Origin of the sequence: Blautia sp. KLE_1732_HM_1032, from assembly GCF_025147905.1 — a bacterium.
GTDB lineage: Bacteria > Bacillota > Clostridia > Lachnospirales > Lachnospiraceae > Blautia_A > Blautia_A fusiformis.
The window spans coordinates 1012516-1243201 of sequence record NZ_CP102266.1 but is presented as its reverse complement, the minus strand read 5'-3'; the positions used below and the strand labels follow the sequence as shown (position 1 = coordinate 1243201).

Genomic DNA, 230686 nt, shown 5'->3' with positions numbered 1-230686 from the left:
AGAATTGCAGAAAGGGTTTTGTAATTCTCAGACAGACGCTTCATCCCCTCTGCTTCATTCATCGCAGTGATAACCTCAAAACTGCCCTCCAGATGTTCTGTAAGCGCTTTCCGATCCGTCTCGTCATTCACTACAATAAGAAGTTTTCTTCCGGATGCTGTTCCTCCTGGTTCCAGTATGGCCTCCATCTCACTGTACCGTACATCCATATCCTCATTGGCAAAAGCAAACACCACAGCCTGAAAATCCTCAGCCGTTCCTACCCTGGCACATTTCACATAGAAATATTCAATCCTCCCGTTGCTTCGGCGTACACGATAATGTACCATCAACTGGGGAATCCTTGTAAGACGTTGGCATATCTTCTCAAAATCCATCATCTGATGCATCCGGATCCTGTCCTCTGCCGCAACACTGCTCTCAATATAAATATCCATGATCTTCTCATAGGATTCATCCCTGCGAAGTCCCTCCTCCACATAAGCGCCACTCTGCCCCTGGAAGCGGCATACCTGAACCTTATGAGTCTCTCTGTCAACAGAGTAGATATTGATAAAATTTTTTCCGAGAACATTAATGATCCCCATAAGAAGCGGATTCTCCATCATTCCGCTGCTGATCTCATCATTCGTCTCTGTATCCGAAAAAACAAGGGCATGTCCTGTCCCGCCGGATTTCAGTGGAATCTCCACAGCATCAACCGAACGCAGGATATTCCGTCCCGGTTCCAGATAGTTCTTCGGACCTTTGATCCCGTTAATGACCGGACAGATCTCACAGGGAGTTTCTCTGTTTCTCAGACAGTGATAGCATTTCTCGCCACTCTTCAGCTGCGGATAGATCTCACGTGCTGCCAGGTTATAGCTGATAATCTTATAATCCTCATCTATGGCATACATTCCCGATGCATTTTTCCCCACGAGCATCACCTCCGGATTCGTAAATTTCTCATAGATCCTTCGTGACAGTTACTGTCTCAAAATCCTTAAATATGCCTTCATTATATACGATTTTTCTGATAACTGCAATTATCTTTCGTATTATTTATTTTTCATATTGGTTTTATTATATTTCGGTTATCAGCGCATCTGAAAAGATTTCCCCCTGAGCGGAACCCCGGCAAGCTCCGCAAGCCTTTTGATCCCGGAATCTGCTATGGATACCGCACTCTCCACATGATTGAAATCTGTGGCACTGTAATCAAACAGGATATTTCCCTGTGCTTCAAACTCCTCGTCCCGTTCCCAGAAAAAGAATCTCATAGGCATACAGTCAAAGGCCCTAATCTCATATCCCACATCACCCTGGGGCAGTTCCCTGCCGTCAAGCTTCTGAAACGCCTCCCTCAATTCCTTTTCATGGCCGGAAAATGTAGCACTGAACACATCCGTCTCTCCGATCTGATACGCCGGCGCAAATGGTCTTGCATTCCTGAGATCTGCAAAAGGGACCCACTTATCCATAATAAAAGCCCCCTCTTTCGCATACCCCAGAAGCGTATAAATATTCAGCATCTCCGTAGTATCCGGTTCTCTCTGTCCATCCAGGCTCCGGATACTGCCGTCTTCCAAACTCACCCCATATCTTCTTCCGAAATGAATGATCGTGAGAAACCCGTTTTCTTCCTTCAGTTCCGGCACCCGTTTATGCAGATCTGCCTGATCCATCTTCAAAAAGCGTTGTGCCCACTCTTCACATAGTTTTACATAGTTGGAAATTCTTTCTTCTTTCATCCTGTCTTCTCCCTGTCTGATATCGATATCCTTTCTCCGCTGTATTCCGGACTTTTTTTACAGAATACACTGCTTTCACATTTTCCGCAAGAATCTTCGCCGATGTATCCGAAATCCGGCTATTTTCAGTGTTACTGTTTTTTCAGCATCCCGGAACCTTCTTAAACGTTTCTTTTTTTCGACAGATCATCCATCAATTTTCCCAAATTCGTCTAATTTCTCAATATAAAAATAACGTTTTTTTGCACAAAAAACTGGATTTCCTTTTTCGAAAGGTGTATAATATTAACAAAGTTTATTGTTTTTATGGTTAAAGACACCTGGCAGTAAACAAGAAATGAAAGTGAGGATTCGCCATGAAACAAAACAGTATGTTAGCAATGATCCTGGCCGGTGGAAGAGGAAGTCGTCTTCACGAGTTGACGAATAAAGTTGCCAAGCCAGCCGTTGGTTATGGCGGTAAATACCGTATCGTGGATTTTCCGCTCAGTAACTGTGCCAACAGTGGCATTGATGTCGTAGGTGTACTGACACAGTATGAATCAGTTTTACTGAACAGCTATGTAGCAGCCGGTGGCCGCTGGGGCCTTGATGCCAAGGACAGCGGAGTTTATGTACTTCCTCCACGTGAGAAAGCGGATGCCGGTCTGGATGTATACCGTGGAACAGCTGATGCGATCTCTCAGAATATTGATTTCATCGACTCACAGAACCCGGAATACCTTCTGATCCTTTCCGGTGACCACATCTATAAGATGAATTATGCAAAGATGCTTGATGACCATATCCAGCATAAGGCAGATGCGACTATTGCAGTTATCGAGGTTCCCATGAAGGAAGCCAGCCGTTTCGGTATCATGAACACCGGTGAAGATGATCGCATCGTGGAATTTGAGGAGAAACCGGAACACCCGAAGAGCAATCTTGCCTCCATGGGTATCTACATATTCAACTGGAAGCTTCTGCGCAAGCTCCTGCTGGCAGATATCAAAAATCCGGATTCCAATCACGATTTCGGTAAAGACATCATACCTACACTCCTTGCACAGGACAAAGCACTCTACGCCTACAAGTTCAAAGGCTACTGGAAGGATGTAGGAACCATCGATTCTCTCTGGGAAGCAAACATGGATCTTCTCAGTCCAAACAGTGAACTGGATCTTAACGATCCTACCTGGAAAATCTACACTGAGGATGCTACCTCTCTTCCACAGTATATCTGTGATACAGCTGTGATCAACACTGCTTTCATTACTCAGGGCTGTGTTGTAGAAGGTGAGATCACCAACTCCGTACTTTTCACAGGCGTCAAGGTCGGTCCTGGTGCCAAGATCATCGACAGTGTCCTGATGCCGGGTGTTGTTGTTGAAGCAGGTGCCGTTGTCCAGCGTGCTCTCGTTGCAGACGGAGTCGTGATCGGTGCCAATGCTCGTGTCGGTTCCAAGGACAGTGAGCACATCGAACTTGTATCAAAACGTGTAAAGGGGGCTGAGTAATATGTTTAAAGCATTTGGAATCGTGAATTCCTCAGAAAGAAATATCCATGTGGAGGGGCTTCAGGACTACCGTGCGATCGGCGCCTTTTCATTTCTCGGAAGATATCGTGTCATCGACTTCCCGATCTCAAATATGACCAACAGCGGAATTGAGTACATTCAGGTCTATGTAAAGAACAAACCCCGTTCTCTTGTAGAACATCTCGGAACCGGACGTCACTACAACATCAACTCCAAGAGCGGTAATCTCCAACTCCTCTTTTCAGAGCATTCCGGAGTCAACGATATCTATAACACCGATATCGACAACTACTACTCCAATCTGGAGTGCATCGAAGCAGTTCATTATCCGTATGTTGTTATCGCTCCGAATTACATGATCTACACCACCGACTATTCCAAGCTGATCGATGCCCATATCGAATCCGGTGCAGATGTGACCATGCTTTATCATTCCGTTGATAATGCCAAGGAGAACTATCTGAACTGCCACATCCTGAACCTGAACCGTCAGAAGGGTGTTCTCTCCATTGAGCACAACCACGGCAATGCAAAGAACCGCAACATTTTCATGGATACCTACGTAATGAGCAAGGAGCTTTTCATCAGCCTCATCCATAAGGCAAAAGAGATCTCCTCTCTTTATACCCTTGCAGACGTGATCAATGCCGGCTGCAGAGACGGTGAGCTGGATGTGCGTGGTATATCTCATCGCGGATATTTTGCATCGATCACTGATTTCAAGAGCTATCACGATGCAAATATGGATCTGATCGACTACAAAACTGCAACCGATCTTTTCCATGATAACTGGCCGATCTATACACGCACCAACAACTCCTGTCCGACCCATTATTTTGACACAGCCAATGTTTCCAACTCCGTTATCTCCAACGGCTCCATGATCGAGGGAACTGTAGAAAATTCCATTGTCGGACGTGGCTGTACCATCAAAAAGGGCGCTGTTATCAAGAACTGTGTAGTTCTTGCAGACTGCACCATCGGTGAGAATGTCCATATCGAAAATCTGGTGGTAGACAAGCATGCCAAGATCACGCATGCCAAGGAGATCATCCGTCCTGCGGATGAGCCTGGCTACATCAAACGTAACGATACACTGTAATATTCATATATAATAAGGCCTCCGGTTCCTGTGTTACGAACCGGAGGCCTTATTTATCTCTGTACTCAGCTAAGCATATGGATCCATCATTTCAGAACAGACTGAATCCATTTCAACGCATTATCCTTATTCTTCACGTTACCCGGAAGGCAGATACACACCGGATCATATCTCAGGCCAAATTCCTCTGCAACACTACTGCTGCCGTCAAGCTCCAGATGCTGATCATCCACAGCGCCCAGAGACTCAAACACCTCATCTCCAAACGTTTCCCTGAGATTTGCATACATTCCGCTATCTTTCTCATGTTCATAGAGTTCCTTCGGCATGATCAGGACATCAACGGTAGCACTCTGGATTTCCGTCACATATGCGATCCTGGCATAGTAATCAAAATCCTCTCCTGTCTCGTCCGTCATCAGATTCTGCGCCACACTGACTTCTGCATATTTATCCTCTGTTCCCAGTGTCTTCAAAACATCCTCTTCCACCTTCTCAGAGTCATAATTCCCTGCATTCACCACCGCAATGGAAAGCACCGTCTTCATCTGTGCGTGACGATAAATATTCACTCCCAGACAGACTCCGCCAATGGCAAGAAGCACGCACAGCATATGTATCTTATAATACATCCAGATATACTGAATCTTCTTCCCTGTTCCCATTCCCTTCAGTTTCTCTTTTTCGATCCGGCGGCGTTCCTTCTTCGTCAGATCAGTTTCGTTGGGCATCTCCGGATTCAGTACACTCTCATCGTGTCCGTCACTGCCGGCCTCCGCTCTGTTTTGTAAATCCATAAAACTCTCCTTTGTCTTTCATGTCTCAGTATTTTTTACCCTGAAGCGGGATATTCCAGTCGCTTTCCCCGCATCCTCCGGGTGGGTGCTGTGACTTATCAATAAAGGATATTTTAGCATATTTTGGTACAAAATCACAGCGCATAAATATGAAAATACCATAAACTCTTCTATTTCCGACAGATCCTCATTCCATATCCATACATTACCGCCACAGCAGTCACAAGAACACAGACCATCACCGGTCTCATCCACAGATATAAAAGATTTTTCTCAATTCCAGCTGCCACAGCCACATCCTTCAGGATATCCGCCACACAGAGATGGAACAGATAAATAAAAAATGCATATTTCTGACCGATGGCTACCGGAAGCTCGGGCACTTTCCGATTCTTTCCCATGATCGCAATGAGAAAAAGGCCAACAGCCATAAATACTGACCCCAGAAACAATTCCAGTTTGCCAAAATACCGGTATTCCAGCAGACTTGCAATCCCGCCGCCAGCTACCATGCCATACAAAAGAAGCACTTTTTTTCCGGCAAACCAGGCTTCCAGCTTTTCCTGATGTCTGTGTATCAGATGTCCCAACATAAAAAACGGAAATCCGGTAAACAGATAGTTTCGAAATTGCATAACACGGAAATGCTTTTCCGGGAACAGGAAGGTCGAAAATTCCTCCATTCCGAAATGGATCAGAAGAAGCACCGGTATCAGAACATATGCCTGCTTACAAATCCGGAATCTTGCTGCCAAGGCAAAAAGAAGATAACAATAGAGCAGTGCCGGGAGAAACCACAGATGCCATTTCACCTGAGAGCTGTTATTATATAGAAGAAACTGGCGGATATGTTCCCCCGAAACCAGGGCTTCCAGCCATTCCTTCTGGCTTGCTCCGTCGATGTAATTCTGGATCAGCTCCCACAGACAGCAGACCGGAAATGCCACAAGCATCAGCTTCAGAACATGCCGGATCTTTTTTCCGGTTCTTATAAATTCCGTATCATCGCCACGGAAACAAAAATATCCGGATACCATAAAAAACACAGGTACTGCAAATCTAGCAAGTACATTGGCTATGATTCCGGCATTTCCCGGAAAATGGACGTGAAGAAGCACAACTGCATAAGCACAGATCGCCTTTACCATATCCAGAGTACGGTTTCGCATAAAAATTACTCCTTTTTATATCGAACGCTTATCCCGGAAATATGATTCCGGGGTTCCTTTTTTTCGAAACGATATACTAACAAACCAGCAGAATTTTGTCAATGCTGTTTTTCTCCTGTACGGTTTGCTCTTATACGTTTTACTCTTGTACGGCTTCCGGATCTGAATTATAATTCTTTTATGACTTCTATGACAGGATGTTTGTTATTTCCTCAGAAAGGATTCTATTTTTTATGAAAAAAGACGGCTACTATTCTTCCGGCGAATTTGCACGCATGGCACACGTAACTCTGCGTACTGTCCGCTATTATGATAAACAGGATATCCTGAAACCCTCTCTCGTCACCGAATCCGGCGCACGTTTTTATACAGATGAGGATTTTGCAAGGCTTCAGCAGATCCTCCTTCTGAAATACCTGGGCTTTTCCCTGGATGACATCCGTGAAATGACCATCGGTGATTCCGATTATCATTTCATGCTGAATTCTCTGAATATCCAGCTTCGTCTGGTCCGTGACCGGATCGAACAGATGCAGCTGGTGGAAAAAGCGATCCAGGATACCGCACAGATGATAAAGGAACAGCACACCATTGACTGGAGCCAGATGCTGAACCTGATCCACCTGACCGGCATGGAAAAAAGCCTCAAGAATCAGTATCAGAATGCCACCAACATTTCCTCCAGGATCAACCTCCACAGCCTGTACTCCCAGAACAAACAGGGATGGTTTCCCTGGATCTTTGAGCAATGCCGGATCTCACCCGGTCTTCGTATTCTGGAGCTGGGCTGCGGGGACGGAACGTTATGGACCGACAACCTTTCCCTTCTGCCGGAGGATATCTCCATCACACTTTCCGATATTTCCAGCGGTATGCTCCGCGATGCCAGACGAGCCATCGGTTCCTCGGATACCAGGTTTGCATTCCGGGCCTTTGACTGCCGAAAAATCCCCTGCAAGGACGAAAGCTTTGATCTGGTGATCGCCAATCACGTGCTTTTTTACTGCGATGATATTCCCTCCGTCCTGAAGGAAGTCCGCCGTGTCCTCGCTCCCGGCGGAAGATTTCTCTGCAGTGCTTACGGAAAGGCACATATGCAGGAGGTCAGCCAGCTGGTGCAGGATTTTGATGAACGGATCGTGCTTTCCGCAGACCGGCTTTATGAACGGTTCGGACGTGAAAACGGCCAGAGTATCCTGGCGCCTTTTTTCCCAAAGGCTCAGTGGCTTTCTTATGAGGACTGCCTTCTGGTCCAGGATGCGGAGCCGCTGATCTCCTACGTTCTCTCCTGCCACGGCAACCAGAATCAGTATATCCTGGACCGTTACAAGGAATTCCGGGCCTACACCGCCAGAAAAACTGCCAAAGGATTCCGCATTACCAAGGATGCCGGCGTATTTCTTTGTGAAAAATAGCCAAAAATAAAAAATATGAAAAAAGCTCTTGAAGGTGACCTTGCGTCACCTTTTATAATACAGTTACAGTAACAAAGTTATGTGCAGGCACGACTTATGCTGCACATCATCACGCAAAGGAGAAAACATATGAAAGGAATTATTTTAGCCGGAGGCTCCGGAACACGTCTTTACCCGCTTACCATGGTGACCTCCAAACAGCTTCTGCCGATCTTTGACAAACCGATGATCTACTATCCTATGTCTGTTCTTATGAACGCAGGCATCCGTGATATCCTGATCATCTCCACCCCGCAGGATACCCCGAGATTTGAGGAACTTCTCGGTGACGGCCATCAGTTCGGTGTCAACCTTACCTATGCTGTACAGCCAAGCCCGGACGGACTTGCTCAGGCATTTATCATCGGCGAGGAATTCATCGGCAACGACACCGTATGTATGGTCCTTGGTGACAACATTTTCGCAGGACATGGCCTCAAAAAGCGCCTGAAAGCTGCTGTAGACAATGCAGAAACAGGCAAAGGTGCCACTGTTTTCGGATACTATGTAGATGATCCGGAGCGTTTCGGCATCGTGGAATTCGACCAGAACGGAAAAGCTGTTTCCATTGAAGAGAAACCGGAAAAGCCCAAAAGCAACTACTGTGTAACCGGTCTCTACTTCTACGACAACAAGGTTGTAGAGTACGCAAAAAATCTGAAGCCAAGCGCAAGAGGCGAGCTTGAGATCACAGACCTGAACCGTATCTACCTTGAGAAAGGACAGCTGAACGTTGAGCTTCTGGGCCAGGGCTTCACATGGCTGGATACCGGTACACACGAAAGCCTTGTAGAGGCAACCAACTTCGTAAAAACCATGGAGCAGCATCAGCACCGCAAGATCGCATGCCTTGAGGAGATTGCTTACTTAAACGGCTGGATCACAAAGGAGGACGTGCTCAAGGTTTACGAAATCCTTAAGAAAAACCAGTATGGCCAGTATCTCAAGGATGTTCTGGATGGAAAATATCTGGACGCGCTTCACTAAGCCGATCTGATTTTCCGACACTGCATTTACCTGCGGACTCCGTTTCGACGGAATCCGCATAAGATCAATCATTTATTATAAAGGAGATTTTTTATGACAATCATCGTTACCGGCGGCGCCGGATTTATCGGAAGCAACTTTATTTTTCATATGATGGAGGCTCATCCGGATTACCGTATCGTATGCCTGGACTGCCTGACCTATGCCGGAAACCTTTCCACTCTTGCACCGGTCATGGACAAACCGAACTTCCGCTTTGTAAAGGAAAGCATCACAGACCGTGACGCTGTTTACAAGCTTTTCGAGGAGGAGCATCCTGACATCGTGGTAAACTTCGCAGCTGAGAGCCACGTAGACCGTTCCATCGAAAACCCGGAGGTATTCCTTGACACCAACATCAAGGGTACTGCTGTTCTCATGGATGCCTGCCGTAAATACGGAATCCAGCGTTATCATCAGGTTTCCACAGACGAGGTTTACGGAGATCTTCCGCTTGACAGACCGGACCTCTTCTTCACAGAGGAAACTCCGATCCATACAAGCAGCCCGTACAGCTCCTCTAAAGCAGGTGCTGACCTTCTTGTTCTCGCATACCACAGAACCTACGGCCTGCCTGTGACCATCAGCCGCTGTTCCAACAACTACGGCCCGTATCACTTCCCGGAAAAGCTGATCCCGCTGATGATCGCCAACGCTCTGAACGACAAACCACTCCCGGTTTACGGAAAGGGTGAAAATGTCCGCGACTGGCTCTATGTTGAGGATCACTGCCGTGCCATCGACCTGATCATCCACAAAGGACGTGTAGGCGAGGTTTACAATGTAGGCGGACATAACGAGATGAAAAACATCGATATCGTAAAACTGATCTGCAAGGAGCTTGGCAAACCGGAAAGCCTGATCACACATGTAGCAGACCGTAAAGGCCATGACATGCGCTACGCTATCGACCCGACCAAGATCCACAACGAGCTTGGATGGCTTCCTGAAACAAAATTCGCAGACGGAATCAAAAAGACCATCAAATGGTACCTTGACAACAAGGAATGGTGGGAAACCATCATCTCCGGTGAGTATCAGAACTACTACGAAGAAATGTATGGAAACCGCGAGGAGGTTAAAGCATGAGATTTTTCGTAACAGGTGTTGGCGGCCAGCTTGGCCATGACGTAATGAATGAACTGTCCGGCCGTGGACATGAAGGCGTAGGAAGTGACATTGCTCCTTCCTACAGCGGCATCGCTGATGGTACTCCTGTTACCACCATGCCTTATGTGCAGCTTGATATCACAGATAAAGAAGCGGTAGCAAAAACCATCCGTGAGGTAAAGCCTGATGCAGTGATACACTGTGCCGCATGGACGGCCGTAGACGCTGCAGAGGACGAGGAAAACCGTGAAAAGGTACGTCTTGTCAATGTTGTAGGGACACAGAACATTGCGGACATCTGCAAGGAGCTTGGCATCAAGATGATGTATATTTCCACAGACTACGTTTTTGACGGCCAGGGAACCACACCATGGGATCCGGACTGCAAGGACTACGCTCCACAGAACGTATACGGTCAGACCAAGCTTGACGGTGAACTGGCCGTATCCGGCACTGTAGATAAATTCTTTATCGTACGTATTGCATGGGTATTCGGCAAAAACGGCAAAAACTTTATCCGTACCATGGTAAATCTGGGAAAAACCCATGACAAGCTTACCGTAGTCAGTGACCAGATCGGAACTCCGACCTATACCTACGACCTTGCCCGTCTTCTGGTAGACATGGTCGAGACAGAGAAATACGGCTACTATCACGCAACCAACGAAGGCGGCTTCATCAGCTGGTATGATTTCACTAAAGAGATCTTCCGCCAGGCTGCTGCCCTCGGCCACAAGGAATACGAAAAAGTAGAGGTATCTCCTGTCACAACTGCAGAGTACGGCGTTTCCAAGGCTGTACGTCCATTCAACAGCCGCCTGGATAAATCCAAGCTTGTAAAAAACGGCTTCCAGCCACTTCCAACATGGCAGGATGCCCTGGAAAGATATCTGAAAGAGATCCTGTAAAAAAAATCCATCGGCGATTGCCGGTGGATTTTTTTCATTCTGTTTCTCATGAAAAAACAGCCGGTGGAAAGCTTTACGCTTCCCCGGCTGTTCTTATGCTAAAATTTTAATAAGTTTATCTTACTACTGTGCAACAGTTCCGTCTGCTGCCTGGGCATCTGCTGTGCCATCCTGTGTGGCATCTGCAGTCTCACCCTGCGCTTCTGCTGTACTTCCCTCTGCAGCTGCCTGTGCATCATTATCCGTAGCTGCTGCCACTGATGTTGCACTGTCTGCCTCCTCCTGGGAAACAGTCTCTCCGTCACGAACCTTCTTCATCATGGCCTCCGCCTTCTGAACGGTAGACTCATCCGGGATCATAACGTAAGCCTTCTAGCTCATGGAGTACGGCTTCTGTGTGTCACCGGTACCATTTACACTGTAGCTTACGATGTTCCAGTCACCGCCGTTGTTCAGCTGCTGCTGGAGCAGTCTGGCGATCTCCTCATAGGAGATATTGGTCTCAAAGCATCCCTGGATGCTGGAAAGAACAGAAGAATAATTCTTCAGAAGCTCCGGTGAAAGAGCCTTGTTGATCACACCCTTGATCACTGCCATCTGGTTCTTGCCACGCTGACGGTCGCCCTCTTTAAAGGCATAACGCTCACGGCTGAATACCAGAGCCTGCTCACCGTTCAGGTAGTTTTCTCCCTGATTGAAGTGATATCCTGTCTCATTCTTGGAATCAAAGTCATAGTCAGAATAAACAGTAACTCCGCCAAGCGCATTGATCAGCTGCTCAAATCCCGCAAAGTTGATACGGAAATAATAGTTGATATCCTCATTATAAAGCATACCCAGAGTATCCATACATACATTGATACCATAGATACCTGCATGTGTCAGCTTATCTCTCTGTCCGCCTGAAATAGAAAGCGGTACAAAATAATCACGAGGTGTGGAAACCAGAAGCACCTGTCTGGTAGCTGTATTTACCGTAGCAATGATATTGGAATCGCTTCGGCTCTTTGCAACAAGGCCGCTGCGGCTGTCGATACCACTGATAAAGATGGTATATATAGAACCGTCATTGGTATTCTCTTCAGCCTTCGCCTCTGTCTCCTGGGGCTCAATGGTCGTCTCCACCTTCTTCACGGTCAGCTCTTTGATCCTGGAAGAAATATCGGAATATCCATCCATCTCTTCAATAACGCTTAAATATGCGCTGTTCAGCACGATCGCACCTGTCTGTCCGTTCAGAAGACCGTCAACCAGCTCTGTAAGTCCTGCATACTCCTGGACCTGCACAGTCTTGCCTGTCTCGGAATCCACCTCCTGGATAGCCTTGTCCGAATTGGCTCTGTCAAGATCTGTCAGCACACCATACACATAATCTGCTGTAGCCTCTATGGAATCTGCAGAATCATCTGCACGGACATAAATGCCGACCTCCGTAACCTCTGTGTTCACACCGGAAATCCCTGCCAGTGTGGAATGTGTCTTATAAACATACATACTTCCGAGAATAAATACTGCTGCAAAAACTGCTGCCAGGATCACTCCCACTACAAATCTTATCTTACCATCCGTACTCCATACAAGCGCTCCGACGATCACGATCAGGACCAGCATTACCAGTCCGATCACTGCAATGAACTTCGTCGGGATCACCTTCATATTCAGAAGCATGACCGCAAATACGATTGCTGTGATCAAAACCACAAGCGTCACGATCAGCCCTGGGATATGTTTTCCCATTTTTCTCATATGCAATCCTCCATTTTTGATGGTACAGAGAATATTTCATATGGACACTCTCTGTACAGATTCAAATATCCTAATCATTTTACGCTTTTTTACTGATAAAAGCAAGAAATATCGTAAATCGCCAAATGCAAAAACAGTTCCGTGATATCATGATCCTTTTATGCTCTCACGATGTCACGGAACTGCCTCTAAAATGTTCCTTCCATGAAACAGATATCCTTATTCCACGGTAACACTCTTGGCAAGATTTCTCGGCTTATCCACATCCAGACCTTTATTTACACTGACATAGTAGCCCAGAAGCTGCAGCGGGATCACTGCCAGCGAAGTTGCAAAATGCGGATCTGTTTTCGGGATATAAACCGTAAAATCTGCAGTATCCTCGATATTATAGTTTCCAAACGTAGTAAGCCCCATCAGATACGCCCCACGGCTTCTGCACTCCACCATGTTGCTGACTGTTTTCTCATAAAGCTCCGGCTGTGTCAGGACACCGATCACAAGGGTGCCGTCCTCGATCAGGGAAATGGTGCCATGCTTCAGCTCGCCAGCCGCATACGCCTCAGAATGAATGTAGCTGATCTCCTTCATCTTAAGGCTGCCCTCAAGGCTGATGGCATAATCGATCCCTCTTCCGATAAAAAAGATATCCTTTGCATTGGCCTGCTTGGAGGCAAACCACTGAAGCCTTTCCTTATCCTCGATGATCCTGCCGATCTTGTCCGGAAGTGTCTTCAGTTCCTTAATGTAGGACTCACACTGCTCCTCTGAGATCTTTCCGCGGACCAGTGCCATCTGCAATGCCAGCACATAGGAAGCGATCAGCTGTGTACTGTACGCCTTGGTGGTAGCAACCGAGATCTCCGGTCCTGCAAGTGTGTAGAATACATGATCCGCCTCTCTTGCAATGGAAGAGCCGACCACATTGACAATAGCCAGCGTGCGGATCCCCTTCTCCTTACATTCCCGAAGCGCAGCCAGACTGTCCGCAGTCTCACCGGACTGACTGATGATCACTGCCAGGCCGTCAGGATCCAGAAGCGGCTTCCGGTAACGGAACTCCGAAGCAAGCTCCACACGCACCGGAATACCTGCAAGATCCTCAATCACATACTGTGCAGCCATTCCCACATGGTAAGCAGAGCCGCAGGCCACGATATAAACCTGGCTGATGCTGCGGATTCTCTCATCATCCAGACCGATCTCCGTCAGATCCAGCTTGTCCTCCCGGATAACGGAATTCAGTGTATCTGCGACTGCCTTCGGCTGCTCATGGATCTCCTTCATCATGAAATGCTCAAAACCGGCTTTCTCCGCTGCCTCTGCATCCCACTCAATGATCTTAGGCTCCTTCTCGATCTCCTCACCATCCAGATTGTAAAAAGTGATCTCACCCGGTTTTACACATGCCAGCTCCAGATTTCCGATATAATAAACATTTCTTGTATACTTCAGGATCGCAGGAACATCCGATGCGATATAGGATTCTCCATTCTCCACACCCAGGATCATAGGGCTGTCTTTTCTCGCTACAAAGATCTCTTCCGGATAATCCCGGAACATCATTGCCAGCGCATAGGAACCACGGATACGCACCATTGCATGACGCACTGCCTCAACCGGAGATCCGCCGTATTTCTGGTAGTAATAATCCACCAGCTTCACAGCAACCTCCGTATCTGTGGAAGAATAAAAAGAATATCCCCTGCGGAGAAGCTTCTCCTTCAGCTCCTGGTAATTCTCGATAATGCCGTTATGCACAGCTGCCACATTTCCGTTATCACTGACATGAGGATGGGCATTGACCTCTGATGGTTCTCCGTGAGTTGCCCAGCGGGTATGACCGATTCCGCACATACCCGGAACAGATTCACCTGCGTTTGTTTTCTCCAGAAGGACCTTCAGACGGCCCTTCGCCTTAATGATCTCGATATCCTTTTCCCCGTCACGCACTGCGATGCCGGCGGAATCATATCCTCTGTATTCCAGTTTGGAAAGCCCGTCCAGAAGGATGGGTGCTGCCTGATGCCTGCCTGTAAAACCTACAATTCCACACATGATTTTTTTCTCCTCTTATTGCATTTTTATATTCTTCTGACTGCTCCGTTCTTCAGACACCTGCGGTCTGCATCCAGGACATCACTCTGCCACATGCCCCTTCTTACGGACGATCTCAACCACCTGGTCCACATATTTTCTGCAAAGTTCCTCACTCTCTGCCTCAACCATAACACGGAGCAGAGGTTCTGTGCCGGATTCTCTCACCAGGATCCTTCCGGTGTCTCCAAGCGCCTCAGCCACACGCTCTACTGCTGCCTGCACATCCACATCTGCCTGCGCTGCTGCCTTGTCATGGACACGCACGTTCTCAAGAACCTGGGGATAGATCGCCAGATCAGCGGTAAGCTCACTGAGCTTTTTCTTCCTTGCCATTATAACTTCCATCATCTTCAGACTTGTAAGGATGCCATCCCCGGTAGATGCATACTTGGAAAAAATAATATGCCCGGACTGCTCACCACCAATACGGCAGCCATTCTGCATCATATATTCATAAACATATTTATCCCCTACTGCTGTCTTCGCATACTCGATATCAAGAGCATCAAAAGCCTTGTAAAGGCCAAAATTGGACATTACCGTAGTTACAACCGTATTGGTGAGAAGCTTTCCGCGCTCCTTCATGTAACGACCGTACACATAGAGGATCGCATCTCCGCTGACCACATTTCCCTTCTCATCCACACAGAGACAGCGGTCCGCATCTCCGTCGTAGGCAAAACCAACATCCAGCCCCTTCTCCACTACAAGCTTCTGAAGACCCTCGATATGGGTGGAACCGGCATTGTTATTGATATTGGTACCATCCGGCTCAGCATTGATCACATAAGTCTTCGCTCCCAGCGCATCAAAAACCGCCTTTGCGATATTCCATGCACTTCCGTTGGCACAGTCCAGACCAATCCTCATTCCCTTAAAGGAATATACTCCCAGGGAGATCAGATATCCTATGTAACGGTTCCGGCCTGCAGAATAATCCACCGTCCTGCCGATTTCACCGCCCTTTGTAAAAGGAATCTCACGCCATTTCTGTCCGAACAGCTGAAGACGGTCATCCAGATAATCCTCCACCAGCGCGATGATCTCCTCTTCCATCTTCTCACCCTGGCCATTAATCAGCTTGATCCCGTTATCATAATAGGGATTATGGCTGGCAGAGATCATAATACCACAGTCAAAGCCATCGGTACGGGCAACATAAGCCACAGACGGTGTTGTTGTCACGTGGAGAAGATAAGCATCCGCTCCGGACGCCACCAGTCCTCCAACCAGTGAATACTCAAACATATAGCTGGAACGTCGGGTATCCTTGCCGATCACGATCCTGGCCGCAGCCGTCTCCCCCGCTCTTCTGCGCAGCTCATTATAATACCATCCCAGAAAACGCCCGATCTTAAATGCATGATCCGCTGTCAACGAAACACCCGCCTCCCCACGGAATCCATCTGTACCAAAATATTTTCCCATTTCTTGCTCTCCTTTGTGTGCTGATATTTATAACTTATCTTATATATTAATGTATAAGGACAATGTTATTTCCGCATTATCCTTATGCATCAATATATCTTGTTTTTATTACTATAATATATTTTATTCCGTTAACTTCTATGTACTTTATGTCTTGGGTCCAATCGTATGATCTTATAATATCCTGCTTCTATAACAACATGTATACGAAATACCTCAGTTACTGCATAATGATATACCTGCATTCCATTATACACATCATCCGTATCTGGTTTATGCGAATACGCTTTATCTACCTGTGTGACTGTCATTTGAGAAACCTTGTTCAAAAATATTTGAAACTGTTTCACATTTTCCGGTGTAAGTTCCTTAAATGTATACCCATTCTCCAAATGATATTTAAAACACAATTCAAAAGGTACTTCCCGATTTTGTTTTTCCGTTAATTTTGCCATTATTAATCACCACAATAAATAGCCTTATAGTAAGATGCCATCGTTTCAGGAGAAATGATAACTGTACATCTCTCCTCTGGTTCATATCCTCTCCGAGCTTCTATCCAGGGTAATTCTCTATGTGTAAGTGTCTCAAGCGCATTGCCAGTGCTCTCTCCATACGTATCCCACACATCTTCCAACAATCGAATATCATCATCTGATATCTTCAGAGCAACCTTCTCTTTTATACAAATCGTATCATATCCAAATGCCTTAAAACGCTCCCATAATGCAGGAGAAACCGGTCCATGTACCCAAGCCTGAAAATCTGTATTCATAAGTCGAAAACCTTTCAAAGCATAACACCAGGCCTGTGCATAATAACATAATTTCTGCAATTTTTTATGAGTCATCTGTCCTTTAGTCAAAAACCAGTTTGCAATATCAAATACAGAATACTTTCCCTCTTCATTAACATCAATATTAATCGATTCTTCTGGATTTACAATAACATATTTTTCTGTATCGGTAGGTATTGCAGACGTAGTAATTGCATGATATGCAGTATATGATGTTGTAACTGCAGTATTATGTTTGGAATTCACTACCTCTTTCATAAACAATATCCTCCATTCTATTGCTTGACTGTACCTGCATTTTTTCTATTAAACAGTCATGCCTCCAGCCTTCAAAATTCACTCTGTTTTAAACAGCAATCTATCCATCTGGCAAAGTTCCCCGGATAACAGTCCCTTCTGTTGAAAAATAATCCGCTCCTCCAACTATACTTTCCAACAGGCCTCTACGCACCACATATGCACCATTCACTTCCGTTAGTAAAAATGGTTTGCTAAACATCAATTCTTCGTTTATATCATCATAAATCTTTTTGATGATTTTATATTGTGTCTCGGATGGTTTTATAATATTTAATCCCAGTTCATCCTTAGCTTCCCGTCTGTTAATAGTATAATCATGACTTCCAGATTCGCTGCACAGAAATGCTATGATCTTCTTAATCTTTTCCGGATCTCTAACCTGATTTTGAAGTAATTTCTCTGCCATCATTTGAAACTGAGCCTTGGAACGGTAAACTTCCCCCAAAACCAAAGGATGTACAAAATCTGTCAACTTTTCAAAAATACTTGCAAGGGACGCTGTATCATCAATCTGCATTTCATTTTTTGCAAATTCAAGATATCCTTTAACAGCCTCTACACTTACCGGATATATGCCTCCATCCTGCAACCTGGGATTCAATGGGGTATGTAAACTCGGATCTATTGGTCCTAATGTATGATCTAGTAAGACTGCGGCTCCGCATCCGGATTCCCACACAAACAATCTACATGATTGATCACATCCCATGGGCAGTACACATCCGTATTTCCAAAATGATATCCATCATACCATCCCTTTGTTTCGGAAAGATGATCCTCCCTGCCATATGCTGTAAGCAATCTGCAGACCTTATCATCTGTAAAACCAAAATGCTCATCAAATCGATGATCCGTGATCGAAAGCACTTTGAAGTTATTAAGTCCTGTAAAAATACTCTCTTTAGACACGCGAAGACACCCTGTTAATACTGCAAAATACAGAGAATCGTTAGTCTTAAGTCCCTGTCCGAACACACCGCGTATCATGAACACCATTTCTTTATAATAGCCATGCTGAAAAGCCTTATCCAGAGGAACATCATATTCATCTATAAAAATGATCGTCTTCTGCCCATAATGCTTATGCAGCAGCTGAGACAATATCTGCAGCGCAGAAGAAAGGATATTTTCATCCATAGAATATCTGCCATTCTCTACAGAGATCAATGTACGATATATATCTTTATCCGTTTCTGTCAGTCTGTCACTCTCCAATAAAAACAGAAAACGACTGGCCTCTCTGCCTACCAGTTCTGTCAGCTGATAGCGCGCATTCTCAAAGGTAAGTCCATCAACATTCTTCAGCGATAAAAACACTACCGGAAATTTCCCCATATACTGTTCACACAGTTCTTGTTTCCGGGAAATATAAAGACCTTCAAACAGAGCTTCATCTGCCCCGATCTCGAAGAAACAACGAAGCATACTCATATTCAATGTTTTCCCAAAACGCCGAGGTCTTGTAAACAGATTTACTTTCCCCCACTGATCGATCAGTTGTTCGATAAGCCTGGTCTTATCTACATAATAAAAACCCGCCTGACGAATTTTCTGAAAATTCTCGATTCCCACCGGTAGCTTCGGTCTCTTTATATTCCGCGTTCCACTCCCTTTCAATGCGAAAAATCACATACAAATATGCCAATTGCCACGTGATTCGTGCTTTCAGAGTAGCACAATACGCTCTTTTTGTCTATTGATTTATTTCGACTCCGTTCGACAAACATATCCGCTTTACCTGCGCAGCTCTGAAGCTTTTTCACAAAATCCTCTTTCCAAAAGCAATGAACTATGTTACCCTGAAAATGGATCAGATGATAAAATAACTCTGATCACATAACAAGATCGAAGGTGGTGAAACCTATAGGTACAAAGGATACCATCACCAAAGATTACATGGCTGACAACCCACAGAGAAGCAAAGCAATGGCCCTCCACATCCGGAGAATATCTCACCGGCTTCTACAAGGATGACCGGCTGATTCCGGTCATCACCGTAGTCGTATACTTCGGCTCCGATACCTGGAAAGCTCCCAGGAGCCTCCACGAAATGCTCTCTGTCCAGGATTCCGAGATCCTTTCTCTGGTCCCCGATTATCGGATCAATCTCTTCTCACCTGCTAAGATAAAAGATGAGGAACTCAATAACCTCCAGAGCAATCTACGGGAAGTCATGCTCTTCATCAAATATGTCAAAGACAAACGGAAACTTAAGGAGCTCACGTCCGAGAACTCCGGTTTCCAGTCGCTCGAGCTCAAAGCAGCCCGGAGCATCGATTCCATAACAGGTATCCATTTACGTTTCACGGAAACAGAAAGGAGCGTTAATATGTGTCAGGCTGTTCAGGAAATGTACGATGACGCACGCGCCGAAGGTCATCTGGCCGGACGTACTGAAGGTCTTCAGGACCATGCTTTACTTACTGCACAGCGCATGCTAGAGGATTCCAGATTCTCACCTGAAGATATCTCCAGATTTTCAGGGTTGCCACTTGAGGATGTTCTGAAATTGCGGGAGAAATGATGATTGAGAAAATGCTCAGGAAGCGTGAGGCTTCCTGAGCATTTTAAATTTCTTTAGCATTCTCAGCCAACACCAGGAACCCAAAACAGCTCCCATCATACATCCAACCCCATTGTGGATAATATCATCAAACTCAAACAATCCTCGGCAGGTGATCAACTGCAATAGTTCTATCACAAACGATGTTCCCATTCCAATCACCAAACCTCTTTTCCAGCTGATTCTCTTATCTAAAGCACCTGGCAATAAACAGCCATACGGCATCAATAATATGCAATTTAGAATATTTTCCTTCAGCATCTCATTGTCATGATATACAAAAAATGCTTTCCAGGACCAGAATATATGAAGTTCATATTGAGGATATGCCTGTGGAATGCGAGTAAAAACTGTAGACTCCAATACCGTCCAAAGAAATATATAAATTGCGATATACGCCAGACTTTGTGAAAAGTTAATTCTGTTACTTTTGTATGACTGTTTTATGATCCGGCTAAAACACAATAAAAATACGAAAAACCAACAACCCCCTGTTATTCCCCAACTAGGATTGTGCTTAGTAATTGTTTTATAAATATCCATTTAAATTTATAACTTATCTTTTAATCTCTGTAAAAGATATCTCTTGTGTATACTCGTTCTTTTACATCATCCAGACATTTATCATATCTATTTGCAATAATCGCCTGACTCTGCTCTTTAAATGCCTCAAGATCATTTACAATTTTACTTCCAAAAAATGTTGTCCCGTCCTCTAATGTCGGTTCATAAACAATAATGGTGGCACCTTTGGCTTTAATGCGCTTCATCACACCTTGTATAGAAGACTGACGGAAATTATCTGAATTTGATTTCATGGTAAGACGATATACACCAATTACAACCTCTTTTTCCATTGAAACATCATAAGTATTTTCATCACCATAAGCATAGTATTCTGCCTTCTGTAAAACTCTGTCGGCAATAAAGTCTTTCCTCGTTCTGTTAGATTCTACAATGGCAGACATCATATTCTGTGGAACATCTTCATAGTTTGCCAAAAGCTGCTTCGTGTCTTTCGGCAAACAATATCCACCATATCCAAAGGATGGATTATTATAATGAGAACCAATACGCGGATCCAGACATACTCCGTTAATAATCTGCTGTGTATTCAGTCCTTTCATCTCAGCATAAGTGTCAAGTTCATTAAAATAAGATACCCTCAGTGCCAGATATGTATTTGCAAAAAGTTTAACCGCCTCTGCTTCAGTGAATCCCATAATCAAAGTATCAATGTTTTCTTTAATTGCACCTTCCTGCAACATTCCTGCAAAAGTATTGGCTGCCTTTACAAGCCTTGCGTTCTGTACATCAGTTCCCACGATAATTCTGGATGGATATAAATTATCATATAGCGCCTTTGATTCCCTAAGAAACTCTGGACTGAAAATAATATTGTCACAATGATACTTCTCTCTGACACTGGCTGTAAAACCAACTGGGATCGTAGACTTAATGATCATTACCGCATCCGGATTATACTGAATCACTAGCTTAATAACTGCCTCTACTGCAGAAGTATCAAAGAAATTCTTCTTACTATCATAATTCGTCGGAGCGGCAATGACAACAAAATCCGCATCCTTATATGCCTCCTCTGCATCCAGTGTAGCTGTCAAATTTAATTCTTTTTCTGTTAAGTACTTCTCAATATACTCATCCTGAATCGGACTGATTCTCTTATTAATTTTTTCTATTTTTTTCGGAATAATATCAACTGCCATTACTTCATGATGCTGTGATAACAATGTCGCTATGGATAAACCAACATATCCTGTTCCTGCTACTGCAACTTTCATATTTTATGCCTTTCTTCATTTATCATAAAATGAAACTAAAATTTGAATGTTTCTTTAAGTCTCTGCCATTTTTGATCTTTATCTGACAAATTAAGCTTCGTTCCATCATTCAACGTATATCCTTTTCCAGATGCTGTACCGTTATATTCTCCCTTCAATTCCGGCCAAGTAATTCCAATCTCAGGATCATTCCATGCAAGACCACCTTCATCTCCTGGATGATAAAAATCGGTACATTTATAACAAAACTCTGCCATGTCACTTAACACCAAGAATCCATGCGCGAATCCTTCAGAAATATAAAATTGTTTTTTGTTTTTTTCAGTAAGTTCAACACCATACCACTGTCCATATGTTCTACTGTTAGCTCTTAAATCAACTGCAACATCAAATACAGATCCTCTGATAACCCTTACAAGTTTACCTTGCGGATATTGTTTTTGAAAATGAAGTCCTCGTAATACCCCCTTAGTACTCATACTTTGATTGTCTTGAACAAAATGCAGATTAAGCCCAGCTTCTTTCATATCATTAAGATTATATGTTTCCATGAAGTAGCCTCGTTCATCTCCGTGAACAGCAGGCTCAATCACATATAATCCTTCAATTGATGCTTTTGTTACTTTTATCTGTCCCATTTCTATTACTTCCTTTTTAAAATCTTGTTTATATTGTCAATGAAAAATCTATCTCTTAATATTAATAAAACACCAACATAACTCAATCCGCCTGTACAAATCAGAACACATAATGAAACAATACCGCCTGAGAACTTCGTTTTCAATGTCTCTACAAACAATAGCATGATACTTCCAGATAAGAGATACTTCCAACAAGGCACAAAAATCTGTTTGGCATTCAATTGTTTCTTTGATATACAATATATAATTTGAATAGCAGTTCCTATTGTTTCCGCTACAATTGATGCAATTGCTGCGCCAAACACTCCGACTCTTGGAATCAATATAAGATTCATACAGAAATTTACAATTGCCGCTATAGTAACTGCTGCGGTATAAACATTTTGCTGTTTGGTAGGTATCAGATAAGATATTCCAGTCACATATGCTAAACTCACAACCAATACTAAAATGGAAAAAATACACAACAGCCCTATTGCATCATCAAAGCCAGATCCCAGAAATAAAGGTATAAATACCGATGAAACCCCCATCAAACCAAACATAATAGGAATCGCAAGCAGCCACACAACCCGAAATGCCTGATATACATATCTTTTTGCTTCATCAAGATTAGACTTTTGAAACAGATTAGCTACTCGTGGAAGAACAACCGTACCTATAGAAGTTACAACAGTCATTGCAAGGCGCGCGATTCTCTCTGATTGTTCATAACAACCATTAGCATAATCTGAACCAGTAATCCATCCAATCATACTCTTATCAAGAATCGTATATACTTGAATTGCAATAGATGGTAAAAAAATCAATAAAATATCCTTAAACCCGTCAAATGGATTAATTCTTTTCACAAAGCATATGTATTGAGGCATCACTCGCCACATCGAAAGACTTCCTAAAATCTGGGCCAGCATCAAAATCAGTACATATTTCCACGTATCATTTGCTGTCTTTATAAAAATAAAAATTCCACTAAGACATATAATCCTGACTATCAAATTTCTTATTACTACACTTTTAAAATCCTCAATACCTTGATAAAACCACGAAATATCAAATGTAACATTTAATATACTAAGTGCAATAATAATGTTAATCAGATTTAATCCTTCAAAAAAAATTGCATATATAAAATATAAGATGAATGAAATTAAACTCATAACACAACGGAAGAAAAAGGTATTCCAAAATACTTGACTCATTTCTTCTTTATTGTCGCGATAATACGCAATTTTTCTTTGCCCATAAATAGTTGAACCTAATGCAGCCAGCAAAGTAAAATATGTAACCATTGCTGATGCATAACTGTATTTTCCAATGTTATCCGCACCCAAAACTCTTGAAACATACGGAGTTGTCACAAAAGGAACTAACAAAATTAATACCTGAAAGGCAGAGTTATATATAAAATTTTTCTTTACACTAATAGATTTATTATCCATTAAAATATCTTCCTGTTCTATTTTGTTTTTGTGGAGTAATTCTCATTTTTAAAATAACACTTACTAAAATTGCTATAGCAATTAAATACACCCAAAATGTATGTACAAAATAATACTCAAACCATCCAAGAGAAAAAGCTGCACAAAATAAAGCAGATAATGCTGTCAAAATATCGTTTCTTTTTGAAAATACTTCATCCATGAAACTTGTTATAAATACCCATAAAATATTTAATAAATTTCCTATTATCATACCATTATATAAATATAATGTTCCAACATAAGTATTAACATTTGATGTAATACTTATATCACGTATTGAACTGAACCCAAAAGTCTGCCATACTGTATTAACTGTGTCAATAGATTCTCCAAATCCAAATTTAGCCATAAAATTAATAAATGGAGCCAATGTCACATTATCCAAATGTTTGAATGAATATACATTATGTGTAGATATATTTTGACTAAATGATTGGACACCTGCTATTAGATAATCAATTAATTTAGAACCAATAAACTGATAAGTATCAATTTTTAATAATATATCCGGATCATAAACACTCATTTCAACTAAATATACACCAAAAAATACCATAATTCCCACAAAAACAATTGTAATTCCAGCTTTTAGTGAAATTTTTATATCTCCATTTTTTAATCTCAATAAAATACTGGCTAAACATGGAATAAATACAATACCCTTTACAAATGTAAGTATATTTGGAATTAAACAAAGCAACCCTAGAAGAATGTTTTTTTTGGATATCTTAGCACATCCTAAATAATATGCTGTTGCAATCATCATAAATAGCCGAATATAAAAATTCAATCCAGCCGAATATTGATTTTGAAATTGTTCTTGTACAACATAGTACATCTTCGGAAATCCACCTGCTAAATAAATAAAATGAGTGACGGAGTACATTGCTGCAAACACACATATAATATTAAATCTCTTTTCATGTTTACTCATAAAAGTACTTTCACATGAACTTTTTAATTTAATACCATTAAATGACACTTTTTTCGCAAATCTACTTGCAACAAGATCTGTTAATAAAGCAATAACAATAAATACCGTTAATATCATCCAATATTCCATGGTTGCGGTTTCATATTTTAACCAAAGACATGCTATAACTTGTACTCCAGTTATTACAGAAAATGTAATAATCAAATAATTTGATACAGTAAAAAAAGATTGTCTTAATGTTTTGTTTATCCATAATAAAACTATCATTATTACAAGAAATACAATATACTCCAGTATCATCACACCCAAATTATCACCTCACAATCATATTCTTTACATCATAAAAATAATGCTACAAAAAACTCCCTTATTGCTCCTTTTTTTCCATTAAAATAATTTTCAAAATCTCCATTTTTCACATGTTTTTTTATAATTTTAATACGTGTTAATCTTTTTAAATTTTTATCACTTTCTACTAAATCTTTCCAAAACAAAATGCAAGCGTTTAATTTTTCTTGTTGCTGTTCAGAAAACATATAACCCATTTTATCTTTCAATTCAATATATCTGTTATATCGAATGATATGTGTCTCTTTAATAATTTTAAAATTATTTAGATAACTCTTTATTCTCGTTATTGAAGTTACGTTGCTCATACCGACAACATTATCTCCATGCTGTCGATATAGAAGTAATTTATCCTGACATGGGACAAGCCCCCCTCTGGCAACAGCTTTCCATGCAAGCCACCCATCATGAAGCCAACTAGATGGAATTTTCTCATTTTCTGAAAATAACTCCCGCTTAAATGCCATTGCTGCGCCCGTAACAAAACAACGGTTCAACATATATTCAAACCACTTATTTTCTTCAAGCATTTCGGTAGCAATTCCTACAGACTTCCACATATCACAATTCAATAGTTTTAAATTCTGATCTACTAATTCACCATTCGTAAATACAAGCAATGCTTTATTGTTATTTTCAAATATTTTGAGAATAATTTCAGCTTTGTTATTAACCCAAACGTCATCCTGATCAGATGTGAAAATTATATTTTCTGAACATCTTGAAATCGCATTACAAAAATTTTTAGTAACTCCATGAGTTCCTGTATTTTTCACAATTCTATATTTAACAGAACAATGACTTAATAAATTATCAACAATCTCTAAAGTCTGATCCTTTGAACCATCATCACTAATAATAATTTCTTTTGGCGGAATAGTCTGAGATAAAATACTATTTAACTGTTCTGCTATGTACCGCTCGCCATTATATGTACATAGCGCAACACTATAATTACAATTTGCTTTCATTTCCCTTCATCCTCTATATTTTTATTCACAATATAAATTCAAATCTATTTCCAATATCTTTCAACCAGAAAATTAATAGATTGGCTACACCATTTCTGTTTTCTTTGACTGGCTATTTTTCCTGTACTCTGATTTTCATTGTGAATTATTTTCAAATTTTTATCATAATATGATAAAAATTGATTTTCTTTTAACTTTTCAGCAATATAAAGTTCTTCACCATACATAAATATCTGAATACTATCTTCTAGGAATTTATCAATGCACTCTTTTCTTAATATAACTACACTTCCATGAACTCCATATACATATTCATTTTCCTTACGCGTTTCCGTATGACTGATTTTGTTTTTTATATCCGATAATACATAATACAATCTGTATAAGAAATAATTTGCATATACCACTTTTCTAAATTTCATCAGTGCATTTCCTGGTCTGGATAAAGCAAACGGATTCTGTTGTTTTCCTGTTACTTTTAAAGTAATATCTGGTCCTATACATCCTATTTTAGAATCATAATGATTATCCAGAAGTTTTGAAAAAAAACTATCTGATACAAAATCAATATCTGTATTTGATATAACAGCCCATTCATATTCCTCGCCAAACTCTTTAAAACCATATAAACATCCATGTAAATATCCCAGATTTTCCCCTGGCTCAAATATCTGTGAGGATATTTTAATTTCATTTAAATCATTTATTAGTTTCTTTACATTCATACACTTATTGCATGTAACTAAAAGTACAATTTTTTCAGAATCTTTTTGTCTGCTCAATTTATCTGCAAAGTCTAATACTTCCTCTTCATTATCATAACAAATGACGGATACTGCTATTTTATACATTGTGATCATTCCTTATTCTTGATTACTAATTACATCCTTGCGATTTCTTCCATTTGAAGAACAGTATTAATCGCATGAATGAGTTTATTTCCATCTAATCTTTTTAACAAATGTCGAAACCTGTATAAAATCTTCACAATTGGATAAATACATGGACGATACTGAATATGCATTTTACAATACGCTTTATGAAATCCAAATGTATTGATTTTATATTCCTGTACATTCGTCTCATGATTAAGGCTTCTGCTATCACTACTTATATATTTAATTTCAGGTTTGTTCATCCATAAATTCAAAACAAAATCATATAAAGCATCCGATGGACGTAGTGCCATATATTCTGGATTAAACTTCGACATATTAATTTCAAAATATTCCTGATAGCAAGTACAGATAAAAAAAACAATTAAACTGTTTGTTTCTAATTCAAAAGCACCATAATAGAACATATTTTTATTTTTCCTATTTAAAAACTCATCTTTTATAGACTCAAAACTTCTGAAATTGTCTGCTTTTTCATATCGTTTATATGCAGCTTGATAACAGGAATACATTTTCTCTATCTCATTATCTTCAATTTTCCTAACATAACACTTTTTGAACGCCTGCCTAATATGTTTTCTAGTGGATTTCGATAATTGTTCTATCTCATATGAACCAGTTCTAATAATATACCAAAATTGAGTTGCTAATTCACAATCGAAATCCGAAATCCATCGAGCAAGCAAAGGATATCCCCCCACCTGATTTTTTGTCAAATTTGGGAATTTCTATTGTTTCATGCGGTGCTATATCTGGAATTAACGCATGATTATAATATATCCATTTAGTTTGCATTTTTTTCTTCCATTCATTCTATCCAATTAATTTCTTTCCTCATCGGTTTTACTGGAACACCAGCGTATAAATATATGATTCTCTGGTTCTGCCTTGGTAAGTAAACTACCATACCCAACAACGCAATGATTACCAACATTAACACCCTTTAATACGGTACTATATGAACATAACCAAACATGATTACCAATATATACAGAATCCGCTTTCTTCTTCTGCCTTCCGTTTTGAATAACTGTATGTCCATCATTGTTTTTTACAGTCACATTCCATCCCAAAACAACATCATTACCAAAAACTATATTTTCATCTGTACAGTCAATAGTAGTAGAATAATTGCATCGAAAATGATCGCCCAATACAAGTGACGAATTATTAACTAACAAAACAACTCCCTGTGATAATCCAACTGTGCCTTTCAGAATAATTTTTCCTCCATTAACAATCCGAATCAGACCTTTTTTACTTTCTCTACATCCATTCGCAGAATCTCCAAATCCGATTCTCATAGATGCTGTTGATAAATTCTTCTTTTCTACAATAAAATTGTCACGTGTCACCCCCCAGTTTTACATTATAAGATACGATAAATGGCATTTTTATTGCACTTTTTACGGGTAATACTTTAAAGTTAAAAATTACTGTTTTAGGAATGCTAAGCAATATTTTAACAATATTTTCTCTGATAAAGTGTTTTGTGTATTCATTCATTTTCTATTTTCCTTTACATATCGTTTCTTTTTATATAAGCCAAATGTCATATTTCTTATAGTGTTTACTAAGCTACATATAGGATTTTCTTTTTCAGCAAATCGAAACAATCTATAATGCCATTTAATCAGTTCTTTATATCCATGTGTACTGATACTTCCGCTTCTTCCACGTCTGTATTCTGCCAAAACTTCATCCAATAAATAACATCTGGTTTTTTTGCATATCTTCAACCATATTGCATAGTCGTTATTCTTCTTTATATCTGCAATCTGAATCAGACCGATTTTTTTTCGATCATACATAACTGTCAGACATCCCGGCCAACAGTAATTAAACATTCCTGTTTTAGATATCACTTTTGGTCCTGTAACAATTACATTTGTTTTATTTCCATCAGCATCTATTTCTTCATAATTGGTATATGAAAAATAATATCTATTTTTCATCATAAAACAAATTTGCTTTTCCAGTTTTTCTGGTTTCCACAAATCATCCGAATCCAAAAACGCAACCCATCTTCCATTAGCTTCCCTTAACGCCCTATTCCGACTAACCGCTGCTCCTGAATTTTTTTCATTTTTTATATATCTGATTCTTGGATCCTTTATTTTTCCAATCACTATGTCAGTATTATCTGTTGAACAATCATCCACAATAATCAATTCCCAATTGTGGTATGTCTGATCAATTACTGATTGTATTGTTTCAGTTATATATTGTGCTGTATTATAAGACGGCATTATAATTGACACTAAATCACTCATGTTATTTCCCACTCTTTATTAAAATTTCTTTTGCCATTTCTTGTTTTTCCAGATATTCTTCCAAGCTAATCTTACCTGTTCTCAACAGATAATCCCCAAAATCCTCTGCCGTAGCCATATCATCCTGTGAAATGCCTTCCTGCTTGATAAATGCCTTTTTGACTGTTTCTAAAATAATGTTAATATCTTCTATCAGCCCAACTTTTTTGATATATTTCTGATCCCACTCCAATTTATCTTCCCAGGTAATCGCATTTCGCCCATTAACCTGTGCCAGTCCTGATAAGCCAGGTTTTGCGGTATGACGCATTCTTTGTTCATCCGTCATAAATACCATATCCCTTACCAGCTGAGGTCTTGGACCAATTACTGACATCGTTCCGTTCAGGATGTTAAAAGCTTCCGGCAGCTCATCTAGGCTTGTCTTTCTTAACCATGCGCCAAACTTCGTCAGTCTTATTTCATCAGGAAGCAGATTTCCTTCTTCGTCTCGTTCATCTGTCATCGTACGAAATTTATACATTTTGAAAATCGTTTCTCTTCCGTTCTTATCTACCAAACCTGGACGATCCTGCGTAAAAATAACTGGTGATCCCAGTTTTATTTTTACTAAAAGAGCAACTCCTGCATAAATCGGACTAAAACATAAAATTGCCGCAGATGCACATATTACATCCATCCCTCGTTTTATATACTTCTCATAAAATCCCATCTTACGGGGTTTAATCGTACTCATTAATTCAGCAGTATATGTAGTCTTATCTGCTTCCTTTTTCATTGCATGTGCTGTTGTCGCAGTCGTTACTGCTGTACTTCCTGCCAGAAGACCCAATTTTTTCTTTTTAGACACAATCTCATTCCTCTTGAATACTATTCAAAACAAGCCCGAATAACCTCAATGATCCTCTCCTGCTGCTCCACTGTCATCTTATTATCACTAGGCAGACACAGACCTCGGTTGAAAATATCCATTCCAACATCAGACACGCTGCCTGCAATATATGCATTCGATCTGGCTCTTCCATTTCCGTCTTTTACAACAAATGGATTCAGACGATAAATCGGCTGCATATGCATCGGTTTCCAAACTGGGCGTCCTTCTGCATTAATAGATGCAATTGCTTCCAAAATTTCTGCCGGACATGTTTTTCCTGTTTCTTTTATGTAGCAGACGTCCTGCTCGCCACGAACCTGCTTGCACATTGCTTCCTTATCAATAATCAGACAAGACAGCCAGTAATTTGGCTCAGAATTTTCCAGATCCATTGGATTCATAGATACTGGTAATCCTTTTAATCCCTCTTTATATCTCTCATAGATTGCTTTTTTCTGTGCAATGTGTTCATTTAAATATGGAAACTGCCCACGTACAACGCCAGCAACCACATTGCTCATTCGATAGTTATATCCCAGTTCTTCATGCTGGTACCATGCAGCATTCTCTCTGGCCTGCGTTGACCATTTACGTACTTTATTTGCAGCTTCTTCATCATCTGTCAGGAAACATCCGCCTGAACTTCCTGTAATGATCTTGTTTCCATTAAAAGAAATCGTATTATACTTTCCAAACGTACCTGTTTGAACCCCTTTGTATGTGGCTCCCATAGATTCTGCCGCATCCTCGATCAAAATAGCTCCATGCTTTCGGATCACTGCATTTAATTCATCTATCTTTCCCGGAGTTCCGTAAAGATGTGCAATAACCACAACCTTCGTATCAGGATAGATTTCAAAGGCTTTTTCCAATGCTTCCGGATCCATGTTCCAGGTATCATACTCTGTATCAATAAATACCGGTTCTCCACCTTCGTATACAACCGGATTTACTGTTGCAGCAAAAGTCATATCGGAGCAGAAAACTTTCTTTCCTTCCAATGCTCCATGACCAACTTTTGGCATACCATATGCTTCAATTCCAGCCAGTTTCATAGCCAGATGTAAGGAAGCCGTTCCTGCTGATAAAGCTACTGCATATTTACAGCCGATATATTCACAGGCAAGTTTTTCTACTTCATTAATGTTTTTTCCTACTGTAGACATCCAGTTTGTTTCATATGCTTCTTTTACATATTCAATTTCCGGTCCATGCATTGTTGGACTGCTTAACCAGACTTTTGATTCAAATTTTTCAAACTTGTTACTTTCTTTGAACATGGCTCTCTACCTCTTTTTATGTACTTTCAGTTTATGCTTGATCACTTCTCCGCAGCCACAGCCGCCTCACTCATCAGCTCCTCATACACCTTCTTATGCAGCTTCAGGTCGGAATCCGCCGAGTGATAGGTCGGTACGATCGCGGCTACGATGTCTCGGATCTTTTCGCTGTTGGCGTAGCCGTATGCTGCCAGGACTTCCAGCTGTTTGAAGAATTCCTGTACGTCCATTTCGATGGGTTTGCCGATGTGGATGAGGTCGTTTGGAGTTTTCTCCATGCCTTCTTCGGCCATCAGCTTTTCTTCGTAAAGCTTTTCGCCTGGGCGGAGACCAGTGTAGGTGACTTTGATGTCTACATCCGGGGTGTAGCCGGAAAGCTTGATCAGGTTTCGGGCAAGGGTGTCGATCTTTACCGGGGCTCCCATGTCCAGGACGAAGATCTCGCCGCCTTTGGCGTAGGTTCCTGCCTGGAGGACAAGGCTTACGGCCTCCGGGATAGTCATAAAGTAGCGGATGATGTCCGGATGTGTGACGGTGACAGGGCCGCCTTTTTCGATCTGGCGCTTGAACAGCGGGATCACACTTCCGTTGCTGCCGAGAACGTTTCCGAATCGTACAGCTACGAATTCTGTGCCGGTTCCTGTTTTCGATGTATGGTTCTCACTTACATATGCCTGACCTTCGTTGTCGTGAAGTGCATCCAGGGTATCCTTTCTGTGTCCGCCAAGTCGTGGCAGCCAGTCGGTGTGTCCGTTGTGGCTGACCATGTTCATGCTCTGGACTACCATTTCGCAGAGTCGTTTGCTGGCGCCCATGATGTTGGTCGGGTTTACAGCCTTGTCGGTACTGATCAGCACAAATCGCTGGGAGCCGTTCATCATTGCCGCATATGCAGTCTTATAGGTTCCTACCACATTGTTCTTGATCGCCTCACAGGGGCTGTTCTCCATCAGCGGTACGTGCTTATGTGCGGCTGCATGATATACGATCTCCGGCTTATAGGTTTCAAATACCCAGTTGATCCTTTTGCTGTCACGGACGGAGCCGATCAGTACCTTCAGGTTCAGGTTCGGATAACTGGCCTTCAGCTCCTGCTCAATGTCATATGCATTATTTTCATAAATATCGAAGATCACCAGAAGCTCCGGCTCATGACCTGCGATCTGACGGCAGAGCTCGCTTCCGATGGAACCGCCGCCTCCTGTTACCAGGATCCTTTTGCCCTTCAGATACTGAAAGATCTCTGACATGTTGACTTTGATGGTGTCTCGTCCGAGAAGATCCTCCACTGCTACTTTTTTCATCTTGCTCAGGGATACTTCTCCGTTTACAAGCTGATATACACCCGGGAGCTGCTTCAGCTCGCAGCCGGTTTCCTTGCAGATGTTCAGGATATCCCGCTTCTGATGCGGTGTTGCCGTCGGGATCGCAAGAAGGATCTGATTGATATGATACTTGTCCACATTGAGAAAAATATCGTCTCTTCCGCCTACCACCGGAACGCCTTCCATGTATCTTCCCCATTTATTCGGGTTGTCATCGATCAGGCAGCGTACTCTGGAATTGGTTTCCTTTGCATTCTGAAGCTCCCGGACAATGGTCCTGCCCGCTTCTCCTGCACCGATGATCATCACGTTTTTGCTCCGCTCCTCACGCTCGCTCTTTTCTCTGCGGTTCCGCTCAAGAAGTACAAAACGATAGGAGAAACGTACGCCTACAGTCAGGAAAAACTGCAGCATGATACCGATCAGATAATAGGAAGCCGGCATCCGTCCCCAGAAGATCGTGATACCCACAATATGCAGAACACCTGTGATCACAGTTGCAACCGTGATCTTGATCAGCTCATGGAAGCTTGCGAAACGCCATACACTGTTATACAGATGCAGGCATCCGAATACTGCCAGGATGATAATGGTATAGATTGGTGCAAAGCTCCTCCATGCATCAAAATAATCTGTGGGAATCGAGGAATACCGAAAATCGAATCTCACCAGCAGCGCCATAAAATAAGAAAAATTAACAGCTATCATGTCATAGATGATCAGATATATCGCAATTACTTTCCAATGTTCTAACTTCTTCATACTTCCTCCGGTCTGTCTTACTGTTTCTGCATAATCCCTGATGTATTCTTCCTGCTCTTTGTCTTCTGTCTGCTTTTCCCTGGGACTTTGTTTTGCCAGTGCCAGAAGCAGGACCGAGAACGCAAGAAGTACTACGATCAGCATGATCAATAAAATCTGCATTTTTTACTTCCTCTTTTATATTTATAACTTATCTAATTTATTTTTATCCCCGAACTGCGTCTCCGCAGCCCGGGTCATTATATTCGAATCTCAATATGTATGAATCATTTGGCGCCGCTTCCGCGGAAAACGACCATAACTGTCTTAACCAGGATCTCAATATCCAGTTTCAGACACCATTCGGCAATGTACTTTGTGTCAAGCTCTACGACTTCCTCGAAATCCGTAATATCACTTCGACCGCTTACCTGCCACATACCGGTAAGTCCCGGCTTGATGGCCAGACGTTTGCGATGGTGAAGCTCATACTTCTCCCACTCATCCATTGTCGGCGGTCTGGTTCCTACAAGACTCATATCTCCTTTCAGAATATTCCAGAACTGTGGAAATTCATCCAGGGATGTCTTTCGGATAAAATGTCCTACTCCTTTGATGATTCGTGGATCATCATCCATTTTGAACATCATTCCATCTTTTATGTTATTCTGTTTCATCAGTTCTTTTTTGCGTTCTTCTGCATCCATATACATGGAGCGGAATTTATAGATCTTGAACGGACGACCGTTCTTTCCCATGCGGACCTGTGAGAAAAATGCAGGACCCGGAGATTTGATCTTAATGGCCGGAACCAGAAAGATCGCTGCGATTCCTGTAAAAAGACAACCTACCAGACCGCCTGCGATATCCATAGCTCGTTTCACAAACATCTGGCGCGGTGTCACAATGTGGATACTGCTGGAAAGCACAGTGTATCCGCCAAGCTCCTCCACCACCTGGTTCTTGCCAAGGGATTTCATGGTTGCCAGTCTCATATGGATAACAACTCCCATTGCAGAACAATCCTTGATCATCTGCTCCGGGATCGGAATTTCCTTAGGCACTGCAAAAAATACTTCATCGATCCAGTTCTTATGGATATAGGAGATCATATCCTCACTCCCGGCTACTACCGGTACTCCACAGACGGATGCTCCCTTCTTGTCACAATCCATAAAAACAATTCCTGCCAAATGATAGGTTCCGTAATTATTCTTGCGGATGGTTTCCACCACATTGTCTGCATTTTCACTGACTGTAACGATCAGCAGGGATCGCTTCTCGCTTTCTTCGTATCTGTGATCCTTCAGGAATTTCTTCAATGCCTGTCTGCCGCAGTAGCTGAAGCAGATATAAAGTACATAGGTGATCAGCAGGATCATTCTGGAATAATTGTTTCCAATTCTTAAAAGAAACATATATGCCAGGACCAGAAGACAGACCAGTGTACACTGTTCAAAGGTTTTCTTCAGTTCCACCAGCATTCCTCTTCGCAGAACTCCGCTGAAGCTTTCATTAAAAAATGTGACCATCAGCTGGATAAGAAACATCACCACTGCCACATTTCGATACAGCTCTGTCTCGTATGGCTGATCGATCCCGTTTCGGATCCAGTATGCAAGTACAAACGCAAGCTGCAGACACAACATATCGCAAATCGTAAAATCGGCATGTTTTACCCAGCTGCTGTTTTCTTTTTGATACATATTCTTTTCTACGCCTTCCCTCGCTTACATTTTTTGTTGCTTTTATCCCCTCTCCGGTATCTCAGGCACCTGGAGAGGGGATGATATTTATTTCACAACAATGGTAAGTACGGCTCCGTTGGAGCTGTTTCCACTGTTGTCTACTACATAATATGTAAGCTCGTAAGTTCCCGGTGCAGCTGTATTTACATCACCGGTGATCTGAATCCTTTTGAAAAGATCACTGGTTGACTCTGTATCATCCTGGATATCCTTTACATAGCTTAATTTATCCAGCGTAGTTCCTACCGGTACCTCTACGTAATAGGTAGTCAGATACATCTTTGGATCCTGCGGAGAAAGCTGCTCGATCTTGTCTTCCTGTGTCTTCTGCGCCTGTTCCTCCGGAGTCAGTTCTCCTTCTGCGGAATCTCCGCTTTCAGCATCTGTGCTGTCTGCTTCTGTCCCATCCTGCATATCTGTCTCTTCTGCAGGCTCTGTGGTATCTGTGGAATCTCCGTTCTCTGTGAGACCGTCATTATCGATCAGTCCCAGCTGCGGATTTTCGGCACTGCCGTCCTGAGCTTCCATGGTAAATTCTTTTTTTGTTACATTGTTGTTTTTGTCCTTTGCAACAAAGATAACAGAAACCTGTTTTCCGTCATTCTTCGGATATATGGTTTCTACAGTAAGAGACTCTGTAACATCTCCATCTCTGTCATCCTGTGCCTTTACATCCTTCAGAAGATCCTCTTCTGTCATATCGGATGTATAATTCGTATCTTTTCCCTCTTCAAATGTGATCTTCGGTCCTTCATTATCCTCGGAGCTCTTCATGTATACTACACCGGCTCCCATACCAAGGCAGATGACCACTAATAAAAACACAAAAAATTTCTTCATATTTTTGCTGCTCCCGGCCTTTCCCAACACTTTGATCCGTTGTTGTTATTTTTATGCGTGACGTTTCTTTTTCTTTTTGGATTTCTTGCCCATTTTGGAAGAGTATGGGATTGTACCAAGTACGCTTAATCCAAGATATTTCTCTACGTCTTCCGGTGTCTTTACAGTATCGTTTGTCAGATATACGATGAGCACAACGGCTGCTGCCAGAAGGATACCCAGAAGTCCGCCGATCACACCGTTTTTCGGTACGCTTGGGCTTGACGGCTCATCCGGGATGTTTGCTGTCTCTACCACATTTACTGCCTTGATATCCATAACCTGCTGGATATGCTTGGAAGCAATATCTCTTACTGCGTTTGCGATCTGTGCCGCTGTATAAGGATCGGTATCTGTAACTGTGATGGATACTACTCGTGTATCCGTTGGTGTATCTACGGAAAGCTTCTTAAGAAGCTCCTCATGTGTCATATCCAGTTTCAGCTGTGCGATCACACCCTCAGTAACTGTACGGCTCTTGATCAGCTCCGCATAGTCCTTGGTCAGTGATGTACTTGTCTGGATATCCTGATTGGTCAGTGTGCTGCTGTCCTGCTTGGACAGTACCACGATCTTGGTTGTGGATTCATACTTCGGTGTGATCAGAAGCATGGTTCCCATAACAGCTGCCAGGCAGAAAACAATACCGGATAAAATGATAACACCCAGCTTGCTCAGTAACAGGTGAAATACCTCACCAAGATCGATCTCTACTTCGTCGTTGTTGTTAACAGTCTGATTTTCCATTTCTTTTCTCCATTACCCTGTGATTTTCCGGGGATTTTTGATAAAGATCTTCTTTACATATTCGCTCCCCATTGTTTTTTCCATTTTGGCGACACATTTGCCGATCTCCGGGATACGCTCCGTCTTACGGTGTCCGTCAGAACCGACAAAATCCAGAAGCCCATGCTTCATGACTTTCCGTGCAAAGGTTTTTGCCCCGAATCCGTCCTGACCGCTGATGGTATCTGCGTTGACCTGGATATGTGCTCCCATATCCTTCAGCTCTGTCAAAAATCCAATATCGTTCCGGGTAGCCTTATAACGTTCCACATGAGCGATGATCGGGATAAAACCATTCATCAGAAGACTTCTGACCCGTTCTTCAATATAATTTTTCTCATCTCCGTTGCTGAATTCCACAAGCACATATCTGGAACCTGCAAGGGTAAGCCGCCGTCCCTTCTTAAGGCATTCCACCATATCCATACTGGAATGGAGTTCACAGCCCAGATAAAGTCTCATGCCTTCATCACCAATATTCATGGCTGCTCTACGCAGCTGCATAAACTGTCTTGTCACAATGTTCATATGCGGCTCAAACATATCGTACCGGAAATGTGGTGTCAGGATCACATGACGTACGCCCTCCTGATACTCCTTATTGAGCATCCAGAGTGATTCTTCCATGTTTCTTGCACCGTCATCCACCCCGGGGAGGATATGACAATGAATATCATAAAGTCCCTTCATTAAAATAACCCACTCATTTCTGTTGTCAATGTTTTTTTATTTACTGCTGCTCTCACCATAATCTCCGTAGGAACCATACTTACCGTACTTGCCGTATTTACCATACTTGCCATAGTGACCGTAATTGCCGGCCTTGCTGTAGTCCACCTTGTTCAGGATGGTTCCCAGGATCGGGCAGTTGCTCTTGGCAAGCTGATCTCTTACTTCCTGTACAAAACGGTAGCTGATAGTACCGGATTCAACGACGATTACAGATCCGTCGCAGGAATCTGCTATGATAGCACTGTCGATGATCAGTCCAAGCGGCGGTGTATCTACAATAACGTAATCATAAACATCTCTTACCACGCGGATCATATCCTTGAAGAGTCTGTTTCCGAGAAGCTCTGCCGGGTTCGGAGGTACGATACCGGAGAAGATAATATGGAACTTCGGAAGTGTAGTGGCACAGATCACGTCAGAAAGCTTGGCCTGCTTGGAAAGATAATGAGCAAGTCCCATTACCTCCTGGTCTACTGTCACACGTCCCATCAAAACGGATTTACGCAGATCGGCATCGATCAGAAGCACTGATTTGCCGCTCTCAGCAAGAGAGGCAGCAAGATTAAATGCCACACTGCTCTTTCCCTCATTAGGAGTACAGCTGGTAAGTGCGATCACTTTCTTATCTGCTCCGCAGAACTGGATATTTGTTCGCAGAGCTTTATAAGCCTCATCCATCTGGTGATCAGACTTCCAGTTGCTCAGTTTAACTTTAATCATAATTCCTTTTCACCTTTACCTTTTTGTTCTATCTGATGACAGTCTTGCCCTTTGGGCATGTCTATAGGTTATTATACAATCCTATTTTCTAATACGCAAGTTCTTTATTCGACAGAAAAGTCGTTAAATATGTACAATTTGCCTAATTTTTATTATTTTTTATTTCCCGGCCCAGAAACAGGATAGATTATTTTTATTCCCTGTGTTAAAATAAACCCACGGCAATGAGTGCAGCGGTTACAGGAGGAGCCCTATTTTTTGCCAACCGTGATTGGCTGCCATAAGGAGGATATAAACATATGACAAAACAGGAATTTCAGAAACTGACCGAAGATCATGTCCTGCTGCTGGATGGTGCTACCGGCTCCAACCTGATGAAGGCCGGCATGCCGCGTGGTGTCTGTACAGAGAGCTGGGTGCTTGAGCACAAGGATGTGATCCAGTCTCTGCAGAAGGCATACATCGCGGCGGGAAGCCATATCATCTATGCGCCTACCTTCGGCGGAAACCGCATTAACCTCACTATGCACGGACTGGAGGATCAGATCGAACAGATCAATCATACCCTGGCAGGCTATTCAAAGGAGATCGCACCGGAGGGTGTTTTCGTAGCAGGTGATATCACCACCACAGGCAAGATGATGGCACCGGCCGGTGACATGACTTACGAAAAAGCCTTCGAAGTCTATCAGGAACAGATCGGCTATCTCCGTGATGCAGGTGTGGACCTGATCGTAGCGGAAACCATGATCAATATCGAGGAGACACTGGCTGCTGTAGACGCCTGCCAGAGTGTCTGCGAGCTTCCTATCATCTGTACCGTGACTGTAGAAGCAGACGGAAGTATCTTCAGCGGCGGAAATGCCATAGAGGCTGCCATGTCCCTGGAAGCTGCAGGTGCAGACGCTGTCGGCATCAACTGCTCGGTTGGCCCGGATCAGCTGGTATCGGTTATCCGTAATATCAAAGAGAACGTTTCCATTCCGGTCATTGCCAAACCCAATGCGGGAATGCCCCAGATCGATGATCTTGGAAATGCAGTTTACAGCATGACCCCTGCGGATTTTGCAGGTTATATGAAGGTGCTGGTGGACAACGGTGCTTCCGTGATCGGCGGATGCTGTGGTACCACACCGGAGTTTATTTCGGAAACCGCCCAGGTGCTTGGACTTCGATAACTTTAACCGGAACAGATATGCTTCCACGCACTGCTTCAATTGAGAACAACAATAAGCCGTGAGTGAAAGATTCCGTCAAAAAAATCCTGAGGATCCTATGTGAGATATTAACAGATATCAACATAGAAATTCTCAGGATTTTTATTTTTCCGGATATTATTTCTCTTTTACTGCTTCTTCCGGCCGGTTTGCCTCATCCGCATAGGAACTGCGGATCGCTTTTCGCACTGGAAGTACACAGGCAGGAACAACGGAAAGGCCGTCCACTCCCATCTGGATAAAAGCTTCTGTAAGATTGGAATCTGCTGCCAGCTCTCCGCATATGTAAACTTCACATCCTGACTTATGTCCTGCCTCTGTTACCATGCGGATCATCTTTACAAGCGCCGGATGATGATCATTGTATTTATCCTTCAAAAGAAGATTCTGCCGGTCCATAGCCAGGGTATACTGGGTCAGGTCATTGGTTCCTAGGCTCAGAAAATCCACACGTTTTCCAAGTTCTTCACTGATCATGACCGCTGCCGGTGTTTCGATCATAATTCCGGTACGGATGTTTTTGTAAGGAATGTTCTTCTCATCCAGGCCCTTTTTTACCTCTCGGATCAGCTTCTCGATCTCATCCAGCTCTTCCTCGGACGTGATCATCGGATACATCAGGTTGATATTTCCATAGGCACTTGCACGGTAAATAGCCCGAAGCTGCGCTTTAAACATTTTTTTGCGATCCAGGCAGAGGCGGATGCCGCGGTTTCCCATCATAGGATTGACCTCATCAGGAATTGCCATATATTCTGCCTGACGGTCTGCCCCCAGGTCCACGGTACGGATCACTGCCGGACGTTCATCCATATCCTCGGCTACTTTTTTATAGGCACGGAACAGCTCATTCTCTCTTGGATAATTCTCTCTTCCGAGATACTGGAATTCACTTCGAAGAAGGCCGATACCTGCTGCTCCGTAATAAAGAACCGTATTCAGATCATCCAGATTTCCGATGTTTGCCAGAAGCTTGATCTCCTTGCCATCGGCTGTGATATCCTTCTGGTTCCGAAGTCTCAAAAGTTCTTCCCGCTCTTCCTTATCTGCTGCATGACGGATCTCATATTCCTTAAGAAGCTCCGGCTCCGGATCGATATACAGTGTTCCTGTATACCCATCTACAATAGCCATATGGCCATCCCATTCTTTCTGTATCTCCACCTCGACCAGGGTGGGGACTTCCATGGATTTTGCCATGATCGATACATGGGAAATAACAGACCCCTGATGCATGACTACCGCCAGAAGACTGGCTTTGTTCATCTCCAGAAGTTCATTGGGGGAAAGCTGCTCTGCTGCAAGGATCACCGGCTCATCTCCCAGATTGATCCGTGCATGGGAGCCACCCATGGCGCCGATCAGCAGCTCGGAGATCTCCCTGATATTTTCGATCTGTTCTTTGACAGCCTCGTCCTCCAGCTTGCGGAACACATTTGCAAGCTCATCCCTGGTTGTCTGGACTGCGTAGGCTGCACTGACCTTTTCTGTCGTGATCATGCTTTCCACGGCCCGCTGAAAGCTGCCGCCACTTAAGAGCTTCAGCTGACGTTTCAAGGTCAGCTCCTGCTCTTTGGGGAGGGGTGCTCCGTTTTTATACATATGCTGGATCTGGTTCTTTACCGCTGTTCTTGCATTATCCAGACGATCCAGCTCCTTTTTTACATTGTCTACCATGGACTGACGTATCTGATATTCGCCTCTGTGGTAATACAGTATTTTTCCAATGGCTATTCCGGAAAAAGCGGATGTGCCTTTGTATATCTCCACCTGAAAAACCCCCTTACTGGTTCGTCTGCTTAATCGCAGGCAGCTTTAAACTCTGTCCAGATCTTATTGTATTCCTGCTCTGCTTCCTGGCTTACATTCTGTACGATCTCACCCTTTGTCACGCTGTCCGGAACAACCAGGCTCTCGTCTACCAGATCATCTGCTGCCTTGTTTGTATTGTAGTATCCGATATAGTTGATGCACTGTGCAGATACTTCCGGCTCCAGGATATAATTGATAAATTCATTGGCAGCCTTCGCATTCGGTGCTTCACTTGGCACAAACATTCCCATAATACCAAATCCAAGACCTTCCTCCGGATAAACCACCTTAAGATCCGGATTATCCTTCAGTGCCTGTGTTACCTGTGATGTATAAAGAAATGCCACACTTGCCTCTCCATTGAGAAGTGCATTCTGTGTATTGTCATCCTGGATCATACGAATGTTCGGTGCCAGCTCTTTCAGCTTCTCACCGGTCTTGTCGATCACGGCTACATCTTCTTCGTTCATGCTCTCTCCCATGGAAAGCTGTGTGATGCCACAGATCACGCGGTAATTACCTACGATGGCAATGCTGTCCTCCAGAGACTTATCCCAGAGATCCTTGTATCCTTTAATGTCGATATCTACCTGCTCCGGATCATAAACGATCAGTGGGATTCCTGCTCCGTAAGGTACTGTATATTCGTCATCCGGATCATAAAACTGTCCCTGATAAAGGGGGTTGATGTTCTTAAAATTGGAAACGGTATCCTTGTCAATCTTCTGGACAAGTCCTTCTTTTACCGCGCTGTCGATAATGTAATCATCTGCAATTACCACATCGTAATCGCCGCCCTTTGCCTGGGAAAGCTTCTCAAGCATGGTCTCATCGGTATCAAAGTTGGAATATACCACCTTGGTCCCTGTTTCTTTTTCAAAATCATCCAGCACTTCCTGCGGAAACATTCCGTCCCATGTATAAAGTACCAGTTCATCCTTATCCTTTGCACTGACACTGACACCTGTTATCATAGATGTTCCAAGTACCGCACATAACATGATCGCTGCTGCTTTTTTTGATTTCATAGAACCTCCTTCATGTCTCTCTCTGACGTCTTGTTATTTTGCTTTTACCTTTGTCCAAAGCTCTGCGAATTTCTGCTTGATCTTTGGCTTCTGGTATCCGAAGATCTCATTCTTTGGATTGTCGATCTGCGGAATATAGGAAGAAATTCCCTCATAAGTTCCGTTCTTCATCTCCTCGAATGCACTCTTTACAGTAGAAGTATATCCTACTTCTTCGGTATTGGAAAGAGCATTTTCATCATCCAGCATAAAATTGATGAACTCATGAGCCAGATCTACTTCATTACAGTCTTTGGTGATGACCATGGCATCATACCAGGTATTGGTTCCCTGCTGCGGGGTATAATAGCCAAGCTCCGGATTTTCGCTGATAATATAGGAAGCATCTCCGGAATAAACAACCGCCATTGCCTTGTTTCCTGAGATCATGTTGTCGATCACATCATCACCTGCATAGATTGGATCCATGGTATCTCTCTGCCGGATCAGCCACTCATAAGCCTGCTGAATCTCATCAAGATTTTTTGTGTTCATGGAATACCCCAGCGCTTTCAGGGCGATCATAAAGGAATCCCTTTCGGAATCATACATATAAAGATCTCCCTTATATTTTTCATCGCAGAGAATATTCCAGCCCTCTTTGTCAAGATCCTCCTGAGAGACTACATTCTTATTATAAAGGATTCCTACAGTTCCCCAGAAATACGGACAGGAATAACGATTTCCCGGATCATAGTCCTTATTCTGTACCTCGGGAAGAAGATTTTTGCTGTTTGGGATCTTTTTCCAGTCAAGGGCCTGAAGATATTCCTCCTTGATCAGTCTTTCGATCATATAATCTGACGGAACCAGAACATCGTAGGTTTCACCACTGGCCAACTTGGTGTACATCATCTCATTGGACTCGAAGGTTTCATATACAACAGTACAGTTATACTGCTTCTCAAATTTGTCCAGAAGACTCAGGTCCATATATTCTCCGGCATTATATACACGAAGCACGTGGTTTCCCTGGCTTACGAGCGTCCACTTTCCCAATACCAGAACAACCGCAACAGCTGTGACAATCGCAACGATCCTTCTTTTTTTCGGATCCATTTTTTTCACGGTGGAGGCCTGAAGCTTCGGCATGATCAGATTTGCAAAAAGAAGCACCAGTACAATGACCACGATCACAATGGTAGAAAGGGCGTTGATGGTGGGATTGATGCGCTTTGTCATATTATATACAACAATGGATATATTTTTTACTCCGTTTCCGGAAACAAAGTAGGAAATTACGAAATCGTCAAAGGACATGGTAAAGGCCAGGAGCGCTCCCGCAAAAATCCCCTCTTTGATCATGGGCACGATAACCTTGGTAAGTGCCTGATATGGCGTTGCACCAAGATCCATGGCTGCATTGGCAAGGTTCGGATCCAGGCTTCGTACCTTCGGATATACACTGGTGATCACATAGGGCGTACAGAATGCGATATGTGCCAGCAGCATGGTCAGATAGCCTTTCGTCATTCCCAGCGAAGAAAACAGCAGCATCAGACCAATCGCGGTTACGATCTCCGGATTCAGAATTGGAAAGTTATTGATGGTAAGGACCATCTCCTTCAGCACCTTTCTGGATTTTGAAAGTCCGATGGCTGTGATGGTTCCCAGCACTGTGGAAATAACAGTTGCCAGGATTGCCACTGTGACCGAAACATAAACTGCCTTACTGATCTCCATGTTGTTTATCAGCTCTCCGTACCAGCGCAGGGAAAATCCTGTAAATCTGGTCAGGGACTTGGATGAGTTAAAGGAAAAGATCATGGTCACAAGGATCGGCAGGTAAAAAAATGCCAGACACAGCACTACATATAATTTTGAAAATATGGTATTTTTTCTTTTCATCTCCTGCCTCCTTTAATCGTCCTGAGTATCCATCTTCTTCATCAGGCTCATAAAGATCAGGATGATCACTGCCAGGATCAGAGAGATGGCACTTCCGAAGTTCCAGTCACCTACAGAAATAAACTGTGACTCGATGAGATTACCGATCAGCATGTACTGGCCGCCGCCGAGAAGCTTCGGAATAACGAAGGTTGATATGGACAGAAGGAATACCATCATGATACCATTGACCACACCTGGCATGGAAAGCTTCCAGGTGATCCTCCAGAAGGTCTGGAAGGGATTGGCACCAAGGTCGTTGGCCGCTTCGATCAGTGACTTGTCCATTTTACTTAAGGATGTATGGATCGGAATGATCATAAAGGGCATAAAGTTACAAACAAGGCCCACGATAACGGAAAAATCTGTATACATCATGGTGATCGGTGAGATTCCCAGCATTTTCAGAAGGTTGTTCACCAGACCATTGTCAGAAAGAATGTTCATCCATGCATAGGTACGGAGAAGCATGTTGATCCACATGGGAATGGTGACCATAAGGATCAGAAAGCTCTGCACCTTTTCGGAATATTTGGAAATAATGTATGCCAGCGGATATCCGCAGACCAGGCAGATTAGTGTGGTCAGGATACCCAGGCGGAAGGATTTCAGGATAACACTTAAATATGTAGCTTCCAGAAATTTTGCAAAATTCGCCCATGTAAAATGCAGGGTCAGAACTTCATTTCCATCTGAGGTAAATGCATAAAGCACGATCAGGATCAATGGTACCACGATCAGGATCGAAGCCCAGATGATATACGGCTTGATCAGATGCTTGAACTGTTTCATTAGTATCCTCCCATTCTGCACATAACATGGATATCCTCAGGACCAAACTTCAGTCCCACTTCACGTCCCACTTCTGCATAATCGGTAGTGTGCACCATGTATGTGCGAAGCTCCGTCTCAACCAGGATCTCATAATGCACGCCCTTGAACGTAATGTTCCGTACCGTTCCTCTGATCTTGGCCTGATCCGGTTCCACAATATCCAGGTCCTCCGGGCGGAGAACAACCTCAATGGCTTCGTTGTCCTCAAATCCCTTGTCTACACATTCAAAACGGAAGCCATCAAACTCCACAAGGAAATCCCTGATCATTGTTCCTTCTATAATATTGGACTCTCCGATAAAGCCGGCAACAAAACGGTTCTCCGGCTCATTATAGATATCTGTCGGGCTGCCGATCTGCTGGATCTCACCGTTGTTCATGACTACTACCGTATCAGACATGGAAAGTGCCTCCTCCTGGTCATGGGTGACATAGATAAAGGTGATCCCTACCTCTCTCTGGATCTTTTTCAGCTCGATCTGCATCTGCTTACGGATCTTGGCATCCAGTGCGCCGAGTGGCTCATCCAGCAGAAGAACCTTCGGCTCATTGACAAGAGCTCTGGCAATGGCAACTCGCTGCTGCTGTCCACCGGAAAGAAGTGTAACATCTCTTTTTTCGAAGCCTTCCAGCCCTACCATTTTCAGCATTCTTTTTACCTTCTGCTCAATAACAGATTTATCTACCTTTTTCAGATTCAGGCCGAAACCGATATTGTCCATAACATTGAGATGCGGAAACAATGCATATTTCTGGAATACCGTGTTGATCTCTCTTTTATATGGAGGCAGCTTGGAGATCTCAATTCCGTTAAACAATACCTCTCCGCCGCTTGGCTCCTCAAAGCCGGCAATGATCCTTAAGGTTGTTGTTTTTCCACAGCCGCTGGGTCCCAGAAGCGTAAGGAATTCGTTTTCGTGAATGTCCAGATTAATGCCCCGGAGCACCTGCTGGTCATCAAAGTTTTTTGTGAGATTTTTTAACTCGATCAGTTTATTGCTCATCTTTTATATTCCCCTTCCCGCGTTTTCCTGCGATCAGATATACTGCCAGTACCAGAAGGATCACTCCCAGCATTATGGTACAAAGTGCATTGATCTCCGGCGTAACGCCTGTTTTCATCTGTGTGTAAACTTTTATCGGCAGCGTGGATACACGTGGCCCGGTTACAAAAATGCTGATCACCACATCGTCCATGGACATGGCAAAGGCCAGCAGAGAGCCGGATATAACAGCCGGCATGATCAGCGGCAGGGTAATGTCCCAGAAGGCCCGAAAGGAACCGGCACCAAGATCTCTGGCTGCCTCTTCCAGGGACGGATCCATTCCCACAAGCCTTGCTTTTACCTCCATCAAAATATAGGGCACGCAGAAAACCGTGTGTCCGATCAGAAGTGTCAGCATTCCAAATGGCAGGTTCAGCATATAGAAAAATGCCATCAGTACCATTCCCAGAATGATCTCCGGGATCATCAGAGGCAGAATGGAAATATACTCCATCATCCCTTTTGTTTTCCAGTGGATCCTGGAAAGTCCTACAGCCCCCAGTGTTCCGATCACTGCAGATACCCCACAGCTGGACACCGCCAGGATCAGACTGTTTTTCAATGCCTGGATCAGATCCCTGTCCTGAAACAGTTCCTGATACCATTTCAGGGAAAATCCGGTAAAGCGCACCGGAAGTCTTGCTTCATTAAACGAAAATACCACTACCACACCAATGGGCAGATACATAAGGAAAAACAGGATCCCCAGGTACAGTCCTGAAAGCTTTGAGTTCTTTTTCATCCGATTCCCTCCAGTTCCTTCACATTGGTAAGCTTCCGATATAATACGATCATCAGAGTTGTCAGTATCATCAGTACCACAGCCAGTGCTGCGGCAAAGGGCCAGTTATTGCCTCTTGTCATCTGCTCCTGGATCAGGCTTCCCACAAGTACGATCTTGTTTCCGCCCAGGATATCCGCAATAAAAAACAGACCCATAGACGGAATAAAGGTAAGTATCACTCCGGAAAGAAGTCCCGGCAAAGTCAGCTTAAAGGTGATGCTCCAGAAGGCCTTCCATCTGCTGGCTCCAAGATCTCTGGCAGCTTCCACAAGGGACCAGTCCAGCTTTTCCGCACTGGAATATACGGACAGTGCCATAAACGGCAGCAATACATAGATCATACCGATCACGATCGCAGGATAGCTGTACAGGATTTTTAAGGGCTCCTGGATGATGCCAAGCTTCATCAGCAGATAATTCAGAAGGCCCTTTTTCTGGAGAATGATGATCCAGCCATAAAGACGGATCAGGGAATTCACCCAGAAAGGCAGCATCAGGAAAAGCATGGCCAGCTTCTTTTTGCCCTCGGAAAGCTTTGCCATAAAGTATCCGAAGGGGTAGCCCACCAGACAGATGATCAAAGTGCTGGTGAGCGCAAGACGGAAGGATCCCGTAAAGGTCTGCAGGTATACAGGCTCCAGGATCTGCTTGTAATTATCCAGAGTAAATTTCCAGTTCACGCCGTAGCCGCCGTCTGCTGTGGAAAAGCTCAGTGCAACTACATACAGAAGAGGCAGAGCAACGAAGATCAGTGTAAAAAGATACAGCGGCAGGATCATCCATACGGAGCCTGCTCTGTGCTTACGCATGGGTACCTCCTGCACAGGGACCTGACTGATCCGGCAATACTTCTTCTGATCTTTCTTCCCGATCTACCAGCACTGCATCTGTAGGAAGAAAACAGCAGCGCACCTTTTCTCCTACACTGACATTTGTATCAATGCCGTAACGGCTTGCCACGATTTCCTGACCTTCCGAAGTTTTCAAAACAACACGGAGCTGGCCGCCGGCGAAGGTTTTTTCAATGACTTCGGCGGTTAAGCCATCGCAGCTGTCATCTGTGGTTTTTTCTGCGGGCTCCTGTACACTCTTTTGTGTGTTTTCTGATGTGCAATTCGGCGTGCTTTGTTGTGCATTTTTTTTATTTTCCTCAAAACGGATATTTTCGCTTCTTACTGCGATGGTAACCTTTTCTCCTTTTTGTGGGAAATATCCTCTGTCAGATGTAGCTGCGGTGTCCATTGATACTTTTACTTTTCCGGCATCAGTTCTTACGGTGATCTGAGCGGAAGTACCGTCAATCTCCTCTTCCGCAATGCTTTCCACAATACCGGTCAGGATATTGGCATTTCCAACAAAGGTTGCCACATAGCTGGTCTTCGGATGATTATAGATCTCATCCGGCGTCCCAATCTGCTCAAAGCGACCGTGGTTCATCACAGCGATCGTATCAGACATGTTGATGGCTTCTTCCTGATCGTGAGTGATATAGATAAAGGTGATCCCCAGCTTCTTCTGCAGGCGCTTCAGCTCGTGCTGCATGGCACGCCTCAGCTGCAGATCCAGCGCACCAAGGGGTTCGTCCAGAAGAAGTACCTCCGGATTGTTCACAAGTGCTCTGGCTATGGCCACACGCTGGCGCTGACCGCCGGAAAGCTCTGACGGCTTACGCCTCTCAAAGCCCGGAAGCTGAACAAGCTCCAGCATTTCTTTGACTCTTCTGCTGATCTCCGCTTTCGATGTTTTTTTCAATTTCAGCCCATATCCAATGTTATCTGCTACATTCATATGGGGAAAAAGTGCATAATTCTGGAACACTGTGTTCACATTGCGCTGATTCGGTTCCATGGATGTCACATCCTTTCCATCCAGAAAAACCTGGCCGGAATCTGGCTGTTCCAGGCCTGCAATGATCCGCAGTGTGGTGGTTTTTCCACAGCCGGAAGACCCCAGCAGAGTGACAAATTCTCCTTTTTTTGCTGTAAGACAGATGCTTTCCAGGACGTCCTCACCTTCCTGGAAGCTCTTTTTTATGTTTTTCAGTTCTAATGAAATTTCGGACATTTAGTTCTCCTTCTGTTTGCTATGATATCCGCACCCTGCATGGGACTTTCCTGATATAAGATTGCTTATTGTACTCTCGCAGGGGATTCTCCTGATCCAAGATTGCTTATTGTACCCCGCATGGGATTTCCTGATTCAAGATTGCTTATTGTACCCTCATAGGACTTCTCTGATTCGGTTAACTACTCATTTTCATGAAAATTATCTCGTATATACTGACAATAAGTTTCTTTATTAAATACAGGTTTAAATTCCCGACAGATTTTTTTTGCTTCTTTTGCCTGATCACAAAGAAGACGATACGTAGTCAGTGCCAGAAGCTTGGCTGGTTTGATATATGCCAGTTCTTCATCCATGATCTTAAAATCTGCTCCGTGAAGTTTTCCCGCAAATCCTCCAAATGTAAAATTCAGCACTGGAAACAGATGGGTCAGGTCTCCTACGTCGGTACAGGCGTTGTTAAAATCTGCCGGCTTTGAACATCGGTATGAAGCATCCAGAAGCTTTACGGATTCTTCCATCACTTTATCCGCACCTCTGTGCAAGATCGGCATATATCCCTGAAGCGGTTCTCTTTCGATCGTACCACCGAATGCATAGGCAGCTCCGTCATAGGCACGGTCCATTTTTTCCTGTGTTGCCCGGATCGCATCCAGAGACGCTGCACGGACTTTTGTTTCGATCACCGCTTCGTCCGGAACTGCATTGATCACATCTCCGGCTTTTCGGATCACGTTGTGAAGACGCACATGGTCTTCCTCCCGGAAGGTTTCCCGCATCAGTCCCATCATCTGGATGGCACTGGAAGTAATACTTAATGCATTGACACCATCCCATGGATCAATAGCTGCATGTGCGGCTTTTCCTCTTACTGTCACTCGTTCTGCGGAAAATCCATTGCAAGCCGCATTCCCCAGGTAAAAATCTTCTTCTACCGGCATCATGTGCACATGTGTGGTCAAAATAATGTCTGAATGATCAAATTCTCCAAGCCGGATCAGCTCGCTTTTTCCGGATGCCGGGAAGCCGATTCCCTCTTTCCGAAGCCGTGCACGTTTATCTGCATCAATGTATTCTTCCGCCGGAACGGCAAAAAAAGATACGGACCCAGACAGAGAGGCTTGAACCTCCTCATTGGTCAGTGCCAATGCTGCGCCGATCATGGCTGCAATCTGTGCGTGGTGTCCGCATGCATGTGCTGTCCCATTAACGGGATCAGCCATCGGATGCGACTTACATCCGATGGCGTCAAGTTCTCCGATAATCGTAATGTTCGGTCCGTCCTGTTCCATCCACTCAGCGCGAACCCCTGTGCGTGCAAGTCCTCCATGCACACGAAGTCCCAGGCCACGCAAAAAAGCCGCTACGTGTGCGGCTGTTCTCTCCTCATAAAATCCCGGCTCCGGATGGCTCTGGATATCCTTCGCAAAGGCTATGATCTCATCTCTGTGTTCATCTATAGTCTGAATGATCTTTTCTTCAATATGATTCATGTCTTATAACCTCCATTTTCCGCAGGTTAAGCTATATGATATCATAAAACAGTTGATTTGGAAATAGATATTTTCTGGAGATATTTCGCTACTCCGTCGTTTTCATTGGAACCGATGATCCCGGTTGCCACAGCTTTCAGTTCACTCACTGCATTTTCCACTGCATAGGCTTCATCCGCAATTTCAAACATATCAATATCATTTTTTCCATCACCAAAAACAACTAATCTGTCACATTCCAGTTTTTGTTTTAACTGCAAAGCAGCCTGCGCTTTAGATGCTTTTTGCGGCATGATCTCCAGCCACTGCTCTCCTGTATAGATATCTTCCTGATAAACAACGTGATATTTATTTTTGTATTTATGATAAAATGGTTCCAGCTTCTCCGGCTTATCAATGCAGGTGATATAAAAAAGATCTCCATACATCAGTTCAGACTCTGTAGTTACAATATTCGTACGTTTGTCGCCCTTCCGGCTGTTTAAAAATGTCTGCATTCCACTTGTTGCCTTTGCCGGTATATAAGAAAACTTTTCAATATTATTCTGATATGAATATATGATCGGATATATTTCGTGTGCAAAAAGATCTCTCAATACATCATATATGTCTTCTTCAAAATAATTGGCAATAAGGATTTCCTCTGTTATATTATCTTTCACAAATGCCCCATTGTATATAATAAGAGGGAAATGTGTGTTAAGGCCTTCTGTTACTTTTTTTGCCGTATTTAAGGAACGAGCTGTTGCATAGGAAAATAACATGCCTGAAGAAGTTAACGCATTGATTGTTTTTATTGTATATGGGGATAAAGTTTCATTTTTTCGTAAAAGAGTTCCATCAAGATCTGATACGTATAATGTTTTCATAAATAAATCCTTTCGTTTTGCTGTGGACTGTGAATAGAAAAACTTTTTTCAGTTGACAGGGACATTGATGATAACGTATTTTTTTATTATAGCACAAAAAAAGTGGCTGTTTAAGCCACTTTCTTACGATTGTATATTCAAAACTACATACATGCTTTGTTGATGGTTAATCGTTTTGTTGAATCAATTTTAACCTGCGTGCCGATTTGCCTTTTTTTCACGGGCTCGCAGCTAAAGCTGCATCGCCTGTTTAGTAGGCTACTCCAGCGGGGGGCATCTCACGACTTCGTCGTTCGATGTCATTTGCTTCGCAAATGTTCAGTCTGCATCATAAATGGTTCTCCACAAGCAAGCTTGCTCCGCCCCATTTCTGCTACATCCTGCCCGCTTCCTCGGCTAGTTGGTCAAGCCCTCACCCGATTAGTAACAGTCAGCTCCATGCATTACTGCACTTCCACCTCTGCCCTATCTACCTCGTCGTCTTCAAGGGGGTTTACTTCATAAGAATGGGATATCTCATCTTGAGGGGGGCTTCACGCTTAGATGCCTTCAGCGTTTATCCCTTCCGGACTTGGCTACCCGGCCATGGCTTTGGCAAGCCAACCGGTCCACCAGCGGTCCGTCCATCCCGGTCCTCTCGTACTAAGGACAGCTCCTCTCAGATATCCTGCGCCCACGCCGGATAGGGACCGAACTGTCTCACGACGTTCTGAACCCAGCTCGCGTACCGCTTTAATGGGCGAACAGCCCAACCCTTGGGACCTACTACAGCCCCAGGATGCGATGAGCCGACATCGAGGTGCCAAACCACTCCGTCGATGTGAACTCTTGGGAGTGATAAGCCTGTTATCCCCAGGGTAGCTTTTATCCGTTGAGCGATGGCATTCCCACTTAATACCACCGGATCACTAAGCCCTACTTTCGTACCTGCTCCACCCGTCGGTGTCGCAGTCAAGCTCCCTTCTGCCTTTGCACTCTTCGAATGGTTTCCGTCCATTCTGAGGGAACCTTTGGGCGCCTCCGATACCCTTTCGGAGGCGACCGCCCCAGTCAAACTCCCCGCCTGGCATTGTCCCACCGCCGGATTACGGCGGCTGGTTAGAAGCCCAATATCACAAGGGTGGTATCCCAACAGCGGCTCCGCGGCAACTGACGTTACCGTTTCTCAGCCTCCCACCTATCCTGTACATGCAACACCGGACCCCAGTGCCAAACTGGAGTAAAGCTCCATGGGGTCTTTCCGTCCTGGCGCGGGTAGCCAGCATCTTCACTGGCACTTCAATTTCACCGGATGTATTGCCGAGACAGCGCTCAAATCATTACGCCTTTCGTGCGGGTCGGAACTTACCCGACAAGGAATTTCGCTACCTTAGGACCGTTATAGTTACGGCCGCCGTTTACTGGGGCTTAAATTCAAAGCTTCGACTTACGTCTAACCTCTCCTCTTAACCTTCCAGCACCGGGCAGGCGTCAGCCCATATACCTCACCTTTCGGTTTCGCATAGACCTGTGTTTTTGCTAAACAGTTGCTTGAGCCTATTCTCTGCGGCCTGCTCTCGCAGGCACCCCTTCTCCCTAAGTTACGGGGCCATTTTGCCGAGTTCCTTGGCAATACTTCTTCCGCCGGCCTTAGGATTCTCTCCTCATCCACCTGTGTCGGTTTACGGTACGGGTACAATATGAACGATAGCGGCTTTTCTTGACGCATGGCTCACGGGCTTCGCTACTAATCTTCGCTCCACATCACGTCTTCCCATTGCCACACGGATTTTCCTATGTGACTGGTACCTCGCTTGTACCGGGCTTTCCATTCCCGGCTCCCGCTCTCCTTACGTGTCCCCACAGTTCTGTCATACTGCAGTACAGGAATATCAACCTGTTGTCCATCGGCTACGGCTCTCGCCCTCACCTTAGGTCCCGACTCACCCAGGGCAGATCAGCTTTACCCTGGAAACCTTGGATATTCGGCCTAGAGGATTCCCACCTCTATCTCGCTACTCATTCCGGCATTCTCTCTTCCATGCAGTCCACAGCTCCTTCCGGTACTGCTTCTTCCCGCATGCAATGCTCCTCTACCAATCTTTTCAGATTCCTTAGTTTCGGTGGCGCGTTTCAGCCCCGGACATTTTCGGCGCAGGACCTCTCGACCAGTGAGCTATTACGCACTCTTTGAATGTATGGCTGCTTCTGAGCCAACATCCTGGTTGTCTTCGAAATCCCACATCCTTTTCCACTTAACGCGCACTTTGGGACCTTAACTGTAGGTCTGGGCTCTTTCCCTTTTGACCGCCCAACTTATCTCGTGCAGTCTGACTCCCGGTGATATCTACACGGCATTCGGAGTTTGATATTCTTCGGTAGGCTTTGACGCCCCCTAGGAAATTCAGTGCTCTACCTCCGCAAGACTCACACCGAGGCTAGCCCTAAAGCTATTTCGAGGAGAACCAGCTATCTCCGGGTTCGATTGGAATTTCTCCCCTATCCACACCTCATCCCCACCCTTTTCAACGGATGTGGGTTCGGTCCTCCACTACCTCTTACGGCAGCTTCAACCTGGACATGGATAGATCACCCGGTTTCGGGTCTACTCCTACTGACTCTGGCCCTATTAAGACTTGGTTTCCCTACGGCTCCACACCTGAAGTGCTTAACCTTGCCAGTAAGCGTAACTCGCCGGACCGTTCTACAAAAAGTACGCGGTCGTACATATAAAGTACTTCCACAGCTTGTAGACACAGGGTTTCAGGTTCTCTTTCACTCCCCTCCCGGGGTCCTTTTCACCTTTCCTTCACAGTACTATGCGCTATCGGTCACTAAGTAGTATTTAGCCTTAGGGGGTGGTCCCCCTTACTTCCCACAAGGTTCCTCGTGTCTCGTGGTACTCCGGATCCTGCTCAGTCAGCTCTGCTTTCACGTACGGGGCTTTCACCCTCTCCGGCCGGCTTTCCCAAAACCGTTCTGTTAACTTCGCTGAATCTTAAATGCAGTCCATGACCCCGGCATGCACGCACACCGGTTTAGGCTCCTCCGCGTTCGCTCGCCGCTACTTACGGAATCGATGTTTCTTTCTTTTCCTCCGGGTACTTAGATGTTTCAGTTCCCCGGGTTCCCTTCCATACGTTATGGATTGGCGTATGGATGCATGAGGTCTGCTCATGCGGGTTTCCCCATTCAGACATCTCCGGATCACGGGATATTTGCTCCTCCCCGAAGCTTTTCGCAGCTTATCACGTCTTTCATCGGCTCTTAGTGCCAAGGCATCCGCCCTGTGCCCTTATTGCTTGACCTTTCGCTTCATCACCCTAGCGTAGGTGATGCGGTCTCTTGATTCTCGTGTTACTACAGTAAGTGCTTTCTTCTCACGAAGTTTACACTCACGTTCGTAACGTATGTGTTTGATTACTCTGTTCAATAACAGATAAATCGATGTCTTCCTATCTTTGCGTTTGTATTAATTTCTTAATACTTTGCGTTTAAGGATATTTGATTAACTTAATCAAATTTCATGTATGCAGTTTTCAAGGTACAATGCTGACTGATGTTTTATCAGCCATTTAAAAAGAAAATATCTTTTCTTCTTAAATCACTGGTAAAACCAGCATCTATTCTCATCAGGATCTCTCCTGTGTTTTTCTTTTTTGATCTGGCGCCCACCTGCTCTCCCACACCGTCTCCAGTGCAGTACCATCGGCCGATTGGGTCTTAACCGTCGTGTTCGGGATGGGAACGGGTGTGTCCCCCAACCGCATCGGCACCAGAAATATCTCAGCTTGATAGCTAAACAGTAAAACACATTCTTACTCTCTACTTTTCCCTTAGAAAGGAGGTGATCCAGCCGCACCTTCCGATACGGCTACCTTGTTACGACTTCACCCCAGTCATCGGTCCCGCCTTCGGCAGCTCCTTCCTTGCGGTTAGGTCACTGACTTCGGGCGTTACTGACTCCCATGGTGTGACGGGCGGTGTGTACAAGACCCGGGAACGTATTCACCGCGGCATTCTGATCCGCGATTACTAGCGATTCCAGCTTCGTGTAGTCGGGTTGCAGACTACAGTCCGAACTGGGACGTTATTTTTGGGATTTGCCCACCCTCGCAGGTTCGCTTCCCTTTGTTTACGCCATTGTAGCACGTGTGTAGCCCAAATCATAAGGGGCATGATGATTTGACGTCATCCCCGCCTTCCTCCAGGTTATCCCTGGCAGTCTCCTCAGAGTGCCCGGCCGAACCGCTGGCTACTGGGGATAGGGGTTGCGCTCGTTGCGGGACTTAACCCAACATCTCACGACACGAGCTGACGACAACCATGCACCACCTGTCTCCTCTGTCCCGAAGGAAAGACACGGTTAAGAGTCGGTCAGAGGGATGTCAAGACTTGGTAAGGTTCTTCGCGTTGCTTCGAATTAAACCACATGCTCCACCGCTTGTGCGGGTCCCCGTCAATTCCTTTGAGTTTCATTCTTGCGAACGTACTCCCCAGGTGGAATGCTTAATGCGTTTGCGGCGGCACCGAATGACTTCGTCACCCGACACCTAGCATTCATCGTTTACCGCGTGGACTACCAGGGTATCTAATCCTGTTTGCTCCCCACGCTTTCGAGCCTCAACGTCAGTTACCGTCCAGTAAGCCGCCTTCGCCACTGGTGTTCCTCCTAATATCTACGCATTTCACCGCTACACTAGGAATTCCGCTTACCTCTCCGGCACTCAAGACGGGCAGTTTCCAATGCAGTCCCGGGGTTGAGCCCCAGCCTTTCACATCAGACTTGTCCATCCGTCTACGCTCCCTTTACACCCAGTAAATCCGGATAACGCTTGCCCCCTACGTATTACCGCGGCTGCTGGCACGTAGTTAGCCGGGGCTTCTTAGTCAGGTACCGTCATTTTCTTCCCTGCTGATAGAAGTTTACATACCGAGATACTTCTTCCTTCACGCGGCGTCGCTGCATCAGGGTTTCCCCCATTGTGCAATATTCCCCACTGCTGCCTCCCGTAGGAGTCTGGGCCGTGTCTCAGTCCCAATGTGGCCGTTCACCCTCTCAGGCCGGCTATGGATCGTCGCCTTGGTGGGCCGTTACCTCACCAACTAGCTAATCCAACGCGGGTCCATCTTATACCACCGGAGTTTTTCACACCGAGCCATGCAGCTCTGTGCGCTTATGCGGTATTAGCAGTCATTTCTGACTGTTATCCCCCTGTATAAGGCAGGTTACCCACGCGTTACTCACCCGTCCGCCACTAGAAACAATCTAAATCTGCCGAAGCTTCAATAAAAGGTTTCCCGTTCGACTTGCATGTGTTAAGCACGCCGCCAGCGTTCATCCTGAGCCAGGATCAAACTCTCTGATAAAATGTTTGATTCGTTTACTCAAGACAACCGTTTGGCTATCTCTCGTTTTTACTGCTTTTGGTTTGTTTAAACCGTTCTTTAAATGTAAAGAAATTTTCGAGAATCGTATGTGTTTCACTGTTTAGTTATCAAGGTTTGTTGTGTCTGTCTCTCAGACAGCTCGTTTATTTTATCTCATCTCTTTTTGTTTGTCAAGCACTTTTTTAAGTTTTTTTCAAACATTTTTGAGTTAAGATTTTGTTGTCGTTTCGTTGACGACTTGGATACTTTATCATATCTTCTGTCTTTTGTCAACTGTGAATTTCATTTTTCTGAAATTCTTTTTAATTGTTTGTTTTTTGAAAACAATTATTTGCGACATCTCATTTATAATACCACTGGGAGTTATGCTTGTCAACCATAAATTTCAATTTTTTTAGATTTTCCTGGAAGTTTATTTTTATAGGACAATTTCTTTTCTGCTATCATTCATCTATTATGCTATTATCTTCCTGTTTATTATTTTATATGTGTTGTTTTTTAATAAGACTCTTCGCTGTATGGCGCTACGCCGGTCGCATTTTCAATGCGGGAATATGCAGGGGGAAGGCCATCTCAGAGTTCCGTAGCCCGAAGGCTCTCCCCCTGCACCCCCGCCCTCTTGGGCACGGAAGTAGTTCTTCGTTGTTGTATGCGCTGCGTTGTTGACTTTTGTCTGTATGCTGCGGTCCTCAGAATGGAACGTTGTGCCGATCTGGTTTCTGTATTCTTCGGTACTTATAGTGGTACGCTGTGCCGATCTGGTTCCTGGATTCTTCGATATTTATGGCGATACGCTATGCCGATCTGCAATCTGATTCTGGGATTCTTCGGTACTTATGGTGGTATGCTGTGCCGATCTGGCTCCTGGATTCTTCGATATTTATGATGGAATGCTGTGCTGATCTGCGATCTAGTTCCTGTATTCTTCGATATTTATGGTGATACGCTGTGCCGATCCCGTTTCTGTATTCTTCGATACTTATAGGAATATTCTGTACCAGTCTGACATTTCAGGACAGGACGCCCAGTCCGCTTCCATCCCCCCGCATGTTTTTTCCTGTCGTTTGGAAGCGTCAGCCAGAAGAAGGTGGCATCGGGCCGGGCTGCTGCGGAGGAGGGGTGATTACTACTCGGGCTGCGGGAGACGGCGTTATTGAGGCAGGGTCTGCTGTCTGAGCCGAAGGCGAGTTCTGACCCTGCCGCAATGCTTTTAGCCGTCTCACGGAGCCCTAGTAGTATCCCCCGACGGAGTCCCTGCCCGGAGCGATGCCACCTTCCTCTGGCGTCCCTCGACCACATCCATACACACCAAAAAAAGCCCGGCATCTTCATATTCCAAAGACACCGGACTCCCATCAGTCATATATAAGCTGGAAATGAGACTCGAACTCACGACCCCTTCATTACGAGTGAAGTGCTCTACCGACTGAGCTATTCCAGCTTGTGCTAAACACAACTGATATTATACCGTATTTTACAAAAAATGCAAGCACTTTTTCCTACAATCCACTCAAATCCTTACCCTCCAATCACCCCCAACCATATTCCCATTTAATTCACAAACCATCACTCATCCCCGGAAGCCCCTTTCCTGCGAGAAGCCACCCGTTTCACAACCTTTACCGCATCCTTTACAGCCACAGATTTTTCAACCACCGTCATTTTCGCTTTATCCATACGCTTCCCCCTGCTTTTCCCCACAGTCTTTTTCACATTTCCTTTCTTCACAGAGTTTTTCTTCACATCCCCCTTCTCCGGTGTACACCCAAATACCGCCACACCATAAGCCGGAAGCTTCAGCTTCAAAGAAAATTCCCTGTTATCACACTCCATATGAATAGCCGCTTTCGCCCGTGCGTTCACCACACCCTGTCCGCCAAACTTTTCACTGTCACTGTTGAAAATTTCCTTATATTTCCCCGCAAAAGGCACACCAACCCGGTAACTGTCATAAGATACCGGTGAAAAATTACACACCGCAAGAATCGTTTCTTCCGGCTTTTCCGTCTTACGAAGAAACGCAACCACATTCTCATCATAGCTGGTAAACTGGATCCACTCAAACCCATCCGAATTACCATCCATTGCATACAACGCCGGATGATTCCTGTAAAGTTCATTCAGATCATGCAGATACGCCCTCATTTCCGGCCCCACATCCCCATCCGGCGCAGTCATCTTCACACCCGGATGAAGCATCAGATAGCCATACGCAGCACGCAGCTGAGCATCCTTCTGCCTTGAAGATCCCGGAAGCTTCTCCTGAAACTCTTTTAACGTACCCACATCTCTCTTCCCCAGAGTCAGTACATAATGCTCACTATATGCATACATCATGGAAAGCGTCAGCTGATCATAATAATTTCGTCTGTCCAAAGGCTCTGCTTCCAGGTAAGAAAGAAGATCCTTTGTCCAGCCACCACTCCATTTATAGTCAAACCCCAGATGATCATTCTCCACACTGTCTGTAAGCTGCGGCCATAAACCATCCTCCTGTGCGATCAGAAGAATCCCCGGATACTGCTTCTTCACAATAGAATTCAGATGCTTCAGAAACTCCATTGCCTGAAGGTTCTCATTGGAACTATAAAGATTAGCCGTCCACTGGCCCGCCTCTCTTCCAAAATCCAGATACAGCATCGCATCTACATCATCCATCCGAAATCCGTCCACATGAAATTCATCCAGCCAGAAAAACGCATTGGAAATAAGGAAATCTTTGACCATAGGACTTCCGTAATTATAAAGCATGGTGCCCCACATCGGATGAACGGCCATAGCCGGATCCTGTACTTCATAAAGAGGAGTTCCGTCAAATTTCTCAAGCCCTGCATCAAACCGCGGAAACTGAGCCGGTGTCCAGTCCAGGATCACGCCAATCCCTGCCTGATGAAGATCCTCTACCAGTGTCCGGAAATCTGCCGCAGTCCCAAAACGGGTAGTCACAGCATAATACGCAGACGTAGAATATCCTCCTGAACTTCGGTCAAGATACTCCATCACCGGATGAAATTCTACATGCGTATAACCGGTTTCCTTCAGAAACTCCACCAATTCACCACTGTTTTTCCACTCTGTTACATCCGTTTCATAAATAGAAACCGGAACTTCACGGCTGGCAAACCTTTCACGTTCCTTCATCCACGCTTCATCCTGCCATAAAAACTCCCCCAGCTCTGTTACAACAGAAATCACAGACGGCGCTCCCTGGGTTCCATTTCCGTAAGGATCAGACTTCCGCTGTACATTGCCGCCTTTGATCTTGATCTCATACTGGTAAGAGGCCCCTGCCTGTACACCTGGAACAAAAATCTCAAAAATTCCGGACATTGGCATCCGATGCATCGGAAGACGCCTTCCATCCCACCTGTCAAAATCACCGACCACACTGACACGGATTGCATTGGGTGCCCAGACAGCAAAATATGTTCCTTCTACCTCGCCACAGGTCCCCGAATGCGCTCCCAGCTTCTCATATGCCTTGTAATAGACACCGGCACAAAAAGCTCGTTCCTCCTCTTCCGTGATCTGGCATGGACATTCATACGCATCGTAAAAAGTCTCTTTCCTGCTTCCTCTTATCACACGGAAACGATATTCCGGAATCCTTTTCAGTGGAAGCATTACAGCATAATAACCAGCCTCATCTTCCAGGATCATCGGATAACTCTTTTCCCCTACAACAACCTCTGCAGCATCCGCTCCCGGAAAAAATCCCTGGATCAGAACGCCATCCTCTGTTACCCTTGGCTGCATCACATCACGAGGTGATGCCTCCTCCCCATAAACGATCGCCTCGATCCGGGGCCAATCCATATATTCATACGCTTTATCAGCCATAATCGTCTCCTCCATCATATTTGTTGTTTTATAGACTAAGTTTACCACCATTTTACAGAAAAATAAAGATAACAGTTCTAATCTTCGCAAAAAGCACCACAAGTAACCGGTAACAGAACAGAAAATAATTCGATTTGGTTCTTCCCAAAATCATGTGTAACGATTATAATATGAAGCAGAATATGAAACAAATAACTTATCAGGAGGAATCATCAATGGAAAACAGACAGTATGATGTAACAGCTCTCGGCGAGCTTCTGATCGACTTCACAGAAAACGGTGACAGTTCCCAGGGAAACCCTACTTTCGAGGCAAACCCGGGCGGAGCTCCCTGTAACGTTCTTGCCATGCTGAACCGTCTTGGCAAAAAAACTGCATTTATCGGAAAGGTCGGAAACGACATGTTCGGCAAACAGCTGAAGGCTGCCGTAGAAGAATGCGGCATTGATACCAGAAATCTTGTCATGGACGATGAAATTCACACTACCCTTGCTTTTGTACATACTTACCCGGACGGAGACCGTGATTTTTCTTTCTACCGTAATCCAGGTGCAGATATGATGCTGACAAAGGATGAGGTAGATGCCGATCTGATCCGCAATTCCAGGATTTTCCATTTCGGCACGCTTTCTTCCACACATGAGGGTGTCCGTGAAGCAACCCGCTATGCTCTTGACGTGGCAAAAGAAGCCGGATGCATCATCACCTTTGACCCGAACTTACGCCCTCCACTCTGGAAGGATCTGAACGATGCCCGCAAAGAGATCGAATACGGCATGGAACGCTGTGATGTACTGAAGATTTCTGATAATGAAGTGGAATTTCTTTTTGACACAGCAGATTATGACAAGGGTGCTGCCCTTATCGAAGAAAAATATCATATCCCGCTTGTGCTGATCACAATGGGAAAAGACGGAAGCCGCGCTTATTATCGCGGACGGAAGGTCGAGGCTGCTCCTTTCCTTCAGGAAAAAACCATTGAAACCACCGGTGCAGGAGACACCTTCTGTGCAAGCACCCTGAATTATGTGCTGGAACACGGTCTTGAGGATCTCACTGACGAAAATCTCGCAGAGCTGCTTACTTTTGCAAATGCAGCAGCTTCTCTCATCACAACAAAGAAGGGAGCACTCCGCGTAATGCCTGAAAGAGATGAAGTTCTTGACTTCATTGCATCCCGCAAGTAGTGTATGTTTTTCTTTTATTGAATTATTTTTTTGTTTATTGGCTTTGAAAAGCTGAGAAAACACCGCAGGGGGAGAAAGCACTCAAAGTTACGAAGCCCGTTTTTCTCCCCCTGCACCCCCTCTTTCCGGGCACGTACCGCGGAAACGACGCTTCGCGCCTATCCGCCAATTGTTGTGTATTCTTCATATTTCCCCTGTTATATCATATATTTTTATTAATATCTTATCGTATAAAAATTTACAGCCAATATCATTACGCATATTATATTTGCACATTATATTTGTATTTGATATATTTACATTTAATATATTTACATTTAATATATTTACATTTAATATATTCGCATTTGATATATTTACATTTAATATATTTGGATTTGATATATTTACATTTGATTATTTGATATATTTGTATTTGATCATTTGATATATTTGCATTTGATCATTTGATATATCTGCATTTGATATATTTCCCCCTCAAATTCACTTCTATATTATTCCAAAAAATCCGCAGATGTGCCCCGCACATCGAGACCTGCCAACGCCCTCCCAACCTCACTCTCGGCTCAACCTTCCACATCCAATACCGTCACATACCTATAACGGCCTCAAGACTTTTTCACTCTCAACAACCCCTTCAGGCCGTTCTCCTCCATCGGCTCAACCTTTCGTTCCCAGCACCGTCGCATACAGACACAAGTCAACAAAACTCCCGTCCTCCACAACCAAGCACTCCTAAAAAAAGCCCGAGGGGTGTGCAGAGGGGCCGCGGCTTTGCGGCCCCTTTGCGGTTTTCCTTTTTTCCTCAAAAAAATACTGTGCGCCATTCGCCAAAAAAGCGTAAGCGCAAAATATTGCTACGCTGCCCATGAATCACGCTTGCACCAAAATGATAGATGCAAGCGTTTTACTCTATGTTTAGTTTTGACAGTTCGCTTTCGCAGTCTCGCTCCATGGGGCAAGCTGTTCCAGCTGTTCATCTGACATTTTAGCGTCTGGCCGCTGTGATAAGAGGTATGTCAGATATTTGTAGGTATTCAGGTCATTCGCTTTTGCCATCTCAACCATTGTATACACAATAGCGCTAGAGGCAGCTCCCTTCGGACTGGCACTGAACAGCCAGTTTTTCCGGCCAACAGTGAATGGTCTGATTGCATTCTCGCTAAGATTATTGGATAAACTGCAATGACCGTCTTCCAGATAGGTCATCAGGGTGTCTTTCCGATTTTGGGCATAGTTCACCGCTTTCGCCAAACGGGTTCCCTTATTTGGACGCTGTTGATCCAGCCAATTCCAGAATGCCTCCAGTATCGGCTTCTCCTTTTCAAGACGGAACTGTTTTCTCTGCTCCGCAGTATGATTTTTTGCTTTTGAGTACCGCTCACAATCAAACAGCTTGGAGCAGAACTGTACTCCCTGCACTGCCGGAAGGCTGTAATCATACTCTTTCCCTTTCGGTATGGCATCTGTGAAGTAACGTCTCACATGTGCCCAGCAAGAGCAGCGTTTGATATCCGGCAGATTGTTATAACCCTGGTATCCATCAGTCTCCAGATATCCGCTGAACCCCTGCAAGAAAGATGCTGCATGGAACTTTGCCCTTGTCTCTGTGTAATGATAGAGCAGGATCGGCGGAAGCCCATCTTCTCCACTGCGGAAGAGCCACATCCAGGAACCTGTTTCAGGATTGCGCTCCGGCTCATTCAGTACCTGAACCCGGGTTTCATCTGCCATCAGATATTTACGCATCCGTAACTGACGGTGAAAATAATCATAAACATGACAGAGGTAATTCTCGGCACAGTAAATGATCCAGTTAGCAAGCGTAGCCCGGCTTAATGGGACACCCAGCTGCTTCCATTCCGATTCCTGCCGGTTTAATGGCAGGCCATTCTGGTACTTCTGGTGCATTGCCCATCCTACAACGGATTCCGATGCATAACTTTCTGGGATCAATGGTTCCTGGACAGGCGCTTTGACAAATGTCTGATCATCCGGGTGTTCCTCTGATATGGCACATTCCGGGCATTTATAGGTTTCACGATAGATATTTACTACTTTCCCTTTGGCAGGGGTAAACCGGAATTCATGGCGGACGAATTCTTTCCCAATACATTCCATCTGTGTTCCGCAGGTTGGACAGTTCCGCTCCTCCTCCGGAAGAGAAATGATCTCGTCGCAGGAAGGAACATTTTTAAAGAGATCTGCATGTGTCCGTCGTGCTTTTCGCTTATGTTCCGGAACAGTGATGTCATCAGGAAGTTCCTGTTTCCATGTCGGATCTGCTTCCTGCTCGGCTTCATCAAAAAGATTCAGCTGACCATCGATATCTTTCCGTTTTTCACTGGAAGTACCAAAAAGCTTCTTCGTGAGATATTCAATCTGCTGACGAAGGTTTTCTTTTTCCAGACGGTCTGCTTCCAATGTTTTTTGTAAAGACTGGATCAGTTCTGTCTGTGTGGAAATCGTCTTATTCAGTTGGTTGATCAGGTCCTTGTACGCGAGGATTTTTGAATCTTTTGAATTACCGGCCATATGTTTTCTGCTCCTTTTTCACTGCTCTTATTATACCATAAAAAGCAATGAAAAAGAAGGAAAACCCAGTATTTACAAGGGATTTCAGACATGATATAGGGTGAGAACCCCCTCCCTTTCTGTTGGTTGGCATAGATGTTTTACGCGATCATTCCGTAGGTTTGAATGCCTTTGGCTGTTCGATTTCAAGCCCGGACATGAGCCAGTCGAATTGCTGCCAGGTCAGTTGCTTTACTTCCAGCTGATTTCTGGGCCAGCGGAACCTGCCCTGGACTTCCATGCGTTTATACAGCAGCACAAATCCGTCAGACTCCCAGAGCAAAGCTTTGATCCTGTCACAACGTTTTCCACAGAAAAGATACAGGGCACTTCGCCTTGGATCCATATGGAGTTGATCCTCTACAATAGCACACAGCCCGTCAATGGATTTCCGCATATCCGTTCTGCCTGTTACGATATAGATTTCATCGGCGGCTGTGATATCCCCTAACATTCCAACTCCTTCACAATGCGGAGCGTTTGAGCCAGAAGCTGAGGATCTGTTCCATTTGGTATTGTTAGATGGAAGCTTCCTACAGACAGCTTCATTGGCTCTGCTACGGAAAGGTTATTTCTTTCCGTAGCTACCGGAATCACATTGAATGGCTGTTCATATGGGAGCGGGTCAGTATCATGAAAATCCATTCTGACAACTTCCTGGCTTTCCGGTGCACGATAGCTGCGTCCGGTTGACGCTGGCAAATCCACACAACCTTTCTGACGCAGCCTTTTTACCCAGTTGTAAAAAGTCCCCGGTTTGATGTCGTGTTCCACACACCATTGATGATCGGTCAATCCACTTTGACGGCATTCCATGATGAGACGGTATTGTTCTTCGGCAGGTATTCTTTTGCTTCTCATGAGCACACCTCCATAAATCGGATAGAGTAAAATGCTCGCATCTATCATTTCTGGCAAGAGAAGATAAAGTGAAATGCTTGCATTTTCTAATGATTATTATGGAATGATTTTTAGGGCAACACAATCCGTCGAATTATTTTGCGCTTACAAAAAAGCAAACGCCACACAGTATTTAAAAAAAAGTATTTCTAACCTCTTGTTCCTTTACTTAACAACACGCACCCTGTACATTCCCTCAATCTCCTTGAGTTCATCCAACGCCTTAGCAGACGCCGCACTCTCAAGATCAATAAGAGTATAAGCAAACTCCCCTTTACTCTTATTCGTCATATCCGCAATATTCAATCCCTCGGATCCAAGGATCTTGGTAACCTGACTGATCATATTCGGTGTGTTACTGTGCGCAAGAGAGATTCTTCCAACAGCCACACAGGTACCCATATCACAGTTCGGATAATTAACAGAATTTTTGATATTACCATTCTCAAGGTAATCACGGATCTCTTTTACAGCCATCTCTGCACAGTTTTCTTCAGATTCCTCTGTAGACGCACCAAGATGCGGAGTTACCAGAATACCCTCGCGTCCTGCAACTGTCTCATTTGCAAAGTCAGTTACATACTTCTTAACCTTGCCACTCTCAACAGCCTCGATCAGCGCATCCTCATCAACAAGAAGATCTCTTGCAAAATTCAGAAGAACTACGCCGTCCTTCATCTTATCGAAAGCTTCTTTGTTGATCATCTTCTTAGTGCTGTCAAGAAGCGGCACATGAATGGTGATATAATCGCACTGGCTGTAGATCTCATCCAGGCTCTTGCTGTGCTTAATGGTTCTGGACAGGTTCCATGCCGCATCAATAGAAAGATATGGGTCATAGCCATATACTTCCATGCCAAGACCGCATGCTGCGTTTGCCACCATGGCTCCAATGGCTCCAAGACCGATGATACCAAGCTTTTTGCCGCTGATCTCGCATCCTGCGAACTGTTTTTTCTGCTTCTCGGCAAGCTTGCCGATGTGCTCTTTATCTTTCTCCTGTGCAACCCACTCGATACCTCCTACGATATCTCTGGATGCAAGGAGCATACCTGCAAGTACCAGCTCTTTTACGCCATTTGCGTTAGCTCCAGGCGTGTTGAATACAACAACACCCTTCTCTGCATACTCCTTAACCGGAATATTATTGACGCCTGCACCTGCACGTGCAACTGCACAAACGCTCTTCGGCAGCTCCATGTCGTGCATTTTTGCACTTCTTACAAGGATTGCATCACACTGGTCAGCGGTCTCTGTTTTTTTATAATTATCGCCAAAAAGTTTCAGACCTTTTTCAGCGATCGGATTCAGGCAATGATACTGGAACATTATGCATTCTCCTCCTCGAATTTTTTCATGAATGCAACCAGTGCCTCTACGCCGGCCTTTGGCATGGCATTGTAGATGCTGGCACGCATTCCGCCAACAGTACGGTGTCCTTTCAGGTTTACAAGTCCTGCTTCAGTTGCCTCTTTAACAAACTTGGCATCCATTTCCTTGTCACCGGTTACGAACGGTACATTCATAAGAGATCTGTCTTCCGGAACTACAGTTCCTTTGAACAGCTTGCTGGAATCCAGGTAATCATAAAGGATTTTTGCTTTTTCCTCATTGCGCTGTTTCATCACTTCCAGACCGCCCATCTTCTTCAGCCATTTAAATACTTTTCCGCATACATAGATGCAGTAAGCATTCGGCGTATTGTAAAGAGAGCCTGCGTCTGCATGTGTCTTATAAGTAAGCATGGTTGGGGTTCCCGGAAGAACATCCTCTGTGATCAGATCCTCACGGATGATCACGATAACCATGCCTGCCGGTCCGATGTTCTTCTGAACACCGCCATAAATAATACCATATTTGCTTACATCCACCGGCTCAGACAGGAAACAGGAGGATACATCTGCTACCAGAGTCTTACCTTTTGTGTTTGGAAGTTTTTTGAATTTTGTGCCGTAAATGGTGTTGTTCTCACAGATGTATACGTAGTCTGCATCCGGGCTGATCGGCAAATCACTGCAGTCCGGGATATAGCTGAAGGTTTTATCTTCAGAAGATGCGATCTTGTTTGCTTTTCCGTATTTCTGAGCTTCCTGATAAGCTTTTTTTGCCCACTGTCCTGTTACGATATAATCTGCGACCTTGTTTTTCATAAGGTTCATCGGGATCATGGCAAACTGCTGGGATGCTCCTCCCTGAAGGAAAAGTACCTTGTAGTTATCCGGAATGTTCATAAGCTCGCGAAGATCTTTCTCTGCAGTATCAATGATCTCCTGAAAAGCTGCACTTCTGTGGCTCATTTCCATAACAGACATTCCTGTGCCGTTATAATCCATCATCTCATCCGCTACTTCTTTGAGTACTTCCTCTGGAAGCACTGCCGGTCCGGCAGAAAAATTATACACTCTACTCATGTTTCTTCATATCCTCCTCGTCAAATACATCATCAAGGTTCGCACCAGCCGGTACCATCGGGAACACACTCAGATCCTGATCGATCCAGCAATCCAGAACGACAGGTCCCTCTGCTGCCAGTGCCATCTTAAGTGCAGGCTCCACATCCTCCATCTTTGTCACACGAATGGCTTTTGCACCCAGCGCCTCTGATAATTTCACAAAATCAACGGCGTCATCCAGTACTGTGGAAGAGTATCTCTTTCCATAGAAAAGCGTCTGCCACTGACGCACCATTCCCAGTACATGATTGTTCATAACAATCTGGATCAGCTGTCTGCCACAGCGTGCAGCTGTTGCCAGCTCATTCATATTCATACGGAAGCATCCGTCACCTGCTATATTTACAACTGTTTTTTCCGGTCTGCCCATCTTCGCGCCAATTGCAGCGCCAAGGCCGTAGCCCATGGTTCCAAGGCCGCCGGAAGTAAGAAGAGTTCTCGGCTCTTTGTATTTATAATACTGCGCCGCCCACATCTGATGCTGTCCAACATCTGTGGAGATGATCGCATCTCCGTTGGTCAACTCATAAAGCTTCTCTATAATATACGGACCTGTAAGCTGTGTGTGATCATAATTCAGCGGATATTTTGATTTCAATTCCTGGATATGTGCGATCCACTCCGGATGTTCTTTCTTCGGAATTTCCTCCAGAAGGCGTTTCAGCACTTCCTTCACATCACCGATCACACTGGCATCCACTTTGATATTTTTATTGATCTCCGCAGCATCCACATCGATCTGAAGGATTTTTGCATTATGTGCAAAAGTTTTGGTATTTCCTGTTACACGGTCACTGAAGCGTGCACCGAGAACAATAAGAAGATCGCACTCTGTTACGCCAAGATCGGAAGTCTTGGTTCCGTGCATACCTACCATACCTGTATAGAGAGGATCTTCTCCCGGGAAGGTACCCTTGCCCATCAGAGTATCACAGACAGGAGCCTGGATCCTGCGAGCCAGCTCACGTACTTCCTGGTCAGCACCGGAGATCACACATCCGCCGCCAACAAAAATAAACGGTTTCTCTGCCTCTCTGATCATTTCCAGCGCCTGATCAATATCTTCTTTACGGATACTTTTAATCTCACGGTTAACCGTAGCCGGATGGCATGGCTCATATTCATATTTCATTCCTGTGATATCCTTCGGGACATCCACAAGCACCGGGCCGGGTCTTCCGCTTTTTGCAATATAAAATGCTCTTCTTAACGTATCTGCAAGATCTTCGATATTCTTTACGATGAAACTGTATTTTGTTACAGGCATTACGATACCTGCGATATCAACCTCCTGAAAAGAATCTCTTCCCAGGAGTGGTCTTCCTACGTTTGCAGTAATGGCTACCATCGGTACGGAATCCATGTATGCAGTCGCGATCCCTGTTACCAGGTTAGTTGCTCCTGGACCGGAGGTTGCCAGGCAGACACCTACCTTTCCGGTCGCTCTTGCATAACCGTCAGCAGCATGGGATGCACCCTGCTCGTGGGAGGTCAGTACATGTGTGATCTCATCTTTATATTCATATAAGGCATCGTAAACATTCAGGATCGCGCCGCCCGGATATCCAAATACGGTATCAACGCCCTGTTCCTTCAGACATTCTACGATGATCTCTGCACCTGTAAGCTGCATATCTTTCGTTCCTCCTTATTTTGCTTTCGGTACTTCCAGGATCGCACCACGGTTTCCGGATGTTACCATGGAAGCGTATCTTGCCAGATATCCGGTTGTCACCTTCGGCTCTCTTGGCTGCCATTTTTCTCTTCTAGCCTGCATCTCTTCATCTGAAACCTTGATCTCCAGTTTCAGCTCCGGAATATTGATGCTGATGATATCGCCTTCCTCAACCAGTGCGATCGGGCCGCCTACTGCTGCCTCCGGTGATACGTGTCCGATAGCGGCTCCTCTGGATGCACCGCTAAAACGTCCATCGGTGATCAGGGCTACGGAAGAACCAAGTCCCATTCCCACGATGGCAGATGTAGGGTTCAGCATCTCTCTCATTCCAGGGCCACCCTTTGGTCCCTCATAGCGGATAACCACAACATCCCCCTCTACGATCTTACCGCTCTTGATGGCAACAATTGCGTCATCCTCGCTGTCAAATACACGTGCAGGACCTTCATGTACCAGCATCTCCGGTACAACTGCAGAACGTTTTACAACACCACCATCCGGTGCAAGGTTTCCTTTCAGTACGGCAAGTCCGCCTGTCTTTGTATACGGATTGTCGATCGGGCGGATAACATCCGGATTCAGGTTTACACAGTTTTTGATATTCTCACCTACTGTTTTTCCGGTTACTGTCATACACTCTGTATGGAGAAGTCCCAGCTTGTTCAGCTCATTCATGACCGCATAGACACCACCGGCCTCATTAAGATCTTCCATGTAGGTCGGGCCTGCCGGTGCAAGGTGGCAAAGGTTCGGGGTCTTCTCACTGATCTCATTTGCAAAGCTGATATCAAAATCCATTCCGATCTCATGTGCGATAGCCGGAAGATGAAGCATACTGTTTGTGGAGCATCCAAGTGCCATATCTACTGTAAGTGCATTTAAAACTGCCTCTTTTGTCATAATGTCTCTTGGGCGGATGTTCCTTCTGTACATTTCCATTACCTGCATTCCTGCATGCTTTGCAAGACGGATACGTTCAGAGTATACTGCCGGGATGGTACCGTTTCCTTTCAGTCCCATACCGAGAACCTCTGTCAGGCAGTTCATGCTGTTCGCAGTGTACATACCGGAACATGATCCGCAGGTCGGGCAGGTTTTGTTTTCGAATTCTTCCAGATCATCTGCTGTGATGGTTCCTGCTGCATAGGATCCTACTGCCTCAAACATACTTGAAAGACTGGTTTTGTGTCCTTTTACATGGCCGGCAAGCATCGGACCGCCGCTTACGAATACAGTAGGAACGTTGATCCTTGCCGCTGCCATCAGAAGGCCAGGTACGTTTTTGTCACAGTTGGGAACCATGACCAGAGCATCGAACTGATGAGCCAGTGCCATGGCCTCTGTGGAATCTGCGATCAGGTCACGTGTTACAAGGGAATATTTCATTCCAACGTGTCCCATTGCGATTCCGTCACATACTGCGATCGCCGGAAATACAACCGGTGTGCCGCCAGCCATTGCAACGCCGAGCTTTACAGCATTTACAATTTTGTCAAGGTTCATATGTCCCGGTACGATCTCGTTATAAGAACTTACGATTCCTACCAGTGGTTTGTCCATTTCTTCCTTTGTCATTCCAAGGGCATTGAACAGGGAACGATGTGGTGCCTGCTGTGTGCCTTTTCTTACGGTATCACTTTTCATTTTTAAGGTCTCTCCTTTTTATTCTTTACGATAGGATCCGGTATCTGTTTATAGACTTCCTCTTCCAGGTACCGGTTTTTTCTGTTCTGTTTCGTTTTCTTCTCTCTGTCCCGCTTTATTTATGCAATGGCATCTGCGATCAGATCGCCCATCTCTCTGGTTCCGACAAGCTTGCATCCGTCAGACATGATATCTCCTGTTCTGTAACCCTCTGTAAGAACCTTCTGTACTGCTGTTTCCACAGCATCTGCTTCTTTATCAAGATCCAGAGAATATCTCAGCATCATGGCAGCGGAAAGAATAGTTGCGATGGGGTTTGCCTTGTTCTGGCCTGCGATATCCGGTGCAGAACCATGGCTCGGCTCATAAAGACCAAGCTTTGTCTCATTTAAGCTTGCGGAGGAAAGCATTCCGATGGAACCGGTCACCATACTTGCCTCATCAGAGAGGATATCTCCAAACATGTTTTCTGTAAGGATAACATCAAACTGCTTCGGATCACGTACCAGCTGCATTGCACAGTTATCAACCAGCATATGCTCCAGTGTTACATCCGGATAATCCTTTGCCACATCCTCCACTACACTTCTCCAGAGTCTGGAAGAATCAAGAACATTGGCTTTATCTACACTTGTAACCTTATTTCTTCTCTTACGTGCGATCTCAAATGCCTTAATGGCAATACGGCGGATCTCATTCTCATTATAAGAAAGAGTATCTACTGCTGTGCGGACTCCGTTCTCCTCAGTAGTCTTTCTTGCTCCGAAGTAAAGACCTCCTGTAAGCTCTCTTACAATGATCATGTCAAAACCATCTCCGATGATCTCATCACGGAGCGGGCAGGCATCACGAAGCTCATTGTAAAGATAAGCCGGACGAAGATTTGCAAACAGGTTCAGCGCCTTACGTATCGCAAGAAGACCTGCCTCCGGACGTTTGGACGGCTCCAGCTTATACCACGGGGATGTCTTGGCATCACCGCCAATGGAACCCATCAGTACTGCATCAGAAGCTTTTGCCTGGGCAATGGCTTCCTCTGTAAGAGGTACTCCGTGAGCATCAATGGATGCCCCTCCTAAAAGAACCTCTGTGTATGAAAATTTATGACTGTATTTCTCACATACTCTGTCTAAAACTTTTTTGGCCTCGGCAACAATCTCCGGACCGATTCCGTCTCCCGGAATCAGGGCAATCTTGTACTCCATTTTATTCACTCCTCCGATTTCCCCTGTGCTGTAAAATTTTAACGCACTGGTGTGGATAATTGTTATTATCATAACGCACTTTTCGACGGATTTCAACCTATTAAATAGATAAAGTTATTTCCGGAATGCAAAAAATAAACGGCAATTCCCTGTTTCTGCCGCCACAGAGACATACTTTCGCACACAGAAAAAAGAAAAACTGCCCTACCATTCCGGTACAGCAGTCTTTCTTTTTTTATCATATTCTGTTTTTCCTGATGATATTCTCAGAATTTCCCGCTGGAACCACCGAAGGTATCACCGGAAGATGAGGTATGGGTGCTGGAACCACCGTTATTATCCTCATTTTTCGGTTTTGCGGATTTTGATACCGTACTGTAGAGGTAAAAATCATTACTTCTGGTCACATTCATACTGCCCTGCCGCACATAAGAAGCCGCCCGATCCTGTTTTCGCACAGTTTTCAGCTTTCTTCTCATATTTCCGGTCACCAGTAATCCTGCCACAAGCCCCACAGCAAGAGCGATCAGCAGGTTTATCCCAACCGCAAAAGGCTCATCCGGAAGGTTTTCCACATCGTATGGCTCTGCCTCATCTGCCTGCGTGATAAAATCATCGCATTCCGTGGCAAACTTATGAAACGCTTCGTTATAATCACCGTCACTTAAATAAGGCTTCACCTGATCCATGATGTAGGACTGTCCGGCATCCGTAAACACTTCTATCGCATATCCGTGTGTTGCAATGGCCCAGTTACGGTCTCCCATATCCAACAGGAATAAAATACCGTCACCATTTTCCCCCTGTCCATATCCATGGTCAATAAAATAATCCTCCGCATACGCCTGGGCTGTTTTTCCCTCAAGACTGTTAACGGTAACGACCACAACATCTACCTGATCCCGCTCACTGATCTCATCCAGAGTACTGCTCAGGCTCTCCTGCTGCTCTGCATCCAGAAGTCCCGCCTGGTCATCCAAACGGCTTACGGTGCCTGCCCATACCGGAAAAGCACATGCCAGACACAAAAGGATCGATATCAAAAATACAGATATTCTTTTTTTCATGGCATCCACCTCCCTACAAAGCCCAGATCAGATACAGGATAATATAAGTGATCACACCCACAACCCCCGTTGTTCCCAGGAACCATCGTGCAAAAGCGTTCTTGTCTGTAGGCAGATTTCCCACAAATTTCCCTGTCTGACCATTCATGGCAAATATGTAATTATCACCCTTCCACTTCGTCTGCAGGATCCATACGGGATATAACGCATATTTCGTTGTCCCGTTATGAAGCCGGATACTGGTATTCTCCGGTACCACACTGGCGTATCCTCTCACCGTATCCCGGAATGCAGCCTCTGTGCTGCGGCGGATACGCTCATTGGCACGTTCCTCACACTCGCTGGCTGTCACATCATATTTATCTGCAAAATATCCAGCCAGATACGCAGTCTGAAAATCCACCGCTTCTTTGAAATCAAAAGGCTCTATAGACTCCATCAGATCATTTTCCATGCTGGCAGAGCCATCCACCGGTACATGATCAAAACCAAGAGAACCACTTCTGTGTACTGCATAATAGCTGGTCTCCGTATAATCATAATCACTATCGCTCCAGAACCGGGTCTTTGTTGCACGGTAACGGATATCTGCGTCTGCGTCTGTGTCATACAGCCAAAACGGAACGTAGATGCCCTTAACCTCGCTGATATGATTCTCCGACTTAAACGCTTTCGGCAGAAGCCTCTTACCGGTAAGATGCTTTTTCAGCCTCTCCTTTGCCGTTTTCTTATCCAGCTTAAACGGGATCACATAATCCGGCTTCAGTGCACCGGACAGCTGCCCGGTCATTACCACCGGACTTCCGCAAAACGGGCAGGCCGTTGCTGCCGTATTGGCATCTCCCACGATCTCACCGCCACAGGACTTGCACACATAGGTACGCAGCCCCTCACTCTCCCCGTCCTGCCACTCACTGCCGGCCTCATCCGACCAGCTCATATCCTCAGGCTGCTCTTCCTCCACAGTCTGGGCATATTCCGATAACGTACCAACATCAAACTCCGTATCACAAAACGGACACTTCATCTTCTGCACAGAACTATCAAACTCTATGGAGCCACCACAGCACGGACACTTAAACTCCTGCATCTTCGCCATATATTCACCTCACTTCATCATTCTGTATCCAACAACCGGCAGGAGTTACCCTGCATTTTGCTCCTGACCATCTCTCTTTCTGATCTATACTGCATCCTCCGGTCCGAACGGATCACCGCACTCCGGGCAGAATTTCGGTGGATTCTCCGGATCTGCCGGTTCCCATCCGCACCTGCTGCAACGATACTGCATCTTCTTCTCCGGCTTCTTCGCTCCGCAGTTCATACAGAACTTTCCTTTATTCACCGTACCGCAGGAACAGGTCCAGCTGTCCTCCACCGGACGCGATGCACCACACTCCGGACAGAATTTCCCCGAAGAAACCGCACCACAGCTGCAGGTCCAGGAACCAGCCGCAGCCCCTGCTCCGTTCCCTGCCGGCGAAACCGGCTGCGCTGCCTGCTTCTGTACACTCTGCTGCTGCGCCTGCTGCTTCTGGCCCATCTCAAACAACTGCTGCGCATTCAGACCACCTGCATTAGCAGCCATACCCATGCCCATAAAACCAGTCATAGCCCCTGCTGAATTAGAAGCCGCAGCCTTCATAGCATCCGCCTGGGCCCCGGTCAAAGTAGCCGCAGCCATAGCAGGATCACGCATCATAGCCGTACGCTGAGCCTGCTTGATCATCTCGGCATCCTCATCCGGCAATGTCACAGAACCAAGTGCCACACTGACCACCTTAAGCCCACGAAGCTCCTCCCACTTGGCAGAAAGCACCTCATTCATGGCATTCTCCAGCTCCGTATTATGAGTCACGATCTGATTCGGACGCATCTCCAGTTCCGAAAGCCTTCCGAAAGCAGGCTGCAGCGCACTGATAAACTCCGCCTTCAGCTGTCCGTCCAGCTCCTCTCTAGTATACTCCCGCTCCACATTTCCACACACATTCGTATAAAAAAGAAGGGGATCCGCGATCCTGTAGGAATAAACACCATGACACCTCACAGCCACATCCACATCCAGCCCGATCCTGGAATCCACAACCCGGAACGGGATCGGATTAGCAGTACCAAACTTGTTATCCACAAGCTCCTTGGTATTAAAATAATACACCCTCTGATCCTTACCCGTATCACCGCCAAAAGCAAACCTCTTCCCGATCGTATCAAAGGTCTTCCTGATTCCGTCACCCAGACTACCTGAAAAAATACTCGGCTCCGTAGAAGCATCATACGTATACTCTCCCGGATCCGCACAAACCTCAACAACCTTTCCCTGCTCCACAATCATCATACACTGACCATCCGCCACAGCGATCCCGCTGCCGCTGGAAATGATATTATCACTCCCATGCTTATTAGAAGACCTGGAAGAAGACCTCTTCGTCCCCTTCACAACCATCACTTCTTTATCCATAGCCTCACAGTAAAAAAACTCCTTCCACTGATCCGCCAACGTACCACCCGCTGCACCCACAGCCGCTCTGATAAGACCCATAAATCCAACCCCTTTCTGAAAATTCATTCTTATTTACAATTTTACGATATTCCAAAGCCATCGTCACTCTCATTTCTGATAGTAACATCATTATTACACGAATTTTACCAAAAATCCACTTATTTCTATACAATATTACAATTGTCATATTCCCATCACATCCACAATCCTAGCACATCCACACAGTCCGTCTGCGCTGGCATCAAAGGCTATTCTCCCATCACATCCGCAATTCTAGGCACATCCGCAATCCCAGGCTGACAGCGCAGCGCCTCAGCCGTCCCCCAAACAAAACACAAACTCAGCCATTGCAGTCGTCCAGCGCAGCGCTGACGCCCCACAACCAACCGTCAAACGACACTATTTCTCACCGGAAGCACCAGCCGGGGAAGGGGATGCTGGATGGCTCTGCTTCTGCAGGAGGGGAGCTGATTCTTGGACGGCGGGAATCTGCGTTGTTTTTCAAAAGTCCGCTGTCTGAGCGGCAGCAGGCCGCGAGTTCGGACTTTTAAAAAACGCTTTTAGCAGATTTCCGGCGTCCTAGAAGCCAGCCCCCGACGAAGCCGCAGACCAGCCAGCATCCCCTTCCCCGGCGTCCCTTCATCCGTTCGTTCGTCCGTTCGTCCACATACAAATACAAAAAAAGACACCACGTCACAAAAAAACGCAGTGCCTCTCTCATATTCAAGTTATTGCGAAAAAAGCATCAAGCAGAAGCCTGATCAGCCTTCTCAACCTCAGCAATCGCCTGCTTCCTCATAGGAATACGGCAATTCTTATTATTACCAAACTCAACAATAACATCTTCCTCAGTCATATCAATAACAACACCATAAAAACCACTGGTAGTAACAACACTGTCACCAACCTCCATGCTGTTCAACATAGTCTGAGTTCTCTTCTGCTCCTTCTTCTGCGGACGGATCATCATAAAATACATAATTCCAAACAGAACTACGATCCAGACAATACCAAGACCCGCGCTAAGTCCGCCAGCTGCCGCTGTAGATGATGCGATCATTTCAAATTCCTCCTGCTAAAAACAAATAATCTGCGGTACCCCCGCCGTTACTGACCTCTAAAAGTGTCACTTCGTACTATCATACACAAAAACCAAAAAACCTTCAAGAGTTTTCTTATAAAATCAAAGTAATTTACATAAATTTTATAAATAAAACTTACCGGTTCCCGTTGATCCTGCCTTCCTCAAAGCCTTCCAGACGCATCTTCTTATAAGCCGCAAAATTCCCTGCATCCAGCGCATCCCGGATTTCTTCCATCATATGATTATAGAAATACAGATTATGCAGAACACAAAGCCTCATGCCAAGCATCTCCTTCGCCTTCAGAAGATGACGGATATACGCTCTGCTGTAATGACGGCAGGTCGGGCACTGGCACTCCTCATCGATCGGTTTGGAATCCAGCTCATACTTTGCATTAAAAAGATTCATCTTGCCATGGTTGGTATACACGTGACCATGACGGCCGTTACGGCTGGGATATACACAGTCAAAAAAGTCAATACCACGCTCAACCCCCTCCAGGATATTGGCCGGGGTACCAACCCCCATAAGATACGTCGGCTTGTTCTGCGGCAAATGCGGAACCACCTCATCCAGGATCCGGTACATCTCCTCATGACTTTCACCAACTGCAAGGCCACCAACTGCATAGCCGTCCAGATCCATCTCCGCGATAGCCTGGGCATGCTCAATACGGATATCTTCATAAACAGCCCCCTGGTTAATGCCAAAAAGAAGCTGGTTCTTGTTAATGGTATCCGGCAGACTGTTCAGACGAGCCATCTCATCCTTGCATCTTTTAAGCCAGCGTGTTGTACGCGCTACCGATTTCTGTACATAATCCCTGTCTGCCACACTGCTTGGGCACTCATCAAAAGCCATTGCAATGGTAGAAGCCAGATTTGACTGGATCTGCATGCTCTGCTCCGGTCCCATAAAAATCTTATGACCATCGATATGAGAGTTAAAATACACGCCCTCTTCCTTGATCTTACGAAGCTTCGCCAGCGAAAACACCTGGAATCCGCCGGAATCGGTAAGGATCGGTCTGTCCCAGTTCATAAATTCATGAAGACCTCCCAGCTGCTTTACCACCTTGTCGCCAGGGCGCACATGAAGATGATAGGTATTGGACAGCTCTACCTGTGTACCGATCTCATGAAGATCCACAGTGGAAACTGCACCTTTAATTGCTGCAATTGTTCCTACATTCATAAAAACAGGAGTCTGGATCGTTCCGTGGACCGTCTTAAACTCGCCCCTTTTCGCTCTTCCTTCTGTTGTGATCAGTTTATATTCTGCCATTTCATTTCCCTTCTAAAAACATTTTAAAGTTGTCTCTGCCCGGCATCTGCGTCGCAGATACAGCCATAACCAGCTGCCGATGCAAATATCTTTCAAAACTTTTAGTCAATATCATAACACATTTTTTTCTTTACGGCTACTGATTGTTAAACTTTTACATTGCCATTTTTTAAACGATATCGTATAATATAGAATATTCGCTTAAAAATCCTTTATAATAAGAAGAAACAACTCCCATCTGACAGAAATGTCAGAGTCGGGCAACCCCTGTATAGATACAACGAGGAGGAAATCAATTTTTTATGAAGAAACACACACTTGGAATTGACATTGGTTCCACCACTGTTAAGATTGCGATCTTAGACGAAAACGATACGCTTGTCTTCTCCGACTATGAGAGACATTTTGCAAATATCCAGGAAACCCTTGCAGATCTTCTTCAGAAAGCTGAGGATCAGCTTGGTGAACTGACACTCTGTCCGGTCATTACAGGTTCCGGCGGACTGACACTTGCCAATCATCTGGAAGTACCTTTTGTACAGGAGGTTATCGCCGTATCCACTTCCCTGCAGAAGCTGGCACCAAAGACGGATGTTGCTATCGAGCTTGGAGGCGAGGATGCCAAGATCATCTATTTCGAAAACGGAAATGTAGAGCAGCGTATGAATGGCATCTGTGCCGGCGGTACCGGTTCCTTCATTGACCAGATGGCATCTCTGCTCCAGACCGATGCACCAGGTCTTAATGAATACGCCAAACATTACAAGGCACTTTATCCCATTGCGGCACGTTGCGGTGTTTTCGCAAAAACAGATATCCAGCCACTGATCAACGACGGAGCAACTAAGGAAGACCTTTCTGCCTCCATTTTCCAGGCAGTTGTCAACCAGACCATTTCCGGTCTTGCCTGCGGTAAACCGATCCGCGGACACGTTGCCTTCCTTGGCGGGCCTCTTCACTTCCTTTCTGAGCTGAAGACTGCTTTTATCCGAACCCTGAAGCTGGATGATGAACATATTATCGCACCGGACAACTCTCATCTGTTCGCAGCCATCGGCTCCGCCCTGAATGCAAAGCAGGATGTTACCGTTTCCCTGACTGAACTGAAGGAACGCATGCGGACTACCATCAAGCTGGATTTTGAGGTAGAACGTATGGAGCCGCTTTTTGCCACAGAGGACGACTACCAGGCTTTCCATGACCGTCAGAGTGCCTACAGGGTAAAAACCGGAGATCTTTCCACCTATAAGGGAAAATGCTTCCTGGGGATCGACGCCGGCTCTACCACAACAAAAACCGCGCTGGTAAGCGAAGACGGAACTCTTCTTTATTCCTTCTACAGCAGTAACAACGGAAACCCGCTGAAAACCACCATCAACTCCATCAAGGAGATTTACAGCCTTCTTCCGGAAGATGCAGAAATTGCTTTTTCCTGCTCCACCGGTTACGGCGAAGCCCTGATCAAAGCGGCACTTCTTCTTGACGAAGGTGAAGTCGAAACCGTTTCCCATTATTACGCAGCTGCTTTCTTTGATCCTGAAGTAGACTGCATCCTGGATATCGGCGGTCAGGATATGAAATGTATCAAGATCCGTAACCAGACTGTTGACAGTGTACAGCTCAACGAAGCATGTTCCTCGGGCTGCGGTTCCTTTATCGAAACCTTTGCAAAATCTCTGAACTACACAGTACAGGACTTTGCAAAAGCAGCTCTTTTTGCAAAACATCCCATTGATCTTGGAACGCGCTGTACTGTATTTATGAATTCCAAAGTTAAGCAGGCCCAGAAGGAAGGCGCTGAGGTTTCCGATATCTCCGCTGGTCTTGCCTACTCCGTTATCAAAAACGCCCTCTACAAGGTTATCAAGGTTTCCGATGCTTCCGAGCTTGGCAAGCATATCGTTGTACAGGGTGGTACCTTCTATAATGACGCAGTTCTCCGCAGCTTTGAGAAGATTGCCAACTGCCAGGCCATCCGTCCGGATATCGCCGGGATCATGGGTGCCTTCGGTGCTGCTCTGATCGCAAGGGAGCGCTATCAGGAGGGTGAAAAAACCTCCATGCTTTCCATCGATCAGATCAACAGCCTCCAGTACACCACCTCCATGGCAAACTGCCGCGGATGTACCAACAACTGTCGTCTGACCATCAACAAATTCTCCGGTGGCCGTAAATACATCAGCGGAAACCGCTGTGAGCGCGGACTTGGAAAGGAAAAGAACAAGGATCATATCCCGAACCTTTTCGATTACAAATATAAAAGGATTTTTTCCTATGAACCTCTTTCCGCAGATAAGGCTACCCGTGGACAGGTTGGTATCCCACGTGTTCTGAACATGTTTGAGAATTACCCGTTCTGGTATACCTTCTTCACAGAGCTGAAATACCAGGTGGTGCTTTCTCCTACTTCCACACGTAAGATCTACGAGCTGGGTATCGAATCCATCCCAAGTGAATCCGAATGCTACCCGGCCAAGCTTGCTCACGGACATGTCACATGGCTGATCCGTAACGGTGTGAAGTTTATCTTCTACCCATGCATCCCTTACGAACGCAACGAGTTCCCGGATGCGGTCAACCATTATAACTGCCCGATCGTTACTTCCTATGCGGAAAATATCAAGAACAATGTGGACGAGCTCAGTGATCCATCCATCACCTTCCGCAACCCGTTCCTGGCATTTACTTCCGAGGATATCCTAACAAACCGCCTTGTGGAAGAATTCCAGGATATTCCTGCCGCCGAGGTCAAAGCTGCTGCCCACAAGGCCTGGGAAGAACTTGCAGCCGTACATACGGATATCCAGAAAAAGGGTGAGGAAACCCTGCAGTACCTGAAAGAAACCGGCCGCCGCGGAATCGTTCTTGCAGGCCGTCCATACCATATTGACCCGGAAATCCACCACGGTATCCCGGATATGATCAACAGCTACGGAATCGCCGTATTTACCGAAGACTCCGTTGCACACCTTGGACATCTGGAGCGTCCCATCCGTGTCAACGACCAGTGGATGTATCACTCCCGTCTCTACTCTGCCGCAAATTTTGTAAAAACAAGAGAGGATCTGGATCTGATCCAGCTGAATTCCTTCGGATGCGGACTTGATGCCGTTACCACCGATGAGGTTTATGAGATCCTGGATGGAAGTGACAAGATCTACACCTGCCTGAAGATCGATGAGGTCAACAACCTGGGTGCGGCAAGGATCCGTATCCGTTCCCTGATCGCTGCTATCCGTGCAAAACAGGCACAGAATAAAAAAAGGGACATCAAGCCGGCTTCCATTGAGAAGATATCCTTTACCAAGCAGATGCGTAAGGAGTACACCATTCTCTGCCCGCAGATGTCTCCATTCCACTTCGGAATCTTTGAGGCTGCTTTTAAGGCATCCGGCTATAACCTGGAAGTCCTCCCCAACGACAACAAGCATGCTGTTGATGTGGGCCTTAAATATGTAAACAACGATGCCTGCTATCCGTCCCTGATGGTTGTGGGACAGATCATGGATGCTCTTCTTTCCGGCAAATATGACCTGAACAAAACTGCAGTCATCATGTCTCAGACAGGCGGCGGCTGCCGTGCCTCCAACTATATCGCATTCATCCGCCGTGCTCTGAAAAAAGCCGGCATGGAACAGATTCCGGTTATCTCCCTCAACTTAAGCGGACTGGAGAGCAACCCTGGCTTTAAGCTGACACTGCCGCTGATCAAGCGTATCGTTTACGGTGCCGTATTCGGTGATATCCTGATGAAATGCGTATATCGCATGCGTCCTTACGAGCTGGAAAAGGGTATCGTAAACCGCAAGCACAAAATCTGGGAGCAGCGCGTCATTGCCTTCGTAACAGGCAGCAGCGTCAGCCATGGTACCTTCAAAAAAATGTGCCGTGAGATGGTCCATGATTTTGATACGATCCCGATCTCCGATGAGAAAAAGCCTCGCGTTGGTATCGTAGGTGAGATCCTTGTCAAGTTCCTGCCTGCTGCCAACAACCACCTGGCAGATCTTCTGGAGGCAGAAGGGGCAGAACCGGTTGTTCCGGATCTTATCGACTTTATCTGCTACTGCTTCTACAACCAGAATTTCAAGGTTGAAAAGCTTGGATTCAAGAAATCCAAGGCAACCATCGCAAATCTTGGTCTCAGAGCCATCGACTGGCTGAGAAAAACAGCAAATGAGGCTCTGGAGCAGAGCCGCCACTTTACACCGGCCGCAGATATCCGTGATCTTGCAAAAATGGCTGCGCCCATCGTTTCTGCCGGAAATCAGACCGGTGAAGGATGGTTCCTGACCGGAGAGATGATGGAACTCATCCATGGCGGTGTCCCGAATATCGTCTGCATCCAGCCTTTTGGATGCCTGCCGAACCACATCGTAGGAAAAGGTGTCATCAAGGAAGTTCGCCGTGAGCATCCGGAAGCCAACATTGTTGCCATCGACTACGATCCAGGTGCCAGCGAAGTAAATCAGCTGAACAGGATCAAACTTATGCTTTCCACAGCACAGAAGAATCTGCATAAAGACGATAAAAAAGACGCATAACAAGAAATGTAGGTTACAAACATCTTTTTCCAAAAAAACAAATTCAAAGCTGCACTGCCGCAGGATTCCTGCCGGCTGTGCAGCTCTTTTTATTTCAGATATGATTCCTGTCAGACAGATTTTTTCTCTGATCCATCACTCTTCACAGGAGGCTTTGCACGGAGCATCAAAGCTCGGGTTAAAGGCATAGAAATTTTTGGCATCCAGCTGCTCCTGCACGGATCTCAGTGCTTCACCGAAACGCTGGAAATGGACTACCTCTCTTGCCCGAAGGAAACGGATGGGATCTGCAACCTCCGGGATATTTTTCACCACCCGGAGGATATTATCGTAGGTGGAGCGTGCCTTCTGTTCTGCCGCCAGATCTTCAAACAGATCCGTGATCGGATCACCCTTACTCTGGAATTCGCAGGCATTAAAGGGCACTCCACCTGCAGCCTGCGGCCAGATTCCCACCGTGTGGTCAATATAATACGGCCCAAGTCCGCTGTTCTCGATTTCTTCCATAGAAAGATCCTTTGTCAGCTGATGGACAATGGTGGACACGATTTCCAAATGTGCCAGTTCTTCTGTTCCCACATCATTGAGCACTGCCGCGACCATCCGGTTCGGTGCGGTAAAACGCTGGGAAAGATACCGCATGGAAGCTCCTATTTCTCCGTCCGGCCCGCCATACTGGCTGGATATAAACTGTGCCAGCTTTGCGTTAGGCGTCTTGATATTTACAGGATACTGGAGTCTTTTTTCATAATTCCACATACCTTATCTGCACCCTCCTTCCTGTTCCCATGGAAACGGCTGTTCCATCCACTGCCATGACTTAAGATTGCTGTCGTTTCCGGTATCAATGGTCAGCGGTCCATAAAATTTTGCATATTTTTCCAGAAGCTCATTTCTTCTTGCTGAAAGCTCACTGTAATATTCAAGAGCTCTTTTTTCTTTTGGATGCGTATCCAGAAAAAGGAGAAGATCGTCAATGGCAAAGCTTACCTGGTCAATAAACTGCAGCAGTTCTTTTTTGGAAGTACAATTTCCATACATCATCGACTTCCTCCTCTCCTGCCGCAGAACGGCTTGCAAAGCTCAGGGAAAATAGTTCCGACCTGAAGAGCTTTTTTCAGCTCAAAGGTAGGCGCAAATTCCTGGTATGGCACATACGCCATTGCAGGAACCTGTTTTGCCATATCAGAAAATGATCGATCCGTCCGGCCTGCCATCCCGCTATTCATCCCACAGGTATACTGATATGGCCGGCAGCCCGAACGATTCATCTGAAATCGGTCCATAATCGAAATCCTTTCATTCATGATCACGCTATATTTTATGACCGTTTTTTAAACTTGTGAAAACAGGAATGTTCACTTTCCTTCATATATATCTATCTTTCTGCCATTTTTTTCTATATATACAGGAAAATATTACTGTTTAAAAATCAGATATACAGTGCTATAATATCCTTGCCTATCTTTACACGGATGGGCGCTTTTACTTATGATTTGTAGCCCTGACCGGCTATTGAAGGAGGAAATTATGCAGGTAATTATTGTAGGCTGCGGAAAAGTCGGTAGAAATCTTGCAGAGCAGCTTCAGGCAGAGGATATTGATATCACTCTTGTCGACGTTATTGCCGACAAGATCAATGATCTCTGCGAAAATATCGACGCTATGGGAATCGTCGGTAATGGTGCCAGCATCAATACTTTAATGGAGGCAGGTGTTGATACTGCAGATATTCTGATCGCAGTTACCGCTTCTGACGAGTTGAACCTTCTCTGCTGTCTGATCGCGCAGAAAGCCAACCACTGTCAGACCATCGCCCGCGTCCGTAACCCCATTTATGAAAAAGAAATCGGATTCATCAAAGAACGTCTTGGTGTTACCATGATCATTAACCCGGAGTTTGCCGCTGCCCAGGAAATTTCACGGCTTCTCCGTTTTCCATCTGCGATCAAGATTGACACCTTTGCACGTGGTCGTGTAGAACTTCTCAAGTTTAAAGTTCTCCCGGAATTCAAGCTGGACGGAATGAGCGTTTCCCAGATCTCAGATGCTTTCCGAAGTGATATTCTGGTCTGCGCGATCGAGAGCCGTGACAATGTATCCATTCCTGGTGGTGATCACATTATACACGACGGAGATATGGTTTCCATTCTGGCTTCTCCGCTTAATGCAGCGGCATTTTTCCGTAAGATCGGTCTCAAGACCAATCAGGTCAAAAACTGTATCATCGTAGGTGGCGGAACCATTTCCTATTATCTTGCCCATGCACTTCTGGGTATGAAGATCAGTGTCAAGATCATCGAGCAGAACAAAAACCGCTGTGAGCACTTAAGCGAACTGCTTCCAGATGCGACTATCATCAATGGTGACGGAACGAACCGTTCTCTTCTGCTAGAAGAAGGACTTTCCGAGTCCGAATCCTTTGTCACTCTGACAAATCTGGATGAGGAGAATGTATTTCTTGCTCTCTTTGCCAAAAGCATCTCCGATGCCAAGCTGGTTGCCAAGGTCAACCGTCTGGAATTTGATGATGTCATCGACTCCCTGGATATCGGAAGTGTCATCTACCCGAAAAATATCACTGCTGATTATATCCTGCAGTATGTCCGTGCCACTCAGAACAGCATCGGCAGCAATGTAGAAACCCTTTATCATATTCTGGATGGCAATGCAGAAGCACTGGAATTTGCGATCCGTGAGGAATCTGCCGTAACTTATATCCCTCTTGCAGAGCTGAATCTCCGCAAGAATCTTCTGGTGGGATGCCTGAACCGCAACGGCCGCATCCGCATTCCCCGTGGTCAGGATATGATCCAGGTGGGAGATACCGTGATCATCGTAACCACTCACAAGGGGCTTCGCGACATCACAGATATACTTGAAAAATAGAGGTACTGCCAAATGAATTATTCGATTATTATTTATATCCTGGGATGGATCATGAATGTGGAGGCTGTCTGTATGCTGGTTCCCGGCATCACTGCCCTTATCTACCGCGAAAAATCCGGTATTGCCTTCCTGATCACGATTCTGGCATGTCTGGCCATCGGTGTTCCACTGGTCAGCCGCAAACCGTCCAAGAAAGCGTTTTACGCCCGTGAAGGCCTTGTGACTACTGCTTTAAGCTGGATCGTCCTCAGTATTGTCGGTGCTGTGCCGTTTGTGCTCAGCGGGGCTATCCCGAATCCCATTGATGCTTTTTTTGAGATTGTTTCCGGTTTCACTACAACCGGTTCCAGTATTCTCTCCGATCCATCACAGATGCCTTACAGCATCAATATCTGGAGATGTTTTTCCCACTGGATCGGTGGTATGGGTGTTCTGGTATTTATCCTGACACTGCTTCCGCTTGCAGGTGGCTATCATATGAACCTTATGAAGGCAGAAAGCCCCGGTCCTTCCGTAGGAAAGCTTCTTCCAAAAGTCCAGTCAACTGCCAAGATCCTGTACAAGATCTACATTGCACTCACTGTTGCACTGATCATCCTCCTGCTTCTTGGGGGGATGCCTCTTTACGACAGTCTCTGTGCAGCATTTGGAACTGCCGGAACCGGTGGGTTCGGAATCAAATCCGACAGTATGGGAAGCTACAGCTTATATATTCAGATCGTCATCACCATCTTTATGATCCTGTTTGGCGTAAACTTCAATGTCTATTTTCTTCTTCTCACCAGGAAGTTTTCTCAAGCATTGAAATCTGAAGAGGTCCGCTGCTACTTCTTTGTGATCATCGCTTCTGCCCTGATGATCACATTCAATGTCCGACATCTGTTTGACAATGTGTGGGAAGCACTTCAACAGGCATTTTTCCAGGTTGGTTCTATTATCACCACCACCGGTTATGCCACTACGGATTTTAACCAGTGGCCTGCGGTATCCAGAACGATCCTGGTACTGCTTACCTTCTGTGGTGCCTGTGCCGGCAGTACAGGCGGCGGAATCAAGATTTCCCGTCTTCTGCTTCTTGCAAAATCCGTCCGCAAGGAACTGCATCTTTATCTGCATCCCAATGCAGTAAAAAAGATCAAAATGGACGGAAAAGCGGTGTCTCACGAAGTTATGCGTGCCACCAATATTTATATGATCGTTTATCTGATGATCGTGGCTACATCTATCTTTATCATCAGTTTTGATGAATTTGATCTTGTAACAAATTTCACAGCCGTAGTCACCACTTTAAACAATGTGGGTCCCGGTCTTTCCCTGATCGGTCCTACCGGAAACTTCGGGATCTTTTCTCCGCTGTCCAAGCTGGTCCTTTCTTTCGATATGCTGGCCGGCCGACTGGAGCTATTTCCGATCCTGATCCTTTTCCTTCGTGAAACCTGGAAGAAATTCTGATAAATATTCGTCATATTTTGCTATGTTTGTGGCATAAATTGTTCTTTTCACATTTATTTCAAATGTTAGACACACTTTCTTCACATTTTTACTGTATATTATAAACCATAGAAGGTGATGAACTTTCTATAATATTTTTCTTTTTCATACGCGCCGGTACGAAAGTACCGGCCTCCTTCCATTTATGGAGTATTTTTTTCCACTCCCTCATAATCGAAATCCGGAATAAAGCTTTCTGAAGCAGTTTCTCCTTCCTGTATAAATCCATTCTGAATCCCCATATCCACAGCAGCATCCAGAACTTTTTCATACTCTCTTTTTGTAACTTTCCGGTTTAATTCCTTAAATTCCACAAATTTTCTCACCGGCGTATACTGATTCATAATACTGATATAAATATCTTCCCCATAGGTTTCATGAAGATACCTCAGAGCCTTTATGGAATTTCCTGTATGTCCCGGCAGGATCAGATGACGGACAATAGTTCCTTTCCGGATGTATCCATCCTCTCCAAACTCACATTTCCCGGTCTGACGCACCATCTCTCCAATTGCAGCCTTTGCAGCCTGCACATAATCCGGCGCATAAGAAAATTTCTGTGCAAGCTCCGGATCCAGATATTTCAGATCCGGAAGATAAATGTCCACATATCCTTCCAGAAGCTTCAGGGTTTCTGTTTTTTCATACCCGCTGGAATTATACACCACCGGAATATCCAGACCATTCCTTCGGGCCATATCCAGTGCCTCTATGATCTGTGGTACATAGTGTGCACCTGTTACCAGATTGATGTTTGCAGCTCCTTTTTCCTTCAGTTCCAGAAAAATCTCTCCAAGCCGTTCCACACTTACAGCCCGTCCCCTGCTCCCGATGGCAATATCATGATTCTGGCAGAAACAGCAGCGCAGCCCGCACCCGGAAAAGAACACTGCCCCGGAGCCTTTTGTTCCGGAGATACAGGGTTCCTCCCACATATGAAGTGCAGCCCTTGCCAGATAAATTCTCTCATCCATGCCACAGAAGCCTTTTTTCCCTGCACTCCGGTCTGCCAGGCATTCTCTTGGACAAAGAGCACAAGCTGACATAATTTCTTCCGTACAGTGCGCGCTCCCTGCCATACTGCTGATTTTATTTTCATTCTCCACTTTCACTTTTCTCCTGATCTTTCTTCCAATATCGTTATTTTCTGTTATCTAGTACTAGTTTAGCACATCACGTCTGCTGCCAACAAGGCTTTCTCTGTTTACACTATATACTTAATATAGTACAATGGATTTCATGGAATCTTAAGAATTTACCCCTTTCGTCTTAATTTCCGGCTGCTATTCTAATAACATCAGGGAGGTACAAAAAAGTGGCTAACATACTTGTTTGCGATGACGACAAAGACATCGTGGAAGCTATCGAAATCTATCTTACGCAGGAAGGCTATCACATTCTGAAAGCCTATGACGGACAGGAAGCACTGGATATCCTGAACAGCGAAACTGTAGATCTGCTGATCATCGATGTGATGATGCCCCGTCTCGACGGGATCCGGGCAACAGTCAAGATCCGGGAAAGCAATCCTCTGCCCATCATCATCCTGTCCGCAAAATCTGAAGACACGGACAAAATCCTAGGCCTTAACATCGGTGCAGATGACTATATCACCAAACCTTTCAATCCTCTGGAGCTGATCGCCAGGGTAAAATCCCAGCTGCGCCGGTACACACAGCTTGGCTCCGCTGCACCGGTAGCATCAGAACACATCTACACAACCGGAGGTCTTACGGTAAACGATGACAAAAAAGAGGTGCTGGTAGATGGAGAAGCGGTACGGATGACGCCCATCGAATATAATATCCTGCTTCTTCTCATGAAAAATCCCGGACGTGTTTTTTCCACCACACAGATCTACGAGAGCATCTGGAATGAAGATGCTCTGGCCGCGGATAACACGGTAGCCGTCCACGTCCGTCACATTCGCGAAAAGATTGAGATCAACCCCAGGGATCCCCGCTATCTGAAAGTTGTCTGGGGCCTGGGTTATAAAATCGAAAAACTGAGCCGGTGAGCCAGCCGGCCATGAAGTATCTGTACTTCAGAAGGGGGTATTATGAATAAAAATAAACATACGGAAAAAAACCGTTCATTTATGCGCATTCCTGCTCTTGTCCTTGCCCTTATCCTGCCTCTGATCATGGTCTTTTCAGCGGCACTGGTGATCCAGGCAGGTATCCGGATGGACTCTGCCGAGGATCTTAAAACAAAGGATTATTTCCAGACCTCTGCTTTTGCTGACAGCTTTTACTCAAAAGCTTCCACGATCCTGTCCGGAATCTCAGCCAGAGAAATCCTAGATAAAACAAACGAAGATGCATACATTGATCTCGGAGAGCTTTATAACGGAGATTCTCTCTCCTTCAAAAACACCTCCGGACTAGCCTATTCCTTCAATGATCTTAAGGAATGGAGCTCACAGACGATCCATTCCAATGATGACTGGATCGTCCTGGGCCTTACCACCCCGGAGGGTGAAACAAAATATATGTACTATTCCGATTTCAAAAAAGCTCTGGAAGACGGAACCCTGCAGCTAAATGCCAACTCCGGTGCCCTGAAACACGAGGGAATTTCCCAGAAAGACTGGACTGAGAGGATTCTTTCCGCTCTGAGCGCCGAATATGCAGACGGCGGCATCCAGTCACAGGAACCTTTGAAAAACATCACAGACAAAAACGGAAACGTGGTTTACACAGATGTGGCAGATATGCTCACTCCGATCTTTGAAATCCCCTGTGCACCGGAAGGTTACGACAGTCTCCTGGATTACATGAATTCCACCTCATCCAAAACCAGGAATTTCAAGGGGAACCTGAACGATGCCTTTGAGCAGCTGGATAATGCCCGGGATCTTTTTTCCAGCTGGACAGAAGCTGCTCAGACACTGGATGAGTACAGCAATGATAATTCCAATCTCCATTATGCCTATACGGATAACACCTCACAGAAAATCTTCACAAATACAGATGCAGCCTATACTTCCGACCTGACTGATATTTCCGGTTTTTCAGACAAAAAGCCTTACGTGTTCCTAAGTGTCAACGAAGCTGCCACAGATGAGAAAAATGCCCGGAATGGTCTTATGAATCTGAACCTTTCCGCTGCTGCAAACCATTCTGTAGGAAACTGGATCGATCTCCTTCGAAATTCCACATACGATGAAAACTGCAGTTTTCTTGCCTGGATCGATGATACCAACCTTCCTGTACAGGATTCCATTAAAACTGACAGACAGCATTTCCTGACTTACCGTACTTTATTTATCCCGGCTACTGTGATCACCATGATCAGTTTTCTGCTCTTTATCATAGATTTTATCTGGCTTACTGTCCACACCGGAAGAAGAAATTCCGATAGCGGTAATGCAGACACGGCTCAGCCAGAACTGAACTTTTTTGACAGGATCTATACGGAAGCAGCAGCCGGACTCGTGTGTATCCCGGCACTTGGTGTATTGACCGCAGGACTGAGCATGCAAGCTTGCACCTATAACCTTGTCTCCTCCCTGATCATCCTGGGTATCACGATTTTCCTGATCACGTGCCTGTTCTGGATCGGCTATTTAAGCCTGATCCGCAGGATCAAAGCTCGCACCCTGTGGAAAAACAGCCTGCTTCGCAAATGCCTGAAGCTTCCCCGTCTGTGTCTTTGTAAAGCCGGTAAGCTGATCGATTTTTTCTCCAGGAATACCATCAGCAGAATACGTATGGTAGTGGGACTTGGCGTATTTCTATTCCTTGAATTTTTCTTCAGTGCCCTGCTCGCGGCATCTGATGGATGGTTCCTGATGTTTTTGCTTCTATTCCTTCTGGATCTGGGTGCGCTTTTCTGCGTCTACAAAATTGCTCTTGGACGGGAACTCCTCCTTAATGGCCTGAAACGGATCACCGATGGAGAGCTCACTTACAAGATCCCGGAAAAGGAACTCCGTGGTGATCAGAAAGCAATGGCACAGTATATCAACCGCATTGGTGACGGGCTGGACGCTGCCGTGGAAAAAAGCCTCAAAGATGAGCGTATGAAAACCGAATTGATCACCAATGTCTCCCATGATCTGAAAACGCCGCTGACTTCCATCATCAATTACATTGATCTGCTGAAAAGGCTGAACCTCAAAGATCCGGAAGCACTGAAATATCTTGAGATCCTGGACTCAAAGGCACATCGTCTGAAAAGTCTGACCGAAGATGTAGTGGAAGCTTCCAAAGCCAGTACCGGAAATCTTTCTCTGGAAATGACGGAACTGAACTTTGTGGAAATGCTTTACCAGGTGATGGGTGAATTCGAAGAACGGATGGAAAACAGACATCTGACCCTGATGACACATCTGCCTGATTCTCCTGCCATAATCTATGCCGATGGCAGGCGGATGTGGCGTATCCTTGAAAATCTTTTCGGCAATATTCTGAAATATGCCATGGAGAACACAAGGGTCTATGCAGAAGTTCTTCTGGAAAAAGATCAAGTCATCTTTACCCTGAAAAATATTTCCGCACAGCCTCTGAACATTCCGGCTGAAGAACTGACCGAACGTTTCATCCGCGGCGATGTTGCCAGAAATACAGAAGGCAGCGGACTTGGATTATCCATCGCACAGAGCCTTACCCAGCTTCAAGGTGGCACCTTTAAACTTTATCTGGACGGTGACCTTTTCAAAGTCTGCTTAAGTTTTCCACAGAAGATCTCTCCCACAGTCTTATCCGCACCGGAAGATTCTCTTTCCGAAGCACATTCTTAACCATTCATAAAAAACAGCAGCGGAAGCCCTGATGATATGATGAATCAGGAGCCAGGCTGCTGTTTTTCTCTTATTTTTGTTCTCTTTTACACTTTAATGGTGATCTCACGGTCTGTCCGGTTATATTTATAATACCGGACTCCAGCTGCATCCAGCATTTTTTTGGATGCGATCACCGACGGAGTATCTGCATATTTATCACAGTCGTATACGATAGTCCTGATCCCTGCCTGGATAATAGCCTTGGCACATTCGTTGCAGGGAAACAGGGACACATAAAGCTTGGCACCTTCCAGACTTCCTCCTCGGTAGTTCAGGATGGCATTGAGCTCACTGTGTGTCACATAAAGATATTTGGTATCCAGCGGATCTCCTTCTCTTCCCCAGGGAAACTCATCATCGGAACATCCCTTTGGAAATCCATTGTACCCCATTGACAGGATCTTGTTATCTTCACTTACGATACAGGCACCAACCTGTGAATGCGGGTCCTTGGAACGCATGCCGGAAAGCATGGCAACACCCATAAAATACTCATCCCAGGAAAGATATCCCTGTCGTTTCTGTCCTTTTTTATCCATACAGAATCCTCTTTTTCTATTGGTTTCTTACTGATCGATCAATCCTCGATCATGTTGATCCTTCTGATATGACGCTCATCCCCGGAAAATGGTGTATCCAGGAATGTATCCACGATCTTCAGAGCAAGTCCCGGTCCTACTACACGACCGCCCATGGCCAGAATGTTGGCATCGTTATGAAGTCTTGTTGCCTCTGCAGTAAAGCAATCTGTACAAAGTGCAGCACGGATTCCCTTGAATTTATTAGCAGTGATGGAAATTCCGATACCTGTTCCGCAGATCAGGATTCCTTTCTCACACTCACCGTCCACGATCGCCTGTGCTACTTTCTTTCCATAAACAGGATAGTCTACAGATTCCGGACCATTGCATCCAAAATCTTTGTACTCCAGTCCTCTCTCTTCCAGATGCTTCTTTACCTCCTGCATCAGCTCATAGCCGCCATGATCACATCCCAGTGCTATCATTTTCTTTCTCCTCCTCAACGTTGATAATTTTATGACCAGCCGCTTTCAGTAAGCGGTTCATGATCGCCTGTCCCATTCTTGGTGTAAAAAATGCCTCTGAATAAATGGCACTTACATTACAGCTGTCAAAATCACGCAGGACCTCGTACAGATGATGCGCGATGGTTTCTTCCTGCTCCCGGCTTCCGATACTCTTTACGATTCCATGTGAATATCGGCCTTTTGTTTCATCTGTTGCGATGATCCCCACCGTCAGTCCCTTCTCCTCAGCCTCTCCGGCTCTTTTTTCGATCTCCGCGATCACACCCTCTGTGGACCCCTCCACAATGGCAAGATCTGCCTTTGGTGCATAATGACGGTATTTCATTCCCGGTGCTTTTGGATGGACCTTGCTGTCCGGTTTGATCAGCCCCTTATCCATCCTTACATCTCCAAGTGTTTCCCGGAGCATTTCCAGGGAAATATATCCCGGCCGCAGGACTACCGGTATGTCTTCTGTAAAATCTACGATCGTAGATTCCAGACCGATATTTACCTGTCCTCCATCAATGATCATATCAATGGCTTCTCCCAGATCCTCTGCCACATGTCCCGCTGTCGTAGGACTTGGTCTTCCGGAAGTATTGGCACTTGGCGCTGCCACATATCCGCCAGCCGCAAGAATCAGCTCCTGTGCGATAGGATCACTTGGAAAACGTACTGCCACACTGTCCAGTCCTCCGGTTGTTTCCTTTGGCACGATATCTGCCTTGGGAAGGATCATTGTCAGCGGACCCGGCCAGTATTTCTCAGCCAGTATTCTGGCTTTTTCAGGAACCTCCGTAACGATCTTATCCAGGTCACGGATATCTGCGATATGTACGATCAGCGGATTGTCCGAAGGTCTTCCCTTGGCTGCATAGATCTTCATCGATGCTTTCGGATCCAGGGCATTTCCTCCAAGGCCATATACAGTCTCTGTGGGAAATGCCACAAGCCCGCCGTTTTTCAGGATCTCGCCACCTCTGGCAATTGCCTTTCTGTCTATATTCTCCGCTGTCATAACTGCTATTTCTGCTTTCATTTTACGCTCCATTTACTGTCTAATATAAATCCCCTGCTCTTCAATAAAATCTTCCAGATCCTGAAGGGCATCCTGTGCCCAGGTTTCGGATTTCTGAAAAGTCTCCGGGAAAAACATGTCTTTTACTATTTTTTTACCTGTTTCTGTTTTAAAGATCTTCTCTGCACTTTTCTTTATATGTTCTTTATCCAGTCCATCTTCAAAATAATTAACCAGAAAATCAGCTTCCACAAGGATCTGATAATCCAGCCCGTCAATATCCTTATAGGTATGATGATGTCCTACCAGATATTCCACTCTGCGGATCACCCTCTCCTGAAAGCCCAGTGCGGTAAGCATCTCTCTGGCAGCTGCCGGACCTTCTGCTTCCTGCGTCTTTCCATCAGAGCGTCCGTATTTTTCCATACCGACTTTGATCCCGATATCATGAACGAGAGCCGCAGCTTCCAGAACATGCATCGTATCTTCATCCAGACCCTCACTCTGGCCGATCAGCCTTGAAAGATCATGCACCTTCACAAAATGCTGGATATGCTTCGGATCCCCCTGATAATAATGGATCATTTCCATATAAAGTCTGTCGATTCTGTTCATAATATCCTCCTCTCTGCTGCCATCCTGCAACTGTCACTTTTTTCTGTATACTGCTCAGCAGAAATCTCCTGCTGAGCATATCCGTTAACAGATAGCTACATAATAGTTACATTATAGCGTTATTATGGAAAAAATGTCAATCCTGCTCCACTTTCACAATGTAGGTTCCTGACATATCATCTTCAAAGACAATACTTCCCAGACTCTGAAGAACACTGTCATTAAGCTCTGTTCCGTATTTTTCTTTTTCCTGTCCTCCTACAAAGATATAGGAAATATCATAACGGCTGATCAGTTTTTTTACCGTCTCTGCATCTGTAGATGTATAAATAGTCTGGATGTCCGCACTTTTTTCATTGAGGTCAGGTACATTATTTCTCCAGAGCCATTCATGCACATACCATCCCAGTACGGTCGGAAGCCCCGTAGATGCAGAAACTCTCTCATATCCGGTATAGCTGTCCCCGTTAGCCTCGAGCACCACAGGAGAGCCCTTGATATTCTGCTTCAGCCAGCGGATCGCCGACGCATCCTGAGGAAAATCCTGCTCAAGAAATGTAGTTGCATCCAGTCCCTGATACTCCGAAACCTTCCAGACATCCCCAAACCAGGAATGCACGGCATTTCCGAAATAGCCCACGGTCCAGAGCAGTACAAAAAGCCCCACACCTGAAAGGATCCGGATGATCTTCTGTCTGGATATCACCAGCATACGATAAATCCCATATACCATTATCATTCCGAAAAGTATATATGCCTGATACGTCAGCTTGAACATAGTATTGGCTCTGGCATTTCCATTTTCATAAATATCCCGCACATATACAAGCTCCGGGATCAAAACCAGTCCGATAGCACATAAGCCCATGATCACTGCAAAAAGATCCGGAACTGTGATCGCCTCCAGCAGCCTGTAAAGACTTTTATGCTTCAGTCCCTTCATTTTTTCTGTGATGACAGACAGGATCAGCAAAACAGTAAGGAGCACCGGAAGTCCCCAGAGGATCAGAAGCTGATACCACAGTGAATGATGCTGTGCCAGTGCCACCCCCTGTACCATCGTATCAAATTTCAATGTAAAGGGCAGGATCACCAGATAAGAGAGACCTATGATCTCCACTGCCTGTACGATCGTCACTGCCAGGATCCTGATTATCTTTCCCTCAAATCGTATGATATTTGCGATCAGGACAACTCCACCGGTCACTACAAAATAGATCACAAAATCCCAGTAATTGGTCCACTGGAACATGCCAAGAAAAACGGACGCCAAAAGGATATGCGGCATCAGAAGCTGTCTCAGCCAGAAAACACTGCGTTCCTGTTTTTCAGGCTCAGGCCCTCTTTTTCGGATCATTTTCAGCCATGCATAGAGCATTCCCACCAGAAATGTCACAAACATCACATTTACCACATGGGCATGAAGATCTCCCAGAACAAAGGAATAGCATGGGAATTCATGTATGGTCTTATCACTGTCATTCACCGGATTATACCCTATGTAACGAGTTGCATCCGGGAACCAGTAGCTGGCTGTTTCTGCCACTCCCTGTATCTTCCGGATCAGCGGCAGTACACAACGGTAGACGATATAATGTACATTTCCCGCGATAGATACTGCAATACCTGCAGTAACTCCTGCTAGTGAAGGAATATATTTCTTCTTTCCATCCAGTCGTCCATACAGCCTGTCCTTCGTCATCTGACGGACCAGGGAAAACGGATACACAAAGGCAAACGCTGCCACAAAGGTACGCATCAGATTATAAGTCACTTCCACTCTGCTTCCTGTAAGCTTCGTAAGAAATACTGCAAAATACTGCCCGCCATAGTAATAATTGATGGTTCCCTGTGAATACCAGAGATCACGTGCAGGAAGAGTTTTGCTCCGCATCATGGCCTCCATGAAGCCATAATCCATAAATTTCTCTGTTCCATATGCCTGCGGCCGGAATCCTGCCAGATAAGTCCACAGCAGAAAGATCCCAAAGAACAGAAGCTCCTCCCGAAAGATCAACTGCATCTTTCCTGACGGATAACATTCAATGCCATGCTTCAGCTGAACATGAAAAAGTACAGCACATAAAATGCCAACAGCCACAGATACTCCTACACACACTGCTGCTGTAAAAGAAAGGATTTCCACCGCTACCAGAAGCCAGGTGAGAAATCCGGTAACCGCAATGGCAAGTACCTTTGAAAAAAGCCAGCCCCGGTCTTCAAAACCACCAAAAAGCCTTCCTGTGACCGGCATTGCCACCATTCCCATAAACAGCGCAAGCAGCCACCAGGTCCAGAATATCCATACATCTCCTCCCAGGAGATACGCAGAAAGTACTGTCAGGAGCACTGCTGCAGTCAGCTCCGGAAATAATTCTCTGATCTTTTTTTTCATCCTTCTGTCCCTCCTGTATCAGATCCTGCCCCGCAGACGGATAAAGTCCGCAAATGCCTGTCTTCCGATCTTTATGATCCGTTTCATGTTGATAGAGTTTTTTCCGGCCTGTCTCGGTCGGAATGTGATGGGGATATATTCCACATAAAGATGATGTTTTTCATAGATCACGGTCATCAGCACATTGGAAAGGAAAAATCCGCTTGGGATACGCTTCAGTACTTTGGCGAGCTGTTTTCCATCCATCAGCCGATATGGCGTATTTGCATCTTTTACCCAGGTTCCAAAAATAAGGAAAAGCACAAGTCGCAATACTCTTGTCACAAAAACCCTGGAAAGCCCGTCCTCTCTTTTCTGCCGGTAGCCGATAAGAAGCCCACACTTTTGACGTTTTTCCCAGAACTGCCAGAATTCCTCCGGAAGTGTCTGACCGTCTGAATCCGTCTGAAAAATATAATCGGCACCTTTTTCTACTGCGTAACGATATCCCCGAAGGATTGTTCCTCCATGTCCTTCATTCGGTTTATCGATTCCTATAAGACGGTCATAATTTTTCTGATAATTCTGTATTTTTTTGTAGGTAGCATCTTTGCTGCCATCATTCAGGATCACCAGGCGGCTGTCCCCGCCGATCCTCTCCACTACCGGATACCATTGCTCGATCACGGTCCCGATATTTTTTTCTTCATTATATGCCGGCATAATGATATATAAGCTGTCATGTTTCATAGATTCTTATTCTCCCATCCTCTGAGGTATACACCAGTGGATATGTCTCCCTGATGATATCCTCACGACATTCCTGCTGTTCAAATTCCATATCCTCCTCAAACAGGATATATGTGATCTTTTCCTGTTTTACGGCAGCTTTCAGTAGCTCCGGATCATCCGTGGTATATATGAGCACTGCCTGGCCGGCACGATAGCCCGTATCGTACCCTGCAGACCATGCATAATAAGGCCATCCGCAATACAGCATGGCACCGGACATGGTAACCTCGTTCATGGTATATTCCGGTGTCAGCAGAAGATCATTTTTCTTAAGATTTGCACTGAGCCAGTCCGTCAGGCTGCTTTCCATATTTACAGTCATCCTGTGTGCAGAATCGTTGTCTCTTAAGATGATCACGTAATCATAGATCCCCGTTGCACTAAGACAGATACAAAGGACCGCTGCCGCTGCGCGACCGGCCCATTTCTTCCAGCTGTTTTTCCCTGCAAGGAAAACACATCTTACGATCCATCCCCAGAAAACTGTCACAAAGGCATAGGAAATCATCACATATTTATGATTGACATTGATGTCCGGAGTCAGAGATACCAGAAATGCAAATGCCATTGGAAGCAAACAGCCCATCAGCACTGCCCGCTGACCTCTCTTCAGAAATACTGCTGCCACGATCATTCCCACAAAGAAAAATCCACTGATCTCCACCAGATACCAGAGTACACCGGAAATGCTTTTATTGTCTGCCAGAAAGCCCCAATAAAAGGATGGACTCATAACACTTCCCGACACAAAGATCTTCGACTGCAGTTCCGAAAAAAGCACTGCCAGTCCGGCACAGATCACATAATCCAGCTTACCGTCAGAAAACACTGCCAGTCCGGCAAGGATCAGAAGGCCGCCGATCAGCGCAGCTCCGTTCCAGAAGGCAGTTAATCCCAGAAACAGTCCCAGAAGGATCGCCGTATCCACATTTCTGCAGATCCAGGCTTTTTTTGTAAAAAAACGGTTACGGACCCACAAAAATCCCTGCTCCTTGTGACTGCATCCGGCTTCCACCCAATCCATAAAGGTCCATACCGCTACAGCTGCCATCAGAAGGCCGAAAGCCAGATGACGCTGGTTCAGATATACATTGAAATTCCATAATCCCCAGTTTTCATTGGTAGTATAACCGATAAACGCCGTATTTTCTTCCAGAGTCCGTACAAGGTCCCCCGCCTGAAGATGTTCCCACAGATAACGCCAGAACGCTATTCCGCTGCGGAAAAAAAAGAAAACAATGGCAGCTGCCCCTGCCCAGAAGCTTTTGAACATCCGGTAGCTGATCCCGTAAAGCACCATAAGAAATCCCGCCAGAGACAGGATGCTTACCAGATTATATCCCAGATCAAGACGAAGGCCCAGATACTCCAGATTTCCCACAAGGAACTGGAACATAAAATGATATTTCACATCCTGCCCGCCATAATGCGGATACTGGGTAGGAAAATTATTTCCCCTTGAAAAAGATCGCATCATTGCCGTGTGGGGTGCATAATCTCCGTATACCGAAAAGCCGGAGTACAGAATGCCGTCTTTCATATGGAAAACGTAAAACATCATCCAGGTCACAAAAACCGTCAAAATGCCAAAAAGCAGAAGCTCTTTTTTCAGGATCCATTTTCTGCTGATCATCCGTTCGGATATCACAAACATTTTTTGCTGTTTTTTCTTTTTCCACCGAAAGATTCCCGAAAGCAACAGGATATCTACCAGAAATACGATCAGATTTCCATAAAAAAGAGGATGCTCTACCCCCGCGCATATGCTGAACATCCAGGAAAGAATATAGACTGCCCAGGTCAGCATCAGGATTCCCATCCCAAACGCTGCCGGCAGGACCACCCATATCCTGTTTCCTCTTTCAGTTGTTTGACGCGGAAACAGACATCCTGCCATTTCCATTCCTGTTAACATACATAATATAAGATAAATGATTCCAAGCATAGGATTCTCCTTAATTCACGTAAAGTATAGCAGAATCACCTTCCTATGAAAAGGCTATTCACATTTTTTTCAATTATTTTCGTTTTCCTTCTGTTTTTTCAGATATGTAACGATTCCATCAGCCACAGCCTCTGCTACCTTTCTCTGATACTTCTCTGTCTGAAGCAGGGCGGCTTCCTCCGGATTTGTAAGAAATCCACATTCTACGATATTGATCACACCCGGACTTCTCTTCAGAAGATAATAGGTTCTGTTTCCTTTTGCCACCCGCGGCCGTGCAATGGAAAGCTTCCGGTTCATGTTTTCCTGGATCGCAAGTGCCAGTTCTTTTCCGCCTTCCGAATCCTCATAATAAAATACCTGCGGGCCTTTTACTCCGGGATCACTGTAGCTGTTCTGGTGGATACTCACAGAAAGCACCGGTTCATATTTCCGGATCTGTTCAATACGATTTTGCAGATCCTGTGCTTTCATATTTTTTGTACCATTTTCATAAAGACCTTTATCTTCTTCCCGGGTCATTACTACGGCAAGGCCTTTTTTTTCCAGGATCGTTTTTAGCTTCATGGCAATATCCAGATTGATTCCTTTTTCCTTCAGTCCACCGATTCCCACCATTCCGGAATCCACACCGCCATGACCGGCATCCACCAGGATCACCTGATCTGCTTTTATATTTCCAGATACATCTATAAGTCTGCCTGCAGTTTCTGCCGCTTCCCATGACAGAATATAAAAACAGACCAGCATAAGAACTGCCATTGCCAATTCTATGAAATGTTTTTTCAACACAAAACACCCCCGGCATATTTATTTTAATATATGTTGCCGGGAGTGTTTTTAGCATTGTGAAGATCACAATGTTTTCTTCTGTTTATGACAGGTTTTCTGTGATCACGCTCCAGATCCCGCTGTTCTCGAATCCAAGCTTCCACTCTGCCACACCTGCCAGTTTGTATTTTTTGATCAGTTTAACCTTTTCCGCAATAGACTTAGAGTCCTCCAGCCAGATCTGGTATGTGGCACCTTCCCCTTCATAGGTTCCATAATTCTGACTTGTCTTCTTGTCCCAGTATGTTTCTGCTCCGTTATCACTGATCGTCTGCTGTGCCTGATCCATACCGATGGCCTCACTTGTCAGTGCACCGCCATCTGTAGTCTTCCAGAGCCTTGTGTAGAACGGAATCGCAAGGATCGTCCGTTGAGCCGCTACTTCTGAAAGCGTATCCTTAACCCCCTGTTCTACCCATGGCAGAGATGCCACAGAACCGGCATCGGAGCCTACGTAATGTTCATCATAGCCCATAATGATCACATAATCCACAACCTTGCCCTGCTCCGCACGGTCATAATGACTGGTAAAATCTTCCGGAACCGGATTATCTACAGACAGTACCAAATTATTGGCGTGACACTGGATAGAAAGTTCTCTTAAAAACTGAAGAAAATGGATTCCTACTCCTTCGCTCAAAGATTCAAAATCAACATTGATTCCATCCAGTCCTGCTTTCAGTGCATAAGTGATCAGCTGATTCTCCAGATTCTGCCTTGAACTGGTTTTTGAAAGAACTTCTGTGGTACTCATGTTCTCATTAAAATTATCCACCAGTCCCCATACCTTCAGTCCTTTTTCATGTGCCTGCATCACATACTCCCCAGATGCAAGACTTGAAATATTTCCGGAGTTATCTGTTACAGAAAACCAGGTTGGAGAGATCACATTCACGCCTGTCATATTCTGTACCGCATCTGCGAAATAGCTGTTTGCATCTGTGCTGGTAACCTGGTGCCATGCCAGGTTCACCGGCTCATCCATGGTAAGATATGTATAGGACTCTGTTTTAAAATTCCTTTCATAATCCGTTGTATCCACAGCACTTACTTTTTTCTTCTGAATATAACCGATGTAACCGTCATCGGTTGCCACCTGATCCCAGTCCTCTCCTTCATTCATCAGCCGGAGAACTGTATTCTTCGCCAGTTTGGAAAGGATCGGCGCCTTGATCCCGCCCCGGTAACGGATCACGGTATCTTTCTTCGTGGTCACGGTCTCCACATTGGTAAATTTGTACTGTATCGCAACCCTTGCAGGATCCTGCTCTATATAAGAATCGATATCTGTATACTTTTTTACATAATCCAGTTTCAGATAAACCGTGTCATCCTTCAGCCACACGTTTCCGTCTGCCTTATCTGAAGCCGTTTCCTCTGTGAGACTGGATGGTGTTGCATACAGTATCTTCTTGTTTTCGCTATCCCAGTAATATCTCTGATTCAAATATCCGTTCACTACATCCAGCGGAAGATATACATCTTCTCCTGAGATAAGTGCCTTCTCTTCCAGTTTCTCAGTTCCAAGTATCAACGCAGCCTCACCGTCTGCATTCTGGCCGTAGTATTCTGTCAGATCCATCTGTTTCCTGCTTGGTATAAGCTTATTGATCCCGTAAACAGCCCCTCCGGCAAGAGCGACCAGAACGATCAGCAGACCTACCACAAGGACCGGTATGTGTTTTTTTATCATGTTTTTTTCCTTTCGGTATAAAATGTCATAATTTGTTTCATTATAACATATCTTGTCTACATTTCGTTATAAAAATCGACTTTTAATAATTTTTCACAATTTCTTTAGAATTTCGGTTCCCCGCATGGTATGCATGAGTGCAGGGGATGATCGTTATCCGGGGAACCGTTTTTTCTTATGTACGGTCATTCTTTGCGAATAAGATCAAAGCTTACACAGGCGATATGGCCGTCTTCATCTTCCGTATAATCCCGCATATAGACCCCGTTTTCCGCAATCTGACAGGCTTTTGCGATTTTTTTCGGAGTGCTTGGTGCTCCATTGAGATAAAGAGAAACTCCGTTCTCACGATAAAGCTCCAGCTCCCTTCGAAGGGGTTTTGCGGATTTCTTTTTTTCCTGTGATATATTTGGCGTATCCCGACCTCCTTTCCTGGTTAGATTTTCAGAAAACACCAGCAATGGTTCTCGAAAAGCTGCAACTTCCCTGTTAGGATGATACTTGTAATAAAATATAAATAATAAAATGGGGGAAAATTTCTCTGTGTACCGACAGACTCGCCGATGAATTTCACACAGAATCCTTATCTTCAGAAAAATATGACTTTAAGTTATCGTTACTGTCTTCTTGCTTCCGGGAGGAGACAGCTTTTCTGCTTTTCATTATACCTGATTTCCCTTCAGATGCAAGTCTTTTATAAAAGAATCAGAAATTTTCTTTTTTCTCCGGTTTCTACATCTTTACATCTTGTGTATAACTGTTATATAATACAGTATGTAAAAGATTAAATTTATTTACCTATAGGATGTGATCATATGAAAATAGAAAAAATCAATGAAAATCAGATCCGCTGTACCCTGACGAAAGAAGATCTGGACAGTCATCAGATCCGTATCAGCGAACTTGCATACGGTACCGAAAAAGCCAAACGTCTCTTTCGTGATATGATGCAGCAGGCACAGATACAATTTGGTTTTGAAGCAGATAATATTCCTCTGATGATCGAGGCTATTCCTGTCAATGCCGAAAGTATTATCCTCATTATCACTAAAGTGGAAGATCCTGAAGAACTGGATACACGTTTTTCCAAATTTGCACCCTTCAAGGGCAACAAACCTTCCGATACCGTAGAGATCGATGGCGCTGACAATATCATCGATATCTTCCAGAAGCTCTGTGAATCCAAGCTTAAGGATCTTTCACAGAAACCGGAAGAAAAAAGGGCGGAAACTTCCGCCTCTCAGGCAACAGAAACTCCGGATGCATCACAGCAGCCGGCTGAGAGTTCTGTAAAGCTTATACGCCTGTACTCTTTCCCGGGGCTGGATGATGTTATTGCCGCATCTCATGGTATGAATGGTTTCTTTACCGGTGATAATACTCTCTATCGTGAAGGAGAAGACGGTGTCTATCAGCTGGTACTTCATCAGTCAGACTGTACACCTGAAGAATTTAACAAGGTCTGCAATATCCTTTCCGAGTATGGCATCGGCCGCGCATTCACACCAGCCGGTGAAGCCTACCTCAGAGAGCACTGTGCACTGATCGCTGATCATGCACTTCAGAAACTTCTGAATATCTGACAAACCAAATATCCTACAGACAAACAAACCGCTGTCGGAATGCGATCCATATGATCTGCATTTCCCGACAGCGGTCCTTTTGTTTCAGCCAAAAAGCTTCTGTTTATTACTCACCAAGAAAATCATTGATCTGAGCTACGAGGACATCTGCGTCCAGGCCATGTACCATTGCTGCTTCTTCCAGAGATTCCATCTGTGAAGACGGGCAGCCAAGACAATGCATTCCTGCTCTCATCAGGATCGGTGCGATATTCGGGTCTACAGTGAGCAGTTCTCCGATCAGCATGCTCTTTGTAACTTTTGCCATGATTGTATTCTCCTTTACTGTTTTATCGAAATATTTCATTCCGTTCTGCTATTATAATACGAATCCGGAATGGAATCAACGGGTTACGAATTTTCAGTTTTGTTTATAAATTTATACTTGTATTCTTTATGCAGATATATTAGAATGGGAATAGAATCCCTGGTAGGGGATACATACAATACACAATTTAAAAGGAGGATATCAATTATGGCATATGTAATTTCTGACGAGTGCGTTAGCTGTGGAACATGTGAGGGTGAGTGCCCGAACGAGGCTATTTCTCAGGGAGACGAGCATTATGTAATCGACGCAGACGCTTGTGTTGACTGCGGAACATGCGCTGAGGCCTGTCCAGTTGGTGCTATCTCTGCTGAGTAATGCATCATTAGCTTGATAAGCTGCTATAATGAATGAGGCTGCCGGTTTACCGGCAGCCTTTTCTGTTTTTTTTATTCTTTTTTCCCTCACAGGAAGCTGCCGCTTCTCTTCTTGCCTGCTGCTGCCTGCGGATTGCTTCATCCAGAGAACGACACCGGTACTCTCCTTCTTTCTTTCTCTGCATTTCCTCACGGATCAGGCGTTCCATGATTTCCTGAAACTCCAGTATCTTATCGTTATCTGCCTCGCACTTCTCTGTATTCCCGGATTCCGTTTTTTCCATGAACTCCTTTTCAGATCCCGTTTTTTTCATTGGGCTATCTTCAAGCTCAACAGCTTCTCCATCCAGGATCCTGATACCAGATTCTGAAAAATCCGGTGTATCTGTCTTTCTTACCTCCGGTGGGATCAGTGTACGGATTGCTTTCAACTGAAGTCCTTTACTTTTCAGCTCATTTATTTTAAGAAAAAGCTGGATATCAAACGGTGTATAATAGCGATGTCCCAGTTCATTGCGTCCGATCCGAAGCTCCAGTTCTTCCTCCCAGTAACGCAGGACATAAGATTTCACTCCGGTCAGTGTTACGGCCTGTCTGACTGTATATCTTTTTTCCATTGTGAACGCCCCCTTATATAGAGATTCACTGCTGCTGTCTACAGTATAACCCCTGAGATCAGGAAATAGCAAGAATAATCGGTTGACATAATTTTACAAAATATGACTCTTTGCCTATATCCATAGCATCCCGAACTCCACGATCACACAGACAAAAATACAAAAGGCCATCAGGATAACTATAAGCTTTCATCCTGACAGCCTTTCATTTACCGTCTGCACGGCTCTATTTTTTCATATTTACAAACTGGGTATATCTCGGCAGCCATACCAGCTCCACAGTTCCGATCGGGCCGTTTCTCTGCTTGGCTATGATAATTTCCGCAATGTCTTTCTTCTCGGTATCTTTGTGATAATAATCATCTCGATAGATAAACATGACCACATCCGCATCCTGCTCAATAGCTCCGGACTCTCGAAGATCCGAAAGCATCGGCCTGTGATCCGGTCTCTGTTCCACTGCACGGCTAAGCTGTGATAACGCAATTACCGGTACATCGATCTCTCTTGCCAACGCTTTCAGCGATCGTGAAATATCTGAAATTTCCTGCTGTCTGGAATCCGATTTTCCACTTCCGCTCATCAGCTGAAGATAATCGATCATGATGATCCCCAGATTATGCTCAAGCTTATATTTTCTGCATTTGGAACGAAGCTCCGCAATGGAGATTCCAGGTGTATCATCAATAATAAGATTGGAGCCACCGATAATATCCGCTCCTTCTACCAGCTTCGTCCAGTCCTCATCTTTCAGATTTCCGGTACGGAGATTCTGGGAATCCACGTGAGATTCCATAGCAAGAAGACGGTTTACCAGCTGCTCCTTGGACATCTCCAGACTGAAAATAGCCACGGTCACATCTTTACGAAACGCCATATACTGGGCAATATTCAATACAAAGGCAGTTTTTCCCATGGAAGGTCGAGCTGCGATCAGTACAAGATCGGACGCGTGCATACCGGAAGTCTTATAATCCAGATCCACAAATCCAGTCGGGATCCCGGTAACGGAGCCCTTCAGCTTGGAAGCCTTCTCAATATTGCTGACTGCATTCAACACAACCTGCTGGATCGGCACATAATCGCTGCCATTTGTTCTCTGCAAAATATTAAACAGCTTTTTCTCGGATTCCTCAAGTATGGTTTCCGTACTGTCTTTTTCCAGATAACAGGCATTGGCAACTTCTTCCGTAGTCCGTATCAGCCGACGGAGAACTGCCTTTTCGCTTACGATATTGGCATAGTATTTCACATTGGCTGATGTAGGAACTGCTGCGATCAGATCACGGACATATTCCATACTGCTGATGTCCGGCGGAAGCTCTTTCTCCTTGAGACGATTCTGCAGAGTGATCAGATCTACCGGCTGTCCTTCATTACAGAGCTCCACCATGGCATCAAAAATGATACCATATTGTTTTTGATAAAAATCATCACTGGTCAGGATCTCGGAAGCCACCAGGATCGCATCACGATCCAGGATCATGGATCCGATCACTGACTGCTCTGCCTCAATACTGTGAGGCAGAATCCTCTTGATCAGTGCTTCTTCCATTGATTACGCCTCTTTTACCCAGACTTTGAGACTTCCGGTTACCTTCGGATGAAGTCGTACCGGAACATTGGTAACACCCAGGTTACGGATCGGATTCTCCAGCTGGAGCTTTTTCTTATCGATATCAAGATTCAGCTGTTTTTTGGCTGCCTCTGAGATTTCTTTTGAGGATACAGAACCGAATGTTCTTCCGCCTTCACCTACCTTCAGAGTAAGGATAACCTCCTTTGTGGAAAGCTCCTCTGCAAATGCCTTGGCAGCGTCCAGGTTTTCCTGTGCAACCTTTTCTTCATTTGCCTTACGGAGTTTCAGGTCATTGAGATTCTTGGATGTAGCTTCAACACCAAGCTTTTTTGGCAGAATCATGTTTCTTGCATATCCGTCACTTACATTTACGATCTGTCCCTTTTTACCCAGGGATTTAACATCTTCCAGAAGAATTACTTTCATTTCTATTTGTCCCCTTCCTGATATAACTGGTCTATAATTTCTTTCAGCATTCTTTCGGTCTCATCCATGGTGTCTTTCACCTGTGCACCGGCAATATTCAGATGTCCGCCGCCGCCCATCCGTTCCATCATGACCTGTACATTCACTTCATCAATGGCTCTGGCACTGATGTAAACCTCATTATTATAGCTGGTAAGAACAAAAGATGCCTTGACTCCTGCGATATTGAGCAGCTCATTGGCCGCCTGTGCTCCTACAACGGTAGGACTTTCCAGACCTTCACTCGGACATCTTGCAATGGCAAAATAATCTCTGTAGATCTCCGCAGTACGAACTGCCTCCGCTCTCGCCTTATAGGAATCAATATTATCCCGGAGCATCTTACGTACACGTGTCACATCTGCTCCGCATCTGCGCAAGAATGCTGCTGCCTCAAAGGTACGCACACCCGCTCTTGTTGTAAAGTTGTTGGTATCGATCATGATACCCGCATAAATACAGTCCGCCTCAATACTGCGAAGCTTCAGCCCGTCTGCAAAATACTGCAGGATCTCTGCGATCATCTCGCAGCTTGAGGATGCATATGGCTCCACATAGGACAGAACTGCATTCTGGATCACCTCGCTGCCGCGGCGGTGATGATCCAATACCACAATGGTCTTTGTCATATAGAGAAGATCCTGGCATTCGGTATAGCTTGGCTTGTTGGTATCCACCACAATTACTACCGTATTGTTATCCACCAGTTCTTTGGCCTGATTACTGTCCACAAACATGGACGGCTCATAATCCGGATTCTCCATAAATCCACTCATCAGCGGCCGAATGGATGTGGTCGGATCATTGATCACAATATGCACCGGCTTACCAAGAGTCTTACCGGCACGGTAAATACCGATCCCAGCTCCCAGAGCATCCACATCTGTGATCTTGTGTCCCATAACCACCACTCGATCCTTGGTGCTCATAAATTCCTTCAGAGCCTGAGCCTTCACTCGTGCCTTCACTCGGGTTGATTTCTCCATCTGCTGTGCCTTGCCACCAATGTAGGTAATATTATTTTCATTTTTGATCACTACCTGATCACCGCCACGGCCCAGTGCCATCTCAATGGCAATTCTGGCATATTCGTAATTCTGGATATACGTAGAAGCATTCAGACCGATTCCGATACTTAATGTCACAGCCATTTCATTTCCGATGTTAACCGTCTTAACCTCATCCAGGATATGAAAACGCTGTTCCTTCAATGTTTCCAGTGAACTCTGGCGCATGATCAGAAGATATTTATCTTTCTCCAGTTTCTTCACAAGGCCGTCAAAGTTGGAAAAATACTTGGTGATCTTTCGGTCGATCAGTGCGATAAGCAGAGATCTTCTCACATCCTCCACGCTCTCCAGTGCTTCTTCATAATTATCCAGATAAGCCAGTGCTACAACAAGCTTGTTATCCTCATTTTTCTGGATGTATTCCTTAAGCTCTGTTTCATCATAAAGATACATGGCGATCAGACTGACATTCTGGGACATATTCTCCAGAATATCCGCATGGCTGACTACTTCACCCATAGTCACCCGCTGCATGGAAACCCGATAGATCCGATCCCCGAAATGTATACTCATCTCAGAAATTTCCGGTTCATCGGCTACAGGAAGCTTGTCCGGAGTAATATCCTGGAAAACTGTGCTGATATTTTTTTTATAAAACTGATCTCTCCCCGTGATCTCTGAAAAAATACGGTTGGACCAGATCATGCGGCCTTCCATATCCATAATGGCATAAGGAAGCGCCAGTTCTTCCAGCATCCGCTTTTCTACCACATCATACTGATTGGCAAATGCGATCATATCATTGATGATCAGCGGTTTGTGATATCGAAAAAGCTGTACTGCGATAAAAATATAGATCACAGTACCTACAGACACCAGAATTCCGGCCTTTACACTTACAATAAACACCAGCAGGTCCAGCAGCACGACCAGGACCGAAAGGTACAGCGGCCAGCGCATGAAGTGTTTCATAGGCCCCTTGAATTTAACTTTGTTGTTCATTGCTTTTTCCTGTTCTTAATGTAATTTAACCCACAAGTTATTTAACATTATACCAGATTCCTTATTATAATTCCATAGCAATGATAAAATCTGTTTTGCTCATAAAAAAACAGGGCCGCTGCCTCCAGATGACTGCTCATCTGTTTCGCAACGACCCCGTATAAGATCAGAATTAGTCCTGAACGTATGGCATCAGGGACATATGACGTGCTCTCTTAACAGCAACTGTCAGTGCTCTCTGATGTTTCGCACAGTTACCTGTAATTCTTCTCGGGAGAATTTTACCTCTCTCGGAAACATACTTTCTTAACTTTGCTACATCCTTGTAATCGATCTCGTTATTCTCTTTACCGCAGAATACACAAACTTTTTTTCTTCTGCGTCCGCCTCTTCTCTTCATCGGAGAATCTGGTCTCTCGCCTCTATTGTAAGCCATGATTGTTTCCTCCTATCTTATTCGTCTCATCTGTCTTGATCAGATGTTCTAATTGAACGGCAGCTCCTCATCAATTCCATCTGGAATGTTCATGAAGCCGTCGGCGCTTGCTGCGCTCGGACTCGGCATAGACGTTGCAGGTGCTGCCTCTGTTCTCGGATGAGCTGCTGCATAGCTGTCGCTTGATGCTTTGCTCTCAGCAAATTCCTGATCCTCAACAACAACCTCTGTCGTATAAACCTTCTGTCCTTCACGGTTCGTATAGCTTCCTGTCTGGATACGTCCCGTAACTGCAATTTTCAGTCCCTGTCTGAAATACTTTTCTGCAAATTCTGCTGTACGTCCGAAAGAAACACAGCTGATAAAATCAGCACTTGCCTCTCCGTCACGACGGAATCTGCGATCAACTGCCAGTGTATATCTGGCGATTGCCAGGGCATTTTCTCCTGCGGAATATCTTACCTCAGGATCTCTTGTCAAGCGTCCCATTAATATTACTTTGTTCATCGTTCTACCTCTCTTATGATTTCACTTAACTGAACAGGTTCTTAATGGTGTTTTCAAAAATCCGCTGCAAAAATTATGCCTCTTTCTTGACAACCAGGTATCTTAATACATTGTCCATGATGCGGACATGTCTCTCGATCTCCGCCGGGCACTGAGAATCTGCTTCAAACTGAATAAAATAGTAGAAGCCTTCATGCATTTTCTGAATCTCGTAAGCTAATTTCTTCTTACCCCATTCTTCAACTTCTGTGATCACGCCGTTGTAACGTGTGATGTAGCCTTTTGCTTTCTCAACTACAGCGTCACGTGCTTCGTCCTCAAGCTTAGCGCTCACAACTAATGCTAACTCGTACTTGTTCATGCTTGTCTTAACCTCCTTATGGTCTTTTGGCCCTTTGCCTGTCAAAGAGCAAGGATATGAAATATATCACGATTGTTGATTCTAGCACATCTCTCCCGTGATGTAAAGCATAAATTTAATTTTTTTCGAATTTTTTCAAATCTCGTGTATTTTTCTCAACCAGCCTACGTGCCACCATGATCTGATGTCCGCAGCCCTTGCATTTCAGGCGGAAATCCGCCCCTACGCGAAGGATTTCCCATTCTTTACTGCCACAGGGATGAGCCTTCTTCAGTGTGACAATATCTCCAACTTCATAATTTAATCCCATTTGATACTCCTCATTTTTATTTTGCAGATCATCCCAGGTTCCCATATTTTCAGACTCTTATCTGAGAAAACACCTGCCCGATCGGTTCTTTAATAAGAAGATCCGCATATTTATCCCTCGGTGTCGGTGCCTTGTTGATCACCACCAGATGATTTCCCCGGAAATAATCGATCAGGCCTGCTGCCGGATATACCGCCAGAGAAGTTCCCCCAATGATCAGCACCTCCGCCTCTGAGATCACTCTTACTGATTCCTGGATCGTATAGTCATCCAGCCCTTCCTCATAAAGGACCACATCCGGCTTGATCATGCCGCCGCAGCTGCACCGCGGAACCCCTTTCGATTCTTTCATATATTTAAAATCATAGGATTTCCCGCATTTCACACAATGATTTCGGTAAACGCTTCCGTGAAGCTCCAGGACCTTTTTACTTCCTGCCATCTGGTGAAGATTATCGATATTCTGAGTGATCACAGCCTTCAACTTTCCTGTTTGCTCCATCTCCGCCAGCTTAAGATGTGCCGCATTCGGTTTTGCAGTATCACAAAGCATCTTATCTCTGTAAAATTTAAAGAATTCCTCAGGTTTTCGCATAAAAAATGTATGGCTTAAGATCGTCTCCGGCGGGTAATCATATTTCTGGTTATACAGTCCGTCCTGGCTTCGAAAATCCGGGATCCCGCTTTCTGTTGAAACACCTGCGCCGCCGAAAAATACAATATTTCTGCTCTCATCAATGATCTTTTGTAATTTTTCTATCTCATTTCCCATATCATTTCCTCCCAAACTTATCCGCAAAAGCTCTACTGTGGGTTCACCGCATTCACTCTTTTTCCCTGTACCACAAAACGTGTTGCCTGATTGCCGGTACAGGTTGATAATGTAACGATCTTATCCTTCACATTGGCTTCACTTGCAGTGGCATCTGTTCTGATCTCCGAATTCTGGAACATTTTTTTCTCATATTCCAGAAACTCTTTGCCAGGTCCTTTAAATAAGGTATACGTATCGCTGTTTACAGAAGTCGTATACGCTGCAATGATCTCATACCGGTAATCTTTTTCCGGTGTGAGGATCCAGAAATATTTGCTGGTATTATAAAGCGTCTCATCCGCTCTGTACTTTTTCAGCATTCCAAACATGGAACCATTCTTCATGTTGTGTCCGTACACCAGGGTATTACAATCGCTGAAATCTCTTTTGTTCTCATAATCAATAAAGATCGTTCCCGCAAAATTATAATTTTTCTCATATGTCTGGTGCAGATAAAAATTATTATCCTCTCCCTGTACCACCGGATAACTGATCTCAGGCAATGCTTCCATATAGATCCAGCCGATCACATCCTCATTGATACTCCTGAGAGAATCAAAATCAATGCTCACAGGTGCTACAGGCTGTTCATCCGGCTGATCTATCTCTTCCACCTGGTCAGGATCACGTTCTGTCACTGCCATTTCGGAAATGCTGTTATATTCATCGGTTCCTTTTTTATATTCTGTATAAATATGATAAAGGTTAAAAGCTGCATAACAGAAAATACAGATTGCCACGATCAGAACGATCGTCAGAATATGATCTCCAACTGTTTTTTTCTTTTTCACCTTGTTTTTCCTGCTCATAATCACACTCCTTTAAATCTGTCAGGATCATCTGGTTTCTGTATTTATTATAAATATCCCTCCGTTTTCTTGCAACCGTTTTGTTTTTGTCCTGTTTTATACAGAAAGAAGCCGCCTCGGAATGGGCATCCGAAGCGGCTTGTAAGGTATATTCTATTTCAGAGCTGCTGTTATTTTTCAGGCCAGTTCTTTTCCTGTAAGCATTTTGTATGCCTGGAGATATTTCTCAATAGTCTTGTCAACGATCTCCTGCGGAAGTGTCCAGTCGTTGTCCGGATTGGCTTTCAGCCAGTCACGTGCAAACTGTTTGTCAAAGGATGGCTGACCATGTCCTGGTTCATAGCCTTCTGCCGGCCAGAAACGGGAGCTGTCCGGTGTCAGCATCTCATCACCGATAACCATGTTTCCGTCCTCATCAAGACCAAACTCGAATTTTGTATCTGCAATGATGATTCCCTTGCTGAGTGCATACTCTGCACATTTTTTGTAAAGAGCAATGGTGTTGTCACGAAGCTTTTCTGCATACTCGCGTCCTTTTCCTGGGAAGTATTTCTCAAGATGATCGATACTCTGCTCAAAGGAAATATTCTCATCGTGATCACCGATCTCAGCCTTGGTAGATGGTGTGTAGATCGGCTCAGGCAGCTTGTCGGATTCCTTCAGTCCCTCCGAAAGCTTGATGCCGCATACAGTGCCGTTCTCCTTATAGCTTGCCCAGCCGCTTCCTGTGATATATCCACGTACGATACACTCGATCGGAAGCATGTTCAGTTTACGGCACATCATGGATTTTCCTTCGAATTTCTCCTGCTGGAAAAACTCCGGCATATCCTTGGTATCTACAGAGATCATGTGGTTCGGAAGAATGTCCTCAGTCATGTCAAACCAGAATTTGGACATCTGGGTCAGTACAGCACCTTTCTTTGTAACTTCGTTATTCAGAATTACGTCAAAGCAGCTGATACGGTCTGTTGCAACCATGATCAGACTGTCTCCATTGTCATAGATCTCACGTACTTTACCTTCTTTGATTGGTTTTAATTCCTGCATGTTCTCACACCTCATCATTCGGTTATTTGATTTTTGTTTTCGACACCGTTACCGTATCACCTCACAAGCCCTCCTGTCAAGATGTCAGGCCCCTTTCAGTCATAAGTATTCGTTAAGGGATCATTCATATTTCTAATAGTGATGCACATTCCTCCTGAAGCTTTTTCTCCTGTTTCCGGTAAAGAAGCTTCTCACTGCAGGCAAAATAAGGATCACAGCCATACTCTCGGATAAAGGCCGCCGCATGGCTGTTCCGGGTCAGTCCGGTGACAAAAAGCACCGTTTCCTGTCCGTCCCCGAAGCATTCCTTCATAAATGCAAATGCCTGTTCCAGCTCCCCGCTGATCTTTTTCGCACAGGCTTTTCTATTCTCCGCCATTTCCGTAAACAGCTGCCGGATCCGTTCAAAGCCAGCCTCTGTTTCTGTGATATGCTCCTTTCGGATAGTAAGGCTGAATTCCTCCAGAGTGCGGATCACAAGCTCTTCTGTAGTCTGCTGATCTGCGGTAAGAAGCTCCGCCTCCAGACGGACAGCCAGACTTTTCTTCTTCATATCTGTAAATTCATCCAGCGCTGTCATGTCCTTTTTATCCTGAAGAAAAGCTTTCAGATGCAGAAGTTCCTGATAAACAGCACCTGTCTCACCATCCATCTTCTCATAGGTCAGAAAACCTCCGTTCAGACCGTCAAGCAGAAGCCCTGTCACAAGGAAGCGTTCCTCAAAGGAAGCTTCCTTCGCCATTTTTACCTTTTTCTGCTGTTCCTCCTCCGGCATCTCTCCGGAAAGCAGACGTTCCAGGCCATAGTCCTCTCCGTACTTCCGGTACAGCTGATAGCTGGCAAAAAAGCTTCTTGCGATCTCCTCTCTGCATAAATACTCCCCGACCAGATTCTCTGTGATCTCCACGCCCAGCTCCTCATAAGCCTTCAGGATCTCAGACAGGTCTTCCCAGCCTCTTGCTGTCACGAAGAATTTCCCGTCCACTGTATTTTCCACAGAATAAAAATGATCCTTTTTCATGCCGAGATAAGCCAGGATCGATCCGTGGATCTCCTTTTTCCAGGCATACTCCATCCACACCTCAAGATCTGCCTCGATATCCATCCTCCGCACACGGTCCAGTGTTACAATATCAAACTCCCGGACCGATTTATTATATTCCGGAGGATTTCCTGCTGCCGCGATCAGCCATCCTTCCGGCACACTGTGGCTTCCGAAGGTCTTGTTCTGAAGGAACTGCAGCATGGTAGGCGCAAGTGTCTCGGAGACACAGTTGATCTCATCGATAAACAGGATTCCCTCCTTCTTTCCGGTACGTTCCATACAATCATACACAGAAGCAATGATCTCGCTTAAGGTATACTCTGTGATGCTGACCTCTTTTCCGTTGTAGCACCGGGTCACGATCCTTGGCAGTCCTACCGCACTCTGTCTTGTATGATGGGTAATGGTATAGGCTACCAGACCTACATTACATTCCTCTGCCACCTGCTCCATGATCGCTGTTTTCCCGATTCCGGGAGGCCCCATAAGCAGGACGGGACGCTGCCGGAGTTTGGGAAATGTGTAGCGTCCGGCTGCATCCTTCCGGTTGTAAGCCAGTAAGGTATGTTTGATCTCTTCTTTTGCCTCTTTTATGTTCATGTTCTGTAACGCACTCCTTCCTGTTCTGCCACAAGCCGGATCGCCCAGGGCGGAACAAGCTCCATTTTTTCTGTTTTATGTAAAAATACAAAGGCCGTTTCATAATCCGGTTTGCTTCCGGGATATATCCCATCCCCGTCTGTAAAATAGATCAGAGCCTTAAGACTGCGGATTTCTTTTTTCTCCTGCTGCTCCTTCACATACCGGAACACCGGCCGGAAATCTGTTCCGCCCCGGCCCTGTATGGTGATATTTTTGCTGTATTCCTTCCATTCTTCCTCGGAATGGATCACCTTAACATCCTGGATACAGCAGTCACACTGGATCAGGTACACCTTCATTTTATGGAAAAAATTCTCTTTTTCACTGAGAATGGAATACGTTTCTCCAAGGAATCTCCGCACAGTCTCTCCATCACAGGAGCCGGAAGTATCAATGGCGATCACCAGCTCCTCCAGACGGTTCACTTCCTTATATTCCAGCGGCTCGATCAGCGGAAGATTTCCATAATGCTCCATCCCGTAATTATAAAAAATATAATCAAAGCTTTCCGTATCCAGCTCCACCTCTTCCCGCAGCACAGAAAACTGACGGAGAAATTTTTTGTAATCGTATCTTCCGGATCTTACCGTTCCTGCCTCTTCCTTCTGGTCCCCTTTCTGACTTCCCCGCCGTTTCCGGTGATCCTGACGGTTTGCGGCAGTATAGGAAAGAAGCTTGTTCCATTTTTCCTTTGTTCTTTTTCCTTTTTCTCCTGTGCAGGCATCCCATAGTGAGTGATCATCAAAATGGAACGCTTCTTCCATCTCTTCCAATCGAAATGGAAATACCTGATCTTTCAGTTTCTGGCAGATCTTTTCTGCGGAATCCGCGCCGTTTCCAAGCATATGGAAAACTTTTTTCCGGATTTTTTTTTCATTTCCACCTGTCTCCAGAACCGGGATCTTTTCTCTGGAAATGATCTGTTCCACCGCAATATCACAGGCTAGGTTCCATAAACGTCTGTCTTCCTGATTTTCCCGAAAAAGATGCAGATACAGGCAGTGCAGCAACATATGCAAATACCCTCGTCGCACTGCCTCCGGCTTTTTCACATAAAGTTCCAGCAGATATTCCGGAGAAAAAAGGAAGAACTCTCCGTCTGTTCCAATGGTTCTGGTCTCTTCCGAACCCTTCCCGGAAATGCAGGCAAAAGCACCGTCCAGATATGGAAAATAGTAGTACAGTTCGTTCCTCACATTTTCCAGGATATGTATTCCCAGTTCTTCCTGATTCCGGTCCACCGAATCCGCCTCCTGTCCTTCTGATCAAACTATAGCACTCCAAAAAAATACTGCACACTCTTGACAACAGGACTATGATAGAGTCAAGAGGTGATTATTATATTACATGATGAAACACGTAAACTACTTATTGAAGCTTGGAATAAAACGCACAATGCAAAAGAAATCCCAGAGTGTTTTTCTGTGAATACCAGTACTGTTTACCGCCTGGAAAAACAAATGCGTGAAACAGGTTCTGTAAAAACAAGAACATCACAGAGAGGACGTAAACATGCCCTGACACCGTAAGATATCCAAAATATTGACCGGGTGGTTCAGCAGGAACCAGATATCACAATTGATGAAATCATCGATAAACTTGGTCTGCATGTTTGTAATGAAACAGTCCGCAAGGCAGTTATTAAACTCGGGTATTCTTACAAGAAAAAATCTCTTCATACCTCAGAGCAGGAGCGTCCCCGATGTCAGGGAAAAACGCAGAAACTGGAAAAAACATATGTCGGAGAGAGACATAAATCATCTGGTCTTTCTGGACGAAAGCGGAGTAAACATCAATATGACGCGACATTATGCCAGAGCATGGAAAAACCGGAGAGCAGTAGATAAAACTCCACTCAACACGCCCTGCAATACAACCGTTCTTTCTTCCATACGTCTGAATGGAGACTGTGCCTATACAGTCTATCAGGGAGGAACTACTGCAGAGCGGTTTGCAGAATACCTGAAAACAAAGTTGCTGCCGACGCTTTCAGAAGCAGACATTATCGTTATGGATAATATGCGTTCCCATCATGCAAAAGTGGTGAAACAGCTACTGGACAGCTCAAAAGTAACCTATCTGTATTTACCCCCGTATAGTCCGGATCTGAATCCGATTGAAAAGATGTGGTCAAAACTCAAAGCATTTTTAAGGAAAGAAAAGATACGGATTGCATCGGAATTACCATCAGCTATTTCAAAAGGATTTTTAACAATTCGTCCAAAGGACTGCATAGGGTGGTTTCATTCGTGTAATTATGTGCAATAATTTATTGGATTGCTATAATAATGTAGAAAGCCTCTTAAGAGAAGAAACTAAACTGTCAATATTGGAGGCTGTTACAAAGTCTCCTTCTTTTACATTCGTATATCCAGAATATAGTGCTTTTTCATCTTCTGTCAGTTTCGAACTGTCTTTCAGGAAAGAAAATCGCAAAACTTCCATACCTATGATATTTGCCAGGCCCTTACATGCAGCCTCAAAAGACTGACCTTCTACACCTTTCAGACTGATGAAAATGACAGGAAACTGCCCCATATAAGTCTCACACAGTTCTTTTTCTTTTGAAATATTCAGACTCTGAAACAGGTTTTTATCACAGCCGATTTCAAAAAATGATTTAAGCATATTCATATTAAGGCTTTTTCCGAAACGACGTGGACGAGTAAAAAGATTCACTTCACCCCAGTTTCTCAACAAATCTGCAATCATCTCGGTCTTATCCACATAGTAAAAATCTTCTCTTATCAACTTTTCAAAATCATCCACACCAATGGGAAGTTTTTTTCCATATACCATGATCCTGCTCCTTTCAAAAGATTATTACATATATCTTATCATTTGACCTGTTTAATGGCAAGTTACAAGGTGATTTTCCACGTGTAAAACACAAGCCCTCCACCTACAATTTGTAAGCGAAGGGCTTGTATTATTTCATGATTGATCTAACTTTCAAATCAGATATTCAGCAGATCGCTGAATACTTTCAGTGCTCCATCTGTCTCATGTGCAAGAACACGTTTTGCAAGAACTTTACCAAGCTGAACACCTTCCTGGTCAAAGCTGTTCAGGTTCCACAGGAATCCCTGGAACATTACTTTGTTTTCAAAGTGTGCAAGGAGTGCACCAAGGCTTGCAGGATTTACCTGATCACCAATGATGATGCTTGACGGACGTCCACCTTCAAAGTTCTTATTGCTGTTTTCATCAGATTTACCACATGCAAATGCAACGATCTGAGCTGCAACGTTAGCGCAGAGTTTCTGCTGGCTTGTGCTGTCCTGGATCACTACATCTGTGCCCATCTGGTTATTTCTGTATCCGATGAACTGAAGCGGTACGATATCAGTTCCCTGATGAAGAAGCTGATAGAAAGAATGCTGTCCGTTTGTTCCTGGTTCTCCAAAGATTACCGGTCCTGTTACATAATTTACAGGATCACCGAAACGGTTTACAGATTTTCCGTTAGATTCCATATCAAGCTGCTGCAGATGTGCAGGGAAGCGGCTGAGTGCCTGTGAATATGGAAGAACTGCTGTGCTTGGATATCCAAGGATGTTTCTTTCATATACGCCGATCAGCGCATCCAGCATAGCCGGGTTCTGCATAACATCTTCGTTTTTAGCAAGTTTATCTTCTTCTGCTGCACCTTCAAGGAATTCTGCAAATACTTCCGGTCCGAATGCCAGAGATAATACAGCACCGCCAACTGCAGATGTGGAAGAATAACGTCCACCGATATAATCATCCATGAAAAATGCTGCAAGATAATCATCACTCTTAGCAAGTGGAGAAGTCTCACTTGTAACAGCGATCATATGCTTGGAAGCATCCAGTCCTGCATTTTTAAGAGCATCTTTTACGAAGGATTCATTTGTCAGTGTTTCAAGAGTTGTACCTGATTTAGATACCAGTACGAAAATGGAATGTGCAACATCAATAGAATTCAGGACTGCTGCTGCATCATCAGGATCTACATTGCTGATGAATCTGGCTTCCATTTTAAATTTGTCATTTTTCTTTGCCCAGTTCTCAAGTGCAAGGTACATTGCACGCGGACCAAGGTCACTTCCGCCGATACCGATCTGAACAACAGTTGTGAATTTTTCTCCTGCTGCGTTTGTAATCTCACCTGCATGTACTTTATTGGCAAAGTCAGCAATCTTCTGCTGCTGTTCTACATAGAAAGCACGTTTGTCAACGCCGTCAGCTGTAACAGTATCACCAAGCTGGCCACGTGTCAGCTGATAAAGAACGAGACGTTTCTCACCTGTATTGATCATTTCGCCATTGTAGAGAGCTGCGTATTTTTCAGTAAGCTGTGCTTCTTTTGCAAGCTTTTTGAGACCTTCAAGTACGTCGTCATCTACCTGTTTTGCAGCATAGTTATATGCAAGACCAGCAGCCATCGGTACGCTGTATTTTTTAACACGTTCTGCACCATTTTCTCCGGTCATAGCTTCTACAAGGTTTACTTTCTTTACATTTGAAAGTTCTTTGAAAGATTCAAGAGTATCCAGGTTGTTCCAGGTACTCATAATAAGATTCCTCCTTAAAATTAGATGTTCCCGCTGTTTTCAGGATTCGTTTCAATCTCTTTGATTATAATATCAAATGAAGGTAAATTCAAGTCTGCAAACGGAGGTGTGGATATTCTCTCTATAAAATCAACGCCCTTTTTCCCTCATCTGGATCGTACACCTTAAAAAAAATTACAGAGAAAGCTCCTACAATGCCATTCAACACTATAGGAACCTTCTCTGTAATTTTTTTTATTCTATTCTGTCGTTTGCCCTTTCACCAGACAAACATCCTTCAAAATAATATCTTCATGTAATTTTGCACCATTTATTTTCTTTAATAATACATCTACCAATGTATCTGCCAATTCTTTTATTGGCTGTGAAACATAAGTCATTGACGGATAACTTATCTTTGCAATCAGCGTTCCATCATATCCTACTGCTTTAAATTCATCAGGAATACACATTCCCCTCTCACCTGCACATTTTAACGCATTCATAATGATCAAATCTTCCGAAAACATTGCATCCATTTCCGGATATTCATCAAAAAGTTTATTCATTTGCTGATGATATTCTTCTGTTCTTTGTTTTGTATTCCAGATATAATCGATACATTTTACACCATTTTTCTTCAATGTTTCTGAAAAAACCCTATGACGATTAATAGAAGGAGATTTATCTGTTACAACAGCCGTTACATTTAAAACGCATTTGCAGTCATTCTTTATAATTTCATTTGCAGCCAGCAAACCACCCTTATTATGGTCAGAATAGATGGTTGGAATCTCTTCCGCAACTCGATAATCAAATGCCACAATAGGAAGATCCAGATTCTGATATTCGGACTCTGCTAACATATGCGTTCCAAGAATAATACCATCTACCATATTTTCTCTCATCATTTTTATATAATCTCTTTCTTTATCTTCCGTATCTCCGGTATTACATAAAAAAAGTTTATAATGATGTTTATAAAGTTTTTTTTCGATGTATTTCGTTATTTCCGCCCAAAAAGGATGCGAGCTGTCAGGCACGATCAGACTAATATAATAAGATTTTTGTCTAAAAAGGTTTCTAGCAATCTGATTTGGGACATAATCAAGCTGATCAATTGCTTTATATACACTTTCGTATGTATCCTGTGATATATACCCTTTATTATTCAATACTCTTGAAACAGTTGTTACAGAAACTCCAGCCAGTTTGGCCACATCTTTAATATTTGCCATTCAATCCTCCGTGATTTTACAGATTCGCTTGTTTCTTTATATTATAACTATTTATTCATGTATTTCGCAAGCCAAACTCTACTTTTGCACACAAAATCTTCAAAATGCTCTAGTCAACCTCTTATTCTGTTTCTGCTCGGATCAATAATACCCTATTTTCCAACAATTTCTTTGAGAACACCCTGAACAACAGCTTTTACAAGTTCATCCTGGGATGGCTGGTCTAATACACCTTTTCCATTGCTTGAGAAAAGTATCATCTTCTTCATGGTTTCCTGTTTAACAGCCTCAACTGCCGCCGGAATCAAATCAATGATACCTTTATTCATACTTTCAAATTTGCGGAATTCAGCCTCTACTGCTGCCACATTGATATCCGTAAAAATATTGATCTTGCTTATACCTTCCTGAATCGCACGTTTGAAGTCGTTGTCTGTAAGTCCGGAACCGCCATGCAGAACAAGCGGTACATCTACTGTATGAGCAATGGTATTAATTCTCTCAAAATCAAGCTTTGGAGGCAACTTATATGCCCCGTGGGCAGTTCCTACTGCAATTGCAAGAGCATCCACACCTGTTTTGTCAACAAAGTCTTTTGCCATCCTCGGATCTGTATAGAAATCAGCCGGATTGATATGGGCGCTTCCCTCTGCAGAATCCGGGTTGTCACCTACATGTCCGAGTTCGCCCTCGATGGTTGCTCCATAAGAATGCGCGATGTCTGCCATTTCTTTAACTTTTCTTACATTATCTTCATAAGAATCTGTAGAGCAGTCATACATAATGGATGAGAATCCAAGTTCCAGAGCTTTCAGGCATGTTTCTTTCTTAAGGCCATGATCCAGATGAATAACTACCGGAACATTTGCTTTCTTAGCCATAGGAATAAGATAATAGGAAACCTCTTCCAGTGGTCCGTATGGAAGAAGTACTTCCGCAGTTCCCATGATAACCGGTGACTGAGAATTTTCTGCTGCTGCAATGATTCCTCGCGCCAGTTCCAGGTTTACCGCATTAAATAGTCCTACTGCATATTTTCCCTTTTTTGCCGGATAAAGCACATCATTCATATTAACTAACATTTTTTCTACCTCTTACTTTCTTTTTTCCCAACCTGCGGCAATCTTCTTCTGTACTTCATCAAGTGGAATGATTCCACTGAGCGCATCATAGGTCTGTACACAGAGCGCTCCGGTCGCTGTTGCAAGATGAAGAGCATCCTCCCAGCTTTTGCCTTCCAGGATAGCACTTAAGAATGCAGCAATCGTCGTATCTCCGGCGCCTGTTCCAGATGCGACTTTGTCTTTTTCTACGAAATAACTCTTCTCAAAAGCTTCTTTGACTGCCCATGTCTCCGCAATCTCTTCTCCGATTCCACCACCAATCTTCAGAAGCTGTTCCTTGGCTGCTGTGCGAAAATAGATGCCCGGTGTACCACATTTGATCAGGATAACTTTTGCACCATAGGAGAGAAGCTTATCTGCCAGTGGCCTGATATCTTTTTCAACATCAAGGAAGTTCGTTACATCTGAACCATTTGCCCTTTCGTTCCATTCATGATAACGGTCACGGTCCAGCATAATGCAGAGTTCTTCAACACTCGGCACAAAGAAATCAATGTACGGAATCACAGATTTCAGAACTTCGTTCCAATCCTGGGTACCTGCTTCTGTACTTTCTTCAAACATTGCCATATCAACAGAGATTGCAACTCCCTGTTCATGAACAGCCTTTAAAAGACGAACCAGTTCTTTGCCGCCATCAATATACATCTTCCGCATCAGCGATGGATAGCCAAAATGGAACAGATTTGCTCCTTTTACCTTTTCCAGATCGATATCATCCAGAGTAAATGTATCATTAGCACCTGAGCAGTGAAGGAAGATCCTGTCAATGCCTGCCGGTGCAAGGATTACAGAATAAGAAGTTCCGACTCCTTTTCTTACAATCATGCTCTCCGGAGATGCACCATATTTTTCCAGTTCGTTGAGAACCATCTGACCAAATGCATCATCTCCGACCATTCCCATTAGTTCTACATCTGCGCCAAGACGTTTCATGCCAACACCTGTGTTGGATACCGATCCGCCAAGACTTACTTTGGCCGCATCCATTGCGATTAGTTGCCCCGGTCTGAAAAGGTCTTTGATGTTTTTTTCTTCCTTGCTCTTAAAAGCCGGTGTAATATCCAGACAGATATGTCCGGCTGCAATTGCTTTCTTTATGCTCATGTTCTATCCTCACAGTTATTTCTTACCATACCGATTTTATTCAGTTTCATAAGCATATATATCCACCTTATGCTCTCCTGTCATTTCCTTGCCAAAGGAACCTTCCACCAGATTTCCATCCATTTTTACTGTATAGCTGTCACCATGCCCATGTATCTCAAATACAAATTTTGCATTCTGATATGGAACAGAATCAAGTACTGCTCCCTCAAATTCATCCAAAATACATGGATGTATCTGAATTCCCTGTTCACTATAACGTATTCCAAAAATTCCATTAACAATAAATCCAATAAAACCTGCCGCATGCCATGGCAGGTGCGGCCATCTCCACGCTCTTCCTGTATCAACATCCATTACTTCATGAAAAGATTTATTCAGGAGCACATTTCTCACCTGTGCATAAATAAGTTTTTTCAGAAACTCTTTATTTCCACTTTCACCAGCTGCCTCTGATAACCCAAGCGTCCATGATACCCAGCATGCTCTCCAGAAATGGTTTTTTTCTTTGCGGAACGGATACCAGTTAATTCCAAACTCAGAAAATGCCTCTGGATTACTTTCGATTGTCTTCAAAAACAGATTTCTCTGTCTCTCAGTTGCAATACCAAATCGTGGCCACAAAACCATTTCTGCCCCAGTCGTCTCCCACCAGCCTTTTTCGTATGCTTCACTTCCTATTGGTCCACTTGTAAAGCATTCTTTTTCTTCATTCCAGTATTTTTCCTTTATGGATGCAAGCATTTCCTTCGAACGACTTTCCCAGAACTTAATTCTCTCCGGATAGCATCCTGTCACCTCACATATTCTGGCGACATCCTGATACATCAGGGCAAATGCAATTTCTGTTCCAAGACAGTATCCGCCATTCTCCGGTTCTTCAAAAGCATCCTGCGCAAGACACATGGTTGCATGAACCAGCTGCATTTCTTCATCATAACGTGCATCCGCTTCTTCTGCATATTTTATAATTCCAGGTAACATTTCATACAAAAGCTGGATATCTCCAGTTGTTATATAATGATCCCATGCTGCAATCGCCGGCATGGCAGCACAGTCAACACCATTATTAAATCCATGTTCAGAAATATAGGATAACGACTCCCTGGCTTCATCCGGTGCAAGTAGATTCTGACATCGAAATGCTGCATGGCAGGTATCTCTTACCCAACTTCCAAAACCTTCTCCTTCTCTTTGAAAAACAGCCGCATTCATCAGACCTTCTTGTCCTGGCAAGGCATACTTTTTATTTCTGTTCTGACACATAATATCTGTTGCAAGCGAAAATGCTGCATTTATGACGTTATGCTCTGTATGTAATTTCGGGTAGGCTGAATCTTCCGGTGCGTCCCAACGCTCGGTTCGGTTCTGGATTCTTGTCATGTCTCCCCACGGAGTATCTCTCCAGCAGAATTCTTCCACCGCGCGTACAGGTGATAAAACTATTTTTCCACCACGCAGTGCCCATGCTGCAGGTTCTCCATAAATACGATCTTCTACACATTTCTCATATATTGTGTAAGATTCAGATTTAAACAACGGCTGTCCTTTTTCTTCCTGTTCGATCAGCCTTCTGTTTTCTTCTTCATATCTCGTAGATCTTAAACCCCATATATTCAGACAAATGACAGAGGCTGTTTTTCCATTCGTATGGATTTCAAAATACGGGTCCGCATTATATTGCAGATAAAATGATGGATTATTGATATTTTCCACCTGCTCACTTCGAATCTTATAATCTTCTTTTTTCGGTCCATTATCCTGTACTATGAGCATTGCATTCTTTCTGTCTGCATATAATTCCTGAATTGCCATGTCCCTGTAGAAATGCAGATACAGTCTTCCTTTTTCCGTTGGAATTTTCATTTTATATCCCTGACAGTTCAGTGTCTGATCTAATGCCTTCCAGACCCACTTCACTCCACACAGCTCAAACTCAATTTCCGGTTCCTGTCCGACAAACATCTCCAGTTCTACCTCACAGGCCTTTGTCTGAATATCAGATAAAATATTTTCAGGTGCCAGAAGTCGGACTTCCGGCCATACGTCTGGTCCCTGACGAAATCTCATGAGAAATTCAAACTTTTTATCAATATGCTCATTATGCCACTGTCTAACCCACACTCGCAGATTATCCATCTGTGCAGCTGGCTTTATCTGTTCTCCTGAAAAAACGGATGGAATACTGATTGCATTAGATGATGCAACACCTTCACACGTTTTTTTCGCAGTCTGACCTAGAATCCAGATTTTTCCATCTTCTTCAAATTCTATTTGTTTTTCGACATCTCCAATCCATTTATCTGATTTCCGGCAGTTGATTTCAATTTCTTCTAACTCATTCTCCTCGGATTTCCAGTGCAGCAGATCCTTGCTTACAAGTCTCATAGCTGTTTGATTTTCTTCATTTCCTGTCAGTGAACATGGATCGGTTACACAATCTAAAACCCACTGTTCTCCTGCTTTTTTTACACTGTTCAGTTCCCGGATACATCCGGTTGGCGGCATATAATGAATGACAGACTTAGACAGTTCTCTTCTTCTCTGTTTTTCCGGATCATCAGAAAGTTCTATTGCATTGATCCATCTGCTCGCCGGACCTTCTGCCTGAATATCGTCCCCGAAAAAATCTTTCAGGGGATATGCCATCCAATAGTCCACTCTTGTCTTAGATACTTTCATCTGAATAGTTTCTTTTTTTCCAGTACTGTCTGAAATAGTTATAATACATGGATCTGCATTCTCTTCATAAGGAATGCGCAACCAGTTTTCTTCGTGCTTTTTCAGAAAATGCTTTTTCATTTCTGTCTCTGTTCCTTTCTGTTAGCAATCTTCTTTATTCCACTACGTCAATCTTTTTACTTCTGTAAACTTCTTTCAACAGCTCCAGCTGTTTTTCATCAGGTGCTTCAAACATCTGCTGATTCACTCCGACATGTTTTGCTTTTTCAACTCCAAAATCATGATACGGCAAAAATTCCACACTCTTGATGTTTCTTCCAAGAGCTGCAAAAAAATCTGCTGTTGCAACAGCATTTTCTATCTCATCATTGATTCCTTTTATAATTGGAAGCCTGATCATGATCGGTCTGTAATTCACCAGTTTTTTCAGATTCTCTTTGATCAGGGTATTTTCTGTTCCTGTATATTCTTTATGTTTTTCATTGTCAAACATCTTAAAATCTACAAGAAACAGATCTGCACATTCTGTCATTCTGTGTATCACTTTCCAAGGAAAAGCAAGTGCTGTTTCAAAAGCAACTGAAATATGCTCTTTCTGAAGTCTGTTGCACAAATCATATAGAATCTCTGCCTGCATCATTGGTTCTCCACCGGAAAAAGTAACACCACCTTCTGAAATTTCATAGAGTCTTCTGTCTCTGAGCAAAAGTTCCGATAATTCTTCAGCAGAATAATAACTTCCTACGATTTCCAATGCTTCTGTGCAGCAAATTTCCACACACTTTCCACACACAGTACAAAGAGTTCTTTCATAAATATGCTGCCCGTTTTGTATCTGTTGTGCTCCTGAGGGACAGATTTCAATACACTGACCACAGCCAATACATTTATTTTCCGTATAACTCAGTATACTTTCCTTTTTCCATGTCTCCGGGTTGTGACACCATTTGCACCGCAAATTACATCCCTGTAAAAATACAGTTGTCCGTATTCCCGGTCCGTCATGCAGAGAAAAGTTCTGTATCTGACTTACCAGTAATTTTTGCTTCATTTTACCGCTTACCTCTGTGTACGCTGAATTACCTCATTCTGCATTTCCGCAGTCAATGTATGGAAATATGCACTGTATCCACACACTCTTACTACAATATTTTTATGTGTTTCCGGATTTTTCTGTGCCTCTAAAAGTGCATTCCTGCTGATAACATTAAAATCCATAATGCTTCCGCCATTTTCACAGAAGGCCCGCATCACACTTGCAAACAATGACGGCTGCGGAGTTTTATACATCAGTGGAATGTCCATATAAATAACTGCCCCACCCGGATATTTCGTGTAATCCATTGTTTTTATTGCATCAAGTAATGCTGCAATATTGATGTTTTCTGTACTTTCACTTGGGTTAACGCCTCGTGAGAGAGCACTTTCACTTTTTCGTCCATCGGCCGTTGCAATCGTTACATTTTTAAACCAGTTATAAGAATAAAAAGCAAATAATGACGGCTCAAATTTTCCGCCTCTGTAATTTGCCTGTCCTCCAAGACATTCAGCCAGATCATCCATAACCTTTTTTCCAAATTCTGTAGCATCTTTATCCTTGCAAAATTTTGGGACTTTATGAAGCAAATATTGTCGAAGGATCTCATCATCTCTGAAGTCTTCTTTCATCGCTTTAAGCAGGTGACCAAATGTCGTAATCTTATCTTCATATACTGCCTTCTTTATCGCATATAACGAATCAATTACTGTCCCTGCACCCGCAGCAGCAAAATTATCTGTATTATAGACAGCACCGCCTTCTGAGACATCTTTTGCCGTCTCAGTACATGATGGCATAGTTGCAGAAAAGAACAACGACGGATTTATTATTTTCCACCATGAACCATATTCGTTATATTTTTTCACAAAGAAATTCAGTTCATTTCTATAATTTTCAATTACAATATGATAGAATTCTTCAAAATCGCTCGCATTCGCAGCTGGAATAAATTTAAATCCATCCCTTTTAAATACGTCATTCCAGTACTCTGGATATAAGGATCCATTTAACATCTGCACAAGATTAAGATAGGTATATGCTCTGCTGTTGACTTCATTAGAAAGACAGATTTCCTGGCAGCCACCTGCGACATAAAGTCGACAGTCTTCCAGACTTTTTCCCTGCTTCTGATTTGCTGGAATTATCACATCATCATTAAAGACAGACAGCACATTCAGACCCATTCCTGCCAATTCACCAACCTGCATCAGAAATTCATCCGGATGCTTTGCCGATATTCTCACCTGTAGTTTCGGATTTGCAAAATGATATTTTTTATAACTGTTTATGATCATCCTGCTTATGTCATTATAAACAATATTGCCATTTTTATCACATCCGCCTATAATAATATCTGCATTTGTGCCCCCTGGCAGGTCTGCTTCAAGATCCCATCTTGCATCTGTCATTGATACAAAACAGTCAACCAGTTCCTGCGCCTCATCCGGCGTTATTCGATTATTTTTCAAATCTCTTTCATAATAACTAATCAGGATTCTGTCCAAATGGCCAATCACAGCAAATCCAAGACCATCTAACGCATTGCACATCTCACGCGTAAACCAGATTGCACACATTGCTTCATAAAATGTTTCTGCCGGTTCAGATGGAATTCGGCGTGCCGTAACAGCAATCATTTTAAGTGCCTTTACATGTTCCTCATCGTGTTCTGTTTTCAGCATTTCCTCCGCTTTTTCTGCAAATCTTTCAGAAATTTTTTGCAGACTTCGGCATACATCGACCATACATTTTAAAAAATCCTGCTGATGATCTGTAAGATTTTTCTCTTCCAGACGCATCATTGCATGTCTGATTATTCCTGATAGACCATATTTCAACACAGTTTCACAATTTGCATAGTGATGCGCCGCATCCATAAACTGTGGTCCGTTCATGACACCATATTTTCCGTAGTATCCACTCCATTCTCCATATTCATCTACAAAATCTGGGTATTGCTTCATTAGCCAACATCCAATGCCTGGCTGTGGCGGGAACGATGCCGTAACACTGTTCTGTTCTCTTCCTGTATCAATTTCTGCATAAAACGGACTGGATGGAAAAAGAATCACTTCAGCATCCCTGGCTGCAATTCTGTAGATCCATGTTTTTTTCTGAAAAGAGCTTGCCTTTGGATTTTCTTTCTGGAGGCGGTCCAGTTCTTCTTCCATTCTGGAAACATCGGTTGGATAATTAGAATATACCTCTTTGGTCTCTTTAAAATATTCTTCTTTATTGAATCGATAACCTGCCATCATGCGTTCCTCCTGAGTTGCCTTAAAAATTTAAAACTACCTTCAATGCAGTTCTGTCTTTTACTGCCTGAAATCCTTTTTCATAATCATCTATTGAAAATCTATGTGTCACAAATAAATCGATGTCTATTTTCCCATCCATAATCGCATCACAAACCGGCTTATGTACTTCTGCTTCTACCTCAGGCACCGGCCACTGCACATACTGAATATTGAAATTCCTGAGTTCCGGTAATGGTACATTCAGATTTTCTCCGCTTTTTAAGCCATATACAGCAATTGTCCCTGTCTCTTTAATATAGTCCAGACACTGCGTGATTGTCTGATTTGATCCAATCGTATCTATACAGATATCGGACTTTCTGTCAAACAGATCAGAAGCTTTTTTCTTTTCTTCTTCGTCTTTGTTAAGAAATGTACCTGCTGCTCCCAGTTTTTCTGCTGTTTCCAGCTTGTCTCTGTGATTTCCCAGGACATAAATCTCCTGAATTCCCATCAGTTTTGCACAGCTTAGAAAAGCAAGCGCAACCGGTCCGTCTCCGAGTATGACCATCTTCTTTTTATCTTCAACGCCGATTCTTTTTAATGCACTGTATGTTTCCTTTAAAGTTATCAGCATAGAAGCAGCTTCTGCCTGCATTCCTTCCGGGCACACCTGCTGTGTAATTCCAAGATTAATATCTTTTACATCGGCCTGGTCTGCCATGGCTGCTTTATAATCTTTTACAATTCCATATTCAGCAAATCCGCCCCAAGCGCTGGAAAATTTCTCATTATCCGGTTGTCCTGCCCTGACTACAAGATCTCCCACTTTAAAAGAAGTAACTTTTTTGCCGATTTTAACAACTCTTCCTGCATCTTCGTGTCCTAAAACCGCCGGATATCTCGTTACTTCTCTGACTTTTCCTCCAATAACTCCCAGATCCGTTCCGTTACAGATCATACAGCATTCATTTTTTACCAGTGCTTCATACTCTCCGATCTCCGGAATCGGAAGCTTTTCTTCCAGGTACAGTTTATTGTCTTCTGTTACCACTAAACCTTTCATAACTGATCTCCTTTTTACTATTTAATGCCGGTTGCAGCTACAGACTGCATAAAATATTTCTGGAATGCAAAAAACAGAATCAGAACAGGAATCATTCCAATCACGATAACACCCATGATCAGATTCCATGTCGGCTGTTTGATTACAGATGCGCCACAGATTGAACTTATTCCCAATGTTACTGTCCATTTGCCTTCACTTCTGACGGATAACAACATCCAGATCAGATTATTCCACGCAGAAATAAATGTATAAATTCCTAATGTTGTCATACTTGATTTCGTATTTGGCAGTAAGATCTTCCAGAATATCTGGAAATGATTTGCTCCATCAATTTTTGCTGCTTCATCCAGTTGCTTCGGTATTCCCATATAAAACTGGCGCATAAGAAATGTTCCAAACGGAATGGACCATGCTACCTGCGGAAGTATCATCCCCATATATGTATCCAGCATATTGAGATTTCTACACAGATTATAAGACGGAATCAGTCTTACAGTAATCGGAATCATCATCGTTGACAAATAAAGAATAAAAACAATATTTCTGCCTTTGAACTCAAGTCTGGTAAATACATATGCAGCTAAACTACAGAGGAAAATAGTAAGTGCGGTCACTGCTATCGCAACAATAAATGAATTAAAAAAGCACTTGGGAAAATCCAGCAGCTGCCATGCTTTTGTAAAATTCTCCCATTGCGCTGCTTTCGGCAAAATTCTTCCAACACTTGTTGCAAGATCTGTATCCGATTTCAATGCAGTAGATAATATATAAACAAATGGAAACAGCATGATTACTACAAATGCAGCTATAATTACCCAGATTAAGCTGTCTCCCAGAATTTTATTTCTTAATTTTCTGGTCATAATCTCTTCTCCCTTCTCAATCTTTGTCACTTGTCAACTTTAACTGTACAACCGAAATAATAATCGAAAGAATAAAGATAAATACTGCCATTGTACAGGAATATCCCATTTTCAAAGATGAGAAAGCAGTCTTATATAATGTCAGCCCAGTTAAATACGTACTTGTTCCAGGTCCACCATTTGTCATCGTATAAACAAGATCAAATTCCTGGAACGTACCGATTACACACATGAGAATAATATATGTAAGAACTGGTTTCAGCTGCGGCAATGTAATATAAACAAATTTATGCCATGCATTTGCACCGTCCAGATCTGCCGCTTCAAAAAATTCCTGCGAAATTTCCAGACGTCCTGCAACAACCATAACCATGTAATATCCTGCCCATCTCCAGATTGTTACGATTGCCATAGAACCCAGTGCAATCTTGCCATCTGTCAGCCAGCCAATTTTTTCGAATCCCAATACACTCAGGAAGTTATTGATAACACCATAATTCGTTCCCATCAGATATCTCCATGCAACACCGGTTGCAACCAGAGAAAGTGCACATGGTAAAAAGAAACTGCCTCTGATAAATTTCGAAATAACTTCACTTTTATTATTTGCAAACAACACAAGTTCACACATAATGATAGAAAAAATGACAATTGGCGGAACATTCATCAGGATATACTTGATCGTGTTGCCCAGACTTGTCCACCAGAGTTTATCTTTCAGCAGATTTTGATAATTCTCTAATCCTGTAAATATCTTACCTTTTAATGGATTCCAGTCATAAAATGACATGTGGATGGAATCTACCATTGGCCAAAATACAAACAATCCCAGCAAAATCAGGGACGGCAACAGAAACAAAACAGCAATCCGCCAGTCTCCTTTTTTACGTTTTACTACTGTTTTTGCGTTACTCACATGAATCCCTCCTAGTTAAATCCAAGGGATGATACAGAGTATTTTCCATATCATCCTTTTATTCTTAGTTACTGAGCAAGTAAACCATTTAACTGATCTGCCATGCTATCCAGCGTACTCTTGATATCAGCATCATTATGCCAGATTTCATCAAAATACTGTCCAATGATCGTCTGCTGGTCTGCAAATGTTTCTGTAAGGTCAATATATCCTGCATATTTCAGTCCTGTATTAAACAATTTCATATCATGGTTTTCGTCAAACATAGATACGGAAAGATCTGCCTGAGACTTTCTTACTGCAATCTGTGGAGATGTATTATCTTCAAGATATAATGCAAGCCCCTCTTCGCTGGTCAGATATTTAATAAACTTTTCTGCTGCTTCCGGGTTTTCACAGCTGCTTGAAATGCCAATACCATTCAGGAAAAGTACTTCTGCCTGTGTACCATCATTTGCACGTGGCGCATTCATTGCTTTCCAGTTTACATCGTCCTGAAGATATGTTGAATTCCAGAGAGCCACACGACACATAGCAATCTGACCCGCATTAAATTTTGTAATCAGTGCATCATAACCGTCTCCCAGTTTTTCTATTGCCGGCACATAACCTTCATCTACAAGACTCTTGACATATTCGAAAGCCGCAACGGTTTCATCTGAATTCCATCCACAGGTTTCATCATCATTCAAGTAGCTTCCACCAGCTTCTGTAATCCATGGATACATAGTATCGATTGCGGAAGACAGATCATTGATAATTGTCGGATATTCGATTCCAAGTTCATCTTTGTGTTCCATTAATGTTTTACATGCATCTGTAAACTCATCCCATGTAAATCCATCTTCCGGAACTTCAATTCCACACTTGTCAAACATATCGACGTTGTAAACCCATCCATAATTTCCTCCGTCCAATGGAAGTGAATACCAGTCACCATCATATGTACAATAGTTTTCTGCAGCATCCCAGAAATCATCAAATTTATATTCTGTATCTGCTTTCAGTGCATCTACATCGAATTTCTGTAATGCCCCGGCATTTGCAAGAATCTGTGTAGTTCCTGTATTACAGTTGATAAGATCCGGAAGGTCACCCGCTGTAGCTTCTGTCAAAATTTTAGTTGCATAATCTGATACTTCTTCAAAATTAATTTCAATATCCGGATTTTCCTTTTCAAAAGCTTCGACAACTTTCTGATATTTATCATAGCTGTCATAGCTCTGCCAGTTTAATGTAATTTTATCCCCGGAATCTCCCTTGGCAGCCATTACATCCACCCCACTACCAACTGGTACCATACATGCTGTTAATGCAAGTGCAATTACCTTTTTCTTCATTTTGTTCTCCCTTCGTATTGTGACTTTTTCCATATGTCAACCGGTTTCATATTGTTTATTTTTTTTAATATATCATTTAATTTTTATTTTGTAAATATGCTTTTTTCATTTCATGCATTATGTATGGTTTTATCAAATTATTTTTGTATATTATTCACAATTTCGCGGTTTTTAAAGAATATAAAAAGCCCCTACAATGCCTTTCGACACCATAGGAGCTTTCTCAGCAATTTCTCTTTATTCTATTTTTTACATTGATTGCCATTATGATTTTCCTTTTTATTTCGTAAGCTAAAATCAGTTCAGAATACTATCCATCTCATGCCAGGCTTCTCCGCCCCACACAGAATCGCCGATCCCATGGTCTTTAAAGCCAAATTTCTTATACATCTCAACCTTATCCGGGAGGCAGGTCAGGATCAGCTTCTTTCTTCCCCTGGCGCGCTCTCTTTCCTTATATTGTTCCATCAGTTTTCTTGCCAGCCCCTGGTGTTGGTACTCTGGGAGCACATCCAGCCCAAGAAGCATAATGTTTACGCCCTCCGGATCATGTAGATTCGCATCTGTAAAAAAGTCATCTGTCAGATGTTCTCTGTCTGTTGCAAGTCCGTTAAGAAAACCTGCAATCTTGCCTGTCTCCCGATCCACAACAACCAGAAAAAGATCCGATGCTTTTTTTATTCGTGACTCCATATGTTCATAAGTACACGCTTCATTTGGCGGAAAACAGATGCTTTCAATCTCTGCAGCCTGTTCAATTTCATCCTTATGAATGTTTCTGAATTCATATTTTTCATGTATTACTTTGCTGTTCTGTTTCATCAATCCCTCTCCTGCTCATGACAGGTCAATACTGTTATGCTGATCACCTGCTACTATTTTAATATCTGTTTTACATTGTAACATATTTTGTCCCTCACCACATGTAAATAATACCAGCCGACTGGATTACTTCCTGATTTACTTCTCTCAAAAGATCCACTATCTGTTTATCTGATAGTCCATTTAGTTCTATGTCTGAAGATTCTTCTTTCATAGTTTCTTCATCTAGTCAAGCATGTCCTTCATCTTATCATATGATCTCTGACGGTCTGCCAGCGCCTCCTCCAATGAAACATTCTGGTATACATCTTTGACCTGCTCTTTCGTCCAGATATCACCCATTTTACCTGTTTCTCTGATAAAGTTGTTTATTTCCTTATCTTTCATGCTTTCCTTCTCCTTTACTTATTCTTTTTTATAAGTATAGTTCTTTTTAATTCTCTTTGTATTCACGATTCGTGAAGTCTTCTTCCATCAATTTTTCCATTTCGACATGATAACGCTGTGCTATCGCATATGCCGTTATAAGATCCGGGAGACGTTCTCCGCTTTCATAATTAGCAATAGTTGTAGAACCATAACCAATGCTCTCCCCCAGTTCTGCCTGAGTCTCATTATGACTGATTCGCAGTCTTCGTATGTTTTCTCCTATTATTTTGTTCCATGTTTTTTTCTGTTTTTCCATAATATAAGCCCTTTCTGCACTTTGTTTTTTCTTACGTGCATAAAAGGACTTGTATTTTTCGCGTACCACCTGTAGAGGAAAGGGGCTGTCTTTCCGACAGCCCCAGTTCAATACTCACAATATTTTCTTATAGCACTCCAAAAAAATACTGCACACTCTTGACAACAGGACTATGATAGAGTCAAGAGGTGATTATTATATTACATGATGAAACACGTAAACTACTTATTGAAGCTTGGAATAAAACGCACAATGCAAAAGAAATCCCAGAGTGTTTTTCTGTGAATACCAGTACTGTTTACCGCCTGGAAAAACAAATGCGTGAAACAGGTTCTGTAAAAACAAGAACATCACAGAGAGGACGTAAACATGCCCTGACACCGTAAGATATCCAAAATATTGACCGGGTGGTTCAGCAGGAACCAGATATCACAATTGATGAAATCATCGATAAACTTGGTCTGCATGTTTGTAATGAAACAGTCCGCAAGGCAGTTATTAAACTCGGGTATTCTTACAAGAAAAAATCTCTTCATACCTCAGAGCAGGAGCGTCCCCGATGTCAGGGAAAAACGCAGAAACTGGAAAAAACATATGTCGGAGAGAGACATAAATCATCTGGTCTTTCTGGACGAAAGCGGAGTAAACATCAATATGACGCGACATTATGCCAGAGCATGGAAAAACCGGAGAGCAGTAGATAAAACTCCACTCAACACGCCCTGCAATACAACCGTTCTTTCTTCCATACGTCTGAATGGAGACTGTGCCTATACAGTCTATCAGGGAGGAACTACTGCAGAGCGGTTTGCAGAATACCTGAAAACAAAGTTGCTGCCGACGCTTTCAGAAGCAGACATTATCGTTATGGATAATATGCGTTCCCATCATGCAAAAGTGGTGAAACAGCTACTGGACAGCTCAAAAGTAACCTATCTGTATTTACCCCCGTATAGTCCGGATCTGAATCCGATTGAAAAGATGTGGTCAAAACTCAAAGCATTTTTAAGGAAAGAAAAGATACGGATTGCATCGGAATTACCATCAGCTATTTCAAAAGGATTTTTAACAATTCGTCCAAAGGACTGCATAGGGTGGTTTCATTCGTGTAATTATGTGCAATAATTTATTGGATTGCTATAGTTTTTCACCAGATTTATTTACAATTCAAATTCCTTCTCTTTAAATCCATAATTTGCTTTTTTCAAATGGAGAAGTCCCATCAGCGCTGCAGGTCTCCTCCACTCTTCAGCCAGTTTCAGGAACACCTCCAGCTCCTGTTCCCCAAACCATTCGTTCTCATAAAGCTTCTCGATCTTTTCCCAGTCATCTTCCAGGATCAGGCGTTCCACAGCCGGACGGATCCTTTTCTTAAGATATGCTCCATAATGCGCGCGTTCCTCTTCCTCCACACCTTCCTCCAGAAAATATCCCCGCAGGGCAACTGCCAGCCGCAGCGGCTCCTGCTTGGTACTTCCGAATTTCCGGTAAAGATGAATGGCCTCTTCTTTGGCATCCTCGTTCTCCGCCCGCATTTCAAGAGCAGTGGCAGCAACTTCCACATCTTTTTGAAAACGGCTTAATTCTGTCATAATGATCCCTCCTGTCTGCTGTCTGTTTATAGTGTTCGAGAAAATGCTTTTGTATGACATTATCATATCACGTACCGCTTTGTTTGAACATTATTTTTTGATAAAAAAGAAGCCGCCACTGCCTTTTTTCTGACAGTGACGGTCCGAAATTATTTTCTCAGATTCCCTTTTTATAAAGAATAAATGAATAGATCATTGGCACAAGGATGACCAGCAAAATTACCGCAAAAACAATTTCCGTTTTCAGGAGCAGCGAATTCATAAGAAAAAGCAGCCCTGACAGGATCAGTATCCAGCCTGTCATACGGTTGGTACGGTTCCAGTTCTCCTCGCTGTTCAAGGTCCAGGGAAGCTTCATTCCCACTGTATAATTCTGTTTCACCTTATGAACGTAATTTCCGAGAATGATAAACATGATCCCCACCATGATATTCACGATCACACCTATATCAATGTCCATACCCAGAGCAAGACCATAGATTGACATGCAGGTGATCACAGACACCACCGGAACCAGCCACAGGACCATGGTAAAAATACGCCTGTTGATATTTTTTCTCTTTGGATCATTGGCTGTAAAAAACACGCAAAACAAATGGATCAGCAAAAGCAGAAATGGAATTCCAAAAACTGCCATCGGCTTGCTGCTCCAGCCGTTGGCCACATTGTGCTGATCAAAATGTGTTGCGATCTTCTCCGGCAGACGGTTCCACAGCAGGATCCCTGCCAGTGACGGTGAGATCGTAAGGATACTCCCGGAGATCAGGGACATTTTATATTCCTTCAGAAACTCTTTTCTTTCTTCACCTTTCATCATTCTTTCCCCCTTTCAGATCACTGAGCCACAGAAGCAGCTCCTCTACAACTGTGGTATTCAGTTCATAATACACGAAATTCTTCACCTTCGTTTCCCACACAAGATCTGCTTTCTTCAAAATTTTCAGATGATAGGATATGGTTGCACCCGTCATGTCAAAATGTCCTCCGATCTCACCGGCTGACATTTTCCCGTTTTTCAGAAGCTGCAGGATTTCTCTCCGCACAGGATCCGAAAGTGCCTTGAAGGTTTCCGCAAACGCCATCGTGTATGTCTTCCTCCTTTCAGATAGTATTTAGAAATATTTCTAAATAGAATATAGCATTTTCGAATTTCCCAGTCAATAAGTATTTAGATTTTTTTCTAAATACTTACATTTGTCATCTATAAAAAAATGAGGATACCGATCATCGCCTCTGCGATCTTACGATATCCTCATTCACCATCGATCAACCATTATTTATTTTTTCCCCTCTTAAACCTACCTCATGCAAAAACCAAGACTGGATGTGATCTCCGGCGCAAGCTCCGGCACATGTGCACAAAAGTCCATCTCTCTTCCAAGGCCAATGGATGCAACTCCAAGAATGGATTTGCCATTTACCGTTCTGCTTCCCCTTTTCAGATCCACTGCAAACGGAAAATGCTCCGTCACATCAAGAAAACGGTTCACTTCATCCATGCTCTCAAACTGTACTTTTTTTACTGTCATCGTTTTTTTCACCTCTTTTCTCTATCTATACTACTATTTTACTATGATATAATTATTTGTATAGAGTAATTTTTATTATTAAAACACAATAAAAATCTGATTATCCGCTAAAACACAGTATCTATCAGCATTTTCAAGGAAACAAACACATCAATTTACTACTTATTTACTACCATTGAATGAGCCTTGATACGCAAGTTTTCCTAGATATGCAAAGATATGGTACAGCACATCAGTATTGAAACAAGAAAAAATTGAATATTTCATAGACTATGGAACGCCTAACATGACGTTCCTTTTCTATTTTCAGCCGTTCATTATGGACGGCTATTTTATTACCCAAAATGAAAGGAGCATTAGACTTATGAAAAAGACATGGAAACGATTGTGTACGGGCTTCTTAGCTCTTGCAACTGTCGTTACTGCTTTACCGAGTACACCCGTTCATGCAGAAAGTAAGCAATACTGGACGGAAAGTGCAGAGCGGGTCGGTATCATTGAAAAAGTAATGAATGACGGTTCTATCGGTTCTACATTCAATGAGGGCATGATGAAAGTTGAGGGCGAAACTGCCTATTGTATTGACATCAATACAGATTTCAAAAATGGTTACAAGACCAGAGCTGACGCAAGCTCACGCATGAGTGCCGACCAGATTTCAGATGTGGCGTTATCCTTAGAGTATGTCAAACAGTATGGCGAAGCTCACAAGGAACTGAATTACAAGCAAGTCTATCTGTTGGAACAATGTGTTGTCTGGCAGAGATTGAGCGTACATCTTGGCTGGCAATGTGATAACGTGCGAGCTTCTTATGATGAAATTCCAAAGGCAACACAGGACGAAGTTTTCTCTGGTGCAAAAGCCTTTGTCAAAGAGAATAAAGGACGCTATGAATGTGGCGGTTATATCTACTCTGGCGAGGGGCAGGAATTAGGACAATTCTGGACGAAACTGAATGTCGGAAATGCGAAACTACAAAAGACTTCCAGTAATACCAGCATTACAAACGGTAACGGGAATTACTCTGTCGCTGGTGCAATCTACGGTGTCTTTTCTGATAAGGACTGCACGAAACAGCTTGCCACCCTTACGACTGATGAAAACGGAAATACAGATGTTGTAGAGGTAAAAGCAGGCACAGTCTATATCAAGGAATTATCCGCACCAGCAGGATATAAAGTAGATAAAACTGTATATTCCTTAAAGATTGAAGCTGGAAAGACAGCGACATTGAACGTATCTGATACGCCAAAAGTAACGGATACTTTGATTGAGCTTTTCAAGATTGACATGGAAACACAGAAAGACAATCCGCAAGGAAACGCTTCTCTAGCAGGTGCGGAATTTACATGGAAGTATTATGCAGGCTTCTATACTAAAGACAATCTCCCTGCCGAAGCTACTCGTACATGGGTTACAAAGACAATCGCTGAAACAGACAGCGACGGGACAACCCACTACATCACAAAATTAGCGGACGCATACAAGGTGTCTGGCGACAGCTTCTATATGCAAGACGGTAAAGCCGTTTTTCCACTTGGAACACTAACCGTTGAAGAAACGAAAGCTCCAAATGGCTACTTACTTGACGGTGCATATATGCAGGCTGGCGATAAGTCCGAACAGATTAAGGGCTTATATGTAACACAGATTACCGAGGACGGCGACCTTGCCGTATTATCTGGAAGTAACCAGTTTTCCGTTTCTGACAAGGTTATCCGTGGCGGTGTCAAAATTCAGAAACGAGATTTAGAAACGGGCGATACAAAGCCACAAGGAAGTGCCACTTTGAAAGATACTGCCTTTGACATCATTTCCTTAAATGATAATGCAGTATTGGTTGAGGGCAAGCTATACAAAAAAAATGAAGTGGTAAAGACAATTCGTACCGATATTGAGGGTGTCGCTTCTACTTCTGCCGACCTTTTACCTTATGGAAAGTTTCGTATCGTTGAAAGTGAAGCTCCAAACGGATATTTGACTGACGGTGCAAAACCGATTGATTTTACAATCACAGAAAATGGAAAAATTGTGGACTTAACCGACAAAGCCCATTCTATCTACAATCAGATTAAGCGTGGGGATATTGAGGGCGTGAAAATCGGTGCAGGCACACACAAGCGTCTTGCTGATGTTCCCTTTAGGATCACAAGCAAGACGACGGGCGAACATCATGTTGTGGTAACTGATGATAACGGGCAGTTCTCCACTTCTGCTGAATGGGCTTCTCATAAGCACAATACCAACGCAGGCAAGACCAGCGAGGACGGTATATGGTTTGGGACTTCTGAACCAGACGACAGCAAGGGTGCATTACCTTATGATACCTACATCATTGAAGAATTACGCTCTGACAGCAACAAGGGATTTGAACTTATCCCACCTTTTGAAATCGTGGTATCAAGAAATAACCTTGTGATTGATTTAGGGACTTTGACTGATGAATACGAAAAAGAAATCTCTATCCATACCACAGCGACCAGCAAGGACGGCGAAAAGACTATCCTTGCAGGAAAAGAGGTTACGATTGTTGATACCGTCAAATTGGACGGACTTACCAAAGGCACAAAATATCAGCTCAAAGGCTGGCAGATGTTAAAGGAAGAAAATACAGAGCTTATCATTGACGGGAAACGTGTGGAAAATGATTATACCTTTGTCGCTGATAAGGAAGAAATGAAAGTGGAAATTTCCTATACATTCAATGCGTCTGCTTTAGGTGGCAAGAACCTTGTTACCTTTGAAGAATTGTATGATTTGAGCAATCCAAAAGAACCTGTAAAAGTTGCGGAACACAAAGACATTGAGGACGACGGGCAGACGGTACTTATTACAGAGCGTATCATCAAAATTCATACGACTGCTACCGATAAGGACGGCAACAAAGAGCTTGAAGCTGGAAAAGAGGTAACAATCGTTGATACCGTAACCTTAGAGGGCTTAGAAGTCGGTACACAGTACAAACTTGTGGGCTGGCAGATGTTGAAAGAAGAAAATGCAGAGCTTCTTATCAATGGAAAACATGTGGAAAGTGATTATACGTTTACTGCTGACAGCGAAACTATGAAAGTGGAAGTTACCTTTACCTTTGACGCTACTTCCCTTGACGGCAAACAGCTGGTAACTTTTGAAGAATTATACGATTTAAGCAATCCAGACGAGCCGAAGAAAGTTACCGAGCATAAAGACATTGAGGACGAGGGACAGACGATTACCTTTAAGGAAAAACCAGAAGTCCCAGAAGAACCAGAGAAACCCGAAATACCGCAGACACCAGATACACCACATAAAACAAACAGTCCAAAAACTGGCGATAGTACTAACCTTTACGGACTGCTTGCACTTCTTATGACTTCTGGTGCTGGGCTGGCAGGTATTTTCTTCTATAAACGCCGTAAAATGAAGAAATCATAAGGCGGTAACAGTATGAGAAAAGGAAAATCACGTTCTCCGCCGATACCGTATCGGCAGACTTCCGCTTATTCTGGCTTGTCTGCCAACAACCTGCAAGAACACGGATAGTCAAGGGTGCGAAGCATTGATTTTCCCCTTTACTATCTGTGGGATTGTTGGTACTTTCCAAACCGCCAGAATAAGAAATCACAATCAAAAAACTTATCAAATATAGAAAGAAACGAGGTAAAACAATATGGAAATGAAATATGTCGTGCCAGATATGGCACAGTCTTTTGGAACTCTTGAATTTGCAGGCGAAAGCGAGCCTGTCTTTGAAAGGGATAAAAACAACCGCAAGGTTATAGCCAGACGAAGCTACAACCTTTATTCAGATGTACAGAAAGGCGAAAATGTTGTAGTGGAAATTCCCGTGCAGGCTGGCGAAAAGAAGTTCAAGTATGAACAGAAAGTAAAACTTGTCAATCCGAAGTTATACGGCAGAGGTTACGCAATCGGGGATATGGGACATACCGATTATGTGTTGCTTGCTGATGATATTGTAGCAGTTGAAGAAAAGTAAAGGAGTGAAGCATTTATGAGATTATCAAACGGATTTGTTATTGACAAAGAGAAAACATTTGGAGAATTAAAATTTACAGCGGTGCGTGATGTGTTCTTGCAGAATGAGGACGGGACACCGAGTACCCAGCTTAAAAAGCGTATCTATGATTTGAAGTGCAGTCTGCATGGTGGAATTATCCCCGTGTCTGTACCGCCAGAAGTACCGCTAAGGGAATTTCCGTACAATGCAGTTGTGGAGCTTGTCAATCCCGTAGCCGATACGGTATCAAGAAAGACGTTTGGTGGTGCAGATGTGGACTGGTATGTAAAGGCAGAGGATATTGTGTTGAAGAATAAAGGCAACCAGAACGCAGGCAATCCACAAAACCATGCACCGCAGGGACAACCGAAAAAATAGACTTGCTGAATAGATTTTCGTTGTAGAGGATATACGGAACTGTTATAATATGGGTATGAAGAAAGCGACAAATTAAAATTTTTAGGGAGTGAGAATAGTATATGGACAGTTGGTTTACCGTCGAACAAATAGACCAAGATACATTCGTCATCAGCGAATACAGACACTGGGAAGAAACACATTGTTATCTATTGTGTGGGACAAAAAGAGCCATTCTGATTGATACAGGTTTAGGTGTTTCCAACATCAGAGAGGTTATTGATGGATTGACGAAACTGCCCGTTACAGTAATCACTACTCATGTTCATTGGGATCATATCGGTGGACATAAATATTTTCGGTCTATTGCAGTTCATGAAGCAGAAAAAGAATGGCTATCGGTCAAATTCCCTATACCTTTGCAAGTGGTAAAAAACAATATTATGTGCAATCCATGTGATTTCCCCTCGGATTTTAATGTAGAGAAATATCAGATTTTTCAAGGGGTTCCGCAAATGATTTTACATGATGAAGATTGTATTGACTTAGGGAACAGAAAGTTGGTAGTTATTCACACGCCCGGTCATTCTCCCGGACATTGTTGTTTCTATGAAGCGGATAGAAAATATCTGTATTCCGGCGATTTGATATATAGCGGTTGCCTTGATGCTTTTTATCCATCAACAAACCCACAAGAATTTTGGAAGTCTGTTAGAAAAATTCAATCTTTAAAGATAAGTCGAATTTTGCCAGGACATCATCATTTATCTATTCCAGTTACTATAATTGACAAGATAGAGACAGCTTTTCACAACTTGTCAAATGAAGGGAAATTAAAACAAGGGAATGGTATTTTCAGCTATGAGGGGTTTCAAATCCATATCTGAAATGCAATCTTAGTTTTACAATTTTATATCCCTACACACAAAGCAGTTAGTCTTAGGATTGACTGCTTTTTTCATCCCCAGAAAGGAGTGATTGATTTATGCGTATGATTTGGAACAAAGGACACCGTATCAGAGCCAGCGACAAGCACCTTGTCTACCACTTCTCCATAGGAACGCTTCTGTTTATATTCGTGACGGTTCTCCTGTTACTGAATATGAAACAGCTCATGTGTACCGATTGGGAGCATTTCAGCTTGTTAGAGAACGGCTTGACGCTTTCCCCTTACAACTTCATAACCATAGGGATAGCGACTGGTGTTTGTGCATTGGTCGCTTTTCTGTATTACCGCTTCTGTTACGACGGTTTCAAGAAGCTCCTGCACCGTCAAAAGCTGGCAAGAATGATACTGGAAAATAAGTGGTATGAAGCCGATACCGTACAAGACAGCGGTTTTTTTACTGACCTGCAAAGCAGATCAAGGGAAAAAATCGTCTGGTTTCCGAAGATTTATTATCAAATGGAAAAGGGACTGCTTCATATCCGCTGTGAAATCACGCTGGGAAAATATCAAGACCAGCTTTTACGGTTAGAGGATAAGTTGGAAAGTGGTTTATATTGTGAGCTGACCGACAAGACTTTGCATGACGGCTATATCGAATATACCCTGCTTTATGATATGATAGCAAACCGCATTACCATTGATGAAGTACGGGCAGAAAACGGCTGTTTAAAGCTGATGAAAAATCTTGTCTGGGAATATGACGCACTCCCTCACGCTCTGATTGCTGGTGGAACTGGTGGCGGTAAAACCTATTTTCTGCTGACGCTCATTGAAGCCTTACTGCATACCAACGCTGTCCTTTACATCTTAGACCCGAAGAATAGCGACCTTGCGGACTTAGGAACGGTCATGCCAAACGTCTACCATACCAAAGAAGAAATGATAGATTGCGTCAATGCCTTTTATGAGGGCATGGTACAGCGAAGCGAGGAAATGAAACGACACCCGAACTATAAGACGGGTGAAAACTACGCCTATCTGGGACTGCCACCCTGCTTTCTTATCTTTGATGAATATGTGGCGTTTTTTGAAATGCTGGGGACGAAAGAAAGCGTGAGTTTACTTAGCCAGTTAAAGAAAATCGTTATGTTAGGGCGACAAGCAGGTTATTTCCTTATTGTTGCCTGCCAGCGTCCAGACGCAAAGTATTTCTCGGACGGTATCAGAGATAACTTCAATTTCCGTGTGGGATTGGGGCGTATCAGCGAATTAGGTTACGGTATGCTGTTCGGTTCTGATGTGAAAAAGCAGTTTTTCCAGAAGCGTATCAAGGGGCGTGGCTACTGTGATGTGGGAACAAGCGTCATCAGTGAATTTTACACGCCTTTAGTCCCGAAAGGACATGATTTTTTACAAACTATCGGCAGACTTGCACAAGAAAGACAAGCTATGCCAGAACAACAAGGAAAGGAAGATGTGATTGAATAAGGACACATTAAATATTTATCACGCACCCACAGAGAAAAATTACCTCTGTTTGTGCTTGAATACAGATATTTTTACAGCGGATTGCAGGAAATATATGTTAGATTGTTTCTTAAATTATTCTGTCAATCCAAATTTACGATTTCATTCAAGGATAGATAAAATCATTGATGATGTTATTCGTGAAAAAATCAACATTCCTCATAAGTTTAGAATGAGGTTGGAAAGCAGACATTGCATTGAAAGCAGGATAATTTATTTTCGATTTCGAGTTTTAGATAAGTCTTGTCTGCAATGTAATGTATTTCTTAAAGGACTGTCTGATGAAATGAAAGAAGCACTTTCAGATGAAAGAATAGATTTTGCGGTTCTCTATGAGGGCATACAAGGTTCACAGCAGGACACAGACACGGACGACAAGGACGGGTTTTGCGGTTCTCAACCGCAAGTTCCGTTCTTGGCGGACGGGGCTTGTCCCGTCCGCTGATTAAACCCCTCGGTATCTAACAGAGGGGTACGTTTGCAAATAGACAATAGACAAAAAACATAGGAAACATAAGGCTTCTGGTATGATTTCCTTGCAAAATTCAGTTGTGAAGTCGCCTTAAAAAACTTCACACTTTACAGATTGGGGGTATGGTTCTGAATGAAGAACAATGGATAAAAGAATTACGGGAGAAACGGATTGCTTACGGTATCTCACAAGGCAGGCTGGCGGTGGCTTCTGGTATCACAAGGGAATATCTCAACAAGATAGAAAGCGGAAAAATGAAGCCGTCAAAGGAACTTCTGGAAACTCTGCATAAAGAACTGGCAAGGTTCAATCCAGAAGCACCGCTTACCATGCTGTTTGATTATGTGAAAATTCGTTTTCCCACGCTGGATATACAGCACATCATCAAAGATATATTAAAACTGAATATCAATTATATGCTCCATGAAGATTACGGACGTTACAGTTATACGGAGCATTATTCATTAGGGGACATCTTTATCTATACGTCGGCTGACGAAGAAAAAGGTGTCCTTTTAGAGTTAAAGGGGCGAGGTTGCAGGCAGTTTGAAAGTTACCTGCTGGCACAGCAAAGAAGCTGGTATGACTTCCTCATGGACGCACTCATAGACGGGGGCGTGATGAAGCGTATCGACCTAGCTATCAACGACCATACGGGCATTTTGGATATTCCAGAGCTTGCGGAAAAATGCAGGAAACGGGAATATATCGGAAAGTCCAGAAGCTATAAGTTTTACCAGTCGGGCGAGCTTATCAAGCACAGAGAGGACGACAGAGAATATATGGGACGTACCCTTTATCTTGGTTCGCTGAAATCAGATGTGTATTTCTGTGTCTATGAAAAGGACTATGAGCAGTACGTCAAGCTGGGGACACCTCTGGAAGAAGCCGACATTATCAACCGTTTTGAGATACGGCTTAGAAATGAACGAGCCTATTATGCAGTACGAGATTTGCTGACGTATTATGACGCAGAACAGACCGCCTTTTCTATCATCAACCAGTATGTGCGGTTTGTTGATGAAGAACCAGACAAGCGAAAAAATGACTGGAAACTCAATGACCGCTGGGCTTGGTTTATCGGCGATAACAGACAGAGCTTGAAGCTGACGACAAAGCCAGAGCCTTACACCTTAGACCGCACATTGCGGTGGGTACAACGGCAGGTAGCACCGACCTTGAAAATGCTGAAAAAGATTGATAAGGGAAACGGTACAGACTACATGGAAACAATCGAACAGCAGGCAAAGCTCACAGAAAAGCATGAAATGATAATCAAACAGCAGACGACCCCTGCAAAAGATTTGGTGGAAAGTTAGGAGTGATAAAAAATGTGGGTATTATTAAAAGACTTCCTGCTGGTATCTATGGGAATGGGTATCGGCGTAGTCTTGATGTGTATTTTGAATGTCGGCAAAGAAGCTGACTATGAAATGAAACAATTAAAAGAAAGCGAGGACAAATAACATGAATTTCGGGCAAAATTTGTATCAATGGTTTTTATCAAACGCACAGAGCTTAGTGCTTATGGCGATTGTGGTTATCGGTATCTACTTAGGGTTCAAACGTGAGTTTTCCAAACTTATCGGTTTCTTGGTAGTTGCCTTGATTGCTGTTGGCTTGGTGTTCAATGCTGGCGGTGTGAAAGATGTACTGTTAGAGCTGTTCAACAAGATTATCGGTGCATAAATTTTTATTGTGATGTTGTTAATTGGGTGATATAATATGGATGTAAAAATACAACTTTAGGAAGCGATATGTTATGTTAGGATTTAGTATAATGATGTGGTTTGTTTCTGCTATCCTTATATTCGTGAGTATTTCTTTATTAAAGGGAAATTACTCTTTTGTTCATGGTAAAGTATTTGATACTACTGATAACAAAAAAGAATATGCAAAAGAATTAGGAAAACCTGTTTTATTCGTAGGGATTGGTATTTTAGTATCTGGGGTAATTGCGATTATAGTAAAAAATCATTCTATTCCTACCGCAGTTTTTTTCTTGGCAATTATAGCTGGTATTGCTGGACTATGGCTACACAAAATACAAAAAAACTTCCGAAAATTTTAGTTTCCAAATTTATATTTATATGCAAAGCAGTTGGTCTTAGGATTGACTGCTTTTTTCTTACCAAAATTTCAGATTGGAGTGATGAAATGAACGATATTTTTAAGGATATGCAGGCAAACGTTGGCTGTGAATACATTTCCGACCTGCCCTCTTACAAGCGTAAGGTGTGGCATGAAATGAAACGGCTGAACCCTGCCGATTATGAAGCAATACAGTTAGAAGATTTTTCAAAGTATGTGTTTGGTATGCCGTACCAGACCTTAAAAGATGTGATGAAACAACAGAAAGGACGTGAGGAACAATGCAGGAAACAAGGGTGCTGGTGGAAACGAGAGGAACAACTGACGAAGAAACAATATCATACTGGTTTGAACTGCCGATAGATATTGCCGAGTTTGAAGAAAAGTTAGGTGTCGGTGCAGAAAGTGGGGATTACCGCATTATCGAAAAGGTACTGCCCTTTGCTGATGAAGTCCACGAACATACAAGCGTGTATCAGCTCAACGAATTAGATTTTATGTACCGCCAGCTTTCAAGCGATATGCAGGAAGAATATGTATCACTACTTACTATATATGAAAATTTAGAAGCACTTTATATTTGCAGGAACGTGATTATGGTTTATCCCGACTGTAAAAGCATGATAGACGTTGCAAGGCAAAAGCTGATGAACGACCCGACATTTAAGCATTTATCCGAGGACTGTCAAGAATACTATTTTGACTTTGAAGCCTACGCTTCTCACTTGCAGGAACACGGGAAATTTTTAGTAACGGAACACGGTATCTTTGAACTGCCAGAGTAGGAAATGAGGTGGTGCTTATGATTGATGATATGGCGGTTTACATTGCTAATCTTGGCAAATACAATGAGGGCTATTTAGTCGGTGCTTGGTTCACGTTTCCTATTGACGAGGAAGATGTGAAAGAAAAAATCGGCTTAAATGAACAATATGAGGAATATGCTATCCATGATACCGACAACTTCCCTATTGCGATTGGAGAGTATGTTTCCATTGAAGAACTCAATGAAATGTATGAAATGATAGAGGAACTTCCCGACTATATCGTAGAGTGTCTGGACGAATTTATCAGCCACTACGGGACGCTGGAAGAAGTCGTGGAACACAAGGACGATATTTATTATTATCCCGACTGTGAAACCATGACAGACGTTGCCTATTACTACATAGACGAATTGCAGGCACTAGGGGATATTCCACCCAGCTTACAGAACTACATTGACTATGAAGCCTATGGGCGAGATTTGGATATGGGTGGTTGCTTTATTGAAACAAGCCGAGGTATGTGCGAGATACCATACTAACGCTGGAAGATCAGCGACAAGCATTGTTGCTACTGACAGCGTATTTCTCTTTTAAGGGACAGTCTGAAACATGGCTGTCCTTTTCTATTTTGAAAGGAGCTGAAAGAATTTGAAAAAGATTAAATCTTATACGGGTATCTGGAACGTGGAAAAAGTTTTGTATGCAATCAATGACTTTAACTTACCCTTTCCCGTTACCTTTACACAGATTACATGGTTTGTGATTACGGAATTTATCATCATTCTGTTTGGGGATATTCCCCCACTTTCCATGATTGAGGGAGCGTTTCTCAAATACTTCGGTATTCCCGTTGCTCTCACTTGGTTTATGTCGCAGAAAACCTTTGACGGAAAGAAGCCGTACAGCTTTTTGAAATCACAGATAACCTATGCCCTGCGACCTAAAATCACTTATGCAGGAAAAGCCGTAAAACTGCATAAGCAGACCTTGAATGAAACAATCACGGCAGTAAGGAGTGTGAACTATGTTCCCGATAAAATATATTGACAATAACCTTGTCTGGAACAAGGACAATGAGGTGTTCGCCTACTATGAGCTGATACCGTATAACTATTCTTTCTTATCCGCAGAGCAGAAATTTATCGTGCATGACAGCTTTCGACAGCTTATCGCACAGTCCCGTGAGGGTAAAATTCATGCGTTGCAGATTGCCACAGAAAGCTCCATAAGAAGTATGCAGGAGCAGTCAAAGAAACTGGTAACGGGAAAATTAAAGGAAGTTGCCTATCAGAAGATAGACGAACAGACCGAAGCGTTAGTATCTATGATTGGGGACAATCAAGTGGACTACCGCTTTTTTCTTGGCTTTAAGCTCATGGTTACGGAAGAACAGCTCAATCTGAAGAACATCAAAAAATCGGCGTGGCTGACGTTCACGGAATTTCTCCATGAAGTGAACCACACGCTGATGAATGATTTTGTTTCCATGCCGAATGATGAAATCAACCGTTACATGAAAATGGAAAAGTTACTGGAAAATAAAATCTCCCGTCGCTTTAAGGTGCGTCGCTTGGAAATCAATGATTTTGGGTATCTCATGGAACATCTTTACGGCAGGGACGGTATTGCCTATGAAGATTATGAGTACCAGCTACCAAAGAAGAAATTGAACAAAGAAACGCTGATAAAATACTACGACCTTATCCGTCCGACAAGGTGTGTGATTGAGGAAAGCCAGCGGTATTTACTATTGGAACATGAGGACAAGGAAAGCTATGTGTCCTATTTTACCGTCAATGCGATTGTAGGCGAGCTTGATTTTCCGTCGTCTGAAATCTTCTATTTCCAGCAACAGCAATTCACATTCCCCGTTGATACTTCTATGAATGTAGAAATCGTGGAGAACAGAAAGGCTCTTACCACAGTAAGAAATAAGAAAAAGGAATTGAAAGACCTTGACAATCACGCTTATCAAGCAGGAAGTGAAACCAGCTCAAATGTGGTGGACGCATTAGACAGCGTGGACGAGCTGGAAACCGATTTAGACCAGAGCAAAGAAAGTATGTATAAGTTAAGCTACGTGATACGGGTGTCTGCACCCGATCTTGACGAGCTGAAACGCCGTTGTGATGAAGTCAAGGACTTTTACGATGACTTCAATGTAAAGCTGGTGCGCCCTGCTGGGGATATGCTGGGGCTTCATTCTGAATTTCTTCCTGCCAGCAAGCGATATATCAATGACTATGTGCAGTATGTAAAATCAGACTTCTTGGCAGGGCTTGGCTTTGGAGCGACCCAGCAGTTAGGGGAAACTACGGGTATCTATATGGGCTATTCCGTTGATACGGGAAGAAATGTGTACCTGCAACCGTCTTTAGCTTCGCAGGGCGTAAAAGGCACAGTTACAAATGCCCTTGCTTCTGCTTTTGTCGGTTCGCTTGGCGGTGGAAAGTCGTTCTGCAACAATCTTCTTGTGTATTATTCGGTGTTGTTTGGGGGACAAGCGGTTATCTTAGACCCAAAATCAGAGCGTGGCAACTGGAAAGAAACACTTCCAGAAATCGCCCATGAAATCAATATCGTAAATCTTACCAGCGACAAGGACAATGCAGGACTTCTTGACCCATTCGTGATTATGAAGAATGTTAAGGACGCTGAAAGTCTGGCAATCGACATCTTGACATTCCTTACGGGTATTTCCTCTAGGGACGGCGAAAAATTCCCCGTACTTCGTAAAGCGGTTCGTTCCGTTACCCAGAGCGACAGTCGGGGCTTGCTCCATGTGATAGACGAGCTACGCAGTGAAGATACGCCCATATCAAGAAATATTGCAGACCATATCGACAGCTTCACGGACTACGACTTTGCACATCTGCTGTTTTCAGACGGTACGGTGGAAAATGCAATCAGCCTTGATAACCAGCTCAATATCATTCAAGTAGCAGACCTTGTGTTGCCAGATAAAGATACCACTTTTGAGGAATACACGACCATTGAATTGTTGTCGGTGTCTATGCTGATTGTGATTAGCACCTTTGCCCTTGATTTTATCCATTCGGACAGAAGTATTTTTAAGATTGTAGATTTGGACGAAGCATGGGCGTTCTTAAATGTGGCACAAGGCGAAACCTTATCAAATAAGCTGGTTCGTGCTGGGCGAGCTATGCAGGCAGGCGTTTATTTTGTTACACAATCTTCTGGCGACGTGTCAAAAGAAAGTCTGAAAAACAATATCGGCTTGAAATTTGCCTTTCGTTCTACTGACATTAACGAGATAAAGCAGACCTTAGAGTTTTTCGGTATCGACAAGGACGACGAGAACAACCAGAAACGCTTGCGTGATTTGGAGAACGGACAATGCTTATTGCAGGACTTATACGGGCGTGTCGGCGTGGTGCAGATACACCCCGTCTTTGAAGAACTGCTACACGCCTTTGATACCAGACCGCCCGTACAGAGAAATGAGGTGGAGTGATGAAAGAAAGGATAAAAGGTGCGTTCACAAAAAAGAAGATTTTCCACTTTCTCCAAATGGCTCTGTTCGTGGTGGCACTCTCCCTTATCCTGCTTTCACTTTTGGGGACGGTGGCTCATGCGACGGGACTTGTAGACGATACCATAAACGAAGAAAATCTTTACTCAAAATATCCGCTGTCGAATTATCAGCTTGATTTTTATGTAGATAATAGCTGGTCGTGGCTTCCGTGGAACTGGCTGGACGGTATCGGAAAATCGGTGCAGTACGGGCTTTACTGTATCACTAATTTTGTCTGGACGATAAGCCTTTATTTAAGCAATGCCACGGGCTATGTAGTGCAGGAAGCCTATAAGCTGGACTTCATCAACGATATGGCAGACAGTATCGGAAAAAGCATACAGACCCTTGCAGGCGTAACACAGAACGGTTTTTCCAGCTCTGGCTTTTATGTTGGTTTCCTGCTTCTCATTATCTTAGTGGTGGGACTTTATGTTGCCTATACGGGACTTATCAAACGGGAAACCAGCAAGGCACTTCACGCCGTTATCAACTTTGTAGTGGTGTTCGTACTGTCCGCTTCGTTTATCGCCTATGCTCCCGATTACATCAAGAAGATAAATGAATTTTCATCAGACATCAGTACCGCTTCACTTGATTTGGGAACAAAAATCATGCTCCCCAACTCTGACAGCGAGGGCAAGGACAGCGTAGACTTGATACGGGACAGCTTATTTTCTATTCAAGTGGAACAGCCGTGGCTACTCTTACAATTCGGGAACAGCAACGCAGAAGAAATCGGGGCAGACCGTGTGGTCGCTCTTGTATCGGCAAGTCCAGAGGACGAGGACGGGAAAACCAGAGAGGAAGTCGTGAAAACAGAAATCGAGGACAACGACAACAACAATCTGACGATACCGCAGGTGGTAAACCGTTTAGGTATGGTGTTTTTCCTCTTGTTCTTTAACTTAGGTATCACGATATTTGTATTCTTGCTTACGGGCATGATGTTGTTTAGCCAGATACTTTTTATTATCTTTGCAATGTTTTTACCTATCAGCTTTTTACTTTCCATGATACCGAGCTATGAAAGCATGGCAAAGCAGGCAATCGTAAGGGTGTTTAATACCATAATGACACGGGCAGGCATAACGCTCATTGTAACGGTGGCGTTCAGCATTTCCAGTATGTTTTATAACATCTCCAAAGATTACCCGTTCTTTATGGTAGCGTTCTTGCAGATAGTATGTTTCGCTGGTATCTACATGAAGCTGGGCGATTTAATGAGTATGTTCTCTTTGAACGCTAATGACAGTCAAAGCATGGGACGAAGAATTTTCCGCAGACCGTATCTGTTTATGCGACATAGGGCTAGGCGTATGGAACACCGTATTGCAAGGGCGGTAAGTGCTGGCGGTATTTCGGGCGGTGTGGCTGGTGCGGTGGCTGGAAGTGCCGTTGCTAATAAACGAGCTGAAAGAAAAAATACAGCTTCTAAAGAAAATCGGGGCAATACCACTTCCAGCATGGGACAGCGTGCAGGCTCAAAGGTGGGTGCTGTCTTAGATACGAAAAATAAAGTGAAAGACAAAGCAAACGCTGTCAAAGAAAACATCAAGGATATGCCGACACAGACCGCTTATGCGGTGTATTCCGCAAAGGAAAAGGCAAAGTCCAGCGTGTCCGACTTCAAGCGTGGCATGGTGCAGGAACAGCAGTCCAGACAGACGGGACGATTGGAAAAGCAGGAACAGCACAAGAAAAATATCGCTGACAAGCGTATGGAGCTTCAAAAGGCACAAGAAGCAAGGCAGGCACAGCGAAAGGCTGACGGATCAGCGACAACGGGAGCTACCCGTCCCCATGAGCGACCAGCCACAGCTTCAAAGCCGAGTGCGGAAAAAACGCAGGAAGTCAAACGTCCTGCCACAGCGACTACTTCAAAAGCAAGTGAGCCAGTCAAGACAAATGTTATCAAAGAGCGTCCGTTATCTTCTGGTGCTTCTGATAGAAAAGCGACCCAGCCTACACAAACAGTACATAGGCAGAATGTAGAAAAAGTGGTATCGCAGGAAACACGCCAGAATTACACAAAAGACCGCAGGACAAAGGTTCAGCAGACCCAGAACATCCAGAAGAACCAGCAGACCACAGAGAAAACCCGTAACCTTGTAACGAAGAAAGGACAGAAGAAAAAATGAAACTGAAACATATCGCTCTCATTGGCAGTCTGTTTCCTATCCTCTTTTCTCTGGTGCTTTTCTTTGGTGTCCTCATTAGTGCGGACAGCGACGACGAGAACAGCAACTTTTCTTCCGGCATTACGGGTATGAATTTATCCGCAGAAGTCTTGAAACATCAGCCTATGGTGGAAAAATACGCCAGAGAATACGGTATTTCCGAATATATCAATGTGCTATTGGCTATCATTCAAGTAGAAAGTGGCGGTACGGCAGAAGATGTTATGCAGAGTTCAGAAAGTCTTGGTTTACCGCCTAATTCCTTAGATACGGAAAGCTCAATCAAGCAGGGGTGTAAGTATTTTGCGTCCCTGCTTTCTTCCTGTAAAAATCAAGGTATCGAGGATTTGAATGTAGCGATACAGTCCTATAACTATGGCGGTGGCTATGTGGGATATGTGGCAGGAAAGGGAAAGAAACACACCTTTAACCTTGCAGAGAGCTTCGCCCGTGAGAAATCGGGTGGAAAGAAAGTAACCTACACCAACCCGATAGCCGTTGCGAAGAACGGGGGTTGGCGGTATCAGTATGGCAATCAATTTTACGTCGAATTAGTCAATCAGTATTTAACTGTTCCGCAGGTATCGGGAGAGCTGGCACAAAAGGTAATGAATGAAGCGTTAAAATATCAAGGCTGGAAATATGTGTATGGAGGTAGCAATCCCAACACTTCTTTTGACTGTTCGGGGCTGACGCAATGGTGCTATGGAAAAGCTGGTATCTCCTTACCGAGAACGGCACAAGCACAGTATGACGCTACCCAACATCTGCCACTCTCGCAGGCAAAGGCTGGGGACTTGGTATTTTTCCATTCTACCTATAACGCTGGAAGTTATGTAACACACGTCGGTATTCTTGTTTCGCCGACACAGATGTACCACGCAGGAAATCCGATAGGATATGCAGATTTGAGTAGTAGTTACTGGCAACAGCACTTAATCGGTGCAGGACGAGTAAAACAATAGAAAGTGTCTAAAAATAATTAAGTTTGACAATATGAGAATAAAGTACGACATTTTCATAAAAAAGTGTGACAATATTTATCACAACGAATGGCTGATAAAAAAGTATGACAACCACAAAGCAAAAATCATAAAAAAGCCTGACAATATCAGGATAAATACCATAGGTGGCAATGTCATAAATCAGAACGTGGAATCGTCACGCTGACCAGCTTGGAGTGCAGAGCATTTCAGGCTTTTCTATTGTCAAACTATTTTATCACAAAGGCACTTGTAAATGTAAGACTTTATTATGAAAGGACAGAAAGGACTTGAAAAATATGTTTAAGAAGAATGAGAAACAGACAGAAACTATCAAAGAACCAAAAGAAAAAAAGGTGCGTACTGTCAAGGTAGGCACACATAAGAAAACCGTGATTGCGTTGTGGGTGGTGCTTATCGCAAGCGTGAGCTTTGGGATATATAAGAACTTTACCGCTATCGACCAGCACACCACGCATGAGGTAGAAACCATACAGCTACGCCTTAACGATACCAACGGGATAGAAAATTTCGTGAAGAATTTCTGCAAATCCTATTATACATGGAGCAACAGTAAGGAAGCTATCGAAGCAAGGACACAGGCAATCAGCCGTTATCTGACAAAGGAATTGCAGGACTTGAATGTTGATACTATCCGTACTGACATTCCGACCAGCTCCACGGTTACAGACGTGATTATCTGGGATATAGAACAGTCTGGGGAGAACGCTTTTACTGCTACCTACGAAGTAGATCAGCAGATAAAAGAGGGCGACCAGACAAGGAACGTATCAGAAACCTATACCGTGAAAGTCCATGTAGACGCTGACGGGGATATGGTAATCATACAGAACCCTACCCTCGCTCCTGCTATGGAAAAATCCAGTTATGAACCAAAGGCACAGGAAGCCGACAACAGTGTGGACGCTGACACTGTAAATGACGCTACGGCATTTCTGGAAACATTCTTCAAGCTGTACCCTACCGCTACAGAAACGGAGCTTGCTTATTATGTAGAGGGAAATGCCCTTGAACCGATAAATGGGGACTATCTCTATTCCGAGCTTGGCAATCCCGTGTTTACAAAGGACGGGGGCAATGTGAAAGTCAAGGTATCTGTGAAGTTCATTGACAATCAGACAAAGGCGGCGCAGGTATCACAGTATGAATTAACACTTTATAAGGATAGTAACTGGAAAATATTATCCAATAATAAATAAAAAATGAAAGGAGCAAAAGCTCCTTTCGTATTTTATTTTATTGGTGCTTTATCCATTTCATATCCATATATTTTATAATCTTGACTATATAGATTTGCTAAAGAAAAATAATCTCCTGTAGGTAAAAATTCACTTCTATCAATACTGTGTTGTGTCAACAATTTAGATTCATTTGTGTTGTTAATATTGGAAGTTATAATTGCAGTATGGTCTATATCTCCATCTTTGGTAAAGTCTACTGAAATTACATCTCCTGCTGTAAGTAAATCTGATGTTTTTGCTATACCAGCTCTGGATTCCCAATGCTGATAAAAATTATTAGCTCCACCCCATGTATGTGATGGCTTTCCATTATCATAATACCAGTTTTTAGATTGTCTATGTGGTAAAATCAATCCTGATTTTCTATATTGAAAACCACCATAACTTAAACATTGTGAAACAAAATTTGTACAGTCGCTCCAACCTCTTCTTATTGCAGACTGTCCCTCTGCATTTTCATCTAAATCATTGTAATCATTAGAATTAAGGTCTTGCTTATAATAATTAGCATAATATGGAAAATCTGTATTATTTGTTCTATTCCACCATTGCTTTGCATATTGAGTAGCTTTATTAGAAGAGTACCCATTTGATTCTCTATTATCACTAGGAGTTATTTTGTTAGATAATTCAGTTGAACTCTTACTTATTGGTAATAACAATTCAAGTTCTTCAGAATTAAATTCTTTTTCTTTTAAACAAGAAATGATTTTTTTATTAGACTCTGCATTTTCATAAATATCTATAAATTCTGCAAATTCCGCTAGTTTATCATTAAGTTCCTTATTAGTAGAAGTTGGTATAGCATAACCTTTAATATATTGTTGAAATTCATAGTTATCTAAATCCGCTACAATACCTAGTGCACTAGCTTTTTCTGCTATGTAGTTATACGCTTCTTTATACTTAATAAGAGCTTCTTCTTTAGTGATTGTTGTTTCAGGAAACAAATTGATTTCCATTCCTTGATATGTAAATTCATTGAATAATCTATATTCATTATTATAGAACATAGAGCTCTCTATACATTCTTGTAAATCACTTGGATTTTGACTACTTGCATAAACAGGACTACCTAATGTAGTAATGATAGTTGTAATCAATAAAACTGAAAACATTTTTTTCATAATCATTACTCCTAATTTCTATTTTTATTTAAACTTATGACTTTATTACATTCACTAACAAGCCTATCATCATGTGTAGCTAAAATAACGATTGCCCCATTTGAAGCACATTCTTTTAATAAGCTAATCACGATTTGTCTATTTTCAGAATCAAGAGAAGCAGTAGGCTCATCAGCATAGATAATAGAAGCATTTTTTAATATTGCCCTTGCTATACCTATGCGTTGCTTTTCTCCACCAGAGAGTACGATTGCTAGTTCAGAATCTCTACCATTTAAACCAACTTTATCTAATATGTTTTTCACAGCTTTACTTTTAGCTTTTGACTTATCTAATGTAATGTTATATGCTACAGTTTCATCTTCGATAATTCCATAATCTTGATAAATAAATGTCGCATATTTATGCCAAAATTTCGTTTTATCCTTATCGTTCCACTTTGAAGTATCTTTGCCATTTATCAAAATAGAACCACTTTCTATTGGCTGTATTAAACCTAAACAATTTAATAATGTCGTTTTTCCACACCCAGAAGAACCTGTGAGAGCTACCATATCTCCACTATTCATTGTGTCTGTGATATTTGAGAAAATGCGTTTTCCTTTGATTACAACGCTTATACTATTCATTTTAATTTCCATTTTTACACCCCATTTTTTACTCATTTCTTGTTGCTACTTTGTAAAATGCTTGTCTAGTACATATATGATAAGCAACAAAATTACTCAAGCAATATAAAATCAAAATAATAACGCTCACTGATAAAACTGTAATAATTTCTGGTCGTCTTATAACAAAAGAAATTACTGCTCCAATGATTACCGTGATTATCGCAATAAATGATTCATGCACAAAGGTTTGCATTATTATTTCTTTGTATGATTTTCCGAATGTATGTAACGTAAATATTCGTTTTCTGTTTTCGCTTACCCATAACTGTGCGGTAAGAATACCTGCAAAAATCATAGATACAAAAATTAGAATACAAGCTATCACATAGAATACAGCTTCTTTTGCAAATTTTTGAGCTTGTGATAAAGCAACATCAGCAATAGTATCTATCGAAACAACGTAATCTTTTACAGGTGTTTTTGCTAATTCAGTTCTCAATAAATTTTCATCTGGAAAAACAACATTACCACTTGAACAAGCAGGTAACATAAAACCTAATGTATTTAATGATTGTACTGGATTATTCACTAATATAACTAATGGATTTTTAGCTTGTATAGTGCTTCCACCATAGCCAACATTTGGCGGTAAAGCCAAAAATTTATCTCCGCTAAATTCATAGAAGTTAATTCCGCTAGGCTGGATTTCTTCTGTCTTAGTCCATAAAGGCATTTGAACATTTATAAAGTCCTGTAGTGGTTTATCTAAATCGTTCAATTTAATTTTATTCAATTCTCCACCACTTTTATTTTCTTCTATTCCAATATCAAAAGAATCAACCCATGATTTATCAGTAACTATTATGTGGTCGTAACCACCGTATTCTTCCTCACTTAATTGTATAGATTTATCAATAGATAAAGATAAGGATAAATTATCGTTATCTGCCATATTTGCAAAAAAATCATCAACATATGGCAACATTTTATCTGTACTTAATGAATCTAAATCGCTGAAAGATATACTTACAATGCTTTGCATATTTTCCCATAAAGAATACTCATTAGATAACTGCTGTAAAATGTAAGCAGATGTTATGGTGCTTGGTACTATCAAAAGAGCTAATATTATTGACATAATTCTAGTGCCAATACTGAGCATTCTGAATTTTTTGAAAGGAATTTCTCTTTTCGCAAGATGTTCTGTTTTTGGTTTGACAATCATTGAAATACCGAAACTAATCAATGCTGAAATAACAACCAATACCAATAGTGTTATAATATCCTTAGATAACAATAATGTAATTTGTTTAAAATCATTAGTAATTCCAATATATACCCAAAATGCTATGAGTGAAATTAAATAACTGGATATAAACATTTTTGATAGTGTTAATGTATCTTCAATATGAATTTTTTTAATGTCTACTCCACTCAATAATCTTATACTTCTTCCTTTTGAGTGTGAAATAAACCATGTCAATAATACTGAAATGAATAATAATAATACTGTTAAAATAACATTTCCAACACCATTATGAACTAAATTGTAATACAAACTTTTTATAAACGATACTTTTCTCAACCATTGAATAGTAATTCCGTTATCATTAGCCCAGTTTTCTATATCCTGTTTAAAATTCTGATTTCCCTTTACTGCATAATTTCCATATAAAGGTCTATTACCAATATCTTTAGATGAAATTAACTTTCCCTCTAAACTTGAATCTAACCATTTAATATTATCATTATCAATAATAATGTCAGAACTTTTTGGTTTCTCATCTCCAAAGTAAATGATGTCTTTTTTATTTTTATATTCATCACTAGGAATAACAACTTTTACTAAAGTAGCATTGTGCTTATTCGTGATATTATCTAACTCTGAAATAAGTTGTTCTTTCGTAGTACCAGTTTCAGCAATATTTAATACAAGTTGTTCTGTTGTACCTAAAGGTAATTGCTGTTGGTCATTCATTAAATTCTGAAAGATCATAATGAATGAAAATAAAGCTAAAATAAAACTAATCAATCTAATGCCATGTTTATTCATAAAAATATCAACTCCATTATCCTATTTATTAAATAAAATAGGCTTCGATGACAAGCACCGAAGCCTAAAATCTAATTTGTCATTTAAGCTATCAAACAATAAATATGATACTTAACTAACAAACACGATAGAAATACTGGTCATTAGAATCAGATTGAATAGCCCATAATTCAGCGATAGATTTCTTACCTGATGCAGTATTTACTGAACGTGATGTCTTACCATTCAACTTAACTGTTGAACCATGACATCTATTAACTGTGTAGTAAGAACGAACTTTAGCATTCCAGAAACCGTATTGCCATGTTCCACCTTCACTTGGATATTGGTACAATGGTCCATATGCCAACCAACAAGTTTCAACTCCTTCTGGATTACCACCAATCATACCTTCAGTCCATGTGCCATTTTCGTCCTCGTAAGTTGTCTTTACGATTCCATTTTGTGCGTCCTTGTCGCCTGTGTCATTCGTCGCTGCCATTACTGGCGTAGCTAACATCATTGAAGCTACCATGCTCACAGCTGCTAGTTTAGTGAATAAAGACTTTTTGTTTAACATGACCATTCCTCCTTTTGGCTCCTTTCAGCTACTTTATTCTACACCTTTATGATAGTCCTAAACCACTGAATTGTCAATATCTAACAATATGAAATTATAAAAAAAATAAACGCTTTCATAAAATGACGAATTTTGTCAATTTAATGCTTTAATTATATAAATAATGCACAAGCATTTGTTAAAAATTCTACAATCTTAAAGTGATTATAACTATCTATCAAAGCATAGAATCAAATAGAAAAATATTTTATATTTATATTATTTTTTCATTTCGACTGTTTTCGCTCAATTTTTTTGATGTGATAGATTATAATTTTAATGTAATATGTATCGTTTATATTTTTTTACAGGAGATTGGTTACAAATGGGAAAACATATTTTAATTGTACACTAAATAAAGTTATTGATAATGATACAAACTTTCATTTTTATAGTTGTTTTAATATCCCAAAAATTTTAATAAATACTTTTAAAATTGTCCGCTACAACAATTTGTTTTGTACGGACTTTTTTCATGCTCAAAAACTTTTTTTCACTTTTTTTGAAATTAGGTTAGCAAATCACACCTGCCTGTACAGTGTTGGTGCGGAAAGGGGGATAAAGATTCTCCGCTTTGTGCAGGGAGGAGGTGTGAACATGAAACCGACTTCTTTTGAAAACGCAATTCGCTTACAGTTCGATACGCTAATGAAAAAAGTTATTGACGGAATCATAAAGAATTATGAAAAAGAATTAGACCGACGGTCTAATCGTGAAATCCCGTTTTGTGAACTACCAAAAATTGTGGTTAATTCCTTTCCTGTTTTTGATGATTACGAACTTGATGTAACTATTTTTGATGTGTATGGAATGGAAGCCCGAGTATCGGGTAATGAACTATGTAAAGCGTTACAACAGTTACCAGAGAGAAAAAGAAATAATCTCTTAATGTTCTATTTTCTTGACATGAGTGATACAGAAATTGCAGAACTTCAGCATATCTCAAGAGCTGGTGTATTTAAAAATCGTCAAGTCGCTTTACATAATATGAAAAAAATTTTACAGGAGGAAAAGTAGATGGGAAAAGCTGTTGCAAAATGCCCTCCTTACCGTTTAATTGCTTCTGTAGCAGACGGGGACGAAAAAGCAATAGAAAAAATGCTTCAATTCTATGACGCTTACCTTTCAAAGTGTTGTCTTCGTCCTTTGTATGATGAATACGGAAATCTTTATATTGCTGTTGATATGGAACTGAAAGGACGTATTCGTGAAGCAATGATAAAGAAAATGAGAGCATTTGAAGTAAACATTAAATAATGATTATATCGGGATATGATTTGCCAAAACCCTCTTTCCTGTCCCGATTTAAAGATTTGTCAATCTATAAAAATCTGTTGACTACGACAGATTTTTATAGGCGGACAAGCCTATTGTTCTTTGACAACTGAATAAAGCAGACAGATACGTTTGTGAGATAGCGAGCCACGGGGACTGTACGCCACGACCTTTTCAAAAGAAAGCGAGCGACCCACGCAGTGATCCGAGAGCGACTGTTGGAAAAGTCGTTTTGCCACGACCTATCCTCACAGAATAATGATACGTCCGCATGGTGCGGTTCTGCCCACAAGAATGGGAATAGTTGAGATACTAACGGAGCTTTCCAAAGCCGTCTGCCTGCTTGTAAAAAACGACACACAGTAAAGGGGGTGCATAGATTATGAACAATACTGATGTGCCTATCTGGGAAAAATATACGCTGACGATTGAAGAAGCGTCCAAATACTTCCGCATTGGCGAGAAGAAATTGCGTAAATTAGCCGAAGAAAATCTTGACGCTGGCTGGGTTATCGTAAACGGTAATCGTATTCAGATAAAGCGAAAACAATTTGAAAAAATCATAGATACATTGGACGAAATCTAATGTCATTGAGCCGTAGATATGGTATAATAAGATATAGCGTATCACGGCTCATTCCATGACGGAAAGGAGCTTTACACTATGTCTAATGTAAAACGAAAAGACAGTAAAAATCGCAATTTGCGTAATGGAGAGAGCCAGCGAAAAGACGGAAGATACGTTTATAAATATACCGATATATACGGAAAGCCACAATTTATCTATTCTTGGAAACTTGTACCGACAGACAAGACACCTGCTGGAAAGCGTGATGATATTTCATTGAGGGAAAAAGAAGCACAGATAAAAAAAGACCTTAACGACGGTATCGACACAGTCGGCGGTAAAATGACAGTCTGCCAGCTCTACGACAAGAAAAACAGCCAAAGAAAGAACATCAAAAGGGCTACTGAAAAGGGACGACAGTATCTTATGAATGCTCTGAAAAATGACCCATTGGGTATGAGGGCGATTGATACTGTTAAGCAGTCGGACGCTAAAGAATGGGCTATCAGAATGAGCGAAAAAGGATATGCCTATAAAACGATTGATAACTATAAGCGTTCCTTGAAAGCTTCATTTTACATGGCGATACAAGACGACTGTATCAGAAAGAACCCATTTGAATTTAAGCTAAGTGATGTTCTGGAAGATGATACAGAGCAGAAAGTTATCCTTACACCAGAGCAGGAAGAACGCCTGCTTGCCTTTATGGAAAAGGACAAGATTTATAGTAAGTATTATGATGAGGTTGTGCTTCTGCTGGAAACGGGACTTCGTATTTCTGAATTTTGCGGACTGACGACGCATATTGATATGCAGAACAGAATACTCAATATAGACCACCAGTTATTGAAAGATAGCGAAATGAGCTACTATATTGAAACACCAAAGACCAAAAACGGAAAACGGGAACTTCCATTGACAGAACGGGCTTATCAAGCAATCCAAAGAATACTAAAGAACAGAGGAAAAGCACAACCGCTGATTGTAGGTGGTTACAGCAATTTCCTATTCTTAAACCGTGAGGGCTTGCCTAAAGTTGCAGGAAACTATGAGGGTATGGTGCGAGGATTGATTAAGAAATATAACAAGTATCACACGGATAAGTTACCGAACATCACACCACATTCATTCAGGCATACTTATTGTACGAATATGGCAAATAGAGGAATGAACCCAAACACCCTGCAATATCTCATGGGACACGCTAACATAACCATGACACTTGGCTATTACGCACACGGTACATTTCAATCTGCAAAAGCGGAACTGGAAAGACTGGCTTGTTAATATCGGAGCTTATATTTACTACTCATTTACTACTTTTGGTTGCATTTTCATGCTGGTAAATGCCAGCTTATGCAAGGTATCTTCCAAAAAGAAAATACCGATAAATCCCTAAAATACGGGATATATCGGCATTTACCAACTTATGAAAAGATAATCAGAAATTTAGTAAGTTTTTTTATAAAAAAGGTGATTTTTTTAGATGTTATCTTCTCCTATTTCTGTTACAATATAAAAAAACAACACCCAGGAGGTATCAGAATGTCAAAAAAGAACCTTATCGCAGGACAGTCCGGCGGACCGACCGCAGCTATCAACAGCAGTCTTTACGGTGTGGTATCTGAAGCACTTAAACATACAGAAGAGATTGACCATGTTTATGGTATGGTCAACGGCATTGAGGGATTTTTAAACGGAACAGTCCTTGATTTCCAGGAAGCACTTCCGGGAGAGCAGCTTCTCGCTCTTACCTGGACCCCCGGCGCTTACCTTGGCTCCTGCCGTTACAAGCTTCCGGAATCCCTGGAGGATCCGGTTTATCCGAAGCTTTTTCAGAAATTCGAGGAGATGAACATCGGCTGGTTCTTTTATATCGGCGGCAACGATTCCATGGATACCGTCAGCAAGCTTTCCCGCTATGCTGAAAAGATCGGCAGCGACATCCGTATCCTCGGTGAGCCGAAGACCATTGATAACGATCTTGTAAACACCGACCATACTCCCGGATTCGGAAGTGCTGCCCGCTACGTAGCCTCCACCGTCCGTGAGATCACCCTGGACGCCTGTGTCTATGAGAAAAAATCCGTCACTATCATCGAGATCATGGGACGTCACGCAGGCTGGCTCACCGGAGCTGCTGCCCTTGCCCGGAAATACGTTGGAGACAATCCGCTTCTCATTTATCTTCCGGAAACCGATTTCGATGTAGAAGAATTTCTCCAGAAAGTTCATGCTGCCTTCGAGAAAAACTGCAACGTCGTAGTCTGTGTATCTGAGGGAATCCATGATAAAGACGGCACTTTCATCTGCGAATACGACAGCGCTGCCGGAACCGACGCCTTCGGTCACAAGATGCTTGCTGGCTGCGGTAAATATCTTGAGAATCTTGTACGCAGCCGTCTTGGTGTCAAAGCCCGCTCCGTAGAGCTCAATGTAAGCCAGCGCTGCTCTGCAGCTATGCTCTCCGGAACAGACCAGCAAGAAGGCATCCTCGCCGGTGAATTTGGTGTACAGGCTGCCCTGAACGGCGAAACCGGAAAGATGATCGCATTTAAACGTCAGAGTGATTCTCCGTACTCCATGAAATGTACACTGGAGGATGTCAACGTTATCTGCAACGAAGAAAAGACGGTCCCTGTGGAATGGATCACAGAAGACGGCTCAGATGTCACCGAAGACTTTATCCGCTATGCCCGCCCGCTGATCCAGGGAACTGTAAATGTTCCGGTTGGTGAGGATGGACTGCCGGCGTTCGTGTATCGGAAATAAGATTTGTGGTAATGCGGATAAAAATATCCACATTTGCTGCGTAACTCTGTCCTGAGTAACTGTTTATCCGTCATTCAATAAAAAATGCACCGGGAATTTCCTAATAGTTCCCGATGCATTTTCTTTATTTCTCTCTATATATTTTTCTTTTTTATTTCTTACTGCGATATGCTTCTGCTTCCCAGTGTGTGATAAAATATGTGATCTCATCAGTCATCTGCAGCGGACCGCCAAAGCTCTCTGCATACACTGCAAGCTTGATCGCATCCTTTACCAGAAGCTGTGCCTTTGCTGCCTTTCCTTTGTCATCTTCCATGATAAATGCGCCAACGCCCTGTACCAGGATCAGTCTTGGCTCTTTATCATGCTCTGCCATAAATGCATCCATCGCATTTTTCGCCTCATCAATATTTTCTACAAATAACGGATAAGGTCCGCAATATACAATATGATCCGGAGTAAACGGCTTCAGAAGAGGTGCCGCAGCAGTTTTATCTTTTACAAAATGATCCGCCTCCGCAGCCGGTACGACTTCCACCGCATGTCCAAGCAGACTGGAAAGCTTCTGTGCTGCCTGCTCTTTTTCAGGTGTAACTGCATCACTTACATCCGCAATTCTCTTTACCTGCTTTTCCAGCTTTCCGATCACACCATCGAATAAAACGCCGATCTCCTCTACAGTATCAGCCGCAACAAAAATTCCGTGATTCTGAAGCAGAAGAACCTGCACGTCTTTTCCTGTTTCTTCTTTATAGGCATTCATTTTCTCGAAGCAGATGCGGGCAAGTGTGTATCCCGGTTTGCAGATATCGATCCAGAGTACATCTTTTCCAAGAAGCTCTTCGCAAAGAGCCTTTGCGCCCTTTCCGCAGGTCAGTCCATTGATAAGTGTCGGATGAACATGCAGGACATACGTATAGGCAAACAGATTGTGGAGCAGTGCTTCCACGCTGGGACGTTTGGTTTTATCCTCATCGGTCACTGCCGCCATTACATCTGCAAGATATGCAGATTCACGCTTCACATCATCCGCCGGATATTCCGTTTTCATGATCTCATTCAGACGGGCTCTGTCCATTTTGACAAATTCCTCTGCCTTAATGGTAGCAAGCTGTGTACCGGATCCCTTTACATACAGTGTTGTATCGTCTTTTACAGAAGTATTACCGCCTCCTGCCAGAACATAGGCCGGATTGCTTCCGTAAGTGTTTGACATTTTTACCAAAGTTGAAAGCTCCATAAGTAAAATTCCTCCCTGTTGTGTCATTATATAATTTTTCCATATATTTATAGTACACGATACAAAGTGAATTATCTATATGAATATTTTTTCCAAAATTAGTACTTTCGTATCCTTTTTTTATTTTTCCAAATGTAATATCTATGCATCTTGTGCATCTACTCTTTCCAAAGGAAATGATCTGTTTCTGCTTTTCATATTTTTTCCAATTCTCATCATCTCACGTCAGCAGTTCAAAGGTATGATACAGATCCACCTTCCCATACCCCCACTCCGGGTTTGGGTACTGCATGTTTTCTTCTCTTCTTGCGCCTCTCTGCAGATAATATTTCACGCTGCTCCCGGTAAAAAACGGCTGGTTATCCCGTATGATCGCCCATTCAAACAGAAGTGCCGCGATACCGGCGGTCTGTGCGGCGGAGATACTGGTCCCGGAGCGGGTTTCAAAGCCGCCTCGTACCAGCGGCACTTTTACGTTAACGCCAGGAGCTGCCAGATGCGGAGTGATCATGCCATCTGGCGTATAGCCTCTGCCTGCTGCAATGTAGATGCTTCCGTCACGATGCTGGTAGGCAGTTGCCGTAATGCTGTTCCTGGCGTCTCCCGGCGCTGTCACCGTGGTATAGGGGGATGGTTCCAGAAAATAGGTATCCTGGGAGATCAGCCCTTCCACAGGAAGCCATATATGGAACTGTACGTTCTGTTGATTTCTTGCCTGGGTAAAAATTTTCCAGATACCGGACGCCGGATGGAAAAATCGGATATACACCAGGGAATATCCGGTCTGACGCTCGATCAGGATATAATTCACATACACCTTTGTTTCCACAAAAACAAATGACAGCTCCTGGGTTCTGGAACCTATGGAACTGCTGACTTCCAGTATCTCACCGGTTGGTGACTGGATGGAAAGCTCATAGATTTCCGGCGGTTCTCCCCAGAATTCTATGGTAAAGCCCTGCTCTCTTTCCGCTACACGAAGTTCTGTCACGATCTGTTCCCTTCCCTGAGAAAAAATCCCCGTACTGTGGTTTCTTGTATTTCCTTCGTTTCCTGCTGCCACAGATACGGATACCTGAGAAAAATTTGCCACATAGTCCACATACTGGCTTAACGCATTGGTCCCCAGATGCGCGCCCTGGCTGCTTCCGATCCCCAGGCAGATAGAAAGTGGCATCTTCAGCTTTTTGGCCTGGGAAATCGCAAAAGCAATGGCCATCATCACATCATTTTCCTGAAAAGCTTCTGCCTCCGGAGGATAAAGATAAAAATTCCGGAGATATTGCTTTGCCGGCTTTACCTTGATGATGATCAGGGTTGCCTCCGGCGCTGCTCCGGTAAAATTTTCTCCGGGTACCATATTTCCGGCAGCAATACCCGCCAGTGCCGTGCCATGGCCGTTGGTATCTCTGGATGGCACGATGGCAAACGGCTCCTCGGAAGCCAGTGCCCGGTCGATATCCTTTTTCCGGAATAATTTGCCATATGGAACTTCTGTATCTGCTATATCATCCCCCGGCAAATTATCTGCATCTCCATTTTCAGCTTCCAACTCCCGTCCAGACTGATTTTGTTCTTCCTCTTCTATGGACTGATCCCATAAATAAGCGATTCTGGAGCCGCCTGCATTTCGAAACACTTCATTCTGATAATCAATCCCCGAATCGATCACCGCCACCGCAGTACCTTTTCCACGCAGCTTCAGATAAGGGTGATCGTGCAGCCTGTTGATCCCTGATTCCCCTGCTGCCTCCATATCCATGTAGGTATAACATTTCGGGATCGAATTATAGGAGGTTCCCGTGACCTCAATTTCTCCCATACTTTCCAGCGGAACATAAAGAACCCCGAAAATTTCATTGATTGCCCTAAAAGATGCCCCCGGAAAAAGTTCCATAGTATCCTGGACATTCTGCATATATTTCACGATAAAATCCCCGAAGCGCTGACTCTGTGCCGGATTTTCCGTCTGCGCTCCGGGGATCTTATCCTCTGTTTTCATATTTGGTTCAAAATCTTCTTTTCTGAGCATGACAGGCCTGCTTTCGCCTTTTTCATAGATGTATGCAGCGAAAACCTGTCCTTATACCACTATTGTCCAACTTTTTCCTGATACATGGGACTTCCCTGATCCATTTAAACACTGCTCTTGCTGTCTCTTTTTTTCCTGATCCGTATCAGCAGCACGATCCCCGCAATCCCTGTAAAAATACTGATAAACTGGGAAGTCGACAAAATTCCCACACTTCCACGGATAATATCCCCACGGAAAAACTCGATCACAAACCGTCCAATGCTATAAAAGATCAGATAACAGGCAGTAACCTGACCATCTTCTTTTTTGTTCCGTGCGATCAGCAACAACAAAAGAAAATGCAGAAAATCCAGTCCGCTGGAATACAACTGCGTCGGGATCAGCGCCACGTGATTGGGCGCATATTCGGAATTCTGAAATATCACAGAAAAAACACTCTCTGTCTCTTTTCCATAACAGCAGCCCGCCAGGAAACATCCGATCCGTCCAAATCCCTGGGCCAGTGCCACAGATGGCAGGATCACATCCGCATATTTAAAAAATACAAGCTTTCTGATCCTGCAATACAGAAGCCCCGTCAGTATACCGCCGATGATACCGCCAAACACCACAAAACCAGAGCTTAAAGTTTCCATTATAAATCCCGGATCCTGAACAATTGATTTCCACTCTGTGATCCAGAAGAGAAGCTTTGCACAGAAAAATCCACCCACCAGGCACCACAGGATCATTGGAAAGATCTGTTCACTGTCAAGCTTCTGTTTTCCGGCTCTATATTCTGCAGTCAGGCAGCCTGCCAAAATTCCAATGGCGATCATCAGACCATAACCGTATACCGTAAATGGCCCGATGGTAAGAAGTTCATTTTTCATCGGTTTCCTCCTGTTATCTCATTCTTATTTCCGTCATGATCTTCGCTCCCGTATGCGGACAGAAAACACTCCAGCAATGTAGCATTGGCCCGGTCATTCAAGGCGCTGTTTCCAGATTCTGCTACATCACATTCACCACAGATATCCACGCCCAGGATTCCCTCTGCACATATTTCTCTGACTCTCTTCAGACATTCCAGCATCGTATTCAGGCGCATATCCCCCTGGCTCCAGTTCGTATCCGCATCATCCTTGCAGAGAACATCTTTATCCACAGAAATGTACAGCGGCAGCTTTCCCACATGCTTGCTTACAAACGCACACACCTGCGCCTCTTCCATTTCCAGAAGCTTCTCTCTGCTCAAGAATTCCACCTTTTCCTGAATCTCCGATTCCACTCTGGAAAAAGCTTCCTCATCCGGGCCGATCAGGATCACCCTTTTAAGCAATGGAAGTTCCATAACAGAATCGTAGATCCATCCTCCGCAGGAAAGCAGACCTCCGAATGCCGGCGGCTGCATATCCGTGTGATTGTCAAATACAAGAAGCGAGAAAGGCTCCGATATCTTTTCCAGCCAGATTCTTGTCATATAGTGATAGTTTCCGGAATCAATAAAATGGATTCCTCCGGAAGAATAAGGGGCAATACGGCTGCGAATGGCATTCATCGCATCCTCATCACAGTAGCAGTTGGTTCCGGGAATGTCCCTGGCCTCCACCCGGGATACTTCTTTTCCCCTCCAGAACTGCTGATCCTCATATATTCCGGAAAAATCCATCATCAGTATCTTTATATTTTTATCTGTATTTTTCATGTGCACATCTTACCACGGAATGGCAGATGATGCAAGAGAAGGGTTAGTCCTTCCACTCTTCCAGTTCTTCATCGGGACCGTCCAGAAGATCCTTCAGGCTGCCGGTTTCCGCCTGGTCTTTGCCTACAGCCCAGAGCTTCATCTCCACATTCTCCGGTTCTTTTTCCCATCGGGAATTCTTCTGCTTTTGCTCTTCTTCCGGTTCTGTGGATTCTTCTGTCTCTTTTCTGTCCGCAGAATATCCGTCTGCATCCTGCGCCGGCATAGCCGCTGTAGTCTCTGCTGTAGTTTCTGTTGGATATTCTGTTTCCTTCCCACTCTGCTGCTCACTCGGCGCGTTTTCATCCTGAGTTCTTGTATCATTTGGCACATCCATATCTGCCGTTTCATTTACAGCATCTGAACTGTCTGCAACAGAATCTTCCTTCTCTGTCTCCGCCTTTTTTGCGATCTTTCGAAGCCCCAGCTTCATAATAATATAGAATACGATATCCGCAGCTCCGTCACACACCAGCACCCAGCCGGAAAAAATCAGCAGAGTCATAATCTTCGGAAATCTTCCAAACAGCATCACGATTCCAAGTGCAATGAAAACAAGACTTCCGATCAGAAGCACGCTCCATGCGCCGTTTCCTCCTTTTTTCAGAAGGAATGCTCCTTTAAACTTCCACAGACTGTCAACCAGTACAAAAGCGCTGAGCATCCATGGAAGCAGTTTGATCACGATAGACGGTGTCATAAAAAGAAACACCCCTAGCACAAAAACAACCACACCACTTAGAAGATCCATGATCGTAGCTTTCGCTTTTCCACGTATGTAAATATAGATATGATAAATGCCAGCTCCGATGAGGATCAGCCCGAATACTACTTTGCAGATCACGTCCACCGTCTGCGTGGGGATCAGAATCAGGCAAAGTCCCAGCAGTATATAAAATACTGAGGAGATGATCTCACCCTTTAGAATGTTGTTGATTTTTTCACCCATGTTCCTTCATACCTCCTCTGTTATTCCAACAGTATAGCTCTTTTCCACTGGTCAGTCCACCCTGAACCGTCAAAAAAATTTCTTTTTTCCAGAAAAATATTCTTATAATTTAATACAGCCCGAAGGACTTTTCCGGCGTCATTTCGCCTTGTTCCTTCAGGCTGTATTTTACTTTTTATGTTTCTTCTTTTTTGTCATAAGACCACCGATCCGTCCGGTTTCTTTTGCAGAAAGGCTTTTCCACCCGCCTTTGATCACTTTATCCAGAACTCCCATCTCATCGGCAATCTCGTATTTCAGTTTTTCCGCCTGAGAAAGCTTTCCCTCAAGATATGCTTTTACTTCTTTCTCCCTGTTCATCTTCCACACTCCTCATCTTTTTTATGGAGTATGGACAATTTCCGGATAAATTATGCATTCTGAAAAATATGTCCGTCCTTTATGGGTACTGTCATTTTTAATCCGGGATAATGATCGCCGCAATGATATACGCCAGGATTCCGGCTCCGCCCATCAGCGTGATGATCACCCATACCAGCCGGACAAGAGTCGGATCGATATTAAAGTATTCCGCAATTCCGCCGCAGACACCACATAACATACGGTTTACTGATGATTTGTATAGTTTTTTGTTACTCATAATGCTTCCTCCTTTAATCTTCTTCAAATTCAACCTGAACGTTTCCCATTCCGCAATCCAGTTTTATATTTTTCGTGGCACCTTCATTTGTGATCTGTTTATTTCCGGAAGTAATGGATGTTTCCAGAGAATCATCCACCTCCAGATTTCCAAGACCACATTTCAGCTCATAATTATACTCAGTAGCTTTTCCTGTAAGTGTAAGCTCCATATCTCCCATACCACAGCTTCCTTTTAAATTCTCCACCTGAAGTTCACTGATGTCAGCAGTTCCCACTCCGACTGTAAAATCTGCTTCCTTTATATCCAGGCTGCTGGAATTTTCAATGGTTCCGGCCCCCACATTTACTTCCATCTGCTCCGCTTTAAAATCACCATCCAGTTCGATGGTTCCGGCTCCCATCTGAAGTTTTATCTTCTGAAAGCTTAAGTTTTCCGGGCAAAAAATTTCTATGGAACGGTTTCTCACTTTTTGATTGCTTGCAATTCTCAGACTACCGTTGTTATTGCTGATCTGAATGCGATTGTGATCCTTCCCTGAAACTTTCACCTGGACTTTATCCTCATTCCATGTTTTCAAAACCAGTTCTTCGTATCTCAGATCACAGAAAAGGTCTGACACAGCCGAGGCCTCATATACTTTCGTATATGCGGAACTGTCTGCACTGTCTGCCAGAACGCCCTTCTCAGTTACCGCGCTCTCTGCAGCTGCCTGAAAATCGTCCTCCTGCTCATCCATATCTTCCTCGGAATCTTCCACTTCCCAGCTGTCTTCATGATCCAGAACACGAAGCACCTGCGTGATTCCATGATCCAGAACACTCACATCTCCCATAGTCGCTCCCATGGCAGCTCCGCCGGCAGTAAGTCCCAGGCCTGCTACACCGAATACCGCTGCAAGGATCAGAATTACCTTCAGAAAACGTTTCATACTTTTTCCGCCTTTCTTCCATTCAGGAGACTGCTGCAGAATCCCGTAAATTTCCGCAGGATCGCCGGCAGTATCTTACCTGTAAACCACACCGTCAGTAACAGTAACAAAAGTCCAAGTGCCATCATCAGGCATCCGATACCGATAGTCAGGATTCCGGCCGGCGGAAGAGACACCGTCATGGCAATCCCAACAACAATGCACGCAACTGCACCGATCACAAGGATGATCGATCCCGCTCCTGCAAAAAATGTCAGCAGGAAAGGCAGCAATGCCAGTGTCACCAAAATCCCCAGTACTCCGCCAAATAATCCTTTTATCAGAGGAGCCGCAAAAACAAGAACGATCAGCGCAAGAATGATTCCTGCCTTATTCTGCTTTTTCTCTGCGTGATAGCCGCGCTGGGCACGTCTTTTCCTGCGGTCTTCGAAATTTTCTGTATTTCCCGTATCACGATGGGCCTCTCCCTGTTCATTTCCGTATACGGTTACTTCTGTATAATGGTCCGGCATTTCCCCGTTCTCTTTCACACGGGTATCCTGATATCCGTTCTCTGTGTATTCCCCGTAATCTTCACTGTTCTCCTGAAGATCTGCCTTAATGATCGCAGCAACCTTCCCCGGATTTCCCAGTTCCCGGATCACTTCTCCTTCATTCTCAGGACCTGCATCATCAAAATATCCTTCATAATATTCCAGTGCTTCCTGTCTCTCTGCCTCTGAAATATCGGAAAGCAGCCGTTCAAGCTGTTCCATAAACTGCTTTCTGTTCATAATCAAACTCCCTCCTCAAACATCCTGGTGATCTTGGATGAATAGATCTCCCATTCACTTCTGTAAAGATTCAGCTGCGCTGCGCCCTTATCTGTCAGCTTATAATATTTCCGGTTTCTGCCTGCATATTCCATATTGTAGGCTTCCAGACATTCATCCTTCTGAAGCCTGCGAAGGACCGGATACAGCGTAGATTCTGAAACCTCCAGAACACTTCGCACATCCTGGGTGATCTTGTACCCGTAGGTACCGTCCTTCTCTCTGGAAATAACAGCCAGGACGATCGCATCCAGGAGGGCTGCTCCTGTATTAAATACCATCTGCTCACCTCTCTATGACCTGTAAAACGGACCTTCACATTCCGTCTTACTACATGCTGATGAACGCGATCACTTCACGATCCAACGCTCACATGATAAGTCATGTAATATTGTTCTGTGAATAATACTATATATCGTATAATATAGTTTTGTCAATAGTATTTAGAAAAATCCCTCTATACTTTATAATATTTTTCGGAAACCACTCTTTTCACACAATATCCGAGAGAGTCAAGTTTATATTATGGAGGAAATTATGACAGATTCAGATAAAATACAGACATTACCGCTTCCTTTTCTGGAGCGTATGAAAGAAATGCTGGGAGATGATTATGATGCTTTCCTGAAAAGCTACAAAAATCCCCGCACCTACGGTCTACGTGTAAACACCGCCAAGCTCTCCTGCCAGGATTTTCAGGCGCTTTCCCCTTTCCCTATCCGGCCGATCCCGTGGATCAATACCGGATACTTCTACGAGGAGGAAAGCCGCCCTGCACGATGTCCTTACTACCAGGCGGGCCTTTATTATCTCCAGGAACCAAGTGCCATGACACCGGCTTCCAGGCTTCCCATCGAACCTGGAGATTTTGTCCTGGACCTCTGCGCAGCTCCCGGAGGAAAAGCCACTGCCCTGGGTGCAGCCTTAAATGACACCGGATTTCTCCTTGCCAACGATATCAGTACTTCCAGAGCCAGAGCCCTTCTTAGGAATCTGGAGCTTTTTGGCATGAAAAATATGCTCGTCACCGACGAAAAGCCCGCCAAACTTGCCCAGCGTTTTCCTGCTTTCTTCAATAAGATCCTTCTGGACGCTCCATGCTCCGGGGAAGGCATGTTCCGAAAAGAGGAAGCCCTTGCCCGCGACTGGACACCGGAAAAATCTGCTGAGCTTTCTGATATCCAGAAAGACCTGGTCTTAAAAGCTGCCGATATGCTCCGTCCGGGCGGAATGCTGCTTTATTCCACCTGCACTTTTTCCCCATGTGAAGACGAAGAAGTGGTAGCCTATCTTCTCAGACAACGTCCGGATATGGAACTTATGGAAATGCCAGGATATGAAGGCTTCTCCAGCGGCCGCCCGGAATATGCCGGCACAGCAGACACTTCCGATTCCGAAATCGCGTTAAGCTTAAATGCATTTAATCCGGAAGAACTTCAAAAATGCGTCCGAATCTTTCCACACAAAATGGATGGCGAAGGTCATTTTCTCGCCCTGTTCCGCAAAAAAGGTGACTCTCTTCCACCCGTTTTCCGCTTTTCCGCAAAAGGACCGGACAAAAATACCCGGAAATGGCTGGAGGAATTTTTCTCTGAGATCAGCCTGAAAACCATTGGCGGTCAGGAATTTGACTGGAACCGTGTGGAAGTCCGCAAAGATAAAGTATACTATCAGCTGCCCTTCCCTCTGGATCTCCGCGGAATCTCCTTTCTTCGAAACGGCCTCTACCTGGGTAATCTGAAGAAAAACCGTTTTGAGCCGTCTCAGCCTCTGGCGCTGGCGCTTCACAAAGGAGATGTGGAAGCAGTTATCTCCCTGCCGGTTTCCGACGAGCGGCTTACCCGTTATCTGAAAGGCGAAACTCTTATGATCGAGCCGGAAGAGGCCGCTCACAAAAAAGGCTGGCACCTTCTCTGTGTGGACGGTTATCCTCTCGGCTTCGGAAAGCTTGTAAACGGGATCCTGAAAAACAAATATCCTGCTGGCTGGAGAGTGTAATCTCTCCGCCGCAGGATATCAGCCCACATTAACATATCATTTCATTTTCAGATCAGAGACTGAACGCTTCTCCAAGAGTAAACGAATAAATATACCGTTCCTTCACCTTCCGGCCTGTCATCCGTTCCAGCGCCTGGGCGTAATCCTCCAGCTGTACATGATAACGGTCGATCAGCTTCTGTTCTTCTCCACGTCTCACAAAGTCCGTTTTATAATCCACCAGAACGATTTCTTCATCCTCTATAAAATACGCATCAATAATTCCCTGTACCAGAACATTTTCCTCACACTGCCACTGCGGATCGAGCTCCGAAGCTTTTCTTGCGATCACAAAAGGCTGCTCCCGGAACAGAAGTCTCTTCTCTGAAGCTGCTTTCATCCGCTGTCCGAGAGGTGTTTCCACAAAATTCCAGATATCCTTTACCCGAACCGACTCAGCCTCTTTTCTTTCCATCTTCCTGGCGTCAACCCATTCTCTCAGCTGTCTGCGGATCTCATCCCTGCTTGCTGTCTTCTGATAGTCCAGGCATTCCATTACACGATGATAAGCCGTTCCACGAAGTGCCCCTGTATACCCTTCCTCTTTCTTCTCCTCGATAAATCGGGGAACCAGCGGCTGGATCTCTTCTTCCATCTCATAATCCACCGTTTCTTCCAGATCCTGCTCACTGTGGTAGCTTCGCTTTTTCAGTTCTGATACACTCACCTTCACAGGAAGATCTTCCAGATAGTGATAGGGATATACAAAGGAAAAACGTCTCTGGATCTCCTCCCGGATCTCACTGTCAAAAACTCTGCCCGGATTCCAGTTCTCCAGTGTTTCCTTCTTCATTTCCCGCTCTGCCTGTTCCATAACCTCACTTTCTGTCAGTTCCTGTGCTGTGACCCGTGTAACTTTGAATTCTGCCGGATCTTTGTACAGAGGATTTGCAGTATTCATAAAGATGCCATATTCATGAAATAATGGTGCCATGCAGCGATGCCTTGCCAGTGCCGGAAGCACATAATCCCAGTAAGTCTTCCCGCCAAGCCTTCTGCCCAGAGAAAGCAATGGTTCCTCACTGTCCCTTAATGCGGACAATTCTCCCAATTCCGGATGCAGGGCTCCAATAGTTCCACTGAGGATCAGTTTTTCCTTTGCACGTGTAAGCGCTACATAAAGTACCCTCAGCTCCTCTCCGAGGCTTTCCATCAGGAGCGCTCTCCGTATGATCTGCCTGCAAAGGGATGGAGCGATGATCCTCTTCTCCGGCAGGATCGCATCCGCACCGATCCCCAGCTCCGGATGGATCAGGATACTTGCGTTCATATCCCGGAAATTAAAGCGTTTTCCCATTCCTGCTGCAAACACTACCGGAAACTCCAGTCCCTTGCTCTTATGGATCGTCATGATCTGTACTGCACTTTCCCCGGTTCCGGAAAGATTTACCTCCCCGTAATCCACCTGATACTGCTGAAGCTTCTGGATATATCTTACAAAATTAAAAAGGCCTCGATAGCTTGTCTTCTCATATTCCATTGCCTTTTCCACAAGCATGTTCAGGTTTGCATTCCTCTGTTCACCATTTGGCATTGCCTTTGCATGGTCTCCATATCCGGTACGTGCAAGTACCTCCAGGATCAGCTGATGGACCGGCGTGTAAGCCGCCTTATCACGAAGTGTATTCATGGTGTCCATAAAACAGGACAGCTTCTCTCCGAGGATTTTTTTGTTTTCCTCAGAGCTCCCATGCTTTCTGTAGTCCTCCACAAACCTGCACACACATTCATAGATCATTCCTTCCGGATATGCGATCCGAAGCTCAGCCAGCTCTTCTGTGGTACATCCAACGATCGGTGAACGCAGTACGCCGGTCATGGGAATATCCTGCAGCGGATTATCCAGGATCCGGAGATAATTCAGCAGTGTCACAACCTCTGTTGCAGAAAAATATCCGGTTCTGGAGGCCGTATATACCGGTATCCCTCTTGCACTCAAAACCTCCCCGAAGGTTTCAGCCCAGCCTGAAGCAGATCGGAGCAGGATCACGATATCTCCATATTGAAGAGGTCGATACTCTCCCGTTTCCTTATCCAGCACCCGTTCATGCCCTACCATAGATCGGATCCTTCCTGCAATGGCAAGGGCCTCCAGCTCTCTCTCATTCTCCGTTACTTCTTCATCCTCCTCTTCCAGCAGCGGACTGTATTTATCCACAAGAAGGATCTCTGTTTTTACAAATTCCGGATCCTGGCCTTCCGGAAAAGAAGCTCCGGGATACAGAGCTGCCGCCTCGTCGTAAGCAATTCCTCCCAGATCTTCCCCCATGATTTGCCGGAAAATAAAGTTGACACTTTCAAGGACTTCCGGTCTGCTTCGGAAATTTTTGTGCAGGTCGATCCGCTGTTCCGGACTGTCTTCCAGTGAATAGCTCTTATATTTTTCCATGAACAGTTCCGGACGGGCCAGACGAAAACGGTAGATGCTCTGCTTTACATCTCCTACCATAAATATATTTTTGCGTTCATTGACCCAGCCGGAAACTGTCTGCATCAGGATCTCCTGAACCAGATTACTGTCCTGATACTCATCCAGCAGGACCTCATCATATTTTTCAGAAAGCTCTCTTGCCGCCTGGCTGGGCACATAGGTTTCTCCTTCCTTTTTCAGAAGGATGTCCAGGGCAAAATGTTCCATATCTGAAAAATCCAGAACATTTTTTTCACGCTTCTTTGCCTGGAAACGTTCTGCAAAATCCTTTGTCAGCTTTACCAGCATCTCCAGCGGTGGTGCAGATGCTTCTGTCAGTTCCGTCAGCTCAGCCAGATTTCCGTAAAAATATCGGATTCCCAGTTCCTTCAAATTATCTTTTGCATCTTCGCGAAGAGCTTTCACCAGATTTTTCAGCTGCTCCGATACTCCCTCCATTTTTTTTGAGGAAAGTCTTGCAAACTTCAAATTCCGGAGATTTTGCGCTATCTCATCATAATCCCTTTTAACGGACAGTTGTTTTAACTGCCGGATCAGTATCATATCCTTTTCCAGAGCCTCCAGATAAAGCTCCGGTCCATCCTGGAGCTGACAGGTCTTCATTGCGGTTTCTGTAAGCTCTTCCGCTTCTTTCAGTGCGCAGTCTGCAGCCTCCCACAGATATCGGAACCATCGCGTTCCCTCAAGACCTTTTTCCGGATCCAGATGATAATTCTCCACACAGCTGTCCAGCCATTTTTCGGGCCATGGATTACTCATCGCAGCATTATAAAGCTCCAGCACATGTTCCTTCAGTCCTTCATCCGTTTTTCCTGGCGCATAGCATTCCACAAATGCAGTAAAATCTGCTTTTCTTTCTGCATAATGATCCTCAAAAAGCTCCTTCAGCACATCTTCCTGCAAAAGCTTCAGTTCACCCTCATCTGCAGTCCGGTAACCCGGATCCAGTCCGATCAGATGAAAATAATTTCGGATCACATAGGCGCAAAAGCCGTCAATGGTAGTGATCTGTGCCGTATGGATCAACGTCATCTGTCTCTGCAAATGCTCATTATCCGGATCTTCAGCCAGTGCCTGATCCAGTCCACGTTCGATACGTTCCCGCATCTCTCCCGCTGCCGCCCTTGTAAATGTCATGATCAGAAGACGGTCAATGTCCACCGGTTTCAAAGGATCCATGATCTTACTTAAGATCCTCTGCACCAGCACTGCAGTTTTACCGGAACCGGCTGCTGCGCTGACCAGAATATTCCGGTCCCGGAGCGTGATGACCTTTTTCTGCTCCTCAGTCCATTTCACTGCCATTCTCTTACTCTCCCTTCATGATCTTTTTCCACAGTGCATCTTCTTCTATGGACGACAGCCTGTGAAACTCATATCCCGGTATCTTCCTGTCGAAGCCGCACACAGTAAGATACGGACAATATGTGCAGGCATTCTTTTTTCCAAGTTCATAGGGTTCCACTGCCGCATTTCCATCCAGGATCGATTCCCGGATGTCACAGATCTTTCTCCGCACATACGCTCCCAGAGCATCAAACTGCTTCCTTGAGGCAACAGAAGATCTTTTGCTGAAGCTTCCGTCCCGGTTCAGGGATACCGGTATGGAGGCCATAGTGCTGTCGATTTTGGTACTCATATTATCATCTGCCTGTACAAGCCCGTTCATTTTCATTTTCTTCAGCATCTGCTCATTGATGCTTTCCATATCCGCATGGATCTTCTCCTGTATCATAGGATCCTTCACATTATAATAAAACACACCGGCCGGAATGATCTCGCGATCCGGATACTTCCGTTTTTCCACCTGTAATGCTCCATCCAGATAGACCATCAGCTGAAGCTGAAGGCCATGATACAACGCCAGCAGATCAAACGAAGTATTTCCGGTTTTATAATCGATCACCTTCACATAGACCCGGTTGTTCTCCGGTTCTTCCATGATATCCACACGGTCGATCCTTCCGCCCTGAAACCTCACCTCAAATCCTTCCGGCCGGAATGCTCCATGCTTCAGCTGTTCCTGCAAAGCCCACACGGTACGCCGCAAAATACGTCTGGTCCGTTCGATCATATATTCATTTCTCGCACTGCTTTTAAGGATCGTATTTCCGTAATCTGCGGAAACCTGATCCAGACAGCTGTCTATGATACGGTTTCGCTCTTCCTCCGTAAGCTCTGCCCAGTCCAGTCCCTCTTTTCGGACTTCCGCCGCAAATTTTTCCAGTGCCATATGCATGACATTTCCCATATCCATAGCCCGGAACTCATACTCTGCACGTTCTGTAACCTTCAGGCCATACTGCAGAAAATGTGCAAATGCACAAGCCGCAAAACGCTCCAGCCGGGTAGCACTGTACGGGGAAATTTCTCCATAGAGGATCTTTGCCACTGTTTTTCCGATCTTGTCTGACGGTCGTTCTGAAAAAGATGCCTCTGTAAGCTTTTTTACAAGGATCCGGTATTCCGGGCTCTGAAGATACCAGCTGTACAGTTCCTGGAAGACCGCATTATCCTGGTAAGCTTCTCCTGCAAGCCCTCTCAGAAAATAATCCAGGCTGATTCCCGGAAGCTCCAGTAATTCCATAGGTTCCTGCATATCTCCGCACTGCCGGATCTCCATTTCCGGAAACATCTCCCGGATATTACTGACAAGAAAGGCCGGACTCAGGGCTTTTCCCTGGCTGTCGGACTGACAGAAGGACAGACAGAGCAGTTCTCTTGGCTTGGTCATGTTCAGATACAGATAAAATCGCTGCATGTTCATCAGTTCCTTTGGCCCCGGTGCAAGCTGGATCCCCTGATCTTTAAAAAATTCTCTGTCAATCTCCGTAAGCATTCCTCCACCGGATGTATTCTTCGGAATATTCCCTTCATTTACTCCCACAAAAAACAGTGCACGGATATCCTTTAGCCTGGTTCTCTCCATATCTCCCACAAGTACCTGGTCCATACTTGGCGGGATCAGCGCCACCTTGGCCTGGTTCAGTCCTGTTTCCAGAAGCTGACGGAAATCCTGGCGGTTCACGGTTTCCTCTCCAAGGATCTCCACCATATTATCCAGAAGTTCCATAACAATTCCGTAAATCTGGGCATATTCCTTTTCCATGGCCTTGTCGCCCTGTTCCTTGAATTTCAGTTCCTGATGCTTCAGTTTCTGCTGCACCTGGCTCCGCACTGCAAACTCGTAGAGAAAAGTACAGTATTCCCGCACCGTCTTTTTCCCACCTTTAAAGCTTAGCGCAAGCTCTCTGGTCTCATCTGCGAACCGCTGCCGGATCTCATTAAGCCTCTGAATGCTTTCCGGCGGCATTCCCCGGTAAATACGCACCCACACTTCATCCCATTTCTTAAATCCACGGATACCAAGAGCTAGCACATAATTCTCCAGAAGGTCTGCTTCCTCCCTGGTCACACAGGACATTCCGCACCGGAGATAACGGAATACACTCTCATAGGAAAAATCCTGCACTGCCATCTCAAGTGCTGCCCGGAAATATTCTACAAACGGATTCATCAGGACCGTATGCTTCTCATCAATGAAATACGGGATCCCTGCTGCTGTAAATACCTGCTTTGCAAGATTTCCATACTCCTCCAGGTTACCTGTGATCACGGCGATCTCACCGTAACGGCAGCCCTTTTCCCTTACAAGTCTGGCGATCCGGCGGGCAGCTTCTTCCATTTCCTTCTGCGGGTTCACTGCCGAAAACATGCAGATCTCATCCTGCGCTTTTTTATATATATTTTTTCGGTAACGGAAGATATTTTTTTCAAGGAAATGAAGGGCAGGTGCCTGGGAAAAGCGGGATTTTCCCACATCCTTCAAAAGAACCGGTGTCTCGATCTCCCTGGTCAGCTCCGAAAGCCCGTGGATCATCTGACGGCTCATATAAAAAAGCTGATAAGGTTTTCCTCTCATGCTCAGATTCTCATCCGCATCCATGGTCACCGTTACCATCACCTTCTCACAGACAGCAAGAAGTTCTCCCACAACACGCATCTGAATAGGCGTAAAACCGGTGTAACCATCCAGAAGGAGTACACTGTTTTTCATTTTTTTAGAAAACGGAAGAGCTTTTTCCAGCGCATCCATTACTTCTTCTCCTGTCATATAATGATTCTTCAGATATCCGGTAAATGCCTGGTAAAGAACAGCTACGTCTTTCAGCTTCATCTGAAGTAACGCTCTGTCACCGGAATCCTCGATCATCTCCTGGATCTCACTGTCCCGGATATCGTACTGCATAAACTCCGACAGGATAGACTTCACTTCATCCAGGTATCCCGCTTTACGCATCTGACCTCCCAGATAGGAAAGCTCCTTTCCATGCTGCTGTACCATCTTCTGCAGCACCATACTCTTACCGGTTTCTTCCAGAAGGATGCGGCTGTCTCCTCCAACTTCCTCCAGAACACGGTATGCAAGACGCTCAAAGCTCAGGATATCAATATTCAGGATTCCCCTGCCCGGACTCATCTCCACCAGTGTCTTCTGGGTCTGCATGGTAAACTGCTCCGGCACGATCACATAAAAAAGCTTCTCAGGATGCAGCCCTGCCTGTTCTATGATATTCTGATAAGCATAACAGGATTTTCCGCTTCCGGAACTTCCTATGATAAACTGTAATGACATCTTCATCCTCCCGATCACTTGCAGATTTTCAGTCATTCCGGCGCCATCCTGCGCCTGAAGTATTCCTATCATACCACAAATTCTACTCCTATAGAACGGTCGTTCTTTATATTCTGAAATATCAGCCTGCTCTTTTCCTTATTTTTCCAGGCACAGTATCGAATGACCTGCGCACAGCTGTGGCATAAATCCTCCCTCCCGATAATAAACTATATAAAAAGCTTTGGGAGGCGTGCGCCATGAGTTCCAAAACCAGGATCATCGTCCTACATATGAAAGAGATCATTTACACAGCTGTCTTTCTGGCTCTGGCTGTCGTTCTGGCTGTCGTTCTTTTCTTCATGTTCGGTCCCGGAAAAAATACCAGTCATACAGCCAGCGAAAAATCCCGCTACAAGCCGGGCGTCTATACCTCTTCCATCACCCTGAACGAGAATACCTTCGATGTGGAAGTTACTGTAAATGCTGACAGGATCAAGGCCATCCGTCTGGTGAATTTAAATGAAGCCACAAAAGCGTCCTATCCTCTTATGGAACCGGTTCTGGATTCTTTGGCAAGTCAGATCTATTCCAGTCAGTCCCTGGAAGACATTCAGTATGCAGGAGACCGGAAATATACCTCCCAGGTACTCCTTTCAGCTATCACGGATGCAGTAAAAAAAGCGGAGAACACTTAAGCTCTCCGCTTTGCGATCTACGTTCAGATTTCAATCTTCTCCAGCACATCCTGCCAGATCCTTGCACTTGCATCACTTGGCATTCTGAGATCTCCTCTTGGAGAAAGTGCCACACTACCTACCTTCGGGCCATCCGGCAGACAGGAACGCTTGAACTGCTGGGCAAAAAATCTCCGATAGAAGGTTTTCAGCCATTTCAGGATCGTCTCTTTATCATAAATCCCCTCAAAGGTCAGGCAGGCAAGCCTGTAGATCTTATCCGGTGTAAATCCTGCACGCAGCATGTAATACAGATAAAAATCATGAAGCTCATAAGGTCCTACCAGATCCTCCGTCTTCTGGGCAATCTTGCCATCCTTAGGAGGAAGAAGCTCCGGGCTTACCGGAGTATCCAGGATATCCAGAAGAACCTCCTTCAGTTCCTCATCTCCGCAGGTATCCGCATAATAACGTACCAAATGACGTACCAGTGTCTTCGGGACAGAAGCATTTACACCATACATGGACATGTGATCGCCATTATAGGTTGCCCAGCCAAGAGCCAGCTCGGAAAGGTCTCCGGTTCCCACAAGAACGCCGCCTTCCTTGTTTGCCGTATCCATCAGGATCTGAGTACGCTCACGTGCCTGGCTGTTCTCATACGTCACATCGTGGATCTCCGGATCATGTCCGATATCCCGGAAATGGATATTTACCGCCTCTTTAATATTTACCTCGGTAAGCCTTGCACCAAGGCAGCGGCTTAACTTGCAGGCATTCTGATAGGTTCTGTCTGTGGTTCCAAAGCATGGCATGGTCACACAGTGGATCTGTTCTCTCGGCATTTCCATCCGGTCAAAGGCACGTGCCATTACAAGAAGCGCCAGGGTAGAATCCAGTCCTCCGGAAAGTCCTACTACCGCACTCCTGCTGTGGATATGCTCCATACGTTTCTTAAGTCCCATAGCCTGGATGTTCAGGATCTCCTCGCAGCGCTCATCACGTTCTTCCTTCACAGACGGAACGAAGGGATACTGTGGATATTTTCTGGTAAGTCTTGTTTCCTCCTCTGCTACGGAAAAATCGACTCTTGTATGACTGCAGGTAGAAACTGCCGGATACGTGGACATTCTTCTTCTCTCATCAGCCAGTCTCTGCACATCAATCTCACTGTAAATGATGCCGTTCTCAAAGCGTCTGCTTTCCGCAAGCATGGAACCGTTCTCTGCGATCATATTCTGTCCGCCAAACACGAGATCCTGGGTAGACTCCCCTTCCCCTGCACTGGCATAAATATATCCGCAGATCAGTCGTGCTGACTGCCCGCTTATCAGAGTTCTCCGGTAGGAATCCTTCCCTACCATCTCATCACTGGCAGAAAGATTAACGATGATATGCGCACCGTTGACGGCATGACGGATACTTGGCGGTGCAGGGACCCAGAGATCCTCGCAAAGCTCTGCTGCAACGGTGAATTCCGGAAATTCCTTACATTCAAAGATCAGCTCTGTTCCAAAAGGAATTTCATCCCAGAACTCATCCTCCTCATTTTTCTCGCACTTCAGGAAGTCCACAAATTCCACATCTTCTTCCTCTGCACCTGCAAACTGTCTCTGCTCATAAAACTCATTATAATTCGGAATATGAGTCTTCGGCACAAATCCCACGATACGGCCATGATTCAGAGCTGCTGCCACATTATAGAGCTTGCCTCTGTGACGCAGCGGGAGTCCCACAAAGATCAGGGCGTCCGTCTCCCTTGTCTCCTCTGCAATATGCAGAAGCTCATCCCACGCACTGTCCAGAAGACATCTCTGGAGAAAAAGATCGTGACAGGTATATCCTGTGATACAAAATTCCGGAAATACCATCAGCTTGACATGTTCCTTTTCCATTTCATGAATGGCCTTCAGAATTTCCTCTCCGTTTGCCTTGCAGTCTGCAACGGTAACTCTCGGCGTTGCCGCTGCCACCTTGATAAAACCATGCTTCATTTTTTCTTCCTCCCGAGTTTTATCGCTTGCACTCTCTTATGATCCTCTTAAGATCTTCCACGGTAAAATTATAATTCTTATTGCAGAAATGGCAGTTCATCTCAATGTCCTTGCCTTCCTGGATCATCTCGTTAAGTTCTTTTCTTCCGATGCTGATCAGCGCTTTTTCCACACGCTCTCTGCAGCAGTTACAATGGAACTGTGTGGGCAGTGTATCATTGATCTCTATGTCAAAGCCTTCCAGTACTTTTTCAAGAAGACTTTCCGGTGTGTGCCCCTGCTCCAGAAGATTGGTAACAGAATCGATCTTTGATACGTTTTCCTCAAGCTTTGCGATCACCTCTTCCTCTGCAAAAGGCATCAGCTGTACAATAAAGCCTCCCGCCTGACGGACTGTATTATCCTTATTCATCAGCACACCCAGTCCTACTGCAGACGGAACCTGCTCGCTGGTTGCAAAATAATAGGTGAGATCTTCTGCGATCTCGCTGGTCTGAAGAGCAACCTGTCCCACATATGGCTCTTTCAGTCCCATATCCTTGATCACATCCATAAAGCCTACGCCGACAGCTCCCGCAACATCCAGCTTGCCTTTGCTGTTTGCCGGGATACATACATCCGGATTCCCCACATAGCCCTTTACATTTCCGTGAGAATCTGCAGTTACTGTGATTCCCTGCAGTGGTCCGCCTGCATGGATCCGAAGTGTAAGGAGATCCTTTTCCCCTTTCATCATAGCTCCCATCATGGCACCGCCGGTAAGGAGACGTCCCAGTGCCGCTGTTGCCACCGGACTGGTGTTATGATTCTTTCTCGCTGTCTCCACCATATCGGTTGTAACAGCCGCAAATGCACGGATCTGGCTGTTTGCTGCTGTTGCTCTTACAATATAATCACTCATATAAAAAATTTCCTCCTTTATTTCTCGTCTGACGGAATTTCCTTTCCATGTTCTCTGGCCACAAAAGTCAATCTTCCGCTGTCCGGCTTCGGTGCATCCTTGGTGTATGCGTCATAAACCGCCAGCGGGATCAGGCCTGCCTTTTCAAGAAGTTCCCTTACTTTCTCCGGATCATAGGCCTTCTGGTAATGAATTTCCTCGTCTCTCTCATAAAGACCATCTTCTCTCGGAAGAAACAGAGTCAGATCATACACATTGATCCCGGTCTCCTCATCAAATTCATTTTCCCAGATAAAGCTTCCCTCTTCCCGATTCTCTGCAATAGTCGTATTTCCAAGCATTCCCCGGTATTTATACGGGGTGTTCATATCAAATATGAAAATTCCATCCGGATCAAGATAATTGTTCACCAGTTTAAATACAGCAAGCAGATCATCCTCCTCTGTGATGTAATTCATACAGTCACAGACGCTGACGACAGCACGTACCGTTCCATAAAGTTCAAACTCCCGCATATCCTGTTCCAGATAAAGGATCTCATGACCGGATTCTGCACGTTTTTCCATGGCTTCGCCAAGCATTTCCTCAGAGTTATCCACACCGATCATATCATAACCGGACTCAGCCAGAAGCTCTGTCATCACTCCGGTCCCACAGCCAAGTTCCAGCACGATCCCGTCTTCAATTCCGTATTCTTTAAGACTTCCTATAAGATATTCCGCCCATTTTTCATATTCCACATTGTCCATGAAAATGTCATAAACTCTGGCGAAATCACTGTATGCTTCCATAAAAACCTCCAAATATTTTCCGGGCGTTCCATCGCCCGCAGCGTTCACATTATACCATGTCTTCCTGTATAAGTATACGCCTCTGACATAATATGACACAAAAAATCCGGGACCGCAGCCACAAAAGCTGTGATCCCGGAATTCTTATCTAACCGAATCTCCTGTTGCTCCAGGCTTTACTGTACAGGCATATAGTATACGTCTGCAGCCTCACCGTGCCAGTAGAAGCTTGTTCCATCCTCTTCATATACATCACAGTCATACTGAGAAGAGAAGGTGAAACGGTTTCCTTCGTTATCCATCCATGCACCGTTTCCGTCCGGAACGATAACACGTGGTTTACCATCGGAGTTTCTGTAAATAGTTCTTGTCTCATCTGTGTTGCCAAGCTGCTCATCTGTAAATCCGCCATTTACGATAGCACCGGAGGAGCTGCTGTCAGTGGATGCAGTTCCATTGGAAGAACCGTCAGATGTACTGCTTCCGTCTGTAGATGTTCCGTCAGATGCTGCACTTCCGTCTGTAGATGTGCTTCCGTCGGCAGCTGTAGTTCCATCTGCTGCTGTTCCGTCAGAAGAAGCTGCGGCATTACCATCTGCAGATGCACTTCCGTCAGAGGAAGCTGCGGCATTACCTTTACCGGCAGTCTTGGCTGCAGAACCATTTGCCGCACTCTTCAGAGTGGAATCACCAAGGATCGCAAAGCTGTCGACAGACTCCTGAACCTTTTTCAGAGCATCCTCTTTTTTAACAGATGCCACAAGGCTGTAATACTCGCTGTCATTTACAAAGTATTTATTGATAGCATATACATAACCGTCACTCTTGGTCGTATCCTTATATTTCACAGTATAAGAATAAATGTTGATTCCGTCTTTCTGATCTGCCTTGTAATCCTGGATCTCAAAATCGGTTCCATTTACCATGTTCTCTGCCTGTGTCATGGAAACTGCCATATCCTGGGAGTTCGGGATCACTGCGGATTCCAGATCTGCGCCGGATCCGTGAAGGATCAGGATCCTGCCCTGGTCCGGAGACTCGAAGCTTACCATATCTGTCTCGTCGGACTTGTTGGACCAAGTTGCATCCGGAAGCTTGATCGCTACGGATTTATCCTTGGATGTATAGGTTGTATTCTGTGCGTCTGCTGCAACAGTCGGTGTAACCTTCGCTTTTTTCGCCGGTGTCGGAGTAGGAGTAGACTCCACAACCACGCTGTCCTCTTTTCCTCTTCCGAAACTACATGCCGTCATGACACCAGAAAGAGCAACAGTCATAGCTAAAAGTGCAATAAATTTTTTATTCTTCATAGTATCCTCCTCATAATCATCATCAGTCACAAAGTGTGTCCGGAATATTCACTTCTGAACACACTCTTTGCTATAGTTTACGATTTTATTACAGCTTTGTCAATTGATTTCTCCCTATACTTTATGAATATCCTGTAAGCAGATATCCTGCTCCGTACAGGATTTTTCTAACATTATAATCTTCCCGGATATACCTATCTTATTCTCTTCTTCTGCTGATCCTGTATTTCCCGTTTTACGCCTTCATTACGAAAGCTCTGTTTATTCCCCCACCAAGTAAGCCTCCTGTTTTAATGACAAATATCCCCTTGAATCTGTCCCTTCTTTTTTTTCTATAATTGTGTCTTTATTCATGCACACTCATGTTGTAAAGTATACCCAACCAAAAATATATGAAAAGAGGACATCCATACATCGATGTTTTCAGGAAAGGATCTATCACTATGGAAAAAGCAGTTCAGACATCTCAGAGAACTGACCAGGAGCTTTCATCTGTTCAGTTTCTCACCATTACAGCCGCATTTGTTGCACTGACTTATATCTTCACCGCATTTATTAATGTTAAGCTTCCGATCGCTGCCAACGGCGGACTGATCCACCTTGGAAATGTGCCGTTATTCATCGGTGCCATTTTATTTGGAAAGAAAACCGGAGCCATTGCCGGTGGGATCGGAATGGGTCTCTTTGACCTTCTCTCCGGATGGACACTGTGGGCACCATTTACTCTTATTATTGTAGGGATCATGGGCTTCACAGTAGGTAAGCTCACAGAGGATCCCCGGCACCAGAACATGAAATGGTATGTGATCGCCATTGCCGCAGCCTGCGTGATCAAGGTTGCAGGATACTACATTGCAGAGGTTATCATCTATGGAAATCCACTGGCACCGGTATCTTCCATCCCGGGAAACCTGGTCCAGATCGGTGTTGCAGCTGTCATCGTTCTCGTAGTGATCACACCATTAAACCTTGCAGCAAGAAAAACCGGATTAAAAAAACAGCTGTAACAGCTGCCGTAATTTGCGGAAATAATATAAAGATCAAGAGGTGAGCTTATGTATAAGATCATGACACCGGGACCTACACAGGTCGCAGAAAATGTCCGTCTGGCAAGAAGCATGGAATGCACAAATCCGGATCTGGACGAAGATTTTGTCGAATTTTATAAAGAAACCTGCGAGAAAATCAGCTCTCTTCTCCATACCTCCAACGAAACTCTCATCTTAAGCGGTGAGGGTATCCTTGGACTGGAGGCTGCCATTGCTTCCATGACTGAGCCCGGAGATAAGGTTCTTGTTCTGGACAATGGTATCTACGGAAAAGGCTTTGCCGATTTTGTTTCCATGTACGGCGGCAGACCGGAGCTTTATACCAGAGATTATCAGAACACTCTCGATGTAAAGGAACTGGAAGCCTTCCTTGCGGATAACCATGACTACAAATATGCAACCGTAGTACACGGTGATACTCCAAGTGGCATGCTCAACGATGTATCTGCCATCTGCCCGCTTCTTAAAAAATACGGGATCCTTACCGTTGTAGATTCTGTCTCCGCTTCCTTCGGCGAGCCTCTGAACATTGATGCATGCCAGATCGATATCATGTGCGGCGGATCACAGAAGGTGGTATCTGCACCTCCGGGACTTACCTTTGTTGTAGTCAGCAGTGATGCAAAAAAGGCAATGACTGAAAGAAAGGCACCCATTGCTTCTTTCTACGCAAATCTCACAACCTTCGCACATTATTATGAAGAAAAATGGTTTCCATATACCATGCCGATCAGCGATATCTATGGCCTGCGGACTGCTATTGACAACATTGCCGATGATCCTGGGATCCTTACACGCCATGCCAGAATCGCCGCAGCCTCCCGAAAGGCCATTACAGGAGCCGGACTTAAGCTGTATCTCCACAGCGGCTATTCCAACACGGTAACTGTTTTTGAAGTCCCGGAAGGCACCACTGCCGCTGCGATCCTGGACGGAGTCAGAAAAGACTATAACATCATGCTGGCAGGCTCCTTCGATGTCCTTGCCGGAAAGGTTATCCGCATCGGTCACATGGGAAATAATGCAGCTTTCTACAATGTACGTGAAGTTTTCCATGCTCTTGACGGAACCCTGCAGAAGCTTGGTGTTCCTCTTACCGGATCCATGGAAGAAATCTTCTGCGAAAATATGAAATAAACAAAAAAACGCTGTAAAAGGAAATTTATCACTGCTGTTTCTCCATTTTGCCGGTATAGCCGGTAAGATGAAGAGACAGCTCACATTTCCATTTATAGCGTTTTGTAATATTATTTATTCTGTTATTTATTCTGTTATTTCATACATATACAATTCATGCAGCGCCCTGGTTGCCGCAATATATCTAGCTCTCTGCACGATCGGACTTCTGTCAGTCCCCGGAAATACAGAAAATACCTGATCAAATTCCAGTCCCTTTGCCATATAAAACGTGGTAACAGTAAGACCCTTTTTGAAATTTGTGCTGTCCCTGTGAAGCAGTGACAGCCTTTCCTTTGTGTCAAAGCCCTCTGCTTCCAGTTTTTTCTGAAGAATATAATATGCCTCTCTCGCTTCATCTGCAGTTCTGGTGATCACCGCTGCTGTCTCGTAAGAAAGCTCCTCCCCGGTCTCAGTCCCATCTGTCTCCGAAGCCGCATTTTCCGGCATGTCTTCGTCGGCTTCCGCCACTGTCTGCTTCTCCAGTCTCAGTTCCTTTACCACACGCTCCAGTGCCTCAGTAAGCCCCGTAAATTCTTTCTCTTCCACCGGTTTTCCATGGCGTTCAAAAAGCTCCACCTCTGTGATCCCCGCAAGCTTATTCGCATAGGAAGCAATCTCAATGGTATTACGGTAACTCTTATTCATCACGATCCTTCTGATATCCTTGCCAAAGATCTTCGGAAGGAATGTAAGCACATCCTGCTGGTCCCCATCCATGGTCTGCTCCCGATCTCCCAGGATCGTCATTTTGCATTTAAAAAGCCTCTGGATGATGAGATACTGGATCATGGAATAATCCTGCATCTCATCCACGATCAGATGGCGGACACCGCTGTCTTCCTGCTGGGTCTCCAGACGGTATTTCAGATACAGAACCGGATACACATCCTCATAACGAAGCTTTCTTTTTTCGTACTGTACCTGTGGAAGCGCCGGAAATCCCTCCTGCCTCAGGAAACGATTGTATAACACATAAAGATCTCTTGTCTCATACATCCGGTAAAAACGACTCTTCACAGCATCCCTTTCTTCATCCGGAAGGTCAAAGCCCTTCAACGTTTCCACCTCATCAATGAAATACTCTGCCACTGCATCCATTCTGGAAAGCAGCGGGATATCCATGAATTTAAAATAAAACAGTTCAATAATTTCCTGTTCTTTTTTTACTACGCCACGATGTTCTATATCCCTGAAATTCATAAGACTGTCTTCCAGTTCTGCCAGATACCCTTCCATACGGTCCAGAAAATCCCGGGACTGTTTTTCCTTCAGAAGCTCCTCATCACATAAGCCTGAGATCTGCCGCTCGATCAGATCATAACGATCCTCGCAGTCAGACACTGTATTTTTCAGTCTCTTATAGGCAAAAAGATCAAAGCTCATCTCCCGGATGTTCTCCTCACCAAGCTCCGGCAGGATATGGGAAATATAATCCGAAAATACTCCATTGGGCGAAAGTACCAGCACAGAAGAGGATTTCAGATTCTTTCTGTCATGATAAAGGAGATATGCGATCCTGTGCAGAGCAATGGAAGTCTTTCCGCTTCCTGCAGCCCCCTGAATCACCATGATCCTGTCCGAGGTGTTTCGGATAATAGCATTCTGCTCCTTCTGAATGGTTCGGATAATGTTTTTCAGCTGTACATCTCCGTTGCTTCCAAGCTCTGCCTTCAGGATCTCATCATCAATTTTCACATCGCTCTCGAACTCGTAGATCATTTTTCCGCCACGGATCTTATACTGCCACTTTGCCGCAATATCTCCATGGATCTCACCCAGCGGGGCCTGATAGGAGGCCGGTCCTTTGTCAAAATCATAGAACAATCCGGACACCGGTGCCCTCCAGTCATAGATCAGAGGCAGACCACCGTTTTCCTCCGCAAGGTTTGCGATACCTATATAAAAGATCTCCGGCTCATCATCACCCTCATAGCAGAAATCCACTCTGCCAAAGAATGGTGAATCCATCATCTTACGGAATCTGCGGCGCAGCTCGATCTTTTCATTGCTGGCATTGATCTCATGGAGAAGTGCCTGCTGGTTATCAAAATTTTCGTAGCCATACTGGTCCATCTCTGTGTAGTTTTCCCAGTAATACTCGTGCATTCCTTCGATTTCTTTCTGACCGGCCTCTATGGAATCATCCAGCTGTGTGATCCGGTGACGCAGAGTTCCTGTTACATGTGCAAGATATTCCCGTCCGTTTTTTACTGCTGCCATACGCCTTAATCCACCACTACCGCTGTTCCGCTTGCTGTAACCATCAGCATGCCATTATCTGCGCCAAGTACCTCATAATCAATGTCCACGCCAATCACTGCATTGGCGCCCATTGCTCCTGCCCGCTGTTCCAGTTCTTTCAGTGCCTCTTCCCTGGCCTTCTGAAGCTCTTCCTCATAACCGGCACTTCTGCCGCCAAAGAAATTCCGAAGACCCGCGCTAAGATCTTTCATAAAATTTACTCCTGAGATCACCTCTCCAAATACGATTCCTTTATATTCACGGATTGCTCTTCCCTCTACCGATGGTGTTGTTGTTATGATCATGGTAAAATCCTCCCGTTTCTGTCATTTTTCATGGACACTTCCGGAGTATTTCCGAAAACATGCTCCGAAGTGTTTATTACAGAATTATACCCGAAAGCGGAACAGATGTATAGAGTAAAAAAGCGAAGCGGACATTCGAAATCCGCTTCGCACCTTTTAAATAATAACGATCGATCTCAGTCTCACGCCTGAGCCTCTTTTTTCTCAAACTGACTGTTATACAGATCCGCATAAAATCCCTTACGTGCCAGCAGCTCTTCATGATCTCCCTGCTCAATGATATCTCCGTCCTTCATGACAAGAATCAGATCTGCATCCTTAATGGTAGAAAGTCTGTGGGCGATAACAAAGCTGGTTCTGCCCTTCATCAGGTTATCCATAGCCTTCTGGATCTGCATCTCTGTTCTTGTATCAACGGAAGATGTGGCCTCATCCAGGATCAGGATCTTATTGTCTGCCAGAATTGCTCTTGCAATGGTAAGCAGCTGCTTCTGCCCCTGAGAAACATTACTGGTTTCCTCATCCAGGACCATCTGATAGCCGCCGGGCTGCTGCATGATAAAGTTGTGGATATGGGCCGCTTTTGCTGCTGCGATCACCTCTTCATCCGTTGCGTCCAGTCTTCCGTAGCGGATATTTTCCATAATGGTTCCGGAAAACAGCCAGGTGTCCTGCAGCACCATTCCGAACATCTCACGGAGATTGCTGCGGTTAAAGTTACGGATATCATGTCCGTCAACCTTGATGCTTCCGCCATTTACATCATAAAAACGCATCAGCAGCTTTACGATCGTCGTTTTTCCTGCACCTGTAGGTCCTACAATGGCGATCTTCTGACCGTCATGCACATCTGCGGAAAAATCATTTACAATGATCTTATCCGGATTATAACCGAATTTCACATGCTCAAACTGTACATTTCCTTCCAGTCCCTCAATGGAATCCGGATTCTCCGGCTGAAGCTCTTCCTCCGGCTCCTCAAGAAATTCAAATACCCTCTCAGAAGCTGCCGCCGAGGACTGTAGAAGGTTTGTAACCTGGGCGATCTGCTGGATCGGCTGTGTAAAGTTACGGATATACTGGAAGAAGGACTGGATATCTCCAACCTCGATAGTTCCTTTGATGGCAAAAAGCCCTCCGAGAAGTGCCACCATCACATATCCCAGATTTCCCACAAACTGCATGATCGGCATCATCATTCCGGAAAAGAACTGTGACTTCCATGCAGACTCATAAAGCTTCTGGTTGTCATGCTCAAATTCCTTCAGCACATCCTGCTCTTTGTTGAATACTCTTACCACATCATGGCCGCCGAAATTTTCCTCCACCTGACCATTTACTTTTCCCAGATACTCCTGCTGTGCCTGGAAATATTTCTGGGAGTGTTTCATTACTTTATTAATGATAAGCATGGAAACCGGCAGGATCAGCACTGCTGCCAGTGTCATCCACACGTTGATGGAAAGCATCATGATAAATACACCGATCAGTGTTGTTACGGATGTGATCAGCTGTGTCATGCTCTGGTTGATGCTCATTTGCAGGGTATCCACATCATTTGTCACCCTGGAAAGGATCTCACCGTTTGTTCTGCTCTCGAAATAATTCATTGGCAGACGGTTGATCTTCTTTGAAATATCCTTTCGGAGATTGTATGTGACATCATTGGAGATCCCCGTCATGACAAATCCCTGGATCAGGGAAAAGCATGCACTTGCCACATACAGTCCCAAAGTCCACAGAAGGATCATTCCGATCTTACTGAAATCAATACCGCCTGTACCGTTTACCTTGGCAACCAGACCATTGAACAGCTCTGTGGTAGCTTTTCCAAGGATCTTCGGGCCTGCAATATTAAACGCTGTACCTGCCACTGCAAAGATAAACATCAGGATAAAACGGAATTTATATCTGCCCATATAGCCAAAGAGCTTTTTCATGGAGCCTTTGAAGTCCTTGGCCTTCTCTGTTGGCTGCATTCCGTGTCCGCCCATCGGGCCTCTTCTTCTCTGCTGACTCATGCCAATTCCTCCTCTGATAACTGACTCATGGCAATCTGGCGATATACCTCGCAGGACTTCATCAGCTCCTTATGGCTTCCGATCCCTGCCATATGTCCATCGTCCAGTACAAGGATCTTATCTGCATTTAAGATCGTACTGATACGCTGTGCCACGATAATGGTTGTTGCTTCTTTTGTATGTTCTTTCAGAGCTTTTCGAAGTGTACTGTCTGTTTTAAAATCCAGTGCGGAAAAGCTGTCATCAAAGATAAAGATCTCCGGATCTTTTGCGATAGCTCTGGCGATGGAAAGCCTCTGCTTCTGTCCACCGGAAACATTGCTTCCTCCCTGTGCGATCGGAGTCTTATATCGCTCCGGCTTGGTGTCGATAAACTCCGTAGCCTGTGCAACCCCTGCTGCTTTTTTCACTGCATCCTCCGAAATCTCTGTCTTTCCGTAACGGATATTGGAATCAATGGTTCCTGAGAAAAGTACACCCTTCTGCGGAACGTAACCGATCCTGTCACGGACATCCTTCTGTGTCATTTTCCGGACATCCACACCATCCACTTTCACAGATCCTTCTGTTACATCATAGAAACGCGGGATCAGATTGATCAGTGTACTCTTACCGCTTCCTGTACTTCCGATGATCGCTACTGTCTCACCTTTTTCTGCCTTGAAGGAAATGTCTGTGATAACATTCTCTCCTGCCTCCGGATATGCGAAGCTTACATGATCAAATTCTACAGTACCCTTCACATCCTGGGAAGGCTGTACCGGATCCTCCGGATCCTGGACACTGACTTCTGTCTCAAGTACCTCGTTGATACGGCGTGCAGATACATTTGCTCTCGGCAGCATGATAGACATTGCTGTGATCATCAAAAATGACATGATGATCTGCATTGCATACTGGATAAATGCCATAACATCACCAACCTGCATGCTTCCGCTGTCTACCGCATAAGAACCGCTGTAGATAGTCAGTACAGAAACTGCGTTCATGATCAGCATCATCACCGGCATCATAAATGTCATACAACGGTTTACAAAGAGGTTTGTCTTCGTCAGAGTGATATTTGCATCCTCAAAACGCTCCTCCTCGTGTTTCTCCCGGCTGAATGCACGGATAACCGGAATACCGGTAAGGATTTCTCTTGTTACCAGGTTCAGCTTATCTACCATGGTCTGCAGGGCTGTAAATTTCGGCATTGCGATCCTGAACAGCATTGCCATAAATGCCATGATCAGTACAATGGCCACCCCAAGGATCCATGTCATGGAGGAATCTCTCTGAAGCACGCGGATCACACCACCGATTCCAAGGATCGGCGCGTAAAGCACGATACGGAACATCATAGCCATTACCTGCTGGATCTGCTGGATATCGTTCGTGCATCGTGTAATCAGGGATGCTGTTGAAAACTTATGGTACTCTCTGCTGGAAAAACCTATGACTTTGTTATAAACCAGCCCACGGAGATCATGTCCCATAGATGCAGCAACTCTGGACGAAAGAAATACCACACATACTGCAGCCATCATAGTGACCAGTGCCATCAGCACCATGCGGATACCTGTTGACTTCATGTAATCCATCTGTATGGCATCCACATCTTCACCCATAGCTTCATATTCTGCACGAACATAGGAAACACCTGCCTGTGTGATGATGGATTCCTGCATCTTGTCAATCTTTTCTCCGACCTGCTCCTTCACAGCAGCCAGAGCCTCTGCAGGCATCTGAGAAAGAGCCGCCAGTGGATCAGTCCCTTCCGGGATTCCCATTTTTGCAAGAGCTGCCTTTGATTCCTCACTGCCGGACATCAGCGTAGAAACGATCACCATCGGTTTGCCGAAGATATCGTTGAGTTCTTCTCTGTCTTCTTTGGAGATTTTATCCTTTAATACCAGATCATCTCCCTCTTCCTCATAAAATCCATCCACAGTTTTCGCATCATCCTCTTCCATAAACAGCTTCAGACTGTCCATGGAGGTCTTTCTGATCTTCTCAGGAACACTGTCTTCAATACCGTTCTGCTGAATTCCCACATTAATGATATTTGATGTGTAATTCGGCAGAGACAGATCACAGTATGCCTGAAGAAAAAGAAGCGCAATGATGAGTACGATGTAACCTGCAGATCGTTTCAGATATTTCATCAGTTTAATCACGTTTCTGTTCCTTCCTTTCTGTCATTTCATCCGGATGAAGCTTTTCTATGGCTTCCTCCGGCTGGATCTTTTCGATATTTACAAGGATCTGCTCCAGAAATCTCCGAAGCAGGCACTGTTCTGCCTCACTGAAGCCTTCCATCATCACAGCCTCATTTTTATGGATCCGTTCCAGTGCTTTTGCCTTGATTTCCTTTCCCTTTTCTGTCATGTAGATCCTGGTCACACGCTGGTCCTTTTCATCCGGTTTCTTATAAAGAAAGCCTGCTTTCTCCAGTCTCTGTATCGATACATTTACCGTAGGCGGCTTGATATGCAGGATCTTTGCAATTTCCCGCTGACTCAGGCCATCCCTTCCGGACACAAGCCCCAGAACCGGTATCTGTCCCGGATAAATCCCAAGCTCCTGCATCTGACCAAAGCATTTCGTCATAAAATAACGGTCTACCTTCATAAACAGAGATAAAAAGCTGCTCTGCCTTTCTTTCTCATCTTCCTCCTTACAAAACACGCTGTCACTCCTCTCTCATCCGATCAGACACCTGCTCTTTGTTAATGATATACGAAGCAGTGATCTTCTTTTTTAATTAGTCGGCTAACTATATATAATATACATCTGCACAAAAAATGCAACTGGTTTTTGTGAATTTTACACTTTTTTAAGATTTACAGCTTCTTTAATTTCCACCTGAAATCTATTAATTAATTTGTCAAGCTAATTTATTTTCTGCTGTTTTTCCTATTTTTTTCGCAAAAAAAAATACCCGCTTCGTTTTTTTATTCGAAACGGGTACTTCTTTCTGTTCCTGATTTTCTTATACAAACTGATTCACAGCCGGATCATAAGCATAATCGATCATGTCAAGCTTATCCTCCAGTTCTTTCCGGTTAAGTCCTCTGTCCTCACAGAAGGCATCCAGGGATCTGTAAAAATCCCGCAGCTGTGTATTTACGTAACTTAAAAGCATTACCGGGTCCTTTGGTATCATAATCTGTTTCCATCCTTTTATCTGATATTTATCCAATATCCCAGATGCTGCTGGATAGCTGTCTGATCTGAAATATCAGATTTACTATCTTACCAATTCTATTTTTTGTCAAGAGCCAGTAAAAAAATTTTTCAGGATTTTTTATTTCTTCAGTATCTGATAAAAATATTCCATTCCTTGTCCCCAAAAAAGAACTGCCTGGTTCCGATTTTCATCCTGAAATGGATTTCTATCAGAACCGACAGTTCTTTTCCTTGTCAATCTATCATAACTTTATGGAGTTATTTTTTACTTCGTGCTGACGGTAAACGCTCCGTCCTTCACATCCAGCACAATGGTATCTCCGGCATGTACATCACCGGAAAGGATCTTCTTGGCTGTCAGTGTCTCCACATAATTCTGGAGATAACGCTTCAGAGGACGTGCGCCGTAAACCGGATCATAACCGTTATCCACTACCATCTGTTTGGCAGCATCTGTAAGCTCCAGAGAAAGCTCCTGGTCAGCCAGACGGTCGCTGAGCTCTTTGACCATAAGATCTACGATCTTACCTACATTATCCTTGGTCAGCGGCTTGAACATGATGATCTCATCCAGACGGTTCAGAAATTCCGGACGGAAATGACCACGAAGATCATTCATAACCTGTTCCTGTGCCTCCGGTTTGATATCTCCCTTCTCGTCGATACCGTCAAGAAGGTACGGAGAACCAATGTTGGAAGTCATGATCAGGATCGTATTCTTAAAATCAACCGTACGTCCCTGTGAATCCGTGATACGTCCATCGTCCAGTACCTGCAGAAGTACATTGAATACATCCGGGTGAGCCTTCTCGATCTCATCAAAAAGAACAACACTGTACGGTTTTCTTCGAACGGCCTCTGTCAGCTGTCCGCCTTCCTCATATCCGACATATCCTGGAGGCGCTCCGATCAGACGGGACACGGAATATTTCTCCATGTACTCACTCATATCGATACGGACCATATTCTGCTCATCGTCAAACAGTGTGGCAGCCAGAGTCTTGGCAAGCTCTGTTTTACCAACACCGGTTGGTCCGAGGAACAGGAATGAACCGATTGGCTTTGTGGGATCCTTGATTCCGGCTTTGGAACGAAGGATCGCATCTGTTACAAGACGAACACCCTCATCCTGTCCTACTACACGTTTGTGCAGCTCATCCTCAAGGCCCAGCAGCTTGGTTCTCTCACCTTCTGTCAGCTTGGTTACCGGAATACCGGTCCATCTGGAAATGATACGAGCAATCTCATCATCTGTGACAGCCTCATGTACCAGGCTTCTGTCACTCTCCTTAACCTGCTTTTCCTCAACTTCCAGCTGCTGCTGAAGCTTCGGCAGCTCGCCATACTGCAGCTCTGCTGCTTTCTCCAGATCGTAATTCTGTTTTGCTTTCTGGATCTGTTTATTGATATCCTCGATCTGCTCACGTAATTTCTGAAGCTTCTCTACGGAATGCTTCTCATTATCCCACTGAGCTTTCTGGGTATTAAAAGTATCTCTCAGCTCTGCAAGTTCTTTCTGCAGATCAGCCAGACGCTCTTTACTTAAGTTGTCAGTTTCTTTTTTCAGGGCAGACTCTTCAATCTCCAGCTGCATGATCTTACGTCTCTGCTCATCCAGCTCTGTCGGCATGGAATCCAGCTCCGTCTTGATCAGCGCACAGGCTTCATCAACAAGGTCGATTGCCTTATCCGGGAGAAAACGGTCTGTAATGTATCTGTGTGAAAGTGTGGCAGCTGCAACCAATGCACTGTCTGTGATCTTAACACCGTGGAATACCTCATATCTTTCCTTCAGACCACGGAGAATGGAAATGGTATCTTCCACTGTCGGCTCATTTACCATAACCGGCTGGAAACGACGGGCAAGTGCAGCATCCTTCTCAATATACTGGCGGTACTCATCCAGAGTTGTTGCACCGATACAGTGCAGCTCACCTCTGGCAAGCATAGGCTTCAGCATGTTTCCTGCGTCCATGGCGCCGTCTGTCTTACCTGCACCCACGATCAGATGAAGCTCATCGATAAACAGAATGATCTGTCCTTCGCTCTTTTTCACTTCCTCAAGTACCGCTTTCAGACGTTCCTCAAACTCGCCACGATACTTGGCACCTGCAACCAGCGCACCCATATCCAGGGCAAAAATCTTCTTATTCTTAAGACCTTCCGGTACATCTCCTGCCACAATACGCTGTGCCAGTCCCTCGATGGCTGCTGTTTTACCAACGCCAGGCTCACCGATGAGAACCGGGTTGTTCTTGGTCTTACGGGAAAGGATACGGATAATATTCCGGATCTCCATATCACGGCCGATCACCGGATCAAGCTTCTGATTCTTCGCCTTCTCCACAAGATCCTCACCGTATTTATTCAGGGTATCATAGGTTGCCTCCGGGTTGTCACTGACAACTCTCTGGTTTCCCCTGACTGTAGATAATGCCTGAAGAAAACGCTCTCTGGTGATTCCGAATTCATTGAATAGCTTCTTCATGCTCGGGCTTGGATTCTTCAGCATGGAAAGAAACAGATGCTCAACCGATACATACTCATCTCCCATAGCCTTCGCTTCGTCCTCTGCACTGACCAGTGCCTTGTTCAGATACTGACCAAATCGAAGCTCTCCACCGGAAACCTTAACTCTGGCATCCAGTGCCCTCTTAACTGTGTCAATAAAATATTCCTTCTGGATTTCCATCTTCTCGATCAGCTTGAGGATCAGGCTATCCTCCTGTGTCAGCAAGGCATACAGAAGGTGTTCCTCTTCGATCTCCTGATTGCCATATTCATAAGCAATCTTTTCAAGATCCTGGACAGCCTGTACGGATTTCTGTGTAAATTTACTGATATTCATAGGCTTTCCTCCTATTCTATGAAAAGCATTTCCAATATTCGCATACCGGAAATGCTGTGCTTTTTTCTTGTTCTAGGAGAACTATAACACTATTTGTTAGCACTGTCAAGAGGTGAGTGCTAATTTTTGTGTTATTTTTTTGCAACCGTAAAATGAAAAACTAATTTCCGCCTTTAGCCCTTTATGCTCTTTTATTGGAAGGTGTTTCTTTACGAGCTCAAGTTTCAACTCCTTACTATACTGTTTCCTAGACATAAAAATATGCTCCTCATATGATAGATTTTTGGATATTTCCATTGTCTACCATATGGGGAGCATATCAATCCAACGGTTTTCAGTGCTTTTTTCATATTACTTTATTGAATATCCCTCATTCTGCCTATATAAGTGAAACTTAGCGAAACTTAAATTAAATCTCTTTCAGACAATTCAATTTGGATATTCACCAACTGTGGATTATTTCTCAGTGCACCAGTTTCCAACTTACCGCCTGCTGCCTTGCATCCACAAATCTCTTATAAATACCTTCCTGTTTCATTAATTGCTCATGTGTTCCATGCTGTGCAATTCTTCCTTTTTCAACAACCACAATCTGGTCTGCATGTCTGACTGTTTTTAATCTGTGGGCAATCATAATAATCGTTTTTTCCTTTGTAAGTGCATCTACTGCATCCATAGAATTCTGCAGAATCGCCTCGTTTTCCGGATCCGTGTAAGCAGTAACTTCGTTCCGATTAGCACAACCAGCGCAAACCCGCATAAAACCGGGACTTTTCAAAAATCTAAAGACAATTAAACATCTCTATAATCACACCTGAAATGCCTTTTTCGTAAGTCTGCGACGAAAAAGGCATTTCTTTTTGCCCAAGGAAAGGAGGTGACGGGGTATATGCCATGATTAACAAAGATGAGCGCCGTGATGTGAGTATTCGCAAGCCCCGGCCATCTATCCGCAAGCAGCTTGCCGACAGCAAACAGGCCACCAGCCCGAAAAAGGCGGCGGCCAGAACCAAGAAAAATGAATTGGAGGTATGAGGAATGATGCACTTTACCGTGGAAGAAGAAAATTTGATCTGTATGTACCACAACGCAGACCGACGCAGGACGATAGGCAAGATCACCGCAGCCATGCCGGGTATGGACGGGGATAGGATAAAGTATTCGCCCACCTCTGCAAACATGCGGGAGAAGCTTTGAAACTGGCGGTTATCAGCCCCGAAAGGCGTAGGTTACAGTCATTATTAGCCCCTGAAACAGGTACAGATGCGCAGCGGGTGTATCTGTTTCGGGGGTGTGCAGGTGATAGCCGCAAAGCGGCGTAAGAGGGTGCAGCCCTCTTGATCGTTATTCTTGTTCCAGCGGGAAGCTCGTCGATGTAGTCCGCATAGTGGGCCAGCACCTTTTCTGTGGCCCACTTCTCACCGGCAACGGCGGCTTTGATTGTTTCATAGTCCAGCAGCTTTTCTTGTCCGTCCATCCTGATACCCCCGTCAGATTGATTTTTTCCATGATACCATATCTGGGAGTATGGAGCCAGAGAAACCGGCGATTTTCTGCTGGTAAATTCTACGCATTTAGAGCGGCACTATGGCGGGGATAGGATAAAACACTCACATACCCCGCCGACTATGCGGGAAAAACCTTGAAATATAGGGCTTTTTAAGGCCCTAAATGCGTAGGTTGGTGCTTTGTTGCGATATGCTCCACAGTTACGGTGTATTGTTCATATTCTGTTTTCGGGAATCTTTATGAAATCTTCAAAATTGCCCGGTATGCTATCCGTAGAATCAAAGAAAGGACTTGATTATATGGATATGATTTTGAAAACGACTGACCTCTGCAAAAATTTCAAGGGGCAAATGGCGGTAAACAATGTGTCACTGAACATCCGGCGCAACTCGGTTTATGGTCTGCTGGGGCCGAATGGGGCTGGCAAATCCACGATCTTAAAAATGCTCACCGGCATTTTGCGCCCCACATCGGGAAGCATCGAGTTTGACGGCCACCCGTGGAAGCGGAATGATCTGGAGCATATCGGTGCTTTGATTGAGATGCCCCCGCTTTACGAAAATCTGACTGCATACGAAAATCTCAAAGTCAGAACTACATTGCTCGGCCTGGACGATGCACGAATTAACGAGGTATTGCAAATTGTCCAGCTCACGAATACCGGCAAGAAACGGGCCGGGCAGTTTTCTCTTGGTATGAAGCAGCGGCTTGGTATTGCTATTGCATTGCTGAACAGTCCCCAGCTTTTGATTCTGGATGAACCGACTAACGGCCTTGACCCTTTAGGGATTGAGGAACTTCGAGAGTTAATTCGCTCTTTTCCCTGCAAAGGAATTACAGTTATTTTGTCCAGCCATATTCTGTCAGAAGTCCAGCAGATTGTAGATCATGTGGGTATCATTGCTGGCGGCGTCCTTGGATATGAGGGAGAGCTTCGCGCCGGTGAAGATTTGGAACAACTCTTTATGGATGTTATTCGCAGAAATGGTAAGGAGGGATATTAAATGGAGATGGCATATATTCAGGCAGAGAACCTAAAGCATAAGAGAACTTTCACAAAAACGCTGATCGTTCTGGCCCCGTTTGTAACTGCGCTTATGAACTTTTTTGCCCCTCTTTGGTTCCAGCTCAATTCTTATAATTGGTGGTATAACCTGCTTTATCCTGGATTCCTTACGCTCACCTGTGCCTTGATTGAACAGCGGGATAATGGCAAACTAAAATATCGTGCCGTTGCTTCATTGCCTGTTTCGCAGAACAAAGTCTGGAAAGCAAAAATTGGAGTGGCCGGTATTTACTCCTGTGTGGGGAATTTCATTTTCCTGGCGCTAAATCTGTTGGGCGGTTTTGCAATATTAGTTATCAACGAAATTCCCCTGACAATCGGAATTTGCCAGGCTGCGGCCGGAACAGCTTGTATTGTCATTGCAAGCCTATGGGAAGTTCCGCTGTGCTTATGGTTATCAAAAAAAGTTGGTATCTTTGTCACGGTTATTCTTAATGCCGGACTTGGAAGCGTTTTAGGGATTTTCACGGTTACAACCTCTTTGTGGATGATCTGCCCGTATAGCTGGGTGCCGCATCTTATGATTTCCGTGTTAGGTATTTTGCCTAATGGTGAGCCGGTTGCAGATCAGAGTACGGCAATGGCATTTTGGATGATTATACTTGTATTGGTCATTTCGCTGGCCTGGTTTGCGGCGCTGTCATTTTTAACTGCAAGATGGTTTGAGAAAAAGGAGGTGGGGTAACTATGGTATCTGTGGTTCGCTGCTGGAAAGCAGAATATCAGAAGTGTAAACATAGCATTTTGCTCTATATGCACAGCATGATTCCGATTATATGTGCGGCGATTTTTGCGGGTTACTATCATATATCCAGATGGGAACTGGCAACCAAAATCAGTGCCTATCTGGAAGTGCTGGCCGTTGCGTTCCCGTTTCTGATCGGCATTATTGTGGGCCTGGTTGTTCAGATTGAAAATCAGGCCGGGCATTATCAGCTTTTGTTGGGAACAATCCCATCTCGCATGGCAACGTATATTGGTAAACTTGGTTTTCTGATGATCTGTGCTTTTGGCGCAACATTTTTAGCGTTAGGAACATTCGCTGCACTATATAGGGATGCTCCGGCAAGCCTTTACCTGAAAGCAGGGATTCTATTGTTGATTACCACGCTTCCTATTTACCTGATTCATTTGTTTGTGGGAATGAGCTTCGGAAAAGGTGCATCTATGGGATTGGGAATTGCAGGGAGTTTAATAGCTGCCCTTATGATAACAGGGCTTGGTGACGCTACATGGAAATATATTCCCTGGGCCTGGGGCGTTCGTGCTATGGATTACACTGTGCTTGCATGGGATAGCCCCCAACTGTATGCACAGGTAAAAACCGATTTTTTCAGCGGTATGATTATTTCTGTATGCTGCACTGTTTGTCTGCTGATTGCCAGTTTGGTTTGGTTTCATGGTTGGGAGGGAGGTAAAAACAGTGAATAAAAAGTGCCTGTTTGCCGTGGTAATTGTGCTTGTAAGTCTTATATGCTTATCGGCCTGCGGTGCGCTCCGCGATACCGCCGATAAAAATAAGGCGTTAAATGAATCTCTGCCGTATTATGAGCTGAACGCCGCAAACTATGATGAAATTTCATATAACGGCCTGACATATACCATAACGGATGAATGTCTTGAAATGTCAGAACTGCAAGAAGAAATCGGGCAGGTATCGAAACGCTTCAAAAATGTGGCGGGGGAAGATTTCAGTTTCGGCTACGTTTACAGTATTGTGGATGTGGATATAAGCAATGCCGTAGCTGTAAATATCAACAATGAATATCGGAAAGCTGACATTAAAAATAATGATGAGTAACCTCGACAATGTGGTATAATGGGGCGGGAGGTGATTTTTTGACCCACTTACTTGTAGTTGACGATGAAGTTTCTATCTTGGAATTGATTAAGAACAGTTTGGGGAAAGATGGATATTTGATAACAGTCTGTCAAAATGCGGATGATGTAGACATCAAAAAGCTGCATTTCTATGACCTCATTCTTTTGGATGTGATGATGCCTGGCACAGACGGGTTTGAGTTTTGCAAACAGATCAGGAATATGGTAGACTGCCCGATTCTCTTTCTGACCGCAAAGACATTAGAGGAAGATATATTGTTTGGATTGGGCATCGGTGCGGATGATTATATTACGAAACCTTTTCGTATTCAGGAGCTTCGCGCCCGTGTCGCGGCACATTTACGCAGAGAAAAAAGGGAGCATCACAGCACACTTTCATTTGAGCCTGATATAAGATTTGACCTTTCCGCAAAGGTACTGTATGTTTCAGAACAGCCGGTTCCCCTTACCAAAAGCGAGTATTCAATCTGTGAATACCTTGCGAAAAACCGGGGACAGGTTTTTACAAAAGAACAAATCTATGAAGCCGTTTTCGGGTTTGATGGAATAGGCGATAACTCTACGATCTCAACGCATATAAAAAATATTCGTGCGAAATTGGAGCATTTCAAAATAAGTCCGATCAGCACCGTATGGGGGATAGGATATAAATGGGAGTGAAAAAGAAACCTACATTGAAAATATTGTTTCGCCAGTTTGCTATCTCCCTCATTGTCATGCTGGTAGCGGCAATTATTGTCCCTTTTGGTTTGGAGGGACTTGCTGTAAATGCTGGATTAGCTACAAGAGCAAATCTAAGTGAATTGCAGGTAAAAAAGATCATTCCAACGCTGACGATTGCCCCGGATATTACAAAGGTTGTGATTCCACAGGGATGCGGCTACTTAATTCTGGACAAGAACTTTAATGAGCTTTACAGCAATATGGACGATGATGAAAAAGAAATTGCCCTGCTGTACGCAAAGGGAGAATATATTGAATATGCTACGGGGAGGCAGTTTGCACTTGTTGTCCGGGAAAACGAATTTTGCGTTTTAAGGTATTATATTGGTTCTCAATTTACAGTGTCATGGCTACCGGAATATTTTCCATCTCCTGACACGCTTGTGTTTATCCTGATGGCTGTAAATTCGCTGCTGGTCATTATCATACTGACCGCCAGATTTGCTAAGAACCTGCGTACACAACTGACCCCACTTTTTGAAGCAACTGCGGAGGTTTCAAAGCAAAACCTTGATTTTGAAGTAGGACACGCCAAAATCAAAGAGTTTGAAGATGTCCTTGCATCTTTTTCAGATATGAAAGATAATCTGAAAATTTCGTTAGAACGGCAATGGAAAACCGAACAGACACAGAAAGAGCAAATCGCCGCGCTTGCCCATGATTTGAAAACGCCTCTGACGGTTATTCAAGGAAATGCTGATTTACTCACAGAAACAAATCTTGATGATGAGCAACGATTATACGCTGGTTACGTCGTGGAAAGCTCCGGCCAGATGCAGTCATATATTCAAACCCTGATTGATATATCACGGGCGGCGGTTGGTTATCAGCTCCATATTGAAAGTATAGACTTGCCAGCGTTCATGCAGCACTTGTTCGGTTATATGGAATCACTATGCCGGACAAAAGAAATCCGGCTGCAAATGAATACTGTTTCACTCCCTCAAATGCTGAAATTTGATAGGGTGCTGATAGAACGTGCTATTATGAATGTTATCAGTAATGGGCTGGACTACTCCCCGCAAGGCGGAACGCTTTATGTGGATGTTCAGAGTAACAACGGTTTCGTGGAAATTTCAGTCACAGACGAGGGAACGGGGTTTTCTAAAGAGGCATTATGCCACGCACAGGAACGGTTCTATATGGGCGATCAAAGCCGCAATTCAAAGTTACACTTTGGTATGGGTCTATATATTACAAATTCGATTATGGAACAACATAATGGTCAGCTTATTTTAGAAAATTCAAAAGAAACCGGCGGCGCAAAGGTTACTATGAAACTTCCTTGCTGATTTTCCGATAGTGTAATGGACGTCTTTTATGTCCGTCCATTTTTCAAATCTTTATGGAATCTTCAAAAATTCCTCTTATCATGTATCTAAAGAAAAAACATCTGCCCAGCGGCAGAAAAGAAAAAAAACGCTGCTGGGCAGACCCATTTTCACGCTTAATTTACCTTTGCAGCTTTTTTACTGTCTCCCTGTCCAAGTGTCCTTGCAAGAAGTGCATTGGTTCCTACACCGGTTCCAATCCCCACTGCCACCATAAGCATCTGCACTGGAAATACCAGTGTCAAAGCATTTAGTGCTGTCTCACTGCCTGCTTTCATATTTCCCACAAATGCACTGTCTACAATGTTATAGACTGCCTGCAATGCCATAGATAGGATCATCGGGATTCCCATCTGGATCATCAGCTTATTTACCGGCATATCCTTCATCTTGTTGCTTTCCGCCATTTTGTTTTAACAAATGTAGCAAGAATTCTCCCACCTCTTCAGGTGGTGAGATGAATTGCACATCTGGGCATATCTGCTCAAAAAATCCCTATAGTACAAAAGAAACACTTGTTCTCCATCCCCTGATGTAGTATACTAAAAAAGAACAATTAGTTCATAAATACATATCAGTCGATAAAAGAAAATGAATGATAAATATAATGGAATTAGACAATAATTCCCATTCAGTATTTCTACTATACTATCACCTGGTGATGGTTATAAAATACAGAAGGTGAGAAGAATGAACCGCGCCGTAAAAATAAGGATCTATCCAAATAAAGAGCAGAAAGTCCAGATAGAGAAAACAATCGGCTGTAGCCGCTTTATCTATAACCAGATGCTCGCAGACAAGATCAGCTATTACCAGAAAGAAAAAAAGATGCTCCGGAACACACCGGCCGGATATAAGAAGGAATATCCCTGGCTGAAGGAGGTAGACTCCCTTGCCCTGGCGAATGTGCAGCTGCATCTGGAAAGTGCGTTCCGGAAGTTCTTCCGGGAACCATCCTGCGGATTTCCACGTTATAAATCAAAGAAGCATACAAGAAATTCGTATACGACCAATGCAGTAAACGGGAATATCCTTTTGCAGGATAGCCATCTGAAGCTTCCGAAGATGGCTGCCATAAAGATAAAACTCCACCGGCAGATTCCGTCAGACTGGAAGCTGAGATCCGTAACTGTGAGCCGTGAGCCATCCGGGAAATATTTTGCAAGTCTTTTGTTCTGCTGTGAGAACCAAACCGTGGAAAAAAGACCGGCAGAGAGATTTCTTGGGATTGATTTTGCCATGCAGGGAATGTGTGTATTTTCTACAGGAGAAAGAGCTGGGTATCCTATGTTTTACAGAAAAGCAGAGAAAAAACTTGCAAGGGAACAGAGAAAGCTCTCCCACTGTGAAAAAGGAAGCCGGAACTATCAGAAACAGAAGAAACGGGTAGCTTTATGTCATGAAAAGATAAAGAACCAGAGAAAAGATTTCCAGCATAAGCTCAGCAGGGAGCTTGCTGAAAGATATGATGCAGTATGCGTGGAAGATCTGAACCTGAAGGGAATGTCCGGAGGCCTGCATCTTGGGAAAGGCGTGCAGGATAACGGGTACGGGCAGTTTCTGTCCATGCTTGGATACAAGCTGGAAGAGCGCGGAAAACATCTTATAAAAGTAGACCGTTATTTTGCATCCAGCAAGATCTGCAGTGTATGCGGACATAAGAAAAAGGAACTAGCATTGTCGGATAGAATGTATGTCTGTGAATGTGGAAACAGGATGGACCGGGATGTGAATGCAGCAGTCAACATCCGGGAAGAAGGAAAAAGGATCTATAAAGAATGTGCCTGACGGCACAAGAAAAAAATCCGTAACCGGATAAACATAAAAAACAAAACCGCAGGACACGCGGGGATAGCCTGTTTTAGCTTTGCCCTAAAGGGCAATTGAGCAGGAAGCCCCCACTTCAAAATCGTAAGATTTAAGTGGTGGGAGCATGTCACCTCCTTTCTTTTTGGCACAAAAAAAGTGCGCACCCTGTCATATAAGCTGGACTTACGCTGACACGCTACACACTTTTTCATGGCGATATTCATTTTTGTAAAATGAAAACGAGTAGCCGGTAAACTGGATTTACGCTTACTTGCCACTCGTTCCCTGTAATTATATTGCCTCTTTTTCAAAAAGTCAAACAAAATTTGTTTCCATTAGCTCCCTCCGACTTCACAAAGAAGAGTTCGTTTCCTGCTCAGGTTTCTCGATTCTGAGCATGCGATATCCAATTCCTATGTGCGTCTGGATATATTGTACACCGTTTTTTTCAGGCTCCAGTTTTTTCCGCAGTGTTGCCATAAAAACCCTGAGAGAAGCAACATCGTTTTCCGAGCAGCGTCCCCAGATCTGCTGAGTAATATATGTATGTGTCAATACTTTTCCAACATTACGGGATAAAAGGCAGAGCAACTTATACTCAATGGGCGTCAGATGCAGTTCTCTGTCCTTCAGGAATGTGCAGCCAGCCGTGTAATCTATCTTTAATCCACCATTTTCAAAAACAGATGTTTCCGGCTGTTTTCCTGACTGCGTTATGGCAAGCCGTCTTTGGCTGACACGGATACGCGCAAGTAATTCTTCTACTGAAAATGGTTTTGTGATATAATCATCTGCACCCGCATCCAGTGCCTCTATTTTGTCCATATCTTCACTTCTGGCACTGATCACGATGATAGGCATATTCGACCAGGTACGGATTTTCTTTATTACCTCTACTCCTTCCATATCAGGAAGGCCCAGATCCAGAAGAACGATATCCGGATTGTGTGATGAAGCCTCCAAAATGGCTGAAGCTCCATTTTCTGCAGCCAGATATTTATAGTCATGTGTTTTTAATGTGGTAACGATCAGGTTCCGTATGGGTCTGTCATCCTCAACCACCAGAATTAATGTCTTATTCATTTAATGTCACCTCGCTTAATGGTAAAGTAAAAGTAAAATTACATCCATGCGGAGCATGATCTGAAAGAACCAGTGTTCCATCGTGAGCTTCTATGATAGAGCGGCAAAGTGCCAAGCCAAGCCCCAGACTCCGTTGGCTGTCTGCAACGGTTGTTTTCCCTGTATAAAACATCTCAAAAATATGTGGCTTCATTTCATCCGGGATCCCGGGGCCGTTATCTTCCACGCTTACCTGTGCTTTCCCGGCTTTTTTGAACCCCCGAATGCTGATGACAGAGCCTGACGGCGTATATTTTATCGCATTATCGATCAAATTTACCAGAACCTGTATAATAAGATGCACGTCCATACGTGTAAGAACAAGTTCTTCACAGTCCGCCACGATCTTATACGCATCATGCTTCCGGCTGACATGCCGGAGTGACTCTGCTATTACCTCATCCAAAAGCTGATCCGTAAATTTAAACTTCAATCTTCCATCATTGAGCCTGGTAATGGAAAGCAGATTTTCCACAACTCCGATCAGCCACTCTGAATCCTCATGAATGTCCGTGTAGATCTGATACCTTGTAGCTTCATCCAGACGGTCACTGTTACTGAGAAGCATATCTGCATTTCCGGAAATAGAACAAAGCGGAGTACGCAGGTCATGGGAGATCGCCCGAAGAAGATCGCCACGCAGCTGCTCATTTTTTGCTAAAACCGCATTTTTTTCTTTTTCTATGGCATTTTGTACATTCTCCATTGCAAGTGCACATTCATTTATTACAGACAGCAGGATGCTGTATTCATAAGAGTCCAGTGTTTCTTTCTGCAGAGGGATCCCGATTACGCCATAAACATTATTCCCGCTTCGAATTGCCAGATATAAGCATTTTGCCTGTGAGAAATACTGTGTGGATGCGCCGGCACGCTGTCTGTTTTCATAAGTCCATCTGGCCGCCTGTTGTTCTTCCTGTGTCAGAAAATCCTCTGTGCTCTCTTTTTCCCCGGAAAAAAGCTTTCCTTCTGATAAAGTTCCATTTTCCACAACATATGCCGTGATGCTGCGGTTTAACAGGCGTATCAGCTGTGTACAGGTAACTCCGAGTATTTCTGTCTCACTTTTTGCCTTTTGCAGCAGACGATCCGTATCAAACAGAACCTGTGTGCGAAAGGCAATCTGTGAAGACAGCTTTGCATGCATTTTCAGCTTTGCCGCAAGGGTTCCTGTAAGTACGGACGAAATAAGCATTATGAAAAATGTCACCGGATATCCCACCGCATATGTCTCAAAAGACATCCTTGGCTCCGTCAGGAAAAAACAAAATAAGAATACACTTAAAAAGGAGCCTGCTACACTGCAAAGATAACCATCTGTCACGATGGAAGTGATCAACACACCCAGAATATATATCGTTACAATATTCGTATCTGTAAAATCCAGCTTCTGAAACAGCAGGCCAATCAAAGTGCATACTGCAAATATAAAAACCGTCAGCAAGTAATCTTTTGCAGACGGTTTTTCCACATACCATGCAAATGGCCGTTTCGGACAGGTTCTGTTTTTTACTGTATCCTCCATTTTCAAGCTCATTCTCCTTCTGCTGTTGTTTACTGGAATTATATCACGCAGCAGTTCTGTGGTCAAAAATTTTTTCTTCATGGCAATGAGCTATATGCGGAAGCACTTCTGAAGAGCTCTGTATTCTCCTAATACCAGTAATTTATCATTTTCTGTAAAATATGTTTCCGGTGAAATTGCAATACTGAATTCCTCTTCATTTTTTACTGCCAGAATATTAATATTGTAGCGTTTTCTGATGTCAAGTCCACCCACTGTTTTTCCAACCCATTCTTCCGGCACTTCCACTTCAAAAATTGCATGGGAAGCATCCACCTCCATATAATCCAGGATATGATCATCTGTATAACGGATGGAGGCCCATTTTGCCACCTGCTTTTCCGGATAAACTACCTTATCGGCACCATTGCGTAAAAGAAATTTTTCCTGAACATCACGTTCAGCTCTGGATATCACCAATTTTGCACCCAGTTCTTTCAGAAGGGATGTTGTTTCAAGAGAATTTTGAAAGCTATCTCCAATGGTCACAAAACAAATGTCGTAGTTTCCAATTCCAAGGGACTGTAAAAATTCAGCATTGGTGCTGTCACCAATCTGAGCATTCGTCACAAATGACAGTACTTTGTCCACTCTTTCTTCCTTCCAGTCAACTGCCATAACTTCATGTCCCAACTGATTGAGCTGCATGGCAATATGTCTTCCAAACCTTCCAAGTCCAATAAGCAATACATTTTTCATAATATTATTTTTCTCCTTCTTATCCAACTGTGATTTTTTCCAGAGGGAGCTTTGCATTTCCCTTATTTCTTCCGGAAAATACCGCATAGATCAGGGTCAGACCACCTACACGTCCCAGATACATCAATATGATCAACACGACTTGTGAAAAAACATGAAGTTCCGGTGTGATTCCCAGAGTCAGACCTACCGTACCAACAGCTGAAGCAGCTTCGTACAGACAATCTAAAAGCGGAAGGCCTTCGTACACACTGATCGCTATTCCGCCGCCAAAGAACAAGGCAAAATATAACATGGCTATTGTCGCTGCATTTTTTATCACATGATATTCAAGTCTTCGCCCAAAAGCTCCTGCATTTTCCTGACTTCGAAATGTCGCAATTGCATTTAAAATAAGTACTGAAAAAGTTGTTGTTTTCATTCCACCTGCTGTAGATCCCGGTGAACCACCAATTAGCATTAACAATATCATAACTGCTTTTGATGCCTCACTCATCTCTGAAATGTTTATAGTATTAAATCCGGCAGTTCTTGTCGTTACCGATTGAAACGCTGCTGCTAACAGGCGTTTTCCCATGGGTAAATTTGTCAGGTCACAGATATAGAAAAAGACTGCCGGGAATAAGATCAGACATGCGGTAGTCATGAGAATGATCTTGCTTTGCATGCGGTAGCGTTTAAAGTTCAGTTTGTTTATATAAATATCATCCCATGTGAGAAAACCGATTCCTCCTGTAATGATCAACAGCATAATTACCAGATTTATAAGTATATTTCCGGAATACCCAGTCAGCGATGGAAACATACTGGAATCTGTCCCCAGAATATCAAAGCCGGCATTACAAAAAGCAGAGATTGAATGAAAAACTGACATCCAGATTCCCTTTTTTCCATAATCTCCCATAAAAACCGGCAGCAGCAACACCGTCCCTGCAGCTTCGATCAAAAATGTTCCCCTCAAAATAAACCTTGTTAGTCTGACGATTCCTCCGACTTTTGGAGCTGAAATTGCATCCTGCATGGTGCTTCTTTGCATGAGGGATATTTTCTTTCCGGAAAGAAGGGAAACAGACGCAGCCACAGTCACTACTCCAAGCCCACCTGTTTGTATGAGTGCAAGAATGATCGTCTGGCCTGCCAGGGACCAGTAGCTTCCAGTGTCCTTTACCACAAGACCTGTAACACATACCGCCGAAGTGGCTGTAAAAAGTGCCTCATGAAATGGTGTGATCACTTTCTCCACAGAAGAAAATGGAAGCATCAGCAGAACGGTTCCCAAAAGGATCACTCCTGCAAACCCCATGATAATCAGCTGAAAAGATGTCATATGTTTTTTCTTATATGATTTTTCCGGCATAAATGATCAGAACTCCTTATCAATACTTTTAACAGTGCTATCCTCGTAATGCATTTTATTATATATAACTACTTTCAAAGATAGTATAAAAGTCTCTGCTTCCGTATTAAGATTTTATAAAGATATGATATTGAATTGAGAATTATTTTAACCGAATCAAGGAAATTCCCTGCTTCGATGATCCTAAGCATTACCTTAATACTACAGTTTTTTAATTGTAAACTTATTTTATATTTGCAGTTGACATTCAATATTTCTATGTGATAAAGTGATACCCGTACAAAAAAACTCAAAAGGAAGGTATTGACATGAACACTGCATCATGCGAAAAAGAAGCTCCATCGCTTTCCAGAGATGAAGCCATTGCAATTTTAGATACTCCGGACGAAGAACTTGAGGCACTGATTGACCGTGCCAGCAGTTTACGTTACAAATATAAGGGAAACCGGGTAAGCATCCACATCCTTACCAATGCCCGCAGTGGTAACTGTTCCCAGGATTGTGCCTACTGTGCCCAGTCATGTCGTTCCACTGCCGATATTGATAAATACAAATGGGTAGATGAAGACAAATTATATCAGGACAATGATTTCGTAAATGATTATCATTTATCCAGACACTGTATCGGTCTGAGTGGTATGAAATTTACAGATAAAGAGATTGAAGAGCTGGCCCGCAGGATCCGCAAAATGAAAGAACAGGGAACTCATCTCTGCTGCTCCATAGGCTTTCTCACAGAGCACCAGGCAAAAGTGCTCAAAGAAGCAGGTCTTGACCGGATCAACCATAATCTGAACAGCAGCCGTTCCTTTTATCATAATATCTGCAGTACACATACCTTTGACCAGCGTGTCCGGAATATCCATATGCTTCAGGGACTTGGTTTCGAGATCTGCAGCGGCGGTATCATTGGCATGGGTGAAAGCAAGGAAGACGTTGTTGACATGCTTCTGGAATTACGTGAGATCCAGCCGGAAGCACTGCCGATCAACTTTCTTCTTCCGATCAAGGGAACTCCTCTCGGAAATGCAGATATTTCCCAGCTGACAACAGAATACTGCATGAAAGTCCTCTGCCTGGCAAGACTTCTTGTACCTAAAGCAGATATCCGATGTGCTGCCGGAAGAGAAGTTTATTTTAAAGGCGAAGAAAAAAAACTGCTCAGTGTTGTAGACTCTATTTTTGCTTCCGGTTATCTTACAGAAGGTGGTCAGGGAATCGAAGACACTCTCAAAACCATTACGGATGCAGGATTCACCTATGAGATTGAATCTGCGTAAGCATCCTTATGGACATATGACCTGTCATACACACTTACAGCATTTCATTACTTACCCGAACCAGTAAATATATTACCTTTTTCAAAGGAGGCTCTTTCAATATGAATCAGACAAATACTGTCTCTGCACCACGTACAAAAACCTACGAGATCACCATGACCGCTCTTATGGCAGCTGTCACCTGTATTCTTGCGCCGCTGTCCATTCCGATCGGTCCGGTTCCGATCTCCTTTACCAATCTTGCCATTTATCTGTCCCTGTATCTTCTCGGATGGAAAAAAGGAACCATCAGCTATCTGATCTATCTGCTGCTTGGCCTTGTAGGTCTTCCGGTATTTTCCGGATTTACCGGCGGCCCCGCAAAGCTGGCCGGTCCTACAGGCGGATACATCATCGGCTTTATCGTTATGGCTGTTATTGCCGGACTGGTAATTGACAACTGCCATAAACCTCTGATCCAGCTCGTTGGTATGATCGCAGGAACAATTGTATGCTATCTTTTCGGAACTGTATGGTTCTGCATCGTTGCAGATTCCACTTTCAAAGCAGCTCTTGGAATCTGTGTAATTCCGTTTATCCCGGCAGATCTCATAAAAATGATCATCGCCATGATCATCGGACCAATGATAAAAAAAAGAATCCGATAAACTGAAACTCTGATATTTTAAAAGAGGCAGCAGGAAATGTTGGAAATTTCCTGATGCCTCTTTATCGCGTTTCATTTTTCTTATCTGAGTTTTTTCTTCAGTTCCTGGATCAGTTCAAAATAATCTCTGTGTTTCATCTCCGGGAAAGCCTTAATGATTCTTCCCTGGCCGAATACCGTATGGTTTGTGATAGAGCTTGACAGCTCATCAAACTGTGCCTGAAGCTCCGCTTTCTTCATCCGAAGCATTTCGGCAGATTTTTCTCTCTGAGCCACAGTCGCATCTCTGAGCTCTGCCTTAGCAAGAGCAACCTGAACCTTTCCCTCTCCCACCTTCTGTGCTGTATCAATGGTAGTTGTTGCCAGAGTATCACTGAGCTTATCGCTCACGATCCGCAGATCCGCACGTACCTTATCCAGTCGGGTAAGCTTTTTATTCAGTCCGCGGATCACCGCCACTGTTACAATAAGATCAGCCAGATACACCGCATACAGAATTGCCATAACAACCCATTCCAGTGTGGAAGGTGTATGAGAAGCCTGACGCTCCACATACTTCTGAAAAACCTTTACGACCATCACAATGGCAAGTCCCCATATCAGGGAAAACTCAAGACAGATATAGCCATGAAAATTCAGCGGCTTATTAGAATAATCCCACCATCTTGCATGGAAGCATACATCCAGAAGCCAGCCGGCAACCAGCTCTACCGCAGTTGCAAGAACGATCCCAAACAAAAAGATCATTCCCTCACTCATCTGATGTCCACCGCTCTGAAGCGTATTAAGCAACGCAAACACGGAAAGTACCCCAAATCCGTACACCGGGCATACCGGACCGTTGAGAAATCCCCGGTTTATAACCTTTCCTAAGGTTACTGCATGGAAGATAACTTCAACGACCCATCCTCCAAAAGAATAAAACAAAAAATACAGACATATCTGAAAATACGTCATCCCGCAAATCATCCTGTACTCCTCCTTTACAGCTGTCAAGATTCCGGCAGCTATTTCAGGGGTCAGTACCATCACCTCTGCCGGGGTGATTCTGATTATATCATATCACCCCTCTCATTTACATCCCTTTATCCGGTCATTCTTCCGAAACAATTTCTTTTTTCACACGGGTAAAGTACAGAAAGAATCCGATGTTCAGAATGATTCCCACTGTGGTAGATACCGGTGCTGCAAGACCGATCTTGGTCAGGCTGGCATCCGGCTGGATACTCATAAAGTACGCCATTGGAAGTCGTACCAGAAGCGTCTGGATCAGGCCCTGGACCATAACCCATATGGTCTGGTTGTTTCCGTTGAAATAGCCTATCATACTGAACAGAACAGCCGTTACCAGTGTCTCCGGAGCAAACCCCTTCAGATAATCAAAGCCCTTTTGGATAACGCCGGCATCTGTTGAAAAGAATCCTGCCAGCACATCACCCTTCAGCAGGATCAGGATAAATACCAGGCATCCCACAGACAGGCCAACTCCAATTCCCGTAAGCATGGATTTTCTCGCACGTTTCGGCTTTCCTGCTCCTACGTTCTGTGAAACAAAGGAGGCCATGGACTGCATTAGGGAGCTTGGAACCAGCATGGCAAAGTTTACGATCTTACATGCAACTCCGTAACCGGAGGATGCTTCCAGACCCAGGCGATTGACAAATGCGCACAAGGCCAGGAATGAAATCTGGGTCAGGAATTCCTGAAGTGCCAGCGGCAGTCCGATCTTTAGAAAACGTCTGCACTGGGGATTCAACCGGAAATCTTTCTTTGTGATGGTAAAAGGAAGCTCCTTCTTTATCAGCAGAACTACTGCAAATACAACACTTAAGGCCTGAGCAGAAACCGTAGCAATAGCTGCTCCTGCTGCATCCATATGTAAGCCGGCTACCAGTACCAGGTCTCCGATCACATTTACAATACATGCCACCAGCACAAACAGCAGCGGAGATTTACTGTCACCAAGGCCACGGAAAATAGCAGACAGTAGGTTATACGCGACAATAAAGAAAATTCCGCTGCCACAGATCCGTACATAAGATGCAGTCAGCGCTACCGCTTCTTCCGGTGCCTGCATCAGCATGGAGATCGGATGTGCAAAACCTACCATAGCAATAAACAGCACGATAGAAATCATGGTAAAGACGATCGCAGCCCCACCGATAACGGAGCCGATCTGCTCCGGTCTTTTTTCTCCAAGATAACGTGCGATCAGAACTGTGATACCCATAGCAAACTGGATCACTACAAAGGTAACCAGATTCAGTACCTGACTTCCGGTGGAAACCGCTGACAGTCCGGATGTGGAACCGAATCTTCCAACTACAAGAAGATCGACCGCACCATAGGCAGCCTGCAGGATCAGCGCACCGAGTACCGGCATCATAAATGCAACCAGCTTCTTCAGGATATTTCCCTGGGTAAAATCTGCCTTATCATTTGTCATAATGTTCCCTCCTGTCACACATGATCTGATAAAATTTCCCGATGGTTCGGATCATATTGTCTGCTTCTTCTTCGGAAATCTCTGAAAGATAGGGCGCCAGACTGCTGAAATAATCCTGATCATACTTCCTGGAAAGCCTCTCTCCTTTTTCTGTTATGGAAATGTAAGTAACGCGCCCGTCATCCGGAGACGTAAGCTTCTGAAGATATCCCTTTGCCTCCATTTCTTTCACTGTTCTGGTAACACCCGGACGCGGAAGGTTCATGGCATCACTGATATCAGAGAGCCGGATATCCTTTTTTTCCCGCTGCAGAGAATGGATCACATCCAGATACTGTATGTAGGATGGCATCACCCCCTGGGGCAGTGGCGGAAGCATATCCCGGATCCGCTTTGCCTGATAAAATGCATCAAACATCCGCTTGATCTTTTCATTTGTCATAAAAAAACTCCCTATATAATTATCTTCGTTAATTACCATTGATAATTATACGAGGAATTTATGGTTTGTCAAGCATGTTTTATTTTTCTGTTACAGAGTAGCATTCTATTACAGAGTAACTTTCTATTAATCTATGCTTCTAATGCCTCTTTCAGAGAAGCTTCAAAGATCTCAATTCCTTTCTCCATCTGCTCATCGGTCATAGTAAGCGGTGCAAGGTTCAGATATCTGGCCTGTGCCATCACGCTCTCGGCTTAAATGTTCTGCATCCAGAATAGAGGAAGACAACTGCTCTGCGGCGTTTCTGTCCTTTTCCTCCAGCACGAGTTTCCGGCTGTCGTTGGTGACACTGGGATTTGTCAGAACTACGAATTCTCCTCCATGGATATAGTTATTCAATCCTGTATTCACTTTTGACACACTGCAGGCAGTCTGCAAAATAGCCCCATCGTACAGACTACTCCAGACCGTTTTCCCCTGCTTTCAGCTTCAGAACTTCTGTAAGCTCCGGGATCTGCATCATATTTCTACAATTCATAAAACACTACTCCTCCCACTGATACTGCTTCATATCTACACATCCATTTGCCTTAAACTCCACACCCTCGTCTTCCAGAAGCATCTTCTGCTCTCTCCAGCATGGTGCAGTACGCCCTGCATGGTTCACAACTCTGTGGCAGGGATACTTCCCGTAAAATTCTGCCATACCTAAGACTTTTCCTACAAGACGTGAATTTTTATCCCGCCCGATCAGCCGTGCGATCTGCCCGTAGGAGGCCACTTTTCCTTCCGGTATTTCTTCCACTACGGACAGTATCTCGTAAATCATATCCTCGTCCAGTATTTTTCCCATGATCTTTCCTCCGCAATCCTGCTGGCAATTTTCATAGCATGCTTTCATAAATAAAATATCTGTCTTTTCGTGGACGCCTGCACCAGACCTTCCTCTCAGCCTGAGTTTTACAGTGCAGTTCCTTTCTTTGGAATAAACAAACGGCTCATATCTGTATGTTCCAGCTTAAGAAGTGAAATTTTTTTGTCAATTCCTCCGGCATAACCCGTCAAGCTTCCATTTGTTCCTATGACTCGATGGCAGGGAATGATAATGGAAATTTCATTATGTCCAACCGCACCGCCTACTGCCTGGGCGGACATATGGGAAGTGTTTTTCATCACTGCAATTCTGCGCGCAATTTCTCCATATGTGATCGTCTGTCCGTAGGGAATCTCCAGTAAAATCTGCCACACTGCCTTTCTGAATGTTGAACCGTTCGGATGAAGTAGTGGAGTAAAGTTCGGTTCTTCACCGAAGAAATATACATCCAGCCATTTTTTTGCTTCTGTGAGAATTTCCGTCTCCTGTTGGATATGGTCTTTGGGAAGTGTATTTGCAAAATATTTCTGTCCTTCAAACCACAGACCGGTAAGTCCGATTTCATCTGCGGCAAGTAAAATATCTCCGATTAGCGATTTATATTTGCATGTGTATACCATATTTCCCCCCACATTCATTTATCTCTACAATTTTTTCTATAGGATTCCTCTTAATTAACGCAAATGTCACATGCGCGTCCCCTCTGCACTTTCCTCTACATTGTGAGTTTTATCCCAACAAGCAGCAGGAGATTGCTGACATTCTTGACAATTTATAATATTATACCATTTTTGTTCTGAACATGCTATAATGCTGTTGCTGCCGAACCTCCAGCTGAAAGGATTAAACCACCTTACATAAACGAAACAAAAACCCCCGGAAGTCTCGACCACTTCCGGGGGTTTTGCTTTGCCCATGATAAGCATAATTACTTTCTTTAGCTACACACATCATAGTCCATTCACCGCAAAAAGTCAATTATTTTCATTCGAAATATGATATAATGCAGATACAATCCTGAATGAAAGAGGTGAACACCATGCAGAAATATGTTGCTTTGTTCTTTACCCTTCTGGCCGGGAACATTGTTGGCCACTACATCTGTAAATGGCTGGACCGCCGCCATGAGCAATAGACAACAATATAAGAAAAAGCGGCAGAACCTCTATTTTTGCAGGCTCTACCGCTTTCTATCTGAATTCCCCTCAAAAAATCTTTATATTAGAACAGTCCTGTGATCTTACCGCTCTCGTCTACGTCGATCTTGGTTGCTGCCGGTACTTTCGGAAGTCCTGGCATAGTCATAATCTCACCTGTCAGTGCAACAATAAATCCTGCCCCTGCGGAAATCTTAAGATTTCTTACTGTTACCTCGAAATCTGTCGGAGCACCAAGCTTTGTCTGGTCGTCTGTTAAGCTGTACTGGGTCTTAGCTACACAGATCGGGCAGTTGCCAAATCCAAGTGCCTCCAGCTGTTTCGCCTGCTTCTGGGCATTTGCTGTAAGAACCACTTTCTTTCCACCGTAAACCTTCTGTACGATCTGGTTCAGCTTGTCCTCGATGGAGCCTTCCAGTTCATAAGCATATGTGAAATCATTCGGCTCTTCAACAAGACGGATCACTTCCTCAGCAAGCTTGATTCCGCCTTCGCCACCTTTTGCCCATACCTCGGAAAGTGCTACGTTTACGCCAAGCTCCTTGCATTTTGCTTCCACAAAATCAAGCTCTGCCTTGGTATCGGTCGGGAATGCGTTAATAGCTACCACACATGGGAGCTTGTATACATTTTTGATATTGCTTACATGCTTCAGAAGGTTCGGGATACCCTTTTCAAGAGCCTCAAGGTTCTCATTGTTAAGATCCGCTTTTGCAACGCCACCGTTGTATTTCAGGGCACGTACGGTTGCTACGATAACAACTGCACTTGGTGTAAGACCTGCCATACGGCACTTGATATCCAGGAATTTCTCTGCTCCAAGGTCAGCACCGAATCCAGCCTCTGTGATCGCATAATCAGCAAGCTTCATAGCCATCTTTGTAGCGGTTACGGAGTTACATCCGTGAGCGATGTTTGCGAATGGTCCGCCGTGAACGATCGCCGGAACATGCTCCAGTGTCTGAACAAGGTTTGGTTTCAGGGCATCCTTCAGAAGTGCTGTCATAGCACCCTCTGCGTGGAGGTCTCCTGCTGTTACCGGTTTCTGCTCAGCAACCTTACCGTAAGTATATCCGATGATGATTCTGGAAAGTCTCTCTTTCAGATCTTTGATATCACTTGCCAGACAGAGAACTGCCATGATCTCAGATGCTACGGTAATGTCATATCCGTCCTCACGCGGCATACCGTTTGTTCTACCGCCAAGTCCGTCTACTACATTACGAAGCTGACGGTCGTTCATATCCACGCAGCGTCTCCAGGTGATCTTTCTCGGGTCGATATTCAGCTCATTTCCCTGGAAGATATGGTTGTCGATCATTGCTGCAAGAAGGTTGTTTGCCGCACCGATTGCATGGAAATCACCGGTAAAATGAAGGTTGATATCCTCCATCGGAACTACCTGTGCATAGCCGCCGCCTGCCGCACCACCTTTGACACCGAATACCGGTCCCAGGGATGGCTCACGAAGAGCTACCATAACATTTTTTCCAAGTCTCTGCATTCCATCTGCAAGACCTACCGTTGTAGTTGTTTTTCCTTCCCCGGCCGGTGTCGGGTTGATAGCTGTCACAAGAATCAGTTTGCCGTCTTTTTTGTCTGTTTCTTTCAGGAGATTATAGTCAATCTTTGCTTTGTATTTACCATACTGCTCCAGATATTTGTCATCAATACCTGCTTTCTCTGCAATCTTGGTAATTGGCTCCATTGTGCACTCCTGTGCAATCTCGATGTCACTTTTAAATCCCATAATGTTCTCCTTTCTCCGCTGCAACCGTCTGCATCTTTTATCCCATAAAAAAGAGCAGTATCTGAAGTTTTTCAAATACTGCCCAGACGGTCGACTCATCGAATCTCCGGCTCCCTCGTGGTTATCCCACAACTCCGTCAGTCACCGAAGACTTTATTAATTTGATGATTGAATACTAACATATTTATTAGTACTTGTCAAGAAATTATCAAATTATTTTTTCACTTTTAAAGTGAGCTAAGTCTAATTTTCTGAATCATTTCCGTTCTATGTATTAGTTTTCTCTCCAACATTCGTACATATCTTTTTTCATCAAATCCTCTGTTATTTAATCGTATCTTGTACTGGTCATCCGTTAATGCGACTGTCCAGACGCCATAAACATATTACCACACTTATGAAATCAAATCTGCAAATCCTGTAGATACCAGGAATAATATCAGCATTACAACCGGCACTACATAACGGATCATAAAGCGATATAACCCTGCCCGTTTGAAGTGTTCCCCATTTCGTTCCACTTCTCCTATGATCCAGTCAGGGCCGATCACCCAGCCGATCAGAATACTTGTCAAAAGTGAGATAAACGGCATCAGAAAACTGTTGCTAATATAATCCATCACATCCAGCAGCTGTCCAACGGAACCATTTGGCAGTTTAAGTTCAAAATACAGTTTGTTATAACCAAGGCAGATCAGCACTGCTGTAACAAGAGAATAGATTCCGACAGCACCACACATTTTTTTACGGGGTTTGTGATAGAGTTCCATGCAGTTTGCAACCAGTGTCTCCATGACAGACACGCAGGAAGTCAGTGCCGCAAATCCCATCATCAGGAAAAATGCAATTGCCACCGGACGGCCAAATACTCCCATGGCATCAAAAACCTTTGGCAGTGAGATAAATATCAGACTTGGGCCGGAAGCCATTCCATCCTTTCCGAGAAATACAAAAACAGCCGGTATGATCATCATTCCTGCAAGAAATGCAACGCCGGTATCAAAGATCTCAATCTGATTTGTTGCTTTATTTAAATTAACTTCATTTTTCACATAAGAACCATAAGTGATCATGATTCCCATAGATACACTTAAGGAAAAGAATAACTGGCTCATCGCATCCAGAAGGATCTCCAGGAAACGTTTTACCGTCAGTCCATGAAAATCCGGTTTGAGATAAACAGCCAGCCCCTGCATACCGGTGCGGACAGTTCCATCCGTATCAGTATGGGACAGTGTCAGTGAAAAAATCGCAATGATCACAATCAGAAGAATCAGCCCCGGCATAATGATCCTGGAAAACTTTTCGATTCCCTTTTCCACACCACGAAATACGATCCAGGCAGTCAGTGCCAGAAAGATCAGCATAAATACAACGGGTGCAATATCTGATGTAATAAATGATGTAAAGTATACATCTGAAGCCGCATCTTTCCCATCAGAAATAATATAAGTAAAAAAATATTTTACAATCCATCCACCGATAACAGAATAATAGGTCATGATCAATGCCGGAACCATAAACGTTAAATGTCCTAAAAATTTCCACTTTGGATCAAGAGATTCAAAAGCCCTCAATGCATTTTTCTTTGTCTTTCTCCCAAGTGCTACATCCGTTGTCAACAGTACAAATCCAAAAGTCAGTACCAGTACCAGATAAACCAGCAGGAAAAGTCCTCCGCCATCTTTGGCACAGAGATATGGAAATCTCCAGATATTTCCAACTCCTACTGCACTTCCGGCTGCCGCCAGGACAAAGCCTATTGAGCCGGAAAAGCTACTTCCTTTTTCTTTCATTTCAATTTCCCCTCTTCAAGTATATATTTGATATAGGCTGAAACCTTCAGCCTAACAGCCATATCTTACCTTAAATAAAGATAAGTGCAAATGGCAGAAGTTTCTTTTTACGAAATTTTATTTCAAAAAAGTTTCTTACTACTTTACAAAATACCGGTTTTTCCGATATAATCGTATACAATAAAAATTAATAAGAAAAATAGATAGTATGAGGAAACAAAATGAGTAATTTTACCTGTTATGTAGGTGAACAAATAAGAAAATACCGAAAAGCCGGAAAGATGACTCTGCAGGATCTGGCAGATGCCATCCATAAAAGTCGAGCTACCGTATGCAAATATGAAAATGGAGATATCTCCGTTGATATCGAAACTTTATATGAGATCAGCCAGATTCTCCAGGTATCTATGTCCCAGCTTACCACTGGTCTTCCTGAAACAGCCAGTAAACCGTCCAATGCACCGGGAAAAGGACAAAAAAGCCCATTTTTTCAGGCACAGCGGCTATATTTTTACTTTTACGATGGACGCTATCAGCGTACGAAGGATGGCGTCATCGATATTTATGAAAAAAAAGGCGAATCCGGAAAATACGAAGCAACCTTAACGATCTGTTCTGTTTCTGCCAACGGAAGAAGCAGTGAGATTTTTTACACCGGAAAAGTTCTTTACAGTGATATGCTGATCCGTTTTTCCTTTGTAAATCAGTATAACCCACTGGAAGAAGATCTCCTGTACATTTTTAATCCTCTGGAGCTTCGAGATTTTACAACAGGACTTTTGTGTGGGATTTCCAGTGCGGATCTGATGCCCTGCGCATTCAAATGTGTGATCACTTTAAAACCACAGGAGCTTACCGAAGCGTTCCGCCACCAGCTGCTTTTTACAAAAAAAGATCTGAAGCGCTGGGAACAGCTGAATATGTTACTGATAGATAATATGGAAAAGTAGTTTTCTGCAAAAAACGGTACACCTTATATTTTATAAGCTGTACCGTTTTTGTATTTTTCTGTATCAGGGTTTGCCTGCAAACCCACACCGGATCGCCTGTGTCGGACATATCTTTTTACATCTTCCACATCGGATGCACTCTGCACTGTTAGGATCCTCTGTCGGATCGACCTCCATCTGGCAGATATTTCTGCATTTTCCGCAGTGAACACATTTTTCTTTATCTACTCTGTAACGAAAAACGGAAACTTTATTAAATACCGAATAAAAAGCTCCCAGCGGACAGATATACTTACAGAATGGCCGGTATATCATAATTGATAAGATAATAGTGATCACCAGGATTGTATTTTTCCACATGTACAGCCAGCCTACTGCACTTCGCATGGATTTGTTCAGCAGCACCAGCGGGATACCTCCCTCCAGCGTTCCTGCCGGGCAGATCAGCTTGCAGAAATATGGTGCTCCCTGGCCCATGATATCTACTACAAACATGGGAAGTATGATCACAAATACAAGAAAGATCACATATTTCAGTTTTCGCAGAAGCTTATCTCCCCGAAATGTCCGGATCTTCTTTGGAAAAGGAATCTTGTTCAACAGATCCTGGATCAGTCCAAAGGGGCAGAGAAATCCGCACACCAGTCTTCCAAGCAGCGCTCCCACAAAGATCAGAAATCCAGCTACATAATATGCCAGCTTGAAGTTCCAGCTTCCGATCACAGCCTGAAGGGAACCAATGGGGCAGGCCCCTCTTGCCCCGGGGCAGGAATAACAGTTCAGCCCCGGAACACAGACATTTTTCAGTTTTCCGGTATAGATCTTTCCAGTTATAAACCCTGATATGTGACTGTTTGTAAGGGCCGCCCACAATGCCTGGATCCCATGCCGCGGCCATTCATTTATTTTCATCTTCTTATTATCCAATGCCAATACACTCCATACAGATGTTGATTGCTTTTGTAAAAACTACAGATGCCTCACCTCTGCAGATTCCCAATATCATCAGTAAAATTCCAAAAACTGCCAGAGCAGGTCCGATCCACCTGGATTCTGTTATTTTCCGAATCATTTTTTCACTCTCCGTAATGATCATCTTCTACTTTGAAACGTTTTTAAGCTCTTTTTCCACGATTTCCTTCCATTCGTCCAGTGTATGGCTTCCTGTATAGGTATCGCCTACAATGTTTCCATCTTTGTCTACAAAAAATGTTTCAGGAAATGCGGAAATCCCCTGCAGACGGCCGTTCATCATAGTAGTATCCGGTATCAGGAACGGATATTTTGCTTTTGTTTTTTCCTGAAGAATGCCTGCTTTTTTTACAGCCTCTTCGTCCTGATTTCCCTTTTCATCTGTAGTATCAAGCACCACGCCTGCTACTCCGACGCCTTTATCTTTCATTTCTTTATAGAGCTCCTGAAGTTCCGGGATTTCTTTTACGCATGGTGAGCACCAGGTTGTAAAAACATTTACCAGCGTCAGGTCATAGTCACTGAATACTTTTTCTGTATATGTTTTTCCATCTATTCCTGTTGTTTCAAATTTTCCTACAGATTTTACATCCTCCGGGTTGACGCTGGTATCCTGTGGCTGGTCAAACACAGAAATATTCTGATACGGTGTCATTTCCGTAATGTCGGTTTTGATCTTTTCCAGCTCCTTTGTCAGCTTTTCATCTGCATCTTTGTTGGTGCTCAGATAATATTTGTATTTCCCGTCACTGCTGCTTCCAAGCTCTTTATGCTCTGTACAGCCAGTGATCTCATCCAGCTTTTTCTGTGAAGCTTCGTCATAAACGCCAATTGTGCCAATTCTGTCCAGACCTGCCACCCAGTCGTCATATCCGGTTCCCATCTTCTGTATTTCGGCATTTTTCTGTTCCTCTGTCATTTTGCTCCAGCTTACATAGGCATATGTCACTGCGTTGGTCTGATTCTCAAAATCTTCCGTGGTAAGCATTGCAATGCTCTGGTCCTTGATCTGCTTTAACAGCTCCTTCGAAAGCGAAAGCTTCAGTCCCAGAAACGGATATTCATAAGAATCCTGTGCCTTGCAGGTTACGTCGGAAGGCTTAAATGTACCTGCTACCAGATCTGATGAAACTGCCTCTCCATCCACCGCCATTGCCTCTCCGATCTCTGCTGTTTCCGTGCTTTCTGCCGCTGTTACCGGTACGCTTCCAAATGCAGATATTCCTAATACCGCTGCTGCCATAAGTGCTGTTATTTTCTGTGTTCTTAATTTCATTGTTTATATTCTCCCTTCTGATATCACCGGCCCATATCCGGAACCGGCGTATATTTTATATGTTAATTTTGTTCTCTGTAGCCTTACTATATCATCCCCTGTATAAAATCTCTGTTAAGAAATAAAAAAATTTACAGGAATTTTATGCTATACATGATATGATAGATAACAAAGCAAAATCAACTGTTTTTTAGGAGAATTTATTATGCATATATTGATAATCGAAGATGAACAGCAGCTCTGCCAGTCTATTGCGGAGGGACTTCGTATGGATGGCTATGAAGCGGACACATGTTTTGACGGGGATGAAGGACTGGAATTATGTCTGGTGGAAAATTATGATCTCATCCTTCTTGATCTGAATCTTCCAGGCGTTGATGGTCTGGAAATCCTGCGCCAGTTTCGGGAATCCGATACTTCCACTCCCGTTTTGATCCTCTCTGCCAGAGGACAGATCCAGGACAAGGTTGAAGGGCTTGATCTCGGTGCCAATGACTATCTCACAAAGCCTTTTCATTTTGAAGAACTGGAGGCCCGGATCCGAAGTCTGACACGAAGAAAATTCATCCAGCAGGATGTGTGTCTGCAATGCGGACGTATCAGCTTTGATACCCGTACAAGAAAGGCCAGTGTCGATGGACTCCCCCTTTCTCTGACCCGAAAGGAAAGTTCTCTTCTGGAATATTTCCTTCTTCATCAGAACCGTATCATAAGCCCGGAAGAAATGATCGAGCATATCTGGGACGGAAGCGTCAACAGTCTCAGCAATTCCATTCGTGTCCACATTTCTTCTCTTCGAAAAAAACTGCGCACTGCTCTCGGCTTTGATCCAATACAGAATAAGATCGGCCAGGGTTACATTTTAACGGAGGATATAAAATGAAAAAAATAACCGGAAAACTATCTCTTCAATGGCGTCTGACACTGATCACTGCACTGCTTATGACAGTCACCTGCATTCTGATGTATTTTTTTATCAGCCAGTCCGCAGTTTCCGGAATGGAAGATCTGGGAGATTACATGATACGGATCGATAACACAGATTCTACTCCCATCACCTTTCATATGAATCCCTCCGTCTTATTTCCGGAGCTTTCCGATCAGCTGCAGCTGACCAAAAAACTGTTTCTCACCAAAGGACTCATGGTAACCGGAATCATCATACTTCTCAGCAGTATCTGCACATATTTTATCAGCCGTCAGGCATTACTTCCGCTTCGCAGACTCAGCCAGGAAGTGAACAAAATAGAGGTCCAGAACCTTTCAGAGGCTCTTGAAGTTCCTGCTACCAATGACGAGATTTCCCGCCTGACAATTTCATTTAACAAAATGCTCGCACGCCTGGATGAAGCTTTTACTGCCCAGAAGCAGTTTTCTGCCAATGCAGCCCATGAGCTGAGGACTCCTCTTGCCGTTATCCAGACAAATCTGGAGGTTTTTGCCCGCAGGGAAGCACCTGCTTTAAAAGATTATCAGGAGATTTTTGCCATGCTCCAGGAACAGACCGGGCGACTTTCCCATCTGGCTGAAATCCTCCTGGATATGACCGGTGTACAGACTGTTGAACGTTCCGAAAGGATCTCTCTGGCAGCACTGACGGATGAGGTTTTCTGCGACCTGGCTTCTGTAGCGGAACAGAAGGATGTTGAACTGATCCAGCAGGAGGGGGACTGCATTATTACCGGAAGCTATCTGCTGCTGTATCGCGCTGTGTACAATCTTGTGGAAAATGCGATCAAATACAATCACTCCGGTGGAAAAGTAACCGTAAATATCCATCCTTCCGAAGAAATAACAGATACATCCACCTCTGTCAATTACGTCTTTCTTGAAGTCTCCGACACCGGAATCGGCATTCCTCCTGAATATCAGGAAAAAATCTTCACCCCGTTCTTCCGTGTGGACAAATCAAGAAGCCGCGCTATGGGCGGTGCCGGCCTGGGGCTTGCACTTGTCAGTGAAATTGTCCGACAGCATAACGGACAGGTAAAAGTACTGGAAAGCAGCAAAAAAGGCAGCGTGATCGCAATCATGCTGCCAGTCTGAATATGTTTGTATTACACTTACTTTATATGCTCATGAACGCAATCGCTTTGCGATCTGCGTTCAAATCCGAGTATATTTTTTCAACAATACTGTCTGTATCCATTTCGCAGGTAATAGCCTGTTCCCTGAGAACTGAAGAAAAATCTTTTTCTCTCCACCATCTGCGCATATCTTTTTCACCAAATTCTCTGTTTCTTGTATTATGTCGTCTCACGGTTTCTTCAAACGACAGATCAAATTGACACTCCCCACAGCTAAAGCAGGGGGATTCTTGCTTCTCCCACTACTGCATTGGCAAACACCTTACGGTACTGCAATGTCTTACACAGTGTCCACAAGCTATATTTATACTGTTCCCGTATGCCCTACGGTACAGTTTTTATCTTTATGCAGACTGCATCTGCAGTCCTTTTTTCAGAATATTGATACTTGCATTCGTATCCCGGTCATGAACCGCATGGCATTTGGGACACTCCCAGATACGAATGCCCAGATTTTTTATCCGTGGATTTCTGTAGCCACAACAGCTGCAGGTCTGACTGCTCGGATACATCGTTGGTACTCTGTGAATTTCATTTCCATACCAGCCAGCTTTATATTCCAGCATTTCAAAAAATTTTGCCCAGGAAACACTCGCTATCGATTTTGACAGTTTATGATTCCGGATCATCCCCTTTACATTCAGATCTTCAATACAGATGGTTTGGTTTTCACGCACCAGCATCGTTGACTGTTTCTGCAGGAAATCATTCCGCTGATTGGTTACTTTCTCATACACTCTTGCCACCCTGATCCGCTGCTTCTCGCGGTTATGGGAATCTTTTTGTTTTCGGGAAAGCCTGCGCTGTTCTCTTATGAGTTTTCGCATTGAGCGTTCCAGATATCTGGGATTTGATACCGTATTTCCATTACTGTCGGAGTAGAACGCTTTGATCCCGACATCAATCCCTATCGTTCCGCCAGCATTTGAGCGTGGTTCCGGTTCAAAATCAACATTTAAAACCGCAAAATATTTTCCAGCCGGTGTGTGCTCAATGATCACGTGATTAATCTTTTCCACTTCCATCGACTGCCGTATTTTAACAGATCCAAGTTTCGGAAGTTTGATATATCTTCCCACAATACGAATATTATCTTTTTGATTTACCGTTCTGTATGACTGGAACCGGTTATGTTTACTTTTGAATTTTGGATAGGAAGCCCGTTTCTGAAAGAAATTCACAAATCCCCGGTCGAGATCCCGCAAAGACTGCTGTAATGCAATGGAATCTGCTGCTTTCAGAAAGGCAAACTCCTCTTGCTTTTTCAGTTCAGTCAGCATGGCGGAAGTCTGGGA

At 43.9% G+C, this 230686-nt stretch carries 202 protein-coding genes, 1 tRNA gene, 3 rRNA genes, 5 pseudogenes and 1 riboswitch (2 of these 212 running past the window's edge); of the genes and pseudogenes, 60 read left to right on the top strand and 151 right to left on the bottom strand.

The genetic code is table 11. From position 1 onward, the window contains the following. Nucleotides 1-920: the start of a putative bifunctional diguanylate cyclase/phosphodiesterase gene (locus NQ489_RS05965; RefSeq protein WP_227945596.1), read on the bottom strand. 1507 nt of this gene lie to the left of the window's left edge; 920 of the gene's 2427 nt are visible here — the first part of the coding sequence; it begins with the start codon at nt 918-920; the stop codon falls past the left edge of the window. A 159-nt stretch (nt 921-1079) separates the two neighbouring features. After that, nucleotides 1080-1733 carry a DUF3786 domain-containing protein gene (locus tag NQ489_RS05960; protein WP_015525717.1) on the bottom strand — a complete coding sequence of 218 codons (654 nt, stop codon included), beginning with the start codon at nt 1731-1733 and terminating at the stop codon, nt 1080-1082. 356 nt (nt 1734-2089) lie between these two features. Here NQ489_RS05960 and NQ489_RS05955 point away from each other — a divergent pair, with 356 nt between their 5' ends. Next, nucleotides 2090-3229, top strand: a complete 1140-nt coding sequence (locus NQ489_RS05955) for a glucose-1-phosphate adenylyltransferase (protein WP_021651100.1) — start codon at nt 2090-2092, stop codon at nt 3227-3229. Nucleotide 3230: 1 nt separating this feature from the next. Continuing rightward, the gene (gene glgD, locus NQ489_RS05950; RefSeq protein ID WP_015525715.1) at nt 3231-4352 is read left to right on the top strand and encodes a glucose-1-phosphate adenylyltransferase subunit GlgD; all 1122 of its coding nucleotides are present in this window, start codon (nt 3231-3233) and stop codon (nt 4350-4352) included. A gap of 86 nt (nt 4353-4438) precedes the next feature. Here the strand turns inward: glgD and NQ489_RS05945 are convergent, their stop codons facing one another. Both NQ489_RS05945 and NQ489_RS05940 read right to left on the bottom strand, forming a co-directional pair. Further along, a complete protein-coding gene (locus tag NQ489_RS05945; RefSeq protein WP_021651099.1) occupies nt 4439-5149 on the bottom strand; it encodes a hypothetical protein in 711 nt (236 codons plus the stop codon). A 170-nt stretch (nt 5150-5319) separates the two neighbouring features. Beyond that, on the bottom strand, nt 5320-6318 hold the full coding sequence (locus NQ489_RS05940; protein WP_021651097.1) for an acyltransferase: 999 nt from the start codon (nt 6316-6318) through the stop codon (nt 5320-5322). 233 nt (nt 6319-6551) lie between these two features. Here NQ489_RS05940 and NQ489_RS05935 point away from each other — a divergent pair, with 233 nt between their 5' ends. The 4 genes from NQ489_RS05935 (at nt 6552) to rfbD (ending at nt 10816) form a co-directional block, all read left to right on the top strand. Next, nucleotides 6552-7733 carry a MerR family transcriptional regulator gene (locus NQ489_RS05935; protein ID WP_021976536.1) on the top strand — a complete coding sequence of 394 codons (1182 nt, stop codon included), beginning with the start codon at nt 6552-6554 and terminating at the stop codon, nt 7731-7733. Between the two features lie 129 nt (nt 7734-7862). Next, complete coding sequence (gene rfbA, locus NQ489_RS05930) at nt 7863-8759, top strand: glucose-1-phosphate thymidylyltransferase RfbA (RefSeq protein ID WP_015525711.1); 897 nt, start codon at nt 7863-7865, stop codon at nt 8757-8759. A gap of 93 nt (nt 8760-8852) precedes the next feature. Beyond that, nucleotides 8853-9887 carry a dTDP-glucose 4,6-dehydratase gene (gene rfbB / locus NQ489_RS05925; RefSeq protein ID WP_021651092.1) on the top strand — a complete coding sequence of 345 codons (1035 nt, stop codon included), beginning with the start codon at nt 8853-8855 and terminating at the stop codon, nt 9885-9887. Then, nucleotides 9884-10816 carry a dTDP-4-dehydrorhamnose reductase gene (gene rfbD / locus NQ489_RS05920; RefSeq protein ID WP_021651091.1) on the top strand — a complete coding sequence of 311 codons (933 nt, stop codon included), beginning with the start codon at nt 9884-9886 and terminating at the stop codon, nt 10814-10816. Before rfbB ends, rfbD begins: the two co-directional genes overlap by 4 nt. 123 nt (nt 10817-10939) lie before the next feature. Here rfbD and NQ489_RS05915 read toward each other — a convergent pair whose 3' ends face one another. From NQ489_RS05915 to NQ489_RS05880, 8 genes and pseudogenes are all read right to left on the bottom strand, one after another. Continuing rightward, nucleotides 10940-11176 carry a hypothetical protein gene (locus NQ489_RS05915; RefSeq protein WP_227945595.1) on the bottom strand — a complete coding sequence of 79 codons (237 nt, stop codon included), beginning with the start codon at nt 11174-11176 and terminating at the stop codon, nt 10940-10942. A 12-nt stretch (nt 11177-11188) separates the two neighbouring features. Continuing rightward, complete coding sequence (locus tag NQ489_RS05910) at nt 11189-12562, bottom strand: LCP family protein (RefSeq protein WP_227945594.1); 1374 nt, start codon at nt 12560-12562, stop codon at nt 11189-11191. Between the two features lie 219 nt (nt 12563-12781). After that, entirely contained in the window at nt 12782-14620 is a 1839-nt protein-coding gene (gene glmS, locus NQ489_RS05905; protein WP_173739928.1) for a glutamine--fructose-6-phosphate transaminase (isomerizing), read from the bottom strand. A gap of 81 nt (nt 14621-14701) precedes the next feature. After that, nucleotides 14702-16090, bottom strand: coding sequence for a phosphoglucosamine mutase (glmM, locus tag NQ489_RS05900; RefSeq protein ID WP_021651087.1), 1389 nt, complete (start codon nt 16088-16090; stop codon nt 14702-14704). Nucleotides 16091-16221: 131 nt separating this feature from the next. After that, a complete protein-coding gene (locus tag NQ489_RS05895; RefSeq protein WP_021651086.1) occupies nt 16222-16545 on the bottom strand; it encodes an MAG6450 family protein in 324 nt (107 codons plus the stop codon). 2 nt (nt 16546-16547) lie between these two features. Then, nucleotides 16548-17144, bottom strand: a complete 597-nt coding sequence (locus tag NQ489_RS05890) for a Panacea domain-containing protein (protein ID WP_021651085.1) — start codon at nt 17142-17144, stop codon at nt 16548-16550. 100 nt (nt 17145-17244) lie between these two features. Further along, on the bottom strand, nt 17245-17865 hold the full coding sequence (locus NQ489_RS05885) for a hypothetical protein (protein ID WP_156906914.1): 621 nt from the start codon (nt 17863-17865) through the stop codon (nt 17245-17247). Beyond that, a pseudogene (locus NQ489_RS05880) lies at nt 17832-18779 on the bottom strand (AAA family ATPase); the annotation flags it as partial. The gene NQ489_RS05885 and the pseudogene NQ489_RS05880, both read right to left, overlap by 34 nt. A gap of 283 nt (nt 18780-19062) precedes the next feature. On the opposite strand from NQ489_RS05880, the gene NQ489_RS05875 reads away from it, so the two are divergent. Then, nucleotides 19063-19710: an Rpn family recombination-promoting nuclease/putative transposase gene (locus tag NQ489_RS05875; protein ID WP_326929030.1), complete on the top strand. Its 648-nt coding sequence runs from the start codon at nt 19063-19065 to the stop codon at nt 19708-19710. A gap of 15 nt (nt 19711-19725) precedes the next feature. On the opposite strand, the gene NQ489_RS05870 is transcribed toward NQ489_RS05875, so the two are convergent. From NQ489_RS05870 to NQ489_RS05785, 18 genes are all read right to left on the bottom strand, one after another. Then, nucleotides 19726-20292, bottom strand: coding sequence for a VanZ family protein (locus tag NQ489_RS05870; RefSeq protein WP_021651080.1), 567 nt, complete (start codon nt 20290-20292; stop codon nt 19726-19728). A 20-nt stretch (nt 20293-20312) separates the two neighbouring features. Continuing rightward, nucleotides 20313-21551: a nucleotide sugar dehydrogenase gene (locus NQ489_RS05865; RefSeq protein WP_021651079.1), complete on the bottom strand. Its 1239-nt coding sequence runs from the start codon at nt 21549-21551 to the stop codon at nt 20313-20315. A gap of 35 nt (nt 21552-21586) precedes the next feature. Beyond that, nucleotides 21587-22189, bottom strand: coding sequence for a dTDP-4-dehydrorhamnose 3,5-epimerase (gene rfbC, locus NQ489_RS05860; RefSeq protein WP_021651078.1), 603 nt, complete (start codon nt 22187-22189; stop codon nt 21587-21589). 5 nt (nt 22190-22194) lie between these two features. After that, the gene (locus NQ489_RS05855; protein WP_021651077.1) at nt 22195-23634 is read right to left on the bottom strand and encodes a flippase; all 1440 of its coding nucleotides are present in this window, start codon (nt 23632-23634) and stop codon (nt 22195-22197) included. Then, a complete protein-coding gene (locus NQ489_RS05850) occupies nt 23627-24910 on the bottom strand; it encodes a DUF6337 family protein (RefSeq protein ID WP_021651076.1) in 1284 nt (427 codons plus the stop codon). Before NQ489_RS05850 ends, NQ489_RS05855 begins: the two co-directional genes overlap by 8 nt. Nucleotides 24911-24948: 38 nt before the next feature. Beyond that, complete coding sequence (locus NQ489_RS05845; protein ID WP_021651075.1) at nt 24949-25929, bottom strand: glycosyltransferase family 2 protein; 981 nt, start codon at nt 25927-25929, stop codon at nt 24949-24951. A 44-nt stretch (nt 25930-25973) separates the two neighbouring features. Next, the gene (locus tag NQ489_RS05840; RefSeq protein ID WP_044961266.1) at nt 25974-26780 is read right to left on the bottom strand and encodes a glycosyltransferase family 2 protein; all 807 of its coding nucleotides are present in this window, start codon (nt 26778-26780) and stop codon (nt 25974-25976) included. Nucleotides 26781-26809: 29 nt separating this feature from the next. Continuing rightward, the gene (locus NQ489_RS05835; RefSeq protein WP_021651073.1) at nt 26810-27541 is read right to left on the bottom strand and encodes a hypothetical protein; all 732 of its coding nucleotides are present in this window, start codon (nt 27539-27541) and stop codon (nt 26810-26812) included. Nucleotides 27542-27646: 105 nt separating this feature from the next. Continuing rightward, on the bottom strand, nt 27647-28180 hold the full coding sequence (locus tag NQ489_RS05830) for an acyltransferase (protein ID WP_147238608.1): 534 nt from the start codon (nt 28178-28180) through the stop codon (nt 27647-27649). 147 nt (nt 28181-28327) lie between these two features. Further along, on the bottom strand, nt 28328-29098 hold the full coding sequence (locus NQ489_RS05825) for a glycosyltransferase family 2 protein (RefSeq protein WP_021651070.1): 771 nt from the start codon (nt 29096-29098) through the stop codon (nt 28328-28330). A gap of 1 nt (nt 29099) precedes the next feature. Beyond that, nucleotides 29100-29948 (bottom strand): sugar transferase, encoded by an 849-nt coding sequence (locus NQ489_RS05820; RefSeq protein WP_021651069.1) that lies wholly within the window; start codon nt 29946-29948, stop codon nt 29100-29102. Nucleotides 29949-29968: 20 nt separating this feature from the next. After that, the gene (locus NQ489_RS05815) at nt 29969-31252 is read right to left on the bottom strand and encodes a DegT/DnrJ/EryC1/StrS family aminotransferase (RefSeq protein ID WP_021651068.1); all 1284 of its coding nucleotides are present in this window, start codon (nt 31250-31252) and stop codon (nt 29969-29971) included. A gap of 41 nt (nt 31253-31293) precedes the next feature. Beyond that, nucleotides 31294-33339, bottom strand: a complete 2046-nt coding sequence (locus NQ489_RS05810) for a polysaccharide biosynthesis protein (protein WP_044961288.1) — start codon at nt 33337-33339, stop codon at nt 31294-31296. 266 nt (nt 33340-33605) lie between these two features. Next, nucleotides 33606-35024: a sugar transferase gene (locus tag NQ489_RS05805; protein WP_021651066.1), complete on the bottom strand. Its 1419-nt coding sequence runs from the start codon at nt 35022-35024 to the stop codon at nt 33606-33608. Nucleotides 35025-35111: 87 nt separating this feature from the next. Then, a complete protein-coding gene (locus NQ489_RS05800) occupies nt 35112-35906 on the bottom strand; it encodes an immunoglobulin-like domain-containing protein (protein ID WP_044961262.1) in 795 nt (264 codons plus the stop codon). Between the two features lie 51 nt (nt 35907-35957). Next, the gene (locus tag NQ489_RS05795; RefSeq protein WP_015525688.1) at nt 35958-36692 is read right to left on the bottom strand and encodes a YveK family protein; all 735 of its coding nucleotides are present in this window, start codon (nt 36690-36692) and stop codon (nt 35958-35960) included. A gap of 12 nt (nt 36693-36704) precedes the next feature. Next, nucleotides 36705-37421, bottom strand: a complete 717-nt coding sequence (locus NQ489_RS05790; RefSeq protein WP_015525687.1) for a CpsB/CapC family capsule biosynthesis tyrosine phosphatase — start codon at nt 37419-37421, stop codon at nt 36705-36707. Nucleotides 37422-37457: 36 nt separating this feature from the next. Beyond that, nucleotides 37458-38183 (bottom strand): polysaccharide biosynthesis tyrosine autokinase, encoded by a 726-nt coding sequence (locus tag NQ489_RS05785; RefSeq protein WP_015525686.1) that lies wholly within the window; start codon nt 38181-38183, stop codon nt 37458-37460. Nucleotides 38184-38482: 299 nt separating this feature from the next. Between NQ489_RS05785 and NQ489_RS05780 the strand changes: the two genes are divergently transcribed. Further along, on the top strand, nt 38483-39361 hold the full coding sequence (locus NQ489_RS05780; protein WP_021651064.1) for a homocysteine S-methyltransferase family protein: 879 nt from the start codon (nt 38483-38485) through the stop codon (nt 39359-39361). Between the two features lie 156 nt (nt 39362-39517). Here NQ489_RS05780 and ptsP read toward each other — a convergent pair whose 3' ends face one another. From ptsP to glgB, 15 genes are all read right to left on the bottom strand, one after another. Then, complete coding sequence (ptsP, locus tag NQ489_RS05775) at nt 39518-41170, bottom strand: phosphoenolpyruvate--protein phosphotransferase (protein ID WP_021651063.1); 1653 nt, start codon at nt 41168-41170, stop codon at nt 39518-39520. A 29-nt stretch (nt 41171-41199) separates the two neighbouring features. After that, entirely contained in the window at nt 41200-42240 is a 1041-nt protein-coding gene (locus tag NQ489_RS05770; protein WP_015525684.1) for a polyamine ABC transporter substrate-binding protein, read from the bottom strand. A 33-nt stretch (nt 42241-42273) separates the two neighbouring features. Further along, a complete protein-coding gene (locus NQ489_RS05765) occupies nt 42274-44127 on the bottom strand; it encodes an extracellular solute-binding protein (RefSeq protein ID WP_021651062.1) in 1854 nt (617 codons plus the stop codon). 12 nt (nt 44128-44139) lie between these two features. After that, a complete protein-coding gene (locus NQ489_RS05760) occupies nt 44140-44958 on the bottom strand; it encodes an ABC transporter permease (protein WP_015525682.1) in 819 nt (272 codons plus the stop codon). Next, nucleotides 44958-46004 (bottom strand): spermidine/putrescine ABC transporter ATP-binding protein, encoded by a 1047-nt coding sequence (potA, locus tag NQ489_RS05755; RefSeq protein WP_015525681.1) that lies wholly within the window; start codon nt 46002-46004, stop codon nt 44958-44960. Before potA ends, NQ489_RS05760 begins: the two co-directional genes overlap by 1 nt. Beyond that, a complete protein-coding gene (locus NQ489_RS05750) occupies nt 45994-46788 on the bottom strand; it encodes an ABC transporter permease (RefSeq protein ID WP_021651061.1) in 795 nt (264 codons plus the stop codon). Before NQ489_RS05750 ends, potA begins: the two co-directional genes overlap by 11 nt. Beyond that, the gene (locus NQ489_RS05745; protein WP_021651060.1) at nt 46785-47639 is read right to left on the bottom strand and encodes an ABC transporter permease; all 855 of its coding nucleotides are present in this window, start codon (nt 47637-47639) and stop codon (nt 46785-46787) included. Before NQ489_RS05745 ends, NQ489_RS05750 begins: the two co-directional genes overlap by 4 nt. Continuing rightward, on the bottom strand, nt 47632-48894 hold the full coding sequence (locus NQ489_RS05740) for an ABC transporter ATP-binding protein (protein ID WP_021651059.1): 1263 nt from the start codon (nt 48892-48894) through the stop codon (nt 47632-47634). Before NQ489_RS05740 ends, NQ489_RS05745 begins: the two co-directional genes overlap by 8 nt. Before the next feature lie 182 nt (nt 48895-49076). Further along, nucleotides 49077-50387, bottom strand: a complete 1311-nt coding sequence (locus NQ489_RS05735) for an amidohydrolase (RefSeq protein ID WP_021651058.1) — start codon at nt 50385-50387, stop codon at nt 49077-49079. A gap of 41 nt (nt 50388-50428) precedes the next feature. Beyond that, nucleotides 50429-51256 (bottom strand): HAD family hydrolase, encoded by an 828-nt coding sequence (locus NQ489_RS05730; protein ID WP_021651057.1) that lies wholly within the window; start codon nt 51254-51256, stop codon nt 50429-50431. A 400-nt stretch (nt 51257-51656) separates the two neighbouring features. Beyond that, nucleotides 51657-54543: ribosomal RNA gene (locus NQ489_RS05725) — 23S ribosomal RNA — on the bottom strand. Nucleotides 54544-54897: 354 nt separating this feature from the next. Next, a 5S ribosomal RNA gene (gene rrf / locus NQ489_RS05720) occupies nt 54898-55015 on the bottom strand. 60 nt (nt 55016-55075) lie between these two features. Next, nucleotides 55076-56605: ribosomal RNA gene (locus NQ489_RS05715) — 16S ribosomal RNA — on the bottom strand. The 16S, 23S and 5S rRNA genes sit together here, the layout of an rRNA operon. A 1389-nt stretch (nt 56606-57994) precedes the next feature. After that, nucleotides 57995-58067: transfer RNA gene (locus tag NQ489_RS05710), tRNA-Thr, on the bottom strand. A gap of 125 nt (nt 58068-58192) precedes the next feature. Then, nucleotides 58193-60466, bottom strand: a complete 2274-nt coding sequence (glgB, locus tag NQ489_RS05705; protein WP_044962151.1) for a 1,4-alpha-glucan branching enzyme — start codon at nt 60464-60466, stop codon at nt 58193-58195. A 215-nt stretch (nt 60467-60681) separates the two neighbouring features. Here glgB and NQ489_RS05700 point away from each other — a divergent pair, with 215 nt between their 5' ends. Next, nucleotides 60682-61653: a carbohydrate kinase family protein gene (locus NQ489_RS05700; protein ID WP_044962153.1), complete on the top strand. Its 972-nt coding sequence runs from the start codon at nt 60682-60684 to the stop codon at nt 61651-61653. A gap of 918 nt (nt 61654-62571) precedes the next feature. On the opposite strand, the gene NQ489_RS05695 is transcribed toward NQ489_RS05700, so the two are convergent. The 13 genes from NQ489_RS05695 to tgt all read right to left on the bottom strand — a co-directional run bounded on the left by NQ489_RS05695 (nt 62572) and on the right by tgt (nt 78043). Further along, a complete protein-coding gene (locus NQ489_RS05695; RefSeq protein ID WP_021650231.1) occupies nt 62572-64188 on the bottom strand; it encodes an IS66-like element ISRgn2 family transposase in 1617 nt (538 codons plus the stop codon). 148 nt (nt 64189-64336) lie between these two features. Next, the gene (gene tnpB, locus NQ489_RS05690) at nt 64337-64681 is read right to left on the bottom strand and encodes an IS66 family insertion sequence element accessory protein TnpB (RefSeq protein ID WP_009246070.1); all 345 of its coding nucleotides are present in this window, start codon (nt 64679-64681) and stop codon (nt 64337-64339) included. After that, nucleotides 64675-65088, bottom strand: a complete 414-nt coding sequence (gene tnpA / locus NQ489_RS05685) for an IS66 family insertion sequence element accessory protein TnpA (protein ID WP_198013380.1) — start codon at nt 65086-65088, stop codon at nt 64675-64677. Before tnpA ends, tnpB (NQ489_RS05690) begins: the two co-directional genes overlap by 7 nt. Nucleotides 65089-65292: 204 nt before the next feature. Continuing rightward, nucleotides 65293-66456: a phosphoglycerate dehydrogenase gene (locus NQ489_RS05680; RefSeq protein ID WP_021651414.1), complete on the bottom strand. Its 1164-nt coding sequence runs from the start codon at nt 66454-66456 to the stop codon at nt 65293-65295. Further along, nucleotides 66456-67538, bottom strand: a complete 1083-nt coding sequence (serC, locus tag NQ489_RS05675; RefSeq protein ID WP_015527147.1) for a 3-phosphoserine/phosphohydroxythreonine transaminase — start codon at nt 67536-67538, stop codon at nt 66456-66458. Before serC ends, NQ489_RS05680 begins: the two co-directional genes overlap by 1 nt. Beyond that, a complete protein-coding gene (gene ilvB / locus NQ489_RS05670) occupies nt 67531-69213 on the bottom strand; it encodes a biosynthetic-type acetolactate synthase large subunit (RefSeq protein ID WP_015527148.1) in 1683 nt (560 codons plus the stop codon). Before ilvB ends, serC begins: the two co-directional genes overlap by 8 nt. A gap of 15 nt (nt 69214-69228) precedes the next feature. After that, nucleotides 69229-70902, bottom strand: a complete 1674-nt coding sequence (ilvD, locus tag NQ489_RS05665) for a dihydroxy-acid dehydratase (protein ID WP_021651413.1) — start codon at nt 70900-70902, stop codon at nt 69229-69231. Nucleotides 70903-71021: 119 nt separating this feature from the next. After that, a complete protein-coding gene (gene leuB, locus NQ489_RS05660; protein ID WP_044961505.1) occupies nt 71022-72107 on the bottom strand; it encodes a 3-isopropylmalate dehydrogenase in 1086 nt (361 codons plus the stop codon). A gap of 266 nt (nt 72108-72373) precedes the next feature. Further along, entirely contained in the window at nt 72374-73174 is an 801-nt protein-coding gene (locus tag NQ489_RS05655) for a TPM domain-containing protein (protein WP_021651410.1), read from the bottom strand. Between the two features lie 13 nt (nt 73175-73187). After that, nucleotides 73188-74273: a hypothetical protein gene (locus NQ489_RS05650; RefSeq protein ID WP_021651409.1), complete on the bottom strand. Its 1086-nt coding sequence runs from the start codon at nt 74271-74273 to the stop codon at nt 73188-73190. Between the two features lie 84 nt (nt 74274-74357). Beyond that, complete coding sequence (locus tag NQ489_RS05645; RefSeq protein WP_173761274.1) at nt 74358-75713, bottom strand: SPFH domain-containing protein; 1356 nt, start codon at nt 75711-75713, stop codon at nt 74358-74360. A gap of 706 nt (nt 75714-76419) precedes the next feature. Beyond that, the gene (gene yajC / locus NQ489_RS05640) at nt 76420-76734 is read right to left on the bottom strand and encodes a preprotein translocase subunit YajC (RefSeq protein ID WP_015527154.1); all 315 of its coding nucleotides are present in this window, start codon (nt 76732-76734) and stop codon (nt 76420-76422) included. Nucleotides 76735-76891: 157 nt separating this feature from the next. Beyond that, nucleotides 76892-78043 (bottom strand): tRNA guanosine(34) transglycosylase Tgt, encoded by a 1152-nt coding sequence (gene tgt, locus NQ489_RS05635; protein ID WP_015527155.1) that lies wholly within the window; start codon nt 78041-78043, stop codon nt 76892-76894. A 302-nt stretch (nt 78044-78345) separates the two neighbouring features. On the opposite strand from tgt, the gene NQ489_RS05630 reads away from it, so the two are divergent. Continuing rightward, nucleotides 78346-82587 carry a 2-hydroxyacyl-CoA dehydratase gene (locus NQ489_RS05630; RefSeq protein WP_021651376.1) on the top strand — a complete coding sequence of 1414 codons (4242 nt, stop codon included), beginning with the start codon at nt 78346-78348 and terminating at the stop codon, nt 82585-82587. 135 nt (nt 82588-82722) lie between these two features. On the opposite strand, the gene NQ489_RS05625 is transcribed toward NQ489_RS05630, so the two are convergent. Genes NQ489_RS05625 through NQ489_RS05615 form a run of 3 tightly spaced genes read right to left on the bottom strand, consistent with a single transcriptional unit; the run spans nt 82723 to nt 83873 of the window. Beyond that, nucleotides 82723-83346: a manganese catalase family protein gene (locus NQ489_RS05625; protein WP_015527157.1), complete on the bottom strand. Its 624-nt coding sequence runs from the start codon at nt 83344-83346 to the stop codon at nt 82723-82725. A 3-nt stretch (nt 83347-83349) separates the two neighbouring features. After that, nucleotides 83350-83628: a spore coat protein CotJB gene (locus NQ489_RS05620; protein WP_015527158.1), complete on the bottom strand. Its 279-nt coding sequence runs from the start codon at nt 83626-83628 to the stop codon at nt 83350-83352. Next, the gene (locus NQ489_RS05615; RefSeq protein ID WP_015527159.1) at nt 83628-83873 is read right to left on the bottom strand and encodes a spore coat associated protein CotJA; all 246 of its coding nucleotides are present in this window, start codon (nt 83871-83873) and stop codon (nt 83628-83630) included. Before NQ489_RS05615 ends, NQ489_RS05620 begins: the two co-directional genes overlap by 1 nt. A gap of 244 nt (nt 83874-84117) precedes the next feature. Here NQ489_RS05615 and trkA point away from each other — a divergent pair, with 244 nt between their 5' ends. Then, nucleotides 84118-85476 (top strand): Trk system potassium transporter TrkA, encoded by a 1359-nt coding sequence (trkA, locus tag NQ489_RS05610; protein WP_015527160.1) that lies wholly within the window; start codon nt 84118-84120, stop codon nt 85474-85476. Between the two features lie 12 nt (nt 85477-85488). Continuing rightward, nucleotides 85489-86928, top strand: coding sequence for a TrkH family potassium uptake protein (locus NQ489_RS05605; RefSeq protein WP_021651380.1), 1440 nt, complete (start codon nt 85489-85491; stop codon nt 86926-86928). 182 nt (nt 86929-87110) lie between these two features. Here NQ489_RS05605 and NQ489_RS05600 read toward each other — a convergent pair whose 3' ends face one another. Next, on the bottom strand, nt 87111-88046 hold the full coding sequence (locus tag NQ489_RS05600) for a radical SAM protein (RefSeq protein ID WP_044961497.1): 936 nt from the start codon (nt 88044-88046) through the stop codon (nt 87111-87113). 236 nt (nt 88047-88282) lie between these two features. Between NQ489_RS05600 and NQ489_RS05595 the strand changes: the two genes are divergently transcribed. Further along, nucleotides 88283-88984 (top strand): response regulator transcription factor, encoded by a 702-nt coding sequence (locus NQ489_RS05595; RefSeq protein ID WP_021651384.1) that lies wholly within the window; start codon nt 88283-88285, stop codon nt 88982-88984. 42 nt (nt 88985-89026) lie between these two features. Beyond that, entirely contained in the window at nt 89027-91711 is a 2685-nt protein-coding gene (locus NQ489_RS05590; protein WP_021651385.1) for a sensor histidine kinase, read from the top strand. Between the two features lie 86 nt (nt 91712-91797). Here NQ489_RS05590 and NQ489_RS05585 read toward each other — a convergent pair whose 3' ends face one another. The 10 genes from NQ489_RS05585 to NQ489_RS05540 all read right to left on the bottom strand — a co-directional run bounded on the left by NQ489_RS05585 (nt 91798) and on the right by NQ489_RS05540 (nt 102506). After that, on the bottom strand, nt 91798-92292 hold the full coding sequence (locus NQ489_RS05585; RefSeq protein WP_015527165.1) for a deoxycytidylate deaminase: 495 nt from the start codon (nt 92290-92292) through the stop codon (nt 91798-91800). Between the two features lie 38 nt (nt 92293-92330). After that, the gene (gene rpiB / locus NQ489_RS05580; protein WP_015527166.1) at nt 92331-92759 is read right to left on the bottom strand and encodes a ribose 5-phosphate isomerase B; all 429 of its coding nucleotides are present in this window, start codon (nt 92757-92759) and stop codon (nt 92331-92333) included. Continuing rightward, entirely contained in the window at nt 92740-93822 is a 1083-nt protein-coding gene (locus NQ489_RS05575; RefSeq protein ID WP_044961499.1) for an L-threonylcarbamoyladenylate synthase, read from the bottom strand. Before NQ489_RS05575 ends, rpiB begins: the two co-directional genes overlap by 20 nt. Before the next feature lie 12 nt (nt 93823-93834). Next, complete coding sequence (locus NQ489_RS05570) at nt 93835-94416, bottom strand: HD domain-containing protein (protein ID WP_015527168.1); 582 nt, start codon at nt 94414-94416, stop codon at nt 93835-93837. A 136-nt stretch (nt 94417-94552) separates the two neighbouring features. Continuing rightward, a complete protein-coding gene (locus NQ489_RS05565) occupies nt 94553-96811 on the bottom strand; it encodes a DUF2298 domain-containing protein (RefSeq protein ID WP_021651387.1) in 2259 nt (752 codons plus the stop codon). An 18-nt stretch (nt 96812-96829) separates the two neighbouring features. Beyond that, entirely contained in the window at nt 96830-97540 is a 711-nt protein-coding gene (locus NQ489_RS05560; RefSeq protein ID WP_021651388.1) for a glycosyltransferase family 2 protein, read from the bottom strand. After that, nucleotides 97530-99527, bottom strand: a complete 1998-nt coding sequence (locus NQ489_RS05555) for a hypothetical protein (protein ID WP_021651389.1) — start codon at nt 99525-99527, stop codon at nt 97530-97532. The genes NQ489_RS05560 and NQ489_RS05555 overlap by 11 nt, the downstream gene beginning before the upstream one ends. Before the next feature lie 69 nt (nt 99528-99596). After that, entirely contained in the window at nt 99597-100319 is a 723-nt protein-coding gene (locus NQ489_RS05550; RefSeq protein ID WP_021651390.1) for an N-acetylmuramoyl-L-alanine amidase, read from the bottom strand. 82 nt (nt 100320-100401) lie between these two features. Next, nucleotides 100402-102051: a glycosyl hydrolase family 18 protein gene (locus tag NQ489_RS05545; RefSeq protein WP_021651391.1), complete on the bottom strand. Its 1650-nt coding sequence runs from the start codon at nt 102049-102051 to the stop codon at nt 100402-100404. 185 nt (nt 102052-102236) lie between these two features. Further along, nucleotides 102237-102506: a hypothetical protein gene (locus NQ489_RS05540; RefSeq protein ID WP_021651392.1), complete on the bottom strand. Its 270-nt coding sequence runs from the start codon at nt 102504-102506 to the stop codon at nt 102237-102239. A gap of 360 nt (nt 102507-102866) precedes the next feature. On the opposite strand from NQ489_RS05540, the gene NQ489_RS05535 reads away from it, so the two are divergent. Further along, nucleotides 102867-103634: an adaptor protein MecA gene (locus tag NQ489_RS05535; RefSeq protein ID WP_021651393.1), complete on the top strand. Its 768-nt coding sequence runs from the start codon at nt 102867-102869 to the stop codon at nt 103632-103634. Between the two features lie 106 nt (nt 103635-103740). Here NQ489_RS05535 and NQ489_RS05530 read toward each other — a convergent pair whose 3' ends face one another. Next, on the bottom strand, nt 103741-103941 hold the full coding sequence (locus tag NQ489_RS05530; RefSeq protein ID WP_015527179.1) for a DUF1858 domain-containing protein: 201 nt from the start codon (nt 103939-103941) through the stop codon (nt 103741-103743). A gap of 207 nt (nt 103942-104148) precedes the next feature. Here NQ489_RS05530 and NQ489_RS05525 point away from each other — a divergent pair, with 207 nt between their 5' ends. Then, a complete protein-coding gene (locus NQ489_RS05525) occupies nt 104149-104319 on the top strand; it encodes a DUF362 domain-containing protein (RefSeq protein WP_015527180.1) in 171 nt (56 codons plus the stop codon). 46 nt (nt 104320-104365) lie between these two features. Here NQ489_RS05525 and NQ489_RS05520 read toward each other — a convergent pair whose 3' ends face one another. The 13 genes from NQ489_RS05520 to NQ489_RS05460 all read right to left on the bottom strand — a co-directional run bounded on the left by NQ489_RS05520 (nt 104366) and on the right by NQ489_RS05460 (nt 116206). Beyond that, nucleotides 104366-104935, bottom strand: coding sequence for a MerR family transcriptional regulator (locus NQ489_RS05520; RefSeq protein ID WP_021651396.1), 570 nt, complete (start codon nt 104933-104935; stop codon nt 104366-104368). A 226-nt stretch (nt 104936-105161) separates the two neighbouring features. Continuing rightward, nucleotides 105162-106490, bottom strand: coding sequence for a replicative DNA helicase (gene dnaB / locus NQ489_RS05515; RefSeq protein ID WP_015527183.1), 1329 nt, complete (start codon nt 106488-106490; stop codon nt 105162-105164). A gap of 3 nt (nt 106491-106493) precedes the next feature. Continuing rightward, nucleotides 106494-106940 (bottom strand): 50S ribosomal protein L9, encoded by a 447-nt coding sequence (rplI, locus tag NQ489_RS05510; protein ID WP_015527184.1) that lies wholly within the window; start codon nt 106938-106940, stop codon nt 106494-106496. Between the two features lie 2 nt (nt 106941-106942). Continuing rightward, nucleotides 106943-108991, bottom strand: coding sequence for a DHH family phosphoesterase (locus NQ489_RS05505; RefSeq protein WP_021651397.1), 2049 nt, complete (start codon nt 108989-108991; stop codon nt 106943-106945). 172 nt (nt 108992-109163) lie between these two features. After that, the gene (rpsR, locus tag NQ489_RS05500; RefSeq protein ID WP_021651398.1) at nt 109164-109427 is read right to left on the bottom strand and encodes a 30S ribosomal protein S18; all 264 of its coding nucleotides are present in this window, start codon (nt 109425-109427) and stop codon (nt 109164-109166) included. A 48-nt stretch (nt 109428-109475) separates the two neighbouring features. Next, nucleotides 109476-109934 (bottom strand): single-stranded DNA-binding protein, encoded by a 459-nt coding sequence (locus tag NQ489_RS05495; protein WP_015527188.1) that lies wholly within the window; start codon nt 109932-109934, stop codon nt 109476-109478. A 73-nt stretch (nt 109935-110007) separates the two neighbouring features. Beyond that, a complete protein-coding gene (gene rpsF, locus NQ489_RS05490; protein WP_015527189.1) occupies nt 110008-110295 on the bottom strand; it encodes a 30S ribosomal protein S6 in 288 nt (95 codons plus the stop codon). Between the two features lie 115 nt (nt 110296-110410). After that, nucleotides 110411-110605, bottom strand: a complete 195-nt coding sequence (locus NQ489_RS05485; protein ID WP_044961502.1) for a DUF951 domain-containing protein — start codon at nt 110603-110605, stop codon at nt 110411-110413. Between the two features lie 49 nt (nt 110606-110654). Beyond that, nucleotides 110655-111377 carry an NAD-dependent protein deacylase gene (locus tag NQ489_RS05480; RefSeq protein WP_015527191.1) on the bottom strand — a complete coding sequence of 241 codons (723 nt, stop codon included), beginning with the start codon at nt 111375-111377 and terminating at the stop codon, nt 110655-110657. A 32-nt stretch (nt 111378-111409) separates the two neighbouring features. Then, on the bottom strand, nt 111410-112228 hold the full coding sequence (srtB, locus tag NQ489_RS05475) for a class B sortase (RefSeq protein ID WP_021651401.1): 819 nt from the start codon (nt 112226-112228) through the stop codon (nt 111410-111412). 177 nt (nt 112229-112405) lie between these two features. After that, on the bottom strand, nt 112406-113278 hold the full coding sequence (locus NQ489_RS05470; protein ID WP_044961496.1) for a phosphoribosylaminoimidazolesuccinocarboxamide synthase: 873 nt from the start codon (nt 113276-113278) through the stop codon (nt 112406-112408). A 124-nt stretch (nt 113279-113402) separates the two neighbouring features. Next, complete coding sequence (locus NQ489_RS05465) at nt 113403-114923, bottom strand: AAA family ATPase (RefSeq protein WP_021651403.1); 1521 nt, start codon at nt 114921-114923, stop codon at nt 113403-113405. After that, on the bottom strand, nt 114920-116206 hold the full coding sequence (locus NQ489_RS05460; RefSeq protein WP_021651404.1) for a vWA domain-containing protein: 1287 nt from the start codon (nt 116204-116206) through the stop codon (nt 114920-114922). Before NQ489_RS05460 ends, NQ489_RS05465 begins: the two co-directional genes overlap by 4 nt. A gap of 496 nt (nt 116207-116702) precedes the next feature. On the opposite strand from NQ489_RS05460, the gene NQ489_RS05455 reads away from it, so the two are divergent. Continuing rightward, on the top strand, nt 116703-117233 hold the full coding sequence (locus tag NQ489_RS05455) for an IS630 family transposase (RefSeq protein WP_084449127.1): 531 nt from the start codon (nt 116703-116705) through the stop codon (nt 117231-117233). Nucleotides 117234-117245: 12 nt separating this feature from the next. Here the strand turns inward: NQ489_RS05455 and NQ489_RS05450 are convergent, their stop codons facing one another. From NQ489_RS05450 to NQ489_RS05380, 15 genes are all read right to left on the bottom strand, one after another. After that, nucleotides 117246-117764 carry an AAA family ATPase gene (locus NQ489_RS05450; RefSeq protein WP_021650656.1) on the bottom strand — a complete coding sequence of 173 codons (519 nt, stop codon included), beginning with the start codon at nt 117762-117764 and terminating at the stop codon, nt 117246-117248. A gap of 158 nt (nt 117765-117922) precedes the next feature. After that, complete coding sequence (locus NQ489_RS05445; RefSeq protein ID WP_021650655.1) at nt 117923-119503, bottom strand: glucose-6-phosphate isomerase; 1581 nt, start codon at nt 119501-119503, stop codon at nt 117923-117925. 239 nt (nt 119504-119742) lie between these two features. After that, nucleotides 119743-120720 (bottom strand): LacI family DNA-binding transcriptional regulator, encoded by a 978-nt coding sequence (locus NQ489_RS05440; RefSeq protein WP_021650654.1) that lies wholly within the window; start codon nt 120718-120720, stop codon nt 119743-119745. 152 nt (nt 120721-120872) lie between these two features. Then, nucleotides 120873-121802 carry a class II fructose-bisphosphate aldolase gene (locus tag NQ489_RS05435; protein ID WP_021650653.1) on the bottom strand — a complete coding sequence of 310 codons (930 nt, stop codon included), beginning with the start codon at nt 121800-121802 and terminating at the stop codon, nt 120873-120875. 12 nt (nt 121803-121814) lie between these two features. Next, nucleotides 121815-122951, bottom strand: a complete 1137-nt coding sequence (locus tag NQ489_RS05430) for a carbohydrate kinase family protein (RefSeq protein WP_021650652.1) — start codon at nt 122949-122951, stop codon at nt 121815-121817. A 36-nt stretch (nt 122952-122987) separates the two neighbouring features. Further along, nucleotides 122988-125753 (bottom strand): hypothetical protein, encoded by a 2766-nt coding sequence (locus tag NQ489_RS05425; RefSeq protein WP_021650651.1) that lies wholly within the window; start codon nt 125751-125753, stop codon nt 122988-122990. 34 nt (nt 125754-125787) lie between these two features. After that, the gene (locus NQ489_RS05420) at nt 125788-126684 is read right to left on the bottom strand and encodes a glycyl-radical enzyme activating protein (protein ID WP_021650650.1); all 897 of its coding nucleotides are present in this window, start codon (nt 126682-126684) and stop codon (nt 125788-125790) included. Between the two features lie 8 nt (nt 126685-126692). After that, entirely contained in the window at nt 126693-128930 is a 2238-nt protein-coding gene (locus NQ489_RS05415) for a pyruvate formate lyase family protein (RefSeq protein ID WP_021650649.1), read from the bottom strand. 19 nt (nt 128931-128949) lie between these two features. After that, nucleotides 128950-129975, bottom strand: coding sequence for a zinc-dependent alcohol dehydrogenase (locus tag NQ489_RS05410; protein ID WP_021650648.1), 1026 nt, complete (start codon nt 129973-129975; stop codon nt 128950-128952). Nucleotides 129976-129992: 17 nt separating this feature from the next. Beyond that, complete coding sequence (locus tag NQ489_RS05405; RefSeq protein ID WP_044960959.1) at nt 129993-130841, bottom strand: carbohydrate ABC transporter permease; 849 nt, start codon at nt 130839-130841, stop codon at nt 129993-129995. Nucleotides 130842-130857: 16 nt separating this feature from the next. Then, nucleotides 130858-131757, bottom strand: a complete 900-nt coding sequence (locus tag NQ489_RS05400) for a carbohydrate ABC transporter permease (RefSeq protein ID WP_021650646.1) — start codon at nt 131755-131757, stop codon at nt 130858-130860. Nucleotides 131758-131825: 68 nt separating this feature from the next. Then, nucleotides 131826-133097, bottom strand: a complete 1272-nt coding sequence (locus NQ489_RS05395) for an ABC transporter substrate-binding protein (protein ID WP_044960957.1) — start codon at nt 133095-133097, stop codon at nt 131826-131828. Nucleotides 133098-133394: 297 nt separating this feature from the next. Then, a complete protein-coding gene (locus NQ489_RS05390; protein WP_021650644.1) occupies nt 133395-133919 on the bottom strand; it encodes a GNAT family N-acetyltransferase in 525 nt (174 codons plus the stop codon). A 225-nt stretch (nt 133920-134144) separates the two neighbouring features. After that, nucleotides 134145-134306, bottom strand: coding sequence for a hypothetical protein (locus NQ489_RS05385; RefSeq protein ID WP_021650642.1), 162 nt, complete (start codon nt 134304-134306; stop codon nt 134145-134147). Between the two features lie 46 nt (nt 134307-134352). After that, the gene (locus tag NQ489_RS05380; protein WP_138270063.1) at nt 134353-134604 is read right to left on the bottom strand and encodes a helix-turn-helix transcriptional regulator; all 252 of its coding nucleotides are present in this window, start codon (nt 134602-134604) and stop codon (nt 134353-134355) included. Between the two features lie 594 nt (nt 134605-135198). Between NQ489_RS05380 and NQ489_RS05375 the strand changes: the two genes are divergently transcribed. Continuing rightward, complete coding sequence (locus NQ489_RS05375) at nt 135199-135729, top strand: IS630 family transposase (protein ID WP_084449127.1); 531 nt, start codon at nt 135199-135201, stop codon at nt 135727-135729. A 35-nt stretch (nt 135730-135764) separates the two neighbouring features. On the opposite strand, the gene NQ489_RS05370 is transcribed toward NQ489_RS05375, so the two are convergent. The 4 genes from NQ489_RS05370 to NQ489_RS05355 all read right to left on the bottom strand — a co-directional run bounded on the left by NQ489_RS05370 (nt 135765) and on the right by NQ489_RS05355 (nt 137725). Then, nucleotides 135765-136196 carry a hypothetical protein gene (locus tag NQ489_RS05370; protein WP_015527195.1) on the bottom strand — a complete coding sequence of 144 codons (432 nt, stop codon included), beginning with the start codon at nt 136194-136196 and terminating at the stop codon, nt 135765-135767. 157 nt (nt 136197-136353) lie between these two features. Next, nucleotides 136354-137013, bottom strand: a complete 660-nt coding sequence (locus NQ489_RS05365) for an SdpI family protein (RefSeq protein WP_326929022.1) — start codon at nt 137011-137013, stop codon at nt 136354-136356. Continuing rightward, entirely contained in the window at nt 137000-137278 is a 279-nt protein-coding gene (locus tag NQ489_RS05360; RefSeq protein WP_015527197.1) for an autorepressor SdpR family transcription factor, read from the bottom strand. The genes NQ489_RS05365 and NQ489_RS05360 overlap by 14 nt, the downstream gene beginning before the upstream one ends. Nucleotides 137279-137494: 216 nt before the next feature. Further along, entirely contained in the window at nt 137495-137725 is a 231-nt protein-coding gene (locus tag NQ489_RS05355) for an HPr family phosphocarrier protein (RefSeq protein WP_015527198.1), read from the bottom strand. 364 nt (nt 137726-138089) lie between these two features. Between NQ489_RS05355 and NQ489_RS05350 the strand changes: the two genes are divergently transcribed. The 18 genes from NQ489_RS05350 to NQ489_RS05265 all read left to right on the top strand — a co-directional run bounded on the left by NQ489_RS05350 (nt 138090) and on the right by NQ489_RS05265 (nt 155744). After that, a complete protein-coding gene (locus NQ489_RS05350) occupies nt 138090-141140 on the top strand; it encodes an SrtB-anchored collagen-binding adhesin (RefSeq protein WP_044961484.1) in 3051 nt (1016 codons plus the stop codon). A gap of 235 nt (nt 141141-141375) precedes the next feature. After that, nucleotides 141376-141702 (top strand): YdcP family protein, encoded by a 327-nt coding sequence (locus NQ489_RS05345; RefSeq protein ID WP_021651363.1) that lies wholly within the window; start codon nt 141376-141378, stop codon nt 141700-141702. A gap of 15 nt (nt 141703-141717) precedes the next feature. Continuing rightward, complete coding sequence (locus tag NQ489_RS05340) at nt 141718-142101, top strand: YdcP family protein (RefSeq protein WP_010723736.1); 384 nt, start codon at nt 141718-141720, stop codon at nt 142099-142101. 101 nt (nt 142102-142202) lie between these two features. Next, complete coding sequence (locus NQ489_RS05335) at nt 142203-142967, top strand: MBL fold metallo-hydrolase (protein WP_010723735.1); 765 nt, start codon at nt 142203-142205, stop codon at nt 142965-142967. Between the two features lie 98 nt (nt 142968-143065). Beyond that, nucleotides 143066-144457, top strand: coding sequence for an FtsK/SpoIIIE domain-containing protein (locus NQ489_RS05330; protein ID WP_044961483.1), 1392 nt, complete (start codon nt 143066-143068; stop codon nt 144455-144457). Beyond that, on the top strand, nt 144450-144941 hold the full coding sequence (locus NQ489_RS05325; RefSeq protein WP_025481229.1) for a hypothetical protein: 492 nt from the start codon (nt 144450-144452) through the stop codon (nt 144939-144941). The genes NQ489_RS05330 and NQ489_RS05325 overlap by 8 nt, the downstream gene beginning before the upstream one ends. A 149-nt stretch (nt 144942-145090) precedes the next feature. Beyond that, the gene (gene mobT, locus NQ489_RS05320; RefSeq protein WP_021651361.1) at nt 145091-146287 is read left to right on the top strand and encodes a MobT family relaxase; all 1197 of its coding nucleotides are present in this window, start codon (nt 145091-145093) and stop codon (nt 146285-146287) included. A gap of 36 nt (nt 146288-146323) precedes the next feature. Then, on the top strand, nt 146324-146434 hold the full coding sequence (locus NQ489_RS05315) for a DUF3789 domain-containing protein (protein ID WP_442863930.1): 111 nt from the start codon (nt 146324-146326) through the stop codon (nt 146432-146434). 1 nt (nt 146435) lies between these two features. Then, nucleotides 146436-146657, top strand: a complete 222-nt coding sequence (locus NQ489_RS05310) for a hypothetical protein (protein WP_002323342.1) — start codon at nt 146436-146438, stop codon at nt 146655-146657. A gap of 73 nt (nt 146658-146730) precedes the next feature. Then, nucleotides 146731-147039, top strand: a complete 309-nt coding sequence (locus NQ489_RS05305; RefSeq protein WP_021651359.1) for a hypothetical protein — start codon at nt 146731-146733, stop codon at nt 147037-147039. An 86-nt stretch (nt 147040-147125) separates the two neighbouring features. Continuing rightward, on the top strand, nt 147126-147422 hold the full coding sequence (locus tag NQ489_RS05300) for a hypothetical protein (protein ID WP_021651358.1): 297 nt from the start codon (nt 147126-147128) through the stop codon (nt 147420-147422). Then, on the top strand, nt 147341-147844 hold the full coding sequence (locus tag NQ489_RS05295) for an antirestriction protein ArdA (protein ID WP_021651357.1): 504 nt from the start codon (nt 147341-147343) through the stop codon (nt 147842-147844). Before NQ489_RS05300 ends, NQ489_RS05295 begins: the two co-directional genes overlap by 82 nt. A 17-nt stretch (nt 147845-147861) precedes the next feature. Further along, nucleotides 147862-148365 (top strand): antirestriction protein ArdA, encoded by a 504-nt coding sequence (locus NQ489_RS05290; RefSeq protein WP_002323345.1) that lies wholly within the window; start codon nt 147862-147864, stop codon nt 148363-148365. A 109-nt stretch (nt 148366-148474) separates the two neighbouring features. Further along, the gene (locus tag NQ489_RS05285; RefSeq protein ID WP_004843362.1) at nt 148475-148873 is read left to right on the top strand and encodes a conjugal transfer protein; all 399 of its coding nucleotides are present in this window, start codon (nt 148475-148477) and stop codon (nt 148871-148873) included. Next, nucleotides 148851-151301: an ATP-binding protein gene (locus NQ489_RS05280; RefSeq protein ID WP_021651355.1), complete on the top strand. Its 2451-nt coding sequence runs from the start codon at nt 148851-148853 to the stop codon at nt 151299-151301. The genes NQ489_RS05285 and NQ489_RS05280 overlap by 23 nt, the downstream gene beginning before the upstream one ends. Continuing rightward, the gene (locus NQ489_RS05275; RefSeq protein ID WP_021651354.1) at nt 151301-153502 is read left to right on the top strand and encodes a CD3337/EF1877 family mobilome membrane protein; all 2202 of its coding nucleotides are present in this window, start codon (nt 151301-151303) and stop codon (nt 153500-153502) included. Before NQ489_RS05280 ends, NQ489_RS05275 begins: the two co-directional genes overlap by 1 nt. Then, complete coding sequence (locus NQ489_RS05270) at nt 153499-154506, top strand: C40 family peptidase (protein WP_021651353.1); 1008 nt, start codon at nt 153499-153501, stop codon at nt 154504-154506. Before NQ489_RS05275 ends, NQ489_RS05270 begins: the two co-directional genes overlap by 4 nt. A gap of 317 nt (nt 154507-154823) precedes the next feature. Further along, entirely contained in the window at nt 154824-155744 is a 921-nt protein-coding gene (locus NQ489_RS05265; RefSeq protein WP_021651351.1) for a conjugal transfer protein, read from the top strand. Between the two features lie 32 nt (nt 155745-155776). Here NQ489_RS05265 and NQ489_RS05260 read toward each other — a convergent pair whose 3' ends face one another. From NQ489_RS05260 to NQ489_RS05245, 4 genes are all read right to left on the bottom strand, one after another. Next, nucleotides 155777-156913: an amidase domain-containing protein gene (locus tag NQ489_RS05260; RefSeq protein WP_032506566.1), complete on the bottom strand. Its 1137-nt coding sequence runs from the start codon at nt 156911-156913 to the stop codon at nt 155777-155779. 11 nt (nt 156914-156924) lie between these two features. Then, entirely contained in the window at nt 156925-157578 is a 654-nt protein-coding gene (locus NQ489_RS05255) for an ABC transporter ATP-binding protein (protein WP_021651350.1), read from the bottom strand. Then, on the bottom strand, nt 157571-159577 hold the full coding sequence (locus NQ489_RS05250; RefSeq protein WP_021651349.1) for a DUF6619 domain-containing protein: 2007 nt from the start codon (nt 159575-159577) through the stop codon (nt 157571-157573). The genes NQ489_RS05255 and NQ489_RS05250 overlap by 8 nt, the downstream gene beginning before the upstream one ends. A 115-nt stretch (nt 159578-159692) precedes the next feature. After that, complete coding sequence (locus NQ489_RS05245) at nt 159693-160136, bottom strand: lactococcin 972 family bacteriocin (RefSeq protein ID WP_198013389.1); 444 nt, start codon at nt 160134-160136, stop codon at nt 159693-159695. A 636-nt stretch (nt 160137-160772) separates the two neighbouring features. Between NQ489_RS05245 and NQ489_RS05240 the strand changes: the two genes are divergently transcribed. The 5 genes from NQ489_RS05240 (at nt 160773) to NQ489_RS05220 (ending at nt 164790) form a co-directional block, all read left to right on the top strand. Next, on the top strand, nt 160773-161192 hold the full coding sequence (locus NQ489_RS05240; protein WP_032506568.1) for an RNA polymerase sigma factor: 420 nt from the start codon (nt 160773-160775) through the stop codon (nt 161190-161192). Then, nucleotides 161193-161432 carry a helix-turn-helix domain-containing protein gene (locus NQ489_RS05235; RefSeq protein WP_021414330.1) on the top strand — a complete coding sequence of 80 codons (240 nt, stop codon included), beginning with the start codon at nt 161193-161195 and terminating at the stop codon, nt 161430-161432. 400 nt (nt 161433-161832) lie between these two features. Continuing rightward, nucleotides 161833-162036, top strand: coding sequence for an excisionase (locus tag NQ489_RS05230; protein ID WP_002347229.1), 204 nt, complete (start codon nt 161833-161835; stop codon nt 162034-162036). Between the two features lie 78 nt (nt 162037-162114). Next, entirely contained in the window at nt 162115-163305 is a 1191-nt protein-coding gene (locus NQ489_RS05225; protein ID WP_021414331.1) for a tyrosine-type recombinase/integrase, read from the top strand. A gap of 258 nt (nt 163306-163563) precedes the next feature. After that, entirely contained in the window at nt 163564-164790 is a 1227-nt protein-coding gene (locus NQ489_RS05220) for a 6-phosphofructokinase (RefSeq protein ID WP_044961479.1), read from the top strand. 151 nt (nt 164791-164941) lie between these two features. On the opposite strand, the gene NQ489_RS05215 is transcribed toward NQ489_RS05220, so the two are convergent. The 10 genes from NQ489_RS05215 to NQ489_RS05170 all read right to left on the bottom strand — a co-directional run bounded on the left by NQ489_RS05215 (nt 164942) and on the right by NQ489_RS05170 (nt 173404). Next, nucleotides 164942-166030 carry a class II aldolase/adducin family protein gene (locus NQ489_RS05215; RefSeq protein ID WP_044961478.1) on the bottom strand — a complete coding sequence of 363 codons (1089 nt, stop codon included), beginning with the start codon at nt 166028-166030 and terminating at the stop codon, nt 164942-164944. Nucleotides 166031-166250: 220 nt separating this feature from the next. Further along, on the bottom strand, nt 166251-168062 hold the full coding sequence (locus tag NQ489_RS05210) for a S8 family peptidase (RefSeq protein ID WP_021651345.1): 1812 nt from the start codon (nt 168060-168062) through the stop codon (nt 166251-166253). 104 nt (nt 168063-168166) lie between these two features. After that, a complete protein-coding gene (locus NQ489_RS05205; RefSeq protein ID WP_015527202.1) occupies nt 168167-168937 on the bottom strand; it encodes a prolipoprotein diacylglyceryl transferase in 771 nt (256 codons plus the stop codon). Beyond that, nucleotides 168934-169752, bottom strand: a complete 819-nt coding sequence (locus NQ489_RS05200) for an arginase family protein (protein ID WP_021651344.1) — start codon at nt 169750-169752, stop codon at nt 168934-168936. The genes NQ489_RS05205 and NQ489_RS05200 overlap by 4 nt, the downstream gene beginning before the upstream one ends. Before the next feature lie 43 nt (nt 169753-169795). Beyond that, nucleotides 169796-170740: a DUF308 domain-containing protein gene (locus tag NQ489_RS05195; protein ID WP_021651343.1), complete on the bottom strand. Its 945-nt coding sequence runs from the start codon at nt 170738-170740 to the stop codon at nt 169796-169798. Nucleotides 170741-170908: 168 nt separating this feature from the next. Next, entirely contained in the window at nt 170909-171100 is a 192-nt protein-coding gene (locus NQ489_RS05190) for a small, acid-soluble spore protein, alpha/beta type (RefSeq protein ID WP_021651342.1), read from the bottom strand. A 97-nt stretch (nt 171101-171197) separates the two neighbouring features. Then, nucleotides 171198-171380 carry a PspC domain-containing protein gene (locus NQ489_RS05185; RefSeq protein ID WP_015527206.1) on the bottom strand — a complete coding sequence of 61 codons (183 nt, stop codon included), beginning with the start codon at nt 171378-171380 and terminating at the stop codon, nt 171198-171200. Nucleotides 171381-171393: 13 nt separating this feature from the next. After that, nucleotides 171394-172311, bottom strand: a complete 918-nt coding sequence (locus NQ489_RS05180) for a DUF4097 family beta strand repeat-containing protein (RefSeq protein WP_021651340.1) — start codon at nt 172309-172311, stop codon at nt 171394-171396. Continuing rightward, entirely contained in the window at nt 172308-173084 is a 777-nt protein-coding gene (locus tag NQ489_RS05175) for a DUF1700 domain-containing protein (protein ID WP_021651339.1), read from the bottom strand. Before NQ489_RS05175 ends, NQ489_RS05180 begins: the two co-directional genes overlap by 4 nt. 2 nt (nt 173085-173086) lie before the next feature. Further along, the gene (locus tag NQ489_RS05170; protein WP_015527209.1) at nt 173087-173404 is read right to left on the bottom strand and encodes a PadR family transcriptional regulator; all 318 of its coding nucleotides are present in this window, start codon (nt 173402-173404) and stop codon (nt 173087-173089) included. Between the two features lie 256 nt (nt 173405-173660). Here NQ489_RS05170 and NQ489_RS05165 point away from each other — a divergent pair, with 256 nt between their 5' ends. Then, nucleotides 173661-175121, top strand: a complete 1461-nt coding sequence (locus tag NQ489_RS05165) for an RsmF rRNA methyltransferase first C-terminal domain-containing protein (protein ID WP_198013388.1) — start codon at nt 173661-173663, stop codon at nt 175119-175121. 52 nt (nt 175122-175173) lie between these two features. Here the strand turns inward: NQ489_RS05165 and addA are convergent, their stop codons facing one another. Together addA and addB are read right to left on the bottom strand one after the other, a co-directional pair. Beyond that, the gene (gene addA / locus NQ489_RS05160) at nt 175174-178896 is read right to left on the bottom strand and encodes a helicase-exonuclease AddAB subunit AddA (protein WP_021651337.1); all 3723 of its coding nucleotides are present in this window, start codon (nt 178894-178896) and stop codon (nt 175174-175176) included. A 4-nt stretch (nt 178897-178900) separates the two neighbouring features. Continuing rightward, nucleotides 178901-182299, bottom strand: coding sequence for a helicase-exonuclease AddAB subunit AddB (addB, locus tag NQ489_RS05155; protein ID WP_021651336.1), 3399 nt, complete (start codon nt 182297-182299; stop codon nt 178901-178903). A gap of 167 nt (nt 182300-182466) precedes the next feature. Between addB and NQ489_RS05150 the strand changes: the two genes are divergently transcribed. After that, nucleotides 182467-182904: a hypothetical protein gene (locus NQ489_RS05150; RefSeq protein WP_021651335.1), complete on the top strand. Its 438-nt coding sequence runs from the start codon at nt 182467-182469 to the stop codon at nt 182902-182904. Between the two features lie 23 nt (nt 182905-182927). Here NQ489_RS05150 and NQ489_RS05145 read toward each other — a convergent pair whose 3' ends face one another. The 4 genes from NQ489_RS05145 to NQ489_RS05130 form a co-directional block, all read right to left on the bottom strand. Continuing rightward, complete coding sequence (locus NQ489_RS05145) at nt 182928-184877, bottom strand: NAD(+) synthase (RefSeq protein WP_021651334.1); 1950 nt, start codon at nt 184875-184877, stop codon at nt 182928-182930. A 19-nt stretch (nt 184878-184896) separates the two neighbouring features. Beyond that, complete coding sequence (gene hslO, locus NQ489_RS05140) at nt 184897-185778, bottom strand: Hsp33 family molecular chaperone HslO (RefSeq protein ID WP_015527218.1); 882 nt, start codon at nt 185776-185778, stop codon at nt 184897-184899. A gap of 17 nt (nt 185779-185795) precedes the next feature. Continuing rightward, nucleotides 185796-186569 (bottom strand): class I SAM-dependent DNA methyltransferase, encoded by a 774-nt coding sequence (locus tag NQ489_RS05135; RefSeq protein ID WP_044961476.1) that lies wholly within the window; start codon nt 186567-186569, stop codon nt 185796-185798. A 176-nt stretch (nt 186570-186745) separates the two neighbouring features. Next, nucleotides 186746-187879, bottom strand: a complete 1134-nt coding sequence (locus NQ489_RS05130; protein ID WP_044961474.1) for a hypothetical protein — start codon at nt 187877-187879, stop codon at nt 186746-186748. A 443-nt stretch (nt 187880-188322) separates the two neighbouring features. Here NQ489_RS05130 and NQ489_RS05125 point away from each other — a divergent pair, with 443 nt between their 5' ends. Next, nucleotides 188323-188886 carry an ECF transporter S component gene (locus NQ489_RS05125; protein WP_044961472.1) on the top strand — a complete coding sequence of 188 codons (564 nt, stop codon included), beginning with the start codon at nt 188323-188325 and terminating at the stop codon, nt 188884-188886. Nucleotides 188887-188934: 48 nt separating this feature from the next. After that, nucleotides 188935-190065: a pyridoxal-phosphate-dependent aminotransferase family protein gene (locus NQ489_RS05120; protein ID WP_021651330.1), complete on the top strand. Its 1131-nt coding sequence runs from the start codon at nt 188935-188937 to the stop codon at nt 190063-190065. Nucleotides 190066-190191: 126 nt separating this feature from the next. Here the strand turns inward: NQ489_RS05120 and NQ489_RS05115 are convergent, their stop codons facing one another. The 9 genes and pseudogenes from NQ489_RS05115 to NQ489_RS05075 all read right to left on the bottom strand — a co-directional run. Next, complete coding sequence (locus NQ489_RS05115) at nt 190192-192327, bottom strand: HelD family protein (RefSeq protein ID WP_021651329.1); 2136 nt, start codon at nt 192325-192327, stop codon at nt 190192-190194. A gap of 5 nt (nt 192328-192332) precedes the next feature. Continuing rightward, the gene (locus tag NQ489_RS05110; RefSeq protein ID WP_021651328.1) at nt 192333-192653 is read right to left on the bottom strand and encodes a putative heavy metal-binding protein; all 321 of its coding nucleotides are present in this window, start codon (nt 192651-192653) and stop codon (nt 192333-192335) included. Between the two features lie 182 nt (nt 192654-192835). Further along, complete coding sequence (locus NQ489_RS05105) at nt 192836-194674, bottom strand: ABC transporter ATP-binding protein (protein ID WP_021651327.1); 1839 nt, start codon at nt 194672-194674, stop codon at nt 192836-192838. Next, complete coding sequence (locus tag NQ489_RS05100) at nt 194671-196833, bottom strand: ABC transporter ATP-binding protein (protein ID WP_021651326.1); 2163 nt, start codon at nt 196831-196833, stop codon at nt 194671-194673. Before NQ489_RS05100 ends, NQ489_RS05105 begins: the two co-directional genes overlap by 4 nt. Beyond that, nucleotides 196826-197344 (bottom strand): MarR family winged helix-turn-helix transcriptional regulator, encoded by a 519-nt coding sequence (locus NQ489_RS05095; protein WP_021651325.1) that lies wholly within the window; start codon nt 197342-197344, stop codon nt 196826-196828. The genes NQ489_RS05100 and NQ489_RS05095 overlap by 8 nt, the downstream gene beginning before the upstream one ends. 304 nt (nt 197345-197648) lie before the next feature. Beyond that, a complete protein-coding gene (locus NQ489_RS05090) occupies nt 197649-197822 on the bottom strand; it encodes a DUF4250 domain-containing protein (protein WP_044961487.1) in 174 nt (57 codons plus the stop codon). A gap of 288 nt (nt 197823-198110) precedes the next feature. Then, complete coding sequence (clpB, locus tag NQ489_RS05085; RefSeq protein WP_015527234.1) at nt 198111-200693, bottom strand: ATP-dependent chaperone ClpB; 2583 nt, start codon at nt 200691-200693, stop codon at nt 198111-198113. A gap of 105 nt (nt 200694-200798) precedes the next feature. Next, complete coding sequence (locus NQ489_RS05080) at nt 200799-200948, bottom strand: hypothetical protein (RefSeq protein WP_156906918.1); 150 nt, start codon at nt 200946-200948, stop codon at nt 200799-200801. 208 nt (nt 200949-201156) lie between these two features. Continuing rightward, a pseudogene (locus NQ489_RS05075) lies at nt 201157-201423 on the bottom strand (ABC transporter ATP-binding protein); the annotation flags it as partial. A 164-nt stretch (nt 201424-201587) separates the two neighbouring features. On the opposite strand from NQ489_RS05075, the gene NQ489_RS05070 reads away from it, so the two are divergent. Both NQ489_RS05070 and NQ489_RS05065 read left to right on the top strand, forming a co-directional pair. After that, complete coding sequence (locus NQ489_RS05070) at nt 201588-201728, top strand: hypothetical protein (protein ID WP_021651320.1); 141 nt, start codon at nt 201588-201590, stop codon at nt 201726-201728. Nucleotides 201729-201731: 3 nt separating this feature from the next. Beyond that, nucleotides 201732-201890, top strand: a complete 159-nt coding sequence (locus NQ489_RS05065) for a transposon-transfer assisting family protein (RefSeq protein ID WP_021651319.1) — start codon at nt 201732-201734, stop codon at nt 201888-201890. Between the two features lie 205 nt (nt 201891-202095). Here the strand turns inward: NQ489_RS05065 and NQ489_RS17950 are convergent. Beyond that, nucleotides 202096-202170, bottom strand: a pseudogene (locus NQ489_RS17950) (hypothetical protein); the annotation flags it as partial. 331 nt (nt 202171-202501) lie between these two features. On the opposite strand from NQ489_RS17950, the gene NQ489_RS05055 reads away from it, so the two are divergent. From NQ489_RS05055 to NQ489_RS05030, 6 genes are all read left to right on the top strand, one after another. After that, the gene (locus tag NQ489_RS05055; RefSeq protein WP_173722862.1) at nt 202502-203206 is read left to right on the top strand and encodes a lantibiotic protection ABC transporter ATP-binding protein; all 705 of its coding nucleotides are present in this window, start codon (nt 202502-202504) and stop codon (nt 203204-203206) included. Further along, complete coding sequence (locus tag NQ489_RS05050; RefSeq protein WP_021651315.1) at nt 203207-203953, top strand: lantibiotic immunity ABC transporter MutE/EpiE family permease subunit; 747 nt, start codon at nt 203207-203209, stop codon at nt 203951-203953. Between the two features lie 68 nt (nt 203954-204021). Further along, entirely contained in the window at nt 204022-204699 is a 678-nt protein-coding gene (locus NQ489_RS05045) for a lantibiotic immunity ABC transporter MutG family permease subunit (RefSeq protein WP_259852641.1), read from the top strand. Further along, nucleotides 204692-205069, top strand: a complete 378-nt coding sequence (locus NQ489_RS05040) for a NisI/SpaI family lantibiotic immunity lipoprotein (protein ID WP_025580194.1) — start codon at nt 204692-204694, stop codon at nt 205067-205069. Before NQ489_RS05045 ends, NQ489_RS05040 begins: the two co-directional genes overlap by 8 nt. A gap of 38 nt (nt 205070-205107) precedes the next feature. Further along, nucleotides 205108-205770 carry a response regulator transcription factor gene (locus tag NQ489_RS05035; protein WP_055056575.1) on the top strand — a complete coding sequence of 221 codons (663 nt, stop codon included), beginning with the start codon at nt 205108-205110 and terminating at the stop codon, nt 205768-205770. Continuing rightward, nucleotides 205761-207125: a sensor histidine kinase gene (locus NQ489_RS05030; protein WP_021651313.1), complete on the top strand. Its 1365-nt coding sequence runs from the start codon at nt 205761-205763 to the stop codon at nt 207123-207125. Before NQ489_RS05035 ends, NQ489_RS05030 begins: the two co-directional genes overlap by 10 nt. A 161-nt stretch (nt 207126-207286) precedes the next feature. On the opposite strand, the pseudogene NQ489_RS05025 reads toward NQ489_RS05030, so the two are convergent. Then, nucleotides 207287-207571: pseudogene (locus tag NQ489_RS05025) on the bottom strand (MATE family efflux transporter); the annotation flags it as partial. A gap of 200 nt (nt 207572-207771) precedes the next feature. On the opposite strand from NQ489_RS05025, the pseudogene NQ489_RS05020 reads away from it, so the two are divergent. Next, nucleotides 207772-207846 (top strand): annotated as a pseudogene (locus NQ489_RS05020) (IS200/IS605 family transposase); the annotation flags it as partial. Nucleotides 207847-207854: 8 nt separating this feature from the next. After that, the gene (locus NQ489_RS05015) at nt 207855-208952 is read left to right on the top strand and encodes an RNA-guided endonuclease TnpB family protein (RefSeq protein WP_110102915.1); all 1098 of its coding nucleotides are present in this window, start codon (nt 207855-207857) and stop codon (nt 208950-208952) included. Nucleotides 208953-209324: 372 nt separating this feature from the next. Here the strand turns inward: NQ489_RS05015 and NQ489_RS05010 are convergent, their stop codons facing one another. The 4 genes from NQ489_RS05010 to NQ489_RS04995 all read right to left on the bottom strand — a co-directional run bounded on the left by NQ489_RS05010 (nt 209325) and on the right by NQ489_RS04995 (nt 213715). Next, on the bottom strand, nt 209325-210056 hold the full coding sequence (locus NQ489_RS05010; RefSeq protein ID WP_021650198.1) for a response regulator: 732 nt from the start codon (nt 210054-210056) through the stop codon (nt 209325-209327). Beyond that, entirely contained in the window at nt 210049-211620 is a 1572-nt protein-coding gene (locus NQ489_RS05005; protein WP_227945592.1) for a DUF4118 domain-containing protein, read from the bottom strand. The genes NQ489_RS05010 and NQ489_RS05005 overlap by 8 nt, the downstream gene beginning before the upstream one ends. A 90-nt stretch (nt 211621-211710) precedes the next feature. After that, on the bottom strand, nt 211711-212358 hold the full coding sequence (locus tag NQ489_RS05000; RefSeq protein ID WP_021976055.1) for a potassium channel family protein: 648 nt from the start codon (nt 212356-212358) through the stop codon (nt 211711-211713). Between the two features lie 19 nt (nt 212359-212377). Next, the gene (locus NQ489_RS04995; RefSeq protein ID WP_021650195.1) at nt 212378-213715 is read right to left on the bottom strand and encodes a TrkH family potassium uptake protein; all 1338 of its coding nucleotides are present in this window, start codon (nt 213713-213715) and stop codon (nt 212378-212380) included. 308 nt (nt 213716-214023) lie between these two features. Between NQ489_RS04995 and bioB the strand changes: the two genes are divergently transcribed. Together bioB and NQ489_RS04985 are read left to right on the top strand one after the other, a co-directional pair. Then, on the top strand, nt 214024-214995 hold the full coding sequence (gene bioB, locus NQ489_RS04990; RefSeq protein ID WP_021650194.1) for a biotin synthase BioB: 972 nt from the start codon (nt 214024-214026) through the stop codon (nt 214993-214995). A gap of 101 nt (nt 214996-215096) precedes the next feature. Then, entirely contained in the window at nt 215097-215642 is a 546-nt protein-coding gene (locus NQ489_RS04985) for a biotin transporter BioY (protein WP_015527251.1), read from the top strand. A gap of 80 nt (nt 215643-215722) precedes the next feature. Here NQ489_RS04985 and NQ489_RS04980 read toward each other — a convergent pair whose 3' ends face one another. From NQ489_RS04980 to NQ489_RS04950, 7 genes are all read right to left on the bottom strand, one after another. Then, nucleotides 215723-216610, bottom strand: a complete 888-nt coding sequence (locus tag NQ489_RS04980) for a putative ABC transporter permease (protein ID WP_021977018.1) — start codon at nt 216608-216610, stop codon at nt 215723-215725. Between the two features lie 124 nt (nt 216611-216734). Then, the gene (locus tag NQ489_RS04975; RefSeq protein WP_021650192.1) at nt 216735-218087 is read right to left on the bottom strand and encodes an MATE family efflux transporter; all 1353 of its coding nucleotides are present in this window, start codon (nt 218085-218087) and stop codon (nt 216735-216737) included. After that, nucleotides 218077-218529 carry a MarR family winged helix-turn-helix transcriptional regulator gene (locus tag NQ489_RS04970; protein WP_044960451.1) on the bottom strand — a complete coding sequence of 151 codons (453 nt, stop codon included), beginning with the start codon at nt 218527-218529 and terminating at the stop codon, nt 218077-218079. Before NQ489_RS04970 ends, NQ489_RS04975 begins: the two co-directional genes overlap by 11 nt. A gap of 544 nt (nt 218530-219073) precedes the next feature. After that, on the bottom strand, nt 219074-219382 hold the full coding sequence (locus NQ489_RS04965) for an MGMT family protein (RefSeq protein ID WP_044960463.1): 309 nt from the start codon (nt 219380-219382) through the stop codon (nt 219074-219076). 107 nt (nt 219383-219489) lie between these two features. Continuing rightward, entirely contained in the window at nt 219490-220023 is a 534-nt protein-coding gene (locus NQ489_RS04960) for a methylated-DNA--[protein]-cysteine S-methyltransferase (protein WP_044960460.1), read from the bottom strand. A 601-nt stretch (nt 220024-220624) separates the two neighbouring features. After that, the gene (locus NQ489_RS04955) at nt 220625-222310 is read right to left on the bottom strand and encodes a formate--tetrahydrofolate ligase (RefSeq protein ID WP_092068491.1); all 1686 of its coding nucleotides are present in this window, start codon (nt 222308-222310) and stop codon (nt 220625-220627) included. Between the two features lie 73 nt (nt 222311-222383). Then, nucleotides 222384-222465, bottom strand: a riboswitch (ZMP/ZTP riboswitch). A gap of 240 nt (nt 222466-222705) precedes the next feature. Next, nucleotides 222706-224106: a sodium-dependent transporter gene (locus NQ489_RS04950; RefSeq protein WP_021652983.1), complete on the bottom strand. Its 1401-nt coding sequence runs from the start codon at nt 224104-224106 to the stop codon at nt 222706-222708. A 221-nt stretch (nt 224107-224327) separates the two neighbouring features. Here NQ489_RS04950 and NQ489_RS04945 point away from each other — a divergent pair, with 221 nt between their 5' ends. Then, nucleotides 224328-225056 (top strand): helix-turn-helix domain-containing protein, encoded by a 729-nt coding sequence (locus tag NQ489_RS04945; protein ID WP_021652982.1) that lies wholly within the window; start codon nt 224328-224330, stop codon nt 225054-225056. A gap of 63 nt (nt 225057-225119) precedes the next feature. Here NQ489_RS04945 and NQ489_RS04940 read toward each other — a convergent pair whose 3' ends face one another. Genes NQ489_RS04940 through NQ489_RS04930 form a run of 3 tightly spaced genes read right to left on the bottom strand, consistent with a single transcriptional unit; the run spans nt 225120 to nt 227304 of the window. After that, the gene (locus NQ489_RS04940) at nt 225120-225968 is read right to left on the bottom strand and encodes a 4Fe-4S binding protein (protein WP_044962405.1); all 849 of its coding nucleotides are present in this window, start codon (nt 225966-225968) and stop codon (nt 225120-225122) included. A 7-nt stretch (nt 225969-225975) separates the two neighbouring features. After that, entirely contained in the window at nt 225976-226128 is a 153-nt protein-coding gene (locus NQ489_RS04935) for a CD1871A family CXXC motif-containing protein (RefSeq protein WP_044962403.1), read from the bottom strand. 27 nt (nt 226129-226155) lie between these two features. Continuing rightward, complete coding sequence (locus NQ489_RS04930; protein ID WP_021652979.1) at nt 226156-227304, bottom strand: TlpA family protein disulfide reductase; 1149 nt, start codon at nt 227302-227304, stop codon at nt 226156-226158. A 205-nt stretch (nt 227305-227509) separates the two neighbouring features. Between NQ489_RS04930 and NQ489_RS04925 the strand changes: the two genes are divergently transcribed. Both NQ489_RS04925 and NQ489_RS04920 read left to right on the top strand, forming a co-directional pair. Beyond that, on the top strand, nt 227510-228187 hold the full coding sequence (locus NQ489_RS04925) for a response regulator transcription factor (RefSeq protein ID WP_021652978.1): 678 nt from the start codon (nt 227510-227512) through the stop codon (nt 228185-228187). Further along, a complete protein-coding gene (locus NQ489_RS04920) occupies nt 228184-229350 on the top strand; it encodes a sensor histidine kinase (protein ID WP_021652977.1) in 1167 nt (388 codons plus the stop codon). The genes NQ489_RS04925 and NQ489_RS04920 overlap by 4 nt, the downstream gene beginning before the upstream one ends. Nucleotides 229351-229735: 385 nt before the next feature. Here the strand turns inward: NQ489_RS04920 and tnpB (NQ489_RS04915) are convergent, their stop codons facing one another. Further along, nucleotides 229736-230686 carry the 3' portion of an IS200/IS605 family element RNA-guided endonuclease TnpB gene (gene tnpB / locus NQ489_RS04915; protein WP_227945591.1) on the bottom strand. 147 nt of this gene lie beyond the right edge of the window, so only the last 951 of its 1098 coding nucleotides appear in the window; the start codon falls outside the window, past its right edge; it ends in the stop codon at nt 229736-229738.

Coding starts and splice junctions, on each gene's coding strand:
- NQ489_RS05960 (WP_015525717.1), bottom strand. CDS start 1,733: ATGAAAGAAGAAAGAATTTCCAACTATGTAAAACTATGTGAAGAGTGG.
- NQ489_RS05955 (WP_021651100.1), top strand. CDS start 2,090: ATGAAACAAAACAGTATGTTAGCAATGATCCTGGCCGGTGGAAGAGGA.
- glgD (WP_015525715.1), top strand. CDS start 3,231: ATGTTTAAAGCATTTGGAATCGTGAATTCCTCAGAAAGAAATATCCAT.
- NQ489_RS05945 (WP_021651099.1), bottom strand. CDS start 5,149: ATGGATTTACAAAACAGAGCGGAGGCCGGCAGTGACGGACACGATGAG.
- NQ489_RS05940 (WP_021651097.1), bottom strand. CDS start 6,318: ATGCGAAACCGTACTCTGGATATGGTAAAGGCGATCTGTGCTTATGCA.
- NQ489_RS05935 (WP_021976536.1), top strand. CDS start 6,552: ATGAAAAAAGACGGCTACTATTCTTCCGGCGAATTTGCACGCATGGCA.
- rfbA (WP_015525711.1), top strand. CDS start 7,863: ATGAAAGGAATTATTTTAGCCGGAGGCTCCGGAACACGTCTTTACCCG.
- rfbB (WP_021651092.1), top strand. CDS start 8,853: ATGACAATCATCGTTACCGGCGGCGCCGGATTTATCGGAAGCAACTTT.
- rfbD (WP_021651091.1), top strand. CDS start 9,884: ATGAGATTTTTCGTAACAGGTGTTGGCGGCCAGCTTGGCCATGACGTA.
- NQ489_RS05915 (WP_227945595.1), bottom strand. CDS start 11,176: ATGATCCCGGATGAGTCTACCGTTCAGAAGGCGGAGGCCATGATGAAG.
- NQ489_RS05910 (WP_227945594.1), bottom strand. CDS start 12,562: ATGAGAAAAATGGGAAAACATATCCCAGGGCTGATCGTGACGCTTGTG.
- glmS (WP_173739928.1), bottom strand. CDS start 14,620: ATGTGTGGAATTGTAGGTTTTACAGGCAGGCATCAGGCAGCACCCATC.
- glmM (WP_021651087.1), bottom strand. CDS start 16,090: ATGGGAAAATATTTTGGTACAGATGGATTCCGTGGGGAGGCGGGTGTT.
- NQ489_RS05895 (WP_021651086.1), bottom strand. CDS start 16,545: ATGGCAAAATTAACGGAAAAACAAAATCGGGAAGTACCTTTTGAATTG.
- NQ489_RS05890 (WP_021651085.1), bottom strand. CDS start 17,144: ATGAAAGAGGTAGTGAATTCCAAACATAATACTGCAGTTACAACATCA.
- NQ489_RS05870 (WP_021651080.1), bottom strand. CDS start 20,292: ATGGATATTTATAAAACAATTACTAAGCACAATCCTAGTTGGGGAATA.
- NQ489_RS05865 (WP_021651079.1), bottom strand. CDS start 21,551: ATGAAAGTTGCAGTAGCAGGAACAGGATATGTTGGTTTATCCATAGCG.
- rfbC (WP_021651078.1), bottom strand. CDS start 22,189: ATGGGACAGATAAAAGTAACAAAAGCATCAATTGAAGGATTATATGTG.
- NQ489_RS05855 (WP_021651077.1), bottom strand. CDS start 23,634: ATGGATAATAAATCTATTAGTGTAAAGAAAAATTTTATATATAACTCT.
- NQ489_RS05850 (WP_021651076.1), bottom strand. CDS start 24,910: ATGATACTGGAGTATATTGTATTTCTTGTAATAATGATAGTTTTATTA.
- NQ489_RS05845 (WP_021651075.1), bottom strand. CDS start 25,929: ATGAAAGCAAATTGTAATTATAGTGTTGCGCTATGTACATATAATGGC.
- NQ489_RS05840 (WP_044961266.1), bottom strand. CDS start 26,780: ATGTATAAAATAGCAGTATCCGTCATTTGTTATGATAATGAAGAGGAA.
- NQ489_RS05825 (WP_021651070.1), bottom strand. CDS start 29,098: ATGAGTGATTTAGTGTCAATTATAATGCCGTCTTATAATACAGCACAA.
- NQ489_RS05815 (WP_021651068.1), bottom strand. CDS start 31,252: ATGTTCAAAGAAAGTAACAAGTTTGAAAAATTTGAATCAAAAGTCTGG.
- NQ489_RS05810 (WP_044961288.1), bottom strand. CDS start 33,339: ATGAAGAAGTTAGAACATTGGAAAGTAATTGCGATATATCTGATCATC.
- NQ489_RS05805 (WP_021651066.1), bottom strand. CDS start 35,024: ATGTATCAAAAAGAAAACAGCAGCTGGGTAAAACATGCCGATTTTACG.
- NQ489_RS05800 (WP_044961262.1), bottom strand. CDS start 35,906: ATGAAGAAATTTTTTGTGTTTTTATTAGTGGTCATCTGCCTTGGTATG.
- NQ489_RS05795 (WP_015525688.1), bottom strand. CDS start 36,692: ATGGAAAATCAGACTGTTAACAACAACGACGAAGTAGAGATCGATCTT.
- NQ489_RS05790 (WP_015525687.1), bottom strand. CDS start 37,421: ATGAAGGGACTTTATGATATTCATTGTCATATCCTCCCCGGGGTGGAT.
- NQ489_RS05785 (WP_015525686.1), bottom strand. CDS start 38,183: ATGATTAAAGTTAAACTGAGCAACTGGAAGTCTGATCACCAGATGGAT.
- NQ489_RS05780 (WP_021651064.1), top strand. CDS start 38,483: ATGACAAAACAGGAATTTCAGAAACTGACCGAAGATCATGTCCTGCTG.
- NQ489_RS05770 (WP_015525684.1), bottom strand. CDS start 42,240: ATGAAATCAAAAAAAGCAGCAGCGATCATGTTATGTGCGGTACTTGGA.
- NQ489_RS05765 (WP_021651062.1), bottom strand. CDS start 44,127: ATGAAAAGAAAAAATACCATATTTTCAAAATTATATGTAGTGCTGTGT.
- NQ489_RS05760 (WP_015525682.1), bottom strand. CDS start 44,958: ATGAAACAGTTCAAGCATCTGATCAAGCCGTATATCATCTGGGCTTCG.
- potA (WP_015525681.1), bottom strand. CDS start 46,004: ATGAGCAATAAACTGATCGAGTTAAAAAATCTCACAAAAAACTTTGAT.
- NQ489_RS05750 (WP_021651061.1), bottom strand. CDS start 46,788: ATGAAAAAGAACTCAAAGCTTTCAGGACTGTACCTGGGGATCCTGTTT.
- NQ489_RS05745 (WP_021651060.1), bottom strand. CDS start 47,639: ATGCGTAAGCACAGAGCAGGCTCCGTATGGATGATCCTGCCGCTGTAT.
- NQ489_RS05740 (WP_021651059.1), bottom strand. CDS start 48,894: ATGTCCGAAATTTCATTAGAACTGAAAAACATAAAAAAGAGCTTCCAG.
- NQ489_RS05735 (WP_021651058.1), bottom strand. CDS start 50,387: ATGAATCATATTGAAGAAAAGATCATTCAGACTATAGATGAACACAGA.
- NQ489_RS05730 (WP_021651057.1), bottom strand. CDS start 51,256: ATGAAAACATTATACGTATCAGATCTTGATGGAACTCTTTTACGAAAA.
- glgB (WP_044962151.1), bottom strand. CDS start 60,466: ATGGCTGATAAAGCGTATGAATATATGGATTGGCCCCGGATCGAGGCG.
- NQ489_RS05700 (WP_044962153.1), top strand. CDS start 60,682: ATGGAAAACAGACAGTATGATGTAACAGCTCTCGGCGAGCTTCTGATC.
- NQ489_RS05695 (WP_021650231.1), bottom strand. CDS start 64,188: ATGGCCGGTAATTCAAAAGATTCAAAAATCCTCGCGTACAAGGACCTG.
- tnpB (WP_009246070.1), bottom strand. CDS start 64,681: ATGTTAGGGGATATCACAGCCGCCGATGAAATCTATATCGTAACAGGC.
- tnpA (WP_198013380.1), bottom strand. CDS start 65,088: ATGAGAAGCAAAAGAATACCTGCCGAAGAACAATACCGTCTCATCATG.
- NQ489_RS05680 (WP_021651414.1), bottom strand. CDS start 66,456: ATGTTCCAGTATCATTGCCTGAATCCGATCGCTGAAAAAGGTCTGAAA.
- serC (WP_015527147.1), bottom strand. CDS start 67,538: ATGAGTAGAGTGTATAATTTTTCTGCCGGACCGGCAGTGCTTCCAGAG.
- ilvB (WP_015527148.1), bottom strand. CDS start 69,213: ATGCAGCTTACAGGTGCAGAGATCATCGTAGAATGTCTGAAGGAACAG.
- ilvD (WP_021651413.1), bottom strand. CDS start 70,902: ATGAAAAGTGATACCGTAAGAAAAGGCACACAGCAGGCACCACATCGT.
- leuB (WP_044961505.1), bottom strand. CDS start 72,107: ATGGAGTACAAGATTGCCCTGATTCCGGGAGACGGAATCGGTCCGGAG.
- NQ489_RS05655 (WP_021651410.1), bottom strand. CDS start 73,174: ATGAAAAAAAGAATATCTGTATTTTTGATATCGATCCTTTTGTGTCTG.
- NQ489_RS05650 (WP_021651409.1), bottom strand. CDS start 74,273: ATGGCGAAGATGCAGGAGTTTAAGTGTCCGTGCTGTGGTGGCTCCATA.
- NQ489_RS05645 (WP_173761274.1), bottom strand. CDS start 75,713: ATGGGTCTTATCAGAGCGGCTGTGGGTGCAGCGGGTGGTACGTTGGCG.
- yajC (WP_015527154.1), bottom strand. CDS start 76,734: ATGATCGCATCATCTACAGCGGCAGCTGGCGGACTTAGCGCGGGTCTT.
- tgt (WP_015527155.1), bottom strand. CDS start 78,043: ATGGCAGAATATAAACTGATCACAACAGAAGGAAGAGCGAAAAGGGGC.
- NQ489_RS05630 (WP_021651376.1), top strand. CDS start 78,346: ATGAAGAAACACACACTTGGAATTGACATTGGTTCCACCACTGTTAAG.
- NQ489_RS05625 (WP_015527157.1), bottom strand. CDS start 83,346: ATGTGGAATTATGAAAAAAGACTCCAGTATCCTGTAAATATCAAGACG.
- NQ489_RS05620 (WP_015527158.1), bottom strand. CDS start 83,628: ATGTATGGAAATTGTACTTCCAAAAAAGAACTGCTGCAGTTTATTGAC.
- NQ489_RS05615 (WP_015527159.1), bottom strand. CDS start 83,873: ATGGACCGATTTCAGATGAATCGTTCGGGCTGCCGGCCATATCAGTAT.
- trkA (WP_015527160.1), top strand. CDS start 84,118: ATGCAGGTAATTATTGTAGGCTGCGGAAAAGTCGGTAGAAATCTTGCA.
- NQ489_RS05605 (WP_021651380.1), top strand. CDS start 85,489: ATGAATTATTCGATTATTATTTATATCCTGGGATGGATCATGAATGTG.
- NQ489_RS05600 (WP_044961497.1), bottom strand. CDS start 88,046: ATGGCAGGGAGCGCGCACTGTACGGAAGAAATTATGTCAGCTTGTGCT.
- NQ489_RS05590 (WP_021651385.1), top strand. CDS start 89,027: ATGAATAAAAATAAACATACGGAAAAAAACCGTTCATTTATGCGCATT.
- NQ489_RS05585 (WP_015527165.1), bottom strand. CDS start 92,292: ATGGATAAAAAAGGACAGAAACGACAGGGATATCTTTCCTGGGATGAG.
- rpiB (WP_015527166.1), bottom strand. CDS start 92,759: ATGATAGCACTGGGATGTGATCATGGCGGCTATGAGCTGATGCAGGAG.
- NQ489_RS05575 (WP_044961499.1), bottom strand. CDS start 93,822: ATGAAAGCAGAAATAGCAGTTATGACAGCGGAGAATATAGACAGAAAG.
- NQ489_RS05570 (WP_015527168.1), bottom strand. CDS start 94,416: ATGAACAGAATCGACAGACTTTATATGGAAATGATCCATTATTATCAG.
- NQ489_RS05565 (WP_021651387.1), bottom strand. CDS start 96,811: ATGAAAAAAAAGATCAGAGAATTATTTCCGGAGCTGACTGCAGCAGTG.
- NQ489_RS05560 (WP_021651388.1), bottom strand. CDS start 97,540: ATGAAACATGACAGCTTATATATCATTATGCCGGCATATAATGAAGAA.
- NQ489_RS05555 (WP_021651389.1), bottom strand. CDS start 99,527: ATGCTTGGAATCATTTATCTTATATTATGTATGTTAACAGGAATGGAA.
- NQ489_RS05545 (WP_021651391.1), bottom strand. CDS start 102,051: ATGATAAAAAAACACATACCGGTCCTTGTGGTAGGTCTGCTGATCGTT.
- NQ489_RS05535 (WP_021651393.1), top strand. CDS start 102,867: ATGAAAATAGAAAAAATCAATGAAAATCAGATCCGCTGTACCCTGACG.
- NQ489_RS05530 (WP_015527179.1), bottom strand. CDS start 103,941: ATGGCAAAAGTTACAAAGAGCATGCTGATCGGAGAACTGCTCACTGTA.
- NQ489_RS05525 (WP_015527180.1), top strand. CDS start 104,149: ATGGCATATGTAATTTCTGACGAGTGCGTTAGCTGTGGAACATGTGAG.
- NQ489_RS05520 (WP_021651396.1), bottom strand. CDS start 104,935: ATGGAAAAAAGATATACAGTCAGACAGGCCGTAACACTGACCGGAGTG.
- dnaB (WP_015527183.1), bottom strand. CDS start 106,490: ATGGAAGAAGCACTGATCAAGAGGATTCTGCCTCACAGTATTGAGGCA.
- rplI (WP_015527184.1), bottom strand. CDS start 106,940: ATGAAAGTAATTCTTCTGGAAGATGTTAAATCCCTGGGTAAAAAGGGA.
- NQ489_RS05505 (WP_021651397.1), bottom strand. CDS start 108,991: ATGAACAACAAAGTTAAATTCAAGGGGCCTATGAAACACTTCATGCGC.
- rpsR (WP_021651398.1), bottom strand. CDS start 109,427: ATGGCTTACAATAGAGGCGAGAGACCAGATTCTCCGATGAAGAGAAGA.
- NQ489_RS05495 (WP_015527188.1), bottom strand. CDS start 109,934: ATGAACAAAGTAATATTAATGGGACGCTTGACAAGAGATCCTGAGGTA.
- rpsF (WP_015527189.1), bottom strand. CDS start 110,295: ATGAACAAGTACGAGTTAGCATTAGTTGTGAGCGCTAAGCTTGAGGAC.
- NQ489_RS05485 (WP_044961502.1), bottom strand. CDS start 110,605: ATGGGATTAAATTATGAAGTTGGAGATATTGTCACACTGAAGAAGGCT.
- NQ489_RS05480 (WP_015527191.1), bottom strand. CDS start 111,377: ATGGGAAATGAGATAGAAAAATTACAAAAGATCATTGATGAGAGCAGA.
- srtB (WP_021651401.1), bottom strand. CDS start 112,228: ATGAGCAGGAAAAACAAGGTGAAAAAGAAAAAAACAGTTGGAGATCAT.
- NQ489_RS05470 (WP_044961496.1), bottom strand. CDS start 113,278: ATGCAGGAATTAAAACCAATCAAAGAAGGTAAAGTACGTGAGATCTAT.
- NQ489_RS05465 (WP_021651403.1), bottom strand. CDS start 114,923: ATGAACATAAAAGAGGCAAAAGAAGAGATCAAACATACCTTACTGGCT.
- NQ489_RS05455 (WP_084449127.1), top strand. CDS start 116,703: ATGTCGGAGAGAGACATAAATCATCTGGTCTTTCTGGACGAAAGCGGA.
- NQ489_RS05450 (WP_021650656.1), bottom strand. CDS start 117,764: ATGGTATATGGAAAAAAACTTCCCATTGGTGTGGATGATTTTGAAAAG.
- NQ489_RS05445 (WP_021650655.1), bottom strand. CDS start 119,503: ATGAGTACCTGGAACAACCTGGATACTCTTGAATCTTTCAAAGAACTT.
- NQ489_RS05440 (WP_021650654.1), bottom strand. CDS start 120,720: ATGGCAAATATTAAAGATGTGGCCAAACTGGCTGGAGTTTCTGTAACA.
- NQ489_RS05435 (WP_021650653.1), bottom strand. CDS start 121,802: ATGTTAGTTAATATGAATGATGTGCTTTATCCGGCAAAAAAGGGAAAA.
- NQ489_RS05430 (WP_021650652.1), bottom strand. CDS start 122,951: ATGAGCATAAAGAAAGCAATTGCAGCCGGACATATCTGTCTGGATATT.
- NQ489_RS05425 (WP_021650651.1), bottom strand. CDS start 125,753: ATGAAAAAGCATTTTCTGAAAAAGCACGAAGAAAACTGGTTGCGCATT.
- NQ489_RS05420 (WP_021650650.1), bottom strand. CDS start 126,684: ATGAAGCAAAAATTACTGGTAAGTCAGATACAGAACTTTTCTCTGCAT.
- NQ489_RS05415 (WP_021650649.1), bottom strand. CDS start 128,930: ATGATGGCAGGTTATCGATTCAATAAAGAAGAATATTTTAAAGAGACC.
- NQ489_RS05410 (WP_021650648.1), bottom strand. CDS start 129,975: ATGAAAGGTTTAGTGGTAACAGAAGACAATAAACTGTACCTGGAAGAA.
- NQ489_RS05405 (WP_044960959.1), bottom strand. CDS start 130,841: ATGACCAGAAAATTAAGAAATAAAATTCTGGGAGACAGCTTAATCTGG.
- NQ489_RS05395 (WP_044960957.1), bottom strand. CDS start 133,097: ATGAAGAAAAAGGTAATTGCACTTGCATTAACAGCATGTATGGTACCA.
- NQ489_RS05390 (WP_021650644.1), bottom strand. CDS start 133,919: ATGAAACAGAACAGCAAAGTAATACATGAAAAATATGAATTCAGAAAC.
- NQ489_RS05385 (WP_021650642.1), bottom strand. CDS start 134,306: ATGAAAGATAAGGAAATAAACAACTTTATCAGAGAAACAGGTAAAATG.
- NQ489_RS05380 (WP_138270063.1), bottom strand. CDS start 134,604: ATGGAAAAACAGAAAAAAACATGGAACAAAATAATAGGAGAAAACATA.
- NQ489_RS05375 (WP_084449127.1), top strand. CDS start 135,199: ATGTCGGAGAGAGACATAAATCATCTGGTCTTTCTGGACGAAAGCGGA.
- NQ489_RS05370 (WP_015527195.1), bottom strand. CDS start 136,196: ATGACAGAATTAAGCCGTTTTCAAAAAGATGTGGAAGTTGCTGCCACT.
- NQ489_RS05365 (WP_326929022.1), bottom strand. CDS start 137,013: ATGATGAAAGGTGAAGAAAGAAAAGAGTTTCTGAAGGAATATAAAATG.
- NQ489_RS05360 (WP_015527197.1), bottom strand. CDS start 137,278: ATGGCGTTTGCGGAAACCTTCAAGGCACTTTCGGATCCTGTGCGGAGA.
- NQ489_RS05355 (WP_015527198.1), bottom strand. CDS start 137,725: ATGACAGTAAAAAAAGTACAGTTTGAGAGCATGGATGAAGTGAACCGT.
- NQ489_RS05350 (WP_044961484.1), top strand. CDS start 138,090: ATGAAAAAGACATGGAAACGATTGTGTACGGGCTTCTTAGCTCTTGCA.
- NQ489_RS05345 (WP_021651363.1), top strand. CDS start 141,376: ATGGAAATGAAATATGTCGTGCCAGATATGGCACAGTCTTTTGGAACT.
- NQ489_RS05340 (WP_010723736.1), top strand. CDS start 141,718: ATGAGATTATCAAACGGATTTGTTATTGACAAAGAGAAAACATTTGGA.
- NQ489_RS05335 (WP_010723735.1), top strand. CDS start 142,203: ATGGACAGTTGGTTTACCGTCGAACAAATAGACCAAGATACATTCGTC.
- NQ489_RS05330 (WP_044961483.1), top strand. CDS start 143,066: ATGCGTATGATTTGGAACAAAGGACACCGTATCAGAGCCAGCGACAAG.
- mobT (WP_021651361.1), top strand. CDS start 145,091: ATGGTTCTGAATGAAGAACAATGGATAAAAGAATTACGGGAGAAACGG.
- NQ489_RS05310 (WP_002323342.1), top strand. CDS start 146,436: ATGAATTTCGGGCAAAATTTGTATCAATGGTTTTTATCAAACGCACAG.
- NQ489_RS05305 (WP_021651359.1), top strand. CDS start 146,731: ATGTTAGGATTTAGTATAATGATGTGGTTTGTTTCTGCTATCCTTATA.
- NQ489_RS05300 (WP_021651358.1), top strand. CDS start 147,126: ATGAACGATATTTTTAAGGATATGCAGGCAAACGTTGGCTGTGAATAC.
- NQ489_RS05295 (WP_021651357.1), top strand. CDS start 147,341: ATGCAGGAAACAAGGGTGCTGGTGGAAACGAGAGGAACAACTGACGAA.
- NQ489_RS05290 (WP_002323345.1), top strand. CDS start 147,862: ATGATTGATGATATGGCGGTTTACATTGCTAATCTTGGCAAATACAAT.
- NQ489_RS05280 (WP_021651355.1), top strand. CDS start 148,851: ATGTTCCCGATAAAATATATTGACAATAACCTTGTCTGGAACAAGGAC.
- NQ489_RS05275 (WP_021651354.1), top strand. CDS start 151,301: ATGAAAGAAAGGATAAAAGGTGCGTTCACAAAAAAGAAGATTTTCCAC.
- NQ489_RS05270 (WP_021651353.1), top strand. CDS start 153,499: ATGAAACTGAAACATATCGCTCTCATTGGCAGTCTGTTTCCTATCCTC.
- NQ489_RS05265 (WP_021651351.1), top strand. CDS start 154,824: ATGTTTAAGAAGAATGAGAAACAGACAGAAACTATCAAAGAACCAAAA.
- NQ489_RS05260 (WP_032506566.1), bottom strand. CDS start 156,913: ATGAAAAAAATGTTTTCAGTTTTATTGATTACAACTATCATTACTACA.
- NQ489_RS05255 (WP_021651350.1), bottom strand. CDS start 157,578: ATGAGTAAAAAATGGGGTGTAAAAATGGAAATTAAAATGAATAGTATA.
- NQ489_RS05250 (WP_021651349.1), bottom strand. CDS start 159,577: ATGAATAAACATGGCATTAGATTGATTAGTTTTATTTTAGCTTTATTT.
- NQ489_RS05245 (WP_198013389.1), bottom strand. CDS start 160,136: ATGTTAAACAAAAAGTCTTTATTCACTAAACTAGCAGCTGTGAGCATG.
- NQ489_RS05240 (WP_032506568.1), top strand. CDS start 160,773: ATGAAACCGACTTCTTTTGAAAACGCAATTCGCTTACAGTTCGATACG.
- NQ489_RS05235 (WP_021414330.1), top strand. CDS start 161,193: ATGGGAAAAGCTGTTGCAAAATGCCCTCCTTACCGTTTAATTGCTTCT.
- NQ489_RS05230 (WP_002347229.1), top strand. CDS start 161,833: ATGAACAATACTGATGTGCCTATCTGGGAAAAATATACGCTGACGATT.
- NQ489_RS05225 (WP_021414331.1), top strand. CDS start 162,115: ATGTCTAATGTAAAACGAAAAGACAGTAAAAATCGCAATTTGCGTAAT.
- NQ489_RS05220 (WP_044961479.1), top strand. CDS start 163,564: ATGTCAAAAAAGAACCTTATCGCAGGACAGTCCGGCGGACCGACCGCA.
- NQ489_RS05215 (WP_044961478.1), bottom strand. CDS start 166,030: ATGGAGCTTTCAACTTTGGTAAAAATGTCAAACACTTACGGAAGCAAT.
- NQ489_RS05210 (WP_021651345.1), bottom strand. CDS start 168,062: ATGCTCAGAAAAGAAGATTTTGAACCAAATATGAAAACAGAGGATAAG.
- NQ489_RS05205 (WP_015527202.1), bottom strand. CDS start 168,937: ATGAAAAATGAACTTCTTACCATCGGGCCATTTACGGTATACGGTTAT.
- NQ489_RS05200 (WP_021651344.1), bottom strand. CDS start 169,752: ATGAAAAATACAGATAAAAATATAAAGATACTGATGATGGATTTTTCC.
- NQ489_RS05195 (WP_021651343.1), bottom strand. CDS start 170,740: ATGGGTGAAAAAATCAACAACATTCTAAAGGGTGAGATCATCTCCTCA.
- NQ489_RS05190 (WP_021651342.1), bottom strand. CDS start 171,100: ATGAACAGGGAGAAAGAAGTAAAAGCATATCTTGAGGGAAAGCTTTCT.
- NQ489_RS05185 (WP_015527206.1), bottom strand. CDS start 171,380: ATGAGTAACAAAAAACTATACAAATCATCAGTAAACCGTATGTTATGT.
- NQ489_RS05180 (WP_021651340.1), bottom strand. CDS start 172,311: ATGAAACGTTTTCTGAAGGTAATTCTGATCCTTGCAGCGGTATTCGGT.
- NQ489_RS05175 (WP_021651339.1), bottom strand. CDS start 173,084: ATGAACAGAAAGCAGTTTATGGAACAGCTTGAACGGCTGCTTTCCGAT.
- NQ489_RS05170 (WP_015527209.1), bottom strand. CDS start 173,404: ATGGTATTTAATACAGGAGCAGCCCTCCTGGATGCGATCGTCCTGGCT.
- NQ489_RS05165 (WP_198013388.1), top strand. CDS start 173,661: ATGACAGATTCAGATAAAATACAGACATTACCGCTTCCTTTTCTGGAG.
- addA (WP_021651337.1), bottom strand. CDS start 178,896: ATGGCAGTGAAATGGACTGAGGAGCAGAAAAAGGTCATCACGCTCCGG.
- addB (WP_021651336.1), bottom strand. CDS start 182,299: ATGATAGGAATACTTCAGGCGCAGGATGGCGCCGGAATGACTGAAAAT.
- NQ489_RS05150 (WP_021651335.1), top strand. CDS start 182,467: ATGAGTTCCAAAACCAGGATCATCGTCCTACATATGAAAGAGATCATT.
- NQ489_RS05145 (WP_021651334.1), bottom strand. CDS start 184,877: ATGAAGCATGGTTTTATCAAGGTGGCAGCGGCAACGCCGAGAGTTACC.
- hslO (WP_015527218.1), bottom strand. CDS start 185,778: ATGAGTGATTATATTGTAAGAGCAACAGCAGCAAACAGCCAGATCCGT.
- NQ489_RS05135 (WP_044961476.1), bottom strand. CDS start 186,569: ATGGAAGCATACAGTGATTTCGCCAGAGTTTATGACATTTTCATGGAC.
- NQ489_RS05130 (WP_044961474.1), bottom strand. CDS start 187,879: ATGAAGAATAAAAAATTTATTGCACTTTTAGCTATGACTGTTGCTCTT.
- NQ489_RS05125 (WP_044961472.1), top strand. CDS start 188,323: ATGGAAAAAGCAGTTCAGACATCTCAGAGAACTGACCAGGAGCTTTCA.
- NQ489_RS05120 (WP_021651330.1), top strand. CDS start 188,935: ATGTATAAGATCATGACACCGGGACCTACACAGGTCGCAGAAAATGTC.
- NQ489_RS05115 (WP_021651329.1), bottom strand. CDS start 192,327: ATGGCAGCAGTAAAAAACGGACGGGAATATCTTGCACATGTAACAGGA.
- NQ489_RS05110 (WP_021651328.1), bottom strand. CDS start 192,653: ATGATCATAACAACAACACCATCGGTAGAGGGAAGAGCAATCCGTGAA.
- NQ489_RS05105 (WP_021651327.1), bottom strand. CDS start 194,674: ATGAGTCAGCAGAGAAGAAGAGGCCCGATGGGCGGACACGGAATGCAG.
- NQ489_RS05090 (WP_044961487.1), bottom strand. CDS start 197,822: ATGATACCAAAGGACCCGGTAATGCTTTTAAGTTACGTAAATACACAG.
- clpB (WP_015527234.1), bottom strand. CDS start 200,693: ATGAATATCAGTAAATTTACACAGAAATCCGTACAGGCTGTCCAGGAT.
- NQ489_RS05080 (WP_156906918.1), bottom strand. CDS start 200,948: ATGTCTAGGAAACAGTATAGTAAGGAGTTGAAACTTGAGCTCGTAAAG.
- NQ489_RS05070 (WP_021651320.1), top strand. CDS start 201,588: ATGATTAACAAAGATGAGCGCCGTGATGTGAGTATTCGCAAGCCCCGG.
- NQ489_RS05065 (WP_021651319.1), top strand. CDS start 201,732: ATGATGCACTTTACCGTGGAAGAAGAAAATTTGATCTGTATGTACCAC.
- NQ489_RS05055 (WP_173722862.1), top strand. CDS start 202,502: ATGGATATGATTTTGAAAACGACTGACCTCTGCAAAAATTTCAAGGGG.
- NQ489_RS05050 (WP_021651315.1), top strand. CDS start 203,207: ATGGAGATGGCATATATTCAGGCAGAGAACCTAAAGCATAAGAGAACT.
- NQ489_RS05045 (WP_259852641.1), top strand. CDS start 204,022: ATGCACAGCATGATTCCGATTATATGTGCGGCGATTTTTGCGGGTTAC.
- NQ489_RS05030 (WP_021651313.1), top strand. CDS start 205,761: ATGGGAGTGAAAAAGAAACCTACATTGAAAATATTGTTTCGCCAGTTT.
- NQ489_RS05015 (WP_110102915.1), top strand. CDS start 207,855: ATGAACCGCGCCGTAAAAATAAGGATCTATCCAAATAAAGAGCAGAAA.
- NQ489_RS05010 (WP_021650198.1), bottom strand. CDS start 210,056: ATGAATAAGACATTAATTCTGGTGGTTGAGGATGACAGACCCATACGG.
- NQ489_RS05005 (WP_227945592.1), bottom strand. CDS start 211,620: ATGGAGGATACAGTAAAAAACAGAACCTGTCCGAAACGGCCATTTGCA.
- NQ489_RS05000 (WP_021976055.1), bottom strand. CDS start 212,358: ATGAAAAATGTATTGCTTATTGGACTTGGAAGGTTTGGAAGACATATT.
- NQ489_RS04995 (WP_021650195.1), bottom strand. CDS start 213,715: ATGCCGGAAAAATCATATAAGAAAAAACATATGACATCTTTTCAGCTG.
- bioB (WP_021650194.1), top strand. CDS start 214,024: ATGAACACTGCATCATGCGAAAAAGAAGCTCCATCGCTTTCCAGAGAT.
- NQ489_RS04985 (WP_015527251.1), top strand. CDS start 215,097: ATGAATCAGACAAATACTGTCTCTGCACCACGTACAAAAACCTACGAG.
- NQ489_RS04980 (WP_021977018.1), bottom strand. CDS start 216,610: ATGATTTGCGGGATGACGTATTTTCAGATATGTCTGTATTTTTTGTTT.
- NQ489_RS04975 (WP_021650192.1), bottom strand. CDS start 218,087: ATGACAAATGATAAGGCAGATTTTACCCAGGGAAATATCCTGAAGAAG.
- NQ489_RS04970 (WP_044960451.1), bottom strand. CDS start 218,529: ATGACAAATGAAAAGATCAAGCGGATGTTTGATGCATTTTATCAGGCA.
- NQ489_RS04965 (WP_044960463.1), bottom strand. CDS start 219,382: ATGGGAAAAATACTGGACGAGGATATGATTTACGAGATACTGTCCGTA.
- NQ489_RS04960 (WP_044960460.1), bottom strand. CDS start 220,023: ATGGTATACACATGCAAATATAAATCGCTAATCGGAGATATTTTACTT.
- NQ489_RS04955 (WP_092068491.1), bottom strand. CDS start 222,310: ATGGGATTTAAAAGTGACATCGAGATTGCACAGGAGTGCACAATGGAG.
- NQ489_RS04950 (WP_021652983.1), bottom strand. CDS start 224,106: ATGAAAGAAAAAGGAAGTAGCTTTTCCGGCTCAATAGGCTTTGTCCTG.
- NQ489_RS04945 (WP_021652982.1), top strand. CDS start 224,328: ATGAGTAATTTTACCTGTTATGTAGGTGAACAAATAAGAAAATACCGA.
- NQ489_RS04940 (WP_044962405.1), bottom strand. CDS start 225,968: ATGAAAATAAATGAATGGCCGCGGCATGGGATCCAGGCATTGTGGGCG.
- NQ489_RS04935 (WP_044962403.1), bottom strand. CDS start 226,128: ATGATTCGGAAAATAACAGAATCCAGGTGGATCGGACCTGCTCTGGCA.
- NQ489_RS04930 (WP_021652979.1), bottom strand. CDS start 227,304: ATGAAATTAAGAACACAGAAAATAACAGCACTTATGGCAGCAGCGGTA.
- NQ489_RS04925 (WP_021652978.1), top strand. CDS start 227,510: ATGCATATATTGATAATCGAAGATGAACAGCAGCTCTGCCAGTCTATT.
- NQ489_RS04920 (WP_021652977.1), top strand. CDS start 228,184: ATGAAAAAAATAACCGGAAAACTATCTCTTCAATGGCGTCTGACACTG.